General features: G+C 63.6%; 196 protein-coding genes, 1 tRNA gene and 3 riboswitches (1 of these 200 running past the window's edge). Of the genes, 92 read left to right on the forward strand and 105 right to left on the reverse strand.

What is annotated here, in order from left to right; all coding sequences use genetic code 11:
• Positions 1-469 precede the first annotated feature (469 nt).
• The gene (locus PCJ49_RS02905) at positions 470-2,791 is read right to left on the reverse strand and encodes a TonB-dependent receptor (RefSeq protein WP_269909627.1); all 2,322 of its coding nucleotides are present in this window, start codon (positions 2,789-2,791) and stop codon (positions 470-472) included.
• Between the two features lie 411 nt (positions 2,792-3,202).
• Between PCJ49_RS02905 and PCJ49_RS02910 the strand changes: the two genes are divergently transcribed.
• Both PCJ49_RS02910 and PCJ49_RS02915 read left to right on the forward strand, forming a co-directional pair.
• Complete coding sequence (locus PCJ49_RS02910; protein WP_269909628.1) at positions 3,203-4,696, forward strand: APC family permease; 1,494 nt, start codon at positions 3,203-3,205, stop codon at positions 4,694-4,696.
• Positions 4,697-4,762: 66 nt separating this feature from the next.
• Positions 4,763-6,298, forward strand: coding sequence for an aldehyde dehydrogenase family protein (locus tag PCJ49_RS02915; protein WP_269909629.1), 1,536 nt, complete (start codon positions 4,763-4,765; stop codon positions 6,296-6,298).
• A gap of 198 nt (positions 6,299-6,496) precedes the next feature.
• Here PCJ49_RS02915 and PCJ49_RS02920 read toward each other — a convergent pair whose 3' ends face one another.
• From PCJ49_RS02920 to PCJ49_RS02930, 3 genes are read right to left on the reverse strand one after another with little or no spacing between them, the layout of a single operon-like run.
• Positions 6,497-7,804, reverse strand: a complete 1,308-nt coding sequence (locus PCJ49_RS02920; RefSeq protein ID WP_269909630.1) for an FAD-binding oxidoreductase — start codon at positions 7,802-7,804, stop codon at positions 6,497-6,499.
• 57 nt (positions 7,805-7,861) lie between these two features.
• Positions 7,862-8,284 (reverse strand): Rid family hydrolase, encoded by a 423-nt coding sequence (locus PCJ49_RS02925; RefSeq protein ID WP_269909631.1) that lies wholly within the window; start codon positions 8,282-8,284, stop codon positions 7,862-7,864.
• Between the two features lie 43 nt (positions 8,285-8,327).
• Positions 8,328-9,467, reverse strand: coding sequence for a tyramine oxidase subunit B (locus PCJ49_RS02930; RefSeq protein ID WP_269909632.1), 1,140 nt, complete (start codon positions 9,465-9,467; stop codon positions 8,328-8,330).
• A 178-nt stretch (positions 9,468-9,645) separates the two neighbouring features.
• Between PCJ49_RS02930 and PCJ49_RS02935 the strand changes: the two genes are divergently transcribed.
• The 4 genes from PCJ49_RS02935 (at position 9,646) to PCJ49_RS02950 (ending at position 13,327) form a co-directional block, all read left to right on the forward strand.
• On the forward strand, positions 9,646-10,713 hold the full coding sequence (locus tag PCJ49_RS02935) for an AraC family transcriptional regulator (protein ID WP_269909633.1): 1,068 nt from the start codon (positions 9,646-9,648) through the stop codon (positions 10,711-10,713).
• A gap of 232 nt (positions 10,714-10,945) precedes the next feature.
• Positions 10,946-12,208, forward strand: a complete 1,263-nt coding sequence (locus PCJ49_RS02940) for a hypothetical protein (protein ID WP_269909634.1) — start codon at positions 10,946-10,948, stop codon at positions 12,206-12,208.
• A 218-nt stretch (positions 12,209-12,426) separates the two neighbouring features.
• Positions 12,427-12,909 carry a MarR family transcriptional regulator gene (locus tag PCJ49_RS02945; protein ID WP_269909635.1) on the forward strand — a complete coding sequence of 161 codons (483 nt, stop codon included), beginning with the start codon at positions 12,427-12,429 and terminating at the stop codon, positions 12,907-12,909.
• Position 12,910: 1 nt separating this feature from the next.
• A complete protein-coding gene (locus tag PCJ49_RS02950; protein ID WP_089288900.1) occupies positions 12,911-13,327 on the forward strand; it encodes a thioesterase family protein in 417 nt (138 codons plus the stop codon).
• A gap of 295 nt (positions 13,328-13,622) precedes the next feature.
• Here PCJ49_RS02950 and PCJ49_RS02955 read toward each other — a convergent pair whose 3' ends face one another.
• From PCJ49_RS02955 to PCJ49_RS03010, 12 genes are all read right to left on the reverse strand, one after another.
• Positions 13,623-14,126: a DUF6644 family protein gene (locus PCJ49_RS02955; protein ID WP_269909636.1), complete on the reverse strand. Its 504-nt coding sequence runs from the start codon at positions 14,124-14,126 to the stop codon at positions 13,623-13,625.
• 54 nt (positions 14,127-14,180) lie between these two features.
• A complete protein-coding gene (locus tag PCJ49_RS02960) occupies positions 14,181-14,660 on the reverse strand; it encodes a DUF6644 family protein (protein ID WP_089288902.1) in 480 nt (159 codons plus the stop codon).
• A gap of 243 nt (positions 14,661-14,903) precedes the next feature.
• On the reverse strand, positions 14,904-15,695 hold the full coding sequence (locus tag PCJ49_RS02965) for a cyclase family protein (RefSeq protein ID WP_269909637.1): 792 nt from the start codon (positions 15,693-15,695) through the stop codon (positions 14,904-14,906).
• The gene (locus tag PCJ49_RS02970; RefSeq protein WP_269909638.1) at positions 15,692-16,891 is read right to left on the reverse strand and encodes an SDR family NAD(P)-dependent oxidoreductase; all 1,200 of its coding nucleotides are present in this window, start codon (positions 16,889-16,891) and stop codon (positions 15,692-15,694) included. The genes PCJ49_RS02965 and PCJ49_RS02970 overlap by 4 nt, the downstream gene beginning before the upstream one ends.
• Positions 16,888-18,060, reverse strand: a complete 1,173-nt coding sequence (locus PCJ49_RS02975) for a thiolase family protein (RefSeq protein WP_269909639.1) — start codon at positions 18,058-18,060, stop codon at positions 16,888-16,890. Before PCJ49_RS02975 ends, PCJ49_RS02970 begins: the two co-directional genes overlap by 4 nt.
• Positions 18,057-19,673: an AMP-binding protein gene (locus PCJ49_RS02980; RefSeq protein ID WP_269909640.1), complete on the reverse strand. Its 1,617-nt coding sequence runs from the start codon at positions 19,671-19,673 to the stop codon at positions 18,057-18,059. The genes PCJ49_RS02975 and PCJ49_RS02980 overlap by 4 nt, the downstream gene beginning before the upstream one ends.
• Before the next feature lie 118 nt (positions 19,674-19,791).
• Positions 19,792-21,312, reverse strand: coding sequence for an alpha/beta hydrolase domain-containing protein (locus PCJ49_RS02985; RefSeq protein WP_269909641.1), 1,521 nt, complete (start codon positions 21,310-21,312; stop codon positions 19,792-19,794).
• 54 nt (positions 21,313-21,366) lie between these two features.
• The gene (locus PCJ49_RS02990) at positions 21,367-22,926 is read right to left on the reverse strand and encodes an indolepyruvate oxidoreductase subunit beta family protein (RefSeq protein ID WP_269909642.1); all 1,560 of its coding nucleotides are present in this window, start codon (positions 22,924-22,926) and stop codon (positions 21,367-21,369) included.
• Positions 22,926-25,082, reverse strand: coding sequence for an indolepyruvate ferredoxin oxidoreductase subunit alpha (locus tag PCJ49_RS02995; protein ID WP_269909643.1), 2,157 nt, complete (start codon positions 25,080-25,082; stop codon positions 22,926-22,928). The genes PCJ49_RS02990 and PCJ49_RS02995 overlap by 1 nt, the downstream gene beginning before the upstream one ends.
• Positions 25,083-25,170: 88 nt before the next feature.
• A complete protein-coding gene (locus tag PCJ49_RS03000) occupies positions 25,171-26,484 on the reverse strand; it encodes a DUF4185 domain-containing protein (RefSeq protein WP_269909644.1) in 1,314 nt (437 codons plus the stop codon).
• Between the two features lie 57 nt (positions 26,485-26,541).
• Positions 26,542-27,294, reverse strand: a complete 753-nt coding sequence (locus tag PCJ49_RS03005; RefSeq protein ID WP_269909645.1) for a hypothetical protein — start codon at positions 27,292-27,294, stop codon at positions 26,542-26,544.
• 74 nt (positions 27,295-27,368) lie between these two features.
• Complete coding sequence (locus PCJ49_RS03010; RefSeq protein WP_269909646.1) at positions 27,369-27,755, reverse strand: DUF6152 family protein; 387 nt, start codon at positions 27,753-27,755, stop codon at positions 27,369-27,371.
• Positions 27,756-28,267: 512 nt separating this feature from the next.
• Between PCJ49_RS03010 and PCJ49_RS03015 the strand changes: the two genes are divergently transcribed.
• Positions 28,268-29,605, forward strand: a complete 1,338-nt coding sequence (locus tag PCJ49_RS03015; protein ID WP_269909647.1) for a hypothetical protein — start codon at positions 28,268-28,270, stop codon at positions 29,603-29,605.
• A 50-nt stretch (positions 29,606-29,655) separates the two neighbouring features.
• Positions 29,656-31,056 carry a serine hydrolase domain-containing protein gene (locus PCJ49_RS03020; RefSeq protein ID WP_269909648.1) on the forward strand — a complete coding sequence of 467 codons (1,401 nt, stop codon included), beginning with the start codon at positions 29,656-29,658 and terminating at the stop codon, positions 31,054-31,056.
• 60 nt (positions 31,057-31,116) lie between these two features.
• Here PCJ49_RS03020 and PCJ49_RS03025 read toward each other — a convergent pair whose 3' ends face one another.
• A complete protein-coding gene (locus PCJ49_RS03025) occupies positions 31,117-31,746 on the reverse strand; it encodes a flavin reductase family protein (RefSeq protein WP_269909649.1) in 630 nt (209 codons plus the stop codon).
• Positions 31,747-31,749: 3 nt separating this feature from the next.
• On the reverse strand, positions 31,750-32,682 hold the full coding sequence (locus PCJ49_RS03030) for a carbon-nitrogen hydrolase family protein (protein WP_269909650.1): 933 nt from the start codon (positions 32,680-32,682) through the stop codon (positions 31,750-31,752).
• Positions 32,683-32,802: 120 nt separating this feature from the next.
• Here PCJ49_RS03030 and PCJ49_RS03035 point away from each other — a divergent pair, with 120 nt between their 5' ends.
• From PCJ49_RS03035 to PCJ49_RS03045, 3 genes are all read left to right on the forward strand, one after another.
• Complete coding sequence (locus PCJ49_RS03035; protein WP_269909651.1) at positions 32,803-33,930, forward strand: cupin domain-containing protein; 1,128 nt, start codon at positions 32,803-32,805, stop codon at positions 33,928-33,930.
• Positions 33,931-33,950: 20 nt separating this feature from the next.
• A complete protein-coding gene (locus PCJ49_RS03040) occupies positions 33,951-34,862 on the forward strand; it encodes a fumarylacetoacetate hydrolase family protein (protein ID WP_269909652.1) in 912 nt (303 codons plus the stop codon).
• 202 nt (positions 34,863-35,064) lie between these two features.
• A complete protein-coding gene (locus PCJ49_RS03045) occupies positions 35,065-35,604 on the forward strand; it encodes a thioesterase family protein (RefSeq protein ID WP_269909653.1) in 540 nt (179 codons plus the stop codon).
• A gap of 178 nt (positions 35,605-35,782) precedes the next feature.
• Here PCJ49_RS03045 and PCJ49_RS03050 read toward each other — a convergent pair whose 3' ends face one another.
• Positions 35,783-37,741 (reverse strand): multicopper oxidase family protein, encoded by a 1,959-nt coding sequence (locus tag PCJ49_RS03050; RefSeq protein WP_269909654.1) that lies wholly within the window; start codon positions 37,739-37,741, stop codon positions 35,783-35,785.
• 122 nt (positions 37,742-37,863) lie between these two features.
• Positions 37,864-38,547, reverse strand: coding sequence for a DUF502 domain-containing protein (locus PCJ49_RS03055; RefSeq protein ID WP_269909655.1), 684 nt, complete (start codon positions 38,545-38,547; stop codon positions 37,864-37,866).
• 105 nt (positions 38,548-38,652) lie between these two features.
• Between PCJ49_RS03055 and PCJ49_RS03060 the strand changes: the two genes are divergently transcribed.
• Positions 38,653-39,351 carry a Crp/Fnr family transcriptional regulator gene (locus PCJ49_RS03060; protein ID WP_269909656.1) on the forward strand — a complete coding sequence of 233 codons (699 nt, stop codon included), beginning with the start codon at positions 38,653-38,655 and terminating at the stop codon, positions 39,349-39,351.
• A gap of 403 nt (positions 39,352-39,754) precedes the next feature.
• Here PCJ49_RS03060 and PCJ49_RS03065 read toward each other — a convergent pair whose 3' ends face one another.
• Genes PCJ49_RS03065 through PCJ49_RS03075 form a run of 3 tightly spaced genes read right to left on the reverse strand, consistent with a single transcriptional unit; the run spans position 39,755 to position 40,863 of the window.
• A complete protein-coding gene (locus PCJ49_RS03065; RefSeq protein ID WP_269909657.1) occupies positions 39,755-39,964 on the reverse strand; it encodes a hypothetical protein in 210 nt (69 codons plus the stop codon).
• Between the two features lie 20 nt (positions 39,965-39,984).
• Positions 39,985-40,302 (reverse strand): flagellar motor switch protein FliN, encoded by a 318-nt coding sequence (fliN, locus tag PCJ49_RS03070; protein ID WP_089289826.1) that lies wholly within the window; start codon positions 40,300-40,302, stop codon positions 39,985-39,987.
• A 6-nt stretch (positions 40,303-40,308) separates the two neighbouring features.
• Entirely contained in the window at positions 40,309-40,863 is a 555-nt protein-coding gene (locus PCJ49_RS03075) for a mismatch-specific DNA-glycosylase (protein WP_269909658.1), read from the reverse strand.
• A gap of 167 nt (positions 40,864-41,030) precedes the next feature.
• Here PCJ49_RS03075 and flgF point away from each other — a divergent pair, with 167 nt between their 5' ends.
• The 8 genes from flgF to PCJ49_RS03115 all read left to right on the forward strand — a co-directional run bounded on the left by flgF (position 41,031) and on the right by PCJ49_RS03115 (position 49,325).
• Positions 41,031-41,753: a flagellar basal-body rod protein FlgF gene (gene flgF / locus PCJ49_RS03080; RefSeq protein ID WP_269909659.1), complete on the forward strand. Its 723-nt coding sequence runs from the start codon at positions 41,031-41,033 to the stop codon at positions 41,751-41,753.
• 14 nt (positions 41,754-41,767) lie between these two features.
• Positions 41,768-42,553, forward strand: a complete 786-nt coding sequence (flgG, locus tag PCJ49_RS03085; protein ID WP_269909660.1) for a flagellar basal-body rod protein FlgG — start codon at positions 41,768-41,770, stop codon at positions 42,551-42,553.
• Positions 42,554-42,582: 29 nt separating this feature from the next.
• On the forward strand, positions 42,583-43,578 hold the full coding sequence (gene flgA / locus PCJ49_RS03090; protein ID WP_269909661.1) for a flagellar basal body P-ring formation chaperone FlgA: 996 nt from the start codon (positions 42,583-42,585) through the stop codon (positions 43,576-43,578).
• A gap of 11 nt (positions 43,579-43,589) precedes the next feature.
• Positions 43,590-44,357, forward strand: coding sequence for a flagellar basal body L-ring protein FlgH (gene flgH, locus PCJ49_RS03095; RefSeq protein WP_269909662.1), 768 nt, complete (start codon positions 43,590-43,592; stop codon positions 44,355-44,357).
• A gap of 364 nt (positions 44,358-44,721) precedes the next feature.
• Complete coding sequence (locus tag PCJ49_RS03100) at positions 44,722-45,777, forward strand: ATP-binding cassette domain-containing protein (RefSeq protein WP_269909663.1); 1,056 nt, start codon at positions 44,722-44,724, stop codon at positions 45,775-45,777.
• Positions 45,746-46,411 (forward strand): methionine ABC transporter permease, encoded by a 666-nt coding sequence (locus PCJ49_RS03105; protein WP_269909664.1) that lies wholly within the window; start codon positions 45,746-45,748, stop codon positions 46,409-46,411. The genes PCJ49_RS03100 and PCJ49_RS03105 overlap by 32 nt, the downstream gene beginning before the upstream one ends.
• 5 nt (positions 46,412-46,416) lie before the next feature.
• A complete protein-coding gene (locus tag PCJ49_RS03110) occupies positions 46,417-47,190 on the forward strand; it encodes a MetQ/NlpA family ABC transporter substrate-binding protein (RefSeq protein ID WP_269909665.1) in 774 nt (257 codons plus the stop codon).
• 143 nt (positions 47,191-47,333) lie between these two features.
• Positions 47,334-49,325, forward strand: a complete 1,992-nt coding sequence (locus tag PCJ49_RS03115) for an EAL domain-containing protein (protein WP_269909666.1) — start codon at positions 47,334-47,336, stop codon at positions 49,323-49,325.
• A gap of 40 nt (positions 49,326-49,365) precedes the next feature.
• Here the strand turns inward: PCJ49_RS03115 and PCJ49_RS03120 are convergent, their stop codons facing one another.
• Both PCJ49_RS03120 and PCJ49_RS03125 read right to left on the reverse strand, forming a co-directional pair.
• Positions 49,366-51,153 (reverse strand): di-heme-cytochrome C peroxidase, encoded by a 1,788-nt coding sequence (locus tag PCJ49_RS03120; protein ID WP_269909667.1) that lies wholly within the window; start codon positions 51,151-51,153, stop codon positions 49,366-49,368.
• A gap of 98 nt (positions 51,154-51,251) precedes the next feature.
• Positions 51,252-52,325, reverse strand: coding sequence for a citrate synthase/methylcitrate synthase (locus tag PCJ49_RS03125; protein WP_269909668.1), 1,074 nt, complete (start codon positions 52,323-52,325; stop codon positions 51,252-51,254).
• A 90-nt stretch (positions 52,326-52,415) separates the two neighbouring features.
• Between PCJ49_RS03125 and PCJ49_RS03130 the strand changes: the two genes are divergently transcribed.
• Both PCJ49_RS03130 and PCJ49_RS03135 read left to right on the forward strand, forming a co-directional pair.
• A complete protein-coding gene (locus PCJ49_RS03130; protein WP_269909669.1) occupies positions 52,416-53,612 on the forward strand; it encodes a citrate synthase family protein in 1,197 nt (398 codons plus the stop codon).
• A 55-nt stretch (positions 53,613-53,667) separates the two neighbouring features.
• Positions 53,668-54,105, forward strand: a complete 438-nt coding sequence (locus PCJ49_RS03135) for a YkvA family protein (protein WP_269909670.1) — start codon at positions 53,668-53,670, stop codon at positions 54,103-54,105.
• Positions 54,106-54,264: 159 nt separating this feature from the next.
• On the opposite strand, the gene PCJ49_RS03140 is transcribed toward PCJ49_RS03135, so the two are convergent.
• Positions 54,265-55,137, reverse strand: a complete 873-nt coding sequence (locus PCJ49_RS03140; protein WP_269909671.1) for a LysR family transcriptional regulator — start codon at positions 55,135-55,137, stop codon at positions 54,265-54,267.
• A 98-nt stretch (positions 55,138-55,235) separates the two neighbouring features.
• On the opposite strand from PCJ49_RS03140, the gene PCJ49_RS03145 reads away from it, so the two are divergent.
• Positions 55,236-56,426, forward strand: a complete 1,191-nt coding sequence (locus tag PCJ49_RS03145) for an MFS transporter (protein WP_269909672.1) — start codon at positions 55,236-55,238, stop codon at positions 56,424-56,426.
• A gap of 7 nt (positions 56,427-56,433) precedes the next feature.
• Here the strand turns inward: PCJ49_RS03145 and mog are convergent, their stop codons facing one another.
• The 3 genes from mog to PCJ49_RS03160 form a co-directional block, all read right to left on the reverse strand.
• Positions 56,434-56,967: a molybdopterin adenylyltransferase gene (gene mog / locus PCJ49_RS03150; RefSeq protein WP_269909673.1), complete on the reverse strand. Its 534-nt coding sequence runs from the start codon at positions 56,965-56,967 to the stop codon at positions 56,434-56,436.
• Positions 56,968-57,074: 107 nt separating this feature from the next.
• Positions 57,075-59,114: a TonB-dependent receptor gene (locus PCJ49_RS03155; RefSeq protein ID WP_269909674.1), complete on the reverse strand. Its 2,040-nt coding sequence runs from the start codon at positions 59,112-59,114 to the stop codon at positions 57,075-57,077.
• Positions 59,115-59,217: 103 nt separating this feature from the next.
• Positions 59,218-59,568 carry a hypothetical protein gene (locus tag PCJ49_RS03160; RefSeq protein ID WP_269909675.1) on the reverse strand — a complete coding sequence of 117 codons (351 nt, stop codon included), beginning with the start codon at positions 59,566-59,568 and terminating at the stop codon, positions 59,218-59,220.
• 273 nt (positions 59,569-59,841) lie between these two features.
• Between PCJ49_RS03160 and PCJ49_RS03165 the strand changes: the two genes are divergently transcribed.
• From PCJ49_RS03165 to PCJ49_RS03210, 10 genes are all read left to right on the forward strand, one after another.
• On the forward strand, positions 59,842-60,324 hold the full coding sequence (locus PCJ49_RS03165; RefSeq protein WP_269909676.1) for a cytochrome c: 483 nt from the start codon (positions 59,842-59,844) through the stop codon (positions 60,322-60,324).
• Between the two features lie 13 nt (positions 60,325-60,337).
• Positions 60,338-61,696, forward strand: coding sequence for a cbb3-type cytochrome c oxidase subunit I (locus PCJ49_RS03170; protein WP_269909677.1), 1,359 nt, complete (start codon positions 60,338-60,340; stop codon positions 61,694-61,696).
• Between the two features lie 71 nt (positions 61,697-61,767).
• Positions 61,768-62,574 (forward strand): CbbQ/NirQ/NorQ/GpvN family protein, encoded by an 807-nt coding sequence (locus tag PCJ49_RS03175; protein ID WP_269909678.1) that lies wholly within the window; start codon positions 61,768-61,770, stop codon positions 62,572-62,574.
• A 6-nt stretch (positions 62,575-62,580) separates the two neighbouring features.
• A complete protein-coding gene (locus tag PCJ49_RS03180; RefSeq protein ID WP_269909679.1) occupies positions 62,581-64,488 on the forward strand; it encodes a VWA domain-containing protein in 1,908 nt (635 codons plus the stop codon).
• 262 nt (positions 64,489-64,750) lie between these two features.
• A complete protein-coding gene (nirK, locus tag PCJ49_RS03185) occupies positions 64,751-65,878 on the forward strand; it encodes a copper-containing nitrite reductase (protein WP_089287031.1) in 1,128 nt (375 codons plus the stop codon).
• Positions 65,879-65,947: 69 nt separating this feature from the next.
• A complete protein-coding gene (locus PCJ49_RS03190) occupies positions 65,948-66,769 on the forward strand; it encodes an SUMF1/EgtB/PvdO family nonheme iron enzyme (protein ID WP_269909680.1) in 822 nt (273 codons plus the stop codon).
• Positions 66,770-66,875: 106 nt separating this feature from the next.
• Positions 66,876-67,307 carry a pseudoazurin gene (locus tag PCJ49_RS03195; RefSeq protein WP_269909681.1) on the forward strand — a complete coding sequence of 144 codons (432 nt, stop codon included), beginning with the start codon at positions 66,876-66,878 and terminating at the stop codon, positions 67,305-67,307.
• A 41-nt stretch (positions 67,308-67,348) separates the two neighbouring features.
• Positions 67,349-67,726: a hypothetical protein gene (locus PCJ49_RS03200; RefSeq protein WP_269909682.1), complete on the forward strand. Its 378-nt coding sequence runs from the start codon at positions 67,349-67,351 to the stop codon at positions 67,724-67,726.
• A gap of 35 nt (positions 67,727-67,761) precedes the next feature.
• Positions 67,762-68,337: a cytochrome c oxidase subunit 3 gene (locus tag PCJ49_RS03205; RefSeq protein ID WP_269909683.1), complete on the forward strand. Its 576-nt coding sequence runs from the start codon at positions 67,762-67,764 to the stop codon at positions 68,335-68,337.
• 5 nt (positions 68,338-68,342) lie between these two features.
• Positions 68,343-68,597 carry a cytochrome C oxidase subunit IV family protein gene (locus tag PCJ49_RS03210; protein ID WP_269909684.1) on the forward strand — a complete coding sequence of 85 codons (255 nt, stop codon included), beginning with the start codon at positions 68,343-68,345 and terminating at the stop codon, positions 68,595-68,597.
• A 43-nt stretch (positions 68,598-68,640) separates the two neighbouring features.
• Here PCJ49_RS03210 and PCJ49_RS03215 read toward each other — a convergent pair whose 3' ends face one another.
• Genes PCJ49_RS03215 through PCJ49_RS03230 form a run of 4 tightly spaced genes read right to left on the reverse strand, consistent with a single transcriptional unit; the run spans position 68,641 to position 72,940 of the window.
• On the reverse strand, positions 68,641-69,306 hold the full coding sequence (locus PCJ49_RS03215) for a tetratricopeptide repeat protein (protein ID WP_269909685.1): 666 nt from the start codon (positions 69,304-69,306) through the stop codon (positions 68,641-68,643).
• Positions 69,296-70,108 (reverse strand): SDR family NAD(P)-dependent oxidoreductase, encoded by an 813-nt coding sequence (locus PCJ49_RS03220; protein ID WP_269909686.1) that lies wholly within the window; start codon positions 70,106-70,108, stop codon positions 69,296-69,298. Before PCJ49_RS03220 ends, PCJ49_RS03215 begins: the two co-directional genes overlap by 11 nt.
• Positions 70,098-72,227 (reverse strand): AMP-binding protein, encoded by a 2,130-nt coding sequence (locus PCJ49_RS03225; protein WP_269909687.1) that lies wholly within the window; start codon positions 72,225-72,227, stop codon positions 70,098-70,100. Before PCJ49_RS03225 ends, PCJ49_RS03220 begins: the two co-directional genes overlap by 11 nt.
• Complete coding sequence (locus PCJ49_RS03230; protein WP_269909819.1) at positions 72,224-72,940, reverse strand: thermostable hemolysin; 717 nt, start codon at positions 72,938-72,940, stop codon at positions 72,224-72,226. Before PCJ49_RS03230 ends, PCJ49_RS03225 begins: the two co-directional genes overlap by 4 nt.
• 136 nt (positions 72,941-73,076) lie before the next feature.
• Between PCJ49_RS03230 and PCJ49_RS03235 the strand changes: the two genes are divergently transcribed.
• From PCJ49_RS03235 to PCJ49_RS03245, 3 genes are all read left to right on the forward strand, one after another.
• The gene (locus PCJ49_RS03235; RefSeq protein WP_269909688.1) at positions 73,077-73,670 is read left to right on the forward strand and encodes an RNA polymerase sigma factor; all 594 of its coding nucleotides are present in this window, start codon (positions 73,077-73,079) and stop codon (positions 73,668-73,670) included.
• Positions 73,671-73,749: 79 nt separating this feature from the next.
• Complete coding sequence (locus PCJ49_RS03240; protein WP_269909689.1) at positions 73,750-74,736, forward strand: FecR domain-containing protein; 987 nt, start codon at positions 73,750-73,752, stop codon at positions 74,734-74,736.
• 11 nt (positions 74,737-74,747) lie between these two features.
• Complete coding sequence (locus PCJ49_RS03245) at positions 74,748-77,111, forward strand: TonB-dependent receptor (protein ID WP_269909690.1); 2,364 nt, start codon at positions 74,748-74,750, stop codon at positions 77,109-77,111.
• A 116-nt stretch (positions 77,112-77,227) separates the two neighbouring features.
• Here PCJ49_RS03245 and PCJ49_RS03250 read toward each other — a convergent pair whose 3' ends face one another.
• From PCJ49_RS03250 to PCJ49_RS03280, 7 genes are read right to left on the reverse strand one after another with little or no spacing between them, the layout of a single operon-like run.
• Positions 77,228-77,920, reverse strand: a complete 693-nt coding sequence (locus tag PCJ49_RS03250) for an energy transducer TonB (protein WP_269909820.1) — start codon at positions 77,918-77,920, stop codon at positions 77,228-77,230.
• A 55-nt stretch (positions 77,921-77,975) separates the two neighbouring features.
• Complete coding sequence (locus PCJ49_RS03255; RefSeq protein ID WP_269909691.1) at positions 77,976-80,150, reverse strand: TonB-dependent siderophore receptor; 2,175 nt, start codon at positions 80,148-80,150, stop codon at positions 77,976-77,978.
• A gap of 54 nt (positions 80,151-80,204) precedes the next feature.
• A complete protein-coding gene (locus PCJ49_RS03260; RefSeq protein ID WP_269909692.1) occupies positions 80,205-81,317 on the reverse strand; it encodes a methanobactin export MATE transporter MbnM in 1,113 nt (370 codons plus the stop codon).
• Positions 81,314-82,201, reverse strand: coding sequence for an MbnP family copper-binding protein (locus PCJ49_RS03265; RefSeq protein WP_269909693.1), 888 nt, complete (start codon positions 82,199-82,201; stop codon positions 81,314-81,316). The genes PCJ49_RS03260 and PCJ49_RS03265 overlap by 4 nt, the downstream gene beginning before the upstream one ends.
• Positions 82,202-82,215: 14 nt before the next feature.
• Positions 82,216-84,225, reverse strand: a complete 2,010-nt coding sequence (locus PCJ49_RS03270; protein WP_269909694.1) for a TonB-dependent hemoglobin/transferrin/lactoferrin family receptor — start codon at positions 84,223-84,225, stop codon at positions 82,216-82,218.
• A gap of 16 nt (positions 84,226-84,241) precedes the next feature.
• The gene (locus tag PCJ49_RS03275; protein ID WP_269909695.1) at positions 84,242-84,778 is read right to left on the reverse strand and encodes a DUF2244 domain-containing protein; all 537 of its coding nucleotides are present in this window, start codon (positions 84,776-84,778) and stop codon (positions 84,242-84,244) included.
• Positions 84,779-84,834: 56 nt separating this feature from the next.
• Positions 84,835-85,212 carry a DUF2946 family protein gene (locus PCJ49_RS03280; RefSeq protein ID WP_269909696.1) on the reverse strand — a complete coding sequence of 126 codons (378 nt, stop codon included), beginning with the start codon at positions 85,210-85,212 and terminating at the stop codon, positions 84,835-84,837.
• Between the two features lie 335 nt (positions 85,213-85,547).
• Between PCJ49_RS03280 and PCJ49_RS03285 the strand changes: the two genes are divergently transcribed.
• Positions 85,548-86,330 (forward strand): FadR/GntR family transcriptional regulator, encoded by a 783-nt coding sequence (locus PCJ49_RS03285; protein ID WP_269909697.1) that lies wholly within the window; start codon positions 85,548-85,550, stop codon positions 86,328-86,330.
• Positions 86,331-86,552: 222 nt separating this feature from the next.
• Here PCJ49_RS03285 and PCJ49_RS03290 read toward each other — a convergent pair whose 3' ends face one another.
• Positions 86,553-89,237: a glycoside hydrolase family 2 TIM barrel-domain containing protein gene (locus PCJ49_RS03290; protein ID WP_269909698.1), complete on the reverse strand. Its 2,685-nt coding sequence runs from the start codon at positions 89,235-89,237 to the stop codon at positions 86,553-86,555.
• 45 nt (positions 89,238-89,282) lie between these two features.
• Positions 89,283-91,565, reverse strand: a complete 2,283-nt coding sequence (locus PCJ49_RS03295; protein WP_269909699.1) for a TonB-dependent receptor — start codon at positions 91,563-91,565, stop codon at positions 89,283-89,285.
• Between the two features lie 550 nt (positions 91,566-92,115).
• Here PCJ49_RS03295 and uxuA point away from each other — a divergent pair.
• Positions 92,116-93,294, forward strand: coding sequence for a mannonate dehydratase (gene uxuA, locus PCJ49_RS03300; RefSeq protein ID WP_347710415.1), 1,179 nt, complete (start codon positions 92,116-92,118; stop codon positions 93,292-93,294).
• A gap of 94 nt (positions 93,295-93,388) precedes the next feature.
• Here uxuA and PCJ49_RS03305 read toward each other — a convergent pair whose 3' ends face one another.
• From PCJ49_RS03305 to PCJ49_RS03320, 4 genes are all read right to left on the reverse strand, one after another.
• Positions 93,389-94,612, reverse strand: coding sequence for an NAD(P)/FAD-dependent oxidoreductase (locus PCJ49_RS03305; protein WP_269909700.1), 1,224 nt, complete (start codon positions 94,610-94,612; stop codon positions 93,389-93,391).
• 184 nt (positions 94,613-94,796) lie between these two features.
• Positions 94,797-95,408, reverse strand: a complete 612-nt coding sequence (locus PCJ49_RS03310; protein WP_269909701.1) for a TetR/AcrR family transcriptional regulator — start codon at positions 95,406-95,408, stop codon at positions 94,797-94,799.
• Positions 95,409-95,470: 62 nt separating this feature from the next.
• Positions 95,471-97,093 carry an ABC-F family ATP-binding cassette domain-containing protein gene (locus PCJ49_RS03315; RefSeq protein WP_269909702.1) on the reverse strand — a complete coding sequence of 541 codons (1,623 nt, stop codon included), beginning with the start codon at positions 97,091-97,093 and terminating at the stop codon, positions 95,471-95,473.
• Between the two features lie 159 nt (positions 97,094-97,252).
• Complete coding sequence (locus PCJ49_RS03320; RefSeq protein ID WP_269909703.1) at positions 97,253-102,178, reverse strand: tetratricopeptide repeat protein; 4,926 nt, start codon at positions 102,176-102,178, stop codon at positions 97,253-97,255.
• Between the two features lie 162 nt (positions 102,179-102,340).
• On the opposite strand from PCJ49_RS03320, the gene pseB reads away from it, so the two are divergent.
• From pseB to PCJ49_RS03335, 3 genes are all read left to right on the forward strand, one after another.
• Positions 102,341-103,366 (forward strand): UDP-N-acetylglucosamine 4,6-dehydratase (inverting), encoded by a 1,026-nt coding sequence (gene pseB / locus PCJ49_RS03325; RefSeq protein ID WP_269909704.1) that lies wholly within the window; start codon positions 102,341-102,343, stop codon positions 103,364-103,366.
• Entirely contained in the window at positions 103,363-104,577 is a 1,215-nt protein-coding gene (pseC, locus tag PCJ49_RS03330; protein ID WP_269909705.1) for a UDP-4-amino-4,6-dideoxy-N-acetyl-beta-L-altrosamine transaminase, read from the forward strand. Before pseB ends, pseC begins: the two co-directional genes overlap by 4 nt.
• Before the next feature lie 117 nt (positions 104,578-104,694).
• Positions 104,695-104,827, forward strand: a riboswitch (FMN riboswitch).
• 77 nt (positions 104,828-104,904) lie between these two features.
• Positions 104,905-105,375, forward strand: coding sequence for a 6,7-dimethyl-8-ribityllumazine synthase (locus PCJ49_RS03335; protein ID WP_269909706.1), 471 nt, complete (start codon positions 104,905-104,907; stop codon positions 105,373-105,375).
• Between the two features lie 116 nt (positions 105,376-105,491).
• Here the strand turns inward: PCJ49_RS03335 and PCJ49_RS03340 are convergent, their stop codons facing one another.
• Positions 105,492-106,577 (reverse strand): TonB family protein, encoded by a 1,086-nt coding sequence (locus PCJ49_RS03340; protein WP_269909707.1) that lies wholly within the window; start codon positions 106,575-106,577, stop codon positions 105,492-105,494.
• A 145-nt stretch (positions 106,578-106,722) separates the two neighbouring features.
• On the opposite strand from PCJ49_RS03340, the gene pseI reads away from it, so the two are divergent.
• From pseI to PCJ49_RS03385, 9 genes are read left to right on the forward strand one after another with little or no spacing between them, the layout of a single operon-like run.
• On the forward strand, positions 106,723-107,769 hold the full coding sequence (pseI, locus tag PCJ49_RS03345) for a pseudaminic acid synthase (RefSeq protein ID WP_269909708.1): 1,047 nt from the start codon (positions 106,723-106,725) through the stop codon (positions 107,767-107,769).
• The gene (locus tag PCJ49_RS03350) at positions 107,769-108,533 is read left to right on the forward strand and encodes a glycosyltransferase family protein (protein WP_269909709.1); all 765 of its coding nucleotides are present in this window, start codon (positions 107,769-107,771) and stop codon (positions 108,531-108,533) included. The genes pseI and PCJ49_RS03350 overlap by 1 nt, the downstream gene beginning before the upstream one ends.
• Positions 108,530-108,757 (forward strand): phosphopantetheine-binding protein, encoded by a 228-nt coding sequence (locus PCJ49_RS03355; protein ID WP_269909710.1) that lies wholly within the window; start codon positions 108,530-108,532, stop codon positions 108,755-108,757. Before PCJ49_RS03350 ends, PCJ49_RS03355 begins: the two co-directional genes overlap by 4 nt.
• A complete protein-coding gene (locus tag PCJ49_RS03360) occupies positions 108,747-109,592 on the forward strand; it encodes an alpha/beta fold hydrolase (protein ID WP_269909711.1) in 846 nt (281 codons plus the stop codon). The genes PCJ49_RS03355 and PCJ49_RS03360 overlap by 11 nt, the downstream gene beginning before the upstream one ends.
• Positions 109,589-109,843 carry an acyl carrier protein gene (locus tag PCJ49_RS03365; protein ID WP_269909712.1) on the forward strand — a complete coding sequence of 85 codons (255 nt, stop codon included), beginning with the start codon at positions 109,589-109,591 and terminating at the stop codon, positions 109,841-109,843. The genes PCJ49_RS03360 and PCJ49_RS03365 overlap by 4 nt, the downstream gene beginning before the upstream one ends.
• Positions 109,836-110,024 (forward strand): hypothetical protein, encoded by a 189-nt coding sequence (locus PCJ49_RS03370; protein ID WP_143270990.1) that lies wholly within the window; start codon positions 109,836-109,838, stop codon positions 110,022-110,024. The genes PCJ49_RS03365 and PCJ49_RS03370 overlap by 8 nt, the downstream gene beginning before the upstream one ends.
• A 3-nt stretch (positions 110,025-110,027) precedes the next feature.
• Positions 110,028-111,182, forward strand: a complete 1,155-nt coding sequence (locus PCJ49_RS03375) for an AMP-binding protein (RefSeq protein ID WP_269909713.1) — start codon at positions 110,028-110,030, stop codon at positions 111,180-111,182.
• On the forward strand, positions 111,179-111,907 hold the full coding sequence (locus PCJ49_RS03380; protein WP_269909714.1) for an SDR family NAD(P)-dependent oxidoreductase: 729 nt from the start codon (positions 111,179-111,181) through the stop codon (positions 111,905-111,907). Before PCJ49_RS03375 ends, PCJ49_RS03380 begins: the two co-directional genes overlap by 4 nt.
• A 19-nt stretch (positions 111,908-111,926) precedes the next feature.
• A complete protein-coding gene (locus PCJ49_RS03385; protein ID WP_269909715.1) occupies positions 111,927-112,940 on the forward strand; it encodes a ketoacyl-ACP synthase III in 1,014 nt (337 codons plus the stop codon).
• A gap of 3 nt (positions 112,941-112,943) precedes the next feature.
• Here the strand turns inward: PCJ49_RS03385 and PCJ49_RS03390 are convergent, their stop codons facing one another.
• The 6 genes from PCJ49_RS03390 to PCJ49_RS03415 form a co-directional block, all read right to left on the reverse strand.
• Complete coding sequence (locus PCJ49_RS03390; protein WP_269909716.1) at positions 112,944-113,405, reverse strand: flagellar biosynthesis repressor FlbT; 462 nt, start codon at positions 113,403-113,405, stop codon at positions 112,944-112,946.
• 196 nt (positions 113,406-113,601) lie between these two features.
• The gene (locus PCJ49_RS03395) at positions 113,602-115,467 is read right to left on the reverse strand and encodes a flagellin (RefSeq protein WP_269909717.1); all 1,866 of its coding nucleotides are present in this window, start codon (positions 115,465-115,467) and stop codon (positions 113,602-113,604) included.
• Between the two features lie 924 nt (positions 115,468-116,391).
• Positions 116,392-118,311: a tetratricopeptide repeat protein gene (locus tag PCJ49_RS03400; RefSeq protein WP_269909718.1), complete on the reverse strand. Its 1,920-nt coding sequence runs from the start codon at positions 118,309-118,311 to the stop codon at positions 116,392-116,394.
• Positions 118,312-118,658: 347 nt separating this feature from the next.
• On the reverse strand, positions 118,659-119,348 hold the full coding sequence (locus PCJ49_RS03405) for a Crp/Fnr family transcriptional regulator (RefSeq protein WP_269909719.1): 690 nt from the start codon (positions 119,346-119,348) through the stop codon (positions 118,659-118,661).
• Positions 119,349-119,427: 79 nt separating this feature from the next.
• Positions 119,428-120,174 (reverse strand): TfuA-like protein, encoded by a 747-nt coding sequence (locus PCJ49_RS03410; RefSeq protein WP_269909720.1) that lies wholly within the window; start codon positions 120,172-120,174, stop codon positions 119,428-119,430.
• 96 nt (positions 120,175-120,270) lie between these two features.
• Positions 120,271-121,503 (reverse strand): YcaO-like family protein, encoded by a 1,233-nt coding sequence (locus PCJ49_RS03415; RefSeq protein WP_269909721.1) that lies wholly within the window; start codon positions 121,501-121,503, stop codon positions 120,271-120,273.
• A gap of 453 nt (positions 121,504-121,956) precedes the next feature.
• On the opposite strand from PCJ49_RS03415, the gene PCJ49_RS03420 reads away from it, so the two are divergent.
• Entirely contained in the window at positions 121,957-122,277 is a 321-nt protein-coding gene (locus PCJ49_RS03420; protein ID WP_269909722.1) for a ribbon-helix-helix domain-containing protein, read from the forward strand.
• A gap of 171 nt (positions 122,278-122,448) precedes the next feature.
• On the opposite strand, the gene PCJ49_RS03425 is transcribed toward PCJ49_RS03420, so the two are convergent.
• A complete protein-coding gene (locus PCJ49_RS03425; protein WP_269909723.1) occupies positions 122,449-125,328 on the reverse strand; it encodes an adenylate/guanylate cyclase domain-containing protein in 2,880 nt (959 codons plus the stop codon).
• Positions 125,329-125,577: 249 nt separating this feature from the next.
• Here PCJ49_RS03425 and PCJ49_RS03430 point away from each other — a divergent pair, with 249 nt between their 5' ends.
• The gene (locus PCJ49_RS03430) at positions 125,578-126,210 is read left to right on the forward strand and encodes a flagellar biosynthesis regulator FlaF (protein WP_269909724.1); all 633 of its coding nucleotides are present in this window, start codon (positions 125,578-125,580) and stop codon (positions 126,208-126,210) included.
• Between the two features lie 112 nt (positions 126,211-126,322).
• Entirely contained in the window at positions 126,323-127,105 is a 783-nt protein-coding gene (locus PCJ49_RS03435; protein WP_269909725.1) for a hypothetical protein, read from the forward strand.
• Between the two features lie 74 nt (positions 127,106-127,179).
• On the opposite strand, the gene thiL is transcribed toward PCJ49_RS03435, so the two are convergent.
• From thiL to rpiB, 9 genes are all read right to left on the reverse strand, one after another.
• Positions 127,180-128,184, reverse strand: a complete 1,005-nt coding sequence (gene thiL / locus PCJ49_RS03440; protein WP_269909726.1) for a thiamine-phosphate kinase — start codon at positions 128,182-128,184, stop codon at positions 127,180-127,182.
• Entirely contained in the window at positions 128,181-128,732 is a 552-nt protein-coding gene (nusB, locus tag PCJ49_RS03445; protein ID WP_269909727.1) for a transcription antitermination factor NusB, read from the reverse strand. The genes thiL and nusB overlap by 4 nt, the downstream gene beginning before the upstream one ends.
• A gap of 10 nt (positions 128,733-128,742) precedes the next feature.
• Positions 128,743-129,207, reverse strand: a complete 465-nt coding sequence (locus PCJ49_RS03450; protein WP_089289286.1) for a 6,7-dimethyl-8-ribityllumazine synthase — start codon at positions 129,205-129,207, stop codon at positions 128,743-128,745.
• Between the two features lie 47 nt (positions 129,208-129,254).
• Positions 129,255-130,397 carry a 3,4-dihydroxy-2-butanone-4-phosphate synthase gene (gene ribB / locus PCJ49_RS03455; protein ID WP_269909728.1) on the reverse strand — a complete coding sequence of 381 codons (1,143 nt, stop codon included), beginning with the start codon at positions 130,395-130,397 and terminating at the stop codon, positions 129,255-129,257.
• A gap of 2 nt (positions 130,398-130,399) precedes the next feature.
• Entirely contained in the window at positions 130,400-130,990 is a 591-nt protein-coding gene (locus tag PCJ49_RS03460) for a riboflavin synthase (protein WP_153205751.1), read from the reverse strand.
• A gap of 91 nt (positions 130,991-131,081) precedes the next feature.
• Positions 131,082-132,215 carry a bifunctional diaminohydroxyphosphoribosylaminopyrimidine deaminase/5-amino-6-(5-phosphoribosylamino)uracil reductase RibD gene (gene ribD, locus PCJ49_RS03465; RefSeq protein WP_269909729.1) on the reverse strand — a complete coding sequence of 378 codons (1,134 nt, stop codon included), beginning with the start codon at positions 132,213-132,215 and terminating at the stop codon, positions 131,082-131,084.
• A gap of 14 nt (positions 132,216-132,229) precedes the next feature.
• The gene (nrdR, locus tag PCJ49_RS03470) at positions 132,230-132,697 is read right to left on the reverse strand and encodes a transcriptional regulator NrdR (protein WP_153205753.1); all 468 of its coding nucleotides are present in this window, start codon (positions 132,695-132,697) and stop codon (positions 132,230-132,232) included.
• A gap of 95 nt (positions 132,698-132,792) precedes the next feature.
• Positions 132,793-134,082, reverse strand: coding sequence for a serine hydroxymethyltransferase (gene glyA, locus PCJ49_RS03475; RefSeq protein WP_089289282.1), 1,290 nt, complete (start codon positions 134,080-134,082; stop codon positions 132,793-132,795).
• 38 nt (positions 134,083-134,120) lie between these two features.
• The gene (gene rpiB / locus PCJ49_RS03480; RefSeq protein WP_269909730.1) at positions 134,121-134,582 is read right to left on the reverse strand and encodes a ribose 5-phosphate isomerase B; all 462 of its coding nucleotides are present in this window, start codon (positions 134,580-134,582) and stop codon (positions 134,121-134,123) included.
• Between the two features lie 489 nt (positions 134,583-135,071).
• On the opposite strand from rpiB, the gene PCJ49_RS03485 reads away from it, so the two are divergent.
• On the forward strand, positions 135,072-135,515 hold the full coding sequence (locus tag PCJ49_RS03485) for a MucR family transcriptional regulator (protein ID WP_269909731.1): 444 nt from the start codon (positions 135,072-135,074) through the stop codon (positions 135,513-135,515).
• Positions 135,516-135,815: 300 nt separating this feature from the next.
• On the opposite strand, the gene grxD is transcribed toward PCJ49_RS03485, so the two are convergent.
• The 8 genes from grxD to kynA all read right to left on the reverse strand — a co-directional run bounded on the left by grxD (position 135,816) and on the right by kynA (position 143,393).
• Positions 135,816-136,154, reverse strand: coding sequence for a Grx4 family monothiol glutaredoxin (grxD, locus tag PCJ49_RS03490; RefSeq protein ID WP_089289279.1), 339 nt, complete (start codon positions 136,152-136,154; stop codon positions 135,816-135,818).
• A gap of 106 nt (positions 136,155-136,260) precedes the next feature.
• Entirely contained in the window at positions 136,261-136,500 is a 240-nt protein-coding gene (locus PCJ49_RS03495) for a BolA family transcriptional regulator (protein WP_089289278.1), read from the reverse strand.
• A 75-nt stretch (positions 136,501-136,575) separates the two neighbouring features.
• A complete protein-coding gene (gene purL / locus PCJ49_RS03500) occupies positions 136,576-138,804 on the reverse strand; it encodes a phosphoribosylformylglycinamidine synthase subunit PurL (RefSeq protein WP_269909732.1) in 2,229 nt (742 codons plus the stop codon).
• Positions 138,801-139,490 (reverse strand): phosphoribosylformylglycinamidine synthase subunit PurQ, encoded by a 690-nt coding sequence (gene purQ, locus PCJ49_RS03505; RefSeq protein WP_269909733.1) that lies wholly within the window; start codon positions 139,488-139,490, stop codon positions 138,801-138,803. The genes purL and purQ overlap by 4 nt, the downstream gene beginning before the upstream one ends.
• Positions 139,491-139,647: 157 nt before the next feature.
• Positions 139,648-141,105, reverse strand: a complete 1,458-nt coding sequence (locus tag PCJ49_RS03510; RefSeq protein ID WP_269909734.1) for an ATP-binding protein — start codon at positions 141,103-141,105, stop codon at positions 139,648-139,650.
• Entirely contained in the window at positions 141,102-141,833 is a 732-nt protein-coding gene (locus tag PCJ49_RS03515; protein WP_269909735.1) for a response regulator, read from the reverse strand. Before PCJ49_RS03515 ends, PCJ49_RS03510 begins: the two co-directional genes overlap by 4 nt.
• Before the next feature lie 85 nt (positions 141,834-141,918).
• Positions 141,919-142,563 (reverse strand): arylformamidase, encoded by a 645-nt coding sequence (gene kynB / locus PCJ49_RS03520; RefSeq protein ID WP_269909736.1) that lies wholly within the window; start codon positions 142,561-142,563, stop codon positions 141,919-141,921.
• Positions 142,560-143,393, reverse strand: coding sequence for a tryptophan 2,3-dioxygenase (gene kynA, locus PCJ49_RS03525; protein WP_269909737.1), 834 nt, complete (start codon positions 143,391-143,393; stop codon positions 142,560-142,562). The genes kynB and kynA overlap by 4 nt, the downstream gene beginning before the upstream one ends.
• Before the next feature lie 155 nt (positions 143,394-143,548).
• Here kynA and PCJ49_RS03530 point away from each other — a divergent pair, with 155 nt between their 5' ends.
• The 3 genes from PCJ49_RS03530 (at position 143,549) to ybaK (ending at position 145,176) form a co-directional block, all read left to right on the forward strand.
• Positions 143,549-144,178, forward strand: a complete 630-nt coding sequence (locus tag PCJ49_RS03530; RefSeq protein ID WP_269909738.1) for a DedA family protein — start codon at positions 143,549-143,551, stop codon at positions 144,176-144,178.
• 150 nt (positions 144,179-144,328) lie between these two features.
• Positions 144,329-144,601 carry a TM2 domain-containing protein gene (locus tag PCJ49_RS03535; protein WP_269909739.1) on the forward strand — a complete coding sequence of 91 codons (273 nt, stop codon included), beginning with the start codon at positions 144,329-144,331 and terminating at the stop codon, positions 144,599-144,601.
• Positions 144,602-144,684: 83 nt separating this feature from the next.
• Positions 144,685-145,176: a Cys-tRNA(Pro) deacylase gene (gene ybaK / locus PCJ49_RS03540; protein WP_269909740.1), complete on the forward strand. Its 492-nt coding sequence runs from the start codon at positions 144,685-144,687 to the stop codon at positions 145,174-145,176.
• 6 nt (positions 145,177-145,182) lie between these two features.
• Here ybaK and PCJ49_RS03545 read toward each other — a convergent pair whose 3' ends face one another.
• Positions 145,183-145,638 carry an ion channel gene (locus tag PCJ49_RS03545; RefSeq protein WP_269909741.1) on the reverse strand — a complete coding sequence of 152 codons (456 nt, stop codon included), beginning with the start codon at positions 145,636-145,638 and terminating at the stop codon, positions 145,183-145,185.
• A 10-nt stretch (positions 145,639-145,648) separates the two neighbouring features.
• Positions 145,649-146,443, reverse strand: coding sequence for an IclR family transcriptional regulator C-terminal domain-containing protein (locus tag PCJ49_RS03550; RefSeq protein WP_269909742.1), 795 nt, complete (start codon positions 146,441-146,443; stop codon positions 145,649-145,651).
• 109 nt (positions 146,444-146,552) lie between these two features.
• Between PCJ49_RS03550 and PCJ49_RS03555 the strand changes: the two genes are divergently transcribed.
• Positions 146,553-148,721, forward strand: coding sequence for a malate synthase G (locus PCJ49_RS03555; RefSeq protein ID WP_269909743.1), 2,169 nt, complete (start codon positions 146,553-146,555; stop codon positions 148,719-148,721).
• A 75-nt stretch (positions 148,722-148,796) separates the two neighbouring features.
• Here the strand turns inward: PCJ49_RS03555 and PCJ49_RS03560 are convergent, their stop codons facing one another.
• Positions 148,797-149,693, reverse strand: a complete 897-nt coding sequence (locus PCJ49_RS03560) for a branched-chain amino acid aminotransferase (RefSeq protein ID WP_269909744.1) — start codon at positions 149,691-149,693, stop codon at positions 148,797-148,799.
• 73 nt (positions 149,694-149,766) lie between these two features.
• Between PCJ49_RS03560 and PCJ49_RS03565 the strand changes: the two genes are divergently transcribed.
• From PCJ49_RS03565 to PCJ49_RS03575, 3 genes are read left to right on the forward strand one after another with little or no spacing between them, the layout of a single operon-like run.
• Entirely contained in the window at positions 149,767-150,264 is a 498-nt protein-coding gene (locus tag PCJ49_RS03565; protein ID WP_089289265.1) for a MarR family transcriptional regulator, read from the forward strand.
• A gap of 47 nt (positions 150,265-150,311) precedes the next feature.
• Positions 150,312-151,019 carry a response regulator gene (locus tag PCJ49_RS03570; RefSeq protein WP_269909822.1) on the forward strand — a complete coding sequence of 236 codons (708 nt, stop codon included), beginning with the start codon at positions 150,312-150,314 and terminating at the stop codon, positions 151,017-151,019.
• Positions 151,016-152,380 carry an ATP-binding protein gene (locus PCJ49_RS03575; protein ID WP_269909745.1) on the forward strand — a complete coding sequence of 455 codons (1,365 nt, stop codon included), beginning with the start codon at positions 151,016-151,018 and terminating at the stop codon, positions 152,378-152,380. The genes PCJ49_RS03570 and PCJ49_RS03575 overlap by 4 nt, the downstream gene beginning before the upstream one ends.
• 7 nt (positions 152,381-152,387) lie before the next feature.
• Here PCJ49_RS03575 and PCJ49_RS03580 read toward each other — a convergent pair whose 3' ends face one another.
• The gene (locus tag PCJ49_RS03580; RefSeq protein WP_269909746.1) at positions 152,388-152,837 is read right to left on the reverse strand and encodes an NUDIX hydrolase; all 450 of its coding nucleotides are present in this window, start codon (positions 152,835-152,837) and stop codon (positions 152,388-152,390) included.
• 277 nt (positions 152,838-153,114) lie between these two features.
• On the opposite strand from PCJ49_RS03580, the gene PCJ49_RS03585 reads away from it, so the two are divergent.
• Both PCJ49_RS03585 and PCJ49_RS03590 read left to right on the forward strand, forming a co-directional pair.
• Positions 153,115-153,768 carry a DUF47 family protein gene (locus PCJ49_RS03585; RefSeq protein WP_089289263.1) on the forward strand — a complete coding sequence of 218 codons (654 nt, stop codon included), beginning with the start codon at positions 153,115-153,117 and terminating at the stop codon, positions 153,766-153,768.
• Between the two features lie 36 nt (positions 153,769-153,804).
• Positions 153,805-154,803 (forward strand): inorganic phosphate transporter, encoded by a 999-nt coding sequence (locus PCJ49_RS03590; protein WP_269909747.1) that lies wholly within the window; start codon positions 153,805-153,807, stop codon positions 154,801-154,803.
• Positions 154,804-154,821: 18 nt separating this feature from the next.
• Here PCJ49_RS03590 and PCJ49_RS03595 read toward each other — a convergent pair whose 3' ends face one another.
• Together PCJ49_RS03595 and PCJ49_RS03600 are read right to left on the reverse strand one after the other, a co-directional pair.
• Complete coding sequence (locus tag PCJ49_RS03595) at positions 154,822-155,991, reverse strand: branched-chain amino acid ABC transporter substrate-binding protein (protein ID WP_269909748.1); 1,170 nt, start codon at positions 155,989-155,991, stop codon at positions 154,822-154,824.
• 9 nt (positions 155,992-156,000) lie between these two features.
• The gene (locus PCJ49_RS03600) at positions 156,001-157,110 is read right to left on the reverse strand and encodes a branched-chain amino acid ABC transporter substrate-binding protein (RefSeq protein WP_269909749.1); all 1,110 of its coding nucleotides are present in this window, start codon (positions 157,108-157,110) and stop codon (positions 156,001-156,003) included.
• Positions 157,111-157,309: 199 nt separating this feature from the next.
• Here PCJ49_RS03600 and PCJ49_RS03605 point away from each other — a divergent pair.
• Positions 157,310-157,394, forward strand: a tRNA-Leu gene (locus PCJ49_RS03605).
• A 337-nt stretch (positions 157,395-157,731) separates the two neighbouring features.
• Here PCJ49_RS03605 and PCJ49_RS03610 read toward each other — a convergent pair.
• Positions 157,732-159,645, reverse strand: a complete 1,914-nt coding sequence (locus PCJ49_RS03610) for a potassium transporter Kup (RefSeq protein WP_347710416.1) — start codon at positions 159,643-159,645, stop codon at positions 157,732-157,734.
• 224 nt (positions 159,646-159,869) lie between these two features.
• Between PCJ49_RS03610 and PCJ49_RS03615 the strand changes: the two genes are divergently transcribed.
• Complete coding sequence (locus PCJ49_RS03615) at positions 159,870-161,264, forward strand: amino acid permease (RefSeq protein ID WP_269909750.1); 1,395 nt, start codon at positions 159,870-159,872, stop codon at positions 161,262-161,264.
• A gap of 36 nt (positions 161,265-161,300) precedes the next feature.
• Here the strand turns inward: PCJ49_RS03615 and PCJ49_RS03620 are convergent, their stop codons facing one another.
• The 3 genes from PCJ49_RS03620 to PCJ49_RS03630 form a co-directional block, all read right to left on the reverse strand.
• Positions 161,301-162,479: an FAD-dependent oxidoreductase gene (locus tag PCJ49_RS03620; protein ID WP_269909751.1), complete on the reverse strand. Its 1,179-nt coding sequence runs from the start codon at positions 162,477-162,479 to the stop codon at positions 161,301-161,303.
• A 45-nt stretch (positions 162,480-162,524) separates the two neighbouring features.
• Positions 162,525-163,169, reverse strand: coding sequence for a DNA oxidative demethylase AlkB (gene alkB / locus PCJ49_RS03625; protein ID WP_269909752.1), 645 nt, complete (start codon positions 163,167-163,169; stop codon positions 162,525-162,527).
• A gap of 78 nt (positions 163,170-163,247) precedes the next feature.
• Positions 163,248-164,564 (reverse strand): outer membrane protein transport protein, encoded by a 1,317-nt coding sequence (locus tag PCJ49_RS03630; RefSeq protein ID WP_269909753.1) that lies wholly within the window; start codon positions 164,562-164,564, stop codon positions 163,248-163,250.
• Positions 164,565-164,907: 343 nt separating this feature from the next.
• Here PCJ49_RS03630 and PCJ49_RS03635 point away from each other — a divergent pair, with 343 nt between their 5' ends.
• On the forward strand, positions 164,908-166,179 hold the full coding sequence (locus PCJ49_RS03635; RefSeq protein WP_269909754.1) for an MFS transporter: 1,272 nt from the start codon (positions 164,908-164,910) through the stop codon (positions 166,177-166,179).
• Here the strand turns inward: PCJ49_RS03635 and smpB are convergent, their stop codons facing one another.
• Positions 166,180-166,653, reverse strand: coding sequence for an SsrA-binding protein SmpB (smpB, locus tag PCJ49_RS03640; protein WP_089289256.1), 474 nt, complete (start codon positions 166,651-166,653; stop codon positions 166,180-166,182). It abuts the gene before it with no gap.
• Positions 166,654-166,733: 80 nt separating this feature from the next.
• Positions 166,734-167,606 (reverse strand): 4-hydroxy-tetrahydrodipicolinate synthase, encoded by an 873-nt coding sequence (gene dapA, locus PCJ49_RS03645; protein ID WP_269909755.1) that lies wholly within the window; start codon positions 167,604-167,606, stop codon positions 166,734-166,736.
• Positions 167,607-167,696: 90 nt separating this feature from the next.
• Between dapA and PCJ49_RS03650 the strand changes: the two genes are divergently transcribed.
• From PCJ49_RS03650 to PCJ49_RS03660, 3 genes are all read left to right on the forward strand, one after another.
• Positions 167,697-169,646: a lytic transglycosylase domain-containing protein gene (locus tag PCJ49_RS03650; RefSeq protein WP_269909756.1), complete on the forward strand. Its 1,950-nt coding sequence runs from the start codon at positions 167,697-167,699 to the stop codon at positions 169,644-169,646.
• A gap of 337 nt (positions 169,647-169,983) precedes the next feature.
• The gene (locus tag PCJ49_RS03655; protein WP_269909757.1) at positions 169,984-170,214 is read left to right on the forward strand and encodes a hypothetical protein; all 231 of its coding nucleotides are present in this window, start codon (positions 169,984-169,986) and stop codon (positions 170,212-170,214) included.
• 643 nt (positions 170,215-170,857) lie between these two features.
• Positions 170,858-171,541, forward strand: coding sequence for a helix-turn-helix domain-containing protein (locus tag PCJ49_RS03660; RefSeq protein ID WP_269909758.1), 684 nt, complete (start codon positions 170,858-170,860; stop codon positions 171,539-171,541).
• A gap of 188 nt (positions 171,542-171,729) precedes the next feature.
• On the opposite strand, the gene PCJ49_RS03665 is transcribed toward PCJ49_RS03660, so the two are convergent.
• From PCJ49_RS03665 to PCJ49_RS03700, 8 genes are all read right to left on the reverse strand, one after another.
• Positions 171,730-172,359 carry a response regulator transcription factor gene (locus PCJ49_RS03665; protein ID WP_269909759.1) on the reverse strand — a complete coding sequence of 210 codons (630 nt, stop codon included), beginning with the start codon at positions 172,357-172,359 and terminating at the stop codon, positions 171,730-171,732.
• The gene (locus PCJ49_RS03670) at positions 172,356-173,435 is read right to left on the reverse strand and encodes an ATP-binding protein (protein ID WP_269909760.1); all 1,080 of its coding nucleotides are present in this window, start codon (positions 173,433-173,435) and stop codon (positions 172,356-172,358) included. Before PCJ49_RS03670 ends, PCJ49_RS03665 begins: the two co-directional genes overlap by 4 nt.
• 65 nt (positions 173,436-173,500) lie before the next feature.
• Positions 173,501-174,187 carry a hypothetical protein gene (locus PCJ49_RS03675; RefSeq protein ID WP_269909761.1) on the reverse strand — a complete coding sequence of 229 codons (687 nt, stop codon included), beginning with the start codon at positions 174,185-174,187 and terminating at the stop codon, positions 173,501-173,503.
• 128 nt (positions 174,188-174,315) lie between these two features.
• Positions 174,316-175,632 (reverse strand): nitrate/sulfonate/bicarbonate ABC transporter ATP-binding protein, encoded by a 1,317-nt coding sequence (locus PCJ49_RS03680; protein WP_269909762.1) that lies wholly within the window; start codon positions 175,630-175,632, stop codon positions 174,316-174,318.
• 12 nt (positions 175,633-175,644) lie between these two features.
• Positions 175,645-177,399, reverse strand: coding sequence for an ABC transporter permease subunit (locus PCJ49_RS03685; protein WP_269909763.1), 1,755 nt, complete (start codon positions 177,397-177,399; stop codon positions 175,645-175,647).
• A gap of 343 nt (positions 177,400-177,742) precedes the next feature.
• Positions 177,743-178,366, reverse strand: coding sequence for a DUF3237 domain-containing protein (locus PCJ49_RS03690; protein ID WP_269909764.1), 624 nt, complete (start codon positions 178,364-178,366; stop codon positions 177,743-177,745).
• Positions 178,367-178,381: 15 nt separating this feature from the next.
• Positions 178,382-180,703: a TonB-dependent receptor gene (locus PCJ49_RS03695; RefSeq protein ID WP_269909765.1), complete on the reverse strand. Its 2,322-nt coding sequence runs from the start codon at positions 180,701-180,703 to the stop codon at positions 178,382-178,384.
• 17 nt (positions 180,704-180,720) lie between these two features.
• Complete coding sequence (locus tag PCJ49_RS03700) at positions 180,721-180,855, reverse strand: hypothetical protein (RefSeq protein WP_269909766.1); 135 nt, start codon at positions 180,853-180,855, stop codon at positions 180,721-180,723.
• A 490-nt stretch (positions 180,856-181,345) separates the two neighbouring features.
• Between PCJ49_RS03700 and PCJ49_RS03705 the strand changes: the two genes are divergently transcribed.
• The 7 genes from PCJ49_RS03705 (at position 181,346) to speB (ending at position 189,703) form a co-directional block, all read left to right on the forward strand.
• On the forward strand, positions 181,346-181,939 hold the full coding sequence (locus PCJ49_RS03705; protein ID WP_160105972.1) for a TetR/AcrR family transcriptional regulator: 594 nt from the start codon (positions 181,346-181,348) through the stop codon (positions 181,937-181,939).
• 597 nt (positions 181,940-182,536) lie between these two features.
• Positions 182,537-183,691 carry an MFS transporter gene (locus tag PCJ49_RS03710; RefSeq protein WP_347710419.1) on the forward strand — a complete coding sequence of 385 codons (1,155 nt, stop codon included), beginning with the start codon at positions 182,537-182,539 and terminating at the stop codon, positions 183,689-183,691.
• 50 nt (positions 183,692-183,741) lie between these two features.
• Positions 183,742-185,163, forward strand: coding sequence for an aldehyde dehydrogenase family protein (locus PCJ49_RS03715; protein ID WP_269909768.1), 1,422 nt, complete (start codon positions 183,742-183,744; stop codon positions 185,161-185,163).
• A 51-nt stretch (positions 185,164-185,214) separates the two neighbouring features.
• Positions 185,215-186,633, forward strand: a complete 1,419-nt coding sequence (locus PCJ49_RS03720) for an amidase (protein ID WP_269909769.1) — start codon at positions 185,215-185,217, stop codon at positions 186,631-186,633.
• Positions 186,630-187,280 carry a TetR/AcrR family transcriptional regulator gene (locus PCJ49_RS03725; RefSeq protein WP_269909770.1) on the forward strand — a complete coding sequence of 217 codons (651 nt, stop codon included), beginning with the start codon at positions 186,630-186,632 and terminating at the stop codon, positions 187,278-187,280. Before PCJ49_RS03720 ends, PCJ49_RS03725 begins: the two co-directional genes overlap by 4 nt.
• Positions 187,277-188,638 (forward strand): flavin monoamine oxidase family protein, encoded by a 1,362-nt coding sequence (locus PCJ49_RS03730; RefSeq protein WP_269909771.1) that lies wholly within the window; start codon positions 187,277-187,279, stop codon positions 188,636-188,638. The genes PCJ49_RS03725 and PCJ49_RS03730 overlap by 4 nt, the downstream gene beginning before the upstream one ends.
• Positions 188,639-188,641: 3 nt before the next feature.
• Positions 188,642-189,703: an agmatinase gene (speB, locus tag PCJ49_RS03735; RefSeq protein ID WP_269909772.1), complete on the forward strand. Its 1,062-nt coding sequence runs from the start codon at positions 188,642-188,644 to the stop codon at positions 189,701-189,703.
• An 84-nt stretch (positions 189,704-189,787) separates the two neighbouring features.
• Here the strand turns inward: speB and PCJ49_RS03740 are convergent, their stop codons facing one another.
• Both PCJ49_RS03740 and PCJ49_RS03745 read right to left on the reverse strand, forming a co-directional pair.
• Complete coding sequence (locus PCJ49_RS03740) at positions 189,788-190,162, reverse strand: GcrA family cell cycle regulator (protein ID WP_089289238.1); 375 nt, start codon at positions 190,160-190,162, stop codon at positions 189,788-189,790.
• A gap of 285 nt (positions 190,163-190,447) precedes the next feature.
• The gene (locus PCJ49_RS03745; RefSeq protein WP_089289317.1) at positions 190,448-191,905 is read right to left on the reverse strand and encodes an NADP-dependent isocitrate dehydrogenase; all 1,458 of its coding nucleotides are present in this window, start codon (positions 191,903-191,905) and stop codon (positions 190,448-190,450) included.
• 424 nt (positions 191,906-192,329) lie between these two features.
• On the opposite strand from PCJ49_RS03745, the gene PCJ49_RS03750 reads away from it, so the two are divergent.
• Positions 192,330-193,706 carry a globin-coupled sensor protein gene (locus PCJ49_RS03750; protein ID WP_269909773.1) on the forward strand — a complete coding sequence of 459 codons (1,377 nt, stop codon included), beginning with the start codon at positions 192,330-192,332 and terminating at the stop codon, positions 193,704-193,706.
• A 150-nt stretch (positions 193,707-193,856) separates the two neighbouring features.
• Here PCJ49_RS03750 and PCJ49_RS03755 read toward each other — a convergent pair whose 3' ends face one another.
• From PCJ49_RS03755 to egtB, 3 genes are read right to left on the reverse strand one after another with little or no spacing between them, the layout of a single operon-like run.
• Positions 193,857-195,044: a VWA domain-containing protein gene (locus tag PCJ49_RS03755; protein WP_269909774.1), complete on the reverse strand. Its 1,188-nt coding sequence runs from the start codon at positions 195,042-195,044 to the stop codon at positions 193,857-193,859.
• Positions 195,045-195,090: 46 nt separating this feature from the next.
• On the reverse strand, positions 195,091-196,092 hold the full coding sequence (gene egtD / locus PCJ49_RS03760; protein WP_269909775.1) for an L-histidine N(alpha)-methyltransferase: 1,002 nt from the start codon (positions 196,090-196,092) through the stop codon (positions 195,091-195,093).
• A gap of 32 nt (positions 196,093-196,124) precedes the next feature.
• Positions 196,125-197,378, reverse strand: a complete 1,254-nt coding sequence (egtB, locus tag PCJ49_RS03765) for an ergothioneine biosynthesis protein EgtB (RefSeq protein WP_269909776.1) — start codon at positions 197,376-197,378, stop codon at positions 196,125-196,127.
• Between the two features lie 347 nt (positions 197,379-197,725).
• Here egtB and PCJ49_RS03770 point away from each other — a divergent pair, with 347 nt between their 5' ends.
• Together PCJ49_RS03770 and PCJ49_RS03775 are read left to right on the forward strand one after the other, a co-directional pair.
• On the forward strand, positions 197,726-198,190 hold the full coding sequence (locus tag PCJ49_RS03770) for a spore coat protein U domain-containing protein (RefSeq protein ID WP_269909777.1): 465 nt from the start codon (positions 197,726-197,728) through the stop codon (positions 198,188-198,190).
• 495 nt (positions 198,191-198,685) lie between these two features.
• Positions 198,686-199,150: a spore coat protein U domain-containing protein gene (locus PCJ49_RS03775; RefSeq protein ID WP_269909778.1), complete on the forward strand. Its 465-nt coding sequence runs from the start codon at positions 198,686-198,688 to the stop codon at positions 199,148-199,150.
• Positions 199,151-199,537: 387 nt separating this feature from the next.
• Here PCJ49_RS03775 and PCJ49_RS03780 read toward each other — a convergent pair whose 3' ends face one another.
• Positions 199,538-201,064: a TIR domain-containing protein gene (locus PCJ49_RS03780; RefSeq protein ID WP_269909779.1), complete on the reverse strand. Its 1,527-nt coding sequence runs from the start codon at positions 201,062-201,064 to the stop codon at positions 199,538-199,540.
• A 473-nt stretch (positions 201,065-201,537) separates the two neighbouring features.
• Here PCJ49_RS03780 and PCJ49_RS03785 point away from each other — a divergent pair, with 473 nt between their 5' ends.
• Entirely contained in the window at positions 201,538-201,744 is a 207-nt protein-coding gene (locus PCJ49_RS03785; RefSeq protein ID WP_269909780.1) for an AbrB/MazE/SpoVT family DNA-binding domain-containing protein, read from the forward strand.
• 371 nt (positions 201,745-202,115) lie between these two features.
• Here the strand turns inward: PCJ49_RS03785 and mfd are convergent, their stop codons facing one another.
• From mfd to PCJ49_RS03805, 4 genes are all read right to left on the reverse strand, one after another.
• Positions 202,116-205,748: a transcription-repair coupling factor gene (gene mfd / locus PCJ49_RS03790; RefSeq protein WP_269909781.1), complete on the reverse strand. Its 3,633-nt coding sequence runs from the start codon at positions 205,746-205,748 to the stop codon at positions 202,116-202,118.
• A gap of 104 nt (positions 205,749-205,852) precedes the next feature.
• Positions 205,853-206,959: a PAS domain S-box protein gene (locus tag PCJ49_RS03795; protein WP_269909782.1), complete on the reverse strand. Its 1,107-nt coding sequence runs from the start codon at positions 206,957-206,959 to the stop codon at positions 205,853-205,855.
• A gap of 112 nt (positions 206,960-207,071) precedes the next feature.
• The gene (locus PCJ49_RS03800) at positions 207,072-208,412 is read right to left on the reverse strand and encodes a tetratricopeptide repeat protein (protein WP_269909783.1); all 1,341 of its coding nucleotides are present in this window, start codon (positions 208,410-208,412) and stop codon (positions 207,072-207,074) included.
• A complete protein-coding gene (locus tag PCJ49_RS03805) occupies positions 208,412-208,732 on the reverse strand; it encodes a hypothetical protein (RefSeq protein WP_269909784.1) in 321 nt (106 codons plus the stop codon). The genes PCJ49_RS03800 and PCJ49_RS03805 overlap by 1 nt, the downstream gene beginning before the upstream one ends.
• Before the next feature lie 191 nt (positions 208,733-208,923).
• Between PCJ49_RS03805 and recA the strand changes: the two genes are divergently transcribed.
• The 3 genes from recA (at position 208,924) to PCJ49_RS03820 (ending at position 212,166) form a co-directional block, all read left to right on the forward strand.
• Entirely contained in the window at positions 208,924-209,964 is a 1,041-nt protein-coding gene (gene recA, locus PCJ49_RS03810; protein WP_269909785.1) for a recombinase RecA, read from the forward strand.
• A gap of 120 nt (positions 209,965-210,084) precedes the next feature.
• Positions 210,085-210,195: riboswitch (SAM-I-IV-variant riboswitch) on the forward strand.
• A 75-nt stretch (positions 210,196-210,270) separates the two neighbouring features.
• A complete protein-coding gene (locus PCJ49_RS03815) occupies positions 210,271-210,552 on the forward strand; it encodes a hypothetical protein (protein WP_269909786.1) in 282 nt (93 codons plus the stop codon).
• Positions 210,553-210,580: 28 nt separating this feature from the next.
• Positions 210,581-210,668: riboswitch (glycine riboswitch) on the forward strand.
• Positions 210,669-210,786: 118 nt separating this feature from the next.
• Positions 210,787-212,166, forward strand: a complete 1,380-nt coding sequence (locus tag PCJ49_RS03820) for an L-serine ammonia-lyase (protein ID WP_269909787.1) — start codon at positions 210,787-210,789, stop codon at positions 212,164-212,166.
• 3 nt (positions 212,167-212,169) lie between these two features.
• Here PCJ49_RS03820 and msrQ read toward each other — a convergent pair whose 3' ends face one another.
• Positions 212,170-212,793 carry a protein-methionine-sulfoxide reductase heme-binding subunit MsrQ gene (gene msrQ, locus PCJ49_RS03825; protein ID WP_269909788.1) on the reverse strand — a complete coding sequence of 208 codons (624 nt, stop codon included), beginning with the start codon at positions 212,791-212,793 and terminating at the stop codon, positions 212,170-212,172.
• Positions 212,793-213,725 (reverse strand): protein-methionine-sulfoxide reductase catalytic subunit MsrP, encoded by a 933-nt coding sequence (msrP, locus tag PCJ49_RS03830; protein WP_269909789.1) that lies wholly within the window; start codon positions 213,723-213,725, stop codon positions 212,793-212,795. Before msrP ends, msrQ begins: the two co-directional genes overlap by 1 nt.
• A 246-nt stretch (positions 213,726-213,971) precedes the next feature.
• Between msrP and PCJ49_RS03835 the strand changes: the two genes are divergently transcribed.
• Together PCJ49_RS03835 and PCJ49_RS03840 are read left to right on the forward strand one after the other, a co-directional pair.
• Positions 213,972-215,015, forward strand: coding sequence for an alpha/beta hydrolase (locus PCJ49_RS03835; RefSeq protein WP_269909790.1), 1,044 nt, complete (start codon positions 213,972-213,974; stop codon positions 215,013-215,015).
• 287 nt (positions 215,016-215,302) lie between these two features.
• Positions 215,303-216,127, forward strand: a complete 825-nt coding sequence (locus tag PCJ49_RS03840; RefSeq protein WP_269909791.1) for a DUF2189 domain-containing protein — start codon at positions 215,303-215,305, stop codon at positions 216,125-216,127.
• 33 nt (positions 216,128-216,160) lie between these two features.
• Here PCJ49_RS03840 and PCJ49_RS03845 read toward each other — a convergent pair whose 3' ends face one another.
• Complete coding sequence (locus PCJ49_RS03845; protein WP_269909792.1) at positions 216,161-216,484, reverse strand: AraC family transcriptional regulator; 324 nt, start codon at positions 216,482-216,484, stop codon at positions 216,161-216,163.
• A 302-nt stretch (positions 216,485-216,786) separates the two neighbouring features.
• Between PCJ49_RS03845 and PCJ49_RS03850 the strand changes: the two genes are divergently transcribed.
• From PCJ49_RS03850 to PCJ49_RS03870, 5 genes are all read left to right on the forward strand, one after another.
• Entirely contained in the window at positions 216,787-217,824 is a 1,038-nt protein-coding gene (locus PCJ49_RS03850; protein ID WP_269909793.1) for a LacI family DNA-binding transcriptional regulator, read from the forward strand.
• Between the two features lie 199 nt (positions 217,825-218,023).
• Positions 218,024-220,858 carry a TonB-dependent receptor gene (locus tag PCJ49_RS03855; RefSeq protein WP_269909794.1) on the forward strand — a complete coding sequence of 945 codons (2,835 nt, stop codon included), beginning with the start codon at positions 218,024-218,026 and terminating at the stop codon, positions 220,856-220,858.
• A 75-nt stretch (positions 220,859-220,933) separates the two neighbouring features.
• Complete coding sequence (locus PCJ49_RS03860) at positions 220,934-222,439, forward strand: tryptophan halogenase family protein (RefSeq protein ID WP_269909795.1); 1,506 nt, start codon at positions 220,934-220,936, stop codon at positions 222,437-222,439.
• A 304-nt stretch (positions 222,440-222,743) separates the two neighbouring features.
• Entirely contained in the window at positions 222,744-225,032 is a 2,289-nt protein-coding gene (locus PCJ49_RS03865; RefSeq protein ID WP_269909796.1) for a glycoside hydrolase family 3 protein, read from the forward strand.
• Positions 225,029-226,432 carry a glycoside hydrolase family 30 beta sandwich domain-containing protein gene (locus tag PCJ49_RS03870; protein WP_269909797.1) on the forward strand — a complete coding sequence of 468 codons (1,404 nt, stop codon included), beginning with the start codon at positions 225,029-225,031 and terminating at the stop codon, positions 226,430-226,432. Before PCJ49_RS03865 ends, PCJ49_RS03870 begins: the two co-directional genes overlap by 4 nt.
• Positions 226,433-226,449: 17 nt before the next feature.
• Here the strand turns inward: PCJ49_RS03870 and PCJ49_RS03875 are convergent, their stop codons facing one another.
• Entirely contained in the window at positions 226,450-228,918 is a 2,469-nt protein-coding gene (locus PCJ49_RS03875; RefSeq protein ID WP_269909798.1) for a winged helix-turn-helix domain-containing protein, read from the reverse strand.
• Positions 228,919-229,113: 195 nt separating this feature from the next.
• Here PCJ49_RS03875 and PCJ49_RS03880 point away from each other — a divergent pair, with 195 nt between their 5' ends.
• Positions 229,114-229,941 (forward strand): alpha/beta hydrolase, encoded by an 828-nt coding sequence (locus PCJ49_RS03880; RefSeq protein WP_089290208.1) that lies wholly within the window; start codon positions 229,114-229,116, stop codon positions 229,939-229,941.
• A gap of 66 nt (positions 229,942-230,007) precedes the next feature.
• A protein-coding gene (locus PCJ49_RS03885) for a winged helix-turn-helix domain-containing protein (RefSeq protein ID WP_269909799.1) crosses the window boundary here: on the forward strand, positions 230,008-230,686 show its 5' portion. Its footprint extends 674 nt past the window's final position; 679 of the gene's 1,353 nt are visible here — the first part of the coding sequence; the start codon lies at positions 230,008-230,010; its stop codon lies off the right edge, out of view.

Consider the following 230,686-nt stretch of genomic DNA (forward strand, 5'->3'; position numbering starts at 1 on the left):
AATTCATGGATAGTGGCATGGGCTTGAAAGGCCGGGGCGTCGGCTTTGGGGGCGGCGGCATCCGCTGACTGCCACCGGTCAACTCCGTACAACACACCACTGCCCATGACCAGTGCCAGCACCGCCCAGAGCGGCCGCTGGCGAAAGCGGCGGGCTGGTGACAGACGGTTCGTGCGGGTTTTCCCCCTGCTTCGCAAGCCGAATTTCATGAGCGCGCACCCCCTCCGGATAGAAGGCCATCATCACCGCGCCGCACCAGCCGTGCGGCACCCTCTGCTGCTGTCATGTCGGGTTTCTCCACAAGGTCGGCCCGATCTTGCCGATCAATGGCGGGGGCCGACCACGCCATTCTATCCGCTCATCAGGGGCTTCATGGCCGGATAACGGTCATGAAACCGTTGCACAGCCCCGTAACAGAATAAAAATGGGGGAAGGCCGCACCCACGCGGCCTCCCCCCTGGTAGCAGCATCAGAACTCCACCTTATACTGCACACCGATCTGCAACGGACGGCTGACAGCGCCCACCGGCAGGTAACGGAAGCCACCACCCGACAACATCTCCCGCCGCAGGAACGCGGACGGGTAGAGGTTGCCGAAATTCAGCCGTTTATCCAGCAGGTTCTTGCCATAGAGGGAGAGGGTGGCATTGTCGAAGCGCAGGCCGATACTGGCATTGACCAGATTGAAGGCCGGGCGGTTCAGAAAACCGTTCCCGTCCAGGTTCGGCACCGGCACCGTGCCGGTGTAACTATAGTCAGCCGACATGAACAGGTCGGTCTCTGTGCTGACCGGCGTTTCGTAATAGCCGGAGACGGTGCCCGTCCAGCGCGGCACCTGCGCCAGCCGTGAACCCGGTGCCAACGGCACCAGCCCCGGATCTTGCAGCACCGCATCTGTGTACCCAAGCCCCACCTGCAAGGTGAACGGGATACCGGTGAAGGGACGCCCCGACACTTCCAGCTCACCGCCCCGGATGCGTGCCTTGCCGGCATTGGTGGTGAAACTGAGAGAGCAGCCCGGCAGCGGCACCGCCTGCTGCACGTCGGTCCAGTCAATCTGGAAGGCTGCCGCCGAGACATTCAGCCGCCCGCCGGCCACCCGATCCTTGGCCCCGACCTCATAGCTCCACACCGTGTCGGGGCTATAGCGCTGGGACTGGGACTGGCTGACGCCGATGGCCGCCAGATCATTGGCGCAGAAGGTGGGCAGCGGCGCCTGCGCCCCGCCAACGCGGAAGCCCTTGGAGGCCGAAGCGTAGACCGTGCCCTCGTCCGTCATCTTGTAGGAGATGACCGCCTTGGGCACGAAGCCGGCCTGGAAATTTTTCAGTTCCGGCACAAAGGCCCCTTCGGGCGGGTTGACCATGCCGGTGCTGAGATTTTCTTCCACCCGCTGGGTGATCCAGTAATGCCGCAGCCCCAAGGTCAGCGTCAGCTTCGGCACAATGTCGTAGTACAACTCACCAAAGACAGCGACATTGTCTTCATGCTTGGGAATGGTGACTTCGTTCTGATAATCCTGCGGAAAGCCCGCCTTGAGCAGTTCCGGCACCCGGATGGCCGGCTGGCGGAAGGTCTGATCCTTGCGCTGATAGAAAAAGCCGGCCACGCCCGACAGGTTGGGCAACAGCGTGCCATCGTCAAAGGAAATGCGGCTTTCGTGGGTATAGCGCTCTTCCTTGTTGATGCTGATGACGTAAAGGGCGGGGTTGCCCAGATCAGCACCCAGTTCACGCTTGAAATACTGGTTGGTGCCCTCCGTCCCATCCTCCAGCTCCTGCACCTTGCGGGCAAAGACGCTGGTGGAGGAGGTGACGGCAAAGCCCTCCCCCTCATAATTCAGCACCACGGAACCAATGCCCCAGCGGTTGCGGGAATATTCCTGCACATCATGGTCACGGTTGAGGGTGTAGGATACCGGTTTGAAACCCGGCAGCGGCAGATAGGCGGCCGGGAAACCGTGCAGCTTGGAGATCTCGCCCATCCCGGTGACGGTGGCTTCCAGCTTCTCCGTCAGGGCGGCGCGCAGGGTGACCGTGCCCGACAGGCTGTCATTGCGCCCCTGCCCGTCCTTGACGAACGGCTGGCCATTGGCGTCGGGAAAGGCGCGCTTGATGAAGCCGGATTCCCGCTGGGCGTTCAGCGCGACATTCAGCGCCAGCTTATCGGGCGTCAGCACCACATTGGTCAGCGCATTGACGCCGGCATCGGGCCCGCCGCCATTGGTGCCGCCAACCTGTACCTGTGCCGAGGAATGCTGGTCAGACAAGGACGGCTTCTTGGTGATGAAGCGCACATTGCCGCCCATGGAACTGGCACCGAACAGGGTGCCCTGCGGCCCCTTCAACACCTCAATCCGGTCCAGGCCCAGCGCCTGCGGGCTGACTGTCGAGGGGACGGGCGTGTCATTCATATAATAGGCGGTGGTCTCAGCCCCGACCACGCCACGGATCGTTGTCTGACGCCCGCCGCTGAAACCGACCGAAGAGACATCCGACCCCTGACCATATTGGAAGGTCAGATTGGGGATCTTCGTCGCATAGTCGGTGAAACTCTGGATATTCTGCTTCTCCAGAAAGTCAGACGAAAAGGCGGTGATGGAAACCGGCACATCCGTCAGTTTTTCATCCCGCCGGCGGGCGGAGACAACGATTTCCTCCAGCATCCCGCCCGTTTCTGCAGATGCCGTGGCGGTGGACGCTTTCTGCTGGGCAGAAGCGGGGTTGCTGCCCAGCCCCGCCAGGGCCAGCCCCACCGCCAGCGCGTAACGGGAGACCTGTTTTCCAGCCATCAGATGATACCCGTTATTGTTCAAGAGCCTGACCATAGCCCCTCCTTATGTGACGTCCCTGTCCGTGGATATTGCGGGCACCTGGCAATACGCAGCGGATACCGCCCCCACCTGCCGCCTGGCAGGATGGTGACGGCCCGGAAGAAGCCGCGATGTCAGTGTGCGCCTGTTCAAACCCGATGCGCCGTGGCGGCGCTGTTGTTTCCACCAACATACTTGCATCTGACGCTGAGGCAAGATATTTTATGCCTATAACAATTTTTCGTGGGAAGGTTTTCCGCCCCGGCTCTGTTGCCGCCCTTTGACGGGCGTCCTGGCCGGGACTGGCCCCCTTCTTTCCGTCGTTCGCCAGGACGGGCATCCCCTTGTGCGGGCTGCCACCACCCCTGAATCCAGGACTGCACCATCGCCATGAGCAATCCCGTTTCCGGTACTGAACCCCCCAACCGGCTGTTGGCCGGAATGCTGGGAACGAACGACATTATTTTCATGATCCTGGCCTGTGCCGCGCCGATGGGCGTGCTGGCGGGGATCATTCCGCTGGCCTTCGCCTTCGGCAACGGCGCCGGGATGCCGGGGACGCAGTTGGGCATCTGCGCCGTGATGCTGCTGTTCGCCGTGGGTTATGTGCGGATGATGCCGCATGTGAAAAATGCCGGTGCCTTTTATGCCTATATCGCCGTCAGCCTGAACAAAGAGACGGGGATTGCCGCCGCCTATACGGCGGTGGTGGCCTATATCTGCGCCGGCACCTCCACCCTGGGTGCCATGGCCTTTTTTGCCTCGGACTTTCTGCACAGCATGTTCGGCATCAGCAGCCGCTGGGAAATCTGGGCCGCCATTGCCATGGTGGCCATCACTTGGCTCGGCTATCGCAAGATCACAATGGCCGCCAAGGTGCTGACGGTGGCCTTGCTGCTGGAAGTGGGGCTGATCCTGCTGATCGACGTGCTGATCCTTTATGACCGGGGCTTTGCCGGGCTGGATTTCAGCAGCTTCACGCCTTCCACCATCTTCGCCCCCGGCCTGGGCATCGGGGTGATCTACGCCATCAACGGCTGTATCGGGTTTGAAGCGACGGCGATCTATCAGGAAGAGGCGAAGAACCGCAAGGTCACCATCCCCCGCGCCACCTATGGCGCGGTGCTGGTGCTGGGCAGCTTCTATGTGCTGTCCTCCTGGTGTCTGGTGCTGGCGGCCACGCCGGAAAAGATTCAGGCCGTGGCGGCGGCCGATCCCGGCCGCCTCGTCTCTGGCATCGCGGCCCAGCATCTGGGGGAATTCGGGCGCAATGCGCTGAACCTGCTGACCGTCACCAGCCTGTTCGCCGCCGCCCTGGGCTTTTTCAACAATATCACTCGCTATATGTACGCCCTGTCACGCGACGGGCTGTTGCCGGCCCCGCTGGGCCGGGCGCATCCGGTGCATGGTTCGCCCTATATGGCCTGCATCCTGTTGACCGTGATCTTTTCCGCCATTGTCGGGGTGTTTGCCCTGGCGGGGCTGGACCCGCTGCTGAACCTCGCCACCAGCCTTTCTTCCATGGGGGCGGTTGGGCTGGAGATTTTGCTGACGGTGACGTCCCTGTCCATCCCGGTCTATTTCGCCCGTCGCCATGAATATTCGCTGGGCAAGACCTTGTCGCCCCTGATCGGCGGCCTGCTGATTGCGGTGGCAACCTATCTGTCGCTGGAAAACTATTCCGCACTGACCGGCACCAATCTGGCGGCCGTCAACCGGTTGCCGTTCCTGTTCGTGGCGGTGGCCATCATCGGCCTGGCCCACGGCACCTATTTGCGCAAATTCCGCCCGGCCACCTATCGCCGGGTCGGCTCAACCCAGGTCGAGGAAGGCCGCAGCGCCGACACGGCGGTGGGCGATACGGCCCGGACAGCAACAGCCTGATGCAAACCCCGCCGGCAGGGCCAAAGGGCCCGGGCGGGGCGGCCAATGAACATTGTGGAGTGAGAGATGACCCAATCCGCCCAAAACCGCGCGCCCGATGGCCCTGCGGCACCCCATCCCCTGCCGCGGCTGCCCCGTGGCCTGCCGCTGATCGACGGGCAATTAGTGGAACCGCTGCGGCCGGACCGCATGGTCGATACGATCGACCCGTCCACCGGCCGGGTGATCACCCAGCTTCACGCCTGCACCATTGACGATGTCGACCGCGCGGTACAGGCGGCACATCGGTGTTTTGAAAGCCGGGAATGGCGCACCATGCGGCCGCTGGATCGCGGCCGCCTGCTGGAACGGCTGGCCCTGCTGGTGGAGGAACACCGGGAGGAACTGGCCCGGCTGGAGGCGCTGGACAGCGGCAAGCTGCTCAACGTCACCCGCGCCATCGACCTGCAATTCACCATTGACGGGCTGCGTTATTACGCCGGCTGGGCCTCCAAAATCGCCGGGGAATATGTCAGCCATTCGCCATTGGTGCCGGAGGATGCGGTTTACCGTGCCTATACCCAGCGCCGGCCGGTCGGCGTGGTCGCCGGTATCACGCCCTGGAACTTCCCCATTGGCCAGGCGATCCAGAAGATCGCACCGGCCATCGCCTTTGGCTGCACCGTGGTGCTGAAACCGGCGCTGGAAACCTCGCTGACGGCGCTGCGCCTGGGGGAATTGATCCTGGAAGCCGGGTTCCCTGCCGGTGCCGTGAATATCATCACCGGCCACGGGCCGGAAATCGGCACGGCCCTGGTCAACCACCCGCTGGTGCGCAAGATCGCCTTTACCGGCTCCACCGTCACCGGACAGAATATCCTGGCCTCGGCCGCCCAGACCATGAAGCGGGTCACGCTGGAACTGGGGGGCAAGTCGCCGGCCATCATTCTGGCCGATGCCGATCTGGACCGGGCCATTCCGGGGGCAGCGGCGGCCATCTTCGCCAATTCCGGGCAGATTTGCACCGCCGGTTCCCGCCTGCTGATCGAGGCACCGATCTATGACAAGGTGATGGAAGGGGTGTGCGACATCGCCCGCAACCTGAAACTGGGCTCCGCCTTCGATCCCGCCACCCAGATGGGGCCGCTGATTTCCGCCCGCCACCGCAGCCGGGTGGCCGCCATGGTGGAAGCCGGGTTGGCCGAAGGGGCCAGTGCCGTGGCAGGCGGCTGCCCAGGGGAAGGGGATGGCTGGTTCTACAAGCCCACCGTGCTGGCCGGTGTCTCATCCCAGATGTCGGTGATGCAGGAGGAGATTTTTGGCCCCGTCGTCTGCGCCGTGCGGGTGGATGATGCGGCCGATATCGTGCGCATGGCCAATGACACGCCCTTTGGGCTGGCCGCCAGCATCTGGACGCGCGACCTGGACCGCGCGCATCTATTGGCTGAGCGGATCGATGCCGGCACGGTTTGGCTGAACACTCATAATGTGCTGGATCTGGCCATGCCCTTCGGCGGGCACAAGCTGTCCGGCCTGGGGCATGAATTCGGCAACGAGGCGATGAAATCCTTCACCGAGCCGAAGGCCGTCTGTATGCGGCTGGAAGCGCGCGGGCTGGTCTGAAGCATAGATGTTAAGTTAGTTACTTGCCCCTTCCGTGCCTCCCCCGCGAAAGCGGGGGTCCAGGGGCCAAGAGCGCCCACCATTGTTCTTGTGGCCCCTGGGTCCCCGCTTTCGCGGGGAAGGCACGGGAGAAACTCAGCGCATAGGGGCACAGGCGGCGTTGGCAATAGGGGCGGCAGACAGGCCGTCCCTTCCCTGTCAGAACCGGTCCAGCCGATAAGGCGTCGGGTCGAGCGAGGGCGGCGCACCCGTCGCCAGATCGGCCGCCAATTGCCCAGCGGCCGGGCCGATGCCGAACCCGTGACCGGAAAAGCCCGATGCCAGCACCAGCCCCGGTATCTTTGCCACCGGGCTGATCACCGGCAGGGAATCCGGCGTCACATCGATCATCCCACCCCAGGCCTGGGCCACCTGCGCCTGCTTGAAGGTCGGCCATGCGGCCACCAGATTGCGCATCGCCTCGTCATTCAGGCCCTGATTGACCGGCGGGTCCATGGTGCGGACGCGCTCAAACGGGGACAGGTCAGAGGCACCCCAACGCCGGGGCAGTGCCAGATCGTCCCGGAATTCCCGGCCCAGCGCCACCCGCAAATTGCGCCACTGCGCCAGCAGCGTGGAGAGATAGCGCGGGCCGATCAGCAGATGGTCCAGCGTCAAGGGCGCGAACAGGGCGCCCCGCTGGGTGATGGTGTAGCCCCCATCATGGCGCTTGCGGAAGGAGAAATCCGGCGCGCCAACGGCGATGTCGCACGGCCCCTCCATCGGTGCCGTGCGCAGGACGGAGGCCACCAGCGGCAGGGTCAGCAGGCTGACGCCGAGATTGCCCAGGAAGCGCCGCGACCAGACACCGCCGGCCAGAATGACCTGCCCGCAGCGGATTTCCCCCCGTTCCGTCACCACACCGCTGACAGCCCCGGCGCTCAGGGACAGGGTGCGCACGGCGCAATTTTCAACGATCACCGCCCCTTTCGCCAGGGCCGCCTTGGCAATGGCGCTGGCGGCCAGGGTTGGCTCCGCCCGTCCGTCGGACGGGGTATGGATGCCGCCAACCCAGGTGCCCACCCCGCCCGGCACCAGGGAGGCGATCTGGCGCGGGCTCAACAGGCGGCTGTCCAGCCCGGCCCCCGCAACAGAGGCCAGCCAGGCCTCATGCTTGGTCATTTCGGCATCGGTGCGGGCGATATAAAGGATGCCGGCCTGCCGGAAGCCGCAATCATGGCCAATCCGCGCGGGCATTTCCGCCCAGAGCCGATCGGCCATCTGGGCCATTGGCAAATCCGGCACCGACCGCAGCATCTTGCGGACCCAGCCGAGATTGCGGGACGATTGCTCCCCCGCAATGCGGCCTTTTTCCAGCACCACCACCGGGATGCCGCGCTCCGCCAGAGTCAGGGCGGCGGACAGCCCGATAATGCCGCCCCCGATGATGACGACGCTGGTGGCCGCTGGAAAGCCGGGGGAGGTTTCAACAGGCGTGATGTCAGGTGCCGCCATTTCGGGTGCCAATCTTGTGTTTCTTGAAACCGGAAAACGCCCCCCTTTTCGTGAAAAGGGGCGTGCGCCTTACAGGGAAATCAGCAGTTCCTTGACCGCGGCTTTTGAGGCACCGCGCCAGGCGGTGACCTCGATCTCCACCTTGTAATATTGGGCGCCCAAGGGCGGGCAGGTCATGGTCAAGGTGGGGTTGATGCCGCGCATCCGCTCGCCATAGGCAGTCATCACCGTTTCAACATCGTCCGGAAACTGCACGAAGACGCGGGCCGCCACCACATCGGCCAGCACCGCCCCCACCGAGGCCAATGCCCCCTCAATATTGTTGAGCGCCTGATGCAACTGCTCCACCGGGTCCGCCGATAATTCCTTGGTGCGGGGATTGCGGCCGGCCGTGTTGGAGACGAAAATCAGATCATTGACGGCGACAAGGCGGGAGTAGCTGCCATGTTCCTCGAACTTGTTGCCGGTCTTTACCTTGATGATATCGGTCATTTTTCTCTCTCAGACGGGTATTGAATATTGGGGAACGACAGCCTCAGCGCAGGGCGGGCACGTCCCACAGGTTCAGCTTCACGCCGATATTGTTGGCCAGGGCGTTGCGATAGACCTGCGTGCCCCAGGCAACGTCTTCCACCGCCATGCCGCCGACCGACAGGATGATGATTTCATCATCATTGCGGCGGCCCGGCGCATCGCCGGCCGCGATGCGGCCCAGATCTTCCAACTGGTTACGGTCGATCCGGCCTTCATCGACCAAATCGAAGAAGCGCACACCCACGGCCGGGATGATCTTGTGCACCGGCTTGGGGTGTTCGGCCTGATAGGTTTCGTAAATGCCCGTGAAATCCAGCACCTTGCGGATTTCCGGCGCTTCCATGCCTGCATCGATGTTGCAAGGCGCCGGCATGGCCAGAAAGGTGCCAGGACGCACCCATTCCCGCTTCACCGTCGGATAGATCGACGGGTCACCGGTGGCGACGGAAGCGCAGAACGTGACGATATCGCAATCGCGCACCACCTGTTCATCCGTCTCCACCACCTGCACATTGGTGATTTGCGGATAGGTCTGGGCCATCCAGGCGCGGAAGGCGTCGACATTCTGCTGCCCCCGCCCCTTCAGCTTCACCGTATCGATGCCGGGGCAAGCGGCCATGAAGGCGGCCAGCGAGGTGCGGGCCATCACGCCCGGCCCCAGAATGCCGACAACCCGGCTGTCCTTGCGCGCCAGATGCCGCGCCCCCACCCCCGGTACTGCGCCGGTTCGATAGGCCGACAGCAGGTTGGCCGACATCAGCGCCAGCGGCGCACCCGTATCGGCATCATTCAGGATGAACATCAGGATGGAACGCGGCAGGCCCTTGGTACGGTTTTCAATGTTGGAGCCGTACCATTTCATGCCCGCCGTGTGGAAATTCCCGCCCAGATAGGCCGGCATGGCCATGAAACGCCGGTCGGCCGTCTGCTTGGGCATGTTGGGAAAGGGTGATTCTTCCGGGAAGATCACGATGGCGCCGTGGGAATTGCTGTCCGGCCCCGCCATGCGGTAATCACCGGCGTGCAGCAGGCGGAACATCTCCTCCATCGTGTCGACGCAGGCCGCCATATCGGTCACGCCGGCCCGGATCATGTCCGGCTCGGAAAGGTAGATGAAATCGATCTTGGGCAGGGTGCTCATGGGTCCAACCTGATAGGGAACATGGGTGCAGCGGCGGCCCGGCGCGCCGACGGCGCGCAGGCACGGGGGGCAACAATCCTGTGCGGACGAACAGCAGTTTCGTCCGCGCATGGTTGTGTGTAAATTGCAGGTCGGGACCACTGCTTTGCAGAATCGGTCAGGAAAGGTCTTGCGTCGAATGCCGAAAAGCCGAGCATCGTCGGAGCCGGAACATCATAACACCGGCACCCCGCCCACCATCCGGGCACTGTTTCTCACTGCCCTGCTGAATGTGCTGTCCGATATGGATGGGCGCATTGATCCGTTGCTGCGTGAGCATGGGTTTTTCCTGTCCCAGCTTGATACGCCCTATGAGCGGGTGCCGCTGCACCGCTATGTGGCGCTGCTGGAACATGCGGCCGCCAAGCTGGATCGGCCTGATCTGGGGCTGGAAATGGGGCTTTCCTTCGGGCTGGCCGATCTGGGGCCGTTTTATGCGCTGTTGCGCGCCTCTGGCACCCTGCGGGGGGCGCTGGATTATCTGGCCACCTTCCAGTCGCGTTTGCAAAGCCGCACCCTGTTCGACAGCCATATCGGCCCGGACTGCACCACCTATGCCTATCGGATTGAGGATGCGGATATCTGGCCCCGGCGCCAGGATGCGGAATTTGCCATTTCCGGCCACGCCCATCTGATCCGCCAATTGACCAACAGCCGCTGGGCGCCGGTATCGGTGCAGTTCGAACATGCCATCACCGGACGGGAGGAGGCGTTGGCCCGTTTCTTCCGTGCCCCGGTGAGCGGCAGCCAGGTGGCCAACGGGCTGACCATCCGCAATGAGGATCTCGACCGGCCCTTCGCCAGCGCCATTCCATCGGAAGACCAGAAGCTGAAGAGCATCCTGGAATGGCACCTGCTGGACCTGATGGGGCCGGACAGCAAACCGGCGGAAGGGCTGGCCGCCTTGACCAAGGATATCATCAGCCGCCGGCTGGGCCGTACCCATGTCGATTGCGCCGCCGCGGCGGCGGAGCTGAAACTCTCCGAACGGTCCCTGCGCCGGCGCCTGATGGAGGAAGGAACCTCCTTCCGGCTGCTGTTGCAGGAGGCGCGGCAGGAGCGGGCCCGGCTGATCCTGGGCAGCCCCGACCTGCCGCTGTCGGTGGCGGCCGAACAGTTGGGCTATTCCGACACTGCCACCTTTTCCCGCGCCTTCAAGGATTGGACCGGAATGCCGCCCGGCCGCTATTCCCGCAATTCACGATAGGCGGATGCCCCGGACGGGCAGCAGAATTTTTCGACCATTCGTTACGTATGCCAAACATTTTCTGAACAAATACAACCCTTCCTGCTAGGTTGGGAGACAAGGGTATTCGGCCCGCCGCCTCTGCTTTTTCAGAGGGCAGCCGCAGCGTCAAAAACCTGCTGCGGACAGCACAGCCCCTTGGGGCGGCCGGACATAAAAAAAGCCGAATGAAGAATAGACGGAGCAGGAAGGCATGAATCCCCCGCAGTCAGACGAGGTGTCCGCGTCGGCGGACAGCTTCGCGGAAGAGGTGATCAAGGTCCGGGCCGAGTTGACAAACGCACGCTCGGCCACGTTGTTGCAACTTTTCAACTTTCTGGTGGAACGATCCCAGGACGAACGCGCCCCGAAAGAAATTGAAATCGCGCTGGCCGTGTTCGGCCGCGACGGGGCGGGTGATACGGCCGCGTCGCTGGATTCCGGGGTGCGGGTCTATGTGCACCGGCTGCGCAAACGGTTGGGCGATTTCTATGCCGGGAAGACCGGTGCGAAACTGGAAATCCCCAAGGGCGAATACCGGATCATCCTGGTGACGCCGGCCGAGGCGGTGCCGTTTGAACAGCCCACCGAAGAACCGGCACCACCCCCGGTCCCGCAGAGGGCCGCGACCCTTTCCTTTGCCAGCCTGCTCGCCATCCTGCTGGTGCTGATATCCGGCAGCTTCGGGCTCTGGCTGCTCTGGTCCAGCGTGCGGGTGGAACCGCTGGGCCATAAATTGCGGGCCACCGCCTTCTGGCAGCCCTTGGGCACTGGCCCGGCCCATGTGGTTGTCGGCGACACATTTCTGATCGGCGAAACGGAGGATCAGCGCGATATCCAGCGCATGGTGCTGGAGCCGGGCATCCGGTCGCGGGAAAATCTGGGCAGCTATCTGCAAACCCATCCAGAGGCATTCTACCGGCTGTATGATCTGGACCTGAATTTTGCACCGGTCGGCACGACGGTGGCCGCCTGGGATGTGCAAAATGCCATTGGGCGTTTCCGCGCCAACAGCAGCGGCCATGTACCACTGATCCCGGCCTCCAAACTGGGGGCGGAGATGCTGGACAATGCGAACATCATCTATGTCGGGCGTTTCGCCAACCTGGGCCGTGTGGCCCCGCTGCTGGCGCAGATATCCGGTATCCAGCCGGGGGAGGCCTATAATGTCCTGACGGACCTTCCTTCCGGCAAGCGGTTCGTCGCCACGATTGACCCCGGCCAGCCGGGCGGGCAGGTCGATTATGGCTATATTGCCAGCCTGGTGACGCCGCTGGGCCAGCGCATCTTCATCGTTGCCGGCATTGGAGACACGGCGGTGCGCAACATGGCGGCCCTGGTCGGCAATCCCGAACAATTGCGCAGCCTGGAGGCTGATGCCGGCATCCATGGCAATTATGAAGCGCTGTTTGAGATCAAGGCCACCGGCGATCTGGCGCTGAGCCGGAGCAGCCTGCTGGTCCGGTCGATCCGCTGACGAGAAAAAGCATCGTCGAAAGGGGCTTTTTTGGCGTCGCTGCCGGGTTGACCGGCAGCAAGCCGCTTGGCTATTTTGCCAATTTGCTTTAAACATAAACTATCCACCGGGGAGAGGCCGGACGGATCAACCTGTCTGGTTCCTGGCGCTTGGGCTGGCACCGGATGCTGGTCCATGCCGAACCTTCCCCACGCCACCAGTCACCAACAAGAATACGCATGACAGCCGAAACCGAGATTTTTGATGAGCGCCCGCCGGTGGGTGCAGGTTCGATGGAGCTGCGGATGTGGATCCGCCTGCTCACCTGCGCCAAGGTGGGGGAAAAGCGGCTGCGTCGCAATTTTGAGGAGCAGTTTGACACCACCCTGCCCCGCTTCGATGTGATGGCCGCACTCTACCGTGCACCGGAGGGGCTGAGCATGAGCGCGCTGTCGCGCGCGCTGCTGGTCTCCAACGGCAATGTCACTTCCATCGTGCGCCAGCTTCAGGCCCAGGGCCTGCTGCAATCGGTGACCGACCCGCGGGATGCCCGGTCGGCCATCGTCTCCCTGACCAAGGCCGGCCGGGCCCATTTCGTAACCTTGGCCGAAGCCCACCATCAATGGATTGCGGAGACATTCCGCGATTTTCCCCCTGAACGGATGGAAGTCCTGCTGGAGCTTTTGACGGAGCTTCGGGCACTGCTGTCCAGAGGAACATGACATGCCCTTTGAAACCACCACCCAGGTCCGCTTCTCCCAGGTGGACCCGGCCGGGATTGTCTTCTACCCGCGCTATTTTGAAATGCTGAATGCCGCCGTGGAGGATTGGTGCGCCCAGGCGCTGGGCCATGATTTCAAAAGCCTGCATATTGACCGCCATATCGGCGTGCCCACGGTAAAGCTGGAAACGGAATTCCTCTCCCCCAGCGAGTTGGGCGATTTGCTGACCATCGCCATTTCCACGCGCGATATCGGCCGCACCAGTTGCCATCTGCATATTGTGTTCAGCGGCGATGACCGGGTGAGATTGCGCGCCAATGTCGTGCTGGTCTGCATGGACCTGCAAACCCGCCGCGCCATCCCCTGGCCGGTGGAAATGCGCGCCCGCATGAATGCCGGGCTGTTGCCGGCGGCGTGATTGCCAACGATAAGGCCCTGGTGATCGGTTTTGATCACCAGGGCCGTTGGAACAGATAAAGACGAATAGCAATAGTAGAGAAGTTTTTGCATAAATATGAAAGTAAAAATCTGTATATTTTTATGTCATTTCAATGAATTTAACAGATCTATCTCAAAAACCATCACCCATGCTGCGGCCGGGGTCCAGAATCACAGGCGCTTCGCTCTATGAACTGGACCCCGGCCGCAGCATGGGTGACGGTGAGAATGCGGCGATGTTTTGATAATAAACAGAAACTTGTAAAGGCATCCCCTCAGAAGAACGTCTCCAGCGTGAAGCCGATCCAGCGGCCCAGATAGATTACGGTCAGCCACAAGGTGATGGACAGCACGCCGGCGGTGCGGGCGGCGTTGGGTGGCGGGATCGTCACATCCCAATCGGCGATGCGGCGATAAATCGTGGCATGGAAGATCATCATATTGATGCCCGCCGCCGCGATCACCACCATCTTCCACAGGAATTGGGCATTGTTCATATAGGCCGGGGCATTGGCCACGAACATCAGCAGCCCGGTCACCACAGCCAGCGCAAAGGCACCCCAGGTGAAGGGCAGCAATTCGGTGATCAACTTGTCGATGCTGCGCCGATGCGCGGTAAAGCCGATCAAGCGCAGATCAACAATCAGGATGGTGCCGAACACCAGCGCGATGGCAATCACATGGAAGGATTCAAGGGTTGGGAAAACCGGCGGATTCTGGCGAATCCACAGGGAAAGATCAGATTCATAAAGTGCCAGCAGCATGTTCTGCAAGGACATGTCAGCCCCCCGCTCTTTCTGGATTATGTTGAAAAGTCTTGGTGCGGCGGATCGTCAGGTATAGGCGATGAAACGTCCGCAGAAGATCACCGCGCCCCAGACAACCAGGGACAGCCAGGCGGCTGGCTTCGCCAGGGCCACGGGTGCGGCACCAACCGGCTGCAGTGCCAATACCGGCTTCTGAAAGCCCCGCGTCAGGGCAAAGCCGGACAGAACCAGCACCATCTTGACCCAGAATACCGTGTTGCCCAGTGTACGCCCCGGCTCGGCAATCACCAGCAGGGTGCCGGTTGACAGCAGCACGATCAGGGCAGGCCCCATCCAGGGCAGATAGCGGCGCACCACCGCCGCCGGCGTCTCGTCGGTGGCGATGATACCCGCCAGCCGCAGGTTGGAAACCAGGGCCGCCCCGACCAGAATGGCGATGGCCAGGATATGAATGGTCTGCACCGTCGGGATAAACCAGACCATCTCCCGGAACGCCACAGCAAGTGGCGTGGCATAGAGCCATTGGCTGAATGTTTGAATGGACATCTGTGAAGCTCTCCCCTTATGGGTCGTCGGCCAGCAGCGCCGGATCGTGGGGGCTGGCAGCTGCCCCTCCACTGGCGCACGCTGCCCGACGACATTTTATGGATACCGGACGTCTGACCCCGCCCGACAGGTTGAAACGGTTTGCTACGGGGTACAGCGGGCGGCTTCCAAGGGGCCTATCGGGGGAGAAAGAAGCGCTCACCGCCGCCGTAACGGTACTGTAACCCCCGTCCTATGCGCATTTCAGTGGCCAGCCACCAGCGCCATCACCCGCAGCGGGCTGCCCGATCCGCCCTTGATTTTCAACGGCATGGCCACGATCACTGACCCGAAAGCCGGCAACTGGTCCAGGTTGGTCAGGCATTGCAGGCCGAACCGGCCATTCCCATGCAGGATGGAATGGGCCGGCAGCGGTTCGTTGAAATGGGCGGCCTGCCCGGCATCGGTGCCCACCGTTTCCACCCCCAACCCCACGCAGTCGCGTTCCTGCACCAGAAAGCGCATGGCGCCGGCATCCGGCCCCGGTGAATGGGCGCCATCATCCTTCAGGTTCAGGTAAGACAGTGTGCCCACCCGCTTCGACCAGTCGCTGCGCAGCAAGATCCAATGGCGCGGCGGGATCGGGCCATGGCTGGCCTCCCACGCCTCCAGAAAGGCGCGGGTGACGATGAAATCCTCATCCGCTGCGGCCTCATTGCTGATATCGATGACGACGGCCGGATGGATGAAATCCGCAGGGCTGACCGCATCCACGGTGCCGTTGGGCACGTCGCGGCCGGTGATCCAATGGGCCGGCGCATCGAAATGCGTGCCGGTATGTTCATTCATGGAGATATTGTTCCAGTACCAGGCCGGGCCGTTGCCGTCATAGCGGGACACGGTCTCCATCCGGAACGGCTCGCACTGGCCGAATTCGGCTGGCAGCACGATAACCGGGAAATCCGGCGACAGGATATTGGTCAGGTCCACGGTGCGGATGCGCTGCGTGGCGATGCCGGCGATCAGGCCGGCCAGGGTGGGGTCCAGGGCGGTCACAGGTTCTTCTCCCGTACAAAAAGGGCCGGATCGGCCAGCCAGCGTTCCATGGCGTCACTGGCGACCTCGCCGACGCAGCTTATTTCCCGTCCCATGTGCAGCGCCTCGACAACCTCGCGCGCCAGCCGGGATGGCGCCACCTTGGGCGGCGGCACCGACTGATGATCCTCGTCATCGCTGGGGCCGCTGAAGATGGACAGCACGCGCACCCCCTGGGCCCGCATGTCGTGCCGAAAGCTCTGCAGCAGCGACAGCCGCGCCGCCTCAGCAGCGGCGTAGCCGGCAAAACCGGCTTCCCCCGCCAGGGCCTGGATGGAGACAAGATCGACAAAGGCCCCGGCGGGCCGCCCGGCCAGCAGGGGCGCACAGGCGGCCGACAGGCGCATGAAGCCCAGAACAGCGATATCCATCATCCGCTTCTGGTCCACCAGATTGCGGCCGCCGCGCACGAAACGCGCGGTGTTGATGACGATATCCAGTGGCCCGGCAATTTTGCTGATGCCCTCTGCCACCAGCGAACTGTCGGTGATGTCAAACGGCAGGGTCTGCACCCGGTCCAGGCCCGACAGTTCGTCCGTCAGGTCGGCCGCACGGGCTGGCGGGGCCATGCCGGCAAAGATCAGGCCGGCACCCGCCGAATGCAGGGCCTTCACCACGGCCCGGCCAATGGCGCTGCGCGCGTCACTGACCAACACGATCCGGTCCTTCACCGGCACGGTGAATTCACACCATTGATGGTCATCCATATCGGGCCTCCCCCCGGCAGGCAGGGCGAACAGGGCGGCGTTGCCGCCCTTGTCCAGCATCAGATGCATCTCGGCCCGATCATCCGGCTTCAGGTCGGCGTGCAGATGGGCCAGCACCGTGGGGCCGGCATCCAGCGCCAGCTTGCCCATGCGCCAGGGCAGATGATCGCGGAAATAAAGGTCGGTGGTGGCGCGGATCGTGGTCTCACACAGCACCACGGCACCGCGCGCCTGATCCTGCCAGACCAGTTCGCCCCAGCACCGGGGGCAGGCATCGCGCGGCGGATAGGTCACGGCACCACAATCCTGGCAGGCCTGCAGCACGAAACGTCCGGCCGCCGCGCGGGCGGACAGGGCGTGCATCGCGGAACTGCGCAGGCCCGGCGGAACGTGGCGTTCCTTGCGCCGGGCCAGGGGATCGCGCTTGTCGCGGGGGGGATGCTGGCTCATCGGCAGGCCTCGATCACAGCGGCGGCGGTGCAGACGCCACGGTCATAATTCACCAGCCCGAAGCCGGACAGTGCCGCGGTTCTGGCATCCGGCACCTGGGCGCCCAAAGGTTGGTGCAGCACCTGCCGCAGCCCCTCGGTCACATTCTGAAAGCCGCCGGCGGCCCCAGCCTGACCAGCCGACAATTGGCCGCCATTGGTGTTCAGCGGCAGGTCGCCGTCGATTTCAAACCCGGTGCGCGCGATGAAATCGGCCGCCTGCCCCTTGGGGCAGAAGCCCAGATCCTCCAACTGCATGGCGACGATCACCGGATAATCATCATAGGCCTGCAGCATATGCACCTGTTCCGGGCCGATCCCGGCCATGGACCAGAGATCATCCACATCCATAGCCCAGCCACCGCGCAACTGCACCGGATCGTCGGGAAAGGCATTGTGCCGTTCGATGGTGGCCAGGATGCGCGCGGTCTTCAGTCCGCGCGCCGCCGCGATTTCCGGCGTGGTGACGATGAAGGCCTCTGCCCCGGCGCAGGGCATCACGCAGTCGAACAGATGCACCGGATCGGAAATCGGCCGCGCGCGGAGATAATCGTCCAGCGTCAGTTCCGTGCGCATCAGGGCCAACGGGTTGGACAGGGCATTGCGCCGCTGGGCGACGCAGAGCTTGCCAAAATGCTCCCGCCCGATGCCATAGGTGCGCATATAGGCATCGGTGATCAGGGCGAAGGTGGCATTCGGCCCGCCAAAACCATAGGGATAGACGGCATCCTGCGAAAAGCGGGAGAAGCCGGCCAGCGTCTGGCGGAAACTGTCCAGATGGTTGGTATCGGCGGCGACACAGGCGACAATATCGGCATCGCCACATTGCACCGCCCTGGCGGCCCGCCGCAGCGCCATCACACCGCTGGCCCCACCGGTGGGCAGATGGTCCAGCCAGCGCGGCGACAGGCCCAGATGCTGCACCATACCGACGGCCGTGTCGGGCGCAGCGGAAAAGCTGGCAAAGCAGAAGCCGTCAATGTCACCAGGGCCGAACCCCGTCGCCCCGGTCAGGGCCCGCAGCGCCCGACCGGCCCACCAATGGGCCGTCCGGCTGGAATAGCGTTCATAGGGCACCGTCACCGGTGCGCAAAGAACCACCCCATCATAGGAAGTGCGGGTGCGTTTCATGCCTGTCGCTTCTTCAAGGCGCGGGTATCCAGGAACTGCCCCGCCGCCATCTTTTCAGCGACCAGGGTTTTCAGGGCGGCGCGCAGTATTTTTTCCGTCGGCGTCTTGGGCAGGTCGCGGACAAAGGCCACCCAGCCCGGCACCTTGTAATAGGCCATCTGGCCCAGGCCCCAGCGGGCGATTTCCTCCGCTAGTGCCTGATCCCCCTGCCCCGCGCCCTGCAGCACGATCAGCGCCGCCACCTCATCCCCGCGCAGGGCGTCGGGCGTGGCGGCGACGGCGGCCTGCTTGATCAGCGGATGGCGGGCCAGGATGGATTCCACCTCCACCGCCGCGATATTCTCGCCGGAGCGGCGGATGACATTCTTCTTGCGATCAACGAAGTGAAGGTCACCATCTGCATCGCGGGACACAATGTCCCCGGTATGGAACCAGCCGCCGGCCCAGGCCTCTGCCGTGGCCTCCGGGTTCTTCAGATATTCCTTGAAGAAGCCATAGCGCGGGTTGGCCCCGGCGCGGCGCACCAGCAATTCACCTGGCACATCCGTGCCAACCTCGTTGTCCTGATCATCGACAAGGCGGATTTCCACCGCCTCTGTCGGGCGGCCAAAGCAATGGCTGCCGATCTTGCGCGGCTCCCGGCTGGCGCAGATGACGCCGCCGCTGCCCGTCTCCGTCATGGCCCAAGCCTCGATCAGCGGGAAGCCAAAGCGCTCCTCAAACGGGCCATGCAGTTCACGCGGCACCCCGGCCCCGAAGCCGAAACGCACGGAATGGGCGCGGTCAGCATCCGCCGGCGGGGCCTTCATCAGGATGGAGGGCATGACCCCCAGATAATGCAGGCAGGTGGCCCGGCTCTGCCGCACCGCATCCCACCATGTGCCGGGATGGAAGCGATCCAGAACGGTCAGACAGCCGCCCAGGGTGACCATGGCCAGCACCGACACCGCCATGGCGTTCATATGGAAGACCGGCAGTGGCGTCAGCATCCGCTCCTGCCCCGACTGCAAGGAAATCAGCCCGCCGACATCGCGGTACCAGTCGCCGGAATGCAGGAAATATTCATTGGTCAGCACACAGCCCTTCGGCGCACCCGTGGTGCCGGAGGTATAGAGCAGTGCGGCTTCCGTATCGCGATCGGGCGGGGTAGCCTCCCCCGTCCCGCCAGCCAGCGCCGACAGCGTATCCTGTGGCGTCACCGCCACCAGGGCGCTGCCGGCACTGCGCGCGGCGGCCGCCACCTCTTCCAGCCGGTGGGGCAGGATAAAGGCGGCCGCCATTTCCGAATGGCCGATCAGATATTCCAGCTCACTGCGGCGCAGATCGGGATTGATCGGCACGACGGAGGCGCCCAGCCCGTTGGCGGCAAACCAGATTTCAATGAAATCAGGCCGGTTTTCCAGCAGCAGACCGATGCGCGTGCCCGTGCCGACACCGGCGGCACGCAAGGCCGCCTGCCGCGCCTGCACCCGGTCCAGCATCTGGCCATAGGTGATTTCCCCCGCCGCGATGCCATAGAGCACCGCCGTTTCGGGCAGAACATTCAGGAACGGGTGCCCTGGATAGGCACTGGCCGTTGAGACAAACCGGGAAAAGACTGTTTCGCTGCTCACCACATCCTCGCGCAGATCGTCACAGCGGCCGGCAAGGCGGCCACCGATGCAGAATTGGGGGCATTCATTCCTGAGACAGGATATTTTATGCTTAAAATAAAGCCAGGATCAATCGTGCTCACGGTCGCCCTCCCGCCTGGAAATCGGCGGGGCTGGCCGCCGGTCGCAGCCGTGCTGCATCCTCGGGCAGCAGAAAGCCCTGGCGGACGGCCGCCTGTGTCGCAGCCTGAAACCGGCGTTCATAACTGGCGAAATCGCCGTAAAGCGCCTTCAGCGTCGCGCGCGGATAGGGGCGCTTGGTGTCGAAGACCAGACCGCAGCCGGTTTCCTGATCGGTCAGATAGGCGGCGGCCGGCACAGTGACCCAGGGCGGCCGCACGCCGCCCAGCATGTTCCCGGTGCGCGCATCGCGGGCGATGCCAGCCCCGGCCCGCGTCAGGCGCTGTACCTTCGGCATGGGCTGGCCCGTGCGTACCCAATGATCCATGGCGTCAAACAGGGCCGATACCACCATCTCCGCCGGTTCATCGTAGAAATGCTGGCAGTTCGGGTCATTTTCCTTGCCCACATCCGCCGGCATATCCTCCACCTCCTGCGTACCCAGATCGGCCAGACGCAGGTGGGACATGCCCGTCACCTCGTAATAGCGCAGCCGGGGCGTATCGCTGTCGGGCGGCAGGGCGATGCCTTCCAGCGCGTCATGCATCGCCTCCGACTGGCTATAGATGGTGACGAAGGGAGCCGTGTCCGGCATCTGCCGGGGGATACGGATGGCATCGCCCCCCACCTCGCCAAAGGACATGCGGCCGGTCATATAGGCGTCGATCAAGGGCCCACCATCCGGCAAGCGCCATTGCTGATGCCGGCCCTGGTCCAGATAATCCATCCAGACCTGCGCTGTGACGGCCCAACTGTTCACATAGACACGCTGCACCCGCAATCCGGCCAGAGGGCCGTCGGTCAGGTTGGATTTCAGCGCCAGGGCCAGTTGCGCCCCGATCCCCTGCGATTGCGGCACAAACGGGTCGGCATGATCGCCCCGCCGGAACCGCGCCGGGTCGTAATAGCTGCCCAGCGGGGCATAGCGCGCATAATCGAACCGGCGCATGAAATCAAAATTCAGGTTCTGCGGCTCCGGATCGGGCGTCCAGGCCGGGTCGGTCGTCGTCTTGGGATCGGCGGCCGGCTTGTTGATGTTCAGCGTATAGCCAACCCAGGCATAGCCGCGGCGCACCAGATAGTCCCGCGTCAGAATCCAGCCAGCCCCCCGCTCCCCAATCCAGGTAAAGGGCTCGATAACAACGGTGCCGTTGAACTTTGCCGGGTCGGTGGGCCGGCGCACCAGGATACGGGTGATATAGGGGGCCTGGAACAGCACCGCCCCCTGTGCCGTGATGGCGGGGGCGGTGCCGGAGAGATAATATTCCGCCTCCGTATAGCCAACACTTGCAAGGTCCAGATACTCCGTCCCTGGATTGGTTTCCCGCAGCGCCGAAGACAGCGGCGGCTGGTCGCTGGGCGGGACCGGCAGGATGGTCGGCAGGGACGGGACCTCCGCCCGTGCCGCAGCGGTCCCGCCGACCAGCAGAAACAGGATGGCCAGCCCCGCCCGACGCCAGTTTTGTGTGACCGCACCCATCTTCACCAGCCTGTTCAAAGGGTTTGCCCGGTGGCGAGAGCAGCGCATGGCAGCTCAATCCAGCGTGTGCAAGGTGCGGATCAGGCCGTCCAGATCGCCGCCCTCCCCATCCTTGATCGCGGTTTCCCGCAGACGCCGTGCCCAGACCGCCGCATCAAAGCGTGGCGCGATGCGGCGGATTTCGGCCAGTACCTTGTCGAATTTCGACAGACCGCGCGCATGGGTATCGGAATAGCCCTTGATCAGCCGGCGGCATTTCAGCACCTCCACCCCCAGCTCATAATTGCTGCCGACCAGATCATAGGCACAGCGCAACCATTCCTCCCGGTGGGCCACTTCCTCCGCATGGCGCAGCGATCCCCGCCGCAGCCACTGCATCCCCCCCAGCACATAAAGCACCAGGAACCAGCCAGGCGAATAGGTGCGCACCCGCCGCCCCTTATTGACCTTGCGGTCCAGCCAGCCATAAAGCCCCTGCCGGCTTTTCAGCCAGCGGGCGAACCCCGCCGGCAACATGCCGGCAATTTCCTCCATGCGGGGATGCATGAATTCGGTGGTGCCCAGGATATGCTGCGGCCCAGCGCCAACCTCCCGCGCGATGCGGGCCCGACGGGTGGCCCGCGTCTTCAGGTCGGCCACGCGGATCACGTCATCATAGGTCATGGCATTCGCCAGATATTTGGCGGCATTCTCGGTGAAGGCATAGTGATGCGCCTCCCCGCCGGCCAGCCGGTCAATCGACTGGACATGGCCCAGAATCTCCAGATATTCCCGGCCGTAACGTTCATCCTGGTAATCCACCACCTTGCGCAGGCCTGCTTCCGCCATTGCCCAGGCCGCTTCCGGCAGCGTCTCGCGCAGGCTGGTCAGCAGCCCAGCGAAGCGGGGATCGGCGGCAGCCGGGGCCGCCTGTTTGGCCGGCACATTCTCCAGCACCACCGGCGGCGGGGGCGGGTTGACCACCCGGTCAAAGGCGGCATCAAAGGTCTTCAGGCTGGCGGTCACGCCCTTGCCATCGCGCTTGATGACGGCGTGATAATCCTCCCGGCTGAAGGGCAAGGCGCCCGATCCGCTCAAGGCGCCGAACAGGGCTGACGAAATCACGCTGCCATTGCGGACCGCCAGTTCATCCATATTGAAGATGATCTGCTGGCGGGCCGTTACGCCAATGGCCTCCACCACGGCGCCACTGTCGGCGATGCCTTCGCCCGGCGCGCTTTTCTCCGATATCGCCAGCGACCGATGGTTGGAGGCGATCAGCGTCGTGCGATCCGGCGTGACGATGCCGCGCAGGATCGACCGGCCGGCTTCCATGAATTCCGACGCCAGCACGATATCCACGTCACCCGGCGTGGGCATCTGCGCCAGGATCGGCCGCTGGCCATTGGCCGGCGGCATCATCTCCACATAATAGATCGTGGCCCCAGTGCGCTGGGCCACACCGGGAACGGAGGTTGACTGGGCAACCCAGCCGGCATCTTCCGCCAATTGCACGATCCAGCCGGACAGCACGCCACCGCCCTGCCCGCCCATGGCCACGATGGCGATGGTGATCGGCCGCTCCGTCGCTGCACCGGCAGCGGCAAGGGGCAGCCTGAGTGTCTCGTTGCGCATCAGGCTGCCTCCGCCACAATACGGCGGCGGTCGCGCCGCTGTTGCAGAAAGCCGATCAGCGCCATCGACAGCTTGGCTTTGAACCGGTCCCAGCCGGTCGGGTTATGAACAACCTCAGCCCGGTAGAAGGAGGGGCAGAGGGCCGCCGCCTCCGACACTTCACCGCAATTGCCGCAGGCGACACAGGAATTGTCGATGGCGGCGACGGGATCGTCGCGCAGCGGATCGTCCAGTTGCTTCACCGACAAGGACGGGCAACCGGACAGCCGGATACAGGCATGATCGCCGGTGCAGACATCCTCATCCACGCCGAACCGTTCCTTGACCACCCGCTGGCCGCCCTTGATCGCCTTGGCGACCAGGGGTTTTTCCCGCCGCTGGCGGTTCAACATGCATTCGGAAGAGGCGATGATGATCTTCGGCCCTTCCTCCTTGGTCGTCAGTGCCTCTTTCAGCACCGCCCGCATCTGGCCCACATCATAGGTCCGGTCCACCTCCCGCACCCAGGTGGCGCCGACGCCGGCCACCGCCTTGGAAATGGGATTGTTGGTCTTGCGATGCTTGTTGGGCGCGCGCGACGACAGGATGTCCTGCCCGCCGGTCGCCGAGGAATAGAAATTGTCGACGATCAGGAAGACGCCATCATGCTTGTTGAACACGGCATTGCCGATGCCGCTGGTCAACCCATTATGCCAGAAGCCACCATCCCCCATCACGGCGATGGAGCGTTTGCCCCCGCTCTGGCTGAAGGCAGCGGACGACGCAGCGCCCAGGCCAAAGCCCATGGTGGTGTTGCCAATATTGAAGGGCGGCAGGATGGAGAACAGGTGACAGCCAATATCGGCCGACACGTGATGGTCACCCAATTCCTGCTGCACCAGCTTCATGGCCGCGAAGATCGGGCGTTCCGGGCAGCCGGTGCACAGGCCCGGCGGCCGGGGCGGCACCACCGATTTCAAATGCACCACCTTGGGATCGGCCAGAACCGGCCTGGCATCGGGCACCGGCGGCCGGTTGCCCAGCAGTTGCGGCGCGCGCTTGTCCAGGAAGGCCTGCACCCCGTTCATGATGGCCTGGATCGTGTAATCGCCCGCCATGGGCAGCACGTCCTTGCCATGCAGCGGGGTCTGGATGTCGCGCCGCCGCAGCACGGTATTCAGCGCCTGTTCCAGATAATCGGGCTGGCCTTCCTCCACGATCAGGACGGCATCCTTGCCCTGGGAGAACTCGGCGACCTCGCTGTCGATCACCGGATAGGTGACGTTCATCACATAGAGCGGGATTTGCGTATTGCCGTAGGCGTCGGACAGGCCAAGATATTGCAGCGCGCGGATGACATTATTGTACATGCCGCCCTGCAGAATGATACCAACGCGGCCATCCGCCGGCCCGAACCATTCATTCAGCTTGTTGCGGCGGATGAAATCGATGGCGGCCGGCAGCCGCCGGGCGATCTTTTCCTGTTCATGTTCATAGGCGGCTGGCGGCAGCACGATGCGGCCCAGATCGCGCTTGGGCGCGTTCAGCGCGTCATCCAGGCTGAAGGCCGGGCGGACATTATCCTTGGCGACGAAATGCCCATGCATGTGGCAGGTGCGCACCCGCACCTCCAGCATCACTGGCGTGTTCGACGCCTCTGACAGCTCAAACCCCTTGGCGATCAGGTCGACGATGCAGGTATGGTCCGGGCGCGGGTCCAGCAGCCACATCTGCGACTTCATCGCGAAGGCATGGGTGCGTTCCTGCATGATGGAGGAACCTTCACCATAATCCTCCCCGATGATGACCAGCGTGCCGCCAGTCACCCCGCCGGAGGCCAGATTGGCCAGCGCGTCGGAGGCGACATTGGTGCCCACCGTGGATTTCCAGGCCACCGCCCCGCGCAGCGGATACATCACGCTGGCCGACAGCATGGCCGCCGCCGTCGCCTCATTGGCGGAGCTTTGGAAATTGACCCCCAGCTCACCCAGAATGTCCTTGGCATCGGCCAGCACATCCATCAGGTGCGAAATGGGCGAGCCCTGATAGCCGCCCACATAGGAAACGCCGGCCTGCAACAGGCCCTTGGTGATCGCCAGGATCGCCTCACCCCGAAAGACTTCCCCGTCCCCCAGGCGCAGATGTTCCACTTCCTTGGCAAAGGAACGTTCAGCCATGTCCGCCATCCGTGGATATTGTGTGCATGTAGATATTTTAAGCTTAAAACAAATAGCAGTCCCTGTCACCGGGGCGATGCAGAAAAGATCAGCCTGTGACCAGATCGACGCGCTGGGCGTTGAAGGCAAAGTGCGGCGTGTAACGGCGCAGGAAATCCGCCTCAATCCGGGTGCGGGACAAGGGATCGGTTACCTTTTCCAGCGCCGCCGCCAATTGCGCCTGATCGGTGGCAAAGGCGCGGATGCCGTCCAGATCCGACCAGACCAGCCAGAAGGATTTGCCATCCGCCGCCACCCAGCCGGGCGCAATGCGGGGGCCATAGGCGCGGGCTGCCGCATCGCCGGCCGGCATCCAGGCCTTTTCCTCATGCACCTGCCGCCAGGGGCCCCAGGGCGTGTCCGCCACCCACAGGCCCAGATAGCTGGGCTTGCCGAACTCCGTCCCGTCAGGGGCCACGCCGATGCCGGCGGCAGCCATCATGTAAAGGCCCAGCGCCTCATTATAGACAACGCTGGGCAGCCAGGATTCCAGCACCAGATCGCCTGGAAACAGGTTGGTGTAATTGACCCAGCCGCGCGGGAAGACATGCACAGGTACCCGCGCGGCGATATCCCGGCGCCAATCCGCCCCGCCATCGGCCCGGTGACCGGCAAAGAATTCATAGGCATCGCGGTCCAGCAGCCGTGCGATGGGCACGCGGAACATTACCAGTTCGTTCATCGTCCCATCGGTATTGCCGTTGGGACTGTAGACATAGATATAGCCATCGCGGTTGGCCGCATAATCCCGGCCCATCTGCAGAATGGACAGCAGGGAGAAGCACCCGTCCGGCTCCTGGAAAAAGCTGAAGCGGCCGCGCGTCTGCTCCGCCCAATCCTCCCAGATCACGGGTGTGGAACCGTCGCGGTTGCGCCAGGTCCGGCCGCCATCGTCGGAGAAGACCAACTTCGCCCCCGTCCAGTGGCGCGGCCGATCCTCTGCCCTATCCAGCGTGCTGATGAACTGATAGAGGCGCCCACCCGCGGCCAGCAGGCCGGACCCATAATAAACGGTCGCCCCCTCCGGCCGGGTCGACCGGTTGATGACGGGATAGGTTGCCACCTCCGCAAAGCGCGCCTTATCCGGCGCGCCGCTGATGGTCCATAGGCGCGTATTGTAAAAGGCGGTGGGCGGATCGGCCCAGCCGGAACCGTCATTGACGCCCACCACCTGTGGTCCCTGCCGGGTCCAGGTCATATGGTAACCGTCGCCCAGGCTGGGGGAGCGCAGGACCGTCTCCTCCCGCCGCTTAGCCGAGAGAATGTCAACGCGTCGCGGGGCGGCCAGAACAGCGGGGGTGAAAAGCGCCGGTACGGCCGCGGCCGCCAGCACCTGTTTCAGGAAAGTGCGTCTGTGCGGCATGATGCCTCTGTTCATCTGGGCGATGGCGGGCCGCCAAGCCGGGCGGCCCGCACCCGGTCACTTGATTTCGTCCAGCGACTTCATTTCCACCTTGCCGTCAGGGGTGACCTTGAACAGCGGGTCTTCACGCTCACAATAATATTCCATGATGCGGTAATTGTGATCGCGCTTATAGCCGTAGGTGAAGCGGTACGGCTCCTCCAGCATCTTGGGATCTTCGATGGTGATCTGATTTTCGATCAGGTCCGGCCCGGTCAGGCGGATGCGTTCCGTAATCACCATCTCATTGCTGTGCGGGATTTCGAAGAACTGCACATCCTCCTTCACCCCGCGCGTGGTGATGATCAGCGTGTCCTTTTCCCAATGGCCGACCGACATGCCGTAATAGGAGGGGATCAGCTTGTTGGCCGGCGGCATCGGCTCGTTCAGATAGACGCGCCGCACCTGGGCCAGATATTCCCCCAGCACCGTCAGGCGGCCCTTGGTTTGCAAAAACTCCAGCGGGAAGATCGCGCCCATCAGCATGGGCATCCCTTCCGGCATACATAGGGTGCTGGGATCAACCAGCGGGGTGCCCGCCTTCAGCATGGCATCGCGCTTGGCGCGCTGCGCCTTCCACTGGCTGGCATAGGGTTCCTTCAGCTTTGGCCCCCCACCCGGCACCGGCAGTTCCAGGAAGGTGTTTTCCTCCCCCGCAAACGGGTCGGGATAGATCTGCCAGACACCGGTGATATCCGGTTCCGCCGCCGGCTTCGCCGCGCGCACGTCGGCACCCACGCCCATCGCCACCAGGGCGACGGCGAGCATCATCGATTTCACTGCCCGCATTACAGGCCTCCCAGCCTTTTGTGCTTATTATCGGTGCCCCGCTATCGGGGCTGCCATCACCAGCCGCTCAGGGTGCGGCCATCGGGAACGGTGATCGTCTTCAGCATCCCGCCTGGGCGGCCATCGCGCAGGGGATAATAATCAATATCCACCGTGTCGCCGGCCTTGATGGTCGTCGCTTCCCAGCCGCCGGCAACCATCATATTCACGCTGCTGCATTCCAGCGCATATTTGGTCTTGCCCGTGGGGCCATCGACATTGACCACGACAAAGGAATGCGGGTTGGCGAAGCGGAATTCGCTGACGGTGGCCTTTTGCAGCTTATCCACCTTCGTCTGATCGAACATTGCGAACGAATGGTGAGCCAAGGCCGGTGCCACGACCAGGCCGGCGACAAGGCTCACGCCGACGATCGCCGATACCGATTTCTTGCTCAGTCTCATCAATCAACTCCTTGTTCATGTTGCCCATCCGCCCCCGCCTTGCGCGCCGGACATCCGGCCGGATGATCTGCTGCCGGCCCGATTTACCCGCGGGCCGGGCGGTATCGCATCCCGTCAGGGACACCCCACCCCCTGCCGGCCGCCACCGGTCATCAGGGGCGGCCGGCTTGTCGCCAGATACCACCAGAGTATGCAGAATGGTTGACTTAGCGTAACATTTGCCCCGATCCGGGGGAGTTAATTACAGTTCCGAAACCGTTACAGACCCCGTTCACCGGGACGTTTCGGCAATTGGGGCTGGATTTCCAGGCCCGGGGACAGCGACAGTCGGGCGGGCGATGCTTCACAATGGTGTTGTCACCGCACGATCGGCTACAGTCATTCCTATTGGTCGCGCGATGCTGAAGGTTCACCGCATGAAGCCATGGTCCCCCCCGAATATCCCACCGGTCCAAGCGGCCGCCAGCAGGGCCGAGAGCGAGGGGGATGGGGACGCTTCACGGGAGGCGCTGTTGCGCCAGGCCGCCCAGACCCTGCGGGAGGAGTTGGGCGGCAAACGGTCGGACAAGCTGCTGCGTCTGTTTGATTTCCTGCTGGAACGGACGCTTGAATCGCGCCCGCCGACGGAACTGGAAATCGCCAACGCGGTCTTTGCCAGCGGGGAGCCACTGGACGCGCCCAAGGATTCCACCGTCCGGGTCTATGTCCACCGCCTGCGCAAGATGCTGGAAGAAACTTATCGGGATCAGCCCGGCCCCCGGCTGATGATCCCGGTGGGCGAGTACAGCATCAGCCTGATCGGTGTCGCAGCAGCAACCCCCGCCCCGGCAACAATGGCGGAACCGGCAGCGGCCGAACCAGCCCCCGCCGCCGCCCCGCCCCGGTATCCGCCGCAGGCCGGTCGGCTGGCGCTGGCCGCCATCGGCCTGCTGGGTCTTTGCGCCTTGCTGTTCTTCATGCTGACCAGCCAGGGGCCCCTGGCGGCCGGCACCCCGGCTGCCAGCCTCTGGCAGCCGCTGGCCAGCAGCGACCGGCCAATCACCATCGTCATGGGCGATTACTTTCTGTTCGGGCAGAACGGGGCGGAGAAGCCACCCGCCGGTGCGCCCCCGCGCCTTGTCTGGGAACGTTCCGTGCTGGTGCGGGAGGATCTGGACATCTATCTGATGCATAATCCCACCGCTGGTGAACGTATCACCGGTGCGCGTGAACAATATATCTCCTCCGGCACCCTGCAGGCGCTGGAGCGGATCAACAACACCTTGCGCAATCTGGAAGGCGGGCGGGCGCGATCGGTCCGGCTGATCGCCGCTTCCCAACTGACACCCGACATCTTCAAATCCTCCGACGTGGTCTATGTCGGGCTGCTGAGCGGCCTGAATGTTCTGCTGCGTGACCCGCTGTTCCAGGTTTCCGGCTTCACGCTGGATGACAGCCTGAATGACCTGATGGATAAGGCCACAGGGACACATTACCAGTCCGACGGGGTGGTGCTGACGGAAGAGCGCATCCCGCGTATGGATTATGGCTATATTGCCAGCCTGCCCGGCCCTGCCGATAACCGCATCATGGTGATTGCCGGAATCCGCGATCCCGGCCTGCTGGAAATGGCGGAACTGGCCAGCGACCCGGCGCGGCTGGCCACGGCCAGCGCCTTGCAGGCCGACCAGCCATCACATGGTTTTGAAGCACTCTATAAGGTACGCACCATGGGAACGGCCAATCTGGGGGCCACGCTGGTGCTGCGCCGCGACCTGCAAATCCAGGGCATCTGGGACAGGTCGAAGGCGCTGACCGGCCCTGGTGCCGTGCCCGCCCCGCCGGAACGGCCAGTTTCGCCAAAGGATTGACCGGTTCGGCAATTGTGCCGAACCGGGGATGGCTGCCAGAAATGGCACTTATGAAAAAGCTCAGACATCTCCTGGCCGCCCTCCTCCTGACGGGGCTGGTGGCGCATCTGGCGGCGGCCGAACCGGTGGACGATTATATCGCCGCCGAAATGACCCGTGACGCCATTCCCGGCCTTGGCCTTGTCCTGGTGCGCGACGGGCAGTTGCTGCGCGCCCAGGGCTATGGGCTGGCCAATCTGGAACATCAGGTGCCGGTGCATCCGGACACGCTGTTCAAGACCGGCGCTGTCGGGATGCAGTTGACGGCGGTGGCCGTCATGCTGCTGGTGGAAGATGGCAAGCTGCGGCTGGATGATTCCATCCGCCACCATCTGCCCGAGGTGCCCAAAAGCTGGCAGCCCATCACCATCCGCCAGTTGCTGAACCATAGTTCCGGCCTGCCCGCCACGCCCAATGGCGATTTCCGCGCCGATTATACAGAGGCGGAGCTGCTGGGCATCATCGCCAAGCAGGATTTGAACTTTGCGGCCGGCAGCCGCTGGCGCTTCTCCTACGCCGATTATATCGTGCTGGGCTTTCTGGTGAAGCGGGTCAGCGGACTCTATTACGCGGATTTTCTGCGCCAGCGCGTCTTCACCCCCCTGGGAATGCGCACGGCGAGGGCCATCAGCGACCTGGACGTGATCCCCAACCGTGCCGCAGGGTATGAGACGCGGGATGGCCAGTTGCGCAATGCCGAATGGATTTCGGCCACGGCCAATTCCACCGCTGACGGCTCGCTCTATCTCTCGCCGCTGGATTATGCGGCATGGGCCATGGGCATGGACGGGCGCCGGGTGCTGACGGCGGAATCCTGGGCGCAGATCGCCGCGCCCGCCCGGCTGGCCAATGGCTGTACCTCTCCCTATGGCTTCGGCTGGTATCAGCGCGGGGAGGGTGAAAAGCAGGCTTGGTGGCATTCCGGCAGTTGGCAGGGCTTCCAGACCCATGTGGTCCGCTATCCGGAACGCAAGCTGACCGTTGCCATCTTCGCCAACAGCGACGGGGCTGATGCGGCCACCTTGGCGCGGCACGTCGCCGGGCTGGTGGAACCCGGCTTGGCCGATACACCGGTCAAGCCGGTATCCGATGCCGACCCCAAGGTAACGGCGCGGGCGCGGCAATTGCTGGCGGATATCGCTGCAGGCAAGGTGGCCTATGCGGCCTTTACCGACTATGCCAAGCTGGATTTCAGCGAACTGATGGCGGAATACGGCAAGACGCTTTCCACCCTCGGCCCCTTGCAGGAACTGGCCCTGTTCGACCGGCAGGACCAGTGCGGCGAGGTGCTCTATCGCTACCGCGCCCGCTATGAGGGCGGTGTGGTGGAACTGGCCGTCACACTGACCGCCAATGGCCGCATCGGTAATCTGGTACTGACCCCGCTGCCGGCCTGGGACGCGGCGGGTTAAGGGGCTTTAAGGCGGGCCGTTGGACATTGCTTCTGCGCCCAACGTCCCGCCCCTCCAACGTCACACCCCGCGATCCACCCACTCCGCGTAACTGGGCCGGGACAACTGGAACAGGTCGGTGCAGCGCGTGTACCAGCCGGCCCCATGCATCCGCGCCACCAGCGCCATGGCCAGCGTATCAACATGCAGGCGCTGGGCGTCGACCAGTTCGTCGCGGATATGGAAGCGCAGCACCTGCCCCAGCACCACGGTGGACAGCCCGGCATCGACCGACTGGAACATCCGGCATTCCATCGCCACCGGGGCTGACGTGATGCGCGGCGGGGTGATGGCGGTGGATTGGGTGACGGCGATACCGGCCTGCGCCAGCTCGTCAAAATCTGGCGGCGCGTCGATGCAGGTGAAATTCATCGCCGCCGCGTCCGCCTCCCCGACCAGATTGACCACAAACTCCCCCGTATCCAGGATGTTCCGGGCGCTGTCCTTGTAGCTGCCATCCGGGCGACGCATCAGCCCGATGGCCACCAGCGGCGGCTCCGAGCCCATCATGTTGAAAAAGCTGTAAGGGGCGGCATTGCGGATGCCGTCGCTGGAACAGGTGGTCAGCCAGGCAATAGGGCGCGGCGTGATGGCCGCACTCATCAGCTTATAGCGATCCGCCGCCACCATCTCTGCAAAATCGAAATCCATGATCTATCCTTGGCGCTTCACAGCCTGCTGGGGGGCGACATTGACATTCAGGGTGAAGATGTCGGGCCGTGCGTAATGGCCGACGACATCGAAATCATATTTGCCGCGCACCCCCTCATCGGGGTCGATATCGGCATAAAGGATGGTTTCCCCTTCAAAGAAGGGACCGGCCAGCACAGCCCCCAGCGGGGCCACGATCATCGATCCACCGCGCAGCAGCACGGTTGCCGGATCATCCCCCAGCGCGCAGTCATAATCGGCCGGATAGGCACCGCGCGTGATGTATTGGCAGGCGGACAGCACGAAGCAGCGCCCCTCCAGCGCGATGTGCCGCATGGTGCTGGCCCAGCTATCACGATCATCGGCCGTGGGGGCGCAATAAAGCGTGATGCCTTGGTCATACATCGCCATGCGCAGCATGGGCATGTAGTTTTCCCAGCAGATCACCGCCCCGATGCGGCCCAGCGCCGTTTCGATCACCGGCAGGGTCGATCCATCGCCAAAGCCCCAGATCAGCCGTTCCGCCCCGGTCGGCATCAGCTTGCGATGTTTGGCGACCAGCCCCTTGGCCCCGTCAAAGAACAAAGCTGTGCAATAGACGGTGCCGCCATCCCGCTCGATGACGCCGATGACGACAAAGGCATCGGTTTCCCGCACCGCCTCAGCCAGCAACTCCACCTCCGGCCCATCCAGAGCGATAGCCGCCGCGTGGTAGCGGCGATAATCCTCCCGCCCCTGCGGCTTGCGCATCCCGACCGGGGTGCCGAACGATGCCCCCTTGGGATAACCGCCCAGAAAGGCTTCGGGGAAGACGATCAGCCGTGCACCATTGGCCGCCGCCTCGCGCACCAGGGCGGCCGCCTTGCCGGCCGAGGCCAATGCGTCCTGAGGCAAAGCCGCCGCCTGCACGACGGCGGCCCGAAATTGTGGAGCCATCCTTGAAACCTCCCAAACCCGGGGCGCCAAACCGGCGCCAATTATCTGCGCCCAAGATACTTGCATCATCATCCGAGGCAAGATATTTTATGCCTATAATAATTTCCGCGGGAGGGTTTCATGGCGCAGGCCAGTTACGACCAGTATCGCGAGGATGTCATCGGCCGCGCCAATGTCGCCGACACACCCGAACTGGTGGCCTATTACCGGCGGCTATCCGCCTTGGGCACAGGCGCGCTCTGGACCGTCGCCAACAAGATCGAGCCCTGGCAGCCGCATTCATCCTCGGTGCCGATGCTGTGGCGATACCGCGATCTGCGCGAGGATGTGCTGAAGGCGCTGGATCTGGTGACGCCGGAACAGGCGGGCCGGCGCGTGATCTATCTGGAAAACAAGGGCCGATCCGATGTGGTCGCCGCCGTGGGCTGGCTTTATTCCGGCCTGCAGGTGATGAAGCCGGGCGAATGCGCCTCCAGCCACCGGCACAGCGCATCCGCCCTGCGCTTCATCATGGAAGGCAGCGGGGCCTTCACCAATGTCGATGGTCACAAGATGACCCTGGGCGCCAATGATTTCGTGCTGACGCCCAACGGGACGTGGCACGAACATGGCGTGGCGGCGGACGGGTCGATCTGCATCTGGCAGGACGGCCTGGACATTCCGCTGATGAACGCGCTGGACGCCAATTTCTATGAGGTGCATCCGGACCTGCAGCAGGCCATCGCCTATCCGGTTAATGACAGCCTGGCCATGTGGGCAGGGTCCGGCCTGCGCCCGGCGGGCCAGCACTGGACCAAGCCCTATTCGCCGCTGCTGAAATATGAATGGGCGCCGACATACGAGGCGCTGCAGCGCTATGCCCGCGTCACCGACGGCTCGCCGTTTGACGGGATCATCATGGATTATGTGAACCCGAACACGGGCGGTCCGGTGATGCAGACCATCGGCGCCACCATGCAGATGCTGCGTCCGGGGGAGCACACCAAGGCCCACCGCCAGACCGGCAGTTTTGTTTACCAGTGCGCCAAGGGGCGGGGCTGGTCGGTGATCAATGGCCAGCGTTTTGACTGGCAGGAACGCGACATCTTCGTCGTGCCGGCCTGGATGTATCACGAACATGCCAATGCCTCGGCCACAGAGGATGCCTGCCTGTTCAGTTTCCACGACCTGCCGGTGATGCGCGCCCTTGGCCTCTATCGTGAAGAAGCCCTGGCCGACAATGGCGGCCATCAGCCTGTTTTCAGCTAATCAACCCCAAAGGAAGTTCGATGCGTCTCGTAACCTACCGCGCTGATGTGGAATCGGCGGCGCGCCTGGGCGCCCTGGCCGGCGATCTGGTGATCGATCTGGCCCGTTTCGGCAGCGCCAAGGGTGTGCCCTTCCCCGCCACCATGCTGGAATTCATCGATCTGGGGCCGCAGGCCGTGGCGATTGCCAGCCGGGTGATAGCCGAATGCGGGGAGATTTTCCCGCTGGGCACGGCCGTGCCGCTGGCCAATGTCAAGCTGCTGGCCCCCATTCCGCGCCCGCGCAAGAATATCTTCGGCATCGGCTTGAACTATACCGAGCATGTGGCTGAAAGCGCCAAGTCGCTGGACACTTCCCCCGACCTGCCGCGCCAGCCGGTGATCTTCTCCAAGCCGCCGACCAGCGTGATCGGGCCGGGGGAGCCGATCACGCATGACAAAGCCATCACCCAGCAATTGGACTGGGAGGTGGAACTGGCAGCCATCATCGGCACCCGCGCCAAGGGCGTTTCCCGCGCCGACGCGCTGCGCCATGTCTTCGGCTATACGGTCTGTATCGATATGAGCGCGCGCGATTGCCGCCGCGCCGGCCAGTGGATCTATTCCAAGGGGCAGGACAGCTATTGCCCCATGGGGCCGGTGGTCGTCACCGCCGATGAAATCCCCGATCCGCAGAATCTGGACCTGTGGCTGACCGTCAATGGCGTGGAAAAGCAACGCAGCAACACCGCCTTCATGCTGTTCAAGGTGGATGAGCTGGTGGCCGATATCAGCAAGGGCATCACCCTGGAACCGGGCGACATCATCGCCACCGGCACGCCGGCGGGCGTGGGGGCCGGCCGCTCCCCGCAGGAATGGCTGTGGCCGGGCGATATTGTTGTCGCCACGGTGGAAGGCATCGGCACCCTGCGCCATCCGATCGTAGCGCGGTAAGCGGCTGCCTTTCAGGCCTTTGGGGCCTCCCACCCCGTCTCTCCCGGTCTGAAAGGGTATAGGGGCGGCGATCTCCGGATTGCCGCCCCATCTTTTGCCATTGCAGCCGATCAACATCGCGCCATCACAGCCCCCGGTGCAGACGGCTTGACGCAGGGCCGTACCCTGCCACACTCCATCCCCGGCAGGTCAGGGGAGCCCGATGAATCTGTTTTTGCGTCTGTTGCGTGTGGTGCTGGCGGCCCTGTTGTGGCGCAGGGGGTTGGCGCCACTGGATACGTCAATCGTGGGATTCCGGGTCTGGATCAATGATCTGGACACCAACCTGCACATGAATAATGGCCGTTATTTCACCGTGGCCGATCTGGGCCGGGTCGATCTGATGATCCGCAGCGGTATGCTGCGCCTGATCCTGCGGCGGAAATGGATGCCGGTGCTGGGCGGGGCCACCATCCGCTTTCGCCGTGAATTGAAGCCCCTCCAGCCCTATCGGCTGAAAACCCGCGTGCTGTGCTGGGAAGGCAAATGGATATTCCTGGAACATGTCTTCGAAACCATGAGCGGCGATATCGCCGCCGTCATCGTGGTCAAGGCCGTGTTCCTGGAAAAGGGCCGGTCGATTGACACGGCTGAGCTGATGCACGCCATGGGGCTGGATATCCCTTCCCCACCCATGCCGCCGGATATTGAGGCGTGGCAGCATACCGAACGCGCCATCAGCAACCGCGCCAAGGAAGGGTAACATCACCCTGCCGAGGGTTTGACCCTTGGCAGGGTGAAGGCTGGCGACCGCCAGCCCGGCGCTCGTGCGCCGTGAGCCAAGCTGCCGGATGGCAGCGCCCGGCGAATGAGGGAAATTGGCATAAAAAGGGGCGCCGGTTGCCCGACGCCCCCTGTTATCCCGGTGATAGCCGGCCGGATCAGTGATTATGACCCAGCGGCTGGGCACCGCCCTGCCCGTCCGGCAGGACGATCTGCACATTCTGCATCATGCCCTGGTCTTCATGATCCAGAATATGGCAGTGCAGCACATATTGACCGATATAGCGGCTGTAACGGGTGCGGATGGTGATGATGGCATCCTGATTGACCATGATCGTGTCTTTCCAGGTACCCTTCATGCCCTCATAGACCTTCTTGCTGTCATCGCCCAGCCCGACCTTGGGATCGGCCGGCTGGATATCCACGATCTGGAACGGGTTGACGTGGATATGGAACGGATGGTTCACGCTGAGGGTGCGCAACTGCCATTGCTGGGCCGTACCCAGGATCAAGGTATGATCCATGCGATTGGGATCATAGGCATGTTGGTTGATCAGGAATTTGGTGGGCGGCACCTCGAATTCCAGATTGAAGGCGATATCCACCTGCGGCTGCCCGGAAATCTTGATCTCCTCTTCCGTGACGTCCTGGTGCGGAATATATTTCGTCAGCCGCAGGTCATTGCGCAGGTCAGCCTGCACAACCTCCCGTACATCGGCTGGCAGATCATCGGCCGCCCGCAGCAGCTGCTCGGTCAGGAATTCCTTCTGGGTTCCCTTGATGGTACCACCGGCAGCGTGGATGACGCCGATCACCTTGGGGTTGTCAGGGGAATTCATCACCTGATCCGTGCCGCTGGCATCATCATAGACGCAATATTCACCCGGTTCCGGCAGCACGAACAGCACGTCGCTGCGATATCCTGGCTGCAGGTTATTATCGACCTTGGCGAAAATCTGCCCACGGGTCAGCCCGTCGGCCGCCACTTCGAACTGGGTCACGTCGGTGCCGGCGCAGGCTTTCTGCACTTCCGCTTCCTCCGCCTTCGCCCCGGCGGCGCGCCGGTTCAGGGCACCGGGATTACTGGCCTTGCGGATGCGCAGGTTGACCGTTTCCTCCACGCCGGCATCAATCAGGCGCCAGCGATAAAGCTGGCCTGACTTCAGCTTCATTTCCGGTCGTACCTGGGCGTTGAACATGGTGTAACGGCCGGATTTCTTCCAGGCCTTGGGATCGAACTGGTAGTCGAAATTTTCCACCACGCCCACTTCACCCTCGTTACAGGTCCAGATGGCGTCCTCGGGCTTGGCCTTGCCATTGGCGTCAACCAGACAGGCATAGGGGATTTGCTGGATCAGCATCACCTCTTTGGTGATGTCGCCGTCGGGGGCGAAGCCCTTCAGCAGCGTATCCAGATCGCCATTGCTGGCCATGGTGGGGGGACGCTTGCCTTCAATCAGCAACGCACCCGCCATGCCGCTGCCCACCTGAATGGCGGTGGAACCATGGGTGTGCGGGTGATACCAGAAGGTGCCGGCCGGATGATCGGCCGGCACATTATATTCATACTGGAAATCCACCCCCGGCCTGATCGACAGCAGCACATTGTCGCTGTTGCCCGTGGGGGAAATCCACAGCCCGTGGCTGTGCATGTTGGTGGTGTTGAAACAGTGCGGAATATTGGTGTTGCCGGTGGCCCCGCACAGCGGCTCGGGTGCCAGCTTGTTCTGCAGGGTGAGACGCACCGTCTGGCCCGGCAGCATCTTGATGGTCGGTGCCGGGAAGGTACCGTTATAGGCGCGCAGTCGCACCTTGTCGTTACGGCCCGTGGCCGGGTTGAAAATCGTGCCATCGCTCAGCACGATGGGCAGGACATAATGCAGCTCCTTGCCGGTATCCACCGCATTTCTCAGCGCCCGGCTGGTGAACTGGTTGAAACCAGCCTGCACATCCCCTTTCGCCGTCGATGTCAGCCCCTCTTCCGCCCGCAGCACAGATGGCGGGGCGAAGTCCGGCACCGCAGCTGCCTTCTGCCCCTGGGCCGGCATGGCCAGACCGATGGCAGAGAGACAGACAGCCCCCGCCAGCCGCCAGGATAATCCCACTGATCCGCGCATTTTCTCGTCCCCCATTCAACGAAGAATAGTAGGATATATGACCCAGACCTCCTGACAGAACAATAGAATTGAACGCTTGACGGGTAAAAACTCTTCAGAAACGCAACCTTTCTCCTAAGGGGTCAAGCCCCCGTCTCCCGATCCGGTGGGGTCACCAGCCCGCCGGAAACTACCATTTTCAACCCCTCCTCCACACTCATGCTCAGCGGCACCAGCTGGCTGCGCGGGACGAACATCAGATAGCCCGATGTCGGGTTGGGCGTGGTGGGGACGAAGACATTCACCACCTCCTCATCCGTCAGGCGCTGCACCTCCCCCTTGGTGGTGCCGGTGATGAAGGCGATGGACCAAGTTTCCTTGCGTGGAAACTCCACCAGCACCACCTCCCGGAAGGCGTCGGACTGCTGGGCCAGCACGGTTTCGAAAATCTGTTTGGTGGCGCTGTAGATGCCGCGCACCACCGGCATCCGCGCGACCAGCGCCTCGCCCAGCCGCACCAGCAGCCGGCCGGCGAATCCGGCAGAGGCCATGCCGACCAGCACCAGGAAAACCAGCAGGATCAGCATACCCAGGCCGGGCACGCTGAAAGGCAGATAATGATCCGGGTGATAGGTTGCTGGCAGCACGCTGTCCACCAGCCGGTCGATTCCATCAATCACCAGCCAGGCCAGATAAAAGGTGATGGAAATCGGCGCTGTCACCAGGATGCCGGTGAACAGATAGGCCTTCAGCCGGGCGCCCAAGGTCAGGTGAAAGGCCCATTTGCCGGCTTTCTCAGCCCCGGGCCTTGTATTACGCTCTGTCACCCCAACCTCCTTGAAAAATCATCGGCCTGTCGAAACCGTAGCGGTTTGCGGCGGACGGGCCTAGATGTACTCTGTATGAACCCATTTGCAGACGGAACTCCCCCCGTGAGCGAAGCCCATAGCGCCAATCTGGACCGCATCGACCTGTTGCAGTCGCTCAGTGCCGACGAACGCGCCAGCCTGGCCCGCCAATGCAGCTGGCGGCATTTTCACCCGCATGAACAGATTGTGGACCGTTCGTCGGACAGCCGCGATGTTTGTTTTATCGTGGAAGGTCGGGTCCAGGTGGTGAACTATTCCCTCTCCGGCCGGGAAATCACCTTCGACGATATTGAGGCCGGCGGCTATCTGGGCGAATTGTCGGCCATTGACAGCGGCCCACGCTCCGCCTCCATCGTGGCGCTGACCGAAACGCTGGTGGCCTTCATGTCGCCACGCCTGTTCCTGGAGACGGTCACCAGCCATCCGGCCGTTGCCACGGCGGTGATGCGGCGGCTGGCCCATATCGTCCGTTCCTCCACCAGCCGGATCATGGATCTCTCCACCCTGGGGGCCAATAACCGCGTCCATGCCGAATTGCTGCGGCTGGCCAAGGCCGGGCTGAAGCCGGGCAACAAGGCGGAAATCACCCCGGTGCCAATCCATTCCGACATTGCCAGCCGCGTCTCCACCACGCGGGAGACGGTGGCGCGGGTGATGAGCGATCTGGGCCGCGACAATATCGTTGTCCGCCAGGGGAACAGTCTGCTGATCGCCGACTTTGCCCGGCTGGAGGAGATGGTAGAGGAAGTGCGCGGCGATTGAGCCCAAGCCCGCAGATGCGGGCACCCGGCGCTGAGGGAGATGGGCAGTAGCCGAAAAAATTAGGGTGTGGTGCTTATGACACGCTTTTTGCCCTTTTAAAGCCCGGCGGGATTTGCTATATAAAAGTGGCTTGACCGTTGCAGAAGAGCCACGGTTAGGACTTTACCTCCTTATGAGGCTCCCTTCATCTCTGGCCGGCTGCCACCCCGCAGCCGGCTTTCTTTTTGGGTCGGTGCCGGCCGCGCTTATACTCGGTTGCCTTGATCAGAACCTATAGGTTCTGATCAAGGCCCTCAATCGCCGGCGCCAACATCCGTTGGCTTGGCTTCACGCGGCACGTGCCGCGCGGCGGCGGTCGCCGCCGTACCAAGTTGCGATGAGTTCACATCATCGCAACTTGGTATTAATCGTCCCGATCGATGGATGCGACGACATAGCCCTGCTCCATCGGATAGCGCTGATGGATGCGCAGGCGCGCCTGTTCCGGGTTGTCGGCGGCAATCTCGAAATAATGGATATCGGCCCAATCATCGCTCAGCTGGCGATGTCGCTCCCCATCCGCCAGCTTGGCGCGGACCTGGGCATTGTAGACACCGATGGAATAGCGGGGCATGGCACACCTGCCGCAGGGTATCAGTTATTGATGCGGGCAAATTCCCGGAAGGTAACGGCGATCTTGTCTTCCACAATGGTCACCTCCCCGCGCGCCACCATGCGGCCCGACACCACAATGTCTGACAGGTCGTCGATCTTGCGATCCAGTTCCACGATCGCGCCACGGCCGAGCTTCAACAGGTCGCGCACCCGGATGACGGAGGTGCCGAGCACGACGCTCATCTCCACCTCTGTGTCATAGACGGCGGAAATCTCCGCCGCTTCCGGCACCATTTTGACGCTGCCGCCCCCGGCCATCTCGCCGAACATCGCGTCGATATCATCCTGATCCGCCATGCTGGATCACCCTTGCTGCTGGATGGTCATGGAAGGCGATGCTAGCACGGCCCCGCCCCTTCGTGCAGCGACAAAGGCCGCCGCCTGTCGCCAGGGGTCGATATTGAACCAGCGCCGCGCCTGACCGGAGGGGGAGGTCAGCACGAACAGGGTCATCCCCTCCCAATCGGCCGGCTGCCGGCCCCAGGGAATGTCCCGCCCGGCCCCGATGGCCGCCAGGAAGATGGCGGCCCCATGCTTGCTGGTGAAAGCAATCCCGCCGGGCCGATACTGGCGCATCTTGGCAATGAAGCCCGGCACATCATAGGCATCGGGTGACAGATCGGCATCATTGCCGATTTCCGTCTTGTTGAGGTCGGTCAGCCCCAGGCCCAGATCGTTGAGGCGGGGAAAGTCGGCGGCCCGCAGCGGCGCCGGCAATAACCCCACCTCCCACAGGCTGGGCCAGAACCGGTTGCCAGGATTGGCATAATAGGCCCCGCGCGCGGCAGAGATGCGCGACGGGGCCGTTCCGCAGAACACAAGGTCAAGGCCGGGGCGAAGCAGGTCGGGCAGGATCATGGGCGCCACTTTGCCCCGCCAGGGGCCAGGGCGCAAGCCCGGCACTTCTTGCCCATGCCTGCGGCGCCCTGGCCAAAAATGGCGGAAAAGCTTGGTTGGCACACCGATTGCTTATCACTTTGCGACCATGGGCCTTGCCGCCCATCGATGTTGCCGAGGGTAAGACGATGGAAAATTCACTCTACATCACGCTGTCACGCCAGGAAGCCCTGCGCCGGCAGATGGAAGTGATTTCCAACAATGTCGCCAACATGAACACGACGGGTTTCAAGTCGCAGCGGATGCTGTTCCTGGAATATCTGGAGCGGCCGAACCGCGAAGGCGACCGGATGAGCTTCGTGCAGGATTACGGCCTGCTGCGCAACACCGAAGCTGGTCCGCTTTCCATCACCAATAACCAACTGGATCTGGCTCTGCGCGGCGAAGGCTACTTCACCGTGGAGACGCTGTCCGGCCCCCGTTACACCCGTGGCGGTGCCTTTCAGTTGAATGCCAACCGCGAGATTGTGGACCGCGCCGGCCTGCCGCTGCTGGGTGAGAACAACCAGCGCATCACCATCCCCGCCACGGCCAACCAGATCGAAATCCAGGGCGATGGCACGGTGAAAACCGAGCAGGGGGTGGTCGGCAAGCTGAAAGTGGTGAATTTCGAGGATGAACAGAAGCTTATGGAGCTGGGCGGCGGGCTGTACAGCACCGATCAGGATGAAATCCGGATCGAACAGCCGCAAGTGACCCAGGGCGCGCTGGAAAGCTCCAACGTGCAGAGCGTGGTGGAGATGACCCAGATGATCGACGTCATCCGCACCTATCAGAATGTCCAGAAGATGATCGACACCGAGCATGAACGGATCCGCACCGCGATCCGTCAGTTGGCCCGGGCTCAGTAAGAAGGAACGGAAAAATGCGCAGCCTCTCCATCGGCGCCACCGGAATGCTGGCCCAGCAGCTCAATGTGGAAACCATCTCCAACAATATCGCCAACATGACCACCACTGGCTATAAGCGCCAGCGGGCAGAATTCCAGGATCTGCTGTACCAGAACCAGCGCCGCGTCGGCTCCACCTCGTCTGATGCCGGCACCGTGGTGCCCTCGGGCATCCAGGTCGGTACCGGTGTGAAGGCTGCCGCCATCTACCGCATCAACGAACAGGGCAATATCAGCCCCACCGGCAACACGCTGGATCTGGCCATCAATGGCCAGGGCTATTTCCAGGTGACCCTGCCCAATGGCGACACCGCCTATACCCGGGCCGGCTCCCTGCAGCTGAATGCTCAAGGCACCATTGTGACCGGCGATGGCTATCAGGTGGTGCCGGGCATCGTGATCCCGCAGAATACCGTGGATATCACCGTGAACCCGAATGGCGAGGTGCTGGCCAAGCTGGATGGCCAGGTGGCCCCGCAGAATGTCGGCCAGCTGCAAATTGCCAACTTCCCCAACACGGCCGGTCTGGAAGCCATCGGCGGCAACCTGCTGTTGGAAACCCCGGCCTCTGGTCAGGCGATTGCCGGCAATCCGGGTGCCCCCGGTTTCGGCCGCATCACCCAGGGCGCGGTGGAGACCTCCAACGTCAATATCGTGGCCGAGATCACCCAGCTGATCACCGCCCAACGCGCCTATGAAATGAATTCCCGCGTCATCTCCACCACCGACCAGATGATGCAGTCCGTCAGCCAGCTGCGCTGATCCGGATTTTCGTAAAGGGAGTTATCACCATGCGCCGCCTCGCCGCCCTGCTGATCACCGCCACGCTGCTGACCGCCCCGCAGGCCGGTGCCGCTGCCCTGAAGCCCAATGGCGTGGTCAGCGCCCAGCAGGTGGTACTGGGCGACCTGTTCGATGGGTTGTCGCCGGAACAGGCAGCCCGTGTCGTGGCCAATGCGCCCGCCCCCGGCGGCACATTGAACCTGGACACCGCCACCCTGCTGCGGATCGCCGCGGCCCATGGGGTGGCCTGGCGCCCGGTGGGGCTGGGCGAAATGGTGCAGCTGAAGCGGGAAGCGGTGCAAATTCCCCAGGCGGCGATCCAGGACAGCCTGCGTGATGCCCTGGTGCAGCAGGCCGGCACGGGTGCCAATGTCGACATCCAGCTGGATAACCGCTCCCTGGCGCTGTTTTTGCCGGTCGGCAGTGATGCCTCCGTGCGGGTGGAAAATCTTGCCTATGATCCGGTGCGCGGCCGCATAACCGCCGATCTGGTGGCCCCGGCCAGCGGGCCGCAGCTGCTGCGCCAGACCGTCAGCGGCCGCGCCATCGATATGGTGGAACTGCCGGTGCTGAACCGCCGGCTGGCGCCGGGCGAACTGGTGTCGGACAGCGACCTCAGCTATCTCAACATGCCGCGTGACCGGGTGATGGCGGGTGCCGTCACCCGTGCGGACGAACTGGTGGGCAAAAGTATGCGCCGGGCGGTGGCCCCCAACCAGCCGGTCAGCAGCCGTGATGTGCGCGAACCGGTGGTGGTGGTGAAGGGACAGGCCGTCACCATCATGCTGCAATCGGGTTCCATGCAGCTGACCGCCCAAGGCAAGGCCCTGGGCGACGGGGCGCAGGGCGAGTTGGTACGGATTGTGAATAGCTCCAGCAGCAGGGTGATTGAGGCAACGGTGGCCGGTCCCAATCTGGTGACCGTCCGCCCCGCCGCCGAGATCGCTGCCGCCCAACAAGCTGCCGTCAGGCTCGCCGCCAATCAGGCCCGGCCGAGCCGATAAGGAGAACCGACATGTCCGCCGCCCGTCCCTTCCTGCGTACCGCCACCACCCTCACCACCCTGATCCTGGGTGCCAGTATGCTGACCGCCTGCGGTACGGCAGACCGGCTGGCCAATGTCGGCAAGGAGCCGGCCTTCTCCTCGATCGAAGATCCCTCGCGCCGCCCGAATTATCAGCCGGTTCGGCTGCCGATGCCGGAAGCGCCGGTGGTGGAGAAGCGGGCCAATTCCCTGTGGCGGGCGGGTTCACGCGCCTTCTTCAAGGATCAGCGCGCCGCCCGCGTCGGCGACATCCTGACCGTCAATATTCAGATCAACGACAAGGCGCAGCTGCAAAACCAGACCACCCGCACCCGGACGGGCAAGGAAAGCCTGGGCGTGCCCAACTTGTTCGGTCTGGAAGCCAGCACCAACACTATTCTACCCGACACCGCGACAGCCGCCAGCCTGCTCAGCACCAACAGTGCCAGCAACAGCGTCGGCAATGGCCAGATCCAGCGACAGGAACAGATCAACCTGCAGGTCGCTGCCCTGATCGTGCAGATTTTGCCCAACGGCAATATGGTGGTGCAGGGTAAGCAGGAAGTGCGGGTGAATTACGAAATGCGGGAATTGACCCTGAACGGCATCATCCGGCCGGAAGACATCACCTCTGCCAACACCATCTCCTATGAAAAAATTGCCGAGGCACGGATTTCCTATGGCGGCAAGGGCCAGGTCAGCGATCTGCAGCAGCCGCGCTGGGGCCAGCAGGTGATCGATATCATCAACCCGTTCTGATCGGGGCAGCGGCGGACGATAGTTGATACAGCCATGGCCGGCGGGGCTCCCCGTCAGGCCATGGCGATTTTTGATATTGTTTACCGACAATGATACTGTACTTTACCCATCAGCACATATCTGCTGTGTGAATTGGATGCTGGCCGTGTCGCAATGGATACGGCAATCTATCGACTTATGCGCCGTTCATCCGGCGCCGCGGCAAGTTGAGGGCAGCTTGGCACCGCGTCACCAAAGGCTTAAAGCGCCATAGCGGGAACTGCCCGCCGCCATGGCCCCGTAAGTTGGTTTGAAGACGGCGTCGATGGCAAGCACAGGGGCAGTCCCCCCCGATACAGAATTTACCGATCCCGCAATCCCGGCCATGGTCCGGCTGACCGGCCTGCGTAAGGTTTTTGGCGGCAAGGGCAAACCAGCCGTCACCGCCCTGGACGGGGTAGACCTGATCGCCCCCACTGGCAGCATTACTGCCATCATCGGCCCCAGCGGGGCCGGCAAAAGCAGCCTGCTGCGCGCCGTCAATCTGTTGGAACGGCCGGACAGCGGCAGCGTGATTGTCGGCGGGCAGGATTTGACGGCCCTGTCGGAAGCCGACCTGCGCCAGGCCCGGCAATCCATCGGCATGATCTTCCAGCATTTCAACCTGCTGGCCAACCGCACCGTGGCGGGCAATGTGGCCCTGGCGTTGGAACTGGCCGGCTGGCCGCGCGACCGCATCGGCCCGCGTGTGGCGGAGCTGCTGGAACTGGTGGGGCTGACCGACAAAGCAGGGCAATATCCGGCCGCCCTGTCCGGCGGGCAGAAACAGCGGGTGGGCATTGCCCGCGCGCTGGCCCCCAACCCGCAATTGCTGCTGTGTGACGAGGCGACCAGCGCGCTGGACCCGGAAACCACCCGGCAAATCCTGGAGCTGCTGCGGCGGATCAACCGGCAGCTTGGGCTGACCGTGCTGTTGATCACCCATGAAATGTCAGTGGTGCGGGAAGTGGCCGACCATGTGGTGGTGCTGGAGGCCGGGCGCATCATCGAACAGGGGGATGTGACGCGCATCTTCACCCATCCCCAGCACCCCACCACCCGCGATTTTCTGGCCGGGGAAACGGGGACGAGGCTGCCGGCGGCACTGGCCGCCCGCCTGTCCCCCATAGCCCGGCACGGCGATGTGGCACTGGTGCGGCTGCACGCGCTGGGACCGGTGGCGGCGGGCCCGGTGCTGGCCGGTTTCGCCCTGGCCGGGGTCGCCGCCAGCCTGGTGGCCGGGCGGGTGCAGGCTTTGAAGGAGATTCCCTTTGCCGCCCTGGTACTGGCCCTGAAGGGCGATGCGACGGCCATTGCGGCGGAAATCAACCATCTGCGCGCCCAGGGGGCGGATATTGAGGAGCTGGGCCATGTCGCCGCAGATGCTGTCGCTTTTAACTGACGCCACCCTGCAAACCCTGTCCATGGTGCTGGTGGCCGGTGCGCTGGCCTGCCTGGGCGGCATTCCGCTGGGCCTGTTCCTGGCGTTGTGCGGGCCGGGCGATCTATTGCCGCGCCCGGCCCTGCAGCGCCTGCTGGGGCTGGTGGTCAATGCTGCCCGCTCCACCCCCTTCATCATTCTGGTGGTGGCCATCGTGCCGCTGACGCGCGCACTGACCGGTACCTCCATCGGCACGGCAGCCGCCACGGTGCCGCTGACACTGGCCGCCATCCCCTTCATTGCCCGGGTGGTGGAAGCCGCCGTGCGGGAGGTGGACCATGGGCTGCTGGATGCCGCCCGCGCCATGGGGGCGCGGCCCGGCCAGATCATCCGCCTTGTGTTGCTGCCGGAAGCCCGCGCCGGCATCCTGCGCGGGTTGACCCTGGCCGCCGTCAATCTGGTGGGCTATTCCGCCATGGTGGGTGCTGTGGGCGGCGGCGGGCTGGGCGATCTGGGCATCCGCTATGGCTATCAGCGCTTCATGCCGGAAATGATGCTGGCCGTCGTGCTGATCCTGATCGTTCTGGTGCAAATTCTGCAATCGGGCGGCGAGGCGCTGGCCCGCAAACTTGATAAACGCCATCTGAAAGGCTGACATCCATGCGCATCCTGGCCCTGCTGGCGCTTGCCGCCGCCTTTGCCCTGCCCGCCCAGGCGGAGAAAATCCGCGTCGGCGTCACCCCCGGCCCGCACGCCCAGATCATGGAAAAGGTGCGCGATCAAGCCAAGGCGACGGGGCTGGAGATCGAGATCCTGGAATTCAGCGATTATGTGGTGCCGAATGAGGCACTGGCCAGCGGCGATCTGGATGCCAACAGCTTCCAGCACCAGCCCTATCTGGATAACCAGATTGCCGACCGGGGCTATAAGCTGGTTTCTGTCGCCAAGACCGTAACCTTCCCGCTAGGCCTGTTCTCCGCCAAGCTGAAAAGCCTGGAGGCACTGCCGGCCAAGGCCAAGGTTGCCATCCCCAACGATCCCACCAATGGCGGTCGCGCCCTGATCCTGCTGGCGCACCAGGGCTTGATCAAGCTGCGCGACGGGGCCGGGCTGGCCGCCACGCCGCTGGATATCACCGACAATCCGAAGAACCTGCGCATCGTGGAACTGGATGCTGCCCAGTTGCCGCGCAGCCTGAATGACGTGGATATTGCCGCCATCAACGGCAATTACGCGCTGGAAGCCGGGCTGGACCCGACCAAGGATGCGCTGGCGCGGGAGGCCGCCGATGGCCCCTACGCCAATGTGATTGCCGTGAAGGCGGCGGACAAAGACAAGCCCTGGGTGAAATCCCTGATTGCAGCCTATCAGAGCCCGGCAGTGAAGCAATTCGTGGTCGATACATTCAAGGGTGCGCTGGTGCCTGCCTGGTGACGCGAAGATTTAACACATCCGACCTCACCTTAAGGATATTGTCGCCCCGGTGAATTCCCGTCCCCTGCAACATAAGGTAGGAAGATTGGGAATGGCAGAATGATCGGGCGACTGTGGCCTCTGGAACGCTCAAAAGCCTGACGATGCGTCAGGCGCTGCTGATCTTGTTGAGCGCGGTCTGCATCGGTGTGGTGCTGACCGCGACAGAGGCCGCCTTTACCGTTCACCGCAAGCAGACAGCGGCACAGAGCCAGCTGGTTCAGATCATGAACCTGCTGGAAGGCCCCAGCCGCAACGCCTTGTGGAACCTGGACCAGACCCTGGCCGACAGCATCTTTGGCGCCGCCACCGCCCTGGAATCGGTGGGGCGGGTGGAAATCCACGATGTTTCCGGCACCATGTTCGCTGCCACCGGCGAAAAGCCGGCCATGGTCAGCGATTTCCGCCGCCGTATGATCGCGCCCTATATGACCGCCGAACGGACCCTGACCCGTCCCGGCGGAACGGAGGTGATCGGCCGTCTGGTGCTTTATCTGAAACCGGACAGCTTTATTCAGGATGCGCGGGCCACGATCCTGGGATCGGTGCTGCTGGGGCTGACGCGTAATCTGCTGCTGGCCCTGCTGCTCTCGGTGATTTTCCACCTGTTCCTGACCCGGCCGCTGATCAAGCTGGGCCGCGACCTGATTCGCGTGCGGCCGGACAGTCCGCTGGCCAACCCTATTCGGGTGCCCCGGTTCCATGAAAATGACGAGCTGGGCTATGTGGCCTCCCGCATCAATGAATTGTTGGCCCAGCTGCACCGGTCTCAATCGGATTTGCGGCAGCTGGCCACGCGCGACCCGCTGACCAACATGCCCAACCGGGTTTTGATGACTGAGTCCCTGAATGGTGCCGTAGAACGGGCGCGACAGAGTGGCCGGGCGTTGGCGGTGATCTTTCTGGACCTGGACCGGTTCAAACATGTCAATGACAGCCTGGGCCACGCCATTGGCGATGCGCTGCTGCGACAGGTGGCCGAGCGGTTGCAGGAAAATCTGCCCCCCGGCCATCTGGCTGGCCGGCTGGGTGGCGACGAATTCCTGATCGTGCTGGAAAGCATGGACAGCGCAGACGAGGTCACCAACCTCGCCCGTCGCTTGTTGAACGCGCTGACACGCGCTTACACCATTGACGGGCAGATTTTGCATGTCGGCGCCAGCGCCGGTATCGCCATGTATCCGGGCGACGGGGAAGACAGCGTTTCGCTGATGCGGCACGCCGATGTGGCCATGTATGCCGCCAAGGCGATGGGTGGCGGCACCTTCAAATTCTTCGACCGGGCGATGACCGAACGGGCGATGATCATCCTGCGCACCGAGGCCAGCCTGCGCGATGCCCTGGCCGATGATGCGCTGCATATCCATTATCAGCCCAAGATAGATCTGGAGACCGGCTGTGTCGCCGGGGCGGAGGCGCTGGTGCGCTGGAACCATGCCGGCCGCATGATCTCCCCGGCGGAATTCATCCCCATTGCGGAGGAAACCGGCCTGATCATCGATCTGGGCTATTGGGTGCTGACACAGGTTTGCCGCGACACCGCCTCCTGGCACCGGCGGCTGCCGGGGCTGAGCATCGCCGTCAATGTTTCCGCCCGCCAGCTGGCAGAGCGGGACTTCGCCGACCGTGCCATTGCCATCGTACGGCGGGCCGGGCTGTCGCCTGCCATGTTCACGCTGGAAGTGACGGAATCGGTGGTGATGCGCGATGTCGCCAATCAGATGGTTGTGCTGAACGCGCTGCGGCTGGCCGGTTTCCGCATCGCCGTGGATGATTTCGGTACGGGCTATTCCTCCCTCTCCTATCTGCGGCAATTGCCGGTGACGATGCTGAAAATCGACCGCAGCTTCGTCAATGATGTGCCGGGTGATGCCGCCATCGCCGCCACCGTCATTGCGCTCGGCAAAAAGCTGGGCCTGACCACGGTGGCCGAAGGGGTGGAAACCCAGGAACAATATGACTGGCTGCGTCAGGAAGGCTGTGATCAGGCCCAGGGCTATCTGATCTCCCGCCCCATTCCGGCGGTCCGGTTTGAAAAGGAATTCATCGATCCCAATGCCGGCCCCACCCTGCGACTGGTTGGGGCGGTGGAATAAAAATACGGGTGCCGGCGGAAACCGGCACCCGCGCTGCTGATCAACCCTTGGTCAGCTTTTCCCACCATTTTGCTTGCGACTGGCAGGCATAGCTGTCACCCCAATTGGCATCCACCGGCTCCAGCGGGGTCGGCGGCATGTCGTCCATGGCCTTCAGATATTCAATGATGGCCCGGCGTTCCTCGGGCGACAGGGCGCGGCCGATGACGCCGGGGCCGGTTTTGTCGCTGAACAGGTGACCGCTATTGGCATTGCCGGTCTTGCCCGTCTCCAGCTCGAACCCGCCCTTGATCTTGGTGGTGACATAGCCCAGCGTCGCCGGGTCATATTCATAACTGCCCAGCCAGAAGCTTTTGGAGCGTTCAGCCAGCGGGCTCAGCAGTTCATAGACATTGGGCACAGCCCCGTTATGCAGATAGGGCGGTGTCGCCCAGACACCATCCAGCGGCCGGGCCTTGTAGGCGCAGGGAGCGCGAACAAGGTTTTCCCGGCCGAACCCGTCATAGTCCTGACGCTGCTGTTCATTCAGACCCAGCAGATCATAGGCGCGATCCTTGACCCCGGTGGTCACCACATAAAGCCCCGTTGCCGGATCAATATCACCGGGTTTGCCGGTCAGTTTCGTGGGATCGACCACCGTGTCGGCGAAGTTGCCGGCGGCCGTCGGGTCTGTGCCGATCCGTTCCAGCGGCACCATGGTGACCGCCCATTTCGCCTTCTCGTTCTGGCCTTCCTTGATCGGGCGCGGGGCATGGCAGTGGGAACAATTTTCTTCAAACAGGGCGCGGCCCTGTTCGGCCTTGGCCTGATCATAGGCGCCGAAGATCGCCGCCGGCCATTTCGGCGCGGTCAGATGCCACAGCCGTTCCTCAATATCCTTCAAATTCGTCACCGGGATGGAGCTGTCCCAATTGTCCGGCTGGGGAATCGGGTCCCCGTTGACGGTGACGAAATTGGTGCGCGCCCGCACGCCCAAGGCCTCCCCGACATTGCGGGCCATGGGCTGATGCACGGAGCCATTATACTGCACCCAGTCGAACTTCCAGATATCCCACAGATAGGGGAAGTTCACCGGCGCATCGGCGGTGCGGTAATTTTCCGGCTGATGCAGATCATCACCGAACACCGTATTGCCGATGCGGCCCAGCGCATCCAGCCGGGTGAAACCTTCCTTGGTGGGGTAGATATCCTTGGTGAAACTATACCAGACCGTGGCGATGGCCTTATGCGCGGCGGCCTTGAAGGCCGCCTTCAGCACGGTATAGGCCCCCTCATCCTCATACCGGTCGCCCAGCACCGATTTGGCAAAGCGCCGCCATTTGAAGGGGTTATAATAGGTTTCGATCAGCGTCAGGCCAAAGGCGCTGGAAAAGCCGGTAACATCGGCCCCCGCCTGCCCACCACTGACCCGGAAGGCCGTGCCCTTGTAGCTGAGCTGCCCCGTATGGCAGGCGGCACAGGTGAAGCCGACCACCGGCCCCATCCCCTTATCCTTGGGCGGCCCCTGGTCATTATTGACGGCAAAGCCCACCGGGAGGCCCAGCGGGTTGCGCTGGGTCACCGCCTGCGGCAGGAAACCCAGCTGGTACAGGAAGCCGCTATCCGACAATTTGTCGGTGCTGAAGGGACGTTCCAGGGCCATGAACCAGGATACCGGCGCGATCACCGTGCCCTGGGCGGTGTAATCATAGAAGTCGCGGTCCTCCGCGCTCCACCCCTGTTCAGCCCAGACCACCTTTTCCACCGGGCGATCCGGCAATTCCCCCCCGCAACCGGCCAGGACTGATAAGGCAGCCCCGGCCAGCAACATCTTCCCCCATGCCCGCATCTTTTCCCCCTCGCGGCGAATTTCTATCCGTACAACCTATGCCATAGGTTGTTTTGCAACGAAATTGAAATCGCTAAGCGGGAGCGGGGGATAGGCGGTCAGGCAGCCACCGCAACCGGGCCGATATAGCGCGATTGCGGGCGCATCAGGCGGCCGGTGGCCTCCTGCTCCATCACATGCGCCGCCCAGCCGGCCACCCTGCCCATAGCGAAAACCGGGGTGAACAGGTCACGCGGCAGGCCCACCGCATCCAGCAGCAGAGCGGTATAGAATTCGACATTGGTTTCCAGCGGCCGGTCGGGCCGGTGCTGACGCAGGGCGGCGATGGCCGCCGCCTCCACCTGTTCGGCCAATTGGATACGCGGGCTGGACAGCTGGCGGACGGCCGCCTTCAGCACCTCCGCCCTGGGGTCACGCACCCGGTAGATGCGGTGGCCAAAGCCCATCAACCGGCGGCCCGCCACCAGCTCCCCCGCCACCCAGGGGCCGGCATGGGCAGCATCGCCCACCGCATCCAGCATATCCAGCACCGGCCCCGGTGCGCCGCCATGCAGCGGGCCTTTCAGGGCGCAGAGCCCCGCCACAATGCTGGACACCATGCCGGCACGGGTGGAGGCCACGATACGCGCGGCGAAGGTAGACGCGTTCAAGCCATGGTCGCTGACCGTCACCAGATAGGTATCCAGGGCGCGGGCCAGCGCCGCGTCGACCACGTCCCCCGTCACCATACGCAGGAAATCCGCCGCATGGCCCCGGCTGGCATCTGGCGCCACCGGGGCCAGACCCTGCGACTGGCGGTGCTGGGCGGCAATGAACACGGGCACCGCCGCCGTCACCAGGATGGCGGCATCCTCTTCCATCGCGTCGGGCAGGCCGGACAGCATCAGCCGCAGCCCCTCCACCGGGGTCAGCCCCTGGGTGCCGGGCAGCAGCCGGGGCACCAGCGCCCAGGCCGCCAGCCGCGCCCGGCCCAGATGCTGGCGGATGCTGGCCTCCCCCTGATCGGCCAGCGGGTGGAAACCGCGCCAGAGCAGCGCCGTCACCCCTTCGAAATCCAGGCTGGCCGCTGCGCGCTCCACCGGCAGGCCGCGCAGCACCAGCACCCCGGCCGCGCCATCGACATGGCTCAACACCGTTTCCGCCGCCACCACGCCATCCAGACCGATATTCATGACATCCTCCAACAATGAAACCTTGATCGCTGGACAGTGTCGGATCAGCGTGCATATATGGTCAATCTTGATTGAATTGATCAATATATCATGAACAATCCCCTGACCCTGAGTGCCAAGGAAGCCGCTGCCGAGCTGGGCGTCAGCCTCGCCACCCTTTACGCCTATGTCAGCCGGGGCCTGATCCGGTCGGAGGCAACGGGCGGCGGGCGGACGCGGCTTTACCGGGCCGATGATGTACATGCGCTGGTGGCCCGCCGCGACCGCCCCGCCGATGCCACGCCCGACCGGGCGCTGGATTGGGGCGCGCCGGTGCTGGAATCCTCCATCACCCTGATCACCGGCGGCGGGCTTTACTACCGGGGCCGCGACGCCACGGCCCTGGCGCAGGAATCCAGCCTGGAAACTGTGGCCGGCCTGTTGTGGGAGTGCGCGGAAGATGCCTTTGCCGGGGAAGCGCCGCCGCCCCTGCCCGTCCTGGCCGCGCAATTGCCCGCCGCGATGGACCCGCTGGACCGGCTGCTGACCCTGTTGCCGCTGGCGGGGGCGGCGGATTTGAAGGCGGTGAACCGCACCCCGGCGGGGCTGGCCCGCACCGGGGCACGCATCCTGCGGCTGACCGGGGCGGTGCTGACCGGGACCGCGCCGACCCGCCAGCCGCTGCACCAGATGCTGGCGGACGCCTGGGGCGTGCGGGAGGCGACGGCGCAGGCGCTGATCCGCGCCACGCTGGTGCTGTGCGCGGATCATGAATTGAACGCGTCGGCCTTTACCGTGCGCTGTGTCGCCTCCACCGGGGCCAACCCCTATGCCTGCATATCCGCCGGGATCGGTGCCTTGCGCGGCCCCCGCCATGGCGGGGCAACGGGGCTGGTAGCGGCCCTGCTGCCCCGCCTGCTGGATGGGCCGGAGACACCGGCCCAGGCCCTGGCCGCCCTGCTGGCGCGGGGGGAGGAGGCGCATGGCTTTGGCCATCCGCTTTATCCGGAAGGGGACATCAGGGCGCAATGGCTGTTGCGCCGGATGAAACAGGCCTGGCCGCAGGACCAGCGCCTGGCCCGCGCGCTGGAGTTGGCCCGTGCCGGCAAGGAGATTGCCGGCCTGCCCCCCACCATCGATTTCGCCCTGGTGCTGCTGGCCGACCGGCTGGGCCTGCCCGCCACGGCACCGCTGATCCTGTTCACCGTGGGGCGTACCGTCGGCTGGATGGCGCATCTGCTGGAACAGGTGCGCTCGCCCGTGCTGATCCGGCCACGGGCGCGTTACACTGGTATTCGGCCAGGGTGAAGGCTTGGCATCGCCCACCCCGGACCACATATGATGGGGAGAGGAGAGACGAGGGATGCCGCAACAGACACCCGAAATGGATCAGGCCGCCGAGGAGGCGCTGCGCGTCGATCCGCAGAAGCTGGTGCGTGACAGCAAACTGGTGCTGGCCCGCTTCTGGGTCAAGCTGCGTGACAATCTTGCCCGCATTCCCTTTGCGGAAAAGCTGATCGCCACTTTCTACGCCGCCACCGACCCGGCCACGCCGTTCCGCGCCAAAGCCATTCTGATGGGGGCGCTGGCCTATTTCATCATGCCGGTGGATATCATCCCCGATTTCATCGTCGGGCTGGGCTTCACCGATGATGCGGCGGTGCTGATGCTGGCCTTGCGGGCCGTCAGCACATCCATCCTGCCCCGCCACCATGATCAGGCCCGCGCCTGGCTGGTCAGCCACAAGGTCAGCCCGACGGATGAAGCGGAAATCCAGGCCGGGCCGGTGATTGAGAACTGAGTGTCTGTCCGGCAAGCTTTCTTTTTTCAAGCTCTTACGCGATTTAAGATTCTGTATCACCGTCACCCCGGCCTTCGCCGGGGTGACGGTGAGGATAAAGTAATGAATTGATAATAAACGAAAAAATTCCAAACAAGTCCAGAGGGAATGCTTCTGGTCTTACAGCCTCTCCTGCAAGGCGGCAATGAACAGCCGCACCTTGGGCGGGATCAGCCTGGGGCTGGGGGTGATGGCCCAGATGCCCCAGGGCTCCACCACCGCATCGGCCAGTTCCACTGGCACCAGGACGCCGGCCGCCACCTCCTGTGCGGCATTCCAGGCCGCCATGCAGGCGATGCCGGCCCCGGCGATACAGGCGGCCTGCACGGCATCAATGCTGTTGGCGGTCAACCGCCCCTCCATCCGATGGTGCAGCACCCGCCCATCAATCAGGAAATCCCAATAAGGCAAACTGGTCTGGATCAGACAATCATGCCCCGCCAGATCGGCCAAGGCGCGCGGGCAACCGCGTGCCGCCAGATAGGCGGGGGACGCGAAAAGCTGGCGGGCGCTGTCCCCCAGCCGGCGGGCCATCTGGCTGTTTTCCAGCGGCTTGCCAACGCGGATCGCCAGATCCACCCCATCAGCCGCCAGATCCAGCCGCAGATCGGTCACCACCAGTTCCACCCGCAAGGCTGGATGGGCAGCCAGGAAGGGCGGCAGCAACGGGGCAATCACCTTGCGGGCAAAGGCGCTGGACGCACTGACCCGCAGCAGGCCCGATGCGCCCAGCGCCTCCGGCCGCACGGCATCACGCGCGCCCGCCTCCCCCTCCAGCAGGGTGCGGGCATGGGGCAGAAACGCCTCCCCCGCGGTGGTCAGCGAAAGCGCGCGCGTGGTGCGGTGAACCAGCCGCACCCCCAATTCCGCCTCCAGCGCGGACAACCGGCGCGAGGCCACCATGGGGGCAATGCCCAGCCGCCGGGCGGCCGCGGCCAGACTGCCGCTGGCCACGGCCTCCACCAGAACCTCGGCATCGGTCAGGTTAATCATATCGCTTTCCGATAGGCTGGCATATCAATCCAACAAACTACCGCCAAATGTCGATATAATCCAGAGTGCACCCATGAATCGCTAACGGAGTGATCGTCATGGACAGCCAAGCAATGGCCGCCGGCCCCGTTCCCCAGGCACATCCGCTGAGCCGGACGCTGACCTTTGCCCTGGCGGCAGGGGCCGGGGTGGCGGCGGCCAATATCTATTATAACCAGCCCATGCTGGGGCTGATCGGCCAGGAATTGGGCGGCGGCGTCAGCATGGTGCCCACGGCGACGCAGCTGGGCTATGCCGCCGGCCTGTTCCTGCTGGTGCCGCTGGCCGACATGCTGGAACGCCGCGCCCTGGTGGTGGGCACCTTCCTGGCGCTGGCGCTGGCCCTGGCTGGGGCGGCCCTGGCACCGGGGGCCGGCGCGCTGATCGCGGCATCGCTGCTGATCGGACTGTTCAGCACCGTGGCGCAACAGATCGTGCCCTTTGCTGCCCATCTGGCCCCGGCACACAAGCGGGGTGCGGTGGTGGGCACGGTGATGTCCGGCCTGCTGACGGGCATCCTGCTCAGCCGCACCATCGCCGGGCTGGTGGCCAGCCATGGCGGCTGGCGCACCATGTTCTGGCTGGCCGTGCCGGTGGCGCTGGCCATGGCCGGCTGGATGGCCCTGCATCTGCCGAAAAGCCCGGCAGAGGGCCGGCTGCGCTATGGCACCATGCTGAAATCGCTGCTGCATCTGTGGCTGGAACTGCCGGCGCTGCGGCTGGCGGCCCTGACCCAGGCCCTGATGTTCGGTGCCTTCAGCGTGTTCTGGACCGTACTGGCCCTGCGCCTGCAGCAGCCGGATTACGCGCTGGGTGCCGATGTCGCCGGGCTGTTCGGTGTGTTGGGGCTGGTGGGCATCCTGGCCGCCCCGCTGTCCGGCCGGCTGGCCGACCGCGGCGGGCCGGCAACCGTGGTGCGGGCCGGTGCCGCCCTGACCCTGGCCGCCTGGGCGATCTTCGGTCTGTGGCAAAGCCTGACCGGGCTGGTGCTGGGGGTGGTCGTGCTGGATCTGGCGGTGCAGGCGGCCCTGATCTCCAACCAGCATATCGTCTTCTCCCTGCGGCCGCAGGCCCGCGCCCGGGTGAACACGCTGTTCATGGGCTCCATGTTCATCGGCGGTGGTTTTGGCTCGGCCGCCGCCATGCAGCTCTGGCCCCTGGCCGGCTGGGCGGGCGTCAGCCTTTTGGGCGTGGGCCTGTCACTGCTGGCCCTGCTGGCGCAATTGGCGGTGCGCAAACAGGAACGGTGAGCCCGGATTACGGGCCTACCGGGCGAAAGGCGCGGCAAATGGCCGGATCGGTATCCAGCCGTGCCGCGCCGATCAGGTCCAGGCAATAGGGAATGGCGGGGAACACCGCTTTCAGACACAGGTCAATGGCAGATGGCTTGCCCGGCAGGTTGACAATCAGCGACCGGCCGCGCAGCCCGGCCGTCTGGCGGGACAGGATGGCGGTGGGCACCTGTTTCAGGCTTTCCATCCGCATCAATTCGCCGAAACCCGGCAACAGCCGGTCGCACACCGCCTCCGTCGCCTCCGGCGTCACATCGCGCAGGGCGGGGCCGGTGCCGCCGGTGGTCACCACCAGACAGCAGCCATCATGATCGCAAAGCCCGGCCAGCACCGCCTCGATCACCGGGGCTTCATCGGGGACACAGCGCCGCAGTACCTGGAACGGGGTGGCCAGGATGGCACGCAGGCTCGCCTCCACGGCCGGGCCGCCCTTATCCTCATAAAGGCCCTGGCTGGCCCGGTCGGAAATGGTCAGGATGCCGATACGGGGTTGGCTCATCTTCATACTCCTGGGGCAAAACGGCCGGGGTCGCCCGGCCGCACTGACCCTACCCATGACAGAATTGACCCACCGGCACCTTGCGGCGGGTCAATTCCGGCCCCGGATCAGAAGCGCAGGTTCACCGTGCCATAGAAGGCGCGGCCATCGCCGGGCGAATGCAAGCTCTGCGCCCCATCCCACCAGACATATTCATAATCCGTGTCCGTCAGGTTCTTGACCTGCAAGGACAGGTCGACATTGTCATTCAGACGGTAGGTGATTTCAGCGGCCAGCAGCACATAATCCCCGAACTTGCCGGTGCTGTTGGTCTGTTCCAGATAATAACGGCTCTGGCCATTGGCGGAGAGGGACAGGGTGATATCGTCCGCCGCCTGCACATCGATCCCACCGGAGAACAAACGCGCCGGGATGTGGTCAATGCGCTTGCCCCGGCTGGCGGGGTTGGCCGGGTCCGGCGTTTCGATCACCGCCCGCTGCCAGGCCATGGCCATCCAGAATTCCAGCCAGCCCAGCGGGCGGAGATTGACCTGGGCATCCACCCCTTCTCGCTTGGTGCCGCCCAGATTGTCGAAATCGCCCAGCGGGTCGTTCAGCTTGCGCTTCACCTCCCCCGTCGCCGTCTGCTCCCAATAGGCCAGCCGGCTTTCCAGCCAGCGGGCCGGGGCATATTTCACCCCCGTTTCCCAACCTTCATTGGTGGAAGGCGCCAGATCGGTCACGCGCGGCGGGATTTTATAGGCACCCGATCCGGCACCGATCTGGAAGGTGCGGCCCCAATTGGCATAAAGCGTCACCCCGCCGCCGGCCGCCAGGGCGGCGCTGATTTTCGGCTGTTTGATGTTGCCATAATCATTGACGCTGTAATCGCGCCCGGTCAGCCCGTCATGGAAATCGCCTTCCACCTTGTCCACCCGATAGGCGGGCACGATGGTCAGATAATCGGTGGGCTGGATCACCGCCTGCACATAGGCGCCATACACATCCAGATCGAATGTCTGGTCACGGGTCTGGCGCACCCGCTGGCGCCGCAGCGTCTGAAACCGCCGGCTTTCATTATCCTGAATCTGGAAATCGCCGCCGGCTTCCAGCATCACGCTGTGCAGGCCGATATCCGGCAGATGGTAATGGATGGCAGCGATGCCGCCCCATTGCCATTCATCGGCCACCCGTTCCTGCTGGGCGACATTGGCGGAATATTGCACCCAGCGTTCATCCTTCAGCCGGTTGAGATAGGCCTTGGCGGTGGCCCCCAGATGGTCACCCAGATCAAGGTCCAGATGCAGGCTGGCCTGCGCCGTCTCCCGCTCCCCCTTGTCGCTGTCGGAGAAACGGTAGGATTGCGTGGGGCTGCTGGCCGCATCCGCCCGCGTCAGATAGCCCGGCTCCTGCGCCTCATGGCGGCCATAGCGGATGCTGGCACCGACGCGGCTGTCACCATCGCCCAGCCGGTAGAACCATTTCGCCGATGCCGCCCCGCGTTCGGCCTTGCCGTGGTCGCGGTAACCATCGGTATGGCGGAAGGCGGCCATATAATTCTGGCTCAGCCGGTCGCCCTCAAAACCGGCCACGCTTTGCAGATCGATGGTGCCGAAACTGCCGACAGTGGCACGGGCGCGGCGGTAATTGCCACCGGTCAGGGTGCGCATGTCGGCGCTGCCGGCAATGGCATTCAGGCCCCAGCGCGGATCATTGGTACCGCGCACGGTTTCAATGGATGCCAGTTCCAACGGGAAGACGGCATCAATGAAGGGCATATTGCCATCATTGCTGTTGCTGGGAATGCCATCAATCAGCAGCTTCACGGCATTGATCTCCCCTTCACCATTGAAACCGCGGAAGGAGAATTTGCCCGATGAGGTGCCCTGGTTGAAATCAGTCAACAGCACGCCCGGCATCCGGCCCAGCAGTTCCCAGCTGTTATCCACGACCTGCCGTTCCAGCTGATCAGCCCCCAGCAGATCGACGGAGCTGTAAAGATTGCTGCTGGAACGGGCCATGCGCTGGGCGGTCACCACCACCTCGCCGATGGTGAAGCTGGAATCGGCACTCTGCGCGGTGGCGATTCCGGCCCCTGCCAGGGACAGGGACAAGGCGATAAGCGAGCCGCAACCCAGCAGGCTGGCGCGGGGGGACAGGTTTTTCATGATGTCAACTCAAGCGTCATGGTGCGGAACAGGCGCACATGGCCGTTCCGGCGGGCCGGCATTGACCGGCCGCATGATGGAAATTATCGTGGCGATGGAATGGTCAGGCGGCTGTCCCGGCCGGCGGCCCCCGGGCCAGCCGGTGGCCCAGCGGGGCCGCATGGGCCAGCACCGGTGCCGCCGCCAGCCGCAGCCGGACAGGCTGCCAGATTGTAGCCGGGGCCAATGCCGCCAGTGGCGGCGGCGCGATAAAGGCTTGCCCAACCACCAGGGCAAAGGGGCAGGCGGCCGCCATGGCCGCCCCATCCCCGCCGCTGCCATCGCCCTGACCGGGCACGGTCCCGCGGCAGATCACCAGCCCCGGCCCGCCCGCCGCCCAGCCAGCCAGATCCGGCATCATCCCGGTGGGGATGATCACCCGAAACAGCAGGATCAGCAGAAGAAGATGGCGCATCACCAGGGGGGCCTGTGGGGAAAAGGGCATTGATGTTTACAGGGCCGTCCGGCCCGGATCATCCCATCAATGGCAGATAAAACACCCCAAGATGTTGATCCAGGTCAAGTTTCTTCCAGCAGGAAGATTAATACCCACGCCCGCAGGGCGACCAATGCCAGGGCAAAAGCCCGGCTGTTTGCGCCGTGGCAACGTTCGCGACCGTTAAAGCCCGTAGCTGTGACCGTGACCTCGACATCGGCCTTCGATGGACCAGCAACGGGAGAGCACAGCATGTCGTCAACCCATGAACCGCATCGGCCACCGGTCGAGCGATTCAGCAAATCGGCCGCCCGGAACATATTTTACGGCGGATCGGTCTTCTTCTTCGCCATCTTCATCGGCCTGACCGCGCAGAGCCATTGGCACATCCTCACCAAATCCACCGATGAGGCGACGATGAGCGCCGGCGTGCTGCGCGGCAAGCATGTCTGGGAAAAGAATTCCTGCATCAATTGCCATTCGATCCTGGGGGAAGGGGCCTATTTCGCGCCGGAACTGGGCAATGTCTGGGTTCGGTTTGGCGGGCGCACCGATCCGCAATCCGCCCGTGAAGGGCTGATCGCCTGGATGCAGTCGCAGCCATCCGGCATCGAAGGGCGGCGCCAGATGCCGCAATTCCATCTCAGCGATCAGGAACTCAACGATCTCATCGATTTCCTGGAATGGACCAGCCGCATCAAAACCCAGGGCTGGCCGCCCAATGATGCCGGCTGAAGGGGGGCTGATCATGAAATATGCATCACAAAGAGTGGCTTACTGGTATTTCGTCTGCGCCATGATCCTGTTCGGGGTGCAGATTGCGGCGGGCGCGCTCGCCGGCACGGTCTATGTGCTGCCCAACACACTGTCGGAACTGCTGCCCTTCAACATCATCCGCATGATCCACACCAACGCCCTGATCGTCTGGCTGTTGATGGGCTTTTTCGGCTGCGCCTATTATCTGGTGCCGGAGGAAGCGGAGCGGGATATTGAAAGCCCCCTGCTGGCCTATATCCAGCTGGGCCTGCTGATGGTCGGCGCGCTGTCCGCCGTCGCCGGCTATACGCTGCACATCCATGAGGGGCGGGAGTTTCTGGAGCAACCGCTCTGGATCAAGGCGGCCATCGTCGTGGTGGCGCTGATCTTCCTCTATAATGTCTCCCTGACCGTGCTGAAGGGCCGGCGCACAGCGGTGACCAATGTGCTGCTGCTGGGCCTGTGGGGCATCGCCGTCTTCTGGCTGTTCGCCTTCTACGCGCCGGACAATCTGGCGGTGGACAAGCTTTACTGGTGGTACGTCGTTCATCTGTGGGTGGAAGGCGTGTGGGAACTGGTGATGGCCTCGGTTCTCGCCTTCCTGATGATCAAGATGACCGGCGTGGACCGTGAAATCATTGAGAAATGGCTTTATTCCATCGTCGGTCTGGCCCTGTTCTCCGGCCTGCTGGGCACCGGTCACCATTATTACTGGATCGGCGCGCCGGGTTACTGGCAGTGGATCGGCTCCATCTTCTCCGCCATGGAGATTGCCCCCTTCTTCGCCATGGTGATCTTCGCCTTCAAGATGGTGTTCAAGGGCCGCAAGGATCATCCCAACCGCGCCGCCCTGCTCTGGTCGCTGGGCTGCACCGTGGGCGCCTTCTTCGGCGCCGGGGTCTGGGGCTTCCTGCACACGCTGTCTTTCGTGAATTACTATACGCACGGCACGCAGGTGACGGCGGCGCATGGGCATCTGGCCTTCTTCGGGGCCTATGTCATGCTCAACCTTGCCCTGATCAGCTATGCCATGCCCTATCTGCGCGGCAAGGCGCCCTATCACCAGACGCTGAACGTCGTCGCCTTCTGGCTGATGACCGCCGGCATGACGGTGATGACCTTCGCCCTGACCTTCGCCGGGGCCGTGCAGGTGCATCTGCAGCGGGTGATGGGCATGTCCTATATGGAGGTGCAGGACCATATCGCCCCCTTCTATTGGGTGCGTCTGGGCTCTGGCGCCATGGTGGCCGTGGCCGTGCTGATGTTCCTGTGGTCGGTGTTCGGCCCGGTGCGTGACACACGCACCCTGGTGCAGCGGCGCGCGGGTGCCACCCCCGTCGCCGCTGAGTGACGTGCTGCCGGATGCGGGGAGAGCCCCACCCCCGCACCCGGCCACCGCCCCCACCTTTCAGGAGATGAGCCATGCCCATAGCCGCACACCAGCAGGCGGTCGATGCCGCCCCCTTCTATGCGCCCGCCGGCCATGAATGCCTGTTGTTCGAACAGGCCTATCACAACCGCCTGCCGGTGCTGCTGAAAGGGCCGACCGGCTGCGGCAAGACCCGCTTTGTCGCCCATATGGCGGCCCGGCTGGGCCGCCCGCTCTATACCGTTGCCTGCCATGATGACCTGACCGCCGCCGACCTGACCGGCCGTTACCTGCTGAAAGGTGGGGAAACCGTGTGGGCCGATGGCCCCTTGACCCGGGCGATGCGCGAAGGCGCCATCCTTTACCTGGATGAGGTGGTGGAGGCCCGCAAGGATGTCACCGTCGTGCTGCACCCCGTCACCGATGACCGGCGCGTGCTGCCGCTGGAACGGACGGGGGAGATGCTGACGGCGCCGCCGGAATTCATGCTGGTGATCTCCTACAATCCTGGTTACCAGAATGTGCTGAAGGCGCTGAAGCCTTCCACCCGCCAGCGCTTCATCGCCCTGGAATTCGGCTATCCCGATCCGGAGACGGAGGCCGCCATCGTTGCCGCCGAAAGCGGCTTGCCCAAGGACCGTTGCCTGCCGCTGGTGCGGGTGGCCAATGCACTGCGTGACCTGAAGGGCCAGGATGTGGAGGAAGGGGCATCGACCCGGCTACTGGTCTATGCCGCCACCCTGATCCGGTCCGGGATCAAGCCGGCCGCAGCGCTGGAGGCCGCCTTGCTGCAACCCTTGAGCGACGATCCGGATGTGCAGGCCGCCCTGGCCCGGGTGGCCGAACTGGCCTGGGGGTAAGCGCCCATGTCCATCTTCGAACCAGAGGAATTTATCGGCACCCGCTGGCATCGGCTGGTTGGCGGCCTGACCACCCTGCCGCACCATCCGCAGGCCGCCATCCGGCTGGCGGATATCAGGGGGCGGCTGGGCGTGCTGTTCCGCGCCCTGGGCGGGGATGGCGCCATCCGCCTGGCCGAGGCCGCCGCCGCCCCCTCCCCCCACCGGCTGGGCTTTATGCAGCGCGTCGGGCTGGGGCAGGAGAAGCTGGAACGCGCGGTGCTGGACAGCAGCAGCCTGCGCCTGCCCGCCCGCATCGATTATTTCCCCGACGCGGCGGATAATGCCGCCCTTTATGAATGGCTGGTGGCCTGGTTCGCCCATGCCGGGCCGGTGGCCAGCGCTGATGATGCGCTGGCGCGCGACATTCTGGCCCTGCGCGCCGCCGTGGCCGGCACGCGCGCGGCCTTGCGGGCGTGGCCCGGCCTGCGCCCGCTGTTCCACCGGCTGCGCGCCGCCACCCTGGCGGCCCGGCCGGAACGCCGCCTGCCGACGGTGGAAGCGCAACTCGAAACCTCGATCCGCGCCATCCTAGGCGGACGCCGCCCGACGGATCATGGCTTTCTGACCCTGATTGAGGAGCCGGGGGCGGATATCAGCACCCTCCGTGCCCCGCGCGGCTACCGACCTTTCCTGCCGGTTCCCCTGTTCGGAGAGGTGCGGCAAATGCCGGGCACAGCCACGCCCGACGAGCGGGAGGAAGAAGCCGGCAGCGCCGTCACCGCCGATCAGCGCCGTCGACAGGCGGAACGGCGGCAGACGGACCAGAGCGACCGGGACGACCCGCTCTGTTTCCACCGGTTTGAAACCATCTTCTCCCTGGCCGAAATGGTCAATGTGAACCGCCGGGTGGATGAGGATGATGAGGAAGGCGCCCGTCAGGCCGCCGACGATCTGACCGACCTGACCATTGGCAGCAACAAGCAGCGCACCGCCGCGCGCCTGAAACTGGATCTGGACCTCGCCCCCTCGGCCGTGGAAGAAACGGCCCTGACCCAGGGCCTGACCTACCCGGAATGGGACTGGAAGAAGCAGGCCCACCGGCCCGACCATTGCCGCATCATCGCGGCCCGCGCGCGGGAGGATGGCGAGGCATGGCTTCCCACACCGGAAATGCAGCACCAGATCCGCGCCGTGCGCCGTCAGTTCGAGGCGCTGCGCCCCCGCCGCGTGGTGTTGCAGGGCCAGCCCGATGGCGACGATCTGGACCTGTCGGCCCTGGTGCGCGCCGCCGCCGACCGCAAGGCCGGCGGGCCCGGATCGGAAAATCTGTTCATTGCCGGGCGCGCCATTGAACGGGATTTATCCATGGCTGTGCTGATGGATGTGTCGCTGTCCACCGATGCCGCCATTGGCGATCTGCGGGTGATCGATGTGGAAAAGGCGGCCCTGCTGGCGCTCAGCCAGGGGCTGGATGCCTGCGGCGATGACCATGCGATCTTCACCTTCACCTCCCGCCGCCGCCAGGATGTGCGGGTGGAATTGGTGAAGGATTTCAGCGATCCGGTGGATGCCCGGCTGGTGCGACGGATCGAAGGGCTGAAACCGGGGCAATATACCCGCATGGGGGCAGCGGTGCGCCATGTCACCGCCCAGTTGGCCCAGCGCCCGCAGCGGCACCGGCTGCTGCTGCTGCTGACCGACGGCAAGCCCAACGATATCGATTATTACGAAGGCCGCTACGGCATTGAGGATACGCGCGCCGCCATCCGGGAGGCGCGCAAACAAGGGCTGAAAGTCTTCGGCGTCACGGTGGATGAGGCGGCCCAGGATTATTTCCCCTATCTTTTTGGCCGCGGCGCCTATGCCATCATCACCCATCCCGAGCGGCTGCCCGCCGCCCTGCCGGCCATTTACCGGCAATTGGTGGGGTGAAAGGCGCACATGATCATTCGTGATCAAAAACATGTCGGCGCCATGAATAAATATCCAATCTGTATGATTGGCGCCTGATTAATTTGCAGCATCATGCCGATTGATTATCAATATTCACTTCAATACCTGCGACCAAATGGCCTTCACTACCCGCACGGGCGCTTTCCTTGTTTTGGCGCAAATACCGCGTCGATGCTTTGTCGTCTAATCCGGTCAACAGAAACGGCAATCGCCAGACGCAATAGCGAAGAAAGGAAGAGCCATGTTGACCCTCCGTGCAGCCCTTTGCGGTGCCGCTGCCATCGCCCTGCTGATGGCGGCCCCCATCCAGGCCGCAGAAGGCCCGAACCCGGCAACCAGCGCCAAGGCCCAGACCGACCTGACCGTCGGGTTGCCACGGGTGAAGGCCAAACTGGTGGCCCCGCCCCAGGTCATGGAACATGATCAGGTGGCCAAGGGCGGACCGAAGGTGGTGGAATTCACCATGAAGATTGAGGAGAAGAAGATCGTCATTGATGGCCAGGGCACCACCTTCCAGGCCATGACCTTCGACGGCTCCATGCCCGGCCCCACCATGGTGGTGCATGAAGGGGATTATGTCGAACTGACGCTGATCAACCCCGACAGCAATTCCATGCCGCATAATATCGACTTCCACAGCGCCACCGGCGCCTTGGGTGGGGCACAGCTGACCCTGGTCAACCCTGGCGAACAGGCAACCCTGCGCTTCAAGGCCACCAAGGTAGGGGCCTTTGTCTATCACTGCGCCCCGCCGGGCATGATCCCCTGGCATGTGGTCAGCGGCATGTCGGGCACCATCATGGTGCTGCCGCGTGACGGGCTGAAGGATGAAAAGGGCAAGCCGATCCATTATGACCGGGCCTATACGATCGGTGAATTCGATCTCTATGTGCCCAAGGATGCCAACGGTAAATTCAAGAATTATGAAAGCGCCGGCGACGCCTATGCCGACACGGTGGAGGTGATGAAGGGCCTGATCCCCAGCCATGTGGTGTTCAACGGCGCTGTTGGCGCGCTGACCGGTGACAAGGCGATGAATGCCAAGGTGGGGGAAACGGTGCTGTTCATCCACAGCTCCGCCAACCGCGACACCCGCCCGCACCTGATCGGCGGCCATGGTGATTATGTCTGGGAACGCGGCAAATTCGGCAACGCCCCGGAAAAGGGGCTGGAGACCTGGTTCGTGGCTGGCGGCAGTGCCGCCGTGGCGGTCTATACGTTCCAGCAGCCGGGCATCTATGCCTATGTCAACCACAACCTGATCGAGGCGGCCGAGCTGGGGGCCACCGCCCATGTCAAGGTGGAAGGCAGCTGGAACAATGACCTGATGAAACAGGTCACCCCGCCCGGCCCCATTGCGGTGAACTGAAAACAGTCTCGGCGGCCCGCCCCGGAGAGCGGGCCGCTTTGCTGTGTTTCCCCTGGATGGAGATGTGCCATGGCACTGTCCAGCAGCCTCAAGGCCGCCCTGATCGGGCTGGCGGTCATGTCAACCCTTCCCGGCTTATCCCGCCAGCCGGAAAACAGCGCCGTGGCGCGGATCGAAACGGCGTCGGTGACCTATCGGGAACCGGGGGAGTTTCTCCGGCACGGGCTGCCGGTCAATGGGCCGTTGCAGCCGATCATGCTGCAAGCCCCCATCACCATCATGCGCAATCAGGTCACGCGCGGGGAGTATGATCAATGCGTCGCCGCCGCCGCCTGCCCCGCCCTGGACAAGCCGGGAAAACCTGATCGCCCCGTCACCGGGGTCAATTATGAGGATGCCACCGCCTATGCACGCTGGCTGTCGGCCAGGACGGGGGAGCGATGGCGGCTGCCAACCGATCAGGAATGGGCGCTGGCCGCCGGCTCACGCTACAAGGATGATGCCTACACGGAAATCAGCGATCCCGGCAACCCGTCCAAACGCTGGATTGCCGTCTATACCGCTGAAGCGCAGACGCAGGGCGCCATCGACCCCACGCCGATGCCGGCTGGCCATTTCGGCCGCAATGAACATGGGCTGGCCGATCTGTCGGGCAATGTCTGGGAATGGACCTCCACCTGCTATATCCGCCACCATGTGAAGCAGGATGGCCAGACCCAGGTGACGGAAAATTGCGGCGTGCGCGTTGCCGAAGGCCGGCATCGCGCCCTGATGATCGGCTTCATCCGCGATCCCAAGGCGGGGGCCTGCTCGGTCGGCATTCCGCCTGCCAATCTTGGCATCCGGCTGGTGCGGGAAGAAAGCGGCCTGCGGCGCTGGCTGGGCTTCTGATTCATCGGTTTCCCGCACAAGGAAACCATCTCCTGTTTGCCCTGGCGCAAAGGGCGGCGGCCCCATCCGCGCTATCGATTGGCGCATTCAACCGATGGAGCCTCTGATGAAATGTAAAAGCCTGCTGCTTGCCACCGCCCTGATCATCGGCCTGCCCGGCATCGCCGCCGCCGCCAATCATGAAGTGAAGATGCTGAACAAGGGGGCCGGCGGCGTGATGGTCTTCGAACCGGAGCTGATCCGCATCGCCCCCGGCGATACAGTGACCTTCAAGGCCACCGATCCCGGCCATAATGTGGAAACGATCAACGGCATGTTGCCGGCCGGCGCGCAGGCCTTCAGCGGCAAGACCGGGCAGGACACCACCATCACCTTCACCGCCGAAGGTATCTATGGCGTGAAATGCAAGCCGCATTACCCGATGGGAATGGTGGCCGCCATCATCGTCGGCAAGCCCGCCAATCTGGACAGCGCCAAGGCCGTGCAGAACCCCGGCAAGGCAGGCAAGAAGTTCGAGACCCTGTTGGGTGGTTTGTAAGAACCCAAGGTCCGGTAAAGGCAGAGGGGAGAATCCAAGCCATGATCCTGTATGGGTTTCCCCTCTGCCTGCTTTATCTGGTCACCGGGCTGGCCCGCACGCTGTGGCTGGATCACCGGATCGGCACGCTGGCCGGGGCGTTGGTCGAACTGTCCAGCTTTCTGGTGGCGGGGCTGTGCTGGCTGATCATCACCGAGGGCGGTCGGGCCGGCGGGATACAGATCAAGCAATATCCGCTGAGCGCCGGCATGGCTGCGCTGGCCCTGTTCTTCATCACCGACGCGGCCATTGCCACCTGCCTCTGCGGTGTTCCCCTGTTCCTGCATCTGGCCCGCTTCACCACTTTGGCGGGCCTGATCCAGCTGATGGGGCTGGCGGGTTACGCGGCCCTGCCGCTGCTCTGGCATGGGCGGGAATGACAATATTCTTTGGCGGGCCAGAAGCGGAGCCAACAATGCATCCACAGGCACCTGCCCTTTCAACAGGGTACGCGGACGATGGCGAACCGGTGCCGGAAACCATCCCCGGCAATTTCATGATATGGATTTTCATCATCGGGGATGTGCTGGTCTTTTCCGGCCTGCTGGTCGGCTTCTGTGTCGCCAAATGGCTCAACCATTCCGCCTTCCTGTCGGCTCAGCGTCTGTTGCTGCCGCAAATCGCCGCGCTGGAGACGGTGACGCTGATCCTCAGCGGCTGGCTGGCGGCAATCGCGGTGGAGCATCAGCGGCAGCGGCGGAACACGGGGCTGCCCCTGGCGGGGGCGATGGCCTTCGGCGCCCTGTTTCTGCTGCTGAAGGTGCGCGAATATGCCCACAGCGTCACCCTGTTTGATTATGAGACGGCGTTCGCCCAGCTTTACTATCTGATTACCGGGTTTCATGCCCTGCATGTGGGGCTCGGCCTCACCCTGTTCGCCCTCTCTTTTCTGCGGTCCCAGAAACAATATCTGCCGGATTATGCCCGCTACTGGCATTTCACCGATCTGATCTGGCTGATGATCTTCCCGCTTCTTTATGTCATCCGGTGATGCTGATGCGTGCGATCCATATCACCGCCCTTTGCCTGCTGGGGCTCACCGGTCTTTCGCTGGGGGTGGCAACCCTGCCTCTGGGCACCATCCCCCTGCTGCTTGCCCTCACCATCAGCAAGGTGATGCTGGTACTGCTGGTATTCGCGGAGCTGCGGCAGGCCAGCCGATCCTGGCAAACGGCCTTCTGCCTCTATTTCCTGCTTCTGCTCGGCTGCCTGTTTGCGCTGCTGTTTCTTGCCCACCGGGCAGCGGGCTGATCCCCCATCCCGACGCTTCGTTTCGGCAGGATGGGGGAATGGCTCAGCGTTTCGCCAGCTTGGTTTCCACCTGCGCCAGCACCGCCTTGATTTCCTCGCGCCGGCCGGCATCGGCCACTTCCCGGCCTGGACGGGGGGCAGCCGCCAGCGCGTGGTTCAGCACGTCGCGCGCCTTGGCATAATCCCCCTGGCGGAACAGGAAATCGCCATAAAAATAATTGGGGTCAATCCCGTCGGGATTTTGCGCCAGCGCCTTTTCCAGATAGGCCTTGGCCTTCTTGTCGCTGCCAAAGCCGATGGGGAAACCCGGGACCTGATAATAGAGGCTGCCGAGCGAGGTATTGACGGAGCCATCCAGCACGGTGGCGTCAATTTTCTCCGCACTTTCCAGTCTGGTCCGGGCTTCCTTCACCAGCGACAGCGCGCCCATGCCACCCTTGATGCCGGCCTCCGATGACAGGATGATGGCTTCCCAGACCAGCGGTTCGGCCTTGCCGGGATAGCTGGTGACCAGCGTTTTGGCCTGCGCGGCCAATGCCTCCATGCCGGAAAGCTGCGCCTCCTCCCCCTTCACCTCATATTTCACATGGGCCCAGCCGCTTTGCAGCTCGGCGATCCGGGCATCCAGGGCCGGGTCGGCCGAGGCGGCGGCGGAACCGGCCAGCAACAGGGACAGGGCAGCCAGGATCAGTTTCTTGTCAACGCGCATGGTTTTCCTCCCGGATCGGGGCAACAGTGGCACTGGGTGTTGCGTGGGTGAACAGGCTGGCGGCCTTGGCGTCATTGCCGGCCAGCGCCCGGTCGACCAGACCGGGGAACAGGGCATTCAGGCGGGTGAAAAAGGCTTCCGGCCAGCCAATGACCGTTTCGGCCTTGCCCGCCTGGGCGGCGGCCAGGATGCGGCGGGCGACATGGATCGGGTCATCCAATGTCATGCCGGTCAATTCCGCAAAGCGCTGCACCAGCGGCCCGTTAAAGCCGGTGCGCACGGCACGGGGGGCCACATGGCACACAATGATGCCGGTTCCCCGCACCTCCCGCCGCAGCGCCTGGCTGAACCCTTTCAGCCCGGCCTTGGCGCTGGAATAGCCGGCGAAATGCGCGAAATTGATCGAACCGAAGACGGAGCCGACATTGACAATATGGCCCCGGCCCCGCTGTTTCATCATCGGCAGTACGGCCTGGGCCAGGGTCACCGGCGCCACCAGATTGACCAGATAATCGGCTGCCAGATCGGCGGGGCGCTGGCCTTCCAGCGGGCCGAAATATTGCCGGCCGGCGATGTTGAACAGCATCTGCGGGGCCAGCAGCCGGGCCTGTTCGGCGGCCAGCGCGATGCCGGCCGGGGTCGACAGGTCGGCGCGGATATGCCGGCCCGGCATTTCCCCCCGGCCCAGCGTGGTGACCTGGGCCCCGCGATTGCGCAGCAGGCTGACCAGGGGCGACCCGATGCCACCGGCCCCGCCGGTGACCAGGACGGTTCGCCCTTCCAGGCTATCCTCATGCGACATGGCGCACCTCTTGCGGTTGGCGGCTGTGGGGGATGGCGCGGAACAGGCCGGCGAACAGACCGAAGACGCAGTTCGCCATGGTGATGATCGCCTGCTGGTCGCGCGGATCGATCACCTGATTCATCAGCGTGCGGAAGAATTCCATATGCTGGATATCCAGCGACCCATGGCTGGTCAGATAGGTGAAGCAGCTTTTCGGCAGGTTCAGGGATGTACGCACCGCCTCCGCCCCATGGGTGGCGATGGCGGTGCTGGTGCCCTCCAGCACATAGACCATGCCGAAGAAGCCGGCCGCATTCTCTTCCCGGATGAAGCGATAGGCTGCGTCCACCATGGCCTGGGTGGCCGCGCGCGGCGTGCCATGGCGCACCGCCTCTGCATCACCGCCGGCATGGCGGATATCATTGAGGATCCATTCCTCGTGCCCTTCCTCCTCCTCGATATATTCATCGAGCGCGGGGATCAGCCAGGCTTGGTCAGGACGCAGGGCGGCGCGTGCAGTGCGCATCAACGGCACCGTATGCTTCACATGGTGATAGGCCTCTGTCAGATAAGCGATATAGGTGTCCAGGCTGATCCGGCCGGTCAGGCCATCTTGGATCTGCGGCACGGACAGCAGGGCCAGGCGCGCCGGCTCCGTCTCCGTCACCAGCCGGTCGAAGAAGGGTTGGGGCATGGGGGCTTCATCCTCATCCGGGGAAAGCAGGGCGGCATGGGCGGCGGCGATGACATCGCGGCGCGGCCGGCCATTGGCGGTCAGTTGGCCGTTCAGGGGCGTGAAGGCGGCCACCGCGTGCCAGCGGGCGACCCTGGCATAGGGTGGCAGGGCCCCATTGGCCCGCGCCACGGCCAGGGACAGGGCTGCCGCATCCTGGCCGAACCGGCTGGGCACGATCAGGGCCGTCAGGTCCGCCCGCCCATCGCCGAACAGCACGGCTTGCAGGATTTCCGGCTGGGCGGTCAGTTCGGACTCCACCCATTCCGGGGCGATATTGCGGCCGAAACTATTGATGATGACATTGCGCGACCGGCCCTGGATGGACAGGAAACCATCACCATCCAGGCTGCCGAGATCGGCGGTGGCGATGCGGGAAGGTGCTGCTTCACCGCCGACATAGCCCCGAAAGGCATGGTTATTGAGGCTGACCTCCCCCGTGGCCGGGTCAATCTCCAGATGCAGATGCGGCAGCACGCGGCCAACACTGCCGACTTGGTTGGCGGCGGGCGTGTTCAGCGCCACCACCGACCCGCATTCCGACAGGCCATAACCCTGATAGACGGGCAGGCCCAACATGCCGGCCTGGGCCAGCAGCGAAGGGGCCACCCGCGCCCCGCCCACGGCCACCAGCCGCAGATCGGGCAGGAAGCGCCCGCCCTGCGCCATGGCCGCCATCAGGCCGCGCAGCAGTTCCGGCACCAGGATGATACTGTTGGCCCGCAGAATGGACAGGGCAGCGAGAAGCCGGGCGAAATCTGGCTGGAACGGCTGTTCCAGCCCCAGCATGGCGGGGGACGCGGCCAGATAATGGCCACCGGCCAGCAGCGTGCAGTAAAGCCCCGCCACATTTTCCAGCAGCACCGGCAACGGCAGGATGGCGACATGCCGGCCGGCATAATCCGCCCCGATCACCTGCACCAGGGAGGCGGCCACCTGTTCCAGCCCGGCGGCCGACAGGCAGACGCCCTTGGGCGCCCCCGTCGTGCCCGATGTATAGGTGATCTTGGCCGTGCCCGCCGGCAGGGCGACCGGCGCATGATCCAGGCGCTGGAGATAGAGCATCTCCGCCCCCACCGGCAGGGCCGCTGCACCCGGCACCGCCTTGTCCGTCACCAGCCAGCCGGCCCCGGCATCACCCAGGGCATGGCGGCGCTGGTCGGCGGTGAAAAAGCCCGGCAGCGGCAGAGATGGCACGCCCAAATCCAGCAAGGCCAGATCCAGCAGCGCCCAGGCGGCGGCGTTGCCGGCCTCCACGGCGACGGGCTGGCGCCCATCACCGATGATGCCGCTGAGATCGGCAGCCAGCTGATCCACGGCCCCGGCCAGGGTGCCATAGGTCCAGTCATTGATGGCGGGCTGATCCGGGGCATGGGTCCGCAGGGCGGAAAGAACGCGGCTCATGCAGTCACCTCGGTCGCCGGGACGGCGGGATGCAGACGGGGAAAGGTGGGATGGGTCGGCAGCACCTCGCGCGCATCGCCGGCCAGGAAGCGGTCCAGGCAGTCGGCACCAAAGGCGACATTGCCGCAGACGACGCGCGGGTCATTGGCGTAATAGCTGCCCCAGGCAGCGGCGGCCGGGCCGATCCGCTCCGGCCGGGCCCGGCCCAGTTCCAGCGCATCAAAGCCGATATGGCGGAACAGCCGGCGCAGGGGGCGGGTGGCGGTGACCACCGCCTTTTCAAAGCCCTGCCCGTGCAGATAGGCAGCCAGCGCCATGAACAGCAGATAGGAGGCACCGGGCTCCGCCGCCGCCAGATTGCCGATCTCCACAATGGCGGGCCGTTGCGGCCCACCGGGGATCAGGGCTTCCACCGGGCGGTCAAGATAGGTTTCCAGGAACAGCGGGCCGCTGCCGGCCGGGCGGAAGCCGACACCGGCCAGGATACGGTCGTCAGCGTCCCGCAGGCTCATCAACATCGGGTGGGTGACGGCAATGTCACCGCCATAGGTCTGCGCATAGGTCTGGCGGATCATCGCCTCCACCCGCCGCCGCTCCGGGGCGAAATGGTGGGTGATGGCCACCACCGCCGGGCGGCAGCGGGTCAGGCTGCCCAGCCGTTCAGCATCGAACCGTAGGTGGCCGCGCACCCCATCCTCATCGCGCATCAACATTTCAATCACAGGCGTCGCTCCGCCGGTTGGGTTGGCCGGATCAACCGGCCTTCATGGGGATGACGCCGCCGCCCGCAGCGGACCGCAGGTGCGAACAGAAAAATTTTCTGCACTGTGTCGGATATGACCTGCCGCATTGATCGGGCGGGATGCGGGGGCTATATCGGAAGGCAGTTTTCGCCCAATTCAGGTTGACGCCATTTCCCCGCCCCCGCCCCTGATCGCCGCCTATCTGGAACACCGCGCCTTTCTGCTGCGGCTGTTGTCGGCGCGCACGGGCAGTGCGGCGGAGGCGGAAGACATCGTGCAGGAAATGTATGAGCGGCTGGCCGCCCTGCCTGATGGGGGGGAGGCGGTGGCGAATGTGCCGGCCTTCCTGAACCGCATGGCGCTTAATCTGGCCTTTGACCGGCAGCGCAGCGGATCGCGCGCCGCTGCCCGTGATGGGGAATGGCTGTCCGCCAATGCCCTGGTCGATGGCCCCGAACCGATTGCAGAGGCCCCGACGGCGGAACAGGTGGCATCCGGCCGGCAGGAACTGCGCCTGCTGCGCGATGCCATCGACGCGCTGCCGCCACAGGGCAAGCGCGTGTTTGAAATGCACAAGCTGCAAGGCTGCCCCCATGCAGAGGTCGCCGCCAGCCTGGGCATTTCGCGCAGTGCGGTGGAAAAACACATGGCGGCGGCGATGAAGAATCTGTTGAAACGGCTGGGCCGCCGGCTTGAATGAAAAATATTTCATCCAGACGGGTGGGGTACCGCCCCTTCCGTGACGTCAACAGGACAAAGCCCGAACCAGAAGCCGCCCCATGGTGAACCGCCCAACCGATACGCCCCTTGATCCCCGCCTGGAACAGGCGGCGGATTGGCACGCCCGCCTGCAGGGCGATGCCGATCAGGCGGTCTGGCTGGCCTTCACCGAATGGCTGGAGGCTGATCCCAGCCACCGCCGCGCCTATGATCAGGTGGAAAGCCTGTGGCGGCAGGTGGCGGCATTGCCGGCGGAGCCGCAGGCCGCCATCATCGATCTGGCCAGCCGGCGAAAGGCCGACACCACCGCCCCGGCGAACCGCTCCCGCCGCTGGTTCCTGGGCGGTGCGGCGGCCGCCGCTGCCGCTTTGGCCCTGACGCTGACCGGTCGCCACACGCCAACCCCGCTGCCGGAAATGTTTGAGACCGCGCCGGGCCAGCGCCGCACGGTGACACTGGCCGACGGGTCCAGCATCATTCTGAACAGCGGCACCCGGTTAAGCGTCGCCCTGTCCGCCGACCGCCGCGCCGTGGTGCTGGAACAGGGGGAGGCGCTGTTTGATGTGGCCAAGGATGCCGCCCGCCCCTTCACCGTGGCGGCCGGTGAACGGCTGGTCACCGTGGTCGGTACGGCCTTCAATGTCCGCCACCTGGACCGGTCGGTGACGGTCACCGTCACGCGCGGGCTGGTGGATGTCGGTGACCAGACAGGCGGGGCCAAGGTTCGCCTGACACCGGGGCAGCAGATCAGCGCGGCGCAAGGCCAGCCCCCCGGCCCCGTCACCACGGTGGATGCACAGGCCGCCACCGCCTGGGCGCAAGGCCGGCTGTCGTTTGACAATGCGCCGCTGCCGCAGGTGCTGGCCGAACTGTCCCGCCATTATCCGCTGCCCATGCGGGCGGAAGGGGCGGCGGCGGCCCTGCATTTCTCTGGCGTGCTGCACCTGGATGCAGATCAGGCGGTGCTGCTGGCCACCCTGCAGGGGTTGCTGCCTATTGTGGTGGTGCGCCAGGGTGATAGGTTCGTGCTCTCAAAACGTCCCTGACGGTCCCCGCTTTGCGTCTTCTGCCGGTTTCCGCCCTTGCCCTGCTGCTGACCGTGCCGCCAGCCCTGGCGGCCGAGGGGGGGATTGCCGTTCCGGCCGGTCCCCTGGGCGGCGCGCTGGCCGCCCTGTCACAGCAGACGGGCATTTCCATCGGCGGGGATCAGCCGCTGGCGGGGCGGCACAGCCCCGGTGCCAGCGGCGCCTTGAGCCCCGAACAAGCGCTGACCCGGCTGCTGGCCGGGACCGGGCTGGGCTTCCGCAAGGTCGGCCCCGGTGCTTATCGGCTGGAAGCCTTGGCCCCCCCGCACGTGCTGCCCGCCGCCGCGCGGCCGGTGGTGGTGCCAATGGAATCCATCATCGTCACGGCGACCAAGCGTGGGGCCGATCCGGCCAGCCTGCCCGTTTCTGTGGGCTGGCTGACGGCGGCTGATCTGGCCCGGCTTGGCACGTCTGATCCGGACGCCGCCCTGCCCCTGCTGGGCGGGGTGGGCAGCACGCATCTGGGGCCGGGGCGCAACAAGCTGGCGATCCGCGGCCTGTCCGACAGCGCCTTCACCGGCCAGACCCAGGCGACGGTTGGCCTGTATCTGGACAATGCCAAGGTCAATTACAATGCGCCCGACCCGCATCTGCACCTGATCGATGTGGACCGGGTGGAGGTGCTGCGCGGGCCCCAGGGCACGCTTTATGGCGGTGGCTCCATCGGCGGCATCCTGCGCATCGTGCCGGCGGCCCCCGACCTGTCGGAGCGGTCTGCACAAGCCCGGCTTTATGGCAGCCTGACCCGCAGCGGCGCCCCCGGCGGCGGGGTGGAGGCGGTGTTAAACCAGCCGCTGCTGACCGACCGGCTGGGAATGCGGCTGGCGCTTTATGCGGAACGGGAAGGCGGGGTGATCGATACGGCGGGGCGGCATAATATCGACCGCACCGACATGCAGGGCGGCCGCGCCCTGTTCACCCTGATCCCGGCGGAGGATTGGCGGCTGGAACTGGGCGGCACCTATCAACTGATCGACACCGATGACAGCCATTATATCCAGGGGCGGCGCGGCTGCTGTACCCGCGCCGCGCAACTGGCCGAACCGCATGACAATGATTTCGACGAGGCGCATGTCACCCTGACCGGCAGCCTGCCCTTTGCCCAACTGCACAGCACCACCGCCTTTGTGCGGCACGAGATTGACAGTTTCTATGATGCCAGCACGGCGGTGCCAGCCCTGGCCGGGCTGCCCGCCCAGCCCGCCCTGTTTCATGAGGCGCAATTGTCCCGGCTCTGGACCCATGAAACCCGGCTGACCAGTGAGAATGATGAGGATGCTGCCATCCGCTGGCTGGGCGGGCTGCACCTGTCGCAGCAGACGGCGCAATCCAGCCGCCGCCTGACCAAGGCGGCCACCCTTGGCAGTGACCTGTGGCGGCGCGACCGCGATGATACGGTGAGGGAAGCCGCCCTGTTCGGTGAGGCATCCTGGCGCTTTCTCCCCCACTGGACCCTGACGACCGGCGGCCGCCTGTTCCATGTGGCGCAGGAGGTGGAGGCCAAAGCCCTGGCCCCCGCCGCATCGGTGGCCGAGACGGAAGGTTACGCCAAGGAAACGGATTACACCCCCAAACTGGCCGTGACCTGGCACCCTTGGGAGGGGGCCAGCTTTTATGCCCAGATGACGGAGGGCTATCGCCCCGGCGGTCTTAATATCGAGGAGGCGGCGACAACATCCGGGGAGGATTATCGGGCGGCCCATTTCCGGACGGATGAGCTGTGGAATTATGAGCTGGGCACCAAATTGTCGCTCTGGCAGGGGCGTCTGGCGCTGGATGCCGCCATTTTCCATGCGCGCTGGCGCAACATCCAGACCGATCAGCTGCGCGCCGACGGGCTGACCGTCACCACCAATGCCGGGGATGGCAGCAATACCGGGATTGAGATCGCCCCCCGCCTGCATCTGGGCCCCTGGCGGCTGGATGCGACCGTGATCCTGAACGACCCGGAACTGACCCGTGTTGCCCCCGCCTTTGCCGGCCGGACGGAAGGGGGCCTTCCCGGTGCTGCCCATCTCAGCGGCAGTGCCAGCCTTTCCTGGCAGGGGGCCATCAGTGATCAGGCACATCTGCTGGCCGCCCTGGATTACACCCATACCGGGCGCACCCACCTGACCTTCAGCAACGCCATCCGCCAGGGCCCGGTCAATCAGGTGAACGGACGGATGAAACTGGATTGGTCCGACGGCTGGTCGCTGGGCTTTGCGGTGGATAATATTTTGGACGGCGACGCCAACCAGTTCGCCTATGGCAATCCCTTCACCCTGTCCGCCGGCCCCCAGACCACCCCACTGCGCCCGCGCACTTTCAGGCTCAGCATCGGCTGGCAGGAATAGCGGAGTATTGCCCCTTGGAGGCCAGCGACGGCTGGCCCGCGGGCGCGTGCCCGCGTAAGCCAAGGGTCATGATTTCGTGCCGCTGGTATAAGAATTTCTGTCAGATTGGGGCGGGTTTAGTGCCCGGTTGAGAGCGAAAAATCGATGGGCACGGTCAATTCCAGACGGTCACGCGCCATATCGTCGGGAAATGGTGGGAACGGTGCCACGCGGCGGACCAGGGCTGCCACTTCTTCGTCCAGGGCCGCAACACCAGACGAGCCTTCGATCCGCCAATCCAGCAAGCGACCCCGGCGATCAAGGACAAAGCGCAGCAACACGGTCCCTTCCTGCCGCGCGGTCTTCGCCGCCACCGGATAGCGCTTGGCCCGTTCCAGCCTGGCCAGGATGCGGCCAACATAATCCGGCGGGGGGCCAACCGCCGCCGGCTCCGCCTGCGGGCCGGGGGACATGTCACCGTCAGGCCCCGTAAGGGGCTGGGCCGCAGGCGCATCCCCCCTTTCCGTGCCATCCACCCGGTTTGCCACCGGCTGCGTCGGTGTCACGCTTGGCAGCAAGGCAGGTATCGGCAGCAAGGGCGGCGGCTTGGACGGGGGGACAAGCGCGGCACGCACCGGTGCCAGATCTGGCACCGGCACAGGCGGGGCCGCTGGAACAAGCGACACGCTCTGCACCTGCAGCGGCACCACCGGCCCCGTCGGCAGTGGCCGCACAATACAGACAAGCCAGAGCAGCCCGACATGCAGCAGGCATGTCAGCAACAAGGCAGTCAGTCGCAAGGGGATGGGCGGCGGCCGGATCGGACGCATCAACGATACAGGCCCCCGTCCCGATACCAGCTATCCGGACGGGGGCCTGCTCCCCTTACAGCTTGGCGGTCAGGGTGGCGGTGAACTCCCGCGGCGTGCCATAGCTGTTATAAGTGTTGGTGGAACGCCCCAGGGCAGCGAAGTATTTCTTGTCAAAGATGTTACTGGCGATCAGGGAAACCGACAGCGTCTCATTGATCCGATAACCTGCCTGGGCGTTGAACAGGGCAAAGCCGTTCTGCGCCAGCTTCGCATTGCTGCCATTGCCGCTGTAATCGGTAACCCAGGTGACACCGCCACCAAGGCTGAACCCGGTCAGCGCGCCATCCTCAATATGGTAAAGACCCAGCAGCTTAAGGCTATGTTTGGGATACCAATTGCTGAAATTCAGGCCCTGACTGGTCCGGTCCTTGATATATTCTGTGTAGAGATAGCTGTACCCTGCCGTCAGGTCGAAACCCGGCAGCGGCTGGCCCGTCACCTCTGCATCCACCCCCTGCGACCGCACCTTGCCGATCTGCAGGTAGAAATTGGGATGATCTGGATCGGCATAGGCGCGGTTGGTATCTTCGATCTGGAACAGGGCCAGGCTGGCATTCAGCTTTTCATCCAGAAAGGTGCCCTTGGCCCCGACCTCATATTGTGTGCCCTTGCGCGGGTCCAGGGTGCGGCCGGTATAGTCGGTCACCGTCTGCGGAATGAAGGTCTGGGCACCGCTGGCATAGAGTGTCACCTGTGGCGTCACATCATAGATGGCCCCCAGATAGGGCACGAACTCCCCATCCGCCTTGGCCCCCTGCCGCCAGTCGGTGGGCACCGACGGCGCCATAGTGCGTGAGCGGGTGGTGAACCAGGAGAAACGGCCACCCGCCACCAGGGTCAGCGGGTCCAGCAGCTTGATCCGCGCCTGACCATAGGCCCCCTCCTGGAACGTATAGCTTTTCCCACCCGACGTGGCGGGAATATCGGGCCTGATCCAGGCGCCCGATCCTTCCAGGTTGAACAGCGGGACATTGTTCAGGACCGGAGCAGAACCGCCCCGGTTATTGGACTGGTAGCGTTCGCGGTTATAGCCAACCACCAGATTGTGGGTACGGCCAAACAGTTCCAGCGGACCGGCGGCGTAAAGGTCGATATTCTGACGGAAATACTCCCAGCTGTTATCGCGTCGGGCATAAGAGATTGTATTGTTAGCCGGATTGACGGCGCTGGCCGCGTAACTGTCATTGAAGCGATAATCCCGCTGCCACCAGCGTGCTTGCCCCTTCAGCACCCAGCCACTGTCCAGCCGGTGCTCCACGGCCAGCGTCTGTTCATAGGTGTCGGTATCGTTCCGCGCCCAGGGTGCAGTCGGGCTGAAGGAACGCGGCAATTTGGGGATGGTCAGGTTGCTGTAAACAGGAATCCCGTAAAACGGGGTGGCACGGTCGCGCTGTACCACGCCGGTGGCCGCCACGGTGGTGGCCGCACCAATATCATATTCCGCCGTCAGATATCCCACCTGCTTATTGCTGTCGGCATGGTCATAGAAATAATCCCGCCATTGGCCCGACGCCACGGCCCGCACGCGCAGCGACCTGTCCGTATTGACAGCACCGGTGACATCGGCCATGGCGCGAAGATTGTTCCAGGAACCATAGGAAAGTGTGCCTGTCGCGGCAAAGTCCGCCCGGGCACGTTTGGTCACCATATTGACGGTACCGCCGGGGTTGGGGTCAGTGCCCATCAGCATACCGGCCGTGCCGCGCAGCACCTCCACCCGGTCATAGATCGCCAGGTCGAACTGCTGGTTCCCGCTCAGGGCATTATAGGATGGAATGCCATTATACATGGCGTTCATGCCATAGCCGCGGGAATTATACTGGGCCTGGGTGCCATCATTGGGAATGGTGGTGACGCCTGTCGCCTGTGACAGCGCATCTTGAAGTGTCACCATGTTCCAATCATCCATCACCTGGCGGGTGATGACAGAAACAGAACTGGGAGTTTCCTTTATGGAGACAGCTTCCTTGCCCATCAGGGTAACAGCAGAACTGGTGTAGGAGCCGGTGCCGACCGTTTCCGCCGCCGTGGGTGCCGCCCCGTCGCGCAGGCTATCGGTGACGGAAATGCGTGGCAAGGCTACGGTTTCATCCTTGATCTTGTTCTGGGCAACGGCCGGAACTGTCATCAGAGCAGGCAGGGAAAGACCGGCCAGAATGGCGCGGCGGAAGAATGAATGGGTTTTCATGATGCTCTCAAAAGAAGAAACGTCGATTGATCCGGTGGCCATCCAATATTGCCGCTAACGCCGAAACGGGTCGGCAAAGCGGGGATTGGTCAGCAACTCCCGGTCAGTCAGGGTTTTCAGGAAGGCGATGATGTCGGCTCGTTCGGCCGGCGACAGGTCGATGGCGGCGATCAGGTCGCTTTTATGGGGGTTCAGCCGTCCATCGCCGGCCTCCGGGCCGCTTGGCGTTACCCGCCCGCCGGCGGCATAATTGTCCAGCACCTGTTCAAGGCTGGGCACGCCGCCATCGTGCATGTAGGGGCCGGTCACCTCGACATTGCGCAGGCTGGGGGCGCGGAAGGCACCGCGGTCGGTCGGCTTGCCCGTATGTTCAAACAGCCCTTCATTGCCCAGGGGATAGGCCCCTTTGCCATCGATGTTGAATTGTCCGGTATTGTGGAAGGGCAGATCGACGGTGCGGCTGTTCACATGCCGCACCTGATCATTGAAATTAAAACTGCCATGGCAGTGGAAACATTCCGCCTTTTCACCAAAGAACAGGATGCGCCCCCGCTCCTCCGCCGCATTCAGGGCCAATTCCCCCCGCAGATATTGGTCATAGCGCGAATTGAAGGAGGTGATGCCGCGCTGAAAGCTGGCAATGGCCTTGATGATGGTGGTGAAGCTGACCGGCTCCCCCGGATAGGCCTGGGCAAACCCCGCCTGATAGGCGGGGTCGGCCGTGATCCGGGCCAGAATGGCCGGACGGTTGGCATCATTGACGCCCATTTCCACCGGATGTTCACCGAACAGCGGCACTTCCATCTGCCGTTCCAGCGTGACCAGGGCCGGGTTAGCCCAGGTCAGGGTCGGCATCCAGGCGACATTGGCCAGCCCCTGCGGGTTGCGCGCCGTCTTCTCTCCGCTGGTACCCAGGCCCAGAACGCGGCCATCGGTAAAGGCCTTGTCCTGCTGGTGACAGCTGGCACAGGCCAGATTGCCACCACCCGACAGGCGCATGTCATAGAACAGGCGACGGCCCAGCTGAAACCGCGTCTCGCTCATCGCATTATCCGATGGCACCAAAGGTGGGGGCACATCGGCCGGCAGGTTCCAGACCCAGGCCGGCTCTGCTGCCGACGCCGGGATGGCGGCCCACAGCAGCAAACATAAGATCAGCCGCTTCATGGCCGTACCACCGTAAGAAAGCGCTGCCCCTGTGGCAATGGCTGGCCCGCATCGGCCACCCCCGTCGCGGATGGCAGCAGGCGCAGCCCCATCGCCTTGAAGATGGCCGGACAATCCGGATCGGCGGGACCGCTCATGCAGCCCACGGCCCCACCACCGTCGCGCGTCAGATCGGTGCCGGAAAACAACGCCTTCAGATCAATATGGATGCGGTCGCGCGCCGGGTTGAACCGGTCCAGCCGCACCGGAATGCGGTTGGCGGCCGCGCAGGTCACCGCCTCCCCCTTCACCGGATCGCCGGCGCAGCCGCTGGACCCCAGATGCAGGTTCCAGGCGCTGGTCGGCGTGCCGTTCGGCCGCTGCACCCCGCCCTGCGGCAACAGTTCAATCTTGATGAATTTGCGTCCCGCCTGCCAGCTCCAGCCCATGGCCGCCAGGTCCAGCGGGGCGGGTGCCTTTTCATAAGGGCCGTGGTTAAGGGCGGACGGCACCCCGATGGTGAAACGCACGCCCCGGTAATCACCCGCCACGGCATGGCCGGTGATCTGGTCATTGCGTTCCGGCGTGCCGGTGCACCCACCCGTCGCATCCTCAAAATCCAGCAGGGCTGTGCCTTGATACTGCCAGAGATTCTGATCCAGGGTGACCGGCACCAGCTGCCCTGCCCTGTCGATCAACGCCACCTCCGACACGAACAGCCGCGCATCGCGCAGCCGCACGGGCACAGGCGCCAGACCTGTAATATCCTGACCACAGGCGGCATCCAGGCTGAACCGCAGGCTGACCGGCCGCACGCCCTGGGGCGGCGGGGCGGCGCAACCGGCCAGGGTCAGGGCCAGCAACAGGGGGGCGGCCAGCCGCCGCCCCTTCTTCATCATTGCCATGATCCCGCCCCCCGTCAGAAGCGCAGGGTCGCGCTGGCATTGATGCTGCGGCCCTCCTCATAGGTGAATGTGTCGGTCTGCGCCTGCTGATAGGTGACGTAGGCTTTATCCAGCAGGTTGCTGACGCCCAGATCCAGGCGCAGCCAGCCATGGTCCCAGCTGATCCCCAGATCCTGCACGACATAGCCGTCACGCCGCCGCAAGGCGGTGGCGTCGCGCTGCTGCTTGTCAACAAACTGGGTGGCGCTGAAGGCCCGCCAGCCCCGGCCCAGATCATAGGCCAGCGTCAATACCGCCTTGTCCGGCGGGGCGAACAGGCCGGCACCGGTGGCCTTGTCCTTGGCGCGCAGGCGGGACAGGGCCAGCCCCAGATCAACGGGGCCGACGCCATAGGCGATCTCCACCTCCGCCCCTTCCCGTTCGGCCCGCGATACATTCTGGCTCTGGAAGATCAGCCCGGTGCCGGCGAAGGGGGCTTGCCGGATATAGGTGCCCACCGTGCGCCGGTCGATCAGGTCTTTCACATCCTCGGTAAACCAGCTGGCCTTGACACGCAGCACATCGCCGGCAAGGGCCAGATCAGTCAGGTTCAGGCTGCCGCCCAGCTCGTAATCCTGGCTGGATTCCGGGCGCAGACCGGGGTTGGGGCGGAAATTGAACAGGGCCTGCCGGGTGGACAGGTTGCTGAACGCCTCCCCAAAACCCGGCAGGCGATAGCCCTCACCATAGGCGGCATAAAGGCTGACGGCCGGGTTGATCCGCCATTGCAGGCTGACCTTTGGGGTCAGCCGGTTCTTGTCCGTCTCCGCCTGGCCTTTGGGGGATAGGGTGTAGCGGTCATATCGCAGCGCGCCCGTCAGGGTCCATTGCTCGGCAATGCGCAGCTCATCCTGGACAAAGGCGGCGATGGTGCCCGCCTTGCCATCGGGATTGACGGCATTGGGCTGGCCGCCGGTACGGTCCTGATACCGGTCCTGATAACCATCCAGACCATAGGTCAGGCGGTGGGACAGCCATGAACCGGTATCGAAACGATGGCTGTTCTGCAGGCTGCCGCCGACGGTTTCCACCCGGATGGCGGTGGGGGAGACCGGCGTGGCGGCCCGGCTTTCCGTATCAATATGCAGATCGTTATAATAGGCGGTGGCACTGGCATCCAGCCAGTCACCCTGGCGCACGACAAGGCTGGCCACCACCTCCTCCTGATCGCGCTTCAGCCGTTGACGCAGCTGGAAGGCGTTGTTTCCAGAGGGATTGTTGGGCCCCAGCAGGCTGTCATCCTGGCGCTTGTAGGACAGCTCGACCCGGCTGTCCTGACCGAAATCATAGGTGCCCTTCAACAAGCCAGCATAGAGGCGGCCATCATTCAGCAGGCTGCCGCCGTCACCCGTTTCGATATCGTTATAATGGCGGTAAGTGCCGCTGGCGAGGATACCGACCCCATCCGCCTTGGCACCGGCCGTCAGGTTGCCCGACGCGCTGTCATTGCCATCGCGGTAGCCCAGTTTGATCCGCCCGCCGGTGCTGGCACCATCCTTCAGCACATCTTCCGGGTCCAGGGTCTTGAAGGCCAGCACGCCGCCCATGCCACCGCTGCCATAGGCGGCCGAGGCAGCACCGCGCACCAGTTCCACCCGCTGGATCATATCGGGGTCCAGGGCCAGCGGGCTGTAAACGCCCCCGGCATAATTGCGCCGCGCCCCATCCACCGACAAGATGATGCGGGCACCGCTCTGGCCCCGGATGGCAGGGATTTGCCCGGCCGGGCGCGGGCCACCGCCGAAATTCAAACCCGGCACCCGGCGCAGCAGGGTGGCCAGGTCATTGGCCTGCGCATCCTGGAACTGTGCGGCCGTGACGACGCTGGCGGATGCCGGTACATCCAGAAGGGGCACAGGCGTGCGGGTGGCGGTGACAATAATTTCATCCAGCATATCCTGGGCCTGGGCCTGGGCGGGAAGACTCAGCCCCACAAGGGACAGGGTGGCCAGCAACAGGGTGCGGCCGGAATTACGCCTGAACATGATTGATCTTTCTTGCTTAATAGGCGTGGACGGGCATGGCGATGGCATAGCCGGCGCGATGCAGGGCGCGCGCCAGGGCCTCGGCAAAGGCTTCCCGTTCGTCTGGTGTAAGATCGGCGGCAAAGCACAGCCGCTGTGACCGGTTATGCAGTTCCAGGCGGCGGCAATGGCCGGTGCCATCACGCACCCGCACCAGCCGCAGCCCGAACAAGGGCAGCGTATCGCTGCAGCCGGGCTTGCCTTTCCAATGGCGCTCCAGGCGCAATTGCCCGTCTTCCACGACGACCCGTTCCGACCGCTCCCGCGCCCGGCGAACCGCCATGAAGGCAGCCAGCAGAAACACCAGATTACCGGTGAGGAACAAGGTCGCCCACCAAAGGCCGATGGAAACAAGACCCAGATTGATCAGGCAAACCGCTGCCAATGTGACAACCAGAAAGGTCGCAAAACCCCGGTCACCCATGGAAACCGGCGGCGTGATCAGGGCGTCGAACAGGGGCTGTGCCTCGCCCGCTTCTTCAGCGGCAAGCGACAGCGACATCACAGGCTTCATGATGCATCCCATGATTGGGGAGGGCGTGGTCCACCACCCCATCCCCCATCATGGGATCAGGCGGCGGAACCCGGACAGGTCGATGGGATCATCGCCATGGGGGGGGCGCGGGCCTGAGCCGGATGGGTCTTGCGCGACGCCATGCGGACGGGGGGCGGTGGTTGTGGCAGGAACGGCAGCCATTGCACCAGCCGCGATAAAACCGGCCCCGTCACCGCCCCCAGATTGGTGAAGCCGGCTGCCGCAAACAGGCAGGGGGCTTCGGCGGAATGCGGGAGCTGCCCATCCTGCGCACCATCAACGGCGATGGTGCGTTCACCCATGGAAGTACAGATGGTGATCAGGGGGCCACCGGGACCGGCGGCAAAGGCCGGCATCATGCCCGGTGCCAGCAAACCGCGCAGGGCAAGCGCCAGCAGAAGCAGCCAGGCCATGGCTGCCCCTGTCATCCCGCTTCGCTGCTGTCGTACCCGGCCGATCATAGCTCCTTCATAAGGCGGCCATGGCCACGCCGCCTTGTGCCATATCAAAAATCACGTTGTTTATGCATGGTCTCGCCGCGTTTGGCAGCGCCGACAGACAGGACATAGCGGCTCGATAAGCGACACTGTCAAGAAATTCGCGTTCCCTCCGTTGCCGCCGATTGGCCAATGTTGGCGCGACAGGGCCGTTCTAGGCAGATGGGAAACGCCATGATAGAAAGATGCCAGACCAATTCCAAATGATCTGGTATCTTAAACGATTGGGTAAGGCCAGGTTGGAGAGCCTTATGAGTGATGCTGTGGCGGATCGCCCTTCGCGCCCCGACATGCCGTCGGGTGACCGGCTTTATCAGGATCTGGCACGCCGCCTGATCACGGAACTTGCCTCTGGTCGATATGCTGTTGGCAGCCGGCTGCCGGCGGAACGCGAACTGTCCTTGCAGTACAATGTCTCCCGCCCCACGGTGCGTGAAGCGATGATCGCCCTGGAAGTGCAGGGCTTTGTGGAGGTGCGTGTCGGCTCCGGCGCCTATGTCAAACGTCTGCCCGGCAAAAACGATATGACCGGCTTCAACATCAGCGCCTTCGAATTGTCGGAGGCGCGGCTGCTGTTCGAAGGGGAGGCCGCGGCCCTTGCCGCCACGCAGATCCGTGATGATGAACTGGCCGACCTCGCCCGTCTGATCGGGGAAATTCAGCGGGAAAACAACAATCCCTCCGGCACGGAAAAGGCGGATCGCGCCTTTCATGTCGCCATCGCGCGGGCGACACGGAATTCCGCAATCCTGGAGACGGTGGAACGGCTGTGGGAATTACGCTCCCTGTCACCGGAAAGCGCCCTGCTGCACCAAAAGGCGCGCAGCGCCAATATCAAGCCTGTCGTTGATGAACACGCCGCCATCTATGACGCGCTTTGCGCGCACGACCCGGCGGCGGCGCGCACCGCCATGCGCGCGCATCTGACGGCCGTGCTGGACAGCCTGCTGTTCGCCACGGAGGAAAAGGCCATTGAGGAAGCGCGCAATGCCGCGCGCAAAAAGCGTGAACGCTATACCAAGGTGGCCGGGTAAAGGGCTCCTGTCTGCCCAGGGCCCCACAGCCGTCAATGCAAAAGGCGGCCTGACCAATTTATACCAAGAGCCATGGATCATGACTCTTTGTATTCATATGCTCCCTCAGGCGCCGGGCGCTGCCATCCGGCAGCTTGGCTTACGCGCCCATGAGGGTGTTAAGCTGGCCGTCGCCGGCCTTCAAGGGGCATGTCCCATGCCCCTTGAAGGCCGCCTTTGCCTTTATTTACGCACCACCTCCACCGCCGAGACGATGGCCTGCCCCTTGATCGGGGCGAAATGCAGCGAAAGGCTGCCGCCCTTGACCTTGACGGTGAAGTCCCGCTTCAGCAGGGTCATCGGGGCGCCGGCGCTGGCGGCAACATCCAGGGCGCGGAGTTTCTTGTCGCCATTGGCGATGACATCGAACTGCCGTTCCCCCGCTGCGGCGGCGGGTTCAATGAAGGACAAGGTCACCTGATAGGTGCCATCCTGCACCGGCAGGCGATAGGTGAAATCCCCTTCCCGATAGCTGGAGATCAGCGCCGTATCGCTGGTGCCGTTCACCGGTTTGCGGGGCGGCGGCGGGCCGTAACCGCTGGGGGGCTGCACATTGCCGGCCGTCCCGCCGGTGAAGAAAGTATCGGAGCCAAAGCGGCCGGTGCTGGCCTCTGCGGCAACCAGGGCACCGCTATCGATACGGAAGCTGCCGGCAGAACCGCTCGCCAGGGTCCAGCGGACGCTGTCCGTGACCGCCCCTTCCGTGAACAGCCCGGTGGCGGTCACCTCATTATTCCCTTCATCCAGGGGCACATTTTCCCAGATGCAAATCTTCTGGGGGCAATCCTTGCGCGTCCCCAGGCTTCGCCCGTTCAACAGCAGATCGGTCGCGGGGGCGTTGCTATAGACCCTGATATGGGTGACCGGATAGGCCCGGTCGACATAGCGGCGGCCGGTGATATGGACGGTGGGGGCCAGGTTCCAGTTGGCCTTGTAGAAGAAATAGGCGTCCTTCTTGATCTTGCGGTCATAGGTGACCAGACCCTTGGTATTGACATCCTCCGCATCGCCTTCCCGGCGCACCAGCGTGGCGAAGTCAAAGGCGTTCCATATCCAGCTTGCCCACAGATCCTCACGCGGCCCCAGCACAGACCAGGCCTGTTCGTGGATATAGCTCATATATTCTTCGGGCTGGTCACGACCGCGCGCATCCACCGGCCCGCCCAGCGGGTCATCCGTGTGGATCGTCACCGCACCGCCGGCACCATATTCGCTGAGGGAAAGCGGCTGGTTGGGCCGCGCCGCGCGCAGCGCATCCAGGTTGGGGCCGAGATCGGCAGGCTTGCCATAGTACCAGCCGAAATAGCGGTTGGCGCCGGCCAGCTCCACCTCCTCCGACACCAGCGGAATATAGGCGTCACCGAACATGCCGCCCTCGCAGCAGGTCGCCAGCACCGTGGGGCGGCTGGGGTCGGTGGCAGTGCTCAAGGCCCGCAATTCCCGCAGCAGCGGGGCCGGATCGGAGCCGGGCGTGATCCCGATGAAGGGCGCTACCGGGGTGGTGCCGAAATCCACCTCGTTGGCGATGCCCCAGGTGACGACGGCGGCATGGTTCTGGTTCTGCCGGATCAGTTCCTGCAATTGCTGGCGCACATTGGCCAGCAACCCATCCGTCGCCACCTTGCCACCGGGCGGTGCCCAGGCCGATACCAGCGGGATTTCATCCCACAGGATCAGCCCGTAACGGTCAGCCAGTTCATGGATGGTGGGCCCGTGCTGGTAATGGGTCAGCCGGATGGTGTTGGCCCCCATCTCGCGGATGATGGCGATATCAGCGGCGATGTCCTGCTCATCCATCGCCCAGCCCTTGCCCTCCAGATCCTGGTGCAGGCCGACGCCCTGCAGGCGCACCGGTTTGCCATTCAGGATCAGGCCCTTATTAGCGTCGAACCGCACCTCACGGATACCGAATTTCTGGGTCACCCGGTCCAGCACCTGGCCGCGTGCATCCTGGAATTCGACCACCAGATCATAGAGATAGGGATCGGCGGTGCCTTGCCACAGCCGGGCATTCGTCACGGATAGCGGCTGGTCCAGCCTGGCCGTGCTGCCGGGGGCCAGACTGGCCGTCTGCGTCCCCTCCGCCGCGACGCGGCCCTCCGCATCCACCAGCTTGGTGACGATCGTGACCTTGGCGTTGCGGGCGCCGCTGTTGCGCGCCTGGATGGCGACCTGCACCTGGGCGCTGGTCCCGTCCAGCGCCTTGGTCGTGGCATAGATGCCAGGGCCGCCATGATCAAGCATGTCGGCATGGATATCGCTGGTCGCCACCAGGGCGACATTGCGATAGATGCCGCCATGCACGAAGAAATCACCGGCCAGCGGGAAAATATCCGCCGTTGCCGCCCCTGGCACCGGCTTGCTGTTATCCGCCTTCACGACCAGCAGGTTCGGCTGGCCCGGCTTCAGCGCCGCCGTGGCATCCAGGCGGAAACGGGAGAAACCGCCATCATGCTTTCCCAGATACTGGCCATTCAGCCAGATATCGGCCCGGCGGCTGACAGCATCGAACTGCAGCCAGGCGCGCTTGCCCTTGAAGTCCGCTGACGGGGTGAAGGACAGGCGATACCAGCCGGTACCCTGGGTCTTGTCCAGATTATCCGGCTTGTTGATCCGGTCCGGCGAGGGTGTCTTGTAATAGCCGACCCGGTTCCAGGTATGCGGAACGGCAACGGTGGGCCAGCCCCCATCGGGGAAATCCACCTTTTCCGCGCCGGTCGCATCCCCCAGGCGGAACCGCCAGCCCTCCTTCAGCGCCATGGTGATCCGTGGGTCGGCCTTGCCGGCCGTTTCTGCCCAGGCCGCACCGGGGAAAGTCCCCAGTGCGACGATGGCGGCGAAGGTTGTGGCGAGCAGTGTGTGCTTCATCGGGAGCCTTCGAGCTGATTGTGACTGCTGGTACCGCGTTTCAGATCAATATTTGATCGAGAAACGCGCCCCGAGATAGCGGCTGGCATCGCGTGCCCGGCGTCCGCGCAGATCGATCGCCGGGGACGGGTTGGGATAGGGATTGGCGATCAGGCCGTTGGTCAGATCATTGACGCTGGAGAAGTAATGCTTGTCGAACAGGTTGCGGGCAAACAGCGTCAACCGGTAGCGACCTTCGGCTCTATCCTCAAAGGCGATGCTGAGATTGGTGATCCCGTAGGAATCCTGCACCGTATTGGGGTTGCCCCGCAGATCGAAATTCACCTCGCTCTGCCAAGCGTAATTGACATTAACCGTGCTGGTAAAGGGCAGTTCCCCCAGCGGCAGTTCCCAATCCGCCCCGACATTGAACTTCCATTTCGGGGAATTGGCCAGGGTATGGCCGGCCAGATCCTGGGCGCGGCCACCGGTTGACCGCAGGGTGCAGCCCTGCGCCGCCGTCTGCCCGAAATAGCATTCCGCCGTGGGGAAGGAACGGATCACCGCATCGACATAGGCAACACTGCCATTCAGGGTCAGGCTGTCCGTGGCCAGCCATGATCCCTCGGCCTCCACGCCCTTGGTGCGCAGCTTGCCGACATTGGCCAGGAACAGGCTGCCCCCGAACTCCGCCACCTGGGATTGGGCCTGGAAGTTATTATAATCAGTCAGGAAGCCGGTCAGGTTCAACCGGGCGCGACGGTTAAGGAAACTCCCCTTCACCCCCAGCTCATAGCTGTTGGCGGTTTCCGGCTGTACCGGGTTGCGCGCCGGGTTGTCCGGCCGGGTGAAGGAAGTGGTCAGGTCGAAAGCCTGCCCCTTATAGCCACGGGAATAGGTGGCGAACCCCATCACATCGTCGGCAAATTCCTGCTGAATGCCGGCCTTGCCGGTCACAACGCTGTCATCGGAGGAACCGCTGGTCTTGAAGGGCGGGTTGCCGCCGGCATTAAGGTAGCGGTCATAGGTGAAGCTGATATCTTCCCGGCTCCAGCGCAGGCCAGCAATCAGCTTGGTGCCCTGGGCAATGGCATAATCGGCCTGACCAAAAATCGCATAGGTCTTGGACCCGGTCTCCCCGCGCCAATCGCCCGGCTGGGCCGGGCCGGTGCGGGTGAAACGGCGGGTGAAGCTGTTATCGGCATAGTAAAGGCCGGCAACATATTGCAGATCACTCTGGCTGGTGGTGGCCAGGCGCAATTCATTGCTGAACGTGTCACCCCGGAAGAAGCCGAACTGGGTCAGACCGTTGGGCAAGCCGAACAGGGGACCGCTAGCACCGTCAAAATCCGCCAGATCATTGGCGGAATAATGGCTGCGGGCGGTAATATTGGTCAGCACATGCTCATCCAGATACAGGTTGAGCTTGAGATTGCCGCCATAATCCTTCGCGTCTGAAACCGGGTCCGGATCGACGCGGGCATCGAAATTATTGGGGCCGGGCGTGATCCCCACCAATTGAGAATTGGTGGTGACACCAAACAGATTGCGGATGCCGGGCGTCTTGCGGATCGAAACAAACTCGCAGCAATCCGCCTCGGTCTTAGAATAATAAGCGGACAGGGCAGCATCGAACTTGTCCGACGGCTGCCAGAGCAGCTTGCCCCGGTAATTCTCCGTGTCGCGGCCATTGATCATCCGACCGGTGGTCACATTCTTGATATTGCCATCATAGCGGCCGATGGCAGCGCTGAGCCGAAAACTCAATTCATCGCTGATCGGGCCGGACAGGCCGGCGGCATAGCGCTGCTCATCATCATCGGTCACCGTCACTTCGGCAGAGCCGCTGAACGTGTCGGTCGGCGCCTTGGTGGTGATGTTGATGACGCCGGCCGAGGCGGACTTGCCGAACAGCGTGCTCTGCGGGCCGCGCAGCACCTCAATCCGTTCAATATCCTGCAGGTCGTTGAAGCCCTGGCCGGACAGGCCCACGGCCACATCATCAATCACCACCAGCACGGCGGCTTCCACACCGACAGAGAAGGCCGACGTACCGACGCCACGCAGAACGACGGAGTTATTGTTCTGGTCGCCCCCTTGCGTAACGGTCAGGCTGGGGGACAGCTGGGTCAAATCCTGCAATCGGCTGCCGCCGACATTGGCCAGGGCATCGCCGCCGATGACGCTCATGGCCACAGGCACGTCCTGCGCGCTCTGCTGCCGCTTCTGCGCGGTAACGACAATCTCTTCCAGCGCATAGTCAGCATTGTCGGCTGTGCCTTGGGCGATGGCCGGTGCTGCCAGACACATCAAGGTCACGGCAGAGCACATCATGGAACGCGTCATCATTCACTCCCTGAAAGTTTATTTTTGATCTGGAACGGACAGATACAGGCCGCCTTGGGTGAAATACGATCCCGTCGACGCAGGCCCCACCCCGCCACTGGATTTACCGGATGGACAAACTGGCATTACCAATAATGCTCAATCTTGCTGGCCGTCAAGCACAGGTATATCGGCCGGACCGGCCATGCCAGTGGCAAGCTCCGCCGGGGCAAACCCCACCGGCTTCTTTCAAAACAATTCATTAACCCCAGATTTCTGGCTGATCCCGACAGGCGGAGAGGGGCTCTATCGGTTTGGCCGATACAAGGTATCGCTAAATAAGTTCGGCCACCTGCGGGGCAGGCGCAGCATAACCCAGGGGAGTCAGCCGTCGGCTTACGCAGGAACAATGGCTTCAGAGAAACTATTTTGGCCTTACCAATTTTCTTGATTTTTGGTGTTCGAACGGTCATCAATCCAGCGTGACCATCCGGGTGAATGGCAAAGGCACTTTGAGAGAGGCGGCCCCGGCACGCGAGCCAGTTCGGCGGGGCCTGTGCAGAGGATTTCCAGAATGTTCATGAAGCAGACGATGCGTTGGTTCGGCCCCCAGGATCCGGTCCGTCTGGCCGATATCCGTCAATCCGGGGCCACCGGCATTGTGACCGCCCTGCATGAGGTGCCCAATGGCGCGGTCTGGACGCTGGAGGATATCCAGGCCCGCAAAAGCATGATCGAAGCCACCGGCCTGTCATGGGATGTGGTGGAAAGCGTGCCGGTGCATGAGGGGATCAAGACCCGGTCCGCGAATTGGGCAGAATTGATCGATGCCTATTGCCAGACTTTGCGGAACCTCGGCGCCAGCGGCATTCGGGTTGTCACCTATAATTTCATGCCGCTGCTGGATTGGACGCGGACAGACCTTTCCTATGCCATGCCGGATGGTGCCCGTGCCCTGCGGTTCGATTGGGACGCCGTGGCCGCCTATGACCAGTTCATCCTGAAGCGGCCGGGGGCAGAAGCGGATTATGCCGCAGAGGTCAGCCAGCGCGCCGCAACCTTGTTTGCCGCCATGAGCGGGGAAGAACGTCTGGCGCTGGAGCGCAATATCATTGCCGGCCTGCCGGGCAGCGAGGAGAGCTTCAGCTCCCCCCAGTTCCTGGCCGCCATCCAGACCTATGCCGATATTGATGCCGAACAGTTGCGCCAGAACCATCTGCTGTTCCTGGCCGCCGTGTGCCCGGCGGCGGAACAAAGCGGCGTGCAGCTTGTCGTTCACCCGGACGACCCGCCCTTCCCCATTTTCGGCCTTCCGCGCGTGGTCAGCACCGAAGCCGATGTGACCAACCTGTTCCAACAGGTGCCCAGTGTCGCCAACGGTCTCTGCTTTTGCGCCGGTTCCTTCGGCGTCCGGGCCGATAATGACCTGCCGGGCATGATCCGGCGGCTGGGCGACCGGATCGGCTTTGTGCATCTGCGGTCGGTCCAGCGCGAAGGGGATGGCAAATCCTTCCATGAAGCGGCCCATCTGGAAGGTGATGCCGGCATGGCGGACATTGTTGCCGCCATCTGCGATATTTCCGACGCGCAGGGACGGCGCATTCCCATGCGGCCCGACCATGGTCACCAGATGCTGGATGATCTGAACCGCGTCACCAACCCCGGCTATTCACTGCTGGGCCGGATGCGCGGTCTGGCGGAACTGCGCGGGCTGGAACGCGGCATCCGCTCCCAACTTGGCCTTTCCCGCTGATGCAGCCGCCCCGTGATCGAAAGCGATCACGGGGCGTATACCACTCTGCGATATGGCAACTGCGTATAATACACTTCTCCGCAACCGCTGCCCCTTACGGGACAGCTTTGATGCGCCGGAATGGCGGAGCATCCTCGATTTCGGCAAGTTGGGACAGGATATGCCCCGGCATGGCGTCACCGACGAATTTCTGCAGCAGCGGCGTGTTGTCGAACACCCAGTCCCGCAGCGGTCGCAGCAATTTCGGCATGTGGTGGAACATGCGCCCGGTATGGAAAGCGCCCTGGCTGACCTGTGCCGTATGCGGCTTGCGGCGATCCTCAAAGCGTTGCAGCGCGCCACGGACCGCGGCCGTATCATCCAACGAAACCGCATCCAGTTCACGGGCCAGGAAGTAACCGTCCTCAATGGACATGCCGGCACCATAGGCGGCATAGGGCGAGGTTGGATGGGCCGCATCCCCAACAAGGGTGACCCGCCCCTTGGACCATTGTTTCAGTGGCGGACGGTCACGGATTTCCCAGCGCTGGAGATGGGCAACCGGGGTTGCGTCAATCAATTCCCTGACCTTCCGGGTGAACCCGGCGGCCCGCTCCCGGCTGAATGCCAGCAAATCCGCCGGGGGTGGCTGGTCGGGGTCGCAGGCTTCCAGCACCCACCATTCATATCCCCATTTCCCCTCATGCCGGATGGGGGTATAGCTGACCTGGGTGGTGCGGTTATGGGCAATCACCCCCTTGCCTTCCGGCGCACTGTTCAGAAAAAGATAGCCACCAACCAGATGCAGGCGCTGATGGCGGATCGGCTCCTCTCCCCATAATTGCTTGCGGACAAATGAATTGATCCCGTCCGCCCCAACCAGGATGTCGGCGACAAATTCCTGGCCATTGGCGAATTTAAGCCTAACCTGTCGCCCCTCATCCTGAATGCTGGTCAGATTATGGCCGAGACGCAGGACACCGGGCGGGAGCGCATCCAGCATCCGCTTGTAAAGCCCCCAGCGCAGCAGGCCGATAAACCCGCCGCCATATTCGCTCACCACCGCATCGGGCAGCACCACTTCGGCACGCTGCTTGCCATCATACCGTTCAAAGAATGTCTGACAGGGTGCGCCAAGATCATCCGTATCGACGCCGATCAGTTTCAATATCTTCTGCGGCGGCGGCCAGAGGTTCAGGATATTGCCGGCGGCCTTGATTTCCGCGGCGCGTTCAAACAGCACGACCTGAAACCCCAACCGGATCGCCGCCAGGGCGGCGGCCATGCCGCCCGGCCCGGCACCAACGATGGCAATGGTCCCCTTGATAGCGTTGCTCATCAAGCCCTCCCAGAGTTCGTTTGATTTTTATTTGACCGGTGCATTGTGGCGCACTCAATCTAATCAATGCTTAGATTGAGTGCGCCGGACTGTCAAGCGCCTTGGTACGCGCCACCCAGGCAGCATTTTTAATGCCAGCGCTTGCGGTGCTGATCGTCCCCATCACCGAGACGGGCATAAAAGCTCACCGGACGGAAGCGGCCATACCAATAATGTATTCCACGACTGAGTCCGCTATATCCTGCGACATCTCATAGGGTTTGATTATTTCTTTATTCCTGAGCATCGCAAATCCGAATAAAGTGGACCACACACTTAGAATACGCGTCGCAAAATCTTGTTCCGGTATAGTCGGAACGGCTTGCACCATTGCCTCCCTAAACAGGGCAAAGCCGCGAAGTTGCGCCTCTTTAATCAAGGGGTCGAGTTGCGGCCGGGTCAGCTCACTCTCATACATCAGGTCAAACAGCCGCGGATACTGGTGTGCGAAAAGCAGGAAGTGCCGGCTGATCGCCCTCAGCCGCTCCAGCGGATCGGAAATCACCCGCAGATTATCCGCCCCCGTCCCGCTCAATCGTTCATAGCCATCACAGGCCAGCGCCAGCAGCAAGGCGCGCCGGTCCGCGAAATGATGATAGGGGGCACCGGAGGAAACGCCGACGATACTGGCCAGCGTCCGGACCGACAGCGTATCGTGCCCATGTTCACAAACATAGGAAAAGCCGGCCTCCAGCAGATCACGCCGCAGATTCTCACGGTGGTAAGAATGGGTCGATCCAGTTTTACGTGACATCATTCGTCTCTACTTCCCGGTCCCCCTGCTCCCGGCGAGGGGTCCGCGCCGGGAGCAGGCCTTAATCAGCTATGCAGGCCGGGGGCCTCCTGCCCAGTGCTGGCGACGTACTCCGTATAGCCGCCGCCATATTGATGGATGCCATCCGGCGTCAGTTCCAGCACCCGGTTGGACAGGGCGGCCAGGAAATGCCGGTCGTGCGACACGAACAGCATGGTCCCTTCATAGGCCGCCAGGGCGGTGATCAGCATCTGTTTGGTATCGAGATCAAGATGGTTGGTCGGCTCGTCCAGCACCAGGAAATTGGGCGGGTTGAACAGCATGATTGCCATCACCAGCCGCGCCTTCTCCCCGCCGGACAGCACCCGGCAGCGCTTTTCCACATCATCGCCGGAAAAGCCGAAACAGCCGGCCAGCGCCCGCAGCGATCCCTGGCCGGCCTGCGGGAAGGCGCTTTCCAGCGCCTCGAACACGGTCTGATCACCGTCCAGCAGCTCCATCGCGTGCTGGGAGAAATAGCCCATCTTCACGCTGGCCCCGACATTGACCGTGCCGCTGTCAGGCTGGTCAACCCCGGCAATCAGCTTCAGCAAGGTCGACTTGCCGGCACCATTGACACCCATGACGCACCAGCGTTCCTTGCGGCGGATGGTGAAGTCGAAGCCCTGATAGATGGCGCGGCTGCCATAGCCCTTATGGACATTGCGCAGAACCGCCACATCCTCGCCCGAGCGCGGGGCCGGCGGGAATTCGAACATCACCGTCTGGCGACGTTTCGGCGGCTCCACCCGGTCAATCTTGTCCAGTTTCTTGACCCGGCTTTGCACTTGGGCAGCGTGGGAGGCCCGCGCCTTGAACCGTTCGATGAACTTGATTTCCTTGGCCAGCATGGCTTGCTGGCGTTCAAACTGCGCCTGCTGCTGCTTTTCGTTCAACGCCCGCTGCTGTTCATAGAAAGCATAATCGCCGGAATAGCTGGTCAGCGATCCACCATCGATTTCAATGATCTTGTTGACGATCCGGTTCATGAATTCCCGGTCGTGGGAGGTCATCAGCAGGGCACCGTCATAGGCTTTCAGAAACCCTTCCAGCCAGATCAGGCTTTCAATGTCCAGGTGGTTGCTGGGTTCGTCCAGCAGCATGGCATCGGGTTTCATCAGCAGGATGCGGCCCAGCGCCACGCGCATTTTCCAGCCGCCCGACAGGGCGCCGACATCCTTGTCCATCATTTCCTGGCTGAAGCTGAGCCCGGCCAGCACTTCGCGCGCGCGGCCCTCCAGCTCATAGCCGCCCAGCTCATCAAAGCGCGCCTGCACCTCACCATAGCGTTCGATGATCGCGTCCATCTGATCGGCCTGATCAGGGTCGGCCATGGCCTGTTCCAGGCTGGCCAGTTCCTTGGCCACCTCACTGACCGGCCCGGCGCCATCCATCACTTCCTGAACGGCGCTGCGGCCGGCCATCTCGCCGACATCCTGGCTGAAATAGCCGATGGAGACCTGCTTCTCCACCGATACCTGCCCTGTATCCGGCTGTTCTTCCCCCGTGATCATGCGGAACAAGGTGGTCTTGCCAGCGCCGTTGGGGCCAACCAGCCCCACCTTCTCCCCCCGGTTCAACGCCGCAGAAGATTCAAGGAACAGAATGCGGTGACCATTATGTTTGCTGATATTTTCAAGGCGGATCATGGGGGCCGGGGTCCAGGTGCTAAGATTGGCCCCCCTTATGCCACAAGATGCCGGATGCGACATTGTTCTGTTCGGGCAGGTGGCTGACAAAGGGGCCGGTCACCGGGTCACCCGGTACAGCGGACAGGGTAAGGCGCGGATGGATTCTTCAGCCGCTTGTTAAAGCAGTCTGGATGAGAGACGGCGCAGCAGGCTGGCGGCGGCCGTCACGGCGTGCGACGGCTGCGGGTGCAGCAGGCGCATGGCGTTGAACCAGGGGCGCACGCCAGTGCCCAGGCTGGTCCAATCCGGCCCGATCAGCCGCCAGACCGGCGTACCGACCGCCCCCGCCATCTCCCCCACCGCCGTGGGGGCGGTGATGACAAGGTCCAGCCCGGCAATCAGGGCCGCCTGCCCTTCCAGATCGTCCTTTAAATCCAGATCGGCAAAACAATACGGGCGCACGCCGGCGGTGTCCCCGGCCGCCCGCTCCACCGCTTCCAGCCCCATCTGCAGATTGACCAGGATGATGCCGGGCACGGCGGCCAGCGGCGCCATTTGCGCCATGCTGACATAGGAACTGCTGCGCGCCGCCGTCAGCCGGCTGGACCGCCAGCAGAGGCCGACCTTCAGGCCCGGCCCCAGCCCCGCCAGCCGCTCCCGCCACACCGACACCCGCGCAGCTTCGGGCCGCAGATAGGGCAGCAGCGGCTGATCCCCCAGATGTTGCCAGAGCAGACCGGCCAGATCACCCGCCGCAATCTGGCAATCGGCCTGCATCGGCCCCGACTGTACCGCCCGCACCAGCGCCCAGGGGAAGGATCGGCTGAACAGCCCCACCAGACGGGCGTCACATTCCATGATCACCTGCCCGTCCAAGGCCGCCAAAGCCGGATAAAGCGCGGCGAACAGCAGATGGTCGCCCAGCCCCTGTTCCCCCCAGACCAGCAGCCGCCGGCCGGCCAGCGGCTCCCCCTGCCAGACCGGGATGTCGCAGGCCCGGCCCTGCACCACGGCATTGGCGCGGTAGCGCGCGGCGTAACCGTCCCACCCCTTGGCCAGATCGCCCTGGCGCAAGGCCAGCATCCCGCGATTATGCCGGGCGCTGTCCAGGCCCGCATCAAGGGCCAGTGCCCGGTCGTAATGCTGCATGGAGGCCGGGCGGTCATCCATCGCCTGCGCCAACTGGCCCAGCTGGTTCCACAGTTCAGCGTCACCCGGCACCCGGCGGATGGCCTGACGCAGCGCCGCCGCCGCTTCCGGCAGGTTGCCCACCTGGCGCCGCACATCGGCCAGCCCGGCGAAATTCAGCGCCGTGTCCCCGCCCAACGCCAGCGCCCGCTGAAAATCACGGGCGGCTTCGCCCGGCCGCTCCATCTCCTTGAAAACGGTGGCGCGGTTGGCATGGCCGACGGGCCAGTCCGGCCGCAGCGCCACCGCCCGGTCATGGGCGGCCACCGCCTCGGGCAGCCGATGCTGCTGGCGCAGCATATTGCCCAGATTGGTCCAGTTTTCCGCAGAATCCGGGCGCAATACCAGGGCCTGCCGATAGGCGCCTTCCGCTGCCGCCGGGTCGTTGAGCGTCTGATGCAGGTTGCCCAGATTGCCCCAGGCGGCGGCATAATCCGGGGCCAGGGCCACCGCCCGTTCAATCAGGGGCAGGCCCTGTTCACCCTGCCCCTGCTGGTGATGCGCCAGACCCAGCAGATGCAGGGCGACGGGATGGTTCGGCTGCTGGGCCAGCACGGTGCGGTAATGCGCCATGGAACCGGCCGGATCGCCCCCGCTCTGCCGGGCAATGCCGGCGTGCAGGGACTGTTCCGGATCGGGGGCCGAACCCGCCATCAGGGCGGCCAGCCGCGCCACCACCGCCGGTACCTGCGCCGCCACCGCCGTGCGCGGCGGCACTGTCGCTATATTCATCGCGGAAAACCAGGGCCGCACGCCCGTTCCCAGCCGGGACCAGTCGCCCCGTTCCGACAGGCGCCAGACCGGCACGCCCAGCGCGCCCGCCAGTTCCCCCACCGCCGTGGGGGCCGTGATCACAAGGTCCAGCCCGGCGATCAGGGCGGCCACCCCCTCCTGATCATTCTTCATGTCCAGATCGTCCCAGCCATGCGGGCGCACCCCATGATGGCGGGCCAGCTGGTCGATCTCCTGCCTGGCATCATCATATTGCAGGTTCACCACCTGCACGCCGGGCAGCCGGAACAAGGGCAGCCAGTCGGTCAACATGGTGTAACCGCCCGCCCGGTCGCCCTTATAAAGCTGGCTGCGCCAGCACAGGCCGACGCGCAGGCCCGGTGGCAAGGCGGCCAGCCGATTCCGCCAGCGGGAAGCCAGATCGGGGCGCGGCGCCAGAAAAGCAGCCCCGTCCCACCCGGCGGGATCGGGGGCCAGCAGGCCGGGCAGGCTGCCCGCCGCCACACGCAAATCCTGATCCTCGGCCCGCCCCGCCACAAGAAAGCGCAGGCCGGGCCAGCGGCGGGCCAGCAGGGGCAGCAGACGGGGATCAGCCTCCACCGTCACCAGACCATCCAGTCTTGTGAGGTGCCCGAACAGGCTGGCGAACATGATCTCGTCCCCCAGCCCCTGTTCCCGCTGCACCAGCAGGCGGCGACCGGCCAGCCGCTCCCCCTGCCACAGCGGCAGGGGCAGGTCCGGCGTGCCCCGCACCTCCCCGCAGGCAAAGCGTTCCGCATAACCCGCCCAACCGGCGACCGGATCGCCGGCGGCCAGCTGCAGCAGGCCCAAACTGTAGCGGGCGCGCGGGTCGCCGGGGCGGATGGCCAGTGCGCGCCGCACCGCCGCCCTTGCCGCCACCGGCTGCCCGATGCTGGCATGAAGGGTGGCGAGATTGATCGCCGCTTCGGCATGGCCGGGATCGGCCGCCAGTGCCTTTTCCTGACAGGCTAGCCCCTCCGCCGTCTCCCCCAGCGCCGCCAGCCCCAACCCCAGATCGCTCCAGGCATCGGCCAGGGTCGGGTCCAAGGCCAGCGCCTGCCGGCTGGCCTCCACCGCCGCTGCCGGTTCACCCATGGCCCGCCAGGCGGTGGCCAGGGAGGCCAGGGCGCGCGGATAATCGGGCCGCAGGGCCAAAGCCCGGCGGAGTGCTGCGATGGCATCAGCCGGCCGGCGCAGTTGCGTCAGGGTCGCCCCCAGATTGGCCCAGGCCTCCGCCTGATCCGGGCGCAGTGCCAGGGACTGGCGGAAAGCGGCCGCTGCCTCCCCCAAGCGCCCCAAGGTCTTCAGGATGCTGCCGCGTGAATTATGGGCATTGGCAAAATCGGGATCGCCGGCCAGGGCCTGATCGACAAAGCCCAGGGCTTCCGCTGCCCGACCATCCTGCAACAGCACCAGCGCCAGCAGATGCGCAGCATCCACCTCCCCCGGCGCGGCGGCCAGCACAGCGCGGTACCCCGCCTCCGCCCGGCGCAGATCGCCCGCCCGGTGGGCGGCAACGCTTTCTTCCAGCGAGGGCGGCGCGGCGGGGGCCTGCACTTTCTCCACGCCGTTCCGCAAGCCCGCCAGCGCCCGCACCAGGGCCGGGATGGCGGCAGAGGCCGGGGCGCCCGGCGGGCTGGGGAACAGGCGCATGGTGCCATACCAGGGGCGCACCCCGGCGCCCAGCCGGGTCCAGTCATCGGCACTGCCAAACCGCCAGACCGGCACGCCCAGGGCCCCAGCCAGTTCCGCCACCGCCGTGCCGGCGCTGATCACCAGATCCAGCGCCCCCATCAGGGCCGCCACCCCATCCTGATCCTGCCGCAGGTCCAGCGTCGCGCCCAGCGCGTCGGGCGTGGCAAAATGCTGGCCAGCCCTGGCCAGTTCCGCCGCCGTGGCCGGCTCCGCCAGATCATATTGCAGCGGCACCCAGCAGATGCCGGGCAGTGCGAATAACGGTGCCCAATCCTGCAGCCGGCTATACATGTCCAGCCGGCCGGCGCTCAACAGCCCGCTGCGCCAGCAGAAACCGATCCGTAACTGGCCAGGGGCAAACGTTGCCAGCCGCTGGCGCCAGATGGCCACCGCATCCGCATCAGCCTTCAACCAGGGCTGACCGGTGAAACCGCCCAGATCGCGCGACAAATGCCCGGCCAGATCGCCGGCTGCCACCTGACAATCCGCCGCCACCGCCTGCCCTGCGGGCACCACCTGGATATCCGGCCGGGCGCGGGCGGCCAGCGGCGCCAACCGTGCATCCAGTTCCAGGATGATAGCGCCACCCAGCCGGGCCGGATCGGGCACGGCGCTGGCAAACATGATCTCATCCCCCAGCCCCTGTTCAGGGCGGATCAACAGCCGGCGGCCGGCCAGCGGCTCCCCCTGCCACAGCGGCAGGGGCAAGGCAGCGGCGGGGGTGCGGTGGCCGGCGCGGAACCGGTCGGCATAGAAATCCCAGCCGCTCCCCAGCCGGCCATGGGCCAGATGGTCCAAGCCCAGATTCAACCGCGCCACGGGCTGGCCGGGATCAAGCCTTGTTGCGGTCTCAAAACATTCCACCGCCGCCTGAACCTGACCATTCAGCCGCAGCAAGGTGCCCAGATTGGCATGGGCAACGGCCAGCCCGGGGGCCAGGGCGATGGCGCGGCGCTGGCACTGCTCCGCCTCCCCCACCCGGCCACATTCCAGCAGCGCCACACCCAGATTGGCCCAGCCCCCCGCCGCCGTTGGGGCCAGCGCGGTGGCGCGCCGCCCGGCGGCCACTGCATCGGCCGGGCGGCGCAGATCGATCAGCACGGCCGCCAGATTGCTCCAGCCATCGGCAAAATCCGCCTTGGCCGCCAGGGCCCGGCGGAAGGCGGCTTCCGCCTCCTTGTAGCGGCCCAGTGCCTTCAGCAGGCCGCCATAATTATTCTGGATGCTGGCCGCACCCGGCGCCTTCTCCGCCGCGGTCGCCACCAGCGCCAGCCCTTCCGCCTGTTCCCCCCCCTGCCACAGGGCCAGCCCCAGCAAATGGCTGGCCTGCAAGTCGCCCGGCCGTTGCCCCAGATAAGACCGGTAGTGCCGAATGGCCCCGGCCGCATCGCCCGCCTGATGCAGGGCAATTGCCCGGTCCAGCAGGGCAGCCGGCGAGTCGGCTTTCACATTGTTTTTCGGGTCCATTCCGGGTCCGGTTCAGTGTCGGCCGTGGCGGGAACGGCAGTCTAGCCCAGCCCCAAGCCCCACACCAACCCCGCATTGACCGGAAATGCTTAACCCGGCTGGATAAACTGGTTAGACTCTCCCCCGACTCCACCGCCCGCCACGCCCATGGAAGCGCCCGGCATGATCGCCACCGCCAGCAGCCCCGCCGCCCTGTTCAAGGGTGCGTCCATCATGATCACCGGGGGGACCGGTTCGTTCGGCCGGCGCTTTGCCCGCTATCTGCTGACCCAGACCCAGCCGCGCCGGCTGGTCATCTTCTCCCGCGATGAGTTCAAGCAATATGAGATGCAGCAGCAATTCGCCGATCTGGATAATCGCGATGTGCTGCGCTTTTTCATCGGCGATGTACGCGACCAGCAGCGGCTGGACATGGCGATGCGGGAAATCGACTATGTTGTCCACGCCGCTGCGCTGAAACATGTGCCGACGGCCGAATATAATCCGCTGGAATGTATCCGCACCAATATCAACGGCGCGGAAAATGTCGTGCACGCCGCGATTTACAACAAGGTGAAGCGCGTGGTGGCGCTGTCCACCGACAAGGCGGCCAGCCCGATCAACCTTTATGGTGCCTCCAAACTGGCATCGGACAAGATTTTCGTTGCCTCCAACAACCTGTCCGGCTCCGTCGGCACCCGCTTTTGCGCCGTGCGCTATGGCAATGTGGTGGGGTCACGCGGCAGTGTGGTGCCCTTCTTCCGCAAGCTGGTGGATGAGGGGGCGACGCATCTGCCCATCACGGATGAGCGGATGACCCGCTTCTGGATCACCCTGGACAAGGGGGTTGAATTCGTCGCCTCCTGCTTCGGCATGATGCAGGGGGGGGAGATTTTCGTGCCCAAAATCCCTTCCATGCGGATCGTCGATCTGGCGCTCACCATGGCCCCCGCTTTGCCGCATAAGGTGGTGGGCATCCGGCCGGGCGAAAAGCTGCACGAGATCATGATCACCGAGGATGATGCCCGCCAGACCGTGGAACTGCCGGATCGTTACGTGATCGAACCAGCCTTCAACTGGTGGGACCGTGCGCCCTATACCAAACAGGGGGCGGTGCCGGTGCCGGATGGTTTCTCCTACCGATCCGATACGAATCCGGAATGGTTGACGCCGGAGACGTTGCGCCCGCTGCTGGAACGGCCGGCATGAGCGGTGGTTTCATTCCGTATGGAAAACAATATCTGGATGAAGCGGATATTGAGGCCGTCACCCAGGTTCTGCGGGGGGACTGGCTGACCCAGGGGCCGCAGGTCGGCTGGTTTGAACTGGCCTTTGCCGCAAAGGTGGGGGCCAGACATGCCATTGCCTGCGCCAATGGTACGGCGGCGCTGCATCTGGCCCTGTTGGCCCTGGGCATCGGGCCGGGGGATGCGGTGGTCGTGCCCAGTATCACCTTTCTGGCCAGTGCCAATGCCGCCCGCTATGTCGGGGCGGAGGTGGCCTTTGCCGATGTGGACCCGCAAACCGGCTTGATGCGCCGGGCCGATGCAGAAGCAGCCATCGCGCGGGCGGCGGCACAGGGCTGGCGGGTGCGCACCATCATTCCGGTGCATCTGGCCGGCCAGCCCGCCGAGATGGCGGGGCTGGCCGATCTCGCCGCCGAACGCGGGCTGGCACTGGTCGAGGATGCCTGCCACGCCATCGGCACCCGGCTGCCCGGCGGGGATGGGGCCATGGTGGAAGTGGGCGCCTGTGACCGTGCCGCCATGGCCTGCTTCTCCTTCCACCCGGTAAAGACCCTGGCCACCGGTGAAGGCGGCATGGTGACCACCAACGACGATGCGCTGGCCGCAAGGCTGCGCCGGCTGGTCAGCCATGGCATGGTGCGCGATGCCAGCGCCTTTCAGGATGGGGCGGCCGCCACCGGGGCCGATGGCAAGCCCAACCCCTGGTATTATGAAATGCCGGAGATCGGTTTCAATTACCGGATGACCGATATCCAGGCCGCCCTCGGCCGCTCCCAATTGGACAAGCTGGCGCATTTCCTGACCGCGCGGCGCAGGCTGGTGGCGCTTTATGACGCCGCCTTTGCCCCCCTGGCCCCCCGCCTGCTGCCGGTGGCGCGGGTGGCAGGGGCGGAACCGGGCTGGCATCTCTATCCCGTGCGGCTGGATTTTGCTGCCCTCGGGCTGGATCGCAGCGCCTTCATGGCCCGGCTGCGGGCGCTGGGGATTGGGTCGCAGGTGCATTACATCCCCGTGCATCGCCAGCCCTATTACCAGCAACGTTACGGCGCGCTGGAACTAGCCGGGGCGGCGGGCTGGTATGATCAATGCCTCTCGCTGCCGCTCTATGCCGGCATGTCGCTGGCCGATCTGGATCGGGTGGTGGCAGCCGTCAGCGGCATAATACTGGACTAATTCCTACCATGTTGATCGGGAAATTTTTCGTTCCCACAACGGACATCTGTTGTTTGGATATTGCGCCTGCCGGCACTTCCTGCTATCGCGGCATCAGCGGCATCCAGTCCGGGTGTCGCCGTCTCTCAGGGCGGGGTGAAAGTCCCCACCGGCGGTACAGCCCGCGAGCGCCCGGCCACCCGGCCGGGGTCCAGCAGATCCGGTGAAATTCCGGGGCCGACGGTTACAGTCCGGATGAAAGAGGACCGGCAATGCCAGGGGGCGGCCCAGAGGGGCCGGGCCCTGACGCTGCCGCCATGCCCTGATTCTGGTCCAGAAAGGAAGACCATGAATCAGTTCCATTTTTCCCCCACTACCCGCATCGCCTTCATCCAATCCTGCTGGCACCGCGATATTGTCGATAATGCACGCGACAGTTTCCTGGCCAGCATCGGCGATCTGGGCATTCCCGCCGGCAATGTCGACCTGTTCGAGGTGCCGGGCGCCTTTGAAATCCCCCTGCACGCGCTGAAACTGGCCCGCAGCGGGCGCTATGCCGGCATCGTCGCTGCCGGATTCGTGGTCGATGGCGGCATCTATCGGCATGATTTCGTGGCATCGGCCGTGATCGACGGCTTGATGCGCGTGCAACTGGATACCGGTGTACCGGTATTTTCCGCCGTGCTGACGCCGCATCATTTCCACGAACATGATGTGCATACCAGCTTCTTCCGCGACCATTTCGTGAAGAAGGGCCAGGAAGCAGCCGTGGCCTGCGTCAGCACCGTGGCGGCACTGGCAAAGCTGCCGCAGCCCTGACCCATCCATTGCGGCCCCCTTTCCACAGAAAGGGGGCCCTTTCGACTGATACCAATCCGCCGGATGGCAGCGCCCGGCGCGTGAGGGAACACGAAATCTCCCTGGATCGGTCACGATCAAGGGGGATTGGTATAAGAAGGCGCCTTTTCATCCACCAGGGTGAAACGGGCCCCCGGTTCCCCGGTCACGCGGATGCTGCATGATTGCCAGCTTGCTGGAATGGTCCAGGTCACATTGGGCTTGGGCTCCATCTTTGCCTTTTTACTTTGGCAAACGATTTCCACCAGGGACAGATTTCCCGCTATGCCATCAAGCGAAATGGTGCGGTGGAGTGGTTTATATTCCCAGGTTGGTACGCGACCGCAGACATATTCCGGGCAGTCGCGGGGAATTTGTCCCTCCACATCCCATATCGGCTCCTCCGCGCTGGCGGCTTTCAGTTTCGCCAGCACCTCTTTCAACTCATCATCCCCTTCCCGCTGGCCCAGATCGGGGATCTGATCGGCCGTCAGTCCCGCTGCGACGACATGCAGAGATAACATCTCCATGCGCAATTTCATGCGGTCGAGACGGCTCTGATCGGACGGCTCCATATAAGTCTTCAAATGTCCCGTCTGGTTGAGATAGAGGCGCGCCGTTTCGTGGTTGCCGCGGCGTGCCTGCAGCACTGCCCGACTCCACATCAGATGCGCGATTTCATACAAGGTCCGACAGTCTTTTTCAGCCTTGTCCAACGCGGCGGACGCCGCATCGAACTGCTTGGCATCAATCAATTCCCCAAATTCCCGCATCTGGGTGCGGACGCGGGGGCTTCCCCCCTTTTCCATATCGTCAATACTGAAGAAAAATGACCTGACAAAATCGACCTGATCGATCGCCACGCCATCTTGCTTTGCCGGTTCCACCTTACAATTCGCCAGCCATTCCAGGGCGGCCGCGCCATAATTCTTGCCACCAAAGGCACTGATGACTTCCGGATCCACCACGGTTCCATCTTTTTTGACAGTAAAGCGTAAATTGACCCAGCCCTCCCTCTCCTGCCGAAGATCATTCATGCCAAAGGCACGCGCACCACAGGGCGAGATTATCTTTGGCGGTATGTAGTTAACCACCTGCGGGCGGCTGGTCTCCTGCGCGATCGCCGGAAGGCCGCAAATCGATGCAACCAGGATGGCCCACATCATTAATTCGAAACGTCGCATCGTCCCATCCTGCCTGTTTAATGCCAGCTTTCTACAACCCCGCCGTAAAACCTGGAAACACAAAAGTGGTTCCCTCCCGGCCTTGCCCTTCCACCTCACCCCATGCGGATGATATTAAAGGAAAACCCCTGCCGGACATCCGCCCATGACCGAATTTCCCGCCCGTTTCACCCCAGGCCAGAAGCCGTTCCTGATTGCGGAACTGTCGGGCAACCATAAGGGGGATATCGACCGCGCGCGACGGATGATCGATGCCGCCAAGGCGGCGGGTGCCGATGCGGTGAAGCTGCAAACCTACACCGCCGATACCATCACGCTGGATGTCGACCGGCCGGAATTCCGCCTGGAGGGTGGGCTATGGGCCGGGCGCACGCTGTATGAGCTGTATCAGGAGGCCCATACGCCGTGGGACTGGCACCCCGCCCTGTTCGCCCATGCCGCCGCGATCGGCATTCCCATTTTCTCCAGCCCGTTTGACCCCACCGCCATCGACCTGCTGGAAAGCCTGGGCGCGCCCGCCTACAAGATCGCCAGTTTTGAACTGATCGACCTGCCGCTGATCGAAAAGGCCGCGCGAACCGGCAAGCCGCTGATCATGTCCACCGGCATGGCATCCCTGGGGGAGGTGGCGGAGGCGGTGGCCGCCGCGCGGGTGGCCGGCAACGATAATATCTGTCTGTTGCACTGCGTCTCCGGCTACCCCACCCCGGTGGAAGATTGCGATCTGCGCACCATCCCGCATCTCGCCCAGGCCTTCGATGTCGCCGCCGGCCTGTCGGACCACACCATGGGTGTCGCCGTACCGGTGGCCGCTGTCGCACTAGGGGCGGTGGTGATCGAAAAACATTTCACGCTGGCCCGCGCCGATGGCGGGCCAGATGCCGCCTTTTCCCTGGAACCGGCGGAATTTCGCGCCATGGCCGATGCCTGTGCCGCCGCCCATGCCGCGTTGGGCAGTATCTCCTATGCCCTGAAACCCAGCGAGGCGGGGGGGCGCAGCTTCCGCCGCTCCCTCTATGTCACCGCCGATGTCGCGGCGGGGGAGGTGCTGACGGGGGCTAATGTGCGATCCGTCCGCCCCGGCCTGGGCCTGCCGCCCAAACACTTGCCCGATGTGCTGGGCCGCGTTGCGGCGCGTAACCTGACGCGCGGCGAACCGCTGGACTGGTCCATGCTGGGGCCGAAGGGCTGATGGCCGCCCAGCCTCGCATCGTTGGCATCACCCAGGCACGGCTGGGCTCCACCCGGCTGCCGGGCAAGGTGCTGCTGCCGGCCGCCGGCCGCTCCCTGCTGGCCTGGCAGGTGGGGCGGCTGCAGCGTTGCCGCCGGCTGGATGGGCTGATGGTGGCCACCAGCGACCTGCCCGCCGATGATGCCCTGGCCGACCATGCCGCCGGCCTGGGTGTGCCGGTGTTCCGGGGCAGTGAAACCGATGTGCTGGATCGTTTCTACCGGGCAGCCCTTGCCGGGGGGGCAGATATCGTGCTGCGCTTCACCGCTGACTGCCCGCTGATCGACCCGGCGCTGGTGGATGATCTGGTCGATTATTTTCAAGGCCAGCCGCTGGATTATGCCGGCATCGATGTATCCCGCTATCCGCGCGGGCTCGATGCGGAAATCACCCGCCTGGATGCGCTGGAAACCGCCTGGAAAGAGGCCAAGGCCGATTTTGAGCGCGAACATGTCATGCCCTTCCTCTGGCGCCGGCCCGAACGCTTCCGCCTGGGCCTGTTGACCCGGCCCGACATCGTGGGTGACGGAGAAACGCCATGGCGCTGGTGCGTGGATACAGCGGGCGATTACGCCCTGGTATGCCGCTTGCTGGAGACGCTGTCAGCCACCCGCCCGGATTTCGGCTGGCAGGATGCCGACACGCTGATGCGGACCCATCCGGAATGGGTGGCGCTGAACCGCGATGTGGTGCAGAAAACCCTGCCCGCTGAAGGAGAAGAATGATGAACCGTGCCGATTTCCTGAACGCCCTGGACGAAATGCTGGAACTGGACCCCGGTACCCTGACCGGGGAAGAGGCGCTGGAAAGCCTGGATAGCTGGGACAGCCTGGCCGTGATCAGCTTCATCGCGCTCGTCGATGAACATTTCGACAAGGTGGTGGCCGGCGAGGATCTGGCCAAGGCCAAGACCATCAACGACCTGCTGGCGCTGGCCGGTGTCGCCTGATACGCCCCTGCCCACCCCCGGCGAAACCGGGCGCAGCCGTGGTGGAATGCGCCCGCGCCGACACAAGGTGATGCTGGATGACGGCCCCGCCTCCTGGCTGGAAACAGAACAGGGCGGCGGGGTGCCGCTGGTGCTGCTGCACGGCCTGGGCGGGGATGCGCTGACCTGGCAATTCAACGTCACGGCCTTTGCCGGCGGCGAACGCAAGGTGCTGGCGCTGGATTTGCCGGGCCATGGTACCTCCACCCTGGATGTCGGCGGGGCGCGGGTGTGCGATCTGGCCGATTGGGTGGAAAACCTGTTGGATCAGCGGGGCCTGGGCCGGGTTGATCTGGTGGGCCATTCGCTGGGTGCGCGGGTGGCGCTGGATCTGGCCCACCGGCCCGGCCGGGTACGCCGCGCCAGCCTGCTGGCCTGTGCCGGGCTGGGCAGCGATCTGGATTATGGTTTCCTGGACCGGCTGGCCGGGGCGGCGGATATTACACAGGCTCGCGCCGTGGCCGCCGCCCTGTTTGCCCAACCCGACCAGTTGGTGGAGCCGCTGGCCCGCGCGCTGGCCCTGCGCATGGCGGACGCGGCGGCACGGCAGGCGGTGGCCGCCATTCTGGCCGCCAACCGCGCCGATCTGGGCGAAAAGCTGGTGGCGCGCGACTGGGCGCCGCCGGGCGTAGCGCTGCAACTGATCTGGGGGGCAGAAGATCGTATTGTGCCGCCGCCGGCGGCAGAGCTGATCCCCACCCGCATCCCACTGCATCTGTTGCAAGGCGCTGGCCATATGCCACATGTGGAAGCGGCCAGCCGTGTCAATGAACTGGTTCGGAGTTTCCATGCATGAGTGAGCGTCACGCGGAATTACTGGCCCTGATCGCGCAGGAGACCAACCGCATCCTGACGGAAAAGGGGGAAGCGGCAGTGGCCATCACGGCCGACACCGCCTTTCTGGACGGCCCCCTGCCCTTTGATTCACTGGATCTGGCCACGCTGATCGTGGCGCTGGAAGGCCTGACGGGCAAAGACCCGTTCCGCAGCGGGTTCCGCCAGTTCACCAATGCCGGCGAATTGGCGGCGCTTTACGCCGATGCCTGACTGGATGCCCGGACCGGGCGGCATGGTCGGCGGGGCCGTGCTGCTCTATCTGTTGCTGCTGGCCCGCAGCGCCTGGAAACAGGGGGAGTTCAAGCAATTCCTCTGGGGGCTGCTCATCGTTATTGGCATCATCGGCATCATTGGCGGCGTGATCTGGGGCTGGATCGCGCTGAAAGGATAGGACATGGCCGCTCCCCCCGCCCCGCCCTGGCTGCACCCCGATGCCCGCCTGCTTCAGGATGGGCAGGTACTGGACAGCGCCGGCCTGTTGGCGTTGGCTGGGACCATCCGACGGGATGGCGAAAAGCCCCTGGCGGTGCAGGGGCGGGATATCGGCCAGGTGGCAGCCCACCTGATCGCCGCCTGGCAGCAGGCCTGTCCGCTGGCCCTGCTGCGCGGCGGGCTGCCGGCCCCTGATACCACCGGCGAAAGCGGTGCCGTGCTGCTGTTGGAAAGCTCTGGTACCACTGGCACGCCCAAACGCGTTGCCAAGCCGCTTTCCCAGGTGCTGGCCGGCATCGGCAAGGCGGGGGACAGCGGCGGCGGGCGCTGGCTATTGACCTATGATGCCGGTGGCTTTGCCGGGCTGCAGGTGCTGCTGACGGTGCTGATCGGCGGCGGTACGCTGCTGGCCGCAACCGGGGCCGACCTGCCCACCCTGGCGCGGCTGGCCGTGGCTGAACGCGTGACACACCTCTCATCCACCCCCAGTTTCTGGCGCGGCCTGTTGTTAAGCGGCCAGCGCCCGCCGCTGGCCGCCATCACCCTGGGCGGGGAAGCCGCAGACCAGCCATTGCTAGATGCGCTGGCCAACCAGTTCCCACAGGCCCGCACCCGGCATATCTATGCCAGCACCGAACAGGGCCGCCTGTTCAGCGTGGCCGATGGCAAAGCGGGCTTCCCCGCCCGGTGGCTGGAACAGCCCCCCGCCGGCTGTCCGCCGCTGACCATCCGGGGTGGCACGCTGCATGTCGGTGATGCCGACACGGGTGACCGGGTGATGCTGGCCGGGGACCGGGTGATGTTCCAGGGTCGGGCGGACCTGACCATCAATGTCGGCGGCACGAAGGTTGATCCGCTGCTGGCGGAAGCGTGCTTGCTAGCCCTGCCAGGCGTGCGTGATGCCGTGGTCTATGCCATCCCCAGCCCGATCACCGGTCAATTGCTGGCCGCCGATCTGCTATTATCACCGGAACTGGCGGCGGGGGACTGGCGGGCGGCGGTGGCGCGCACCCTGGCCGATCTGCCACCGCCGGCCCGGCCGCGCCGGTTGCGGCTGGTGGATCACATTGCCCTGCTGCCATCGGGTAAGAAGCGACGCATCGCGGAGGAAGCATGAAGCGCCATGTCATCGTCACCGGCGGCAGCCGGGGGCTGGGCCTTGCCATCGTGACGGCGCTGCTGGATGCGGGATATCGCGTATCGACATGCAGCCGCACCCAGGGCGATGCCCTGCCCGCCTTGCTGGAACGGGCCGGCGGCGACCTGTTCTGGCAACAGGCGGATATTGGCGACAGTGACAGCACCGACCGCTTCATCCAGGCGGCCGTTGCCCGGTTTGGCGTGCCCTGGGGGCTGGTGAACAATGCCGGCATCGCCCGCGATGGCATTCTGGCCACCCTGCCGCTGGTGGAGGTGGATCGGCTGATCCAGACCAACCTGACCGGTTCCATCCAGATGGCGCGCGGGGTGCTGCGACAGATGCTGGGCCGGGCCGGCGGCGGGCGGATCATCAATATTTCCTCCATCATCGGCCAGCGCGGCTATACGGGCCTTGCCGCCTATGCCGCCACCAAGGCCGGGCTGGATGGCTTGACCCGCGCCCTGGCGCGGGAGGTGGGGCGGCGGCAGATCACCGTCAACAGCGTGGCGCCGGGCTATCTGGACACGGAAATGTCGGGTACCCTGTCGGCAGGGCAGCGTGAGCAGATCGTGCGCCGCACGCCGCTGGGCCGGCTGGGCACGGCGGCGGATGTGGTGCCGCTGATTCTGTTCCTGCTGGGCGATGCGGCCGGTTTCATCACTGGCCAGACGCTGACCGTCGATGGCGGGATCGGTTGCTGAATAGAGGGGCGCACACATCATGGCGCAGGCGCGCATCCAGGGCATCGCGTTGCGCGGCATCATCTCCGCCCTGCCCGCCCCCACACAGGATGTCAGCGATCTGGCCCGGCGGTTCGGGGTGGAACAGGCGGAACGCATTGCCGCCGCCACCGGCATTCATTGCCGCCATATTGCCCGGCCCGACCAATGCCTGTCCGATCTGGCTTTGCCTGCCGCGCGGGCGTTGCTGGCCGGGCTGGGTTGGGCGGCGGACAGCATCGACCTGCTGATTGTGGTGACGCAGACGCCGGACCATCCGCTGCCCGCCACCGCCTGCCTGTTGCAGAACGCGCTGGGTTTGGGCCGGCATTGCGCGGCCTTTGATATGGGGCTGGGCTGTTCCGGCTATATCTATGGGTTGTGGAATGTCGCCAGCCTGCTGGCCGGCATGGGGCGGGGCCGCGCCCTGCTGGTGGCCGGCGACATTACCAGCCGCACGCTGGATGCCGATGACCGCAGCACCGCCCCGCTGTTCGGCGATGCCGCCACGGTGACGGCGCTGGAATATGATCCGGCTGCCGGGGAACTGGTGGTGGATTTGGGCACGGACGGGGCCGGTGCCCCCTATCTGATCAAACAGCAGGGCGGCCAGCGCTGCCCGGACGGGCCGCCCCTGTTCATGGATGGCACCCAGGTTTTCGCCTTCACCCTGCGGGAAGTGCCCAAGGCCATCGCCGCCACCTTGGCAGCGGCGGGGCTGACCATGGCCCAGATCGACCATGTGGTGCTGCATCAGGCCAATGAGATGATGCTGAAACGGCTGGGCCAGAAGATCGGCGCGACCACCGATCAACTGGTGCTGGCCCTGCGGGACCGGGGCAATACCAGCTCGGCCAGCATTCCGCTGGCCATCAGCGATACGCTGGGCGACCGGTTGGCCAAAATCCCCAGCCGCCTGCTGTTGAGCGGTTTTGGTGTCGGCTGGTCCTGGGGTACAGCCGTATGGAATTTAGGCCCGCTGAAAGGCCCCTGCCGTACCCTGATACTGGATTGATCCCTACTCCGCCGTTTCCGTTGACGGCTTGCGCCGAACCCTGGTGACGATCACCGGCGGGCGCGGGGCTTTTTCGGCCGGACCTGCTGAGGCATTCACCGGTGCATCGCCGAACAGACGACGGCAAATCTTCAAGGCACGATAATAATTCCCCTCACGAACCAAAGCCTCAATATCATTAAACAATTCAGACTCAGCCGGGTGGGTCAGGCGCGCATCTTCCAGAATAAGACCGAATTTCACCAGATTAAGCTGCGCATCTTCGGGAAAAATATAAATAAGCTGAATGATGAAATAGAGTTTCTTTTCAATCGTATCGCAATTTTCCTCCTTCATGATCTCACGACCACGCAGGAAATTGACCTTGTTATAGAAAAATAACGAGACGGGATGATCACCGATACCGATCACGGCACCATTGACGATCAGCTTTTCACCCGGACGCAAAACAAGTTTCAGTGGCACGATATGAATCCCAGCACAATGTCAGGGCGCGACCATTGGACGTCCCTTCTATGAGGTAAGCTACCAGCCCCCCGCAGGTCACGGAAAAACACACGCATAGGCGACATTTTCATGCCGCGTGCCTGGGAAGGGAAGGCCCGGAAACAAGAACGGCGGGCCATGGCCCGCCGTTCCCGTTACCCATGGGACCTGCGGCTTAGAACAGACGCAGGATCGACTGCTGAGACTGGTTGGCCAGCGAGAGGCTGATGGTGCCCAGCTGCTGACGCGTCTGCAACAGCAGCAGGTTTGCACCTTCCTCGTTCTGGTCGGCCTGGGTCAGCTTGTTACCGCCATCCACCAGAACGTTGGAGAAGTCGCTGGTGAAGCTTTCACGGTTCTGGATGATGTTCAGGTTGGTGCTCAGCGACTGAGAGGCGCTGCGCAGCGTGCTCTTGGCAAAATCCAGGCTGGCGGCAGCCTTGTCGATATCCGCACGATCCAGGAAATCATTCTGCGCATAATCGACGCGCAGGCCCTGGCCGTCCGTCTTCACATTGATCGAAGCCACACCGATATTGTTGGTGTTGGACTCGTTCAGCTGCACATTCAGATCATTCTCGGTATTGGCATCGGTACGCTGCACCGTCGTCAGGTTGGCCGACGAGTTTGCCTTGGCAGCATCCATGATGTTGGCCGAGTTGACCGATACGCGAACCGTACCACTGTCAAAGCTGAGAGCATTCTCGCCATCTGTCAGTTTGCTGCTGCCACGGGCATTATTCGCCGAGCGGCTGGTGGTGACACCATTGAGGTTGGTTGCCGAAATTTCGATATCGACGCTCTTCTCAATGGTGGACTTACCATTGGCGGCCGTCCCAAGGGCATTGAGATCGGCACGGTCAACGTTGAAGGATACTGTCGTACCCGACGAGAAGCTGACAGATACAGCCTTGCTTTCAGCATTGGTCGTTGTGGCACCAACGGTGAAGTTGACACCTGTACCGGTCGTAACCTTGGAAGTGATGGTGAACGTATTATTCGATGCAGTGCCAACGTCGAACCGGGTATTGTCCAGACCAGCAGCAACAGCGGCTTGCAAGCCAGCCGCAATATTCTTGCGCCGGTCATCAGGGCTAACATCCAACCCATTGGCAGTCAAGTCAGAAGCCTGTGCCTTGTAGCTGAAGCTCTGACCGTTGACAGTAGCAGTGAAGGTATCACCTTCTTCAATCGCACCACCGATCTCAACCGTCGAGACCTGCCCTTTGCTTTCGGCTTCGTTGCCGGCTTTCGTGCTGGTGCTTGCAGACTGGCTGTTATCGAAGAACTTGAAGGTACGGCTTTCGCTGCCTTCCGTCACCACGACGGTGCGTTCCTTGCCCTGGGCCCCCCGCATCTCGATCGAGATGTCGGAGAAGTTGCCGGCAGTGTTGGAAAGCTTGCCGGAAACTTTCAAACTGCTGACGCCACGCTTACTTTCTGCACCGGAAATGTCTTCCAGATTCCCCGAAATAGCACCCGTGCCCTTCACACTGACCGAATAGGTGTCCGCAGAAACAACGTTGGTCACGCGGCTGGCCGACAGGCCGGCAATGCTGTCAACACTGGTGCGGCTCGCCGCTGTCGTATCCAGGGTCAGGCCGTTACCCGCCAGCAGGTTCTTCCCAGCATAGCCGCTGTCACCCGCAACCTTGTCAATCTGATCTTTGATGGCATTGAACTGCTGCGCCAGCGACTTGCGCGTGGCAATCGAAGCAGAGTCATTGCCCAGGCTGGAATAAGCAGACGTGGTCAGACCCTTGGCCTGATCGATCAGCTTGTCGATGGCGGTGATACCCTTATCACCGGCCTGGATCGTGCTGATGGACTGCCCCATCTGGGACTTCAGGCTGGTCAGATCGGCCGCACGCGTCGTCAGGCTCTTAGCCGCGAAGAAGGCGTTGGGGCCGTCAAGGGCGCTGTTCACCTTATTGCCGGTAGCCAGCTTGTTCTGGATCGACGATACCTGCTTCTGCGTATTCTGCAAAAGCAGGAGGTTGGAGCGCATATTGGAAGTGAGGTTCACATCACTGGAAGACATTTGATCTCTCCTTTGGAGGCCTGAGTACCCGAATTTTTCGGGTTATCCCCAGCAAACACCGGGGCTGTCGTACTGTCAAGCAGGTTGTTCCCGCATCGGGCCAACCCTATTCGTCTGGTCAGGGACGTCAGCACGACCCAGGCGCTATTTACCCTGCCAAACTACGACGAAATCATAAAAATCCAAACATCCAATATATCAGCCCATCGTAAGGATAGGCGGCAGCGTGCACAACGCGTGATCAAGGAAGATTTAGAGAGCCAAAAGCCCGTCAGGCAACGACATTTACCGCGGAACCGCCACCAGAAGCTCCTGAAGCCGCAGTCGGTGCAGCCACAACGGCAGGTGCGGGGGACGCCGAGCCCGCTGCGGGAGGCGACGCTGCGCTTGATTGGGGCGACGACGTTGCCCCAGCATCAGCCTTACCACCCGAATCGGGCGATCCACCGGAGGGGGCGGAGGCGGCTGCAGCCGCCTCCCGTCCGCGCAGGCGATATTCGCGCACCACGCGCTCCGACGGATACTGAGTCTCCACATTGCCACTATCGCCATCACGAAACATCAAAACGGCGATGGCGGCATCACTGTCATATTGGATGACGGGGGAGACATAGGGCGTGCCGGAATTGGCAGAAACGGGCGCCGGGGTCGGGGTAGATTCCGCCTTGCTGGCGGTCGTCGGGTTGACGGCCGGCACATAAGACGTCGCTACGTTTCGGATCCCCTCGATCAGCATGGTTCTAGCCCATTTTTCAGCAGGCTTACGATAACGCAACACCGGCCGATAATCAAACAAATTCTTAACATACTGTGAAACTTCAAAGAATCGTCTCTAATCCTCCCCCAGAGGCGGGGACATCATATCTGTATGTCTCCGCTAAACGCCTCCCTGCATTACTACCCCGTCCAAAGTAGAGGGGGTTCTTATCGACCTATCCTTTGGTCTATAAACCGCGCCAGACTTTCGGTCAGTTCCGTCAGTACCGGCCCCCAGTCCCCCCAGGCTGATTGGCGGAACAACCGAAGGGTGGGATACCACGGACTATCATTTCGGTTACGCAACCAACGCCAGCAGCCGTCAAATCGTGACAGGACCCAGACGGGGACTCCCAGCCCCCCCGCCAGATGGATGACGGCCGTATCCACACCGATCACCAGATCAAACCCCTGAACCAGCGCAGCGGTATCGGCAAAATCGACCAACTCGCTGGTCCAGTCTGTCAGGATGATCGGGGCATCCGGCACCTGTGCGTCGGCGTTGCGCGGCCCCTTTTGCAGGCTGACAAAACTGACACCCGGCAAAGTGCCCAGAGCAGCCAGTTGTTTCAGTGACAGGCTGCGCCGGCGATCCGTGGCGGCGGCACGCGGATCGCCGGCCCTGGCGTCACCCGCCCAGACAAGCCCTACCTTCAAACCTGGCAGGGCCGCCAGCCGCTGCGCCCAAAGGTTCCGCCGCTCATCCGGCACCCGCAGATAAGGGGTTGGATGGCCCAGCGCCCCCTGCCCATCACCAAGGCGGAGCGGCAGGCTCAACAATGGAATGCGACAGGCAATATCGGCGGGCACCACCTCCCCCAGAACCCCGATCTCCACCATCGGCGGCAAGCTCTCCTGGCAAAGGCGCCGCAAGGCGGGTTGAACCTGGCATAAAACCGGCACCCCGCGAGCCACCAGGGGCCAGACATAGCGCAGGAATTGCAGTGTATCGCCGTGCCCCTGCTCAACATGCACCAGCAAACGTCGCCCCGCCGGCAAAGCCCCGCCATCCCAGAGGGGCAAGGCCGCCAACGCCGGGGCGAGCGGAAAGCCCGGAACCTGCCAGCGCCATTCATATTCCCGCCAGCCCTCTGCCATATCGCCGGCCAGCAGGCGCGCCTGCGCCCGCTGCCAATGGGCGATGGGATCGTTCGGGCAAAGGGCGAGCGCGGCCCGATAACAAGCCTCCGCCCCGGCATCGTCACCCTGGTCCCGTTTCACCGTGCCCAAATTGACCAGAGCGGCAAATGATTGCGGCAATGCCAGCAATGCCTGTTCCAGCGCAGCGGCGGCGGCGGAAAGTTGGCCCTGCCCGTGCAGACCGCTGGCCAGGGCGACCAGCCCTGCCGGTAGTCCCGGATGCTGCGCCAACAGGCTGCGCGCCTCCGCCACCGCGTCATCAAACTGGCCAAGCGCAGAAAGCGCGTCACAGAGCCCGAGCCGACTTTCCTGTTCCGCTGGGTTTTGTGCCAGGACGAGGCGGAACTGCGCCGCCGCATCCGCCGCCCGGTCAGCCCGCAACAAGGCCAAGCCCAGCCGTTCACGGATTTCCACCCGGCTGGGGAACAGTGTAACCGCTTCCGCCAGGCGGGCCAGGCTGCCCGGCGCCGCCGGATCGACGGAGAGATTATAAAGGCAGGTCGCCAGATTGCGCGCAGCATCGGGCGCACCCACTGCCAGTGCCTGGCGCAGCGCCGCTTCCGCGGCTGTCAGATCGCCCAAGGCCAGTAACACCGCCCCCTGTTCGGCCAAGACGGCAGCTTGTTCGGGGCTGCCAGCCGTTTGCCGGGCTGCAACGGCGGCGAAGCAGTCGGCCGCAGCGGCCAGTGCCCCCGCCTGACGCTGCGCCACCCCCAGATTGAACTGCCAATCCAGCCTTTCCGGTTTCTGCGCCAGGGCGGTGCGCAGGCTGCGTATCGCTTTGTCAGCCTTGCCTTGCTGCAAACAGGCCATGCCCAGCAGATAATGCACATCGGCCAGGGTGGGGGCCGCCACCAGAACTTGCCGATAAAGCCGCTCCGCCGCCACGGGATCGCCCCCCTGGTGCAGCGCAATGGCCTGATCCAGCAGCATATTCAAATCACGCATCAACCGGTCTTTCCTTTGCCGCTGGCCGACCCCGTGGCCTTCGTGGGCGGCACCAGGGGGGCGGGCGGGGCCGGCGGTGGTTTCAACACGGGCGGCGGCAAAGGTGTCTGCACCACCACGGGGGCGACTGGCGCTGCGGCAGGCGTCGCCGGCGCGACTGCCGGTTCTGACGGCGGTGGCATGGAAGGCACGAACATGAAGCGGTGATTGACCTGATCCTCATGACTGGCGCAGCCCGCCAGACAAAGCATCAGCACTGGCAATGACCTCACCGCCCGCCACCCGCGTGTCCAAGCCCGCATCAAAGCCCCCTGCCAAAGCCTGTGCCCGAAGGCGCCAGCCTAGGCTTAACGCGCCAGCTGTTCCAGAAAGCTTTCATCCTGAACGACGATATAGCCGTTGCGGTAGGTGATAGCCCCCGACGCCTGGAAGCTTTTCAGCGTCTTATTGACGATCTCCCGCGACACGCCCAGCATGTTGGCCAAATCTTCCTGGCTCATGAAGGCGGCGATGCGGATACCCTTTTCCGTGCGTCGACCAAAATCCCGCGCCAGGATCAAGATACGCTTGGCCAGACGCCGGGTGACGTTGAGGAAGACGGTATCCTCGATAATGGCGCTGGTCCAGCGTACCCGCTGGCACAGCACGCCCATCAGGCGGATACAGAGATCGGGATGTTGAGAGAGAAAGGGCATGAAATCACGCCGGTCTATGCGCAACAGCTCCCCCGGCTCCTGCGACATGACCGTGGCCGTACGCTCCCCCCCGTCCAGCATGGCAATTTCCCCGAACACCGCACCGGCATCCAGGATATTGAGCAGCATCAGCTTGGCCTCCCGCGACTCCGTCTGGACGGCAACGCGCCCACGCAGAATCACATAGAGGCTGTCGCCCGGGTCGCCCTTGGCAAAAATGCGCTCTTCCGCCTGTACCCGCCGTAAGCGGGCAAATCCCAGTATCGCCTCCATTTCGGCGTCACTGAGAATGCTGAAGAGCTGGTTCCGGCGCAGCAGCGCCGGATCAACGGTCAGCGACACAAGATTCTTCCCGCCATGACACCCGGCAGCAGCACCGAGCCATATTCAAATGATTGATGCGGCGAGCAGAAAATGCAAGTCATGCGCGCGTGGACAGCAACGGCCGGGCCACCTTTTCCCACATGAAAGTATGCTCAAAGGCGAAGCCCGGTTGCACTTTCAGGCTGCCTTCATGCAAACCCTGGCCCAGGAAGCTCAGCAAGGCCAGCGCATCTTCCCGCTTCTGATCCGCCCGGCCATGGGCCAGCCAGCCCCGAAAATGCTCCATGGCACCCGCGTCCAGCCCCTCATCCACCGCATCACGCAGCAGCCGACCATAGGAGCGATCCTGGTAAGGCAAATCCTTGGCAATGCGTTGCAGGTGCGAACGATCATGGGACGTGAGTACCTCCGCCGCCATGGCATCCGAAAGGGTGCGCCGGATATTCACCATCGCCTCGGAGAGCAGCGGATAACCCAGTTCCGCCGGTCCATGGGTTACCGCCACCTCATCATCATCCTCCAGACGACCATCGACATAGGCCTGAAAGATCGCCCCCACCCCCTGCATCCCGAACGGGTGCAGTTCTGCGGCCCGCAACGCCCCCATGCTGGCGGCCCCCAGCACCGGAATGCCCTGGGAGAGGGCATAAAGGATTTCCTTGTGCCAGACAGAAGGCACATTGGCGAAATATCCATCAATGATGGCAATGGCGGCAGGCCTCTCCATCACCGCACGCAGCACATCGCCCTGGGCCACCGGCCCACGATAATCAGCCTCCAGCACCCGACGGGCGTGAGATGAGGCCAGGGTGGGGCCAAGAAATACGATGACCGGATGGGACATGCTGCTTCTCCTCAGACCAAACTCTCCAGATTGGGGCAGACCGGATGAAAATCTTCATTCTGCAAGGATATCGGCGGCGGCTCTAGCCACCAGCCGTCACAGACCGGCAATCCGGCGACCGCGGTGGCCAAGGCAATAATTGGGGCTGCCATCCACCCCCTCCAGCCCGGGTACAATGACCCGAACCACCGGAATCCCGATTTCGGGCCGCGACAGATCAATAACGACGATATCGTCCACACCCACCCGGCTTAACCGCAGGCGCAATTCAGCCAGATCGGCGCGCAACGATGCGCCCTGCCAACGAGCAATCTGGTTGAAATCACGAACAGGGGCACCTAAACGGATGCGATCCAGCCACAGTGCCTGCTCCTGTTCGCTGAGGAAGCGCTCATACTCCTCGCGCTGCATGTCGTCGCGGGCGCCTGAAATAAAGGTCAGCCGGCTTTGCGCAGCCTCTGTCAAGGCGCGGGCCAGGGCGATCTCTGGGACAAGATGGGTACCGTAGCCACTGGCGGGGCGCACCTGCCGGGACGCGCCGCCATCCGCTTGGCCGATGCGGGCAATGAAGGTGGGCACACCGGTATCGGCGGTCATATCCCAGACACCAACCGCCACGCCGGCGCGGGCAAACCTGGCCAGCAGGCTGCGGCAGGCAGGATCAGCCACCGTTTCCATATCGACCCGCGTATCCTCCTGCGCCTCTACCGGCAGCAGGTTCCACAAGGTGCGGGCATCGCGCTCAATCACCTCCGACAAGCCATGAATCACCGCCTCAATCCAGTGATTGCCCGAGGCCAGCCCGTTGGAGGTGGCCTGGAAGCAACCATGGCCCGTGGGCAACGGCAAAGTGTAGTTGGTATGCACCATCTCATAGGGCACCCAGCAGCTGGCGCCGTCAGCGAGATTGGTCCCTTCCGCCCACAGCAGCTGGGTGTGGGGGGTGAAGAAACTGTCCATCTGACAGGGCAGCAGGTCAGGGTCGACCAGCCGCAGGCTATAGCGCAAATCCTCATAAGATCCATGGCGTAACGACAATTGCGGCCGTTCAGCATGCCAGGATTCGATGCTTTCCATCACGGCCGACGCCTTGGCCGCAGCCAGGGTTAAGCCCTTACCTTGGGAAACAGCCAAAGAACGGGAATTGGGACGGTTGACCATGACAACGGGAATACCAACCTGATCCAGTCCCGTGACATTGGCCACCCTGGTAATGCCGAACAGGCCGAAAAGCGGCGTCACCCGCGCCAGCGTTTCCTCCGGTGTGGCCAGCCGCCGCCATTGTGGTGAGGCGATGCCATCCCATTCCGCCACCTGCGCATGTTCCATTGCATCCTCCCCCGCTTTTTTTACGCACGTCCCCCTGGAAGAAGGCCGGGCCAGCCCGAACCAATCAGTCCGGGCTGGCAAGCCCGTCAGCTGCGGGCGCCATACAGTTCGGCACTGGCACCGACATCCATCGCCAGCCGGGGGGCTGCCACACGAGGCTGAGGCGCCAGCACAACAGCACCCGACACAACTTCAACCCCCTGCGGACCAACGCGATACAAGCGACCGTCAGCACCACGAATCAACATGAGCCTCTCCTATGCAGATTGAATAGTTGCGGGGTTACAAGTGTGGTCAGGAAATGTTAGCCATGCCACGGCACAAACCGTAATGCGAAAGTGACGTTTTGAAATGTGAAGTGCTTCACAGCACTGTATGCATATAATCGACTATGTTCGGTGTGTGGGTCGTTGGGAAACGATCATAAGCAAACCTGTCCAGGCGAGGCAGCCAATGAATATAATCAACGACACCAACGATATAACCGTCTATGAACCCCATGATCTGGAAGTGGACGGACAGCTGATCAGCCACAATGTATGGGTTGAAGGCCATCGCACCAGCGTCCGGCTTGAAGCTGTCATGTGGCAGGCATTGCATGAGATTGCCGAGCGGGAATCCATGACGATCCATCAGGTGATCAGTGTCGTCTCCCGACGCCAGCACCAGAATGCGTCGCTGACAGCGACGATCCGTGCTTTCCTGGTGGCCTATTTCCGTGCGGTCTCACGCGGCAATAACCAAGCGTTGTTGAAAGAATTCAACCACGTCTGAGGGCGCCAATATCGCCATCCCACTGCGTAAAACCACGACAGCCAGCGTCTGCCGTGGTTTTGCTTGGTTAAGATGTATTGCTCCCAAAAGGGGCATTCCCGCTGCGCGTAATCCCCATCTCGCTGAGCCGAATCCTACCGTGTACGTTCTTCGTACCCGGAATGGCGAATTTTAGTTATCTTGGGCCAGTAAACGGCTCAGAAGGCCATAGCCATAGCGCTGGACAGTGGCTTCCAACCGCAACCGCTCCTGATTGGCGTCCTGTCGTAAACCCATTCGGATCAGGCCACGGATGCGACAGAATTGTGCCAGTGATGCATGAAGAATCGCACCACGTTCTGCGGCATTCCGTTGTGCTTGATCGATCTCGGCCAGCCCGTCGATGCTCCGGCCCAATTCAATCAGCGCCAAGCCGCGCCGGGCGTGGAGCACATCATCCAGCAAAGGTGAGGCAGCCGCGGCGGAAACTGTCAGGGCCTCATTGCAGAGGGCCAGAAGCTCGGCATAGCGTCCCTGCCCCTGTAGAATTTCCCCAGCATAAACACGTACATAGATGCGGTTGAACGGATGCGTCCCCGCATCACCCAACTGCAACGCCTGCTGCAGCAACGCCGTGGGATCCTTGCCCTGGTGGAAGATGCAGCGGGCGCGCATGAGGGCGATCAGCATCGGGACATCCACCATCATGAAGTGACCCGGATGATGGTCCCGCCAGGCATCTGCTCGGTCAGCGAAATCCAGCAGCTTGTGCCCCTGCTCCAGATTGCCGGCCTCTATATGGCAGCAGGCCGCCATGACCTGCACCTCTGGATGGGCAGATGACACCTGACCGCCGCCCGACAGCAACAGCGCCCGGTCAGCCAGGGCCAGGGCATGGTGCAACCCACCATAGACCCACTCGTAGCTGACCTGTTGGACCAGAGCCGCCAACGCCCTTGCTTCGTCGCCTGACTGATGGGCCAGCTCAACCGCGCGCTCCAACTCTGCCATTGCGCGATCCCGATCACCCGCCGGCATGGCCGCGCGGGCCAGGATCAGGCGCAGATCAATCCCGGCGCGAACATTTTCCCCATCCGGTGGCAGGGCATCATTGGCCCGCACAGCCAGAGCGAACAAAGATACGGCTTCCGCCGCCAACGACCGTTGCAGAGCCTCATGTCCCGCCGCCCGGCCGGATCGGACAGCCACCGGCCAAAGTTTGGCATGATCAGCATGGCGGGCCTGAGCGGCAAGCCGACCAGGCAGCTGGGCGAAACGGTCACCATCCAGCAGTTCTGCTACCCTTCCATGCAGACGTTGGCGCTCCCGCCGGGTAATCCCTTCATAAACCGCCTCATGCATCAGGGCATGATGGAAGCTATATTCCAAACGCGGAAGCAGACGGGTTTCATCAATCAACCCGGCATCAGACAATCCAACCAGGGGCAGGTTAGGCACTGCGCATCCGGTCAGCGCGGAGAGCAGAGCAACATCAAAGGTCGAACCAATGACGGCGGCGGCCCGCAATACGTCACGCGCCACCGGCGCCAACCGGTCCGTACGCGCGGCCAGCAGGGCCTGCACCGTATCCGGCAACCGACGGGCTGTCGGCATCCCCAAGCGCATACCGCCGACCGGGCCGGCCAGCGCGTCCTGATCAACCAGAACCCTGACACATTCGATCAGGAAGAAGGGATTCCCCTCCGCCCGGCGCTGCAACTCATCCTTGATGGAGTCCAGTGCCGGGTCGCGCCCCATATAGCTGTCGAGCAATGCACGCGCATCATTGATATTAAGGGGGGACAGGATATGCCCCCGCATCTCTCCTGCCTCCGCCAGTACCTCAGGCGGGCGGGGATTCCGGCTGCTGCCCAGGATCAGGATCGGCTCACCGGCACAACGCCGCAGCAGGGCGCTCAACACGGCCAGCAATTCGCTGCCCGCCCAATGCAGATCCTCCACCACCAGCAATATCGGGCGTTTACGCGCCGCCAGCACCGCCAGTTCCGCCACAGCGCGGGCCGACATGGATAATCGCTCACCCGCAGCGGCAGGCGAGGCACCGGCCACGGGGTGCAGCAGGGCCACAAGCGGCTCCGCGAAACTGCGCGAAAGACCCGCATCCAGAAGGACCGTCAGACTTTCCGCCGCGTCGGCGCCAATAGAACTGTCCAGGAACTCCCCGACCAGCTCCTGGAGTAATTGGGGTGCGCCCACCGGCTCAATGGCGGAAATCGACCATTCGACGACCCGCACCCCCCGCCAACGCGCCTCTGCCGCCAGCAACGACAGCAGGCGGGACTTGCCCAGCCCCGCCTCCCCGCTGACAATATGCATGATCGGTGCTGGATGGACCGAGGGAGCCGGGGAACCGCCAGAAAGGCCGGACAAGATGGTGGAAAGGGTCCGGCGCAACGCCTCCCGTCCCACCATCGGCAATTGCTGGCCGCGATGCAGGCGCCGGCGGCGCACACCGAGCAGCTCAAACGTGCCGATCTTGTCCAGGGCCGTCAGCGACAAGGTGTCGCCGGCCCGCAAATCAACCCAGTCCGCCGCCAGTGCCGCAGTGCTGTCCGACAGCCGCACGTGATTGGGCTGGGCAGCCTGCTGTAATTTCGCGGCAGCGTGAACGGCACGTCCGACGGCGGGGGAGCCGTTCTGATTGCGCAAGGCGCCGCCATCCCAGACAATTTCACCGGAGCAAAGGCCGACGCGCACCGCGCAGGTCTGGGTGCGCGCCACCTCACGCACGATGGCATCAGCTGCGGCACAGGCCCGTACAGCATGGTTTTCCTGCGCGGCGGGCGCACCGAAGACGGCATAGACGCCGTCACCCAGCCGCTGACAGACGGTTCCGCCATAACGGCGGATATGCCGCACCATGACATCAATTACCCCCTTCAGAAGATCGCGTGCATCTTCCGGGTCGCTGGGGGCGATCAGTTGGGTGGAATTGACGATGTCACAGAAAAATATTGTGGCTGTGCGGCGGTCAGCCTCCTCCACCACGCTCTGTTCAGCGTGCTGCACCCCGGGCGTGATAAGGCCGAACTGCACACTTGCTGCCGACACGTCGTCCACCTTAACCGCAGCCGAACCCTCTTCAGCGTAACACCAGCCATCTGGGGGAGCGATCCGGCAAACCTATCCCAAAAGTATAGGTGGGCACGATATCACCACCTGGGGTCGGTGGAGCAGCGAGCTTTACTTCACATCTGCCCAGCCATGATCGCAGACGTTACAATGTGTCATAAACCCCACGCACAGAATACCCGCCGGCCCGTTGGGAAGCGGGTATCGGCCCCCCAGTCTGCCAATGGCTTGTTCACGAAATTTTATCCAATTGCGGCCATGATGGCGAGGTGCTGGCGGGAAGAGGCCGGCAACGATGACGCAGCTCAGGGCATTATTCTTGTGGGACGTACCCCATTGTGGAATAATGCATCTGTCTTATTGGTCCGTTCACAGGACATGGCACCCGTTATGAAGCCAGCGACCGGTTACACAAACCGCCCCATCTCCGAGGATCCCCGCGATGTGGAGGCTTGGGGTTTGACCGAAGCAGCCCGGCGCCTGATCCATGCGCGTCAGGCACCGGAAAATCCGGAACTGCTGCGTCAGGCTCTCTCGCTCAACCAGCGGCTCTGGACCATTTTCCAGACCTCCATGGTCGATCCGGAATGCCCGCTGCCGCGTGATGTGCGGGATAATATCCTTACCCTGTCCATCATCGTTGATCGGCAGACCTTTGATCGGCTGATCGATCTGGATACGACAAAGCTTGATCGGTTGATTGATATTAACCGGGCCGTGGCGACCGGGTTGTCGCAGCGGCCGGCAGCGGGTGACGGCCCTGTCACCGCGCCATCCCAAGCCGCTGCGCCAGTACCGCCGCCGATGCCGAAACCCAACCACCCGCCAATGCCAAGCGGTAAACTGAGCATATCGATCTGATCGATATTAGGCTCTGTCTATCGAGCGATTGATTGCATTTTATCTAATTCCGGCCTAGGATGGTCGGTAATTCGGTTCTCCTGCCGATCATGGATCTTGGAAAGGGTCTGCCATGGTCACGTCCATCCTCTCTTCGAGCAGCAGCGACACCGCTGCCAGCCTTGCCGCCGCCAGTCAGGCCATTGCCGAGGGAAAGGTGAAGGCTGCCCAGGCTGCGGCTGAGCTTTCCAGCATCGGCGACAGCGTGGCCGAGTTGCAGGCAAAGCAAAAGAAGCTGGATGAACAATCGACGGCACAGGCCAAGATCAATGTTCAGACATTGGAAAAGCAGGTCAACAAATCCGCCTACGCCACGACAAGCTCAGCCACAGATATCGGCAATCTGGTGGCGGACAGCACGAGGCTGAATGTCTACAGCGCCCTGAAGAAGGGCGATAAAGGGGATGTGTACCGCTTCACCACACAGGGAACCGGGTCCATCACTTTGGGCACGGTCAGCGATCCGGGGCTGCGCGTACAGGTCATGACCCGCTACGGCGGGATTCTTGCCGATAGCAAGGAAGGCACCGGCAAAAGCAATGAAAGTTACAAGGCCCTGCAGAAAGGTGACCTGAAGCTGGACAATGGCGAATATTTCATCAAGGTCACGCATGATGGAACTACCTCGCTGGACAGCAAGGGAAAACCCATCGAAGACAAGAATTACGCGATTCAGCTTTCCAAGGGTCTGTACAAGACTGACTACGATACTATCGCTAAGCAGGCGACGGCAGCCAGCAGCACACCGCAGCTTTCCTCCGCTCAATTGGAATTGCAGAATATGCTGCAGACCCAATCCTATACCCCCACAGGGCAGAGCGGGACTCAAAAGCTGCTGGGTATGTTCGGCGGCTGATATCGGATGATGGACATGAGAAAGGGCGGTGAGGCTGCAGCCTCACCGCCCTTTTTAGTTTGTATGGCTGTTACTCAGCGATGCTCCCAGCCGCCTTGGCCGATGGGCATTTCCACACCGCCCATGCCCAGTACCGCCACCCCCACCGGACCTTCCGTGACTCGGCCGATGCGGGTAACGGTGACGCCGGCGCTGCTGGCGGCAGCGGCAATATCATCGCCCTTGCCGGCCGGTGCGGTGAAGGCAACCTCGTAGTCATCGCCGCCGGTCAGCACGGCGCTCAGCAGTTCCGGCTGGCGGGTTACCAAACGGGCAGCGGCGGGCGACAGCGGCACCGTGCGGGCATCCAGGGCGATGCCGACATTGCTGGCGGCCGCCAGATGACGCAGATCGCCCACCAGACCGTCAGAAACATCCAGGGCCGCCGTGGCAAAAACCCGCAGGGAGGCAACCAGTTCCAGCCGGGGAGAGGGGCGGCGCAAGCGCCCCACCAGATAGGCACGGTCGGCATCCGGCACCGGCTGGGCCAGCGTGCCCAAGGCCAGCTTCAGGCCCAGAGCGGCATCGCCGATATTGCCGGTGACAAACACCGCATCACCCGGCCGGGCACCCTTGCGTCGGATCATCGTGCCGCGCGGCACGATGCCCAGCGCATTGATGGTCAGCGACAGGGGCCCCTGGGTGGAGACACTGTCCCCCCCCAGCAAATTGATCTTGAAAGCGCGCTGCGCCGCGCCCAGTCCGGCAGCAAAGGCGGCGACCCATTCATCGCTGGTGCCGCGCGGCAGCGCCATCACCAGACTATAGGCCAGGGGTTCGGCCCCCTTGGCCGCCAGGTCCGACATATTGACGGCCAGGATCTTGTGCGCCAGATCGGCCGGATCATCGCCGGGCAGGAAGTGGACGCCGGCCACCATGCCATCGCAGGTGGCCACCAGCTGCTGATCGGCCGGCACATCCAGCACGGCCGCATCATCCGTCAGATCGAAGGCGCCGGGCACGCCCACGGCCAGCGGCCGGAAATAGGTAGCAATCCGGCCGAATTCCCCCAACCCTGCCCCTGCCTTGGCCTGCGTCACGAACCGGCCTTCTTGGCCGCCGCCTTGGCTGCCATTTCCTCCGGCCGCAGGGCACGGGCCAGCTTGTCCAGCACGCCATTCACCATGCCGGGCTCCCGGCCCGCGAAGAAGGCGTGGGTAACGTCGATATAGTCGTTGATGATGATGTGCGGGGCCACCGGGGCATTAGCCAGCAATTCCCAGGCCCCGGCGCGCAGGATAGCCCGCAGCAGCAGTTCCATCCGGTCCAGCGACCATTGCCGATCCAGCAGGCCGCCCAGCAGCTCATCCACCTCGGCCAGACGGGCCTGGACACCGCGTACGATATCGCCGAACAGCACCGGTTCCGCCGTCACGAACTCGTCGCCATCCTGCTCCTGCCCGATGCGGTGGCGGACAAATTCCATGATCACCGCATCGCTGGACGTGCCGGCAAGATCGATCTGGTACAGCGCCTGCACCGCTGCCAGACGGGCAGCACTGCGCCGGGCCTTGGCAGAGCCGGTGGGCTTGATCTTGGGCGGCGGCTCCGGCTTGGGCGGCAGGGCGATCTTCTTGCGCGGCGGCATGTTTCAAAACTCAGCGGGAAAAAAGGCGGAATTGCTGTTTCAGGGCGATCATCTGCAAGCAGGCATTTGCGGCAAAGCCGCCCTTGTTCTTCTGATTGACGGCAGCGCGCACCCAGGCCTGTTCCCGATTCTCGGTGGTCAGGATGCCATTGCCGATGGCCAGCGTATAGCGCAGGGCCAAATCCTGCAGGCCACGCGCGCTTTCATTGCACACGTAATCATAATGGGTGGTTTCACCCCGGATCACGCAGCCCAGCGCCACATAGCCATCAAAACGCCGGCGGCCGGAATAGAAATCCATCGAGCGGACGGAGAACTGGATGGCCGCCGGCACTTCATAGACACCGGGCACCTGGAAAATTTCATAGGTGGCGCCGGCCTTCTCCAGCTCGGCCACGGCCCCCTTCACCAGTTCATCGGCGAGATCCTCGTAGAAGCGGGCTTCCACGATCATGATATGGGGCGCGTCGGCCATGGCTGATTCTTCCTGTAAAAAGACGAAAGCGACGGGTTGCCGGCAACTCAGAAGGCGGTGGGTATGGCGCGCTGGCCGACAATGGTCAACCCATAGCCTTCGAGGCCCACCACCGTCTTTTTGGTATTGCTCAGCAAAACCATCTCCCGCACGCCCAGATCGTTGAGGATTTGCGCGCCGATGCCATAGTCGCGCAATTCGCCCGACGGTTCCAGATTACCGTCATCAACATTGCGCACACGGTCAGCCAGGGAGAAGGGCTGGGCGTCGCGCATGACGACCACCACGCCGCGATCCTCCTCGGCGATGGTGCGCAATGCGCCTTCCAGGCCGCCGCGCGGACCATGGCGGGTATCGCCCAGCAAATCCTTGACAATATCCAGCGAATGCATCCGCACCGGCACCGGGCCGGGGGCGGCGACATCGCCCTTCACCAGGGCGATATGTTCCGCCCCGCTCATCCGGTTGCGATAGATCACCATTTCAAAGCGGCCACCAAAATGGCTTTCCAGCGTGGTGCGATAGCTGCGCTCAACAATGGTTTCGGTGCGGCGGCGATAGGCGATCAGGTCGGCAATGGTGCCGATCTTCAACCCATGCAACTGGGCAAACGTCACCAGATCCGGCATCCGGGCCATGGTGCCGTCATCATTCATGATCTCGCAGATCACGCCCGATGGGTTCAGCCCGGCCAGCCGGGAAAAATCGACCGAGGCTTCGGTATGGCCTGCGCGCACCAGCGTGCCGCCATCGCGGGCCAGCAGTGGGAAGACATGGCCTGGCGTGACGATGTCACGCGGATCGACATTGCGATCGATGGCCACCTGAACCGTGCGGGCGCGGTCAGCGGCGGAAATGCCGGTCGTCACCCCTTCCCGCGCCTCAATCGACACGGTGAAGGCGGTCTGGTGGCGGGTACCGTTCTGCTGGGCCATCAGCGGCAGGCGCAGTCGCTCAATCTGCTGGCTGTCCATGGTCAGGCAGATCAGGCCACGGCCATAGCGGGCCATGAAATTGATCGCTTCCGGCGTCGCCATCTGGGCCGGGATGACCAGATCGCCCTCATTCTCCCGGTCCTCATCATCGACCAGGATGAACATGCGGCCCTGGCGGGCCTCCTCGATCAGTTCTTCGGTGCTGCTCAGCACCGCGCGGTCATCCGGCGGCAGACGGGATTCGGGAGCGGACATTTTCAGCCTTCTTTTCCAACCAGACGGGCGACGTAACGCGCCAGCATATCGACTTCCAGATTCACCCGCGCCCCGGCCCCGATCTGGCCGAAGGTGGTTTCCTGCGCGGTATGGGGGATGATGTTCACGCCGAACACATCGCCCTCAACCTCATTCACGGTCAGGGAGACACCGTTCAACGCCACCGAGCCCTTGGCTGCGATGTAGCGGGCCAGATTGGCCGGGGCCTGGAAGCGCCAGCGGTGGCTGTCGCCATCCGGCGTCACCGACAGCACGGTGACAATACCATCGACATGGCCATAGACCAGATGGCCCCCCAGTTCATCCCCCAGCTTCAGGGAGCGCTCCAGGTTGACGGGCGTGCCCACCACCCAGTCACCCACCGTTGTCTTGGCGATGGTTTCTGCCGACACATCGACGCGGTAAGCGCCGGCCAGCTTCTCAATGACCGTCAGGCAGACGCCATTGGACGCGATGGACGCGCCCATTGCCACCTGCGACAGGTCATAGCGGGTCTCGATCGTCAGGCGAAGGTCGCCACGATGCTCGATGTCGGCTATCCGGCCGATGTCGGTGATGATGCCTGTAAACATGAGGATAAATTAGGTCGATAAGGCGCAAGTTGCGAGCGGGATTTCTCTGCGGTTCACGCATGGCCCCGGTGTGTTGGCCAGCCCTTGTCCCTCAGCAGGGTCGGGGTAGCGCACGGCGATAGCGTTCCAGCAGATCGTCGCCCAGCGGCAGCACATCCACCCGCCGGAAACGCAACGCATCGGCCAGATCGTCAATGCCAAAACCGGCGGCCGCCCCCAGCCCGTCGCCGCCGATGACCATCGGCGCCCGGAACCATTCCAGCCGATCCACCTCCCCCGCGCGCAGCAGGGAAGCGGCCAGCCGCGATCCCCCTTCCGCCAATACCCGCGTCACCCCCCGCGCTGCCAACGTGCGCAGGGCAGTGCCAATGGCGATTTCGCCGGGGGTTTCCGGTTCAATCTCAATCAGTTGCACGCCGCAATCGAGGAAGGCCTGTGCCCGCGCAGCCTCCGCCCCGTGGCTCAGGGTGACGATCCAGGTCGGCACCCTGGTCGCCTGCTGCACCAGCTTGGCCGTCAGCGGCAGACGCAACCTTGTATCCAGCACCACCCGTACCGGGGAGCGATCCTCCAGCCCTGGCAGGCGGCAGGTCAGTTCCGGATCGTCGGCCAGGGCCGTGCCGATCCCCACCATGATGGCATCATGGTTCGCGCGCAGGCGATGCCCCTGTTCCCGCGCCGGCGCGCCGGTGATCCATTGGCTGTGGCCGCTGCGGGTGGCAATACGGCCATCCAGGCTGGTGGCCATTTTCAGGCTGACCATCGGCTTGGCATAGCGGATGCGGTTGATGAAGCCTTCGTTGAGCGCCTCTGCCTCCGCCGCCATCAGGCCGACATTCACCTGAATGCCGGCTTCCCGCAGCCGACGGATGCCACCGCCGCAGACGCGTGGATCGGGGTCTTCGCAGGCGACCACCACCCGCGCCACCCCAGCAGCGATCAGCGCCTCCGAACAGGGGGGGGTCTTGCCATGATGATTGCAGGGTTCCAGGCTGACATAGGCGGTGGCGCCACGCGCAGCATCGCCGGCCTGGGCCAAAGCCTGGGTTTCCCCATGCGGCCGGCCGCCGGGTGCGGTGACCGCCTGCCCCAGTACCTGCCCATCCTTGACGATCAGACAGCCCACCGACGGGTTGGGCCAAACCCGGCCCAGCCCCGTTTCAGCCAGGGCCAGGGCGGACGCCATATGGGCATGGTCCGCCGGCGAAAAAACAGATGCCGGCATCGGCGAAGTTCCACTCACTCAGGGGTAAGCACGTCGGTGCGCAAGGTTTCAACGAACTGGTTGAAATCCGTTGCCTCCCGGAAATCTTTATAAACAGAGGCATAGCGGATATAGGCGACCTTATCGAGCGCCTTCAGGCTGTCCATCACCATGGCGCCGATCTGGGTCGCCGGAATTTCCGTCTCTCCGGAACTTTCAAGCTGACGGACGATGGAATTAACCACACGGTCAATCCGGTCTGCATCCACCGGGCGTTTGCGCAGGGCGATGCGCATGGAGCGCAGCATCTTTTCCCGGTCAAACGGCTCCCGCGCGCCGGAGCTTTTCACCACGGTCAATTCGCGCAGCTGTACCCGCTCGAATGTCGTGAACCGGGCACCGCAGGACGAACAGAAACGCCGCCGCCGAATGGCCGAGTTATCCTCGGTCGGGCGGCTATCCTTCACCTGGGTGTCGTCATTCCCGCAGAACGGGCAGCGCATACGAAGCCTCCATTCATCCCTGTATTTTTTATTCTAATTCATTGGCGCGCAAAACAAAACCGCGCCCTGTAAGCCAGGGCGCGGTGTCATTCACATTACAGGTTCGGATAGATCGGGAACTGGCGGCACAGCGCCTGCACCCGTTCGCGCACCCGGGTTTCCGCCGCGCTGTTATCGCCATTGCTGACGGCCAGCGCGTCCAGCACCTCCACAATCATGTCGCCGATCTGGGCGAATTCGGCCGTGCCGAAGCCGCGCGTGGTGGCCGCCGGGCTGCCCAGACGCACGCCCGAGGTGACGAAGGGCTTCTCCGGATCGAACGGCACGCCGTTCTTGTTGCAGGTCATGCCGGCATTTTCCAACGCATGTTCTGCAGCCTTGCCGGTCAGCTTCTTCGGACGCAGGTCCACCAGCACGATATGGCTGTCGGTGCCGCCGGACACGATGTCCAAACCACCGGCCACCAGCCGTTCCGCCAGCACCTTGGCATTGGCGACGACATTGGCGGCGTAGGTCTTGAATTCCGGCCGCAGCGCCTCACCAAAGGCCACGGCCTTGGCGGCGATGACATGCATCAGCGGGCCGCCCTGCAGACCAGGGAACACGGCGGAGTTGATCTTCTTGCCCAAATCCAAATCATTGGACAGGATCATGCCGCCGCGCGGGCCGCGCAGCGTCTTATGGGTGGTGGTGGTCACCACATGGGCGTGCGGCAGCGGGTTGGGATAGACGCCCGCGGCGATCAGACCCGCATAATGGGCCATGTCCACCATGAAATAGGCGCCGATCTCATCAGCGATCTTGCGGAAGCGGGCAAAATCGATGGCGCGCGGATAGGCGGAACCGCCAGCAATGATCAGCTTGGGCTTATGTTCGCGCGCCTTGGCTTCCAGATCGTCATAATCAATCAGGTGGGTGTCGCGGGTGACGCCGTAGGAGACGACCTTGAACCACTTGCCGGACTGGTTGGCCGGCGCACCATGGGTCAGGTGACCGCCGGCGGCCAGATCCATACCCATGAATGTGTCGCCCGGCTGCAGCAGGGCCATGAAGACGGCCTGATTGGCCTGGGCGCCGGAATGCGGCTGCACATTAACATATTCACAACCAAACAGCTTCTTGGCGCGTTCGATTGCCAGCTGTTCAGCGATATCGACATATTCGCAACCGCCATAATAGCGCTTGCCCGGATAGCCTTCCGCGTACTTGTTGGTGAGGACGGAGCCCTGCGCTTCCAGCACGGCGGCGGAAACGATGTTCTCCGAGGCGATCAGCTCAATCTGTTCCTGCTGCCGGGCCAGTTCCTTGGCAATACCCTGATACAGATCGGGGTCGGCGGCGGCCAGCCGGTCGGAAAAGAAGGGGGAACCCTGAATGCTGTCCATGATCGTCTGATCCTCAACAGTAGGAAAGGCCGCCGGGTTCAGCCCAGCATGGCCACGCGGCGGGCATGACGCCCACCTTCGAATGGGGTGGCAAAGAAGGTGGCGACAATGTCCTTCACCACCTCGATACCGGTGGTGCGGGCACCCAGCACCAACACATTGGCGTCATTGTGCAAACGGGTCAGCCGCGCATCTGTCGGGCTGTGGCACAGGGCGGCGCGCACATGGCGATGGCGGTTGGCGGCAATGGAAATGCCGATGCCAGTACCGCAGATCAACACACCCAGCGCGGCGCGCCCGTCGGCAAGCGCAGCGGCAACCGCATCAGCATAGGTCGGATAATCGACCGAGGCGCTGCCATCGGTACCCAGATCCAGCACCGTATGGCCCAGGTCACGCAACTGGGCGGCGATCTGGGCCTTCAGCTCCGGCCCGGCATGATCGGATGCAATCGCAATCGTCAGCGCGCCTGCCATGGTGCCAATTGCCTCGCCATTCATGGTGCCACCTTATCCCAGTACCGTTGCGCGCCCCAATGCGGGACCAACAGGGTAAAACACCCCAGAGTTTGGGGGTGTCTGACGCAGGCGACCCTAGCAGATGGTTTCCCACAGCACCAGAACCGGCAAGCGGATGGGAGAGCAAGCCCGCCCTGCCCCCGGCGCTTGCCTGCGATCAGGCCGACGGCCACGTTGGGGTGCAAGAACCCCCGAGTCGTGAATAGTTGGAAATTGATACATATCATGCACCTGCATGACAAATTGCCGAAGGGTCGGTCCGCTATAACATAGGATATAGGCCTACTACAGTTGGACCCCAGTGGCAGTAGCGGAAGGTCCAGCCTGACTGTTTCACCAAGGTGTTATATAAACTTTGACACAACAACATCAGCAAGTAATCCAAACAATGATGCAGATGTTTCCCGTTGACATAATTTCACCGCCGTGCGAAGCGAAAACATCGCTGGGCGCAATTTGGGAAAAGACACAATGACCGATCAGCTGGGTAATGAGCTGCAGACAGGCGATCTTCTGCGGATGACGGCAGAAATCGTTTCTGCCTATGTCGGCAAGAACACACTGCAGACACAGCAGCTCCCGGAAGTGATCAACGCGGTTTACTCCACCCTCACCGGGCTTCAGGGTGCGCCGCAGGAAGCAGCGGCGGAGCCGGCGCGTCCGGCCGTGCCGATCAAACGTTCCGTCACGCCTGAATATATCATCTGCCTGGAAGATGGTAAGAAGCTGAAGATGCTGAAGCGGCATCTCCGCTCCACTTACGACATGACCCCGGATGAATACCGGGTGAAATGGGGCCTGCCGCCGGACTATCCGATGGTGGCGCCGAACTACGCCGCGCAGCGGTCGGAGTTTGCCAAGAAGATAGGCCTGGGGCGCGGGTCATCGGTACGCGCTGGTCGTCGTCGCGGCTGACACCGCTGTCGATGGACGTATGGGGGCTGCGGTTTCCTGACCAGACGCCCCCCTTTAAATGACATAACACCGCCCTGATAGTAAAAAGGCCGCCCTGGAGATCCAGGGCGGCCTTTTTACTTCTTATACCAATCTTCCTTGATCGCAACCGATCAAGGAAGATTTCATGTTCCCTCATGCGCCGGGCGCTGCCTCCGGCAGCTTGGCTTACGCCGCTACCAAGCGGCGGGCCGGCAGTCGCCGGCCTCCAATCCGCCGAAAGGTCAACCTTTCGGCGGATTGGTATTATCTGGCTGAAAATCAGGCAGCGTCGCCGAAAGCAACGCCCTTGTCCCGCAGCAGATCCTGCAGCTCACCCGCTTCATACATTTCGCGGACGATATCGCAGCCGCCGACAAACTCGCCCTTCACATAAAGCTGGGGGATGGTCGGCCAGTTGGTGAATTCCTTGATGCCCTGGCGCAGGGCCGGATCGACCAGAATGTCGATACCCTTGAACTTCACGCCCAGGTGGCTCAGCACCTGCACAACGGCGGCGGAGAAGCCGCACTGCGGGAACACCGGCGTCCCCTTCATGTACAGCACGACGTCATTGTCGGCGAGGTCGCGCTTGATGCGCTCGGCAACCGTCTGGTCCATTCTTACATTTCCCTAAAACCGTCCCAGCCCCAAGGGGCGTGCGACACATGCCACAACATATAGCGCCGAAGTGACGCCTGTAACAGGGGATCGTTCAGCGACCCAATCAAGCGTCCTTGGGCACCGATGTGGTCAGCATCAGCGCGTGCAGCTCGCCCCCCATGCGGCCTTTCAGGGCCGCATAAACCAGCTGATGCTGGGCCACACGGGTCTTGCCCTTGAAGGCGGGGGTTTCCACATAGGCAGCATAATGGTCGCCATCGCCGCGCAGATCGTCGATACGCACCACGGCGTCGGGAAACGCCTCGCGAATCAATGCCTCGATCTCGGATGCCTGCATCGCCATGGGGCGGGTTCCTCATTCAAAACAGGGAATGTTCCGGCTGACAGCGTCAAGCGACGCCGCCAGCCGGAAACAGACTTACCCCAGCTTGCCGTCCATATAGGCCGGCAGCCAGCTTTCATTGGCTTCCACCAGGGCCGCCACAGAGATGGCGTGCCCGCCGGGGGCGGTCAAGCTGTCGCCACCCACGGTACCGATGCGGGTCAGGGTGACGCCGGCTTCGGCGGCCTTGGCTTCCACAGCCTCCACATCCGACGGCTTCACCGTCAGCACGTAACGGCCCTGATCCTCACCAAACAGCTCGGCAATGTGCCAGCCATCCAGCCCCGCCAGATCGGCACCCTTGCCCGAAGCCATGGCCATTTCAGCGAGCGCCACCTGCAGGCCACCATCCGACACGTCATGCGAGGCGGTGATCAGGCCGGCCTGGATAGATTCGCGCACGAAGGTGCCGTGGCGCTTTTCGGCTTCCAGGTCAACCGCCGGGGCGGGGCCGGCTTCCAGGCCAAGGATTTCGCGCAGATACAGGCTCTGGCCCAGATGGCCTTCGGTCTCACCCACCAGCAGAATGACGTCGCCGTCATTCTTGAAGCCCAGGCCGACCGCCTTGTGACCATCGGCCAGCAGGCCAACGCCACCCACGGTCGGGGTCGGCAGAATGCCTTCACCATTCGTCTCGTTGTAGAGCGAGACATTGCCGGAAACGACCGGATAATCCAGCACCCGGCAGGCTTCCGCCATACCTTCCACGCAACCGGCGAACTGGCCCATGATGCGGGGCTTTTCCGGGTTGCCGAAATTCATGTTGTCGGTGATGGCCAGCGGCAGCGCGCCCACGGCGGACACGTTGCGATAGCTTTCCGCCACCGCCTGCATCCCGCCGCGCACCGGATCGGCGAAGCAATAACGCGGCGTCACGTCGGACGACATGGCCAGCGCCTTGTTGGTGCCATGTACACGCACCACGGCGGCATCGGACTGGCCCGAGATGAAGCGGGTGTCGGCACCCACCTGGCTGTCATATTGCTGCCAGATCCAGCGCTTGGAGGCCAGATCCGGGCAAGCCACCAGCTTGGCCAGGATATCGGCCAGCGACAGATCAGACGGCCACAGGGCGGATTCGTCCAGGTCCAGCGCCGGCTGTTCCGGCGTCGGCTCCGTCGGGCGATGATAGAGCGGGGCCGCATCGAACAGCGGGGCCAGTTCCAGATCGCAATAGGTCTGGCCGTGCATCTTCAGCACGAAATGGCCGGTATCGGTCAGGTGGCCGATGACGGCGAAGTCCAGTTCCCACTTGTCGAAGATGGCGCGCGCCTCTTCCTCGTGGCCGGGCTTCAGCACGATCAGCATACGCTCCTGGCTTTCCGACAGCATGATCTCGTAGGGGGTCATCCCCACTTCACGCTGCGGCACCTTTTCCAGATGCAGCTCGATACCCAAGCCACCCTTGCCGGCCATTTCGACCGAAGAGGAGGTCAGGCCGGCGGCACCCATGTCCTGGATGGACTGGATGGCGTCGGTGTTCATCAGTTCCAGGCAGGCTTCGATCAGCAGCTTTTCGGTGAACGGGTCACCCACCTGCACCGTCGGGCGCTTGGCCTCGCTATCCTCGGTGAACTCCGCCGAGGACATGGTGGCGCCATGGATACCGTCGCGGCCGGTCTTGGAACCGACATAGACGACGGGGTTACCGACACCGGCCGCCTTGGAATAGAAAATCTTGTCCTGATCGGCGATGCCCACGGTCATGGCATTGACCAGGCAATTGCCGTTATAGGCCTTGTGGAAATTGGTCTCCCCACCCACGGTGGGCACGCCGACGCAATTGCCATAATGGCCGATGCCCGACACCACACCGGCGACCAACTGGCGGGTTTTCGGGTGGGACGGCTCCCCGAAACGCAGGGCGTTCAGGTTGGCGATCGGGCGCGCACCCATGGTGAACACGTCGCGCAGAATGCCGCCAACACCCGTCGCCGCACCCTGGAAGGGCTCGATATAGGAGGGGTGGTTATGGCTTTCCATCTTGAAGATGGCGGCCTGATTGTCACCAATATCGATGACGCCGGCATTTTCACCCGGACCGCAGATGACCCAGGGGGCCTTGGTCGGGAACTTCTTCAGCCAGACGCGGGACGACTTGTAGGAGCAATGCTCCGACCACATCACCGAATAGATGCCCAGCTCGGTGAAGGTGGGCGTGCGGCCCACAATCTCCAGCAGGCGGACATATTCGTCCGCCTTGATGCCATGTTCGGCGGCAAGCGCCTCAGTGACCTCAGGTTCTTTCCAGGACGTGGCGCTCACGACAGGCTCTCCACCAGGCTATCGAAGAAGGCACGGCCATCGGTATTGCCATGCAGCGGATCAAAGGCGCGTTCAGGATGCGGCATCATCCCCAACACATTGCGCTCGGCATTGAAAATGCCGGCAATGTTGTTGGTGGCGCCATTGGGGTTGGCCTGTTCAGCGCTCTGGCCGGGCAGTGCGGCATAGCGGAACGCCACCAGCCCTTCGCCTTCCAGGCGCTTCAACGTCTCCTCATCGGCGACGTAATTGCCTTCACCATGGCCGACCGGAATGCCGATCACCTGGCCCTTGGCGTACTTCTTCGTGAAGTCGCTGTCGGTGCTTTCCACCGTCAGGCCCACCGTGCGGCAGACATATTTCAACGACTTGTTGCGGATCAGCGCGCCGGGCAGCAAACCCGCCTCGGTGATGATCTGGAAGCCGTTGCAGATGCCGACAACGCGCACGCCCTTGGCGGCGCGTTCCTTCACCAGCTTCATAATGGGCGAATGGGCGGCCATGGCGCCGCAGCGCAGATAGTCGCCATAGGAGAAGCCGCCCGGTACGGCGATCACATCGACATCCGGCAGTTCGGTGTCTTTATGGAAAGCCATGTGGGGTTTACGGCCGGAGGCCTGCTCAAGCGCCACCGCGATATCACGATCGCAGTTGGAGCCGGGAAAGACGATGACGGCGGACTTCATCCCGCGGGACCCGTTCCTGGAGGTGGAGGGAAGGGCGGAGAACCGTCAGCGGGACGGTGCCCCCGATGCGGGCGGAACCTACTTCCGCTCCGTTCCTATTGCAAGGATCGCCATCCCCCCCTCGCCTGATGGCTGCCCCCCATTTGTGCGGGGTGCCTCAGGCCGCCCGGCGCTGCGGGCCGGGGGCGGCCGGTTCCGGTTCTGTCTGGACCGGCAGGATGATGATGGCGTCCAGCCCGCCCGCCGGCCGATTGCGCAGACGGACATCGCCGCCATGACCGCGCGCCACCGAGCGGGCGATGGAAAGCCCCAGCCCCACGCCGCCGGTGCGGCGGTTGCGCGACACCTCCAGCCGGACAAAGGGCTGGAAGACCCGCTCCACCTCCCCTTCCGGGATACCGGGGCCCTCATCGGCGATGGTGATTTCCACCTCATGCCCCCGCCGTTCCAGGGAGACCCGCGCCACCCCGCCATAGGCAACGGCATTTTCCACCAGATTGCGCACGGCCCGGCGCAGGCTGTTGGTGCGGCAGACCAGGGGCAGGCGCGGCGCCCCGGCAAAGAAAACCGGCTGGCCGGTATCGGCGAAATCATCGCAGACACTTTCCACCAACGTGGCCAGATCGGCCTTCACCGCCTCCTCCCCCACTTCTTCCCGGCTGAAGGCCAGGGCGGCCTCCACCGTGCTGCGCAACTCGTCCAGGGTTTCCAGCATCCGCGCCTTGGTCTCCCCCTCCTCCAGCAGCTCCACCCGCAGGCGCAGATTGGTGATGGGGGTGCGCAGATCATGGCTGACGGCGGCCAGCATCCGCGTGCGGTCATCAACGAAGCGGCGGATACGTTCGCCCATGGCGTTGAAGGCCTGGGTGGCGCGGCGCACCTCCTCCGGCCCGACATTGTTGGGCAGGGGCGCCACGCTCTCCCCCCGGCCCAGCCGGTCGGCCCCATCGGCCAGTGCGCGCAGCGGGCGCGACATGCGGCGAGAGATATAGAAGGCGACCAGCGCCACCATGATCAGTGAGGTCAGCACCGACCCGGTGGCCACATCGCTCCAGATATCCGGCGTCACCGTGCGGCGGTTGACAGCGTTCAGCCATTGGCCATCGGGAAGCTGGATGGAAAATTTCATCCCCATCGCCACCGGCGTCAGGGCCGCCCAGGGATTCTGGATCAGGCCGGGCGTGGCATTTTCCGCCTTGATCCAGCTTTTGAACAGAACCTGATCAGCCGGCACATTGGCAGCGGCGGCCAGCTTGTCCCAGATCGCCCGGTCCGCGGCGTCACGCGGCTGATAATCACGCGGCAGCAGGGAGGCATTATCCAGCGTATAGCGGGTATTGCTGCTGGCAATGGCCTTCAGCACCCCTTCCCGATATTCCGGTGGCAGGGTGGAGACGATGCGGGCGGTGCCCGCCACCCGCTGCAACATCTCCTCCATATGGGTGCGGCGGACGGCGGCAGCCTTTTCATCCAGCGAGGCGGTCCAACTGCCCAGTTTGGCCACCAGCACGGCAGCCACCAGCAGGAACACCATCTGGGTGAACAGGCTGCGCGGCCGGACCAACGCGGCGCGCAGCCGGGCAACGTTGGAGGGGGGCGTCGACGGGTTGTTCATGGTGCCGGCGTCACGGCAGCCGCCAGACAATAGCCGCCACCCCAGACGGTCTTGATCAGGCTGGGATTGCGGCTGTCCGGTTCGATCTTGCGGCGCAGGCGGCTGACCTGATTATCGATGGAACGGTCGAACACATCCGCCTCCCGCCCCTTGGTCAGGTCCAGCAGCTGTTCGCGCGACAAGACCATATTGGGATGACGAACCAGCGCTTCCAACAGGGAGAATTCGGCGGTGGAAAGGGAGACGACAACCCCGTCTTCCCCCGTCAGCTCGCGGCGCGCCAAATCCAGAACCCAGCGGTCAAAGGCCAGCCGCGTCTCCTCCCCCCGCTTGCGCCCGCCGGCCACCGGCAGGCTGTGACTGCGGCGCAGCACGGCACGGATGCGGGCCAGCAGTTCACGCGGCTCAAACGGTTTGGTGACATAATCATCCGCCCCCATTTCCAGCCCGACAATACGGTCCATCGGTTCGCCGATGGCGGTCAGGAAGATGACCGGCGTGTCCATCGTCTCCCGGATATGGCGGAACAGCGACAAGCCGTCTTCGCCCGGCATCATCACATCCAGCACAATCAGATCGACAGCGGCAGCCCGCAGGCGGCGACGGGCCATGGCCGCATCCTCCGCCGTCGTGATGCGCATCCCGTGCTTTTCCAGAAAACGGCCCAGCGTTTCCCGGATATCGCGGTGATCATCAACAACAAGAATATGCGGGGCTTCGGATGACATGGCTCTGGCAGGCTGAGGGGCGATTGCCTGCCAAAATTCGCACGGCTTCCCGCTGCATTCAAAGGCGAACTGGTATCAAATTATGTCAACCACCCTGCGGACAGGACAGTTCCCGCAGCACCGCCCGCACGGGCGAGGCATCCGCCGTGGCCAGCCGCAGCGGCGGGGCGATCAGTTCGTAAATCCCGTCCGCCACGCCATCCAGCACCAACCCTTCCAGGATCGCCATGCCATGGCGGCGCACGGCCATATGGGCATCCAGGCTTTTGCTGTCCTGCGGATCGACCGACGGCGCGTCGGTACCGATCAGCCGCACGCCACGTGACGCCAACCAATCCATCAAGGCCGGATCAATGGCGGTGAAGTGGCTGACCCAATCAGCGGGGAAGCATTCAAAGGTGCGCAGCAGCAGGCGGGTGGTGCCCTCTTGGAAGAAGGGGGCCACATGCGCCACACCGGCCAGCCCGGCATCGGGCGGAATGGTCAGCACCTGGCAGGGGCCGATATAGGTGTCCAACGGCACCGCCCCCATCGGCAGGCCGGCATCATCATAATGCAGCGGCGCATCCGTGTGGGTACCGGTATGGGTGGACAGGCTGATCTGGCAGACATTGACCGGGCAGCCGGGCCCGATGCTCCAGGTCCGTTCTTCCTGATAGGCACTGTCGCCCGGCCAGACCGGGATACCCACCCGCACCTTCTGGCTGATATCCCAGAGTTTCCCGCTCATAGCGCCGTCCTCAGGCTCAACAGTTCGGGGAAGAAGGACAGGTCCAGCGCCTTGACCAGATAGGAGACGCCGGCGCTGCCGCCCGTACCCTGCTTGTAACCGATGATGCGCTCCACGGTCTTCATATGGCTGAAGCGCCATTGCTGGAACCGATATTCCAGATCGACAAGCTTTTCCGCCAGCTCGTACAGCTCCCAATGGGTGGCGGTATCGCGGTAGACGGCGGCCCAGGCCGCCTCCACCGCCTTGTCGCTGCGATAGGGTTCCCGCCAGTCGCGCGACAGGTGGCTGTCAGGGATGGCAAAGCCACGCCGGGCCAGCAGGGCCAGGCATTCATCATAAAGCGACGGTTCGCCCAGTGCGGCCAGCAGCCTGTCATGGGTGGCCGGGTCGCCCTGATGGACCGGGATCATCCCGGCATTCTTGTTGCCCAGCATGAATTCCAGCAGCCGGTACTGCCAGGACTGGAAACCCGAACTCTGCCCCAGATGCGGGCGCAGCCGGCTGTAATCGGCCGGCGTCATGGTGGACAGTACGTCCCAGCCCTGGATCAGTTGGGCCTGGATGCGGGCCACGCGGGCAATCATCTTGAAGGCGGGGCCCAGATCGTCCCGCCTGATCTGGTCGCGTGCCGCCGCCAGCTCATGCAGGCACAGCTTCATCCAAAGTTCCGATGACTGATGGATGATGATGAACAACAGCTCATCATGCTCCGCCGAACGGTTATGCTGGCAGGAAAGCAGGGCATCCAGCCCCAGATAATCGCCGTAACTCATCGGCGGGGCCTGATGGATATTCTCGGTCGAAAGATCGACGCTGGTCTTTTTCATGGAAACCTTCTGTCCGACGCTGCCACCCACTGTTGCCGGTCGATATAGCATGGCCCCGCCGGTTTGGGCATCGGCTCCGCCCGGAAAACGCTACAAAACCCTATCGCCGCCAAGTTATAAGGCAGTGCTTCATTCATAAGGGCGGCATTGTTTCCATGGGACAGATCCTTGATATCCTGGCATCCGGCATCATCGCGGTGATCAGCGCCATGGGCTATGCCGGTGTGGCGCTGCTGATGGCCATTGAATCGGCCTGCATTCCGCTGCCCTCTGAAATCATCATGCCATTCGCGGGTTTTCTGGTATCGACCGGAGAAATGAACCTGCTGCTGGTGGCCACCGCCGGGGCGGTGGGCTGCAATCTGGGGTCGGAGGTGGCCTATATTATCGGCAAGCGTGGCGGCCGGGCCGCCATCCTGCGCTGGGGCCGCTATGTGCTGCTGGATGCGCATGATCTGGACATGGCCGACCGGTTCTTCGCCCGGTTTGGCGCGCCTGCGATGTTTATCGCCCGCATGTTGCCGGTGATCCGCACCTTCATCGCCCTGCCGGCCGGCATCTCCGCCATGCCCCGCCTGCCCTTCCATCTCTATACCTTCGTCGGTTCCTGGATCTGGTGCTATGGGCTGGCCTATATCGGCATGGCGCTGGGGGCGCAGTGGCACGAAAACCCGACCTTGCGCACCTGGCTGCACCGGTTTGACGCGCTGATCGTGCTGGGCATTCTGGCGCTGGGCGGCCTGTTCCTCTGGCACAAGCTGCGCCATCTGCGGCACCGCGCCTGAAACCAAAAAGGAAAAACATTGTCAAACACAACCCCGGAGGGATAGCTTTTGAAGGGGTAACTCTGTGGGGAACTTCTTATGACGAGCGTATCAAGTGTCAGCGCCGATCAGTACGGGGCGATGACGTTTTGCACCACCTGCGGGGAACGCATGGCAAAGGTGGCGCAAGCCTGCCCGAAATGTGGCGCACCAAATGTCGTTGCCGGCGGCGGTAACTCGGAAAAAAGCTTCGTTGCTGCCCTGCTTCTCTGCTTCTTCCTGGGGGCTTTCGGCATCCATCGATTCTATGTCGGCAAGATCGGCACCGGTATTCTGATGCTGCTCACCTTGGGTGGGCTGGGTATCTGGGCCTTGATCGACTTTATCATCATTGCCATTGGCAGCTTCAAGGATGCAGAAGGTCGTCGCATTCGCAACAATTGACGTTCGCATCCAGCATCGCCTTATTATTGAAGCGGCCCGGTGAGCAACCGTCGGGCCGCTTTTTCATTTCTGGATGCGTTTCCATGTCCGCCAAGTCCACCCCCGCCGTCAATGCCATGAAACAGGCCGGTGCCGCGCACCGGCTGCTGGAATATGATTATGACCCGGATGCCGATGCCATCGGCATGGCTGCCGCTGCGGCCCTGGGTGTCGATCCGGCCATGCTGTTCAAGACGCTGGTCAGCGACGTGGAAGGGGTGGGGCTGGTCTGCGCCGTCATCCCCGCCCCGGCCCGGCTGGACCTGAAGGCGCTGGCCGCCGCCGCCGGGGGCAAGCGGGCGCAGCTGGCCGAACCGAAGGTGGCGGAACGCATCTCCGGCTATGTCATCGGCGGCATCAGCCCCTTGGGCATGAAGAAGAGGCTGCCAACCTTGATCGACGCCAGTGCTGAGGCCTTGCCGGAGATGATTGTCAATGGTGGCCGGCGCGGGCTGCAGATCGCCGCCGCACCGGCGGACATCGCCCGCGCACTGGGGGCCAAGCTGGTGGCCATCACGGTGGCCGGACGCCCGTAAAGACGGTTATTCCCGTGCGGTGCGGCGGGGGGCCTTCACCTGAACCTCTCCCATGATGGTCACGAAGAAGGCGGTGGTCCAGCCGATCAGGATAACGCCGTTGATCCCCTCGATCCCGGCGATGATCTGCCAGGCAGGCGCGATGGCATGATCGCTATAACCGATGGCGCCATAGGTGATCAGGGAGAAATACACCGCCTCCCGCAGGGAATGGACGGCCCCGGCCGCCTCATAGATACCGGCATAGATCCAAATTTCCACGCCATGCAGGGCAAACAGGCCCAGCACAATCAGCCAGATTGTCACCAGCGCGTGCAGGGTACGGGACAGCGGGCGCCGTCCCCCCATGAAATCCGACAGCCGGCGCAGCAACGACAGACCCACCCCATGGATCGTCACGGTCAGCACCACCAGACCGGTGGCAATCGCCAGCTCCACCAGCATGTCTGTATCGATATCCATTGCTCACCCCTCATGCTGCCGGCCTGCCGCCGATCTCTGCCATCACACGGGCGGCCGTTTCTCGCACCATCTCCCCCAGGTCGGCGATGCGGGCATCGGTGATGCGCGCCATCGGGCCGGAGAGGGAGACGGCGCAGGCCGGGTCGCCATGTTCGTTGAACACCGTTGCCGCCACACAGCGCAGCCCCACCGCATGTTCCTCATCATCAATGGCATAGCCACGCGCCCGGATGGCGGCAAGATCGGCCTTCAAATCGGCCAGACTGGTGACGGTGCGTTCCGTCTTTTGAGCCAAGCCATGGCGGGCGATATGGCGGGAAAGCTCACCGTCTGCCATCGCCGCCATCAGCGCCTTGCCCACGCCGGAACAATGCATCGGCACCCGCGCCCCCAGCCGGGCGAAGGTGCGCATCATCTCCCGGCATTCCACCTGGGACAGATAAACCGCCATGCCCTGATCCTCTATGGCCAGGTTCACCGTCTCCCCGCTGCGTTCCATCAGCCAGCGCATATGCGGCCTTGCCATCCGCACCACGTCACGCGTGCGCAGGAAGCCATTGCCGGCAATGAAGGCCTGCACGCCGACGCTCCATAGCTTGGTTTCGGCATCGAACCGCACATAGCGTTCCGATTCCAGCGATGTCAGCAGCCGATGCGTCGTCGACCCCGCCAGCCCCACCGCATTGGCCAGTTCCGTCAGGGTGGCCCCGCCATCGCTCAAGGCCAGCCGGTTCAAAATCGCCAGCGCCCGGCCCAGAGCCTGCACCTGCCCGCCGCGCTCGCTCTCCTCTTTCTTCGCCGCCATGGCACCATCTTTCCGCATCGTGGAAAGACTTCCATACCATATTGCGGTGCCCGCTTCAGCGGGCTTATCGTTGTTGGCAGAGGAAATGCCACATCAGGGAACCTGCCCCATGTCCGCCCCCATCCGCCTTCATGGCCTGAATATCGATGCCGCGCTGCACCAGTTCATCGAAACAGAGGCATTGCCCGGCACGGGCGTGGAACCGGCCGCCTTCTGGCAGGGCTTTGCCAGCCTGTTCCATGATCTGACGCCGATCAACCGGGTCCTGCTGACCAAGCGCGATGCGCTGCAGAGCAAGATTGACGCCTGGCACCAGTCCCGCCGGGGCCAACCGCATGACCAGGATGCCTATGAGGCGTTCCTGCGGGAGATTGGCTATCTGCTGCCGGAAGGGCCGGATTTCAGCATCACCACCAGCAAGGTGGATGAGGAAGTGTCGCGCCTCGCCGGGCCGCAGCTGGTGGTGCCGGTGATGAACACGCGTTTCGCGCTGAACGCCGCCAATGCCCGCTGGGGCAGCCTGTATGATGCGCTGTATGGCACCGACGCGCTGGGCGATGTCGGCACAGCCGGCGCCAAGGGCTATGACCCGGTGCGCGGGGCCGCCGTGATCGCCAAGGGGCGGGAATTGCTTGATCAGGCGGCCCCGCTGGCCCAGGGCAGCCATAAAGATGTGACCGGTTACGGCATCCGCCATGGCCAGCTGGTCGCCACGCTGGCCGGCGGCACGGAAACAGGCTTGCGCGATGGGGACCAGTTCAAGGGCTGGCAGGGGGCAGTGACAGCCCCCACCAGCCTGCTGCTGGCCCATCACGGGCTGCATCTGGATATCATCATCGACCGGGACCATCCGATCGGGCGGGGTGATGCGGCGGGCGTGGCCGATATCGTGCTGGAATCGGCCCTGACGACGATCATGGATTGCGAGGACAGTGTCGCCGCCGTCGACGCCGCCGACAAGGTGACGATCTATCGCAACTGGCTGGGCCTGATGAAGGGCGACCTGACCGCCAGCTTTGAAAAGGGTGGCAAGGTTCTGGAACGCGCGCTGAACCCGGACCGCACCTATCAGGGCCCGGCCGGCGACACCTTCGCCCTGCATGGCCGCGCGTTGATGTTCATCCGCAATGTCGGCCACCTGATGACCATTGATGCCGTGACATTCGAGGATGGTTCCTGGGTGCCGGAGGGGATTCTGGACGGCATCATCACCAGCCTGATCGCCCTGCACGATCTGCGGCGCCAGGGCGGGCTGGCCAACAGCCGTACCGGCAGCGTCTATATCGTCAAGCCCAAGATGCATGGGCCGGAGGAAGTGGCCTTTGCCAACAGCCTGTTCGACCGGATCGAGGATGTGCTGGGCCTGGCCCGGCACACGCTGAAGATCGGCATCATGGATGAGGAACGGCGCACCACCATCAATCTGAAGGAGTGTATCCGCGCCGCAAGCGAGCGGGTCTGTTTCATCAATACCGGCTTCCTGGACCGCACGGGGGATGAAATCCACACCTCCATGCAGGCCGGCCCGATGATCCGCAAGGGCGACATGAAGGCCGCCGCCTGGATCGGTGCTTATGAAAACTGGAATGTTGATAATGGGCTGGCCTGCGGCTTCCGTTCCCATGCGCAAATCGGCAAGGGCATGTGGGCGATGCCGGACCGGATGGCCGACATGCTGAAAGCCAAGATCGGCCATCCGCTGGCCGGTGCGAACACGGCCTGGGTGCCGTCGCCCACCGCTGCCACCCTGCACGCGCTGCATTACCATCAGGTGGATGTCGCCGCCCGGCAGGCCGAACTGGCCAGCCGCCCCCGCGCCGCCCTGCGCGATATCCTGACCGTGCCGCTGGCCCATGGCATCAACTGGTCAGAAGATGAAATCCGCCAGGAATTGGAAAACAACGCCCAGGGCATTCTGGGCTATGTGGTGCGCTGGGTGGATCAGGGGGTGGGCTGTTCCAAGGTGCCGGACATCCATGATGTCGGGCTGATGGAAGACCGTGCCACCCTGCGCATTTCCAGCCAGCATATCGCCAACTGGCTGCTGCACGGGGTCTGCGACCGGGAACAGGTGCTGGCGGTGATGCAGCGCATGGCCGCCGTGGTGGACCGGCAGAACGCGGGCGACCCGCAATATCGCCCGATGACCCCGGATTTCGCCGGCTCCATCGCCTTTCAGGCCGCCTGCGATCTGGTGTTCAAGGGGATGGAGCAGCCCAACGGCTATACGGAGCCACTGCTGCACAAACACCGCCGCGCGCTGAAGGCGCGAGCGTGAGGGAAGGAAGAAGTGCCTAAGTTCAACCGTCACCCCGGCGTAAGCCGGGGTGACGGTTAGGCACTTAAACTACCCTCACTCCGCCGCGGCGGCCTCCAGCCGGCCATTCACCAGGGCGTCGTAATCCAGCATCAGGTTGCGGCAGACCTCACCCGGGGTGAAGGTCCAGTCGCCGATGCGGCCCACGGGCGTGACTTCCGCCGCCGTGCCGGTCAGGAAGATTTCAGAAGCACCCTGCACCTCTTCCAACTGGATATGGCGTTCGATCACCTGATAGCCACGGCGCTTGGCCAGATCGATCACCGTCTGGCGGGTGATGCCGTTCAGGAAGCAATCGGGTGTCGGCGTGTGGATGACGCCATCCTTGATCATGAAGAAATTGGCACCCGTGGCTTCCGCCACATAGCCCCGGTAATCCAGCATCAGCGCATCCTGGAAACCGTCCTTTTCTGCGGCATGTTTGGACATGGTGCAGATCATGTACAGGCCGGCGGCCTTGGCTTCCGTCGGGGCCGTATCCGGGGCCGGACGGCGCCACTTGGAAAGCTGCAGGTGGATGCCCTTCATGCGGGCTTCCGGGGTGAAATAGCTGGGCCATTCCCAGCAGGCAATCGCCAGATGGATCTTGTTATGCTGGGCGGACACGCCCATCATCTCGCTGCCGCGCCAGGCGACGGGGCGGATGTAACCATTGACCATGTTGGCCGCCTTGCAGGTGGCAACCTTGGCCTCTTCAATCTCATCCACGCTATAGGGGATGTCGAAGCCCAACAGTTCGGCCGATTTCTTCAGCCGCACGCTATGTTCGCGCGACTTGAAGATGGAACCGTTGTAAATGCGCTCCCCCTCGAATACACAACTTCCATAGTGCAGGCCATGCGTCAGGACATGCACCTTGGCATCCCGCCAGGGCACCAGCTGACCGTCGTACCAGATATGCCCGTCGCGGTCATGGAAGGGGATGATCGACATGATGGTGGTTTCCTCGTTACTTTATGTCCGTAGGGACGCTATCCACGATACGGAATTGCAGAAATAAGTCAACATGGCTGACGTAAAATCAGGTCCGAACCCGCTGTTCCTCCGTGAGGAGGATCTTCGCCAAGGCATCGAGCTGCTGTTCTACGCATATCGCGACTTTACCGCCGAACCGGACGCGATGCTTGCGAAAATCGGGCTGGGGCGGGCGCATCACAGGGTCGTCTATTTCGTGGGACGCTATCCGGGCATCAATGTCACGGAGCTGCTGGGCATCCTGCAGATCACCAAGCAGAGCTTGGCCCGCGTGCTGGGCGATCTGGTCGCCCAAGAATATATCGCCCAGCGGGCCGGCACCAAGGACCGGCGCCAGCGCCTGCTGACCCTGACGGAAAAAGGCCAGGAGCTGGAACGCACCCTGTCGGATGCCCAGCGCGCCCGCATCGCCCAGGCCTATCGCGCTGCCGGGGCGGCGGCGGTGGAGGGGTTCCGCACCGTGATGCTGGGCATCATTGATGCCGAGGACCGGGCCAAATTCCAACCGCCGGGGCCCGGCAAACGGTAAACTTGTCCGCTGCACCCAGCAGCCGGCCCATGTTATCACTGGCAGCCATGACCGATATCGCCGACCAGCCCCATATCCTTGTCGTTGATGATGATACCCGCCTGCGGGAGGCGCTGCGGCGCTATCTGTCGCAGAACGGCTTCATGGTGACGGCGGCACAGGATGCCGCCGATGCCCGCGCCCGGCTGGGCGGGCTGGCCTTTGACCTGATCGTGCTGGATGTGATGATGCCGGGCGAGAACGGGCTGGACCTCTGCCGCGACCTTTCGACCCAGGGCATCGCCCCCATCCTGCTGCTGACCGCGCGCGGGGAGGCGGAGGATCGTATCCAGGGGCTGGAGGCAGGGGCCGATGATTACCTGCCCAAACCGTTTGAGCCGCGTGAACTGGTGCTGCGCATCCAGTCCATCCTGCGCCGGCAGGCGCGTCCTGGCGCGGGGGGCGGCGCCAACAGCCCAGCCCCCATCCGCATCGGCCGCTGGCTGTTCGATCCGGTGCGCGACGAGTTGCGCGACGGGGAGGAGGTGGTCCGCTTGACCAGCATGGAGTCGGGCCTGCTGCGCGCCCTGGCCGCCGCCCCCGGCGTGGTGCTGTCACGCGAAGAGCTGGTGGAAAAGGCCGCCGTGGATGCCGGCAATGACCGCACCATCGATGTGCAGGTCACCCGCCTGCGCCGCAAGCTGGAAGGCGACCCGCGCGAGCCGCGCTATCTGCTGACCGTGCGCGGTGAGGGTTATGTGTTGAGGCCGGATTGATCCGCTGGCGCGACTGGTGGCGGCGACGGCCCCGGCCCTTCCGGCTGCTGAAACGCTATCTGCCGGCGACCCTGTTCGCCCGGTCGATGCTGATCATGATGACGCCGGTGGTGCTGGCTCAGGGCATCGCCACTTTCATCTTCTATGACCGCCACTGGGACACGATGACACAGCGGCTGGCCATGGGTGTGGCTGGCGAAATTGCCCTGGTCATCGACCAGTTGGGCCGCGATCCGGACGCGGCGGCGCGGGCGGAAACCCTGTCCATGGCCGCCCGCACCACCGATATCCTGATCAGCTTTAATCCCGGCGAGATGCTGCCCACCACGCCGCCACGCCCGCGCACAGCGCTGGAGGATACGCTGGCCAATGCGCTGGATGAACGGGTGCGGCGGCCCTGGCGCATCAATGCCAATATCGCCCATAAATGGATCGAAATCCGCGTGCAGCTGCCCGATGGCGTGCTGTCGGTCTTGTCGCCCGAACGGCGGCTCTACAGCTTCACCTCCTACCTGTTCATCATCTGGATGCTGGGCAGCTCGCTGGTGCTGTTTTCCATCGCCACCCTGTTCATGCGCAACCAGATCAGGCCCATCCGCCGGCTGGCGGTAGCGGCAGATGCGTTCGGCAAGGGCCGGGATATCAGCGATTTCCGGCCGGAAGGGGCGGCAGAGGTGCGCCAAGCTGCCCATGCCTTTCTGGTGATGCGCGAACGTATCCGCCGCCAGATCAGCCAGCGCACGGAAATGCTGGCCGGGGTCAGCCATGACCTGCGCACGCCCCTGACCCGGATGAAGCTGCAGCTGGCCATGATGCCGGACATGCAGGAGGTGGAGGAGCTGAAGGCCGATGTTGCCGAAATGCAGGTGATGATCGACGGCTATCTCTCCTTCGCGCGCGGGGCCGGGGACGAACAGCCGCAACCGGTGGACCTGGGGGCGCTGCTGGAGGAGGTAGCGGCCAATGCACGGCGCGAGGGCACGGCGCTTTCGCTGGATCTGGGGCCGGCAACCGAGGATGAGGTGGTGCTGCCCCTGCGCCCCAACGGGCTGCGCCGCTGCATCGCCAATCTGGTGGGCAATGCCAAACGCTATGGCCGCCATGTCTGGCTGTCGCTGGCGATGGGCGAAACCATGGTGGAAATCATCGTCGATGATGATGGCCCCGGCATCCCGCCGGACCAGCGGGAAGGCGTGTTCAGGCCCTTCCACCGGCTGGAACCGTCGCGCAACCAGTCCACCGGCGGTGTGGGCCTGGGCTTGACGATCGCGCGGGATGTGGCGCGGCGACATGGTGGCGATGTGCTGCTGCGCGACAGCCCCAAGGGGGGCTTGCGGGCCGTGGTGCGGCTGCCGTTATAGAATCACATTAACAACGCACGGCGGCGCGCTTGCCGTTTGCCAATGTGTTTTCCAGCTGCCGCAGCATCGGCGCCAATTGATCATCGGAAACCAGTTTTGCGGCTTCAGCCGGATCCATCCAGCGCCGCTCGCGCTGCCCCTTCTCCGGCCAGACATCCAGCATTTCCGTCACGCGCAGCAGGAAAACGGCAACATCGCATTCCACGCTGTCACCATTGTCGAGGCGTTTTTCATAGCGGTAGGAGCCCACCGGCGCGCAGTCGATCCGCCCCTTGATGCCGGCCTCCTCAAACGCCTCCCGCTCCGCCATGGCGCAGGCACCCATCGACTTCTTGGCCCAGCCCTTCGGAATGATCCAGCGCTTGGTCTCCCGCGAGGTGACAAGCAGGACTTCCGGCCTGCCATCGGTCAGCCGGTAAGGGAGAGCAGCACACTGGGAGGTTTTTGTCTGGGCCATGGATCTGCTTGAAGAGCCTTGTACGAAAAAGAGTGTAAGACGGACGGCGCACACTGGCAGCGCGCATAAGGTTATAGCTTACGAGTGGTTAACGATGTGCCAAACCAGCTGTTCCCTGATATCAACGTGAGGCCTGCACACCCCGCCGTCAAGAATGCCTGTTTCTTGACAATTGAATTACAGAATTATGACGCAGGATGTTAGAGGAAAGGTCAGAAGCCGCGCAGGGCCATCATCTTAGCGCCCGCACGGCCACAGACCATTGAAAGCGGAACCCATGCTGAGCCTGTTCCGGGCCTTGCTGCCGAAGGAAGAACGTTTCTTCGACCTGTTCGCCGAACATACGCAATACACCTATGCGGCCGCCCAGGCCCTGCAGACCATGCTGCAGAAGGGTGACGATCTGGAGGGGCGCTTCCAGGTCATCCATGAAGCGGAAGGCAAGGCCGACGTTGTTACCAAGGCGGTACAGGCGGCCATCCATCGCAGCTTCATCGTGCCCTTCGACCGGTCCGACATTCAGGATCTGGCGAAGCGGATGGATGATATCATCGATCTGATCCAGGATGTCGCCCGTCATCTGGCCGAAGCCGGCCCGATGACCTACACGACCGAAATGCACGCCATTGCCGATGCCATCGTCAAGGCCGCCGGCATCCTGCGGGAAGCCCTGCCGCTGATGCGCGATATCGGCCGCAATCACACCCAACTGACGCGGATGACCGAAGAGGTCTCGCAACTCGAAAGCGAAAGCGACCGGTTGCTGCGCGCGGGCAAGGCGCGTTTGCGCCAGGAAAGCGGCGGGCTGGATGCCCCCATCACCTATCGCCAGGCCCTGGTCCGGGAAGTGCTGGAACTGGAAGAAGCGGTGCTGGACGCCTGTGAGGATGTCGCCGACATCATCGACAGCATCATTGTCGATAACGTCTGACACATCCCGCCTTCAACGGGTCCAGGACCATCCCCCATGGAAACGCTTTCCCTGCCCCTTCTGATCGCGCTGATTGGCATAGCCTTGATGTTCGATTTCCTGAACGGGCTTCATGATGCCGCCAATTCCATCGCCACGGTGGTGTCGACACGGGTGCTGTCGCCCCGCAACGCCGTGCTGATGGCGGCTTTCTTCAATTTCATCGCCTTTCTGTTCTTCGGCACCCATGTCGCCACCACCGTTGGCAAGGGCATCGTCGATCCCAACATCATCACGGGTCAGGTGATTTTCGCCGCCCTGATGGGGGCCATCGGCTGGAACCTGATCACCTGGTACTGGGGCATCCCTTCAAGTTCCAGCCATGCGCTGGTCGGCGGGCTGGCCGGGGCAGGTGTCGCCAGCGCCGGCTTCGGTTCGATTGTCGCCAGCGGCTTGACCAAGACGGCGGTGGCAATTTTCGTTTCGCCCACCATCGGCTTCGTGCTGGCGCTGCTGATTGTGCTGATCGTCTCCTGGATTTTCCGCCGGACCACACCGTTCGGGGTGGACCGGACATTCCGGGGCCTGCAAATCGTCTCCGCCTCGCTCTACAGCCTGGGCCATGGCGGCAATGATGCGCAGAAGACCATGGGCATCATTGCCGTGCTGCTGTTCTCCCAGGGCTATCTGGGTGAGACATTCCACGTGCCGCTGTGGGTGGTTCTGTCCTGTCAGGCCTGCATGGGGCTGGGCACGCTGTTTGGCGGCTGGAAGATCGTGCGCACCATGGGGTCGCGCCTGACTGACCTGAAGCCCGTCCATGGCTTCTGTGCCGAAACCGGTGGGGCCATCACCCTGTTTGCCGCCACCTGGCTGGGCGTACCGGTTTCCACCACCCACACCATCACCGGTGCCATTGTCGGCGTTGGCTCCGCCCGCCGGGCGTCGGCCGTGCGCTGGGGATTGGCCCAGGGCATCGTCGTGGCCTGGATCGTCACCATGCCCGCCGCCGCCCTGGTGGCTGCTGGGGCCTATTGGGTGACGACGCTGTTTTAAGCAAAACGTCCTTATCCCTTACGGTACAGGGGCATATTTGCCGTTCTTCCACTGATACATCACATAATCGGTACTGGTTCGGTCGCCCTTGGCATCAAAGGACAGGCGACCGATCACCGTTTCATGGGGGGCCTCCCGCAGGGCCTCCGCCACCTTCTCCCCTTGGGTGACGCCCACCTTGGCCACCGCCTGCGCCCACACCTGGACCGCCGCATAGGCATAGAGCGTATAGGCCCCCGGTTCCTGCTTGCGGGCGGCAAAGCCATCCAACACCGCCTTGGCGCTGGGCAGGGTGCGGGCATCGGCGGAGAAGGTCATCAAGGTGCCCTCCCCCGCCGGGCCGGACAGGGCCAGATAATCGTCTGACGCCAGCGTATCGCCGGAAACAAAGGCCGCATTCACCCCGGCCGCCCGCATCTGGCGCACGAACTGCGCCGCATCGCTGTAATAGCCGCCGAAATAAACAACATCGGCCTGCGCCGCCTTCACCCGCGTCACCAGGGCGGTATAGTCACGCTCCCCGCTGGTCAGGCTGGTATAGAGCACCTCCTGCACGCCCAGCGCGTTCAAGGCGGCCTTGGTGGCGTCGGCCTGCCCCTTGCCATAGGTTGCCTGATCGTGCAGCAGCACGACGCGCTTATCCTTGAAATGTTTGGCGATATAGGCGGCAGCCACCGGCCCCTGCTGGTCATCGCGTCCGCAGGTGCGGAAGACCAGCCCGCCCGCCTGTTCCGTAACCTCAGGTGAGGTAGCGGTGGGCGTGATGGTGATGATGCCCTCATCGCCATAGACCTTGGCCGCCGGAATGGTGGTGCCGGATTGCAGATGGCCAATCACCACGGAGACATTCTGGATCACCAGCTTGTTGGCCACCGCCACAGCCTGGGTTGGCACCCCGCCATCATCCTCTGCCACCAGCACCAGCTTTTCGCCCAGCACACCGCCCTTGGCGTTGAGGTCGGCAATGGCCTGGCTGGTGCCCAGGCGCAACTGGTCACCCACAGCGGCCAGCGGACCGGTCAGGGGTGCGGCAAAGCCCACCTTGATCTCGGCAGCAGCGGGAAAGCTCACCACCCCCAGCAAGAGGGGCAGCACAAAGGCGACAGAACGGAAGGTCAAGGCAAACACCCGGTAGCGGCGGAACAGAAGCGGGCTGGCAGCAGACCACAGCCGCCAGCCCTTCAACAAGGGGGCGTCTTACTGCCCCGGCACCACGGTATATTTGCCGTCTGCCCACTTATAGACGACATAATCGGTGGTCTTGCGGTCGCCCTTGGCATCGAAGGCCAGCTTGCCGATCACCGTGGAATAGTCGCCATCGCGCATGGCCTTGGCGACCTTGGGGGCATCCACCGATTTGGCCTTCGTGGCCGCCTGCGCCCAGGCCTGCACGGCGGCGTAGGTATAGAGCGTGTAGGCCTCCGGCTCGAACTTGGCATCGCGGAAACGCTTCACCACATCGGCCGCCTCCGGCTTGTCACGATATTCATTGCCGAAAGTCACCAGGGCACCGTCGGCGAACTTACCGGCGATGTTCCAGAACTCCTGGTTAACCGTGCCATCGCCGGACATGAAGACGGATTTCAGCCCCGCCTCCCCCATCTGGCGCACCAGCAGGCCGGCCTCCGTATGCAGGCCGCCGAAATAGACCACCTGGATGCCGGCATCCTTCATCTTGGTGACCAGGGCGGACATGTCGCGGTCACCAACATTCACCGCATCATACATCGTCTCCTTCACGCCAGCCTTGTTCAGGGCGGATTTGGTGGCGTCGGCCAGACCCTTGCCATAGGTGGTCTGGTCATGAATGACGGCGATCTTGTTGCCCTTATTATGCTTCACCAGCCAGGCGGCGGCCACGTCACCCTGCTGATCATCCCGCCCGCATGTGCGGAAAATCAGCTCGAACCCCTGTTCGGTCAGCTGCGGGTTGGTGGAGGCGGGGCTGATCATCACAATCCCCTCATCCTCGAAAATCTTCGAAGAGGGGATGGAGACGGCGGAATTGAAGTTGCCGAAGGCGGCCACACCGCCTTCCGTTGCCAGTTTGTTGGCAATGGCCACGCCCTGGCTGGGGTTGGAGGCATCGTCCAGCTTGGACAGCGTCAGCTTTTCGCCCAGCACGCCACCCTTGGCGTTGATGTCGGCGATGGCCATTTCGGCCCCGCGGCGCATCTGTTCACCGAACACGGCATTGGGACCGGTCAGCGGGGCGACCAGACCGACCCGCGTATCGGCGAAGGCCGGGGCGGTGGCGAGCATGGTGGCAGCCGCCAGGGCGGCGCGCAGGGATTTGCTGAGCTTCATTGTTCCCGTCTCTTCTCGTTATCGGCCAAGACCCGAAGGTTGCTGAGGCTAACACGCGGGTGCGCCGCGTCAATTCGGGACATGGCAACAATTGCGCAATTGGCTGACGAATGCTCTTGAACCGCCCGCCATGATTTGCTATCCACCCCGGCACCGGCGCGGTCGACATGATCGCATCGGCATTCCGGTCTCGTGTTTTGCGGCCGTGGCGGAATTGGTAGACGCGCAGCGTTGAGGTCGCTGTGGGGCAACCCGTGAAAGTTCGAGTCTTTTCGGCCGCACCACTGGAATGAACCGCCTTCTACCAAGGGCGATGAAAAAGGGCGACACCGGCAGCGGTGTCGCCCTTTTCGCTTTTGGGGAGCTGCGACAGGCCCCAGTCTATCCCCCTTCATGGGGCATATCGGTCGTTAGATGACCAGAATGTACCCGCCTTCAAGAGAAACAACATTGCTCTCACTCCCGTCACCCCGGCGAAGGCCGGGGTCCAGGGTCACAAGCGCTTCGCTCTACGAAACTGGACCCCGGCCTTCGCCGGGGTGACGGTTGGGATTTCTTCAATCTGAAACAGACAAAGTTTCATTTATTGAGAAACGCTTCATTGGTTCCCCGCCCGCCCCCTTAAATCTCCACATTACCCCCCAGCTCCACCACGCGGTTGAGCGGCAGATGGAAGAAGTCCGCCGTCGTCGTGGCGCTGCGCGACAGGAAGGCGAACAGATAGCCGCGCCAGGGCGCCATGCCCGGATCGGCGGCCAGCACCACCGTCTCCCGCGTCAGGAAGTAGGAGAATCGCATCGGTTCATAATCGAAGCCCAGATCGGCCCGGCGCGCATTGGCCAGCGTCTTGGGCACGTCAGGGTCTTCCATGAAACCGCAATGCAGGGTGACACGGAACACATCCTCCCGCAGGGCTTCGGAATGAACACGCTGTTCCATCGGGACACGCGGACTTTCGGAGACCTTCACCGTCAGCAGCACCACCCGTTCATGCAGCACATGATTATGTTTCAGGTTATGCAGCAGGGAAAGCGGCACCCCCTCCGCCTCTGATGTCAGGAAAACGGCCGTCCCCGGCACACGCACCACCTTGTTCGACAGGCTGGCCAGGAAGTCGGCCATGGGCAAAGCGCCCTCGCTCTGCTTGGCATGAACCAGCTGGCGGCCCCGCTTCCAGGTGGTCATCAACAGGAAGGCGACAATGCCGGCCGCCAGCGGGAACCAGCCGCCATGCGGGATCTTGGTGGCCGTGGCCAGGAAATAGGCCATATCCACGCTCAGCAACAGGCCGAAGAACGCCCAGACCCATTTGCCGCGCCAGCCCCAATGGGCATGGGCCAGAATCGCCACCATGGTGGTGGTGATAACCATGGTGCCCGTCACCGCCACGCCATACGCCGCCGCCAGATTGGTGGAATTGCCGAAGCCCAGCACCAGGGAGACCACGGCCACCATCAGCGTCCAATTGACAAAGGGGATATAGATCTGCCCGATCTCCCGCTCCGACGTATGGATGATCGCCATCCGGGGCAGATATCCGAGCTGGATGGCCTGACGCGTGACGGAGAAGGCGCCGGAAATCACCGCCTGGCTGGCAATGATGGTGGCCATCGTCGCCAGCGCCACCATGGGCAGCGCCGCCCAGCCCGGCATCATCAGGAAGAACGGGTTGGTTGCCGCTTCCGGATGGGCCAGCAGCAAGGCACCCTGGCCGAAATAGTTCAACAGCAGGGCCGGCCAGACCAGCATGTACCAGGCCAGCCGGATCGGCCCGCGCCCGAAATGCCCCATATCGGCGTAAAGCGCCTCCGCCCCCGTCACCGACAGCACGACGGAGCCCAGCGCCAGAAAGCCGATCCAGCCATCATGGGCGATGAATTTCACCGCCCAATGCGGCGACAGCGCCTTCAACACCCAGGGGGCCTGGCCGATATTGGCGATGCCCAGCACCGCCAGCACAATGAACCAGACCAGCATGATGCTGCCGAACAGGCCGCCCACGGCGGCCGAGCCGCGCGATTGCACGGCGAACAGCAGCACCAGGATAGCGATGGCCAGCGGCACCGCCCAATCGGCCAGTTGCGGGGCCGCGACCTGCAGCCCCTCCACCGCGCTCAACACCGAAATGGCGGGCGTGATGGCGCTGTCGCCATAGAACAGGGCGGCGGCGAAAACGCCCAGCGTGCCGGCAATGGCCAGGCGGCCCGAGCGCGCCGTCAGTGTGCGCTGCAACAGGGCCAGCATGGCAAAGCTGCTGCCCTCCCCGTCATTATCGGCGCGCATGATGATGGCGACATATTTGACCGACACCACCATCAGCAGGGTCCAGAAGACCAGCGACAGCACACCCAGCACATGCAACGGGTCCGCCGGCAGCGGGTGCGGGCCGGCGAACACTTCCTTCAAGGCGTAAAGGGGGCTGGTGCCGATATCACCGAACACGACCCCGATGGCGGACAGGAACAGCACCCCAAAAGAGGAGTGCGCGACATGCGCTTGCCCGGCCGCCGTCTGCGTCTGGCCCAATATAGCCACCCTTCAAGATTTCCTGAGTGCGAACGCTAACCAATCATGCCGCGCTGCGCAAGCGGGCGGCAATAACGCAGGGAATGAGCAAATAGTTACCCGCTGATTGCATTTCAGCATTGCATTGCCTGTGCGCTCCGGCTCAGAACTAGGGCCAACCGCAAGCGGCGGCGGGGTACACCCCGACCGCACGCGCATGTCGGACAGGATGCGGATGGGAAAAAGGGTTTGAAATGAGGGCGGAACAGGAGGCGGCTCGCGGGCTGCTGCCGGCACTGGGACCGGTGCAACTGGTATTGTTGGGGGTCGGCTGCATCATCGGCGCCGGCATCTTCGTCATCACCGGGTCGGCAGCGGCGCAATATGCCGGGCCGGCGGTGGTGATTTCCTTCCTGCTGGCAGCCCTGGCCTGCGCCTGCGTCGGCCTGTGCTATGCTGAACTGGCCGCCATGTCGCAGGAGTCGGGCGGGGCCTATTCCTACACCCGCGATGCGCTGGGGCCGCTGTTGGGCTGGCTGGTCGGCTGGAACCTGATCATGGAATATCTGGGGGCAGCCGCTTTCGTGGCGGTGGGCTGGTCAGGTTATCTGACCGCCCTGTTCGCCACCCTGGGGATGCCGCTGCCACATGAACTGTCAGCCGCACCGCTGGCGGTGAAGGACGGGGCGCTGGTGGCAACCGGTGCCATCATCAACCTGCCGGCCATCTTCATTGTCGGTCTGGTCACCTTCCTGGCCGTCATCGGCGTACGCCGGTCGGCCTGGGCCAATACGGCGGTGGTGATCACCAAGGTGGCCGTCATCCTGGTGGTGATCGCCGTCGGTGCCTTCCATGTGAACCCGGATCAATGGACGCCCTTCGTCCCTGCCAATACTGGTGAATTTGGCCATTACGGCATTACCGGCGTGCTGCGCGCCGCCGCCGTGGTGTTCATTGCCTATATCGGTTTTGATGCGGTGGCGACCACAGCGCTGGAAGCCCGCAACCCCCAGCGGGACGTGCCCATCGGCATCCTGGGCTCGCTGGTTGTCTGTACCGTGCTTTATATCGGTATGGCGCTGGTGCTGACCGGCATCGTGCCTTATGCCGAACTGAATGTGCCGCACCCGGTGGCGCTGGCTGTGGAACGGATGGGCCCATCCTGGGTCTGGCTGGAATCGCTGGTCTCGCTGGGCGCCGTGGCCGGCCTGACCTCCGTGGCGCTGGTGTTGCTGCTGGCCCAGCCGCGCGTCTTTTATGCCATGGCCCAGCATGGCATCATGCCGGCCATCTTCGGCAAGGTGCACAAGACCTGGCGCACGCCGCATGTCGGCACGCTGATCACCGGCGGGGCGGCCATGGTGCTGGCCAGCCTGTTCCCCATCGACCTGCTGGCGGAACTGGTTTCCATCGGCACGCTGGTGGCCTTCATGGCCGTGTCGGCCAGCGTGCTGGTGCTGCGCCGCACCCGGCCGGATGTGCCCCGCCCCTTCCGCACGCCGCTGGTGCCGATCATCCCGGTGATCAGCATCCTGACCTGTGCCGGGCTGATGTATTACCTGCCGGGTGATACCTGGGCGCGGCTGGTCATCTGGCTGGCGCTGGGGCTGATCGTCTATTTCTTCCGCCGGAACAAGGCGAAGGCGTAAGGCAGAAAGGGCGGGGTTGCGGCCCCGCCCTGCCCGTTACGCCCCCTTGAACAGGCCGGCGATGGTGGAAAGCGCCTTTTCCGCCTCGGCCCGGTCTGGCTCCGTGCCTTCAATGCCATAGCCATAATATTCGTCCGCTCCGGTGACCTGGAACACGAAGCCGTCACGCCGGGGCACGAAGGACACCTGATTGAAATTCAGCCCATAGGTCACCCCCGGTTCCGGGATGGCGCGGGCCAGTTGGCCGCGCACGGGGATCAGCGTTTCATCACGCATCAGGGCGCGTGCACCATAGCCGGTACAGTTCACCAGCACCTTTTGCGGCACGCTGGCAAACTCTGCCGGGCTGTGGAATTCCCGCACCTGCAAGCTGCCACCATTGGCCAGGAATTCCGACAGCAGCAGGTGGCTATAGGCATTGATGTTGAACATCATGTTGCTGTGCCCCCGCACCGTGCGATTGCCGAACGGGTGCTGGCCGGGCGCATATTCTGTGCGGCGGCCGCGCAGTTCCGGCACCATTTCGCGCGCCAGATGGGCAAAATCCGGCCGCGTGTCCGGCGGCTCCGCCGGTGGATTCAGCTCCCGTACAATATATTCATCATACCATTCCACCGGATTGCCCGGCAAACCCAGCAGATCCTGGAAGGCGGCGAAGGAGTGCCGACACTGCGCCGCCCATGCTGCCTTAAAGGCCGGGGTGGCATATTCCGCCATGGCAATACGCGAATCGGGTGACCAGACACCGGTGGCGTAAGAGGAACGCACATTGGGCGGCAGTTCCTTGGCAAGGATCGTCACCTTGGCCCCGGCCCGCTGCAACAGGGTGGCCGTGGTCAGGCCGATGGCCCCGCAACCGATGACCGCTACATCCCGCTGGCCGGTGGCCATTACCAGTTCCACCGCCGCCGCACCGGAACCCCAGGAGAGCGACCAGCCGCTGCCGCCATGGCCGTAATGATGGATCACCTCTTTCTCGCCAATCCGCTCCCGCTCCAGCCTTGGCCCCTGGGCGCGGAAGGGGCGGGTGCAGATGGTGATGCGGGTGATACGGTCGGTATCGGCCAGCAAGGGGGGCAGGCTCAGGATCGGCCCCTTGGGCGCGGCATTGGCCGCCATGCCGGCCGGACGGCTAGCGCAACCGCCCAGCGCGCCCAGGGAAAGCGCGGCCCCCGCGCCCAGCATCAACCCACGCCGCGCCAACCGCTCCGCCATCGCCGGTTTCCTTATTCGATTTTGCAGTTGCGAAACGATAGCGTTTCAACCCGCCCGGCGAAAGGTGAGATTATAGCGGAATGGCCCGGCCAACGGATGTTCCCCCGCCGCCACGGGTGCCACCCCATGGTAAAAGCGCCGCGACGGCCCGCCCCAGACAACGATATCGCCATGGTGCAGGGGCACCCGCTGGACCGGGCCGCTGCGGGTACGCCCGCCGAACAGGAAGACGGCCGGCAGGCCAAGCGAGACCGAAACGATGGGATGGGCCATGTCGGCCTCGTCCCTGTCCTGATGCAGCCCCATGCGGGCGCCCGGCTGGTAACGGTTGATCAGGCAACTGTCGGGCTGAAAACCGGGATAGCCCGCCGCAGCGGCGGCACGGGCGGCCAGTTCGGCCAGGATCAAGGGCATGGCCGGCCAGGGCTGGCCGGTGACAGGATCGACAGCGCCATAGCGGTAACCGCTGCGGTCAGTCAGCCAGCCCAGTTGGCCGCAACTGGTCATCGCCACCGACATGCGCCCGCCGCCCGGTGTTTCCATCTGTCGAAACGGGGTGTGACCGGCCACCGCCGCGATGGCGGCCAGCAGGTCCGCCCCCTGCCCGGCGGCAAAGCCGGGCAGCAGCCAGGCGCCGGGCACCAGCAGACGGGGCTCACCGGGGGATGGATCGCCGAACAGGTCCAGCATGGGCCAAGGCTCCGCACATAAAAAAGGCGCCCACCCTTCTTGCCGGGCAGGCGCCTTCCCATCAAGCAGAATGCGGCATCAGAATGTGTAGCGTGCCGTCAGCGCCACAATATCCACATTGCTCTTGAACTCGCCGGTCAGGCGGTTGCCGGTGCTGGTGGCCACATTGATCGGGCTGTCATCGACGAAGATATGCGTATAGGCGACATCCAGCGCGATATTGTCCGTCGCCTGCCAGCCCAGCCCGGCGGACAGCCAGGTCCGGTCACCATCGGCGATACGTGGCGTGCGGTACTGGTCGCGCGTCGGGTTCTTGTCAAAGGCGATGCCGGTGCGCAGCTGCCAGGCCGGATCGATCTGATAGGTCGCCCCCAGCGAATAGAACCAGGTATCCTTCCAATGCTGTTCATCCAGCGCATCCGGCTGGGCCGGGTTGGCGAAACGGACGCGGATTTCCTGGAAGCTGGACCAGTCGGTCCAGGCCACGGTGGCGTTCAGGCCCAGGGGCCCGAATTCCTGCGTCAGGCCCAGATCAACGCTCTGCGGGGTGGAGACATTGGCCGTCACGGCAGAGGTCGGGGCAAAGGCGGCGATATTACCGGCCGTCAGCACGGCGCGGACATTGGCCGGCGTCTCGAACGTACCATCACCCCCCAGCTTATGCTTGATCTCCGACCGCCAGGACAGGCCGACGCGGGTGCCCTTCACCGGTTCATAGAGCAGGCCGAGATTGGTGCCCCAGGCCCAATCATCACCGTTCACCTTGGCATAACCATCGGCGGATTGCGGCAGGAAGCCGGGCACACGTCGCCCGGCCAGCACCGCGCCGAAATCCACGGCATTGCTCAGCGTGGCTTCGGCGCGCTGGGCGGAGACACCGCCACCGATGGACAGGCCGGGACGGATTTCCATCGCCGCAGCGAAATTGATGTTGATCGTCTCCAGCTTGGAATGCAACGCCTGATAGCGGCCGATCCAGCCGGCATCATAATCGGTTTCCAGCCCATAGGGTGCCGTGATGGCAAAACCGGTGCGCCAGTTCTCCCCCTCCGGCACATAGGCCAGGAAGGCGGCCGGCACCGGGATGGCGTCGCCCGTGCGGTCGGTGGCCCCCGTCAGCGGCCGGCCCAGCGCATCGCGGCCCGTGCCGCGATAGGACGATGACGGGGTGATCAGGCTGACCCCAAGCTCGGCCCCCGAGCGCTGCAACTGCGTCATCGCGGCCGGGTTGTTATAGACGATGGAGAGATCGCGCGCATCCGACGCGGCACCGGCAAAGGCCGTGCCCATGCCGGCGGCGCTGTTTTCCCGGATCTGGAACCCGCCCGCATGGGCGGTGGTCGCCAAGGCGGCAAGGCTGGTGCCGGCGCAAAGGGCGATAGCAAGGTGACGCATCTATGACTTCCTGGCGTTTCGGTGCTCAAAGGCCGGGTTGGTACCGGCACGTTCAGGTTTTCAGGGTCGGCGCGGTGGCCGCTGCCTTACCATTTCGTAAAGGGAAGCGGATAATTCAAGCTGAAACAATTCCGTGACCAAGATATTTCGATGCCGGAATAATATCGGCACGATAGGGCATCGCACTTATTCCCCATTCCCAGCCCCTGGCGAAATAGTCGGCAAGTTGTAACGATCCTGGCTTCCCACTTGTTCCAGCGTGGCGGAGCCTGTATGCGTCGGTTCAGCCCATGAACCGGTCGGCGGGCGGCCGACCGGTGAACAGAAACAGGACTCGACCGGAATGCAGCCAAGCCAGAGCATGACCCGCCAGGATATCCGCACCCTGGCCCTGGCAGCCCTGGGCGGCGCGCTGGAATTCTATGATTTCATCATCTTCGTCTATTTCGCCACCGTCGTCGGCCAACTGTTCTTCCCGCCGGAACTGCCGGACTGGATGAAGCAGCTGCAGACCTTTGGCGTCTTCGCCGCCGGCTATCTGGCCCGCCCGCTGGGCGGCATCATCATGGCGCATTTCGGTGACCGGCTGGGCCGCAAGCGCATGTTCACGCTCTCCATCCTGATAATGGCCCTGTCCACCCTGGGCATGGGCCTGCTGCCCACCTATGCCCAGATCGGGCTGGCCGCCCCGGTGGCCCTGCTGGCGCTGCGCCTGCTGCAGGGCGCTGCCATCGGTGGGGAGGTGCCGGGCGCCTGGGTCTTCGTGGCCGAACATGTGCCCGATCATCGCATCGGTCTGGCCTGCGGCACGGTCACGGCCGGGCTGACGCTGGGCATCCTGATCGGGTCGCTGATGGCCACCGGCCTGAACCTTGTCTACAGCCCGGCGGAGGTGCTGGAGTTCGGCTGGCGCATCCCCTTCCTGCTGGGCGGATTGTTCGGCCTGATCTCTGTCTATCTGCGCCGCTGGCTGGAGGAAACGCCGGTTTTCAAGGCCTTACAGGAACGCAAGGCCGTATCGGCCGACCTGCCCTTGCGCGTGGTGACGCGGGATCATCGCAGCGCCGTCGCCATCTCCATGGCGCTGACGGGGCTGCTGTCGGCCGCCATCATCGTTTTGATTCTGATGACGCCGGCCATCTTGCAGAAATCCTATGGTTTCGCCCCGGCCGTGGCCTTGCAGGCCAACAGTGTGGCCACCTTCTTCCTGACCATCGGCTGTATCCTGGCCGGGCTGGGGATCGACCGGCTGGGGGGCGGGCGCTTCTTCCTGCTGGCCAGCCCGGCGCTGGGCATCATGGCGCTGGCCCTGTTCATCGGCGTGGCAGCCCATCCGGGCTGGCTTTACCCGCTCTCCGCCCTGTGCGGCCTGTCGGTCGGCATTGTCGGGGCCGTGCCCTATGTGATGGTGCGGGCCTTCCCGGCGGCGGTGCGCTTCACCGGCCTGTCCTTCTCCTACAATGTCGCCTATGCCGTGTTCGGCGGGCTGACGCCCATTGCGGTGACCCTGATGCAGCAGGCCAGCCCGCTGGCCCCGGCCTTCTATGTGCTGGCCTTCGCCCTGGTCGGCACCGTCATCGGGCTGGTGCTGCTGCGCGGACAGCGGCTGGGTTGATCAGCCGCGCGCCCGCATCAGGCGGGCCTTGTCGCGCTGCCAATCGCGTTCCTTCTCCGCCTCGCGCTTGTCGCCCTTCTTCTTGCCCTTGGCGATGCCCAGTTCCACCTTGGCCTTGCCCCGGTCATTGAAATAGATCGACATCGGGATCAGCGTCATGCCTTCCCGCTGGATGGCGGTCAGCATCCGCGCCAGCTCACGCTTGCGCACCAGCAGCTTGCGCGGGCGCTTGGTCTCATGCTGAAAGAACTGACCCGCCTGCCCATATTCGGGAATATAGGCGTTGACCAGGAACAGCTCGCCATTCTGGTCCCCGGCATAGGATTCCACGATGGAGGCCTTGCCGGAGCGCAGTGATTTCACTTCCGTACCGAGCAGCATGATGCCGGCCTCGACCGTATCCTCGATGAAATAGTCGAAGCGGGCGCGGCGGTTTTGCGCCACCACCTTGCGATCGGTCTCAGCTTTCGCCATCGGTTATTGTTCTTCTCTCGTAACGAAATCCGGTCCCGGCGGCGATGGGGTGGAACGCCCCCGCCGCCGGGCTTTGCACGTCAGATCAAACCGACCTTCACCATGGCGTCGCGCACAATGGCCTGGCCCGGTTCGGAACAGGGCACCAGCGGCAGCCGCACATCCGGGGAGGACTTGCCCAGCAGGCTGGCGGCATATTTCACCGGGGCCGGGCTGGTTTCCACAAACATGGCATGGTGCAGCGGCATCAGCAGATCCCGGATGCGGGCCATTTCCGCCATGTTGCCTTCTGCCCAGGCATTCTGCATCTGGGCACACAAGGCCGGGGCCACGTTGGCCGTGACAGAGATGCAACCCACACCCCCCTGTGCCAGGAAGGCCGTGGCAGTAGCATCCTCGCCGGAAAGCTGGCAGAAGTCCGCACTGATTTCAGTTCGGGTGCGCAACGGACGGGCCAGATCGGCCGTTGCATCCTTCACGCCGACAATGTTCGGCAATTTGGCGAGCCGGGCCATGGTCGCGACAGACATGTCGATGACGCTGCGGGCCGGAATATTGTAGATGATGATAGGGATATCGACCGCGTCATGGATGGCCTTGTAATGCTGATAAAGACCTTCCTGGGACGGCTTGTTGTAGTACGGCGTCACCACCAGCGCGGCATCGGCGCCGATCTGCTTGGCGTGACGGGTCAGCGCAATCGCCTCCTCGGTGGAGTTCGAGCCGGTGCCGGCGATGACGGGCACGCGGCCCTTGGCCACCTCCATCGTCAGGCTGACAACCAGCCGATGCTCCTCGTGGGAGAGCGTGGGCGATTCGCCGGTGGTGCCAACCGGCACCAGCCCGTGCGTGCCCTGATTGATCTGCCACTCGACAAAATCCTGGAAGGCTTTCTCATCCACCTTCCCGTCGCGGAACGGCGTGATCAATGCGACGATGGACCCCTTGAACATAGCAGGACACCCCGGTCAAACCTGATGAAGCGGCGAACCTTAACGAGCGGCCTTTCCCGAAACAAGGGTGCTACGCGTGCCCTGGCAACGATGCTGACCTGCCTTGCGCTGGGGCTGGCCGTTGCCAGCCCCGTCCGCGCGCTGAATGCAGACGATATTGCAACATATCGGCAAGCCTTCAAGGCCGCCGATCAGGGCAAGATCGAAGATGCCAAGCGCATCGCCAAACGCGCCCGCGACGATGTGGCGGAAAAGGTGATCCGCTGGCTGGACCTGACCCAGCCCAGCACCAGCGCGGACTGGAAGGAAATCACCAGCTTCATGCAGCGCAATCCGGACTGGCCCAATATGGCCGCCCTGCGTCGCAATGCCGAGGGGCGGATGCCGGCCGACCTCCCCTACCGCGAGGTGCGCAGCTGGTTTGAGGCCAACCCGCCGCTGACCGGCATGGGCTATGACCGCTATATCGCGGCACTGATGGAGACGGGGTCAAGCGACAAGGCCATCGCCCTGGTGCGCAAACGCTATGTCGAAGGCGGCCTCGGCGCGGTGGAGGAACGGGATTTCCGCCAGCGTTACAACGGCCTGCTGCGCCCGGCCGACCATGCCGCCCGGCTGGACCGGCTGATCTGGGACGGCAATTATGATGCGGCGGCCCGGGTAATGCCCATCGTTTCCCCCGGCCAGCGCGCCGTGGCAGAGGCGCGGATGGCGCTGGCCAACATGTCCCCCGGTGCGGAGGGCGCCCTGCGGCGCGTCCCCGCGGCGGAACAGGATGATCCCGGCCTGATCTATGACCGCACCAAATGGCGCCGCCGCAAGGATATGGATGAGGCGGCGCTGGAACTGCTGGCCAAACCGCCGGGGGAGGCCGAGCATGGCAATGAATGGTGGGTGGAACGGCACATCCTGGCCCGCCGCCTGATCGACCAGGGCAAGTTCGCCCGTGCCTATGATCTGGTGGCCGCCCACAAGGCCAAGGACGGGCTGGCCTTTGCCCAGGCGGAATTCCTGGCCGGCTGGCTGGCGCTCCGCCAGCTGAACCGGCCGGAGGAAGCGCAGAAACATTTCGAAAGCCTGTTCCGCGGCACCACATCGCCCATCAGCAAATCGCGCGGCGCCTATTGGGCCGGCCGCGCCGTGGAGGCGCTGGGGAACAAGGAACTGGCGCGTACCTGGTACGATGCCGCCATGTCCTATTCCGGCACCTTCTATGGCTTGCTGGCGGCGGACAAGCTGGGTTTGCCGGCAGGCAGCGCCCTGCCCGCCCCCATCAAGGTGCCGGCCGATCTGCACAAGGCCTTCCACAAGCTGGAACTGGTCCGTGTGGTGCAGGCACTGGTCCGCATCGAAGGGGCGGAAAGCGAACGCGTCACCCTGTTCCTGCGCAAAATGGCCGCCGACGCCAAGACGGCGGAGACCTATGAATTGGTGGGCAACCTGGCGCTGGAGATCGGGCGGCCGGACCTGGGGGTTACCACCTCCCGTACCGCTTTGCAGGATGGATTCGTCTTGGCCGATGCCGGCTATCCGTTACTGCCGCATAAGTTGAACCCACGGCCGGAGGCAGGGCTGGTGCATGGCATCATCCGGCAGGAAAGCAATTTCAACCGATTGGCCGTCAGCAGCGCCGGCGCGCGCGGCCTGATGCAGGTGATGCCGCCCACTGCCAAGGCCGTGGCCAAACAGCAGGGGCTGCGCCACAGCGACGATAAGCTGACGGCAGAACCCAAGCATAATGTCGCCATCGGCAGCGCCTATCTGCAGGAATTGCTGGACCGGTTCGGCGGTTCCTATGTACTGGCCATCGCCGCCTATAATGCCGGGCCGGGCCGGGTTTCCGGCTGGTTGAACACCTATGGCGATCCGCGCGGCCCCAAGGTGGATATGGTGGACTGGATTGAGACCATGCCCATCTATGAAACACGCAATTATGTGCAGCGGGTGCTGGAAAATCTGCACCTTTACCGGGCACGCCTGGGCCTGCCCCCCATCTCCATGACCAATGATCTGGCGCGCGCCGGCGGCGGCCAAGGCTGATGGTGCGTGCCATGACACGGTATAAGGGAGAAAGAATACCCTGCGCAGCCTGAGGCAGCAGAATGGGGAACCTGTGCCGGCCGCCACGAACAAAATGGCGGGCCGGTTGGTTCCCCACAACTTTCGGACTAACCCCAAAAACCGTCTGTGCGACCACATCGTCCGAATGATTTCTAATATATTGAAAAACAACACATATTTCTTTTTTCATCAAAAAGGCGGCGCAAAAGAATAGATTGGCGACAGCCCGCACTTTACCGATCATTAAGACCGCTATCGCACGATTGGTGTGCACAGACCTCGCGGATGAGGGACTGGAAAAGCAAGGGGCGCGGGCATGATCGCTGGCAAAATGGAACAAGAGGTTCGTCTGGCTGCAACGACCCATGCCCGGTTGCTGGATCGCTTCATCCAGCTGACGGAAGAGGAAGCACAAAAACATAGCGATGGCTTCACTGCGGAAAGCCTTCAGGAATTGCTGCTTGTATTGCGGGCGGAGCGCCGTACCTATGGTGTGGCGAGTGGAGTCGTGGAAGTTATGTTCCCATCCATCGGCAATGCCGCCTGACAAGGCACCCGTCAGCGCCTGACCGCCCTGCGGAACGGGCGTTGAACGATGATCACAACCGGCGAAACACAGCCTTGGGGCGATTCCCGGCGGTAATTCGCCGTAACCTGCTTACCGGGGTCGACAGTTCGTGAAAATATGTTACAAACGTGGTTAACAATTTAATGGTGGGAGATTCGCTGGCATGACACGCCTTATCTGATTCTTCTCGTTTTTGGCACTGGTGAATATAAGAGAGTTAATTGGAAGCGCGTTTTAATAATGTTACTGGGAACTAACCATGGTTGAGTTGGTTCGGTATTTTTTCGGCTTTGGGGAGGTGACTTCCTATCCGTTGGTGAATCTCATACGAGTTGTGGACATATCAGGTGAAATGTTCGATATTGACCTACGATGGTATGTTGGTCATAAGTGATTTCTGCCATTTGGTGACCAATGCCTCGGCTACCCTGAAATGCGGGAACCGGTGTGCTGGAGAGACAGGCCGTTATTTTCAGCATCTGTTGTTCTTCGGGCTTTGCCCTGGAACAGGCGATGTTTTGACAAACGTGTGACTGTTCATTGTTGCACCCGTCGCGCAAGCGGCGGGTGTATCCATAGGGCAGAATTGCGATGACGCGGGACGAGGGGGTTAGGAAGGGCAATGCCGAGACGGAGTAAGAATGCGGCCGTGGCCGCGATGGAAACGGTGATCGAAAATCATGTGGCCGGCCGTATTCGCCTGCGGCGTGGCCTTTTGGGGATGAGCCAGTCTGATCTGGCCAAGGCCCTGGGCATCACCTTCCAGCAGGTGCAGAAATATGAACGCGGTTCCAACCGTGTTTCCGTTGGCAAGCTCTATCGATTGGCCGATATTCTGGACGTGCCGCTGACCTTCTTCTTTGACGGTCTGGATGTGCCGGATATGCGCCGGCCGCCGGAAACCTTTGCCGCCACGGCGGAAGGTTCCTCCCCCATCCTGTCGCGGCGCGAGCTGGATTTGCTGCGCGCCTGGAAAACAGCACCGGAAGAAATCGCCGATGCCGTGGGCTCGCTGCTGCGCGCCATCTCCCCCAATGCCGGCTATGATGAGGAGGCGGTTGCCGCCGCCCGTGCCGCCGCCAGCCAGCAGGTGACGACCCCGGTTGCTACCCCGGCCCCGGCCGCCGCCACGGTGGAAGAGCTGCCGGCCCCGCGCCGTCGCGGCCCGGTCCCCGGTTCCAAGCGCGCCAGCACCGCCGCCACCCGGACCGCCGCCGCCGCCAGCAAGGTCACCGACGGCCGCCGCCGCCGGGGTGCCGTGTGGGACCCGGCGGATATCCGCGATTACAGCGGGGAAAAGGAGTAATCGCCCCATCACCCCGGTGATGGGCGCATTGCTTGTTCCCCCGTTCAGGGCCGGGCGCTGTTTCCCCATAAGGGAGACAGCGCCCGGCCCTTTTTATTGGCCAGCGGGTGGGTGCAACCACAAAATGCCGGCTGGCCGGATCAGGGGGCTGGACAAGCGAAGAAGCCTGAGCCTCCCTCCCCTGCCCCTCACAACCGAGGCTTGAGCATGTCGGAAAAGCGGATCAGGTCGGCCAGGGTGGCGGCCTGCATCTTCTTCATCACCTGGGCGCGGCGGACCTTCACGGTGATCTCGCTGACTTCCAGCCGGGCGGCGATCTGCTTGTTCAGCAGGCCGGTGACCACCAGGGCCAGCACATCGCGTTCCCCCTCATTCAGCGTGGCGTGACGGCGGCGCAGCTCGTCGGCCACGGCGTCGGCCTGCCGCTGGGTGCGGTCCAGGGCGATGGCTTTCTGGATGGCATCCAGCAAATCCTGTTCGCGGAAGGGCTTGGTGAGGAACTCCACCGCCCCCGCCTTCATCGCCTGCACCGACATCGGGATATCACCATGGCCGGTGATGAAGATGATGGGCAGGCGGAGGCCGCGCCGGGCCATTTCCGCCTGCAATTCCAGCCCGCTCATCCCCGGCATCCGTACATCCAGCACCAGACATCCCGGTGCCTCCACCGGTTCAGCCCGCAGAAATTCCGCCGCCGAGGCGAACAGCCGGGCCGGCAACCCGACAGAGGCCAGCAGATCTTCCAGGGAATCCCGTACCGAACGGTCATCCTCCACAACATGGATCAGGGGCTGGTCGGCGGGGCTGGTGGCGGTCATGGAATGTCGGTCCGGCTGGTCGGCAGCGTGAAATGGAAGCTGGCCCCGCCCTCTTCATTGGCTGTCGCCCAGACTTTGCCGCCATGGGTCTCGACAATGGAGCGGGTGACGGCCAGCCCGATCCCCATACCATCGGGCTTGGTGGTGTGGAAGGCGTCGAACAGTTTTTCCACATTGTCGGTCGCCAGACCCACACCATTATCCTCTACGCTGAACAGCGCCCGCCCCCCCTCTGCCACCCCGATGGTGATGCGCAGGGTGCGCTCGGCCGGCGGGGTGGTGCCCATGGCCTCCACCGCGTTCAGGATCAGGTTCAGCAAGACCTGCTGAACCTGCACCTTGTCGGCCAGGACCGGCGGCATCCCTTCCATATTGTCGATGGACAGGCTGACCTGATTGCGGGCCAGTTCATCGCGGATCAGGGCGATGATCTCCTCTACCGTATCCAGCGCGTTCAGCCATTCCCGATGCGGCGGCACCGGGCGGGCCAGGCTGCGCACCCGCGCGATGACGGATGCCGCCCGTTCGGCATCGCTGACGACGCGGGCCAGGGCCTGACGGGCCTTGTCCAGATTGGGCGGCTGCGCGTCCAGCCAGCGCAGGCCGGCATTGCCACTATTGGCAATGGCGCTCAATGGCTGGTTGACCTCATGCGCGATGGAGGCGGTCAGCTCGCCCAGCATGTTGATGCGGGCCACCCGCGCCAACTGCTCCCGCGCGGCGATCCCGGCCAGGATGGCCGGTCGGATGCGCAGCACCAGCACGGTGGCGGCAATAACGGCGATGACGCTGATGGCACGGTTGATGGGCCCGGCGGCCGGGTCGCCGCCGGTGGTCAGCTCATAACTGGTCAGCAGCAGCCCCAGGCAGAGGCTGGAAAGCAGCAGGATGGCGCGGGCCGGCAGAAAGCTGGCCGCCACCAGGGGCACCGCGACATAGAGCACGCCGATGGCAATTTCCAGATCGGTCAGCGTGTCGGCAATGAACAGGCCGGCCATAAAGGCAAACAAGCCCGCCAGCCGCAGCGCCCTGCCGGTGGGGCTGACCGGTCTCGGATCATGCGTGGCTATCTCCATGCCGGTTCTCCCCACTGCCCTGCCTCTCCCTTTACCCCAAACCCCGGCACCGCCGCCACCGCTGTTCAAATACGCCATGTCAGGCCGATGGTGTGGGTGCGGGCGGTGGTGCCGTCGGTGCGCCAGCCGGTCAGCAGGTCGATATCGATGACGCCGCCGCCCGGCGTCCAGCGCAGGCCCATCTGTGCCCCCGGCCGGCCACCGCCACGGGCAAAGCCTTCCAGCATCAGCGCGAGATCATGGCCCAGATCCTGGTCGAGCTGGGCGCCGATGAAGCCGGCCGTTTCCTGCTTGCCGGCCCGGTTGTAAAGCCAGCCGGCATTGACATTGATCTGCAAGCCGTCGGCCGGTTGCAGCGACAGCGGCAGCAGCACGGAAGCCGTCTCCAGCCGATCATTCCGGTCACTCCACACGGCATTGCCGGACAGCGCAATGCCCAGCCCCGTTTCCACCGGACGCAGGGTCAGTTTCAGGGCGGGCCCGAAACTGGTGTCGGGGGCGGCCCCGCCCTGATGCTGGAAGGTCGCCCCCAGTTCCAGCCGGGGCAGAGCGGTGAAGGTGCAGCCGGGATTGAGGTTGAGCGCATCCGGCCCCTTCGGATTGCTGGCCAGCCAGCTTTCAAGATGGCAATGGCCGGGTGTCTCCACCGACGCATCATCGATGACATGGGCCCCCCCGGCCGCCTGGGCGGCGGGGGTGGAAAAAGGCAGCAGCAGCAAGGCCGCCAGGATGGGTTTGATCCGACGGGTCATGGCCAGGCACTCCGGACAGCAGGCAGCAACGCTGCCCCTTGGCAGGGGCAGCGTTGCTGTCGTGTCGATGGGAAGGGAAAGGCAGGAGGCGGATAAATCTCCAGGGGCATGTTCCATGCCCCTGGAGATCACACCGGATTATCCAGGCTGAACAGGTCCGCCCCTTCATCATAGGCGTAGAGTTCGGCGTAGCGGCCCCATTGAGTGACCGTGCGCAATGTGTCCTCCGCCCGATCTTCCGACATGTAATCCTCCAGCTCGTCGCGGAAGCGGCGGCCGGGGGCATGGTGGGAAGGGCGGTCATCCAGCACGCGCCGGATATGGGCCGCCAGCGGCACATAATTCAGCAGATGCTGGCCGAAAAGCTGCTTGCGCGTATCGACATCGGATGTGGCATAGCGCCGGGCTGCCGGCAGCAGCCGCAGGTCACGCCCTTCCAGTTCGGCAAAGCGCAGCAATTGCAGCAGCTCGGCAATCTCGAAAATCTCGTCATTCTTGAAATGCAGGCTGTTGGCCAGCCCCGGCAGATCGGCCTTGCCATCATAGGGGGCTTCATGCACCGCCTCGATCAGGCCGGCCAGCGTGTTGGTGGACATGCGCGGCAGGGCCATGCCGATGCCGGTGCCGGGGAACAGCCCCTCGCGCGGCTGTACCGGGTTGGTCCGGCTGGTCATGCGGGCATAGATATCTTCCACCAGCGCCCGGAAGGCGGGATCCTGGCGGCTGCGCGGCTGGGGCAGGCTGACCTTGATCTCCCCCAGCACCCGGCCGGGGTTGGAGGAGAAGATCAGGATGCGGTCGCACATCAACACCGCTTCCTCGATATTATGGGTGACCATCAGGATGGATTTGATCGGCATCCGGCCTTCCGACCACAGGTCCAGCAGGTCGGTGCGCAGCGTTTCCGCCGTCAGCACATCCAGGGCGGAAAAGGGTTCATCCATCAGCAGCAGGTCGGGATTGACCACCAGCGCGCGGGCCAGCCCGACGCGCTGGCGCATCCCGCCCGATAATTCCTTGGGATAGGCGCTTTCAAACCCGTCCAGCCCGATCAGGTCGATGGCGGCCAGCGCCCGCTTGCGCCGTTCGGCCACGGGCACCTGCCGGGCCTCCAGCCCGACCTCGACATTTTCCAGCACGGTCAGCCAGGGGAACAGGGCAAAGCTCTGGAACACCATGCTGACGACGGTATCCGCCCCATCGGCACCGGGGGGGAAGCTGACGCTGCCGGCGGTCGGCCGGATCAGCCCGGCGATGGAGCGCAGCAGGGTGGATTTGCCGGAACCCGACCGGCCCAGCAGCCCGACCACCTCGCCCTCGTACAGGGTGAGGTCGACATGATCCAGCACGGTCAGGCCGCTGCCGCCCTTGCCATAGACATGCCGGACGTCACGCACCTCGACAAGGGGGGCCGCCTGGCGGACGATTTCCTGAATGTAGGCCATGTTCTTGCCTCCTCAATCAAGGCGCAGACGACGTTCGGCGAACCCATAGAGCGGCCGCCAGAGGATGCGGTTGAAGGCGATGACGAACAGCGACATCACGGCGATGCCCAACGCCACGCGCGGATAATCCCCGGCCTGAGTGGCATTGGCGATATAGGCGCCAAGCCCGGTGGCCTGCAGATGCCGGTCGCCCCAGGAGACGACTTCCGTGACGATGCTGGCGTTCCACGACCCGCCGGAGGCCGTCAGGGCGCCGGTGACGTAATAGGGGAAGACACCGGGCAGGGCGACCTGTCGCCACCATTGCCAGCGGCGGATGCCGAAAATATGCGACGCCTCCCGCAGGTCGGTCGGCAGGGCGCTGGCCCCGGCGATGACATTGAACAGGATGTACCATTGCGTGCCCAGCACCATCAGCGGTGACAGCCAGATATCCGGGTTCAGGTGCAGCCCGGCGATGATCACCACCGCGAAGGGGAACAGCACATTGGCCGGAAAGGCCGCCAGGAACTGGGCCAGCGGCTGCAACCGTTCCGCCCAGGCCGGGCGCAGGCCGATCCAGACGCCGATCGGCACCCAGATCAGGCTGGCCAGGGCGATCAGCACCACCACCCGCAGCATGGTGGCCATCCCCAGCCCGAAGGTGGCCAGAACGTCCGCCAGGCTGAGTTCGGTCATGATGAAACGGGCAATCTGGATGCTGGCGGCCAGACAGCCCAGCAGCACCAGCCCGCCCCACAGCCGGTTCAGCAGGGCTGAAGGTTCGCGCGCGGCCACGGCGCGGCGCGGCCCCCTGGCCGGCCGGCGTTCCAGCAGGGCCATGGCCCCATCCAGCCAGCCCAGCGGGGCCAGCAGCAACCGCATGATCCGGGTGCGCCGCACCAGATCATACAGCCAGGAGCTTGGCCGCTGCTGCGAGGCGGTCTGTTCGAAGCGGAACTTGTCCGCCCAGGCGACGATCGGCCGGAAGAACAACTGATCATAAAGCATGATCACCACGGCCATGCCGCCCACGGCCCAGGCGATGGCCAGCATGTTCTTGTGGGCGATGGCCAGGGCCAGCCAGGAACCGATGCCGGGCAGGGTCACCGTGGTATCGCCGACGCTGATCGCCTCCGACGCCACCACGAAGAACCAGCCGCCCGACATGGACATCATCATGTTCCAGACCAGCCCCGGCATGGCAAAGGGCAGTTCCAGCCGCAGAAAGCGCCGCCAGGGGGAGAAACCGAACTGCCACGTCACCTCTTCCAGATCATGGGGCAGGGTGCGCAGCGACTGATAGAAGCTGAAGGCCATGTTCCAGGCCTGGCTGGTGAAGATGGCGAAGATCGCCGCGCATTCCACGCCCAGCTGCCGGCCCGGAAACAACCCCATGAAGAAGGTGACGGTGAAGGTGAGAAAGCCCAGCACCGGCACCGATTGCAGGATATCCAGCGCCGGGACGATGATCAGTTCCGCCTTGCGGCTTTTGGCGGCCAGGGTGGCAATGGTGAAGGTGAAAAGCAGCGACACGGCCAGGGCCGCGAACATGCGTAGCACCGTGCGCAGGGCATAGGCCGGCAATTGCCAGGGATCGAGCACCAGCGGCACCTGATCCAGGGCCGCCAGCGGCTGCCCCATCTGCCGGACACCCTGCACGACCAGCAGCGCAATCACGGCCAGCAGCAGGAAGGCAACGATATCGGCCCAATAAGGAATGGCGCCGGGGCGGGCCACCTGCAGCACAGGCTGCGCCCGCTTCCCGTCAGGGGAAAGAAAGATCATGGTTACCTCCGGGGCGGTCCGCCGGGTGGCAACCAGGGCCGCGCTTACGCGGCCTGCCGCCATCCCTGCGAGATGCCTGTTCTGTCTCCGGGTCGACTGTCGCTGGACATGCGGGCGGTGTTCCCTTGTTCACCGGAACCGTGCATCACGGGACCGGCGCTGAGGTGATTGATACGCCCTGTGGCGGCACGGGGCGAGGCTGCACAGGGTTACTTTCAGAGGCATGGCGTATCGCCCGTCTATACCAAGGTATATCCGGTCGCCGGCACCATACGGACATGCCAAAGCCTGCGACAGGGAGCCCCGTCGCAGGCTTTAAATGCACTTGTTTTGACCCTCGAACTCAAACAACCCGATGCACCTGGATCAGCCGGTCATTCTCCCCCGGCCGGGCGGGACGAACGAACTGTTTGGGCATGTCATTGTCGGCCAGCAAGGTGGCGATGAACAGGGACTTGTTCAGCCAGTCATGCTTGCCCTCCGCCACGGTGAAGCTGGGGCTTAACCGATAGCGATATTGCTGGCCGGGGATGGGCGTATAGGCGATGCCGATATTATGGATGATGATGATGCTGCCATCATCCTCCCGCAGGCGATAGAAGGCATCCACCACCTCCACCCCATCGGGGCGGATGACGGGGAAATCGGCACCGCCCGGCACCACCCTGCCCTTCAGGCGCGGCCCTTCGAACCAGCCACCGATGATGGGCCAGAATTCCGCCCGCCCACCATCCTTGGCCTTGACCGCCGCCCCCGCCGCCGTACCCGGAACCATCGGTTCCGGGTCGGAACAGGTGACAAAGAGATTCATCACCAGTTCCGTGCGCACCGGATCATAATCCTCCAGCGGCTTTGCGGCCGACCCGCTACCTGCCGCCGCCGCATGGGCAACGGCAGGCAGCAGTCCGGAAAGGGCGAACATTCCACCGGCCCCGATCAGACCACGACGCGACAGAACCTGTGACATGCTGCGATCCCCCTATCACCACTTCTTGCTGACGCTGATGCCATAGCTGAACGGACGGCCATACACGCGGTAATAGCTGCCCAACCCATCATTATTGGCGTCTGTCAGATAGCTTTTATTGGTGAGGTTGCGGCCCCACAGTGCCGTCGTCCAACCGGCATCATTGGAAGACAGGCTGATCCGGCCATTCAGCAGCCCATAACCGTCCAGGTTGCGCAGGGCGGCATCCACCGGATTCTGCATCACGATGCGGTTGCTGCGGAAATTATAGTCCAGCGAGATGCCCGCCATCAGGTCGCTGGTCAGCTCCCAATCATAGGAGGCAGCGATATTGCCGCTCCAGCGCGGGGAGAAGTCAATCCGGCGATCCTTCCAGTTCAGCGGCTGGCTGTTGAAGGAGAAAATCTGCTTGTCGCTGTCGGTCACCTTGGCTTCCATATAACCAATGGAGCCTTGCAGCGTCAGGCCGGGGAACGGCTTCAACACGGTTTCAAGCTCGACGCCATCATGGCGGGCCTTGCCCACATTGGTCAGGCGGAAGATGAACTGGCCGGGCGTCAACACGCTGGGCAGCGTGGTCAGAGCCTGCAAATCCTTATGGTCATAATGGAAGGCGGTTAGGTTCAGCATCAGCCGGTTTTCCAGCCAGGTGCTCTTCAAACCCGCCTCATATGACCAGACGATTTCTTCCTTATAGGGGCTGACATCGGCTGGTTCCTGCGGGAAGCCGCCGAACACACCACCGGATTTATAGCCACGGGCAATGGCGGCATAGGCCATTACCGACTTGTCGAACTTGTAATCCGCCGACACCTTGCCCGACCAATGGTCCTTCAGCTTGGCGGTAGAATTCAGGTTGCGCAGCAGGAAGACATTATCCTGCGGGAAATAGAAGCTGCCGTCGCGATAGCGCGTCTCTTCATCAGAATAGCGCAAGGAAGCGGACAGGTTCAGCTGATCATTGACCGCGTAATCCACCTGCCCATACAGGGCAGCATAGTCCGTTTCCTGCCGGTAGCGCACATTGACGAACGCATTTTCCTGGCGCACGCCCAGCGGTGCGAAGGAAAGGCCGACAATGGCGACATTGTCGCGCAGGTCGGCAACGCGGTGGCCCTTGTAGCTGTTAAAGGAATAGATCGCACCCGCCAGCCACTTCAACGGCCCGTCATCGGTGGAGGTAAGGCGGAGTTCCTGCGACACCTGCCGGATGGTGGCGGTGTCATTCTGGTCAACCAACCGCAGGTTGGTGGCATCATAATCGAAAAGCTGCTGGAAACCGAAACGGCTGACCCCGGTGATGGAGCTGAGCTTCACACTATCGAAATCATAATCCAGCGACAGGGTGCCGCCCCATTCGTGATTATCCAGCTTGTTTCCGGGAGAGGAGATGACACGCTTGCCATCCTCCGACACCAGGCTGGTCGACAGGGCGCCCTTGCCGCCGGTGATGATATTGTTGAACTGGGCAAAGTTCAGGCAGTTTTTATTATCCACACGGCCAGCCAGCACGGGCGCGCAGAAATTCCCGTTGGCATCATAGGCGGCGGTCGCCGACGCCAGGGTGGTTTCCGACTGGTCGCGGTTGGCGAACAGTTTCAACACACCGGTCAAACGCTCATTGGGCTGGAACAGGGCCTGGATACGGCCGGACGTGCGGTCGGGCGCGCCATATTTGCCGCTGGCCGCCGGTGTGCGCTGCCAGCCGCTGCCACCTTCCTGGGTGGCGGCCACGCGCAGGGCAAAATTATCCGACACCGGCACCGATTGCGCCGCTTCCAGCCGATATTCATTCCAGCGGCCATAATCAGCGCTGAAATAGCCATCGCTGGCCCCCAGCACCGGCCGGCGCGACAAGATTTTCACCGCACCACCGGTGGTGTTGCGCCCATAAAGACCGCCTTGCGGCCCCTTCAATACTTCCACCCGCTCCAAGTCATACATGGTGCCGCCGCCCATGACAGACGAGCTTTGGTAAATATCATCGATATAAATGGCGGTCGCCGGGTTGTTATTGGCATTGTAATCAAACAAGGCCACACCGCGGATCACCCAGGTGGGGGCGCCGCCGCCCTTGTCAGCCTGGATCTGCACGTTGGGGATCAGCGCCCCCACCTGATCCACCGTGACGGCGCCGGCATCCTTCAGCGTGTCGCCCCGGAAGGCGCTGATCGCCACCGGCACATCCTGCAGGTTCTGGGCGCGGCGCTGCGCCGTCACCACGATTTCATCAATGCCCGCCTCGTCGGCCAGGGCGGTGCCCGCCGGCAAGGCCAGCGCCACCAGTGAACAGCAAAGCCCGAGACCGGCCGTGAAAGGGTGCTTCAGTGTCATCATGTTCTCCCTTGACCCTGTCATGGGTCGGGCATGGGACGGCCAGCGGCGTCACCGGCAAGGCGGCAGCAACCGGCATCGCCCAGCGCCGCAAAGGCGGGGCAATAGGCGCCGTCATGCGACAAAGGCAGCATCCGCCCCTGTCGTCCATCCATGTTACCGAACCCGTTGTGAAACGGACCCCCCGCCTGTCACCAGGCACCAAACCGGGAGGTCAAACCCTGTCCAAAATTTTTTGGTCGATTGACCATTTTTCGTCCCTTAGAGCGACTGATTTCCCTGTCGATGTCAAGCAGGTTTTTTAAAATTTTTGATATTCGATATAACGTTCCGTCTCGCGAAACATAATATTGTTTATTATCAGTTACTTAAATTCCTACTTTGTTTGTGGTTTATCCTGAGAACAGGCACAAATGTGCACTGTAAACGCTCCAACCTTCCCACCGAAGCCTACCCGGCAGCCTGATCGGCGTCGGGTTTAGTCAGATGATCAAAACTGATTGACGCTATCTTGACCACGGCCTACGATCATGGTGGCGGGGTGTCACCATGCGCGAACCTTGGCCTTTCCATGGGTATGGTACCGTGCTGGCCCCGGTCAACACACGGACAATCCAGATTTTTCAGTCGGTTGCGGGAATTGTCGTGGCAGCGAAAACAAAAAGCGAAGTAACCAAGGACAGCATCATGGCCGCCGCCATCGCGGTGATCGCCAAGGAAGGGGTGCAGGGCGCCACCACGCGCAAGATCGCGGCCCAGGCGGGTATCAATCTGGGCTCGCTGCATTACCATTTCGAGGGTAAGGACGCGATGCTGCTCAGTGTGCTGAGCTATCTGATCGAAAGCTCCCGCACCGCCTTGACCAATTACTTCACCGAGACGGAGCCGCTGGCCGACCGGATCGAACATCTGATGGTGTTCATCCGGGGTGCGGTGGAACGCCATCCCGAACAGCAGATCGCGCTGTTCAACCTCACCCTCTATGCGCTCAGCACCTCGGGTTCCGAATGGCTGGCCAAGAAGAAATATGAGGAATATCTGGGGCTTTACCGCGATGCGCTGAATGATGCCAGCGATGTGCGCGACGGAACGCTGAAGCCCGATATCGAGGCGCTGGCAAATTTCATCTTCACCGGATTCGTCGGCATCCTGATGCAATGGCTGGCCACAGCCAATGGTTTTCGCGCCCGCCAGGCCGTGCAGACGCTGGTGATGGCCGCCCGCAAAACCTTCCTGTAAAGGCCCGGCCGGGCCTGCGCCCATCAAGCCATTGCGTAAATTTGGTCAAATGATCAAAAATTTTCGCCACCCCGAAAGGCGATGCCAACCATTGGCATCGCCTTGTTTTTTTGGGGAAATTTCCCCACGACTGTTGCGTCTCCCGCCAGAGATCGCCGCGATTTGGTCGACACAAGGCCGGTTTCCCCGCATAATTCCGCTTGACAGCGGCGCGGTTATCTGGCGGCCTTAGGGCATAATTTAGTCATCCGATCAAATACGGATGCGCGTACAGGGAAGGCTTGGGAATAAGGCCGTCAAGGCCGACCAGCCGGATATTTGGTTGAAACCGCGCGGGTGCCCTGCACCCGCCACCGTTTGCTGTTTTCCGCGCGAATGCCGCAAGGCATCGCCGAGGAACCCTTGGTTTGCGCCTTCACGGGCAGCAACGAGGGTATTCCCAGCGGGCCGGCGGCGGATACCGTCTGGGAGATGTTTCATGGAACCGCACTGCACCCCCCATTTTCCCCTCCATCACGACCGATGGCGGCCGCTTGGTCTTTAAAAACCAGCCCCAAGCCCGCCCTGCCCTGCCTGCCTGAAAGGCTGCCCCCCGTGATGGTTTCCGCCTCTCTCCCCTCCTCCAACGCTACGGCCCGGCCCTTGCTGGCGGTCACAGCGTTCGGCTTTATCGGCCCGTTCATTTTCCTGGTTTCCCCTGTCATCGCCGGCCAGTTGGCGCTGCAATGGCAATGGCCGGCGGGTGATATCGGCCTGTTGATGGCGGCCGAGCTGGCCGGTGCCTCGCTGGTCACCTTCCCCGCCATCCTGCTGCTGCGCCGGCTGCCCTGGCGCCCGCTGACGCTGGCGGCCGGCCTGGTCTTCGCCCTGCTCTCGCTGGCATCGGCCTTTGTGGCGTTGGGCAGCGGGGCGCTGGGCTGGATGCTGGGGCTGCGTTTCCTGGGCGGGGCGAGCGGCGGTGTGCTGTCGGTGGTCAGCGTCATGGCAGCCGGTGCTTATGTCGCCCCGCACCGCGCCTTTGCCTGCTGGGCCGCCGGTCAGACGGTGAGCGCGGCCCTGGGGCTGCTGCTGCTGCCGCTGCTGTTCAACATTACCGGGCTGGCCGGGCTATACGGGGTGCTGGCCCTGGTCACCCTGTTGGCCATGGCCACCCTGGGCGGGTTGCCCGACCATTGGCAGACGCCGCCGGCCGCACTGTCCAGCGGCCGCAGCGGTGCCGCCGGGTTGAGCCTGCTGGCCATCTTCGGTTATTTCACCGCCGTCAGCGGCGCCTGGGCCTTTGTCGGGGTGCCGGGGGCGGAGCTGGGATTGTCGGAACCGCAGATCGGCACGCTGACGGCGGTAGCCATGTTTACCGCCGTGGTCGGCTCGGCCGCCGCCTCCATGGTGGAAAATGGCCCGCTGCGCACCCCCTCTACCCTGTCGGTTTTTGTGCTGCTGCTGCTCTGCCTGGGGCTGATCGCCCAAACTGGCAGCCTGCCGCTCTATATTGTCGCCGTCATCGCCTTTCAGCTCTGCTGGTCCTTTCTGGTGCCGATGCTGCTGGCCACGCTGGCCGATAATGACAGCAAGGGCAATCTGATGATCTTTTCCAACATGATCATCGGCGGCGGTGCCGCCCTGGGGCCACTGGTCAGCGGCTATGCCCTGGAACATAGCGGCCATTATGCCGATGTCGCCTTGCTGGGCGGGCTGCTGCTGCTGCTGACGGCGGCCAGCTTCCTGATCGCCCGCATCCGGGGCCGCCGCTGAGCCCCCGCCCCACCCATTGAATCTGCCACCCCATCGCCGGGAAACCAACCATGTCCTCGCCCCTTCACAGCTATATCGACGGACGCTGGCTGCTGCCGACGAACCCGACCATCATCGATGTGATCAATCCCGCCACCGCCCAGCCCTGCGCCAAGGTGGCACTGGCCGGCCCGGCAGAGGTGGATCAGGCGGTTTCCGCCGCCAGGCGGGCTTTCCAGGGTTTCGCCAGCAGCACGCGGCAGGAACGCCTTGACCTGCTGTCCGCCATCCTGGCCGCCTACGGGGCGCGGATGGCAGATATCGGCGATGCCATCCGCCAGGAAATGGGGGCGCCGCAGGGTTTCGCCCAGCAGGCGCAGGCCGGCATCGGGGCCGCCCATCTGGCCCAGACCATCGAGACGCTGCGCCATTTCAGTTTTGAGGAAGAGCGTCCCCATCTGCGCATCGTGCGGGAACCGATCGGCGTTGCCGGGTTGATCACGCCCTGGAACTGGCCGATGAACCAGATCATCTGCAAGGTGGCCCCTGCCCTGGCCACCGGCTGCGCCGTGGTGCTGAAGCCCAGCGAACTGGCACCGTTGAGCGCCACCTTGTTTGCCGAGATCATGCATCAGGCGGGCGTGCCGGCCGGCCTGTTCAATCTGGTGCATGGCGATGGGCTGGGGGTTGGCCAGGCCATCGCCCGCCATCCCGGCATTGATATGGTCTCCTTCACCGGTTCCACCCGCGCCGGCATCGATGTGGCCCGGCTGGCGGCCGATACGGTGAAGCGCGTCTCCCAGGAACTGGGCGGTAAATCCGCCAATATCCTGCTGCCGGATGCTGATTTCCCGGCCGCCGTCGCCGCCGGCGTGCGCCATTGCTTCTCCAACAGCGGCCAATCCTGCAACGCCCCCACCCGGATGCTGGTGCCGGAAGACCGTTATGCCGAGGTGGCAGAAATCGCCGCCGCCACGGCCAACGCCGTCAAGGTGGGTGACCCGCTGGACCCGACGACAGAGGTTGGCCCCGTCTCCAACGCCAACCAGTTCGCCAAGATCCGCCGGCTGATCCAGACCGGCGTCGCCGAGGGGGCGGAACTGCTGGCTGGTGGGCCGGAAATGCCGGCTGGCCTGTCGCAGGGCTTCTATATCCGCCCCACCGTGTTCGGCCGGGTAACCCCCGCCATGACGGTCAGCCGGGAGGAGATATTCGGCCCCGTCCTGTCCATCCTGACCTATCGGGATGAGGAAGAGGCCATCGCCATGGCCAATGACACGGTCTATGGGCTGGCCGCCTATGTGCAATCGGGTGATCCGGCGCACGCGCTGGCTGTCGGCCGTCGCCTGCAGGCTGGCACCGTTTATCTCAACAACCCGGAATGGAGCCCGGCGGTCCCGTTCGGTGGCTACAAGCAATCGGGCAATGGCCGCGAATATGCGGAATTCGGTCTGGCCGAATTCCTGGAGATCAAGGGCATCGCCAGCCGCTGATCCTGAAGACCAGAACGCAGGACCAACCGGCACAAGAAATAGGAAAAGACCATGCAAGGCGAGCATTTATGGCAATGGGGGGCCGGCGCGCTGGCCGAGGCCATCCGGCAGCGGCGCGTCAGCGCGCGGGAGGCGGTGGAAAGCTGTCTGGCGCGGATTGCGCAGGTGAACCCTGTCATCAACGCCCTGACGGAAATCCAGGAACAGGCGGCGCTGGCCGCCGCTGACAAGGCTGATCAGGCAGTGGCGGCCGGGGGTGACCTGCCGCCGCTGCATGGCGTGCCCGCCACCGTGAAGATCAATGTCGATCAGGCCGGCAGCGCCACCACCAACGGGGTCGCCCCGCTGGTGGGGTTGATCGCCTCGGTTGACAGCCCGCCGGTGGCGAACTGGCGCGATGCCGGCACCATCTTCCTGGGTCGCAGCAACGCACCGGCCTTTTCCTGCCGCTGGTTCACCGACAATGCGCCGCACGGGCGGACGCTGAACCCGTGGAATCCGGGGCTGAATGTCGGCGGGTCCAGCGGCGGGGCCGCCGCCGCCACGGCCACCGGCATGTCACCGCTGGCCCATTGCAATGATCTGGCCGGCTCGGCCCGCCTGCCGGCTGCCGCCTGCGGCGTCTATGGCCTGCGCCCCACGGTGGGTCGGGTGCCCGCCTTCAACGCCACGGCGAAGGCCGAACGGTCGCTGTGCCTGCAGTTCGGCTCGGCCCAAGGGGTCATTGCCCGCTCGGTCGCTGACATTCGGCTGGGCCTGCACAGCATGGCCCGGCGCGATCCGCGTGACCCGGCCTGGGTGCCGGCCCCGCTGGAACAGCCCGATGACGCGGCCCCGGTACGCGTTGCCCTGTTCACCGGTGAGGGGGAGCACCGGCCCGACAGTCACACCGCCGCCGCCCTGCGTCAGGCCGCTGACACGCTGGCCGATGCTGGCTATGAGGTGGTGGAGGCGGCCCCGCCGCGCTTCATCGAAACCGCCGAACTCTGGATGGCGCTGCTCTCCAATGATTGCCGCACCCCGGCGGCCCGTGCCGCCTTTAGCATGGGCGATGCGGATTTCCTGCATTCGCTGGAATTGACGGCCGCCTGCGTGCCGGAGATGAGCCCGGCCGACATGCTGGCCGCCCTGTCGGCCCGCACCGGCCTGCTGCGGGAATGGCAGTTGTTCCTGGAGGCCTATCCGCTGCTGCTGATGCCCACCGCCTGGACCGCCGCCTTCCCGGTGGGCCATGATATTGCCGGGGAACGGGAAGCACGGGAATTGCTGGTCGCCCACAGCCCCTGCACCAGCACGGCCTGTGTCAGCGTGCCGGCCCTGTCCATACCGTTCCGCCCGACTGGTTCCCCCCTGCCCGTCGGCATCCAGCTTGTGGCCGGCCGCTTCCGCGAAGGCCGCATCCTGGCGGCGGCCGAGGCGATGGCCAGCCGGCTGCCGCCCGTCAGCCCCATCGATCCGGTTACGGCATGAGCCTGGCATCGACAGCAGCCGCAGCCGGTGAGGGAAGCCGCCCGGCACGCGCGACCGCCACGCGGGAAGCCATCATGGCCGCCGCCATCCGGGTGCTGGCGCGTGACGGGGTGCAGGGCACCACCACGCGCCGCATCGCGCAGGAGGCGGGGATCAATCTGGGCACCCTGCATTATCATTTCGATGGCAAGGAAGCGGTGCTGCTGTCGGTGCTGTCGCACCTTCTGGCGCGGGTGCAACAGGAGTTGGCCACCCGGTTCACCCAGCCGGAACCGTTACGGGATCGTATTGATAGCCTGATCATGTTCATCCGTTCGCAGGTGGAACAACAGCCGGATGAACAGGTGGCGCTTTTCAACCTCACCCTCTACGCCCTGGCCACCGACGGTTCGCAATGGCTGGCGAAGAAGAAATACGAAGAGTTCCTGGCGCTTTACCGGCAGACGCTGGCAGAGGCGTCCGATGTGCGTGATGGCAGCCTGAAACCCGATCTGGACGGGCTGGCCAATTTCATCCTGACCGGCCTTGTCGGCATTCTGCTGCAATGGCTGGCCACGGCCAATGGGCTGCGATCGCACCAGGCGGTGCGGATGCTGGTCCAGGCCGCCCAACAATTATATCTGCCCAGCCATGGAGACAGAGCATGAGCCTGCCTGATCAGTTCCAGGTCGCCATTATTGGCGCCGGTTTCGCCGGCCTGACCGCCGCCCGCGCCCTGCAGGCCGCCGGGCTTTCCGTGATCGTGCTGGAAGCGCGTGACCGGGTGGGCGGCCGCATCCACACCCGCCACGCGCCCGACGGCACCCCCATCGATGTCGGCGGCCAATGGGTCGGCCCGACGCAGGACAAGGTATTGGCCCTGGCCGATGAATTGGGGGTGGAAACCTTCCCGGCCTATGAGCAGGGGGAGACGCTGTACTGGCTGGAAGGCCGGAAAAGCCGCTGTGAAGGGATGCTGCCGCCCTATGATGAAGAAACCAGGGTGGCGGTGGACGGCATCTTCGCCAAGCTGGACGGTCTGGCCGCAACGGTGAACCCGGAATTCCCCTGGCTGTCGCCCGATGCCCAGGCGCTGGACAGTCTCAGCTTCGAAGCCTGGATCGAACAGGCAAGCGACGTGCCCGCCGCGCGGTTCTGGATGCGCTTCCTGGCCCGCTCGGTGCTGGCCTCCGACGCGCGCGAACTCTCTTTCCTGCATGTGCTGTGCTATATCCGCGCCGGTGGCGACCTGCGCACGGTGATCAGCATGGGCGGCGGCGCGCAGGAGCGGCGCTTTGTCAAAGGCGCGCAGCACCTGGCGGAAAAGCTGGCCGATCAGGTCCGCCTGCTGATCCGCTTCAACAGCCCCGTCCAGGCCATTGCCCAGGATGAAAAGGGCGTGACCATCCAGTATGCGGGCGGCAGCGTCAAGGCAGACCGGGTGATCGTCACCCTGCCGCCGGCACTGGCGGGCCGGCTCAATTACAGCCCGGCCCTGCCCGGCCCGCGCGATTACCTGACCCAGCGGATGCCGATGGGCGCCTGCATCAAGATCCAGTTCTTCTATGATGCGCCCTTCTGGCGGGCCGAGGGCCTGTCGGGCATGGCCGTCAGCGACGAAGGCCCGATGAGCCTGACCTATGATAATTCCCCCGCCGCCGGCACGCCGGGCGTAATCGTCGGCTTCATCGAAGGGGACGAGGCCAAACATTGGACGGCCAGCAGCCCGGCCGAGCGCCGCGCGGCGGCAATCGCTGAACTGGTGCATCTGTTCGGCCCCCAGGCCGCCAATGTACGGCATTATGAGGAACTGTCCTGGCTGGAGGAGGAATTCTCCCGCGGCGGCTATGGCGGCTTCCTGGTACCGGGTGCCTGGACCAGCGTGGGCCACACCATCCGCCAGCCGGTGGGCCGCATCCATTGGGCCGGCACGGAAACCGCCTGGATCTGGACCGGCTATATGGATGGGGCCATCCGGTCGGGGGAGCGGGTGGCAGCGGAAATCCTGGCTTTGCAACAGGGGTAACGCATGGACAAGGACAAGCTGGCAGGCCTGCGGGCCCGCTATGGTGCGGCATCACCGGCGGATTTCTTCGATCCGCATTTCCGCGAGGTGGCGCAAGCCGTGTTCCGGGGGGCCGAAGCCCCCCGCCAGCCCTTTGCCGATGCCGGCACCCTGCTGGATGCACCCCTGCGCCCCGATCTGGCCGCCCTGCCGGATTTCGGCGGGCTGGAGATTGCCCTGGTCGGCGTGCCGATGGATTTGGGCGTGACCAACCGCGCCGGGTCGCGCTTTGGCCCGCGTGCCGTGCGCAATACCGACCGGATCGGCCCCTATGAGCATGTGTTGCGCATGGTGCCAGCGGCCGAGCTGGCCCTGGCCGATATTGGCGATGTGCCTTTCAGCAATTACCTGCATCTGGATACCTGCCACGCCGATATCCAGGCCTTCTATCATCGGCTGATGGATGCCGGCGTGGTGCCGCTGAGTGTGGGTGGCGACCATTCCATCAGCTATTCCATCCTGAAGGCCCTGGGCCGTGACCGGCCGGTGGGCATGGTGCATTTCGATGCCCATTGCGATACCAGCGGCAGCGGCGAAGGCGCCCGCTTCCACCATTCCGGTCCCTTCCGTTCCGCCGTTCTGGACGGGGTGCTGGACCCGGCCCGCACCATCCAGATCGGCATCCGGGGCAGTGCCGAATTCTTCTGGGAATTTTCTTACGATTCCGGAATGACCGTTCTTCATGCCGAAGATGTGCAGGAAATGGGCCTGAAGGCGGTGATCGCCAAGGCCCGCGCGGTGGTGGGGGACGGCCCCGTCTATATTTCCTTCGATGTGGATTGCCTGGACCCGGCCTTTGCCCCCGGCACCGGCACACCGGAGGTGGGCGGCCTCACCTCCCGCGAGGCATTGACCATCATGCGCGGGCTGGCCGGGCTGGATGTGGTCGGCGCGGATGTGGTGGAAATCGCCCCCCACTATGACCCGACCAGCAACACCGCCCAGATCGGATCACAGATCCTGTTTGAGGAACTGTGCCTGGCCAGCATGGCGCTGAAACAACGGCGGGGTAAGGCCGAGGGATAAAGCGCAACGAAAAGCCCCCGATGGCGGACCATCGGGGGCTTTCAAACATCGCGGCAAACGCTAGCGGTTTTCCCGCTTCGCCGGTCAGGCAACGCCCAGCTTGCGCTCATCTTCCCGCTTGCGGGCGGGCTGATAGGCAATGGCGGCATGTTCCGCACAATAGGGCAGACCATTGACGGACGGCTTGCCACAGAAATGGAAATCCGGGGATTTCGGGTCACCCACCGGCCACTTGCACATGCGCTCGGTCAGCGACAGGATGGTGGCACCCTTGGTCGGCTTCTTCTTGATCGGCGACGGACGGCCAGACAGCCCCAGGCGGTGGGCCTTGCCGATGACGGCATTACGCGTCACATTGCCCAGCAGATCGGCAATTTCGCTGGCACTCATGCCCTGACCCCAGAGCTGGCGGAGCTTTTCCACGCGCTCTTCGCTCCAGGTGCTTTCGGTCGCTTCCACGCTTCAAACCCTTTCGATAAGGCCGACAATGGCACGGGTTCGACAAGGCATCCCCACCGCCAGAAAACCCGGCATGGGCGGGAATGGGGGGTTATCGAGCAGCCGCCCACAAAATATTGTATGCGGCTGATTCCCAAACTACCAAATTTGACTCGCTTTGGGTAGGGGGGCGTCTGCTGAATCTTGTGGGTAACTGCATTAACACCACCAGATGCAGCGCCCCCCTACCAAAGCCACATGGTCATCCCGGCACAAAAGAGTACCGGAATGACCATTTTTACCGCTTTACTGACCGGCCGCGACGGAGAAGCCGTTGGCCCCGTCGAAGCTGTAGAGGCTGGCGGTCTGCACCACATCCAGGCCGGCCTGATCCAGCCGGCCCAGCAGGGCGATGATATCGCCATGGGTGACGGTCTTGCCGTCGGCCCCCTGCAGGCGCAGGCGCCAATGGTCGGTGCAGAAGGTCTCCGGCGCGCCTTCCGGCCACACTTTCTGACCGCGGTTGGAGATCATGGTCAGCTTCAGCACATCGCCGGCCAGCGGGGCCACGCGGGCGGCCATGTCGTCGCCATTACCACCCTTGTGATCGACGAACACATCGACACCCAGCAGCTTCTTTTCCTGACGCGGCACGTCCTTCAGGGCGATACCGCCGAAGCTGGCCTTCTCATCCACCTGATAGGAGGCCGGGGTCAGGTGGGTCGGACGCTCACCCAGACGGTCGATCAGGTTGAGCGCGAAATCGCGGGTGCCGACGCGGGCCTTGGAGACGCCGCGCTTGAAGATATCGACGGTGTGGATGCCGTCTTCGATCATCTTCAGCCAGGCATTATGGATCTTCTCGGCGGCTTCCGCCTGCCCGATATGAACCAGCATCATGACCGAAGCCAGGATCAGACCCGACGGGTTGGCAATGCCCTTGCCGGCGATGGTGGGGGCGGAACCGTGGATCGCCTCGAACATGGCGCACTGGTCGCCAATGTTGGACGAACCGGCCAGCCCGACCGAGCCGGTGATCTGGGCGGCGATGTCGGAAATGATATCGCCATAGAGGTTCAGTGTGACGATAACGTCGAAATGTTCCGGCGTATCGGCCAGACGGGCCGCACCGATATCAACGATCATCGTCTCATGTTCGATCTCGGGATATTCGGCGGCGATTTCATCAAAGACGCGATGGAACAGGCCATCGCTGATCTTCATGATATTGTCCTTCACGAAGGCCGTCACCTTGCGGCGATGGTTCGCGCGGGCATATTCAAAGGCATAGCGGATGATCTTTTCCGAGCCGGGGCGGGTGATCAGCTTGACCGCCTGGGTCACTTCCTGGCTCTGGCGGTATTCGATACCGGCGTAGAGATCTTCTTCATTCTCGCGCACGATGACCACATCCATGGTCGGGTGCTTCGTGGCGACATAGGGATGGTAGGAGACACAGGGGCGGATATTGGCGAACAGTCCCAGCGCACCGCGGATGGTGACGTTCAGCGACTTGTACCCGCCGCCCTGCGGCGTGGTGATCGGGGCCTTCAGGAACACCTTGGTCCGGCGCAGGCTGTCCCAGGCGGACGGCTCCATGCCATTCATGATGCCGCGCTTATAGACGCTTTCACCGATCTGAATTTCTTCAAAAGCGAGATTGGCGCCAGATGCCTGCAGGATTTCCAGCGTGGCGTCCATGATCTCGGGGCCGATACCGTCGCCGCGGGCGATGGTGATCGGGGTCGGCGCGCTATTGGTCATAATGATCAATGTCCTTCTGTTCATCCGTCCCCTTCAGCGGGGTTTACCGGACGGGCGGCAAGCTAATCCGGACAGGGCCAAGGCGCAATCTATCGAAGGTAGGGGCGGCGTTGCCGGATAGGCAGCAGGTGCATCGCAGAAAGCACTTTTCTTCCACCCCGACCGCCAGCCGGATAAGGAACGGACTCCAGCCCCGGCCGGGGGCAAAAACCTATCCGCACGGACTACCCCTATCGGGATAGTCAGGCCGCTGCACAGCCGCCGGACAAGACCATCCGCAGATAAAGTCGCACGGAAGTCGGATTGCTAAATATCCAGGCCTGCACAATTATGAATTCAGCAATTGCTATTTCCAGGCAAAATCACCGCTGGAAATAATGCAGAAATCAGGTTAGCCACTGCTAATAGGAGAGGCAGGTTAAAGATGCGGGTGCACAGCGATACACAATCACGCCGCCTTTCCGTCTTCCAGATCACCGACAGTGACTTGAAAATCGTGGACGAGTTAAAGGAATTCGCGCGCAACAGGCTGCCCGGCCTGTTGCAGCAATGGCATGACCGTTTTGCCGCCTGGCCGGAAATCCAGTCCGCCCTGGCCAGGCCAGAGGTTCATCGCTGCCGCACGGAACATTGGATGCGGGCGGTTTGCGGCGATATTGGCAGCGGCTTTCAGGAATCCGCCCAGCGGCTGGCCCAGGCCTTTTATGATAACGGCGTGCCGGGCTATGCCGTCGCCATCTGCCACAGCATCGTGGTGCGGGGCGTGATTGAGGAACTGGGGCTGGAGGATCGGGCGCGCGGCCTGTCCGCCCTGCTGGGCGGTGCAGCGGCGGCACGGCGCGATGCCCTGCGCAACGCCTTGAACAAGCTGGCCTGGCTGGACCTGGAATTGCTGCTGGAAACCTATGCGGAGGCGGAGCGCACCAGCCGCACCCGTGCCCTGACCCAGATGGCCGATACGGTGGAGCGTGAAGCCGGGCAGGCCGTGCAGGAGGTGGCGGCCAAGACCGGCGGCATGGCGCGGGAAGCGCAGGAAATGGCGCAATCCGCCGCCCGTGTCGGCCAGGATGCCCGCACCGTGGCCGATGCCGCCCAGGAAGCACTGGGCAATGCCGAAACCGTGGCGGCGGCCACCGAACAGCTGGTCAGCTCCATCCAGGAAATCAACAGCCAGGTGACGCAGTCGGGCCGGCTGACCCGGCAGGCTGTGGAAAAGGGCGACCGCACGGGTGCCACCATCGACAGCCTGTCCCGCGCGGTGGAAAAGATCGGGGAGATGGCCCAGATCATCGCCAGCATCGCCGGCCAGACCAATCTGCTGGCGCTGAATGCCACGATCGAAGCCGCCCGCGCCGGGGAGGCCGGCAAGGGCTTTGCCGTGGTGGCCAGCGAAGTGAAAAATCTGGCCAACCAGACCAGCCGATCGACGGAGGAGATCAACCGCCATATTGGCGTGATCCAGTCGGTGATGACGGAAGCCGTGTTTGCCGTGACTGAAATGGCCGATACGGTGCGGGAAATTGACAGCGTGTCCAGCGCCATCGCCGCCGCCATTGAGGAACAATCCGCCGCCACGCAGGAGATCGGGCGCAATGTCGCCGCCACCTCCGGCGCAGTGCGCGCGGTGGCCGACCGGATCGCCAATGTCTCGGCCGAAGCGCTGCGGACTGGTGAACAGGCATCGCATGTGCGCAACGGTTCCAGCACCGTGGCCACGGGAATTGAGGAACTGCGCCAGGTGTTGGTGCGGGTGGTGCGGGCCAGCACCAATAATCAGGGGGCCGGCCGCACGGCCGCTTGATACCAATCTCCCTCATGCGCCGGGCGGCGGCATCCGCCGCCTTGGCTTACGGCACCACGTGGTGCCGGGCTGGCGGTCGCCAGCCTCCAATCTGCCAAGGGCCAAGCCCTCGGCAGATTGGTATGAAAACCCGCCGGGATGCGCGCGGGACTACCGCATCAATTCCCGCATCCCGGCATCCAGCCCTTCCAGGGTCAGCGGATACATCCGCCCTTCCATGATCTTCTGAATGATGGCGATGGACTGGGTATAGGTCCAATAGCGTTCCTGCATCGGGTTCAGCCAGATGGCATGGCGGTACTGGTGCAGCAGCCGCTCGAGCCAGACGGCACCCGGCTCCGCATTGAAATGTTCCACACTGCCGCCGGGCTGCACAATCTCATAGGGGCTCATCGCCGCGTCGCCAACGAAGACCAGCTTATAGTCGGCACCATAGGTATGGATCACGTCCAGGGTGGACAGGCGCTCCGCATGGCGGCGGCGATTATCCTTCCAGACACCTTCATAGACGCAATTGTGAAAGTAAAAATATTCCAGATGCTTGAATTCGCCGCGCGCGGCGCTGAACAGCTCCTCGCACAGGCGGATATGATCATCCATTGATCCGCCAATATCCAGGAACAGCAGCACCTTCACCGCATTATGCCGTTCCGGCACCAGTTTCAGGTCCAGATACCCGGCATTGCGCGCGGTTGAGCGGATGGTATCCGGCAGGTCCAGCATCTCCGCCGCCCCGGTGCGGGCGAATTTGCGCAGGCGGCGCAGCGCCACCTTGATGTTGCGGGTGCCAATTTCAACCTGATCATCCAGATTGCGGAATTCCCGCTTGTCCCAGACCTTCACGGCACGGCGGTGGCGGCTGCCTTCCTGGCCGATGCGCACGCCTTCGGGATTATAGCCATAGGCGCCAAAAGGGCTGGTGCCCGCCGTGCCGACCCATTTATTGCCGCCCTGGTGGCGGCCCTTCTGTTCGGCCAACCGCTGGGCCAAGGTCTCCATCAGCTTGTCCCAGCCGCCCAGCGCCTGGATCTGCGCCTTTTCTTCGTCGGTCAGATATTTCTCGGCCAGCTTGCGCAGCCATTCCTCCGGGATTTCGGCGGTAATCTCCTCCCCCGCCACGGCACCCGCCTCCAGCCCCTGGAACGTGGTGCCGAACACCCGGTCGAACTTGTCCAGGTTGCGCTCATCCTTCACCAGTACGGCGCGGGACAGGTAATAGAAATCATCCACCGCATAGCCGGCGATGCCGGCCTGCATCGCCTGCATCAGGGCCAGATATTCATTCAGGCTGACCGGCACGCCGGCCCGGCGCAGATCATAGAAGAAGCTGACGAACATGGTTTGGCCCCGCTGATATCGCCGTCAGCTTTTATCATCGCCTGTTTCACGCCTCCAGCCAATGCAGGCTGAACAGGGCCTTTGGGTCGGTCCAGACGGCGGCGGGGCGATAGCCGGCCCGGCGGGCCAGGGCCTGGAAGCCTTCGATACTATATTTATGGGAATCCTCGGTATGGATCGCCTCCCCCTCCAGAATGGCGAAGCGCTGCCCGGCAGCGCGGACAATCTGGTCCCGGCGGGAGACGAGATACATGGAAACACAGCTGCGTTCCGCATCCCACAGCGCCATATGGCGGAAGCTGGCGGGGGTGAAGGTGCCATCCAGTTCCCGGTTGATGCGGCCCAGCAGGTTGAGATTGAACGCCGCCGTGACCCCGGCCGCATCATCATAGGCCGCTTCCAGCAGGGCCGGGTCTTTGCGCAGATCGATGCCAATCAGCATCCCGCCGCCATCCACCCCGCCATGGCGCAGCGTGTCGCGCCAGCGGGCCAGGAACATTTCCGCCTCTGCCGGGGTGAAATTCCCCAGGGTGGAGCCGGGGAAGAAGCCGACGCGGCGGCGCGGCATCCCCGCCTGGGGTGGAGGCACCGGCACATCCTGCAGGTAATCGGCACAGAGCGCCATCACCTCCAGCCAGGGATAATCCGCCGCGAGCCGGTCGCAGGACCGGCGCAGATGATCGCGCGAAATATCGATCCCGACATAGGAGAGCGGGTTGACCAGCCGTTCCAGCAAGGTCCGCACCTTGCGCGAGGAGCCGCTGCCCAGTTCCACCAGCTGCACGCCCGGCCCCAGCAGGGCGGCAATGGGGGCGGCCACCCGGTCCAGGATCGCCTGTTCGGTGCGGGTGGGGTAATATTCCGGCTGTTCACAGATACGGTCGAACAGGGCCGATCCCAGCTCATCATAGAAAAAGGCGCAGGGCAGTGATTTCTGCGGCCGCGACAGCCCATCCAGGACAGCGGCGGCAAAGTCACCTTGGCTGGGTGCCAGATCCATGAAGCGGGTGGCGCCCTGGCGGGCGGGCATCTTGTCGGGCATGGCCATCAGATCACATCTCCCTGGCATGGGTTGGGGTCTCAGCTTGCAGAGCGGGCCAGCCGCAGGCCGCTGAACTGCCAGCGGGCGGCGGCGGGGAAGAAATTGCGATAGCTGGCGCGGGAATGGCCGGGCGGTGTGGCGATGGAGGCACCGCGCAGCACCATCTGCCCGCTCATGAACTTGCCGTTATATTCACCAATGGCCCCGGCGGCGGGGCGATAGCCGGGATAGGGCAGATAGGCGCTGGCCGTCCATTCCCAGACGGTACGGCCGGTTTCCCGGCCCGCCAGCACCGCCGGATGACGGGCAATCGCCGCTTCCCCCGCTGCCGTACCGGGGTTGAAATGGGCTGTCATGGCGGCTTCCCATTCCATTTCCGTGGGCAGGCGCAGGCCGGCCCAGCTTGCATAGGCATCGGCCTCATAATGGCTGATATGGCAGACCGGTTCGGCCGGATCGACGGGGCGGCAGCCATCCAGGGTGAAGTGCCACCAGCGGCCATCTTCGCCGTGATACCAGTAAAGCGGGGCCTCCCACCCTTCCCGCTGCACCGCCGCCCAGCCATCGGAAAGCCAGTGCCGGGGGCTGGCATAGCCGCCATCGGCCATGAAGCGCAGCCATTCGCCATTGCAGATGGGACGGTCGGCCAGCTGAAACGGCGCCAGCCAGACATGATGGCGCGGCCCCTCCACATCAAAGGCAAAGCCGGGGCCGCGATGGCCGATTTCCATCAGCCCACCCGGATGGCTGATCCAGTCCAAAGCCGGCGTCGCACCACGCGGGCGCGGTGCGGCGGGCTTGCGCAGCGGGTTCTGTGACAGCAGATGTTTGACATCTGCCAGGATCAGCTCCTGATGCTGCTGTTCATGGTTCAGCCCCAACAGGATCAGGCTGGCCAGCTCCGGCGCGGGCTCGGCCTGCAACAGCCTTTCCAGCGCCTGATCAACCTGGGCGCGCCATTCCAGCACCCCCGCCAGTGCCGGCCGGGTCAGCAGGCCCCGGGCCGGGCGGGGATGGCGCGGCCCCAACGTCTCGTAATAGGAATTGAACAGATAATCCCAGCCGGGATGGAACGGGGCGGCGCCGCCATGCGGGATCAGGATGAACCGTTCAAAAAACCAGGTGGTGTGCGCCAGATGCCATTTCACCGGGCTGGCATCCGGCATGGATTGCACCGCCATATCCTCCACACTCAGCGGCGCCACCAGCGCCAGGGTGCGCGCCCGCACGTGGCGCAGCAGTGCCGCCAGATCAGGCGGTGGCAGAATGGGGTTGGTTTGGCTGTCCGGCATCCCTGGCTTCCGTCGTCACACCTCCCGCCCGGCAAACCGGGCAGGCAGGGGGAAAACAAGGCGGCGGGGGATTTGTTGCCGACAGCCGGCGAAGAAGCAGGGCAGGGCCCGAAAATGCCACGACCGTGCCGGGACGCGGCTACATGATTGCAATATGCAAATTATATATTTATGCAATTGCATTATTCAATGAAATGCATAATGCAATGGACCAAATCTATCAGGAGAATCCGTTCATATGATTATTTTTCAATGGGTTGAATGGAGTTTCGGCCATTGGCATCTTGGATGCATCCCTTCCTCGGCATGAAGGCGACAACGCCTCAACCGAACCGATGGAGTTGGATATGTTCAAGACTTTCGCCCGCGCCGCCGCCCTGACCGTTGTCGCCGCCGCTGCCTTCGCCGCCCCGGCCCTGGCGCAGAATGCCAACGGCACCATCCAGCTGCGCGGCAATGTCGCCCTGTCCTGCACCATCGCGGTGACCGATCTGGCCCAGTCCCTGTCGCTGAAGACGGGTGAGAGCGCCAAGACGGTCGGCAACGTCACCGAAACCTGCAATTCCGGCAATGGCTACAAGATCACCCTGGCCTCGACCAATGCCGGCAAGCTGAAGTCCGGTACCAACGAGATTGCCTATCAGGTGAATTACGACACCCAGGCCGGCGCCCTGACCACCCAGCTGGTGGTGGACCGCGCCAATGCCCAGTTCAGCAAGAAGTCTGATCTGAAGGTGACCGTCCCGGCCTCCGCCACCTATATCGCTGGCGATTATTCCGACACCATCACCGTCACCATCGCCGCCAAATAACCCCCCGTCCCCCAGGCCCCTCTGCCATCGGGGCCCAGGTGACGCACCCCGCCGGAGCCATGTCTCCGGCGGGGTTTTGCGTTTCGCCAGGGCGAGAGAAGGCACGGCGGCAATGCCGGGCGGGCCATCGCTGGCTGCCCCCCTCAACAGCCCCTGGCACGGCCCCGCACCCCAACAGCAAGGCGATGGAACAGCGGGCCACCATGGAAGTGCCGCAACCGCCACCCGCGAAACAGAGACCGCGCGCACCACAGCGCCCTGTCGCACCAAGATCAAAGATACCGCGCCATTCATTGCAATATGCATGTATTTTAATTTTGCAATTGCATAAATACACTATTTGCATATAGCAATGACGACATTGCTCCGACGAAATACATTAAGTTATTGATTTACAACATTTTATGGACGATCCCCATCCTGGCACGACTCGTGCTTATTAGATTGGCATGAAGGCGACAACGCCTCAAACAAACCGAACCGATGGAGCTGACCATGCTGAAGACTTTCGCCCGCGCCGCCGCCCTGACCGTTGCCACCGCCGCTGCCTTCGCCGCCCCGGCCCTGGCGCAGAATGCCAACGGTACCATCCAGTTGCGCGGCAATGTCGCCCTGTCCTGCACCATCGCCGTTACCGACCTGTCGCAGTCCCTGTCGCTGAAGGCGGGTGAGAATGCCAAGACCGTCGGCAACGTTACCGAGACCTGCAATTCCGGCAACGGCTACAAGATCACCCTGGCCTCCACCAATGCCGGCAAGCTGAAGTCCGGCAATAACGAGGTTGCCTATCAGGTGAATTACGACAACCAGGGCGGTGGCCTGACCTCCCAGATGGTGGTCGACCGCGCCGCCGCCCAGTTCAACAAGAAGTCCGACCTGAAGGTCACCGTCCCGGCCTCTGACCAGTACATCGCCGGCGACTATTCCGACACCATCACCGTCACCATCGCCGCCAAGTAAGGCGCGCCATCCCCGGGCCATTCAGCCATCGGGGCCCGGGAATGAAAAAAACCCCCGCCGGAGAGCGCTCCGGCGGGGGTTTTTTGTGGTTGGATGCGGGGGGATGTGGCGAGGCCGTGGGGCTGCACAGACCTTCGACAGCTTTGCCCCCCGTTGGGTCGTTCAGGCACTCTGGTGAACGTCTCATCAGCGGACATTTCGCCGATTGTTTTTGTCCGGAAAGCCATCTGAAAAACAACTTGTCCGGATTGCCATCGCGGATGCCAATTTCCGGACAACCGTCGCGTTAACCGCAAAAGGACGGAAGGACGGGAGCGGACTGCCCGCTATCAATCAAAGATTGAATAAAACGGGCGCCCTGACGCGGGATATTTAGGCATTAAAACGTTAACTAGAGACAGAATCAACACCCTCCACTTCCGTAGCTTGGCTAGCAGCGCGATCTTCTACCAAGCGTGCGCAGAGAACGTCCGCAATTTTGGCAATTTGGGAATCAACATCGCCAGCAGGATCAATTACCACGCCACCGTACTTAGCGTCTTCCGTAAAAAATCCTGAAGCGACTGTGGTAAAACGAATGGGAATTACCTCATTTCGACCAAATCTTTCGCGAAAACTGTCGCTTTCAAATTTAGTCCATATCCTTGTGGGGTAAGCTGGTGATTGCAAGACCACTACATATCCTGCCTCACTTCGATATATCGGCGCCAAGTAATCTTCGACATTCTGTGCAACTATTCTATGCTGCTCGTTTTCATCGTAAAATATTGAAACCTCACGGTCCGTAAGGGTCTGATACAGTTTTTCAGCGATTTGGCGATCAGATCCAGCAAAAGACAAGGCGAAGTCATATCTATTGCCGAAGTAATTTCCTTTGTACCCCACCTGTCGCGTAAAAACACGCCATATAATGTTCTTTAGAAAGAATATTAGTTTTGGGTCTTCAACACTTAGAACACCGGTTGACTGCTCAAAATGAAAATATGGCCCAAGAATATCTATCTTTTCAGGGTCAGTTAAGAGTGCCTGAAGCCAACCCTTCTCCAGAACCTGACTGATGCTGCCTTTCATCTCTGGATGTGCTACCATTGCTTCGCTTAAGTCAAGCGACCACTCCTCAGATTCGGAGAGCCACCTTAAAATATGTAAATAAGGCGCTCGACCTTCCTTCCTAAGACGCGATCCGCGCGCAAAGGTAATTGCAGCATCCTTGAATTGCCGCGACAGATCAAAAACAACATCTTCAAGGACAGCATTGATAGATGTTTCTATTTTCCTCTTTTCATCTTTAGTTTCTGATACCCTGTCCAATATACAAAGTTTGTGACAGAGCATCTGGACCAATTGAAAGCTACCCTGGGCAAGTTCTGCTACCTTTTTCTTGTTCGAAATTTCAACATTTAGAGCCCGCTCCCCAAGAGAGATGACTTGCTCTAAAATCTCAACTGGGTTGGCTTCTAGTCTGAAGACGTCAATCCGCAGCCCGAGGTCATGCGCAAATTTGACCAATTGGTGGCCGGCTTTGTTAATTCCGATTAGGATAAGTTTCGAAGATACGTCACCAGAATCTGCCAGAATCTTCATGTAGTCGGATAGCTTCGCCTTGGTGGTGTCTCCAAGACGGTGAAAGTCGTCAACTATAACGGTGCCAATGTCGCTCATTCCAGGCAGCGCATCGATATATTCCACGTCAGTGGGACGGCGCGCACTAAGTGACGTGACCGAGTCAATAACCTTTAGTTCGGCTAAGACTTTCGTAATGGTCGTGGTTTTGCCAATCCCCGAAGGCCCCTCCACAACAAGGCAGCGGCCTGGTGTGCGAACCGAAACCTTTATCTCTTCGTATCGCTCAGGCTTGACGAAGGTGATGGATGGAACGCCGGAGAGGCGAAAAACTTCTTCAAGATATGCCATGCCCCATCCCCCTTTAGCTGACAATACATTAACCGAAAAGCGAGTGACTGAGAATGATAAATCAAGAACCTAACATCAAGGAAAGGGATGGATCACCGCGATCCCAGCTACCTTGCGGCGCTTTCCTCGAGCTTGCTCGCTTGCTGTGCGGCGGCATCAAGTATTCATAAGAGCCCGCTCACAAGACATCGGATTGCCGATGAAGGAATGGAAACTTTAAGGTTCAACTCCTGGGTTTTCTATGAAGGACTTGTGACGCAAAACAGCCGTCCATCGCCCCCCCATTCTTCAAAACCGAGGTTTGATGGGCGTCCAGATTTCCGCCGCTTTCTTCTCGGCCTGACAGAAACCCATCAGTCCGCTTCCGGCCCCATAACTGACATTTTTGGTGATCCCTCCCCCGCTTCCTTGCACGGAAGTCTGCCCTTCAACATACTCTTACCAAAGCGCGATCGTTCCACCGGAAGCAAGAAATGTCGACAACCTTGTCCAGCAAGTTCCAGATATCCATCCCCAAAGCCGTCCGTGAGCAGCAGCATTGGGAGGCGGGGCAAGAATTTGTCTTCATCCCCAAGGGTAATGGTGTGCTGGTGATGCCAGTGCCGGAACGGGACCAGTTGGTCGGCATCGCCAAGGGCGCAAGCACTGAGGACTACCGCGACCGGTCGGATCGCTATTGATGGCGGCACCGTTGCGCGTCGTTGATAGTTCGGCCTGGATCGAATGGCTGGTGGATAGAGTTTGTCCGGTTTAGGTTGAAGCACATATTGCTTTCCTATCGTCATTCCCGCGAAGGCGGGAATCCAAGCAACGTAACGGATTATGGATTCCCACCTTCGCGGGAATGACGGAAAAGGGGTGAATTTAACCCTCGCAAACTCTCGCCCTGCTGGCGGCGGATATGCACCGGAAATATGGGTTGGCAACCGCCGACGCCGTCGTCTATGCGACCGCGCGCCGGCAGGGGGCTGAACTGTTAACCTGTGATGCCCATTTTAAAGGGCTGCCGGGTGTCGCCCTGTTCGCAAAGTCAGGCTGACGGCGCCCCCCCTCACCACCGCCTTTTCCCCGCCCCGAACGGCGGGCGCTTGACCAGCGGCTTCGGCGGCGGGGGTGGTGGAGGCGGCGGTGGCGGGGGGGTGAGTTCGACGGTCACCTTTTCACCGGCTGCCATCTGGGCCAGCGCCCGCATCAGGGTGCGCACGCCGTCCATCCGGGTCTGGGTGCTGTCCCAGGGGCGCAGCAGCACCAGTTTTTGGTCGGGGCGCAGCTTGGCCGTGCCGGCCTGTTTTTGAATAAACTCAACCAGTTTGGCCGGGTTCTTGAAGTTATTGTTGCGGAAGCCGACAACCGCCCCCTTGGGCCCGGCATCCAGGTTGCCCACCCCGGCTTCCTTGCACAGGCGCTTGATTTCCATCAGTTGCAGCAGGTTTTCCACCTCGTCCGGCAGGGGGCCGAAGCGGTCGATCAGTTCCACGCCGAACGCTTCCACCTCAGCCTTGTCGGCCAGATCGGACAGGCGACGATAGAGCGTCAGCCGCACCCCCAGATCGGGCACATAGCTGTCCGGGATCAGCACCGGCATCCCCAGCGCGATCTGCGGTGACCAGCTATCTTCGGCCCGTTGCGCCTCTGTCCGGCCCCCGCGTGCGGCCTCCACCGCCTCTTCCAGCATCTGCTGGTAAAGCTCCACCCCCACCTCGCGGATTTGGCCGGATTGTTCCTCGCCCAGCAGATTGCCGGCACCCCGGATATCCATATCGTGGCTGGCCAGCTGGAAGCCCGCCCCCAGATTATCCAGCGTTTCCAGCACATGCAGGCGCTGCTGCGCCGTAGCGGACAGCACCGTCTTGGGCTGGTAGGTCAGATAGGCGTAACCGCGCACCTTGGACCGGCCGACGCGGCCCCGGATCTGGTACAACTGAGCCAGACCGAACAGGTCGGCGCGGTGGACGATCATGGTGTTGGCGCTGGGGATATCCAGGCCGCTTTCAATGATGTTGGTGGCCAGCAGCACATCATATTTGCCATCGTCAAAGGCGGTCATGACGTCTTCCAGCTCGGTCGCCGCCATCTGGCCATGGGCGGTGATCAGCTTCACCTCCGGCACCAACTCTTCCAGCCGCACCCGTACCTTGGCCAAATCCTCCACCCGTGGGCAGACATAGAAGGTCTGGCCGCCGCGATAATGCTCCCGCATGATCGCCTCGCGGATCACCACCGGGTCAAAGGGCAGCACGAAGGTGCGCACGGCCAGCCGGTCCACCGGCGGCGTGGCGATGACCGACAATTCGCGCACGCCCGACAAGGCCAGTTGCAGCGTGCGCGGGATGGGCGTGGCAGAAAGCGTCAGCACATGCAGATCGGCGCGCAGTTCCTTCAACCGCTCCTTCTGCTTCACGCCGAAATGCTGTTCCTCATCGACAATCACCATGCCCAGGCGCTTGAACTCCGCCCCCTTGCCCAGCAAGGCATGGGTGCCGATGACGATATCCACCGTGCCATCGGCCAGCCCGGCCTTGGTCTGGTTGGCCTCCTTCGTCGTCACCATGCGGGACAATTGGCCGATGCGCACCGGCAGCCCGGCAAAACGCGCCTCAAAGGTGCGGGAATGCTGGCGGGCCAGCAGGGTGGTGGGCACCACGACGGCCACCTGATGGCCCGCCATCACCGCCAGAAAGGCGGCGCGCAAGGCCACCTCCGTCTTGCCGAAACCGACATCGCCGCAGATCAGCCGGTCCATCGGCTTGCCGGAGCCCAAATCCTCAATCACATCCTCGATGGCCCGCAACTGGTCATCGGTTTCGGCATAGGGGAAGCGGGCGCAGAATTCATCCCAGGCGCCATCGGGGATGGGGATGGCATCGGCACGGCGCAGCGCGCGTTCCGCCGCGATGCGCAACAGCGCATCGGCCATATCCTTCAGCCGGCGCTTGACGCGGGCCTTGCGCGATTGCCAACCGGCCCCGCCCAGCTTGTCCAGCGTGGCCCCCGCCTCCTCGCTGCCATAGCGGGAGAGGACTTCGATATTCTCCACCGGGACATAAAGCTTGTCGCCGCCATCATAGATCAGGCGCAGGCAATCATGCGGGGCGCCGCCGACATCCAGCGTTTCCAGCCCATCATATTTGCCGATGCCATGATCGATATGGACGACAAAATCACCGGGGTTGAGGGACGCCGCCTCAGCAATGAAATTGGCATTGCGCCGCTTCTTGCGCGTGCCGGCGCGCACCAGCCGGTCACCCAGAATATCCTGTTCGGTGATGATGGCCAGGCCAGGTGCTGTAAAGCCATGGTCCAGCGGCAGCACGGCCAGCGCCGTGGTGCCCTTCGGCAAGGCCGTGACATCGGCCCAGCTTTCCACCGCCTTCAGCTTCGCCAGCCCATGCTCCTTGAACACGGAGAGCAGACGGTCGCGCGAACCGGCGGAATAGCCGGCGATCACCGTCACCCGGCCTTCCTCGGCCAGGGCGTTGATATGGTCGCGCAGCACCTCATAGACATTCACGCCGGATTGCACGCGGGCATCGGCGAAATCGCGGCCCTTGCGCCCACCGCCATCGGCCAGATCCTTGTTGGCAACCTCCCCTTCCACGGCGGCGAAGGGCGATAGCTGGGCCACGGCGCGCGACGCCAGATGCCGGTCGAACGTGTCGCCATCCAGGAACATCAGCGAGGGGGGCACCGGCTTATAGGCCGGGTTGCCGGATTTCTTCTCCGCCTCCACCATGGTGCGGCGGGCCTGATAGAAATCCTGCACCTGTTCCAACCGCTCATCACGGGCTTCCTCGACATTCGGATCAAGGCTCAGGGCGGCATGGGGCAGGTAATCGAACAGGGTTTCCATGCCGCTATGGAACAAGGGCAGCCAATGTTCCATGCCGGCATGTTTGCGCGCCGCACTCACCGCCACATAGAGCGGATCGTCATCCATAACGGCGCCGAAATGTTCCCGGTAACCTGTGCGGAAGCGCTGGATCGACATTTCGTCCAGGAACACCTCTGACATGGGTGTCAGCACGAAATTATCGCGCTTTTCCACCGTCAGCTGAGTCATGGGGTCGAAGCTGCGCACACCTTCCAGATCATCGCCGAACAGGTCCAGGCGCAACGCCTCCTGGCTGCCGGGGGGAAAAAGGTCGATAATGCCGCCGCGCACGGCAAATTCCCCCGGCTCCCGCACCGTCTGGGCGCGGATATAGCCGTTCTGCGACAGGAAGCGCTGAAGCTCTGCCACATTGATGCGATCACCCACCTTGGCGGCGAAGCTGGCATTGCGAAAGGCCAGACGCGGCGGCACCTTCTGCACCAGCGCGTTCACCGTGGTGATGACCAGCAAGCCACCCGGCACCGCCCCGCCCTTTGCCACCTGCAAGAGCCGGGTCAGGGTGGAAATGCGGGTGGCCACAATCTCCCCATTGGGGGACACGCGGTCATAGGGCAGGCAGTCCCAGGCCGGGAACAGCCGCACCTCCACACCCGGATCGAAGAAAGCCACCTGTTCAGCCAGCCGGGCGGCCCGCGCATCATCGGTGGCGACATGCAGCAGCCCGGCCCCGCCGCCCTTTTTCGCCAGCGCCGCCAGCAGGCGGGAATCCTGCCCATCGGGCGCACCGGACAGCAGCATCCGGCGCGGATGGCCAAGGTTCAGCGCGATATCGGGCGCGGGGATGACAGTCATGGGAACCGGCTCTTCGATCATGCGGCAATGATGGAAGCCGGGTTTATAGCAGGCCCAGGCGCATAAGGGAACAAAAGGGGGACGCTATTTGCACGCCCAACCGGTCAGTCCGCAATCTCCCGCAAATAGGCAGTGTAGCGCCTGCCCGGCCCCAGCGGCACGGCGGTGACGGCCAGTTCGGCCGGGAATGTCTGCCCATCGGCGCGCCCCCCCTGCACCAGCAGCCGCTGGCCCGCGCCCCCAACCCCTTCCAGCCATTCCGGCAGCTCAGAGCCTTCCGGCAAGCGGATCATGTCGGCGAGGGAGGCACCCAGCGCCGCCCCCCGGCTGCGCTGGAATATCCGTTCCGCTGCCGGGTTCAGTTCCATCACCAGACCCGCATCATTGAAGGTAATGATGGCATCCAGTGCTGTCTCCAGAATCGAACGGGCACGCGCCTCGCTCTCCCGCAGGCGCAGGCTGGCCGCCGCCTCTGCCGTGATGTCGCGGAACAGGCAGAGCACCAGCCGTTCGCCAGCGCTGTCAAATGGCACCGCCGAAACATCCAGCAGCAACTGGGCGCCATCCTTGCGTTGCACAGGTTGGCGCACTTGGCGCAACGCCTCCCCGCTGTTGAGCCGGCGCAGCATCAGTTCGGCCAGCGGGCGGGATTCTTCTGTTGTGTGGTCCAGCACATGCTGCCCGTCCAGACTTTCATCGGGCGACATGCCCATGATGACGCGGCCCGCCTTGTTGAGGAAGCGGAACAGGCCCTGGCTATCATGCACGACAATGCCATCCGGTGTCAGATCCACCAGTTGGCGATAACGTTGCTCACTTTCCTGCAAGCGCAACTCTTGCCGCTTCTGGTCGGAAATATCCGTCCGCAGACAAAGCAGGCCGCCATCAGGCAGGCGCTGGTCCTGCACCCGCACCCAGCGCCCGTCAGCCAGCAGAATTTCCTGCGGGACCGGGTCCGGGTCGCGGAATTCCCGCAGACGCTGGGCGATATATTCCTCCCGGTCATGGCCCAGCGCGTGGAGATTATCCCCCACCTCAATGCTGGCGCGCAACAGCACCTCAAACGAAATGCCGGGCTCCATCAGGTTGGCCAGAATGGGGAACATCGCCCGCAGGGCCGGATTGGTCAGCACCAGCCGTTCCTGCGCATCATAGATCGCCACCCCATCCGGCATCAGGTCCAGCACAGCGGAAAGGATGGTTGCGGCCATGATGGAGACCCTCCGGCGAAAAGCAGGGGAAGCAAAAACCGGTGGATTTTGCCCAGTCCCGGCCATGTTCGCAAGAAATGCTTTATTTATACGTTGTTAACGTTTCCCGATTTCACGCGGGAAGTGCATGATTCAGCCGGTTCAGCAATCCGGCCCAGTCCCCACAACGCACCTGCCGGAACAGGCGCATGGTGGGGTACCAGCCGGTCTTCCCCTCCCCCGCCAGCCAGCGCCAGTCGGTATCGGTGGCGATCAGGGTCCAGACCGGCCGTCCCATGGCCCCGGCCAGATGGGCCAGCCCGCTGTCGGGTGTGATCAGCAGGTCCAGATGGGACAGGATGGCGGCACTGTCCATCCAGGTGCTGACGGCCCCACCCAGGTCGGTGACATGGGGGGGCAGCGGCAGGGCGGCCAGTTCCTCCCGCCCGCTGGCCACCTGCAGCGCATACCAATCCACCTCCCGCCGTTGCAGCAGCGGGGCAAAGGCGGCCAGACCGGGGCTGCGCCAGCGGTCGCCCGGATGGGCGGGGTTGCCCGCCCAACTGAACCCAATGCGCAGCCGCCCCGGCCGCTTGGGCAGATGTCCGGCCCAGAGCGCGGCCATAGCCGGATCGGCGGCAAGATAGGGTCCGTCCCAGGGGATACTCGTCGGTGTCAGGCCCAACAGGCCTGGCAGGTCCAGCAGGGCCACCTGGAAATCGGCCGCCGGCACCGGCTTGCCACGTGCCAGGGGGCGGCCGAATCGTCCATCCAGGAACAAGGGCAGCAGGGCCGGGGGCAGCTCAAACGTCACGCGCGCGCCCAGCGCTTCCAGCTGGCGGATCAGGCGGGCGCACATGATGGTGTCGCCTGCCCCCTGTTCATCCCAGACCAGGATGTGTTTTCCCGACAGCTCTTCCCCCTGCCAGGGGGGAATATGAACGTGCCGGGGCGGGCGGGCGGCCACTGACCAGCGGTGATGATAGGCGGCAAACCCCTCCCCCCAGCGGCCCAGCCGCAACAGGCAGAGCGCACGCCCCAGGGCCGAGGCTTTATCATCCGGTGCCAGGGCCAGGGCGCGTTCAAACGCGGCCAGAGCGGCTTCGGCGTCACCCGTCACCCGGTGGAACAGGCCCAGATCGCGCCAGACATAGGCCGTGTCGGGGGCCATCTCCGCCGCCTTGGCCAGCAGCGTGCCCGCCTCCGCCTCCCGCCCATCATGCAGCAACAGGTTGGCCAGGGCACAGCGGGCGGGAACCAGGGCTGGGGATGCGGCCAGGGCACGGCGCAACAGGCTTTCCGCCCGCCCTTTGTCGCCGGCCCGCCGTGCCGCATCCCCCAGGGTCAGCAGGGCAATGGCATGGTCGGGCGCGAGGGTCAGCACCTGTTCCCACAGGGCAAACGCGCCCGGCCCGTCGCCCCGCGACTCTGCTTGACCGGCGGCGGCGACCAAATCCTTCACACTCACGGCCATCAGAACCGTTCCATCAGCGTGGGCTGGCCCTGCACGGTGGAGGATACGGCCTCCGGCATCCGCGTCAGTTGATCGCTGCGCGGAATCGGCGGCGGATCGGGATCGTAAATCTGCTTCAGGCGGCGATATTCCTGATCGTGATATTCCTGCTGTTCCTGAAAGCCGGGTTCCCCATTGCGTCGCCCGGTGACGATCACCTCATCCGCCACGGGGGGCGACGCCTCCTTTTCCGGCGCAGCTGATGGCTCCGCCCCCGCGGCGGCAACAGCGGTCAGCAGCGTAAAGGCGGACAATGCCAGGGGGCGACAGGGCAATATCATGGGGCCGATCCTAACGCCTTTCGGGTTGCCGCGACAGGGGGCGCATGAACGCGAACGGAATAAGAACATTTCCACTTGGCAGCCAAGAACAAACCGCGTACAACAGGTTCAGTTGAACGCAGACACCTATCCGTGCGAGAAGGAAGGGGACAATTATGTCGGCAGCTCCACTTCGTCTGGTTGAAACACCCATGGACAAGCAAAAAGCTCTGGACGCAGCACTCGGCCAGATCGAACGCGCCTTTGGCAAGGGCTCCATCATGAAGCTCGGTGCCAAGGAGGCGATTTCCGAAATGGAAGTCGTGTCCACCGGTTCGCTGGGTTTGGATATCGCCCTGGGTATCGGCGGTCTCCCACGTGGCCGCATCGTTGAAATTTATGGGCCGGAAAGCTCGGGCAAGACCACGCTGGCCTTGCACGCCATCGCCCAGGCACAGAAGAATGGCGGCGTCTGCGCCTTTGTGGATGCTGAACATGCGCTCGACCCCTCCTATGCCCGCAAGCTGGGCGTGGATGTGGATGAGCTGCTGATCTCCCAGCCCGATGCCGGCGAACAGGCGCTGGAAATCGCCGACACGCTGGTGCGCTCCGGTGCTATCGACGTGCTGGTGGTGGATTCGGTGGCGGCCCTGGTGCCGCGCGCCGAATTGGAAGGCGAAATGGGCGACAGCCATGTCGGCCTGCACGCCCGCCTGATGAGCCAGGCGCTGCGCAAGCTGACCAGCTCCATCTCCAAGTCGCGCTGTCTGGTGATCTTCATCAACCAGATCCGCCTGAAGATCGGCGTCATGTTCGGCAATCCGGAAACGACGACCGGCGGTAATGCGCTGAAATTCTATGCCTCTGTCCGCCTGGATATCCGCCGCATCGGCGCCATCAAGGATCGGGAAACCGTCACCGGCAACCAGACCCGCGTGAAGGTGGTGAAGAACAAGATGGCCCCGCCCTTCCGGGTCGTCGAATTCGACATCATGTATGGCGAAGGCGTGTCCAAGGTGGGTGAACTGCTGGATCTGGGCATCCAGGCCGGCGTGGTGGACAAATCCGGTTCCTGGTTCTCCTATGACGGGCAGCGCATTGGGCAGGGGCGTGAAAACGCCAAGACCTTCCTGCGCAGCAACCCGGCCGTGGCCGACAGCATCGAACAGAAAATCCGCGCCAATGCCGGCATCGTGGCGGGCGCCATGATGGGCACGCCGGAGAGCGATGGGGATGCGTCCAGCCCCGAATGATCCTTTCTCCCTCGCACGGGGATCGTTCTGCAGCCCCGCCCGGTCTTTCGCCGGGCGGGGTTTTTTCATACCCTTGCGCGGCCGGCCCAACTGGGATAAAAGCGGCACCAGGAAGATTTCTTCCAGCATCCAGAGCCGGACTTGGGTCCGGCGCCAACCTGCCGACCCGGGCAAGGTGGCGGCCTCTGACGGGGCGATGCGGCCGGTTTACTGGCAACGAAGCGGGCGGCGATTCCCTCTCCACCCTTTGGCCTGGTCCCGTCACGCCTGCCTCCTGTGGCCCTGTTGGTGCCTTTTGTGGAGTGCATGATGTTTGTGACCGCACCCTTGGCCCCCGCCCCCTTTCATCCGGGTGATGAATGGCTGCGTGACCTGATTGCCGCCCCGGGCGATCAGGTGCAGCCGGTCGGCCCCACCGAGGGCGACCGCGCCCTGTTCGTGGTGCTGCATCGCAGCCGCGGGCTGTGGACGCATATTTACCGGGTGCAACGCCAGCCGGGGCGCAGCGGCGGGCTGGTCGCCCTGTTGCGGGTGCTGGAAGGGGATCAGGTGGAACAGGCGGTTTGCTGGGCGAACGGCATGGCTTGACAGCAGCCCTGCAACAATGGAATGGATGCTACCCGACGAGGGAGAGACTGGCCCTGCGCCAGCGCCGAAGGAGCAACCGCCCCGGAAACTCTCAGGCAAAAGGACCCGTCGGACATAATATCTGGAAAGTGGCGCTTCGCGCGCCCGCCGAAGGGATAGCGATCTCAGGCAAACAGACAGAGCGGGCACAACCGGGCGGCAGAAAAAGCCGCCACGCAAGGAGTGTCCGCCATCGTGACCATTGCCGCCGCCCCGCTGTTCCCTTCCCTTTCGGTGACCGATCTGTTCACCATCGGCATCGGCCCGTCCAGTTCCCACACGGTGGGGCCCATGCGGGCGGGGGCGGTCTTTGCCGCCATGGCCACCGCCCATGGCCAGCCGCATATGGTCACCTGCGATCTTTATGGTTCGCTGGCGCTGACCGGCAAGGGCCATGCCACCGACCATGCCGTGCTGCTGGGCCTGTCCGGCTGGCTGCCGGACCGCATCGATCCCAATGCCGTGCCGGACCTGATCGCCGCCATCGCGCGTGACCAGTCACTGCCGCTGGGCGGTGGTACGGCGATCCATTTTGTGGAAGCGGACCATCTGCGCTTCCGCATGGGGGAATTCCTGCCCTTCCATGCCAATGCCATGCGCTTTACCGCGCATTATGTCGATGGGCGGCAGTTGGAGCAGGTTTTCTATTCCGTGGGCGGCGGGGCCATCCGCATGGAAGGGGCCGATGCCGGCGACCGGCCCAATGTCACCCTGCCCCACCCGTTCAGTTCCGGTGCCGAGCTGCTGACCATCGGGGAACAGCAGGGCCTGTCCATCGCCGATATTGTCTGGGCCAATGAGGAGGCGTTCCGTAGCCGGGCCGAGACGGTGGAGTTTGTCGACAAGGTGCGCCAGGCCATGCTGGATTGCATCGAGCGCGGCTGCCGGCAGGATGGCATCCTGCCGGGCGGGCTGAAGGTGCGCCGCCGCGCCCGTTCCCTGCATCAGACCCTGATGGCCAGTATGCCCCGCATCGAGCCGTCCCACGTGTTCGAATGGGTCAGCCTCTATGCGCTGAGCGTGAATGAGGAGAATGCCGCCGGCGGCCGGGTGGTGACAGCCCCCACCAATGGGGCGGCCGGCATCCTGCCCGCCGTACTGAAATATTATGAGACCTTTGTCTCCGGCGCCAACCGCGCCGGATCGCGCACCTTGCTGATGACGGCGGCGGCCATCGGTTTTCTGTACAAGATTCGCGCTTCCATCTCGGCGGCCGAAATGGGCTGCCAGGGGGAAGTCGGGGTGGCCTGTTCCATGGCCGCCGCCGGGCTGACCGCAGCCTTGGGCGGCAATAACCAGCAGATCGAAAATGCCGCCGAGATCGGCATGGAACATAATCTGGGCCTGACCTGCGACCCGATCGGCGGGCTGGTGCAGGTGCCCTGCATCGAACGCAACACCATGGGCGCGGTGAAGGCGATCAATGCCGCCTATCTGGCCCTGCGCGGCGATGGCAGCCACGTCGTCTCCCTGGACGCGGTGATTGAAACCATGCGCCAGACCGGCGTGGAGATGAGTTCCAAATATAAGGAAACCAGCCTGGGTGGGCTGGCCGTCAATGTGGTGGGCTGTTGATTTTTAAAGTCTCCCCGTGGCGGGTCGCTCACGCCCGCCACGGGGCAGCAGACGCCAGCCCAGCAGGGCCACCACGATGGTGGCATAGATGATGGGCTCCAGCGGCCAGGATTTCACCAGCAGCAGGAAATGGGCGGCCCCGGCCAGCGCTGCCGGATAGACCAGCCGATGCAGCCGGCGCCAGCGCACGCCGCCCAGCCGGCGGATCATGGCATTGTTGGAGGTCACCGCCAGCGGCAGCAGCAGCACAAAGCCCAGCATCCCGATGGTGATATAAGGCCGTTTCAGGATATCGGCGCCGATGGCCGCCCAATCCAGCCCCTGATCCAGCAGGATATATGTGATCAGGTGGGCCAGCACATAGAAGAAGGCCAGCAACCCCACCGCCCGGCGATAGCGCAGCCAGTTGATGCCCAGCGACTGGCGCAGCGGCGTGATGGCCAGCCCCAGAATGATCAGCCGCAGCGCCCATTCCCCCAGGCCGCGTTCCAGCGCCTTGGCCGGATCGGCCCCCAGATTATCCGTCAGCGCCTGGACAAACAGCCAGACACCCGGCACCAGCCCCAGCAGATAGAGCGGCCAGGAGGGGAAGGCAGGCTGGCGCAGCCAGCGCGGCAGGGCAGCCATCAATAGAATTTCCGCAAATCCATGCCGGTATAAAGCCCGGCCACCTGATCGGCATAGCCATTAAAGGGCAGGGTCGGCCGGCGCTTGGCGAACAGCCCGCCTTCCCCGATCCGCCGCTCGGTCGCCTGGCTCCAGCGCGGATGATCGACCTCCGGATTGACGTTGGAATAGAAGCCATATTCCTGCGGCGCCTGCATGTTCCAGCTGGTCTGCGGTTGCTTGTCCGTCAGGGTGATGCGGACGATGGATTTGATGCCCTTGAAACCATATTTCCACGGCACCACCAGACGCAGCGGCGCCCCATTCTGGTTGGGCAGCGTCTCCCCATACAGCCCCACGGCCAGCAGGGTCAGCGGGTGCAGCGCCTCATCCAGGCGCAGGCCCTCCCGATAGGGCCAGTCCAGCACCTTCAGGAAACCGCCCACCCCCGTCATCTCATTGGGGCGCAGGGCCGTTTCAAAGGCCACATATTTGGCGCTGCCCAGCGGCTCCACCCGCGCCAGCAGATCGGCCAGGGGGAAGCCGATCCAGGGGATCACCATCGACCAGCCTTCCACGCAGCGCATCCGGTAGATGCGCTCCTCCAGCTTGGCCGGCTTGATGATATCTTCCAGGGCAAAGTTGGTGGGTTTGGCCACCATGCCATCCACCTGCACATTCCAAGGGCTGGTGGTCAGCCGATGCGCATTGCGCGCCGGCTCCGACTTATCAACGCCGAACTCGTAATAATTATTATAGCTGGTGATGTCCTTCAGGGGCGTAGGAGGCTCGTCCGTGGAAAGGCTGCTTTTGGCCGCCGTCAGCGGGGCGGCGGCGGCACTGCCGGCCAGCAGCAGCCCACCAGCCCCGGCCAGCAGATGACGGCGGCTGAGATAGAGCGCCTGGGGCGTCACATCGCGTTCGCCCAGATCGGGGGCATGGCGCAGCAGCATCGGCTTTTCCTCACATCATTCGGGCGGGGAACCCATGGGCAGAAGATAAGCGCGCGCCGCCGCCACGGCTAGCCCCGAGGCCGAGGCTGCGACAGGAATACATATCTACATATAAAATGTGTTTATATTGATATTTCACAAACAAAAACATAATTCCCATTGACTCAATAGGAAATAACCGACACCATCCCCCTCAGAAAGCGTCGTTCCCCTGGCGACCTTCCTCTTTCTGGCGGAGGAAAACCGATGTCCACCAATGTGCTGCCGCTCTCCAAACCCGTTCCGGCCGACAGTTCCCTGCGTCTGGTGCCGGATGTGCCGGATTTCGTGGTCGGCCCCGGCCTGTCGCCAGAGGTGGCGGATGTGGTGACCTTGATCGGGGGCAGCGCCACGGCTGGGCGCAATCTGGCGGAAACCCGCCGAATCTTCACCCAGGTACGCCGGGCGCTGGGGCCGACGGTGCCGGACATCGCCTCCATCCGGGAGGAGGTGATCAATACCCCGGCCGGCAAGCTGAACCTGCGGCTCTACCGGCCGTCCTTCGGATTCCGGCCGCTGCCGGCGCTGCTATTCTTCCATGGCGGCGGCTGGACGGTGGGCGATCTGGACAGCCATGATACGCTGTGCCGCCAGCTGGCCATCGCCACCGGCCATGTCATCGTCGCCGTGGATTACCGGCTGGCCCCGGAAAACCCCTGGCCCGCCCCCATTGAGGATGGCTGGGAGGCGCTGCGCTGGCTGTCCAACTATGCCCCGCTGCTGGCCATCGATCCGCTGGCCATCGGCGTGGCGGGGGACAGTGCCGGCGGCAATATCGCTGCCGTGCTGGCCCTGAAGGCGCGGGATGAAGGCGGACCGGCCTTGAAGGGTCAGGTGCTGATCTATCCCTGCACCGACCTGTCGGCCAGCCTGCCTTCCCATTTCGCCCATGCCGATGGCTATCTGCTGACGCGCAAGCAATATCTGGCCTATGTCGCCAATTATCTGGCGGGCCAGGATGTTGAACAGGATTGGCGTGTGTCACCCCTGCGGGCAGCCCGGTTCGACGGGTTGCCGCCGACCGTGATCATCACCGCCGGATTCGATCCGCTGCTGGATGAAGGCCGCGCCTATGCCGGGCGGCTGGCCGCCGCCGGGGTACCGGTGATCCATCGCAGTTACGCCGACATGGTGCATGGCTTCATCACCATGGGTGGCCGCTTGCCGGCCGCCAATCGTGCCATCGCCGATATCGGCCGGGCCCTGGCCTCGCACGATATCTACGCCTTCAGCGATGGGGGTGGCATTTAACACCCAGCCCCTGTGATCCGTAGCAATCATCGGGGCATTCTTTACATTTTACCCTTCCCTCCCTGACCCGTCCCCACTTGCACCCCTGGCGCCTGTCGCCAGGGGTTCTTTTTGTTGCGCTGCATATATTCTTTGGTTGCGACACAGCATAAATTCAACTGAAAAATATCTCCATTCGATCCATCGTTTTGACTGGCGGGCCGCGACAATTTGCGCCACCATCAATCTTGGGTGACCGCCCGGAAGAGACCGGCACCCCCTGTGCGATACAGGTAAGGGAGGACGTAATGGTGGCGTTTCACGAGGGGGAGCGCATACTGCCGCTCCCGGCGGATTATGTACCGGTGCCGACGGCACGCCGGTTAACCAATCATGATTTACAGGAGGCCCTGGCCGACGGCTGGGCCGATTTCAAGGCCGCCCCCACCTATGGGCTGGCCTTTGGCGGCATCTATGCCCTGCTGGGCCTGGGCGGGCTGCTGGCCCTGACCATGCTGGACCAGCCGCATCTGATGTTCCCGGCTATTACCGGCTTCCTGCTGTTCGGGCCGTTCGCGGCCCTGGGCCTCTATGATATCAGCCGTCGGCGTCAGTTGGGCCGGCCGGTGGAACCGCTGAAGGTGTTTTTCGCGTTTCGCCGGCATGGTGGTAGCCAGATCGGGATGCTGGGCCTGTTCCTGGTATTTGCCACCATCGCTTGGCTGAAGATCGCCACCTTGATCTATGCGCTGTATTTCGGCCCCGCCCCGATGGAGATGGCCCAGCTCTGGGCCGCCGTGACGGGCAGCTTCGCCGGGCTGCGCTTTGCCGCCACCGGCATCATTGCCGGCGGGCTGATCGCCACCACCATCTTCGCATTGTCGGTTTTCTCCGTACCGATGCTGCTGGATCGGGATGTGGATGTTGTGACGGCCATCCTGGCCAGCCTGCGGGCGGTGCTGCTGAACCTGCCGCTGATGCTGGCCTGGGGTGCCATGGTGGCGGTGGTGATCGGGTTCAGCATTGCCGCTGGCCTGCTGGCCCTGATCGTCACCCTGCCCTGGCTGGGCCATGCGACTTGGCACCTGTATGTACGGGCGTTGGGGCGCACCCCGGTTCCTGGCGCTGAATAGACCCAAGCGGCAAAGCAGCATGACAGCCGCCGGTCAACCGACCGGCGGCTGTTCATTTTCAGGCACCACTCCCGGCAATTGCCGGCGCCAGCGGCCGGGCGTAGTGCCGGTGATGCGTTCAAAAACCCGCGTCAGGTGGCTCTGGTCAGCAAAGCCGCATTGCTGCGCAATCTCCGCGATGGGGGATGGGGAGGTTGCCAGCAGGTGCCGCGCCTGCGCCACCCGCCGTTCCAGCAGCCATTGATGCGGCGGCATCCCGGCGCTTTGTTTGAAAGCGCGGGAAAAATGGCCGACGGAAATGCCGCATTCCCGCGCCAGATCGGCCAACCCATGGTCGGCGGCCAGATTGCCCATCATCCGCAACACCCGGCGCAATTGCCAGGGGGCAAGCCCGCCCCGGTGCGGCGGGCAAGGGCTTGGCGCTATGGCGCCACCATTATCAAAGGCAAGATCGGACATTGGGCGAACAGGCAGGGTGACGGGTTGAACCGCGCCCATCCTATGCCGCAGCGCGCCCGCCCCGCGCGCACCCCGGTACCGGCTTTATAACATTTAACCGACGGAACGATGTCGATGGTGCCGCTGCACCATTGGGAAACCACGGCTTCTATGCTACATCGCCATAACAATCATAATGCCAAAGCCTGGGAGCGGCAGGGTTGAACGGGAAGAAGCCGACCATTGACGATGTCGCCCGCCTGTCTGGCGTGGCCCGTGTCACCGTCTCCCGCGTGTTGAATGGCGGCCCCAATGTCCGCCCCGCCGTGCGCGCCAAGGTGATGGAGGCGGTGAAGGCGCTGGATTACAAGGTCAACCCACAGGCGCGCAGCCTGGCCGGCGGCGCCAGCCGTACCCTGGGCTTTGTCTTCAATTCCGATCCGGAGAGCGAGCCCAATTCCTATTACGAGGCGGCCCTGGAGCTGGGGGCGCTCAGGGCCTGTGTCACACTGGGCTATCAGCTGCTGATCCACCAGATCCCGCTGGATGCGCCGGACCAGCAGCGGCGCATCCTGGAACTGATTGATGACCAGCGCTGCGAGGGGCTGATCCTTTGCCCGCCCTTCAGCGACGATCTGGCCCTGGTGGAAACCGCCCTGGCGCGGGGCTGCAAGGTGGTGGCCGTTTCCCCCGGCCCCAGCGCCCGCACCCTGATCGACGGGGTAGGCGTGGATGATGAGGCGGCAGGATATGACCTGACCTGCGCCTTGATCCGGCTGGGCCATCGCCGCTTCGGCTTCATGGCGGGGCTGGAGGCGCATCTTTCCGCCGAACGCCGGCTGGAGGGTTTCCGCCGCGCCCTGGCCGACCATGGGCTGGGCGATGATGCCTGTCTGATCCGGCGCGGCGATTTCACCTTCCGATCCGGCACAAGATTGACGCCGGAAATGCTGGATGTCCCCAACCCACCCAGCGTGCTGGTCTGCGCCAATGATGACATGGCGGCGGGCGCCCTGGCGGCGGCCCATGCGCGCGGCCTGGATATACCGGGCGATATCGCCATCACCGGATTCGATGATGCGCCCGTTGCCTCCATCGTCTGGCCGCCGCTGACCACAGTGCACCAGCCGGTGAAGCTGCTGGGGCAGCGGGCGGTTGAACTGCTGGTCGGCCGGCTGACCGGTGCCGTGATCGATGGCCCGTTGTTCCAGCAACTGGACCATGCCCTGGTCTGCCGCCAGACCACCAAGGCGTTTTAAAAACAGCGGCGTTCAGCGCCGCGATCCGCTGTTGCAAAAACCCAACATACAACCGTCCCCTGTTCCAGGCAGCTTGACAAGCCCATGGGCTGCGCGCAGATTGGAAGCGCTTTCAATGCCGCAACGCAATGGCATTCCAAGGGTAACAATAATCAGGGCCGCTGCAACTGCGGCCCGGGGTGTGTGGGAGGAGGAGTTGATGGCGAACCGCGTTTCCAGCGGAGGCTGGACGCTGTCCGGCGTGCTGTACCGCACCGTGTCGGGCCTGGCGCTCAGCCTGGCCCTGGCGGGGGCCGCAGCCGCCCAGCAACAGGCGGGCAGCAGCGATGTGATCGACGAAATCGTCGTGACCGGCATCCGCGCTGGCATCCAGAATTCGATCAATATCAAGAAGAACGAAACCTCCATCGTGGAGGCGATTTCGGCGGAAGATATCGGCAAACTTCCCGACATCTCCATCGCCGAAAGCATTGCCCGCCTGCCCGGTCTGGCGGCCCAGCGTGTCAATGGCCGCGCCCAGGTGATCTCCATCCGTGGTCTGGCGCCCGACTTCACCACCACCTTGCTGAACGGCCGTCAGCAGGCCAGTTCTGGCGACAACCGCGCGGTGGAGTTCGACCAGTATCCGTCCGAATTGCTGTCATCGGTTGTCATCTACAAGACGCCGGATGCGCAGGTTTCCGGCATGGGCCTGTCGGGCACCGCCGACCTGCGCACCGTGCGCCCGCTGGAGTTTGGCAAGCGGGCGGCATCGGTGAATGTGCGGGGCGAGAAACTGTCCGGCGGCAAGCTGAACAGCGATGTCGGCACCTGGGGCAACCGGGCCAGCGCCTCCTATATCGATCAGTTCCTGGATGGCAAGCTGGGTGTGGCCATCGGCTATGCCCATATGGACAGCCCGTCCCAGGTAAAGCATTACAAGGCCTATGGTTACGAGGCATTCCCGGATGCCGTGCCGGATGCCGCTGCCAAAAAGGCGCTGATGCTGAACGGGCAGGAGGTGTTCGCCACCTCCCGCAACAATACCCGCGATGCCGTGATCGGCATTGTCGAGTTCCAGCCGAACGAGACGATCCACAGCACGCTGGACGTCTATTATTCCAAGTTCGAGCAGGAGGAGACGACGCGCGGCGCGCAATGGTTCTCCAATGGTTACGCGGATAAGGCCACCTTCACCAACCTGAAAACGGATACTGTCGGTGGTTCGCTGTTCGCCCGCAGCGGCACGCTGAATAATGGCGTGCCGCAACTGCGCAACGATTTCAACACGCGTAACGACAAGCTGTTCTCCATCGGGCTGAATAATGAATTCGACCTGACGGAAACCACCAAGCTGGTGGCCGATCTTTCCTATTCGCGCAACAAGCGGCGCGAACAGATCATGGAAACCTATGCCGGCTACGGCCGTGGCGTGGGGCGCGTGACGGGGGATACCCCCGATGTCGGTCGCACCTTCGACAAGATCGATTTCAACATTAATGATGACGGCTTCTCCCAGTATAAAACCGGGCTGAACTATGCCGATGCGACCAAGGTGTCGTTGGGCGACCATGCTCCCTGGGGCGGCTGGGGCCATGATGGTGCTGTCCGTTATCCGGACGTGAAGGAAGAGGTGAAGTCCGCCGAGGCCCGGCTTGATCAGGAATTTGACAGCTTCATCAACAAGCTGTCGGTCGGCATCAATTACACCAACCGTGAAAAGACCAAGCGGGTGGTGGAATATGATCTGTTCCTGAAGAACAATCAGCAGGTCTATGTCGATCCCGCCGATCTGGTGGCCCCCACCTCGCTGGGCTTTGCCGGCATGGGCGATGTGCTGAGCGTGGATATCGGCAATGTCTGGCGGAAATATTTTGATCAAACGCCGCTGGTCGATGCCAATAATTACGACAAGAATTGGGACATCTCCGAAAAGGTCACCACCTTCTTTGCCCGCGCCAATTATGGTTTTGGCGACCTGACCGGTAATGTCGGTGTGCAGGTGGTGCGGCAGCAGCAATCATCCAGCGGTGTGATTATTAATGGCACCAGTGGCAAGGTGGTTCCCACCGCCATTAGCGCCAAGGAAACCTATACCGATGTGCTGCCCAGCCTGAATGCCATCTATGATCTGGGCGATGGGCACCGTTTGCGGCTGGGCCTGTCAAAGACCATGGCGCGGCCGCGAATGGATGACATGCGCGCCAATGTCACGCCCTCCTTCAACGGCACGATCTGTAATGGCCAGACATGCGCGGCGGGCAGTACGGTCAACCCCTGGTCGGCCAGCGGTGGCAATCCCAACCTGAAGCCCTGGAAGGCCGATGCGGCCGACTTGGCCTATGAATGGTATGTGGCGCCGACGACCTATATTTCGATCGCCGGCTTCTACAAGAAGCTGAAGACCTATATCTACAACCAAACCCAACCTTTCGATTTCAGCGGCCTGCCCCTGCCGACGACGGCATCCAGCATCCCCGCCGGGGTCAAGATCAGCAATATGGGCCAGATCACCCTGCCGGCCAATGGCAATGGCGGCAATCTGAAGGGGCTGGAATTCTCCGGTGCCCTGGATTTCGGTCAATTGTATGAGCCTCTGGAAGGGTTTGGCGTGCAGGGCAGCCTGTCGCTCACCTGGTCCAGCCTGAACCCGACGGACAAGAACGATCCGGGCCAGGCCGTGCGCATTCCCGGCCTGTCCAAGACGGTCTATAACCTGACCGCCTATTATGAACGCGACGGGTTCCAGGCGCGGATCAGCCAGCGCTACCGCTCCGCCTTCAAGGGGGAGGTGGTGCAGCTCTACGCCAACCGTGGCTTCACGGAAATCCTGTCCGACAAGCAGGTGGATGCGCAGATCGGTTACACCATCCAGGAAGGCCAGTTTGAAAATCTGGGCTTCCTGTTCCAGGTGAACAATCTGACGGACAGCCCCTATCGCACCCGTGTGGGCCTGGATAGCGGCGGGACCAAGACCAGTGACGGGTCCAGCCTGCCGGAAACCTATGAGAAGTACGGGCGGGAATTCCTGTTCGGTGTCAGCTACCGCTACTGACCCCATCATCGGGCCGGCATCCCGCGCATGGGGGATGCTGGCCCCCTTCCCTCTGGCAGTTGGAAGGTTTGCCCTGTGCAGCAACAGATCAAGAAAATCCTGATCGTCGGGGGCGGGTCGGCCGGCTGGATGGTGGCCGCCCTGTTCTCCCGCCTGTTCAAACGGCTTTATGAGATCACGCTGGTGGAATCCGATGAAATCGGCACCATCGGCGTGGGCGAGGCCACCATCCCCGCCATCAAGCGGTTTAATGAATTGCTGGGGCTGGACGAGGATGACTTCCTGCGCCGCACCCAGGGCAGTTTCAAGCTGGGGATCGAGTTTCGAAACTGGCACCGGCAGGGTGACAGCTATATTCACGGGTTCGGCCCCATCGGCCAGGATCTGGGCTGGCTGCGCTGCCACCATTACTGGCTGCACCAGCAGGCCCAGGGCAAGGCACCGGATTTCGACGGGCTGGCCATTAATACCGCCGCAGCGCGGGCGGGGAAATTCATGCGGGCGCGGCCGGATTTGCCGGACTCGCCCTTGTCCCACATCGCCCATGCCTTCCATTTCGATGCCGGGCTCTACGCCCGTTATCTGCGGGAGATGGCGGAAAAGGCTGGCGTGCAGCGGCTGGAAGGCCGCATCGGGGCGGTGCATCTGCGCCCCGAGGATGGTTTCGTGCAATCGGTCACCCTGGCCGATGGGCGGGAGGTGGCGGCCGATTTCTTCATCGATTGTTCCGGCTACCGGGGCCTGATCATCGAACAGGCGCTGAAAACCGGATACGAGGATTGGCGGCACTGGCTGCCCTGTGACCGGGCGCTGGCCGTTCCCTGCGCCCGCCAGCCGGGGGAGATGACGCCTTATACCCGCGCCACCGCGCACGGGGCCGGCTGGCAATGGCGTATCCCGCTGCGCCACCGCACCGGCAACGGCCATGTCTATGCCAGCCCCTTCATGGAAGAGGCGGAGGCCGAGCGTATCCTGTTGTCCAACCTGGATGGGCCGGCCCTGGCCGATCCGTTGCGGATACAATTCACCACCGGCAAGCGCCGGCAGCTCTGGAACCGTAATTGTGTGGCGGTGGGGCTGGCCAGCGGCTTTCTGGAACCGCTGGAAAGCACCAGCCTGCACCTGATCCAATCCGCCGCCATCCGGCTGGTTCGGTTGATGCCCGATGGCCGCTTTGATCCGGCGGTGATTGCGGAATTCAACCGCCAGAGCGATTTTGAGTATGAGCGTATCCGCGACTTCATCATCCTGCATTACAAGGCCACCGCGCGGGATGACACACCGTTCTGGCGCTACTGCCGGGACATGGCGATACCGGAAACGCTGCAGCGCAAGATCGACCTGTTCGCCGCCTGCGGCCGCATCTTCCGCGAGGATGAGGAACTGTTTGCCGAGGAAAGCTGGATTCAGGTGTTCCTGGGCCAGGGCATCATCCCCCGTTCCCCCGACCCGCTGGTGCGGGTGCAGGATGATGCGGAGATTGCGGAATATCTCAGCAATATCACAAGCGTCATCGGCAAATGCGTCGCCGTGATGCCGGGCCATGCGGCCTATCTGGAGCGGATTTGTGGGGTGGGGTGAGGGATTTCCGATTGGAAAATCTTGTGCCGTTCCTCGCTAAGGATAAACACCAGTTCGCTTTCACTTCCATGCCTCCCCCGCGAAAGCGGGGGTCCAGGGTCACAGGAACAACGCTTCGGTGCCCTTGGTCCTGGACCCCCGCTTTCGCGGGGGAGGCAACAAAGGTGCGAGGGAGAAAGGGGCGCTCCTATCCCGCGTCACTCCCCCAAAAACACACCCCCACCAAAACACAAAAAACCAGCAATCCCCAACCGCCTTTTCACCCCGCCCCGGCGGGCACACCATAAGCCTTAGGGAGAGAACCATGCCCCGTTTCCGCCAGCCATCGCTGGTTGCGCGCCAGCTTTGCCTGACGACCGCCATCGCCGCCCTGCTGGCTTTCAGCCCGGCGGGTTTCGCCCAGTCCAGCAATCCCCAGCCCACCGCTGACAGCCCGCCACTGGCCGCCCGTGCCCATGACCCGATCTGGGCGCGCGCGGATGCCCTGGTGCGGCAGATGACGCTGGAGGAGAAGATCACCTATCTGCACGGGCTGTTCCCGCCGCAGGCCAAGAACCCGCCGGCGGACATGATCCCGTCCGCCGGCTATGTGCCGGGCGTGCCGCGCCTGGGCATTCCCAATCTGCGGGAAAGCGATGCCAGTCTGGGCGTGGCCAATCAGGTGGAGCAGCGCAAGGGCGACACCGCCACCGCCCTGCCGTCCGGCCTGTCGCTGGCCGCGACGTTTGAGCCGGAACTGGCCTATCAATCCGGTGCCATGATTGGCGCGGAGGCACGGGCCAAGACCTTCAACGTGCTGCTGGCCGGTGGTGTGAACCTGACCCGCGACCCCTGGGCCGGACGCAATTTTGAATATCTGGGGGAAGACCCGCTGCTGGGCGGTGTGTTGGCCGGGGAGAGCATCCGCGGTGTGCAGTCCAACAACATCATCTCCACCATCAAGCATTTCGCCCTGAATGCGCAGGAAACCGGCCGCCATGTCATGGATGCCCGCATCGGTGAAGCGGATCTCAGGGAAAGCGACCTGCTGGCCTTCCAGATCGCCATTGAACGCGGCAAGCCGGCCTCTGTCATGTGCGCCTATAACAAGGTGAATGGCGATTGGGCCTGCGAGAATGACTTCCTGCTGAACCGGGTGCTGAAGAAGGATTGGGCCTATCCCGGCTTTGTCATGTCCGACTGGGGCGCGGTACACAGCACGGTGAAGGCGGCCAATGCCGGGCTGGACCAGCAATCCGGCCAGGAACTGGACCCGCAGATCTTCTTCGGCGACGATCTGAAAAAGGCGGTGGCCGAAGGCAAGGTGAAGCCGGCCCGGCTGGATGACATGGTGCGCCGCGTACTCTATGGCGTGATCCAGACCGGGCTGATGGAAAACCCCATCCCCAGCAGCGAACAGAAGATCGATTACCCCGCCCATGCCCAGGTGGCCCAGGCGGTGGCGGAACGCGGTTCCGTGCTGTTGAAGAATGACGGCCTGCTGCCGCTGGCCAAATCGGCACGCAAGGTGGTGCTGATCGGGGCCCATGCTGATGTCGGCGTGCTGTCGGGCGGTGGTTCATCGCAGGTGCGCTCGGTCGGCGGGGCGCCGGTGGAAATCCCGCTGAATGGCGGGGAAGCCGCCTCCTTCGTGCGTGTCACCTGGCACGCCTCCTCCCCGCTGGCCGCCGTGAAGGCGATGCTGCCAGGGGCCGAGGTCACCTATGTGGATGGCAAAGACCCCGCCGCCGCCGCCAAGGCCGCCGCCGGGGCCGATGCGGTGCTGCTGTTTGCCTGGCACTGGCAGACAGAGGCGCAGGATGCCCCCTCCATCGCCCTGCCGGATGGGCAGGATGCGCTGATTGAGGCGGTGTCGGCGGCCAACCCGAAAACGGTGGTGGTGCTGGAAAGCGGTGGCCCGGTGCTGATGCCCTGGCTGGACAAGGTGAAGGCGGTGCTGGCCGCCTGGTATCCCGGTCAGCGCGGCGGGGAAGCCATCGCCCGCATCCTGTTCGGGGAGGTGAACCCGTCCGGTCGCCTGCCCATGACCTTCCCCGCCGCTGAAAACCAGGCCCCCCGCCCGTCCGCCCCCGGCTTTGCCGAACAGGCCGCCCTGGATGAGGCCGGGCGCAATGGCCAGAAGGTGGGGCGGATCAAACCCTTTGCCGTGGATTATGTTGAAGGGGCCGCGGTGGGTTACCGCTGGTACGCCGAAAAGGGGCAGAAGCCGCTGTTCCCCTTCGGCTATGGCCTGTCCTATACCAGCTTCCAATACGCCAACCTGAAGGTGGAGGGGGGCGTTCGCCTGACCGTCAGCTTTGATGTCACCAACAAGGGACAGGTGGCGGGCGCCGATACGCCGCAGCTTTACGTGCAGGCCGGTGAACGCCGGCCCATGCTGCGGCTGGCCGGGTTCAAGAAGCTGGACCTTGCCCCCGGTGAAACCCGCCGCGTCAGCCTGACGGTCGATCCGCGCGTGCTGGCCGATTATGATGTCAAGGCCGGCGGCTGGCGCTTGCCCCAGGGCAGCTATGGGCTTTATGTCGGCACCCATGCCGGCGACAAGGCCCTGACCGGGGAAGCCAAACTGGATGCATGGAAGGGCAAGCCATGAAAACCCGTATCACCATCGCCGCCACCCTGGCCCTGCTGTCGCTGCCGCAACTGGCAGCGGCGGCGGAGCCGATGCGGGCCTGGATCACCAGCGGCGACCGCCGCTTCTCGCTGACCGAACAGGCGCCGGTTAACCCCGGCGCCGCCAGCGGCCTGCCGGTGATTACGGTGGACCCGGCCCAGCGCTTTCAGACCATGGTGGGGTTTGGGGCCGCCATCACCGACAGTTCGGCCTGGCTGATCCGCACCAAACTGACGGACAGCCAGCGCCAGTCCCTGCTGGCGGAACTGTTCGGGCGGCAGGATGGCGGGCTGGGATTCAGCCTGACACGGCTCACCATTGGTGCGTCTGATTTCTCGCTCGACCATTACAGCCTGGATGATGCGCCGAATGGTGCCCCCGACCCGGACTTGGCGCATTTCTCCCTGAAGCGCCCCGCCGAACATGTTTTCCCCACGGTGCGGCAGGCGCTGTCCCTCAATGGCGACCTGAAAATCGTCGCCTCCCCCTGGAGCGCGCCGGCCTGGATGAAAACCACCGGCTCGCTGATCAAGGGGCAGTTGAAGGATGAGGCATACCCCGTCTATGCCCGCTTCTTCGCCCGCTATATTACAGAGGCCGCAGCGCAGGGCGTGCCGACCGATTACCTGACCATCCAGAACGAACCGGATTTTGAGCCGAAGGATTATCCGGGGATGCGCTGGCGGGCCGTCGATCGCGCCCGTTTCTTCGCCGACCATCTGGGGCCGGAACTGACGGCACAGGGCATCAAGACCAAGCTGCTGGACTGGGACCATAATTGGGACCAGCCGGAACAGCCGCTGACCGTCTTTGCCAACCCAAAGGCCAATGGCTATGTCAGCGGCGTGGCCTGGCATTGCTATAATGGCCAGGTGGCGGCCCAGGCCATCGTGCAGCAGGCCTACCCGGAGAAAGAGGTTTTCCTGACCGAATGTTCCGGCGGGGAATGGGCGCCCGATTATGCCGACAGTTTCGCCTGGATGATGCGCAAGCTGATCATCGGTTCCACCCGCTATGGCGCGCGTGGCGTGCTGATGTGGAATCTGGCGCTGGATGAGAAGAACCGGCCCAATGCCGGTGGCTGCGACACCTGCCGGGGCATCGTCACCATCAACAGCCAGACGGGCTCCATCACCCGCAACCAGGAATATTACGCCTTCGGCCATGCCAGCCGCTTCGTGAAGCCGGGGGCCGTGCGCATTGCCGCGCCGGCAGAGGTGGGTGACGTGGAAAGTGTCGCCTTTGAAAACCCGGACGGCAGCCGGGTACTGGTTGCCTATAACCATGGCGACAAGCCGGCCCGGTTTGTCATTGCCGATGGGGCCAAACGGTTCAAGACGCAACTGCCGCCCCGCGCGGCGGGCAGCTTCGTCTGGTGAGCAAAGTGCGGCGGTGGTCAGCTTTCCGCGGCCACCGCCCCTTCATAGAAGGCCAGCAGTTTCTGCAACAATTGCTCAGTCGGCGGCGGGGTCACATCACCCGGCTGCCCCAACTCGTCGCGCAGCAGACTATAAACCGCCAGTTCCGGCCCCCCGCGCGTCAGGTTCATGCTGGCGACGAAGGCATCCGCCCCAGCCATTAATTCGGCCGCCAACTCGCGCCGCCCCAGCCTGGCGGCGATCAGCGCCCCGCGTTCCAGCGTCCATCCGATGGAGTAGGTATATTTTTGCCGCAGCAGCAGACGCAACCCCGTCAGCGCCTCCTCTATCGCCGCCGGCAAATCGCCTTTGACCACAAGGTAAGAGGCGAGATTGGCATAGAGGGTCAGTTCCAGCGCAGGCGTGATCCCCCGTCCTTGAACCAGGATTTCACGCGCCACGGCCACCGCCCGGTCGTAATCACCGGCAGCAAACTCCACCTCTGCCATCCGCATGGCAGGAAGGGCGGGATAGAGCCCGATCCTCAGGCCGATTTCCATGGCGAGTTCCAGCGAGCTGCGGGCCTTGGTCAAGTCACCGATCAACGCAGCCGTCGTGCCGATCAATGATAGAATCGTGGATTGCAGGTTTGCCAACGCGTGACGTTCGCAAACCACCAACGCCTCTTCCCACAGGGTCAATGCAGCTTCCAGCTCTCCCTGATAACGCTTCATCCAGCCAGCGCTCATGAAGGCATTGATGAACCAGCGGGGCTGCTGATGCTGGATAGGGCGCAACGCCGCGATGGCCGCGGGGAATTCTTCGCGCATGAACCAGGGGCGCTGCTGGTGATGGGGCAGCTGCAGCGGTATCCCCTCCCCATATAGCAACAAGCCGATAATGCCACGCAAGGCGGGGGGCGTATCCGCGTCACAGGCATCCCAGGCACGCACCAGGTAACGGGCCGCTTCCGTATAAAGGCCGCGCACGTTCCAGACCCGGATCATTGCAACCACCAGCTCCTGCCCGCGTTGAATGTCCTGCCCTCCCAGCGCCCAATCCAGGATGGCGCGCACATCGGCAATATCGACATCCAGCTTGGCCGCGATCACCCCCACCTGCTCCGACTGGACATGATATTCTTCCAGCACGTCTGGCAACCAGCCCAACAGGGCATGGTTCAGCCTCTCCCGTTCAATCCGGCCGGGATCGCGGGCGATAATATATTGGCGGATGGTTTCCAGCAGGCGCAGCCCGGCCCCTTGCGTCTGCAATGGTCCCGCCACCAGGGAACGGGAAACCAGACCAGCCACCAGCCCCGGCACCATGGCCGGCGTCAGCGGCGCGGCCCCGCAGACCGCCACCGCCCCCGCCACCGGCCAGGAACCGCTGAACACGGCCAGCCGCGACAGCAGCAGCCTTTCATCATCGGACAGCAGATCAAAGCTCCAGTCCAGCATATGGGCCAGACTGTCATGGCGGTAATGGAACGTGCCCGCCAGCGGCAGGTTCTGCAGCCGCCCTGCCAGGGCCGCCGAGACATCCGCCACCGGACAATCGCGCAACTGCGCGGCCAGCAGCACCAGGGCCAAAGGCAGCCCGTCCAACTGGCGGCAAAGCTTGGCCAGGGCTGGCATCTGGTCATCCGCCAGGGGGGGCCAGCCCGCCTGGGCATGGTTACGCAGCACCAGCGCCACGGCGGGATAAGACCGGATGGCCGCCGCCTCCCCCTCCTCCGCCGGCGGACAGGCCAGGGGGCAGAGGTTCAGCAGCAATTCACCGCTGATATTCAACGGCTCCCGGCTGGTCAACAACAGGTGCAGATCAGGGCAGGTGCCCAGCAGGTTTTCTGCGAACTCCCCCACCTCATCCAGCAGATGTTCGGCATTGTCCAGCAACAGCAGGGTGGGCTGGCCGGCCAACGCCGCCCGGATGGCGTCCACGACATCGGCCTTCAACAGGCGGATGGACAGGGCTGCCGCCGTCACCACGGGCACCAGCCCCGGCTGGCGCACCGGCGCCAGTTCCACATGCACCACCCGCAGCCCCTCACACGCGGCCGCCCCCGCCAGGGCCAGACAGGTTTTGCCCACCCCGCCAGGGCCGATGATGCTGACCAGCCGCGACCGGGCCAGCAATTCGCGCAGGCGCCCTAGGTCACCATCACGCCCAACCAGTTCTTCCGCCGGGGCCTCATCAGCAGGGGCCGGTACCGGGGCCAGCGACAGGGTGAGGCGATAGCCGATACCGGGCACATTTTCCACCGCCCCGTCACCCAGCGCCTTGCGCAAAGCCCGGACCTGGACCCGCAAATTGCCGGCGCTGACCGACAGCCCCGGCCAGACCAGGGCCGTCAGTTCATCCGCCGACAAGGCCTCGCCGCTGGCGCCTGCCAAGGCCAGCAACAGGTCAAAGGCACGGTCGCCCAAGGCGACCACATCGCCATTGCGCAAAAGGCGGCGCCGACCGGTATCCAGCAGGTAATGGTCAGGCTTCTCGAAAGGCATACTCATACTCGGCTGGGCAACGGGGCCTGTGATGGCTTGGCTCTAGCTTATGACACATTCCAGCGAGACTGATTTTATGTCTTTTAACACGCCGAATTTCTTTTTCCGCTGAATAGTTCCGCTGTCGATCAGGGGTGGAGCAACGGGCTTCCACCCTCCGGCAGACAGCAACCAGCACAAAGGCGGAGAATGGCCATGGGTACGATCACCACCGATGATGGCACGCAGCTCTATTACAAGGATTGGGGCAGCGGGCGCCCCGTTGTGTTCAGCCATGGTTGGCCGCTGAACGCGGATAGCTGGGAGGCGCAGATGTTGCATCTGGCCTCCAACGGTCTGCGCACCATCGCCCATGACCGGCGCGGCCATGGCCGTTCCAGCCAGCCCTGGCACGGCCATGACATGGATACCTATGCCGACGATCTGGCCCAGGTGCTGGAAGCGCTGGATGTGCGTGATGCGGTGCTGGTCGGCTTTTCCACCGGTGGCGGCGAGGTCACCCGCTATATCGCCCGCCATGGCCGCGCCCGCGTGTCCAAGGTGGCGCTGGTGGGGGCTGTGCCGCCGCTGATGCTGAAGACGGATGCCAACCCGGCCGGCACCCCGATGGAGGTGTTCGATGGCCTGCGCACCGCCAGCTTGGCCGACCGGTCGCAGCTTTACAAGGATATCGCCAGCGGCCCCTTCTTCGGCTTCAACCTGCCCGGCGCCAAGCCGTCGCAGGGCATGATGGACAGTTTCTGGATGCAGGGGATGATGGCCAGCCACAAGGCGACCTATGACTGTATCAAGGCCTTCTCTGAAACCGACTTCACGGAAGACCTGAAGAAGTTCGACGGGCTGCCCACCCTGGTCATCCATGGCGATGCCGATCAGGTGGTGCCCATCGACGCCGCGGGCCGGGCGGTGAAGAAGCTGCTGCCCCATGCGGAACTGAAGGTTTACGAAGGCGGGCCGCACGGGGTAACCGACACGCACAAGGATCGGCTGAGTGCCGACCTGCTGGCCTTCGCTTCCAATTAAGGTTAACGTTGAGGTTGCGTCATCCGACCGGGTGCCGCAACCTCAATCGGGCAGATGGGGGATGGGATGCTGCCGGAAACGGGGGATGGATTGCCGGGGGCCGCTGCCGCGGAAATCCCGATTGGGGCCTTTCGCTTCCATCCGGCCAATGGCCGGCTGACCTGCCGCAGCGGCGTGCCCGTGCCGCTGGGGCGCCGCGCGACCAGTCTGCTGGCCATTCTGGCAGAAAATATCGGGCGCGATGTTTCCCCCGCCCAATTGCTGGACCGGGTATGGCCGGGCCAGATCGTTGATCCCGCCAATGTGGCGGTCCAGATTTCCGGCTTACGCGCCGCCATCGGTGACAGCAACGCTTCCATCATCCTCACCGTGCATGGCCGTGGCTATCGGCTGGCCATGCCGGCAACCGGTGCGGCCCGCCCCATCGGCAATATCCCGCATATGCTGGGGGCGCTGACCGGGCGGGAAGTGGAACTGGGCAATGTGCTGAAACGGGTCCGACGCGACCGGCTGCTGTTGATTTCCGGTCTGTCCGGCACCGGCAAGACCCGGCTGGCCTGTGCCGCGGCCCGGTTGCTGGCGGATGATTTCGGTGATGGGCAATGGCTGGTACCACTGTCCGGATTGGCCATTGCCGACGCCGACGCGCTGGCCAGCCGTATCGGCATGGCCCTGGCCTTGGGTGGCAGTGCTGGCCCGGTACCGGCCTTGCTGGAGCGGATCCATAACCGTGCCTGTCTGCTGT

The sequence above is a fragment of the Niveispirillum sp. BGYR6 genome (assembly GCF_027568365.1).
Classification (GTDB): Bacteria; Pseudomonadota; Alphaproteobacteria; order Azospirillales; family Azospirillaceae; genus Niveispirillum.

Excerpts from the sequence above, each read along its gene's own strand:
- PCJ49_RS03210 (WP_269909684.1), top strand. The coding sequence starts at position 68,343 with ATGCGTGCGATCCATATCACCGCCCTTTGCCTGCTGGGGCTCACCGGT.
- PCJ49_RS02990 (WP_269909642.1), bottom strand. The coding sequence starts at position 22,926 with ATGCGCAACGAGACACTCAGGCTGCCCCTTGCCGCTGCCGGTGCAGCG.
- PCJ49_RS02995 (WP_269909643.1), bottom strand. The coding sequence starts at position 25,082 with ATGGCTGAACGTTCCTTTGCCAAGGAAGTGGAACATCTGCGCCTGGGG.
- PCJ49_RS03135 (WP_269909670.1), top strand. The coding sequence starts at position 53,668 with ATGCCGCAACAGACACCCGAAATGGATCAGGCCGCCGAGGAGGCGCTG.
- PCJ49_RS02955 (WP_269909636.1), bottom strand. The coding sequence starts at position 14,126 with ATGTCCTTGCAGAACATGCTGCTGGCACTTTATGAATCTGATCTTTCC.
- PCJ49_RS03290 (WP_269909698.1), bottom strand. The coding sequence starts at position 89,237 with ATGAAGCACACACTGCTCGCCACAACCTTCGCCGCCATCGTCGCACTG.
- PCJ49_RS03305 (WP_269909700.1), bottom strand. The coding sequence starts at position 94,612 with ATGAGCAACGCTATCAAGGGGACCATTGCCATCGTTGGTGCCGGGCCG.
- PCJ49_RS03120 (WP_269909667.1), bottom strand. The coding sequence starts at position 51,153 with ATGCGGGCATGGGGGAAGATGTTGCTGGCCGGGGCTGCCTTATCAGTC.
- flgG (WP_269909660.1), top strand. The coding sequence starts at position 41,768 with ATGCGCAGCCTCTCCATCGGCGCCACCGGAATGCTGGCCCAGCAGCTC.
- pseB (WP_269909704.1), top strand. The coding sequence starts at position 102,341 with ATGATCGCCACCGCCAGCAGCCCCGCCGCCCTGTTCAAGGGTGCGTCC.
- PCJ49_RS03680 (WP_269909762.1), bottom strand. The coding sequence starts at position 175,632 with ATGGCCTACATTCAGGAAATCGTCCGCCAGGCGGCCCCCCTTGTCGAG.
- PCJ49_RS03780 (WP_269909779.1), bottom strand. The coding sequence starts at position 201,064 with ATGGCATATCTTGAAGAAGTTTTTCGCCTCTCCGGCGTTCCATCCATC.
- PCJ49_RS03870 (WP_269909797.1), top strand. The coding sequence starts at position 225,029 with ATGAAAACCCGTATCACCATCGCCGCCACCCTGGCCCTGCTGTCGCTG.
- PCJ49_RS03395 (WP_269909717.1), bottom strand. The coding sequence starts at position 115,467 with ATGTCTTCCAGTGATGTGAACCTCACTTCCAATATGCGCTCCAACCTC.
- PCJ49_RS03590 (WP_269909747.1), top strand. The coding sequence starts at position 153,805 with ATGGAAACGCTTTCCCTGCCCCTTCTGATCGCGCTGATTGGCATAGCC.
- pseI (WP_269909708.1), top strand. The coding sequence starts at position 106,723 with ATGACCGAATTTCCCGCCCGTTTCACCCCAGGCCAGAAGCCGTTCCTG.
- PCJ49_RS03565 (WP_089289265.1), top strand. The coding sequence starts at position 149,767 with ATGGCTGACGTAAAATCAGGTCCGAACCCGCTGTTCCTCCGTGAGGAG.
- PCJ49_RS03600 (WP_269909749.1), bottom strand. The coding sequence starts at position 157,110 with ATGAAGCTCAGCAAATCCCTGCGCGCCGCCCTGGCGGCTGCCACCATG.
- ybaK (WP_269909740.1), top strand. The coding sequence starts at position 144,685 with ATGTCCGCCAAGTCCACCCCCGCCGTCAATGCCATGAAACAGGCCGGT.
- PCJ49_RS02925 (WP_269909631.1), bottom strand. The coding sequence starts at position 8,284 with ATGACCGATATCATCAAGGTAAAGACCGGCAACAAGTTCGAGGAACAT.
- PCJ49_RS03880 (WP_089290208.1), top strand. The coding sequence starts at position 229,114 with ATGGGTACGATCACCACCGATGATGGCACGCAGCTCTATTACAAGGAT.
- PCJ49_RS03450 (WP_089289286.1), bottom strand. The coding sequence starts at position 129,207 with ATGGCCGACGCGCCCCATATCATGATCGTGGAAGCCCGCTTCTACGAG.
- rpiB (WP_269909730.1), bottom strand. The coding sequence starts at position 134,582 with ATGAATGGCGAGGCAATTGGCACCATGGCAGGCGCGCTGACGATTGCG.
- PCJ49_RS03660 (WP_269909758.1), top strand. The coding sequence starts at position 170,858 with ATGCCGAGACGGAGTAAGAATGCGGCCGTGGCCGCGATGGAAACGGTG.
- PCJ49_RS03280 (WP_269909696.1), bottom strand. The coding sequence starts at position 85,212 with ATGGCCTGGCTGCTTCTGCTGGCGCTTGCCCTGCGCGGTTTGCTGGCA.
- PCJ49_RS03260 (WP_269909692.1), bottom strand. The coding sequence starts at position 81,317 with ATGAAGCGGCTGATCTTATGTTTGCTGCTGTGGGCCGCCATCCCGGCG.
- PCJ49_RS03700 (WP_269909766.1), bottom strand. The coding sequence starts at position 180,855 with ATGGATGGACGACAGGGGCGGATGCTGCCTTTGTCGCATGACGGCGCC.
- PCJ49_RS03175 (WP_269909678.1), top strand. The coding sequence starts at position 61,768 with ATGCCCATAGCCGCACACCAGCAGGCGGTCGATGCCGCCCCCTTCTAT.
- recA (WP_269909785.1), top strand. The coding sequence starts at position 208,924 with ATGGACAAGCAAAAAGCTCTGGACGCAGCACTCGGCCAGATCGAACGC.
- smpB (WP_089289256.1), bottom strand. The coding sequence starts at position 166,653 with ATGGCGAAAGCTGAGACCGATCGCAAGGTGGTGGCGCAAAACCGCCGC.
- PCJ49_RS03165 (WP_269909676.1), top strand. The coding sequence starts at position 59,842 with ATGTCGTCAACCCATGAACCGCATCGGCCACCGGTCGAGCGATTCAGC.
- PCJ49_RS03840 (WP_269909791.1), top strand. The coding sequence starts at position 215,303 with ATGGTGGCGTTTCACGAGGGGGAGCGCATACTGCCGCTCCCGGCGGAT.
- alkB (WP_269909752.1), bottom strand. The coding sequence starts at position 163,169 with ATGCTGGACCTGTTCGGCGATCCATCCCCCGGTGAGCCCCGTCTGCTG.
- PCJ49_RS03005 (WP_269909645.1), bottom strand. The coding sequence starts at position 27,294 with ATGATGCTCGCCGTCGCCCTGGTGGCGATGGGCGTGGGTGCCGACGTG.
- PCJ49_RS03140 (WP_269909671.1), bottom strand. The coding sequence starts at position 55,137 with ATGATTAACCTGACCGATGCCGAGGTTCTGGTGGAGGCCGTGGCCAGC.
- PCJ49_RS03795 (WP_269909782.1), bottom strand. The coding sequence starts at position 206,959 with ATGGCCGCAACCATCCTTTCCGCTGTGCTGGACCTGATGCCGGATGGG.
- ribD (WP_269909729.1), bottom strand. The coding sequence starts at position 132,215 with ATGCCGGCATCTGTTTTTTCGCCGGCGGACCATGCCCATATGGCGTCC.
- PCJ49_RS03295 (WP_269909699.1), bottom strand. The coding sequence starts at position 91,565 with ATGATGACGCGTTCCATGATGTGCTCTGCCGTGACCTTGATGTGTCTG.
- PCJ49_RS03365 (WP_269909712.1), top strand. The coding sequence starts at position 109,589 with ATGAGTGAGCGTCACGCGGAATTACTGGCCCTGATCGCGCAGGAGACC.
- PCJ49_RS03335 (WP_269909706.1), top strand. The coding sequence starts at position 104,905 with ATGAATCAGTTCCATTTTTCCCCCACTACCCGCATCGCCTTCATCCAA.
- fliN (WP_089289826.1), bottom strand. The coding sequence starts at position 40,302 with ATGGCGGATCAGGATGATATCGACGCGATGTTCGGCGAGATGGCCGGG.
- PCJ49_RS02960 (WP_089288902.1), bottom strand. The coding sequence starts at position 14,660 with ATGTCCATTCAAACATTCAGCCAATGGCTCTATGCCACGCCACTTGCT.
- PCJ49_RS03695 (WP_269909765.1), bottom strand. The coding sequence starts at position 180,703 with ATGATGACACTGAAGCACCCTTTCACGGCCGGTCTCGGGCTTTGCTGT.
- PCJ49_RS03670 (WP_269909760.1), bottom strand. The coding sequence starts at position 173,435 with ATGGAGATAGCCACGCATGATCCGAGACCGGTCAGCCCCACCGGCAGG.
- PCJ49_RS03370 (WP_143270990.1), top strand. The coding sequence starts at position 109,836 with ATGCCTGACTGGATGCCCGGACCGGGCGGCATGGTCGGCGGGGCCGTG.
- PCJ49_RS03835 (WP_269909790.1), top strand. The coding sequence starts at position 213,972 with ATGTCCACCAATGTGCTGCCGCTCTCCAAACCCGTTCCGGCCGACAGT.
- PCJ49_RS03615 (WP_269909750.1), top strand. The coding sequence starts at position 159,870 with ATGAGGGCGGAACAGGAGGCGGCTCGCGGGCTGCTGCCGGCACTGGGA.
- PCJ49_RS03855 (WP_269909794.1), top strand. The coding sequence starts at position 218,024 with ATGGCGAACCGCGTTTCCAGCGGAGGCTGGACGCTGTCCGGCGTGCTG.
- PCJ49_RS03310 (WP_269909701.1), bottom strand. The coding sequence starts at position 95,408 with ATGATGTCACGTAAAACTGGATCGACCCATTCTTACCACCGTGAGAAT.
- PCJ49_RS03665 (WP_269909759.1), bottom strand. The coding sequence starts at position 172,359 with ATGACCGCCACCAGCCCCGCCGACCAGCCCCTGATCCATGTTGTGGAG.
- PCJ49_RS03630 (WP_269909753.1), bottom strand. The coding sequence starts at position 164,564 with ATGCGTCACCTTGCTATCGCCCTTTGCGCCGGCACCAGCCTTGCCGCC.
- nusB (WP_269909727.1), bottom strand. The coding sequence starts at position 128,732 with ATGCCGCCGCGCAAGAAGATCGCCCTGCCGCCCAAGCCGGAGCCGCCG.
- uxuA (WP_347710415.1), top strand. The coding sequence starts at position 92,116 with ATGTTCATGAAGCAGACGATGCGTTGGTTCGGCCCCCAGGATCCGGTC.
- PCJ49_RS03035 (WP_269909651.1), top strand. The coding sequence starts at position 32,803 with ATGGCGCAGGCCAGTTACGACCAGTATCGCGAGGATGTCATCGGCCGC.
- kynA (WP_269909737.1), bottom strand. The coding sequence starts at position 143,393 with ATGAAAAAGACCAGCGTCGATCTTTCGACCGAGAATATCCATCAGGCC.
- PCJ49_RS03350 (WP_269909709.1), top strand. The coding sequence starts at position 107,769 with ATGGCCGCCCAGCCTCGCATCGTTGGCATCACCCAGGCACGGCTGGGC.
- PCJ49_RS03340 (WP_269909707.1), bottom strand. The coding sequence starts at position 106,577 with ATGCGACGTTTCGAATTAATGATGTGGGCCATCCTGGTTGCATCGATT.
- PCJ49_RS03225 (WP_269909687.1), bottom strand. The coding sequence starts at position 72,227 with ATGAGCCGCGTTCTTTCCGCCCTGCGGACCCATGCCCCGGATCAGCCC.
- PCJ49_RS03190 (WP_269909680.1), top strand. The coding sequence starts at position 65,948 with ATGGCACTGTCCAGCAGCCTCAAGGCCGCCCTGATCGGGCTGGCGGTC.
- PCJ49_RS03275 (WP_269909695.1), bottom strand. The coding sequence starts at position 84,778 with ATGAAGCCTGTGATGTCGCTGTCGCTTGCCGCTGAAGAAGCGGGCGAG.
- PCJ49_RS03535 (WP_269909739.1), top strand. The coding sequence starts at position 144,329 with ATGGCAAAGGTGGCGCAAGCCTGCCCGAAATGTGGCGCACCAAATGTC.
- PCJ49_RS03125 (WP_269909668.1), bottom strand. The coding sequence starts at position 52,325 with ATGAATATCGGTCTGGATGGCGTGGTGGCGGCGGAAACGGTGTTGAGC.
- PCJ49_RS03115 (WP_269909666.1), top strand. The coding sequence starts at position 47,334 with ATGCGTCAGGCGCTGCTGATCTTGTTGAGCGCGGTCTGCATCGGTGTG.
- PCJ49_RS03460 (WP_153205751.1), bottom strand. The coding sequence starts at position 130,990 with ATGTTTACAGGCATCATCACCGACATCGGCCGGATAGCCGACATCGAG.
- PCJ49_RS03375 (WP_269909713.1), top strand. The coding sequence starts at position 110,028 with ATGGCCGCTCCCCCCGCCCCGCCCTGGCTGCACCCCGATGCCCGCCTG.
- PCJ49_RS03195 (WP_269909681.1), top strand. The coding sequence starts at position 66,876 with ATGAAATGTAAAAGCCTGCTGCTTGCCACCGCCCTGATCATCGGCCTG.
- grxD (WP_089289279.1), bottom strand. The coding sequence starts at position 136,154 with ATGGACCAGACGGTTGCCGAGCGCATCAAGCGCGACCTCGCCGACAAT.
- PCJ49_RS03650 (WP_269909756.1), top strand. The coding sequence starts at position 167,697 with ATGCTGACCTGCCTTGCGCTGGGGCTGGCCGTTGCCAGCCCCGTCCGC.
- PCJ49_RS03435 (WP_269909725.1), top strand. The coding sequence starts at position 126,323 with ATGGTCACGTCCATCCTCTCTTCGAGCAGCAGCGACACCGCTGCCAGC.
- PCJ49_RS03805 (WP_269909784.1), bottom strand. The coding sequence starts at position 208,732 with ATGATATTGCCCTGTCGCCCCCTGGCATTGTCCGCCTTTACGCTGCTG.
- PCJ49_RS02930 (WP_269909632.1), bottom strand. The coding sequence starts at position 9,467 with ATGAGCACCCTGCCCAAGATCGATTTCATCTACCTTTCCGAGCCGGAC.
- PCJ49_RS03050 (WP_269909654.1), bottom strand. The coding sequence starts at position 37,741 with ATGCGCGGATCAGTGGGATTATCCTGGCGGCTGGCGGGGGCTGTCTGT.
- PCJ49_RS03800 (WP_269909783.1), bottom strand. The coding sequence starts at position 208,412 with ATGGCCGTGAGTGTGAAGGATTTGGTCGCCGCCGCCGGTCAAGCAGAG.
- PCJ49_RS03100 (WP_269909663.1), top strand. The coding sequence starts at position 44,722 with ATGGTCCGGCTGACCGGCCTGCGTAAGGTTTTTGGCGGCAAGGGCAAA.
- PCJ49_RS03675 (WP_269909761.1), bottom strand. The coding sequence starts at position 174,187 with ATGACCCGTCGGATCAAACCCATCCTGGCGGCCTTGCTGCTGCTGCCT.
- PCJ49_RS03620 (WP_269909751.1), bottom strand. The coding sequence starts at position 162,479 with ATGGCGGAGCGGTTGGCGCGGCGTGGGTTGATGCTGGGCGCGGGGGCC.
- PCJ49_RS02950 (WP_089288900.1), top strand. The coding sequence starts at position 12,911 with ATGCCCTTTGAAACCACCACCCAGGTCCGCTTCTCCCAGGTGGACCCG.
- PCJ49_RS03415 (WP_269909721.1), bottom strand. The coding sequence starts at position 121,503 with ATGGAACATGCGCAGGTGGCGGAATGGGATGGCATCGCCTCACCACAA.
- PCJ49_RS03400 (WP_269909718.1), bottom strand. The coding sequence starts at position 118,311 with ATGCGTGATTTGAATATGCTGCTGGATCAGGCCATTGCGCTGCACCAG.
- PCJ49_RS03030 (WP_269909650.1), bottom strand. The coding sequence starts at position 32,682 with ATGGCTCCACAATTTCGGGCCGCCGTCGTGCAGGCGGCGGCTTTGCCT.
- PCJ49_RS03220 (WP_269909686.1), bottom strand. The coding sequence starts at position 70,108 with ATGTCGCATGAGGATAGCCTGGAAGGGCGAACCGTCCTGGTCACCGGC.
- PCJ49_RS03240 (WP_269909689.1), top strand. The coding sequence starts at position 73,750 with ATGGTGAACCGCCCAACCGATACGCCCCTTGATCCCCGCCTGGAACAG.
- speB (WP_269909772.1), top strand. The coding sequence starts at position 188,642 with ATGGACAAGGACAAGCTGGCAGGCCTGCGGGCCCGCTATGGTGCGGCA.
- PCJ49_RS03785 (WP_269909780.1), top strand. The coding sequence starts at position 201,538 with ATGTCGACAACCTTGTCCAGCAAGTTCCAGATATCCATCCCCAAAGCC.
- PCJ49_RS03710 (WP_347710419.1), top strand. The coding sequence starts at position 182,537 with ATGGTTTCCGCCTCTCTCCCCTCCTCCAACGCTACGGCCCGGCCCTTG.
- PCJ49_RS03745 (WP_089289317.1), bottom strand. The coding sequence starts at position 191,905 with ATGACCAATAGCGCGCCGACCCCGATCACCATCGCCCGCGGCGACGGT.
- PCJ49_RS03570 (WP_269909822.1), top strand. The coding sequence starts at position 150,312 with ATGACCGATATCGCCGACCAGCCCCATATCCTTGTCGTTGATGATGAT.
- PCJ49_RS03545 (WP_269909741.1), bottom strand. The coding sequence starts at position 145,638 with ATGGATATCGATACAGACATGCTGGTGGAGCTGGCGATTGCCACCGGT.
- PCJ49_RS03105 (WP_269909664.1), top strand. The coding sequence starts at position 45,746 with ATGTCGCCGCAGATGCTGTCGCTTTTAACTGACGCCACCCTGCAAACC.
- PCJ49_RS03725 (WP_269909770.1), top strand. The coding sequence starts at position 186,630 with ATGAGCCTGGCATCGACAGCAGCCGCAGCCGGTGAGGGAAGCCGCCCG.
- PCJ49_RS03040 (WP_269909652.1), top strand. The coding sequence starts at position 33,951 with ATGCGTCTCGTAACCTACCGCGCTGATGTGGAATCGGCGGCGCGCCTG.
- pseC (WP_269909705.1), top strand. The coding sequence starts at position 103,363 with ATGAGCGGTGGTTTCATTCCGTATGGAAAACAATATCTGGATGAAGCG.
- PCJ49_RS03635 (WP_269909754.1), top strand. The coding sequence starts at position 164,908 with ATGCAGCCAAGCCAGAGCATGACCCGCCAGGATATCCGCACCCTGGCC.
- PCJ49_RS03770 (WP_269909777.1), top strand. The coding sequence starts at position 197,726 with ATGTTCAAGACTTTCGCCCGCGCCGCCGCCCTGACCGTTGTCGCCGCC.
- PCJ49_RS03560 (WP_269909744.1), bottom strand. The coding sequence starts at position 149,693 with ATGTCGATCATCCCCTTCCATGACCGCGACGGGCATATCTGGTACGAC.
- PCJ49_RS03065 (WP_269909657.1), bottom strand. The coding sequence starts at position 39,964 with ATGCCCCGCTATTCCATCGGTGTCTACAATGCCCAGGTCCGCGCCAAG.
- PCJ49_RS03720 (WP_269909769.1), top strand. The coding sequence starts at position 185,215 with ATGCAAGGCGAGCATTTATGGCAATGGGGGGCCGGCGCGCTGGCCGAG.
- PCJ49_RS03215 (WP_269909685.1), bottom strand. The coding sequence starts at position 69,306 with ATGCGCGTTGACAAGAAACTGATCCTGGCTGCCCTGTCCCTGTTGCTG.
- PCJ49_RS03580 (WP_269909746.1), bottom strand. The coding sequence starts at position 152,837 with ATGGCCCAGACAAAAACCTCCCAGTGTGCTGCTCTCCCTTACCGGCTG.
- PCJ49_RS03315 (WP_269909702.1), bottom strand. The coding sequence starts at position 97,093 with ATGATCCGCCTTGAAAATATCAGCAAACATAATGGTCACCGCATTCTG.
- PCJ49_RS03655 (WP_269909757.1), top strand. The coding sequence starts at position 169,984 with ATGATCGCTGGCAAAATGGAACAAGAGGTTCGTCTGGCTGCAACGACC.
- PCJ49_RS02935 (WP_269909633.1), top strand. The coding sequence starts at position 9,646 with ATGCCGAAAAGCCGAGCATCGTCGGAGCCGGAACATCATAACACCGGC.
- PCJ49_RS03020 (WP_269909648.1), top strand. The coding sequence starts at position 29,656 with ATGAAAAAGCTCAGACATCTCCTGGCCGCCCTCCTCCTGACGGGGCTG.
- kynB (WP_269909736.1), bottom strand. The coding sequence starts at position 142,563 with ATGAGCGGGAAACTCTGGGATATCAGCCAGAAGGTGCGGGTGGGTATC.
- PCJ49_RS03320 (WP_269909703.1), bottom strand. The coding sequence starts at position 102,178 with ATGGACCCGAAAAACAATGTGAAAGCCGACTCGCCGGCTGCCCTGCTG.
- PCJ49_RS03715 (WP_269909768.1), top strand. The coding sequence starts at position 183,742 with ATGTCCTCGCCCCTTCACAGCTATATCGACGGACGCTGGCTGCTGCCG.
- PCJ49_RS03585 (WP_089289263.1), top strand. The coding sequence starts at position 153,115 with ATGCTGAGCCTGTTCCGGGCCTTGCTGCCGAAGGAAGAACGTTTCTTC.
- PCJ49_RS03530 (WP_269909738.1), top strand. The coding sequence starts at position 143,549 with ATGGGACAGATCCTTGATATCCTGGCATCCGGCATCATCGCGGTGATC.
- PCJ49_RS03510 (WP_269909734.1), bottom strand. The coding sequence starts at position 141,105 with ATGAACAACCCGTCGACGCCCCCCTCCAACGTTGCCCGGCTGCGCGCC.
- egtB (WP_269909776.1), bottom strand. The coding sequence starts at position 197,378 with ATGCCGGACAGCCAAACCAACCCCATTCTGCCACCGCCTGATCTGGCG.
- PCJ49_RS03730 (WP_269909771.1), top strand. The coding sequence starts at position 187,277 with ATGAGCCTGCCTGATCAGTTCCAGGTCGCCATTATTGGCGCCGGTTTC.
- msrQ (WP_269909788.1), bottom strand. The coding sequence starts at position 212,793 with ATGGCTGCCCTGCCGCGCTGGCTGCGCCAGCCTGCCTTCCCCTCCTGG.
- dapA (WP_269909755.1), bottom strand. The coding sequence starts at position 167,606 with ATGTTCAAGGGGTCCATCGTCGCATTGATCACGCCGTTCCGCGACGGG.
- PCJ49_RS03145 (WP_269909672.1), top strand. The coding sequence starts at position 55,236 with ATGGACAGCCAAGCAATGGCCGCCGGCCCCGTTCCCCAGGCACATCCG.
- PCJ49_RS03555 (WP_269909743.1), top strand. The coding sequence starts at position 146,553 with ATGTCCGCCCCCATCCGCCTTCATGGCCTGAATATCGATGCCGCGCTG.
- PCJ49_RS03355 (WP_269909710.1), top strand. The coding sequence starts at position 108,530 with ATGATGAACCGTGCCGATTTCCTGAACGCCCTGGACGAAATGCTGGAA.
- PCJ49_RS03775 (WP_269909778.1), top strand. The coding sequence starts at position 198,686 with ATGCTGAAGACTTTCGCCCGCGCCGCCGCCCTGACCGTTGCCACCGCC.
- PCJ49_RS03110 (WP_269909665.1), top strand. The coding sequence starts at position 46,417 with ATGCGCATCCTGGCCCTGCTGGCGCTTGCCGCCGCCTTTGCCCTGCCC.
- PCJ49_RS03160 (WP_269909675.1), bottom strand. The coding sequence starts at position 59,568 with ATGCGCCATCTTCTTCTGCTGATCCTGCTGTTTCGGGTGATCATCCCC.
- PCJ49_RS03230 (WP_269909819.1), bottom strand. The coding sequence starts at position 72,940 with ATGTTGATGCGCGATGAGGATGGGGTGCGCGGCCACCTACGGTTCGAT.
- PCJ49_RS03410 (WP_269909720.1), bottom strand. The coding sequence starts at position 120,174 with ATGTCCCATCCGGTCATCGTATTTCTTGGCCCCACCCTGGCCTCATCT.
- PCJ49_RS03270 (WP_269909694.1), bottom strand. The coding sequence starts at position 84,225 with ATGTTCAGGCGTAATTCCGGCCGCACCCTGTTGCTGGCCACCCTGTCC.
- nrdR (WP_153205753.1), bottom strand. The coding sequence starts at position 132,697 with ATGCGCTGCCCGTTCTGCGGGAATGACGACACCCAGGTGAAGGATAGC.
- mog (WP_269909673.1), bottom strand. The coding sequence starts at position 56,967 with ATGAGCCAACCCCGTATCGGCATCCTGACCATTTCCGACCGGGCCAGC.
- PCJ49_RS02975 (WP_269909639.1), bottom strand. The coding sequence starts at position 18,060 with ATGAAACGCACCCGCACTTCCTATGATGGGGTGGTTCTTTGCGCACCG.
- PCJ49_RS03180 (WP_269909679.1), top strand. The coding sequence starts at position 62,581 with ATGTCCATCTTCGAACCAGAGGAATTTATCGGCACCCGCTGGCATCGG.
- PCJ49_RS03255 (WP_269909691.1), bottom strand. The coding sequence starts at position 80,150 with ATGAAAACCCATTCATTCTTCCGCCGCGCCATTCTGGCCGGTCTTTCC.
- PCJ49_RS03000 (WP_269909644.1), bottom strand. The coding sequence starts at position 26,484 with ATGCCGCACAGACGCACTTTCCTGAAACAGGTGCTGGCGGCCGCGGCC.
- PCJ49_RS03025 (WP_269909649.1), bottom strand. The coding sequence starts at position 31,746 with ATGGATTTCGATTTTGCAGAGATGGTGGCGGCGGATCGCTATAAGCTG.
- ribB (WP_269909728.1), bottom strand. The coding sequence starts at position 130,397 with ATGTCCGCTCCCGAATCCCGTCTGCCGCCGGATGACCGCGCGGTGCTG.
- PCJ49_RS03385 (WP_269909715.1), top strand. The coding sequence starts at position 111,927 with ATGGCGCAGGCGCGCATCCAGGGCATCGCGTTGCGCGGCATCATCTCC.
- PCJ49_RS02970 (WP_269909638.1), bottom strand. The coding sequence starts at position 16,891 with ATGAGCCAGCATCCCCCCCGCGACAAGCGCGATCCCCTGGCCCGGCGC.
- PCJ49_RS03755 (WP_269909774.1), bottom strand. The coding sequence starts at position 195,044 with ATGTTCGTCAGCTTCTTCTATGATCTGCGCCGGGCCGGCGTGCCGGTC.
- PCJ49_RS03485 (WP_269909731.1), top strand. The coding sequence starts at position 135,072 with ATGACCGATCAGCTGGGTAATGAGCTGCAGACAGGCGATCTTCTGCGG.
- nirK (WP_089287031.1), top strand. The coding sequence starts at position 64,751 with ATGTTGACCCTCCGTGCAGCCCTTTGCGGTGCCGCTGCCATCGCCCTG.
- PCJ49_RS02940 (WP_269909634.1), top strand. The coding sequence starts at position 10,946 with ATGAATCCCCCGCAGTCAGACGAGGTGTCCGCGTCGGCGGACAGCTTC.
- PCJ49_RS03045 (WP_269909653.1), top strand. The coding sequence starts at position 35,065 with ATGAATCTGTTTTTGCGTCTGTTGCGTGTGGTGCTGGCGGCCCTGTTG.
- flgH (WP_269909662.1), top strand. The coding sequence starts at position 43,590 with ATGTCCGCCGCCCGTCCCTTCCTGCGTACCGCCACCACCCTCACCACC.
- PCJ49_RS03685 (WP_269909763.1), bottom strand. The coding sequence starts at position 177,399 with ATGATCTTTCTTTCCCCTGACGGGAAGCGGGCGCAGCCTGTGCTGCAG.
- PCJ49_RS03875 (WP_269909798.1), bottom strand. The coding sequence starts at position 228,918 with ATGCCTTTCGAGAAGCCTGACCATTACCTGCTGGATACCGGTCGGCGC.
- PCJ49_RS02915 (WP_269909629.1), top strand. The coding sequence starts at position 4,763 with ATGACCCAATCCGCCCAAAACCGCGCGCCCGATGGCCCTGCGGCACCC.
- PCJ49_RS03515 (WP_269909735.1), bottom strand. The coding sequence starts at position 141,833 with ATGTCATCCGAAGCCCCGCATATTCTTGTTGTTGATGATCACCGCGAT.
- PCJ49_RS03250 (WP_269909820.1), bottom strand. The coding sequence starts at position 77,920 with ATGCGTCCGATCCGGCCGCCGCCCATCCCCTTGCGACTGACTGCCTTG.
- PCJ49_RS03420 (WP_269909722.1), top strand. The coding sequence starts at position 121,957 with ATGAATATAATCAACGACACCAACGATATAACCGTCTATGAACCCCAT.
- PCJ49_RS03265 (WP_269909693.1), bottom strand. The coding sequence starts at position 82,201 with ATGGCAATGATGAAGAAGGGGCGGCGGCTGGCCGCCCCCCTGTTGCTG.
- PCJ49_RS03845 (WP_269909792.1), bottom strand. The coding sequence starts at position 216,484 with ATGATGGGCAATCTGGCCGCCGACCATGGGTTGGCCGATCTGGCGCGG.
- PCJ49_RS03550 (WP_269909742.1), bottom strand. The coding sequence starts at position 146,443 with ATGGCGGCGAAGAAAGAGGAGAGCGAGCGCGGCGGGCAGGTGCAGGCT.
- PCJ49_RS03690 (WP_269909764.1), bottom strand. The coding sequence starts at position 178,366 with ATGTCACAGGTTCTGTCGCGTCGTGGTCTGATCGGGGCCGGTGGAATG.
- PCJ49_RS02905 (WP_269909627.1), bottom strand. The coding sequence starts at position 2,791 with ATGGCTGGAAAACAGGTCTCCCGTTACGCGCTGGCGGTGGGGCTGGCC.
- PCJ49_RS03200 (WP_269909682.1), top strand. The coding sequence starts at position 67,349 with ATGATCCTGTATGGGTTTCCCCTCTGCCTGCTTTATCTGGTCACCGGG.
- PCJ49_RS03205 (WP_269909683.1), top strand. The coding sequence starts at position 67,762 with ATGCATCCACAGGCACCTGCCCTTTCAACAGGGTACGCGGACGATGGC.
- PCJ49_RS03865 (WP_269909796.1), top strand. The coding sequence starts at position 222,744 with ATGCCCCGTTTCCGCCAGCCATCGCTGGTTGCGCGCCAGCTTTGCCTG.
- flgA (WP_269909661.1), top strand. The coding sequence starts at position 42,583 with ATGCGCCGCCTCGCCGCCCTGCTGATCACCGCCACGCTGCTGACCGCC.
- PCJ49_RS02985 (WP_269909641.1), bottom strand. The coding sequence starts at position 21,312 with ATGGGTGCGGTCACACAAAACTGGCGTCGGGCGGGGCTGGCCATCCTG.
- PCJ49_RS03815 (WP_269909786.1), top strand. The coding sequence starts at position 210,271 with ATGATGTTTGTGACCGCACCCTTGGCCCCCGCCCCCTTTCATCCGGGT.
- PCJ49_RS03285 (WP_269909697.1), top strand. The coding sequence starts at position 85,548 with ATGAGTGATGCTGTGGCGGATCGCCCTTCGCGCCCCGACATGCCGTCG.
- PCJ49_RS03380 (WP_269909714.1), top strand. The coding sequence starts at position 111,179 with ATGAAGCGCCATGTCATCGTCACCGGCGGCAGCCGGGGGCTGGGCCTT.
- glyA (WP_089289282.1), bottom strand. The coding sequence starts at position 134,082 with ATGGACAGCATTCAGGGTTCCCCCTTCTTTTCCGACCGGCTGGCCGCC.
- PCJ49_RS03010 (WP_269909646.1), bottom strand. The coding sequence starts at position 27,755 with ATGAGACTGAGCAAGAAATCGGTATCGGCGATCGTCGGCGTGAGCCTT.
- mfd (WP_269909781.1), bottom strand. The coding sequence starts at position 205,748 with ATGACTGTCATCCCCGCGCCCGATATCGCGCTGAACCTTGGCCATCCG.
- PCJ49_RS03130 (WP_269909669.1), top strand. The coding sequence starts at position 52,416 with ATGAACAATCCCCTGACCCTGAGTGCCAAGGAAGCCGCTGCCGAGCTG.
- PCJ49_RS03155 (WP_269909674.1), bottom strand. The coding sequence starts at position 59,114 with ATGAAAAACCTGTCCCCCCGCGCCAGCCTGCTGGGTTGCGGCTCGCTT.
- egtD (WP_269909775.1), bottom strand. The coding sequence starts at position 196,092 with ATGGCCATGCCCGACAAGATGCCCGCCCGCCAGGGCGCCACCCGCTTC.
- PCJ49_RS02945 (WP_269909635.1), top strand. The coding sequence starts at position 12,427 with ATGACAGCCGAAACCGAGATTTTTGATGAGCGCCCGCCGGTGGGTGCA.
- PCJ49_RS03075 (WP_269909658.1), bottom strand. The coding sequence starts at position 40,863 with ATGATCCTGCCCGACCTGCTTCGCCCCGGCCTTGACCTTGTGTTCTGC.
- PCJ49_RS03495 (WP_089289278.1), bottom strand. The coding sequence starts at position 136,500 with ATGGCGATGCAGGCATCCGAGATCGAGGCATTGATTCGCGAGGCGTTT.
- purQ (WP_269909733.1), bottom strand. The coding sequence starts at position 139,490 with ATGAAGTCCGCCGTCATCGTCTTTCCCGGCTCCAACTGCGATCGTGAT.
- msrP (WP_269909789.1), bottom strand. The coding sequence starts at position 213,725 with ATGCTGCTGCGCCATGCCCCCGATCTGGGCGAACGCGATGTGACGCCC.
- PCJ49_RS03170 (WP_269909677.1), top strand. The coding sequence starts at position 60,338 with ATGAAATATGCATCACAAAGAGTGGCTTACTGGTATTTCGTCTGCGCC.
- PCJ49_RS02910 (WP_269909628.1), top strand. The coding sequence starts at position 3,203 with ATGAGCAATCCCGTTTCCGGTACTGAACCCCCCAACCGGCTGTTGGCC.
- PCJ49_RS03750 (WP_269909773.1), top strand. The coding sequence starts at position 192,330 with ATGCGGGTGCACAGCGATACACAATCACGCCGCCTTTCCGTCTTCCAG.
- flgF (WP_269909659.1), top strand. The coding sequence starts at position 41,031 with ATGGAAAATTCACTCTACATCACGCTGTCACGCCAGGAAGCCCTGCGC.